173 protein-coding genes and 1 pseudogene are annotated in these 190,079 nt (G+C 66.0%); 91 read left to right on the plus strand and 83 right to left on the minus strand.

Features of this window, described 5'->3' with window-relative positions:
* From pqqC to QLQ85_RS13745, 8 genes are all read left to right on the plus strand, one after another.
* Positions 1-693, plus strand: a 693-nt coding sequence (gene pqqC / locus QLQ85_RS13710; RefSeq protein WP_282739513.1) for a pyrroloquinoline-quinone synthase PqqC, incomplete at its 5' end; no start/stop codon positions are given.
* A complete protein-coding gene (gene pqqD / locus QLQ85_RS13715) occupies positions 690-971 on the plus strand; it encodes a pyrroloquinoline quinone biosynthesis peptide chaperone PqqD (RefSeq protein WP_282739514.1) in 282 nt (93 codons plus the stop codon). The genes pqqC and pqqD, both read left to right, overlap by 4 nt.
* Positions 968-2,116: a pyrroloquinoline quinone biosynthesis protein PqqE gene (gene pqqE, locus QLQ85_RS13720; protein WP_282739515.1), complete on the plus strand. Its 1,149-nt coding sequence runs from the start codon at positions 968-970 to the stop codon at positions 2,114-2,116. Before pqqD ends, pqqE begins: the two co-directional genes overlap by 4 nt.
* A gap of 94 nt (positions 2,117-2,210) precedes the next feature.
* Positions 2,211-3,374, plus strand: coding sequence for an alcohol dehydrogenase-like regulatory protein ErcA (gene ercA / locus QLQ85_RS13725; protein WP_282739516.1), 1,164 nt, complete (start codon positions 2,211-2,213; stop codon positions 3,372-3,374).
* A gap of 8 nt (positions 3,375-3,382) precedes the next feature.
* Positions 3,383-5,110 carry a PAS domain-containing hybrid sensor histidine kinase/response regulator gene (locus tag QLQ85_RS13730; RefSeq protein WP_282739517.1) on the plus strand — a complete coding sequence of 576 codons (1,728 nt, stop codon included), beginning with the start codon at positions 3,383-3,385 and terminating at the stop codon, positions 5,108-5,110.
* Between the two features lie 261 nt (positions 5,111-5,371).
* Positions 5,372-6,520, plus strand: a complete 1,149-nt coding sequence (locus QLQ85_RS13735; RefSeq protein ID WP_282739518.1) for a porin — start codon at positions 5,372-5,374, stop codon at positions 6,518-6,520.
* A 120-nt stretch (positions 6,521-6,640) separates the two neighbouring features.
* Positions 6,641-7,828, plus strand: a complete 1,188-nt coding sequence (nosP, locus tag QLQ85_RS13740; RefSeq protein ID WP_282739519.1) for a nitric oxide-sensing protein NosP — start codon at positions 6,641-6,643, stop codon at positions 7,826-7,828.
* Positions 7,803-10,388, plus strand: a complete 2,586-nt coding sequence (locus tag QLQ85_RS13745; protein ID WP_282739520.1) for a hybrid sensor histidine kinase/response regulator — start codon at positions 7,803-7,805, stop codon at positions 10,386-10,388. Before nosP ends, QLQ85_RS13745 begins: the two co-directional genes overlap by 26 nt.
* A gap of 4 nt (positions 10,389-10,392) precedes the next feature.
* Here QLQ85_RS13745 and QLQ85_RS13750 read toward each other — a convergent pair whose 3' ends face one another.
* Entirely contained in the window at positions 10,393-11,061 is a 669-nt protein-coding gene (locus tag QLQ85_RS13750; RefSeq protein ID WP_282739662.1) for a response regulator, read from the minus strand.
* A gap of 313 nt (positions 11,062-11,374) precedes the next feature.
* Between QLQ85_RS13750 and QLQ85_RS13755 the strand changes: the two genes are divergently transcribed.
* Genes QLQ85_RS13755 through QLQ85_RS13765 form a run of 3 tightly spaced genes read left to right on the plus strand, consistent with a single transcriptional unit; the run spans position 11,375 to position 13,732 of the window.
* Positions 11,375-12,310: an ABC transporter substrate-binding protein gene (locus QLQ85_RS13755; RefSeq protein WP_282739521.1), complete on the plus strand. Its 936-nt coding sequence runs from the start codon at positions 11,375-11,377 to the stop codon at positions 12,308-12,310.
* Positions 12,307-13,068: an ABC transporter permease gene (locus QLQ85_RS13760; RefSeq protein ID WP_282739522.1), complete on the plus strand. Its 762-nt coding sequence runs from the start codon at positions 12,307-12,309 to the stop codon at positions 13,066-13,068. The genes QLQ85_RS13755 and QLQ85_RS13760 overlap by 4 nt, the downstream gene beginning before the upstream one ends.
* Positions 13,061-13,732 (plus strand): ABC transporter ATP-binding protein, encoded by a 672-nt coding sequence (locus QLQ85_RS13765; protein WP_282739523.1) that lies wholly within the window; start codon positions 13,061-13,063, stop codon positions 13,730-13,732. The genes QLQ85_RS13760 and QLQ85_RS13765 overlap by 8 nt, the downstream gene beginning before the upstream one ends.
* A gap of 387 nt (positions 13,733-14,119) precedes the next feature.
* Here the strand turns inward: QLQ85_RS13765 and QLQ85_RS13770 are convergent, their stop codons facing one another.
* The 5 genes from QLQ85_RS13770 to QLQ85_RS13790 form a co-directional block, all read right to left on the minus strand.
* Entirely contained in the window at positions 14,120-16,222 is a 2,103-nt protein-coding gene (locus QLQ85_RS13770) for a NosR/NirI family protein (RefSeq protein ID WP_282739524.1), read from the minus strand.
* Between the two features lie 135 nt (positions 16,223-16,357).
* Positions 16,358-17,146, minus strand: coding sequence for an ABC transporter permease (locus QLQ85_RS13775; RefSeq protein WP_282722010.1), 789 nt, complete (start codon positions 17,144-17,146; stop codon positions 16,358-16,360).
* On the minus strand, positions 17,143-17,928 hold the full coding sequence (locus QLQ85_RS13780) for an ATP-binding cassette domain-containing protein (RefSeq protein WP_282739525.1): 786 nt from the start codon (positions 17,926-17,928) through the stop codon (positions 17,143-17,145). Before QLQ85_RS13780 ends, QLQ85_RS13775 begins: the two co-directional genes overlap by 4 nt.
* Positions 17,925-18,893, minus strand: a complete 969-nt coding sequence (locus QLQ85_RS13785; RefSeq protein WP_282739526.1) for a YVTN family beta-propeller repeat protein — start codon at positions 18,891-18,893, stop codon at positions 17,925-17,927. Before QLQ85_RS13785 ends, QLQ85_RS13780 begins: the two co-directional genes overlap by 4 nt.
* 38 nt (positions 18,894-18,931) lie before the next feature.
* Positions 18,932-20,038, minus strand: a complete 1,107-nt coding sequence (locus QLQ85_RS13790; RefSeq protein ID WP_282739527.1) for an ABC transporter substrate-binding protein — start codon at positions 20,036-20,038, stop codon at positions 18,932-18,934.
* Between the two features lie 406 nt (positions 20,039-20,444).
* Here QLQ85_RS13790 and pedF point away from each other — a divergent pair, with 406 nt between their 5' ends.
* The 5 genes from pedF (at position 20,445) to adhP (ending at position 26,894) form a co-directional block, all read left to right on the plus strand.
* Entirely contained in the window at positions 20,445-20,867 is a 423-nt protein-coding gene (pedF, locus tag QLQ85_RS13795; protein WP_282739528.1) for a cytochrome c-550 PedF, read from the plus strand.
* Between the two features lie 34 nt (positions 20,868-20,901).
* Positions 20,902-21,834, plus strand: a complete 933-nt coding sequence (locus QLQ85_RS13800; protein ID WP_282739529.1) for a substrate-binding periplasmic protein — start codon at positions 20,902-20,904, stop codon at positions 21,832-21,834.
* 224 nt (positions 21,835-22,058) lie between these two features.
* Positions 22,059-23,840 (plus strand): PQQ-dependent methanol/ethanol family dehydrogenase, encoded by a 1,782-nt coding sequence (locus QLQ85_RS13805; protein ID WP_282739530.1) that lies wholly within the window; start codon positions 22,059-22,061, stop codon positions 23,838-23,840.
* Between the two features lie 218 nt (positions 23,841-24,058).
* Positions 24,059-25,579, plus strand: coding sequence for an acetaldehyde dehydrogenase ExaC (gene exaC, locus QLQ85_RS13810; protein WP_282739531.1), 1,521 nt, complete (start codon positions 24,059-24,061; stop codon positions 25,577-25,579).
* A 286-nt stretch (positions 25,580-25,865) separates the two neighbouring features.
* A complete protein-coding gene (gene adhP, locus QLQ85_RS13815; RefSeq protein ID WP_282739532.1) occupies positions 25,866-26,894 on the plus strand; it encodes an alcohol dehydrogenase AdhP in 1,029 nt (342 codons plus the stop codon).
* Between the two features lie 73 nt (positions 26,895-26,967).
* On the opposite strand, the gene QLQ85_RS13820 is transcribed toward adhP, so the two are convergent.
* The 3 genes from QLQ85_RS13820 to QLQ85_RS13830 are packed head-to-tail and all read right to left on the minus strand — an operon-like array spanning position 26,968 to position 29,122.
* On the minus strand, positions 26,968-28,221 hold the full coding sequence (locus QLQ85_RS13820; RefSeq protein WP_282739533.1) for a MerC family mercury resistance protein: 1,254 nt from the start codon (positions 28,219-28,221) through the stop codon (positions 26,968-26,970).
* Positions 28,222-28,253: 32 nt separating this feature from the next.
* Entirely contained in the window at positions 28,254-28,496 is a 243-nt protein-coding gene (locus tag QLQ85_RS13825; protein ID WP_282739534.1) for an anti-sigma factor family protein, read from the minus strand.
* The gene (locus QLQ85_RS13830) at positions 28,493-29,122 is read right to left on the minus strand and encodes an RNA polymerase sigma factor (protein WP_282739535.1); all 630 of its coding nucleotides are present in this window, start codon (positions 29,120-29,122) and stop codon (positions 28,493-28,495) included. Before QLQ85_RS13830 ends, QLQ85_RS13825 begins: the two co-directional genes overlap by 4 nt.
* A 259-nt stretch (positions 29,123-29,381) precedes the next feature.
* Between QLQ85_RS13830 and QLQ85_RS13835 the strand changes: the two genes are divergently transcribed.
* The 3 genes from QLQ85_RS13835 (at position 29,382) to QLQ85_RS13845 (ending at position 31,262) form a co-directional block, all read left to right on the plus strand.
* The gene (locus tag QLQ85_RS13835) at positions 29,382-30,191 is read left to right on the plus strand and encodes a methyltransferase domain-containing protein (protein ID WP_282739536.1); all 810 of its coding nucleotides are present in this window, start codon (positions 29,382-29,384) and stop codon (positions 30,189-30,191) included.
* Positions 30,192-30,226: 35 nt separating this feature from the next.
* Positions 30,227-30,670, plus strand: coding sequence for a cupin domain-containing protein (locus QLQ85_RS13840; protein ID WP_282739537.1), 444 nt, complete (start codon positions 30,227-30,229; stop codon positions 30,668-30,670).
* A 172-nt stretch (positions 30,671-30,842) separates the two neighbouring features.
* Positions 30,843-31,262, plus strand: a complete 420-nt coding sequence (locus tag QLQ85_RS13845) for a secondary thiamine-phosphate synthase enzyme YjbQ (protein WP_282739538.1) — start codon at positions 30,843-30,845, stop codon at positions 31,260-31,262.
* A gap of 37 nt (positions 31,263-31,299) precedes the next feature.
* Here the strand turns inward: QLQ85_RS13845 and QLQ85_RS13850 are convergent, their stop codons facing one another.
* From QLQ85_RS13850 to QLQ85_RS13925, 16 genes are all read right to left on the minus strand, one after another.
* Entirely contained in the window at positions 31,300-31,539 is a 240-nt protein-coding gene (locus QLQ85_RS13850; RefSeq protein ID WP_282739539.1) for a hypothetical protein, read from the minus strand.
* A 118-nt stretch (positions 31,540-31,657) separates the two neighbouring features.
* Positions 31,658-33,403: a C4-dicarboxylic acid transporter DauA gene (gene dauA / locus QLQ85_RS13855; RefSeq protein ID WP_282739540.1), complete on the minus strand. Its 1,746-nt coding sequence runs from the start codon at positions 33,401-33,403 to the stop codon at positions 31,658-31,660.
* A gap of 145 nt (positions 33,404-33,548) precedes the next feature.
* Complete coding sequence (gene betT, locus QLQ85_RS13860; protein ID WP_282722025.1) at positions 33,549-35,597, minus strand: choline BCCT transporter BetT; 2,049 nt, start codon at positions 35,595-35,597, stop codon at positions 33,549-33,551.
* A gap of 542 nt (positions 35,598-36,139) precedes the next feature.
* The gene (locus QLQ85_RS13865) at positions 36,140-36,808 is read right to left on the minus strand and encodes a Spy/CpxP family protein refolding chaperone (protein ID WP_282739541.1); all 669 of its coding nucleotides are present in this window, start codon (positions 36,806-36,808) and stop codon (positions 36,140-36,142) included.
* A gap of 101 nt (positions 36,809-36,909) precedes the next feature.
* Positions 36,910-37,629, minus strand: a complete 720-nt coding sequence (locus QLQ85_RS13870) for a response regulator (protein ID WP_282739542.1) — start codon at positions 37,627-37,629, stop codon at positions 36,910-36,912.
* Positions 37,626-39,071, minus strand: a complete 1,446-nt coding sequence (locus QLQ85_RS13875) for an ATP-binding protein (RefSeq protein ID WP_282739543.1) — start codon at positions 39,069-39,071, stop codon at positions 37,626-37,628. The genes QLQ85_RS13870 and QLQ85_RS13875 overlap by 4 nt, the downstream gene beginning before the upstream one ends.
* Before the next feature lie 114 nt (positions 39,072-39,185).
* Entirely contained in the window at positions 39,186-40,238 is a 1,053-nt protein-coding gene (locus tag QLQ85_RS13880; protein ID WP_282739544.1) for a LacI family DNA-binding transcriptional regulator, read from the minus strand.
* Positions 40,239-40,358: 120 nt separating this feature from the next.
* Complete coding sequence (locus QLQ85_RS13885) at positions 40,359-42,008, minus strand: alpha-amylase family glycosyl hydrolase (RefSeq protein WP_282739545.1); 1,650 nt, start codon at positions 42,006-42,008, stop codon at positions 40,359-40,361.
* A gap of 76 nt (positions 42,009-42,084) precedes the next feature.
* The gene (locus QLQ85_RS13890) at positions 42,085-43,371 is read right to left on the minus strand and encodes an ABC transporter substrate-binding protein (RefSeq protein WP_282739546.1); all 1,287 of its coding nucleotides are present in this window, start codon (positions 43,369-43,371) and stop codon (positions 42,085-42,087) included.
* Between the two features lie 49 nt (positions 43,372-43,420).
* Positions 43,421-44,527: an ABC transporter ATP-binding protein gene (locus tag QLQ85_RS13895; RefSeq protein WP_282739547.1), complete on the minus strand. Its 1,107-nt coding sequence runs from the start codon at positions 44,525-44,527 to the stop codon at positions 43,421-43,423.
* A 57-nt stretch (positions 44,528-44,584) separates the two neighbouring features.
* Positions 44,585-46,216 carry an alpha-glucosidase family protein gene (locus QLQ85_RS13900; protein WP_282739548.1) on the minus strand — a complete coding sequence of 544 codons (1,632 nt, stop codon included), beginning with the start codon at positions 46,214-46,216 and terminating at the stop codon, positions 44,585-44,587.
* 28 nt (positions 46,217-46,244) lie between these two features.
* Positions 46,245-47,087, minus strand: coding sequence for a carbohydrate ABC transporter permease (locus tag QLQ85_RS13905; RefSeq protein WP_282739549.1), 843 nt, complete (start codon positions 47,085-47,087; stop codon positions 46,245-46,247).
* A gap of 1 nt (position 47,088) precedes the next feature.
* Positions 47,089-48,054: a carbohydrate ABC transporter permease gene (locus QLQ85_RS13910; protein WP_282739550.1), complete on the minus strand. Its 966-nt coding sequence runs from the start codon at positions 48,052-48,054 to the stop codon at positions 47,089-47,091.
* A 15-nt stretch (positions 48,055-48,069) separates the two neighbouring features.
* Entirely contained in the window at positions 48,070-49,371 is a 1,302-nt protein-coding gene (locus QLQ85_RS13915; protein ID WP_282739551.1) for an ABC transporter substrate-binding protein, read from the minus strand.
* 192 nt (positions 49,372-49,563) lie between these two features.
* Complete coding sequence (locus QLQ85_RS13920; protein ID WP_282739552.1) at positions 49,564-50,490, minus strand: lysine exporter LysO family protein; 927 nt, start codon at positions 50,488-50,490, stop codon at positions 49,564-49,566.
* Positions 50,491-50,605: 115 nt separating this feature from the next.
* Complete coding sequence (locus tag QLQ85_RS13925; protein ID WP_282739553.1) at positions 50,606-51,319, minus strand: hypothetical protein; 714 nt, start codon at positions 51,317-51,319, stop codon at positions 50,606-50,608.
* Between the two features lie 187 nt (positions 51,320-51,506).
* On the opposite strand from QLQ85_RS13925, the gene QLQ85_RS13930 reads away from it, so the two are divergent.
* A complete protein-coding gene (locus tag QLQ85_RS13930; protein WP_282739554.1) occupies positions 51,507-52,064 on the plus strand; it encodes a DJ-1/PfpI family protein in 558 nt (185 codons plus the stop codon).
* Between the two features lie 74 nt (positions 52,065-52,138).
* Here the strand turns inward: QLQ85_RS13930 and QLQ85_RS13935 are convergent, their stop codons facing one another.
* The 4 genes from QLQ85_RS13935 to ehuR all read right to left on the minus strand — a co-directional run bounded on the left by QLQ85_RS13935 (position 52,139) and on the right by ehuR (position 56,514).
* Complete coding sequence (locus QLQ85_RS13935) at positions 52,139-53,485, minus strand: nicotinate phosphoribosyltransferase (RefSeq protein ID WP_282739555.1); 1,347 nt, start codon at positions 53,483-53,485, stop codon at positions 52,139-52,141.
* Positions 53,482-54,048, minus strand: coding sequence for an isochorismatase family protein (locus QLQ85_RS13940; protein ID WP_282739556.1), 567 nt, complete (start codon positions 54,046-54,048; stop codon positions 53,482-53,484). Before QLQ85_RS13940 ends, QLQ85_RS13935 begins: the two co-directional genes overlap by 4 nt.
* 93 nt (positions 54,049-54,141) lie before the next feature.
* Entirely contained in the window at positions 54,142-55,077 is a 936-nt protein-coding gene (locus tag QLQ85_RS13945) for a 2-hydroxyacid dehydrogenase (protein ID WP_282739557.1), read from the minus strand.
* A gap of 30 nt (positions 55,078-55,107) precedes the next feature.
* Positions 55,108-56,514 carry a MocR-like ectoine utilization transcription factor EhuR gene (ehuR, locus tag QLQ85_RS13950; protein ID WP_282739558.1) on the minus strand — a complete coding sequence of 469 codons (1,407 nt, stop codon included), beginning with the start codon at positions 56,512-56,514 and terminating at the stop codon, positions 55,108-55,110.
* 217 nt (positions 56,515-56,731) lie between these two features.
* Between ehuR and doeA the strand changes: the two genes are divergently transcribed.
* The 11 genes from doeA to QLQ85_RS14005 all read left to right on the plus strand — a co-directional run bounded on the left by doeA (position 56,732) and on the right by QLQ85_RS14005 (position 71,349).
* On the plus strand, positions 56,732-57,931 hold the full coding sequence (doeA, locus tag QLQ85_RS13955; RefSeq protein WP_282739559.1) for an ectoine hydrolase DoeA: 1,200 nt from the start codon (positions 56,732-56,734) through the stop codon (positions 57,929-57,931).
* A 10-nt stretch (positions 57,932-57,941) separates the two neighbouring features.
* On the plus strand, positions 57,942-58,955 hold the full coding sequence (gene doeB, locus QLQ85_RS13960; protein WP_282739560.1) for a N(2)-acetyl-L-2,4-diaminobutanoate deacetylase DoeB: 1,014 nt from the start codon (positions 57,942-57,944) through the stop codon (positions 58,953-58,955).
* Between the two features lie 24 nt (positions 58,956-58,979).
* Positions 58,980-59,453, plus strand: a complete 474-nt coding sequence (locus tag QLQ85_RS13965) for an Lrp/AsnC family transcriptional regulator (RefSeq protein ID WP_282722047.1) — start codon at positions 58,980-58,982, stop codon at positions 59,451-59,453.
* Positions 59,454-59,678: 225 nt separating this feature from the next.
* Positions 59,679-60,548, plus strand: coding sequence for a carbon-nitrogen hydrolase family protein (locus tag QLQ85_RS13970; protein WP_282739561.1), 870 nt, complete (start codon positions 59,679-59,681; stop codon positions 60,546-60,548).
* Positions 60,549-60,735: 187 nt separating this feature from the next.
* Positions 60,736-62,208: a biotin carboxylase gene (locus QLQ85_RS13975; protein ID WP_282739562.1), complete on the plus strand. Its 1,473-nt coding sequence runs from the start codon at positions 60,736-60,738 to the stop codon at positions 62,206-62,208.
* 47 nt (positions 62,209-62,255) lie between these two features.
* Positions 62,256-63,254 carry a C45 family autoproteolytic acyltransferase/hydolase gene (locus QLQ85_RS13980; RefSeq protein WP_282739563.1) on the plus strand — a complete coding sequence of 333 codons (999 nt, stop codon included), beginning with the start codon at positions 62,256-62,258 and terminating at the stop codon, positions 63,252-63,254.
* 68 nt (positions 63,255-63,322) lie between these two features.
* A complete protein-coding gene (locus QLQ85_RS13985; protein WP_282739564.1) occupies positions 63,323-66,106 on the plus strand; it encodes an aminotransferase class I/II-fold pyridoxal phosphate-dependent enzyme in 2,784 nt (927 codons plus the stop codon).
* Positions 66,107-66,316: 210 nt separating this feature from the next.
* Positions 66,317-67,810: an NAD-dependent succinate-semialdehyde dehydrogenase gene (locus tag QLQ85_RS13990; protein WP_282739565.1), complete on the plus strand. Its 1,494-nt coding sequence runs from the start codon at positions 66,317-66,319 to the stop codon at positions 67,808-67,810.
* Between the two features lie 69 nt (positions 67,811-67,879).
* Positions 67,880-69,292 (plus strand): aminotransferase, encoded by a 1,413-nt coding sequence (locus tag QLQ85_RS13995; protein ID WP_282739566.1) that lies wholly within the window; start codon positions 67,880-67,882, stop codon positions 69,290-69,292.
* Between the two features lie 90 nt (positions 69,293-69,382).
* Positions 69,383-70,387 (plus strand): hydroxyectoine utilization dehydratase EutB, encoded by a 1,005-nt coding sequence (gene eutB, locus QLQ85_RS14000; protein ID WP_282739567.1) that lies wholly within the window; start codon positions 69,383-69,385, stop codon positions 70,385-70,387.
* Between the two features lie 14 nt (positions 70,388-70,401).
* Positions 70,402-71,349 carry a cyclodeaminase gene (locus QLQ85_RS14005; RefSeq protein ID WP_282739568.1) on the plus strand — a complete coding sequence of 316 codons (948 nt, stop codon included), beginning with the start codon at positions 70,402-70,404 and terminating at the stop codon, positions 71,347-71,349.
* Between the two features lie 249 nt (positions 71,350-71,598).
* On the opposite strand, the gene QLQ85_RS14010 is transcribed toward QLQ85_RS14005, so the two are convergent.
* Positions 71,599-71,943, minus strand: coding sequence for a DsrE/DsrF/TusD sulfur relay family protein (locus QLQ85_RS14010; RefSeq protein ID WP_282739569.1), 345 nt, complete (start codon positions 71,941-71,943; stop codon positions 71,599-71,601).
* 106 nt (positions 71,944-72,049) lie between these two features.
* On the opposite strand from QLQ85_RS14010, the gene QLQ85_RS14015 reads away from it, so the two are divergent.
* The gene (locus QLQ85_RS14015; protein ID WP_282739570.1) at positions 72,050-72,706 is read left to right on the plus strand and encodes an ArsR/SmtB family transcription factor; all 657 of its coding nucleotides are present in this window, start codon (positions 72,050-72,052) and stop codon (positions 72,704-72,706) included.
* Positions 72,707-72,720: 14 nt separating this feature from the next.
* Positions 72,721-73,557, plus strand: coding sequence for a sterol desaturase family protein (locus tag QLQ85_RS14020; protein WP_282739571.1), 837 nt, complete (start codon positions 72,721-72,723; stop codon positions 73,555-73,557).
* Positions 73,558-73,650: 93 nt separating this feature from the next.
* Here the strand turns inward: QLQ85_RS14020 and merA are convergent, their stop codons facing one another.
* Together merA and merF are read right to left on the minus strand one after the other, a co-directional pair.
* On the minus strand, positions 73,651-75,057 hold the full coding sequence (gene merA / locus QLQ85_RS14025) for a mercury(II) reductase (protein WP_282739572.1): 1,407 nt from the start codon (positions 75,055-75,057) through the stop codon (positions 73,651-73,653).
* 5 nt (positions 75,058-75,062) lie between these two features.
* Entirely contained in the window at positions 75,063-75,353 is a 291-nt protein-coding gene (gene merF / locus QLQ85_RS14030) for a mercury resistance system transport protein MerF (protein ID WP_282739573.1), read from the minus strand.
* Positions 75,354-75,447: 94 nt separating this feature from the next.
* On the opposite strand from merF, the gene merR reads away from it, so the two are divergent.
* On the plus strand, positions 75,448-75,870 hold the full coding sequence (gene merR, locus QLQ85_RS14035; protein ID WP_456070615.1) for an Hg(II)-responsive transcriptional regulator: 423 nt from the start codon (positions 75,448-75,450) through the stop codon (positions 75,868-75,870).
* Positions 75,871-75,920: 50 nt separating this feature from the next.
* Here merR and QLQ85_RS14040 read toward each other — a convergent pair.
* The 4 genes and pseudogenes from QLQ85_RS14040 to QLQ85_RS14055 form a co-directional block, all read right to left on the minus strand.
* Positions 75,921-77,366: pseudogene (locus tag QLQ85_RS14040) on the minus strand (TrkH family potassium uptake protein).
* 357 nt (positions 77,367-77,723) lie between these two features.
* The gene (locus tag QLQ85_RS14045) at positions 77,724-80,162 is read right to left on the minus strand and encodes a heavy metal translocating P-type ATPase (protein ID WP_282739575.1); all 2,439 of its coding nucleotides are present in this window, start codon (positions 80,160-80,162) and stop codon (positions 77,724-77,726) included.
* A 117-nt stretch (positions 80,163-80,279) separates the two neighbouring features.
* Complete coding sequence (locus tag QLQ85_RS14050; RefSeq protein WP_282739576.1) at positions 80,280-80,525, minus strand: hypothetical protein; 246 nt, start codon at positions 80,523-80,525, stop codon at positions 80,280-80,282.
* Positions 80,526-80,529: 4 nt separating this feature from the next.
* A complete protein-coding gene (locus QLQ85_RS14055; protein ID WP_282739577.1) occupies positions 80,530-80,916 on the minus strand; it encodes a heavy-metal-associated domain-containing protein in 387 nt (128 codons plus the stop codon).
* A 142-nt stretch (positions 80,917-81,058) separates the two neighbouring features.
* Here QLQ85_RS14055 and QLQ85_RS14060 point away from each other — a divergent pair, with 142 nt between their 5' ends.
* Positions 81,059-81,742, plus strand: coding sequence for a haloacid dehalogenase type II (locus tag QLQ85_RS14060; protein ID WP_282739578.1), 684 nt, complete (start codon positions 81,059-81,061; stop codon positions 81,740-81,742).
* Positions 81,743-81,753: 11 nt separating this feature from the next.
* On the opposite strand, the gene QLQ85_RS14065 is transcribed toward QLQ85_RS14060, so the two are convergent.
* From QLQ85_RS14065 to QLQ85_RS14075, 3 genes are all read right to left on the minus strand, one after another.
* Entirely contained in the window at positions 81,754-82,710 is a 957-nt protein-coding gene (locus tag QLQ85_RS14065) for a sulfurtransferase (protein WP_282739579.1), read from the minus strand.
* Between the two features lie 160 nt (positions 82,711-82,870).
* Positions 82,871-83,440 (minus strand): carboxymuconolactone decarboxylase family protein, encoded by a 570-nt coding sequence (locus QLQ85_RS14070; protein WP_282739580.1) that lies wholly within the window; start codon positions 83,438-83,440, stop codon positions 82,871-82,873.
* Positions 83,441-83,546: 106 nt separating this feature from the next.
* Complete coding sequence (locus QLQ85_RS14075; RefSeq protein ID WP_282739581.1) at positions 83,547-84,134, minus strand: TetR/AcrR family transcriptional regulator; 588 nt, start codon at positions 84,132-84,134, stop codon at positions 83,547-83,549.
* 152 nt (positions 84,135-84,286) lie between these two features.
* On the opposite strand from QLQ85_RS14075, the gene QLQ85_RS14080 reads away from it, so the two are divergent.
* The 4 genes from QLQ85_RS14080 (at position 84,287) to QLQ85_RS14095 (ending at position 88,268) form a co-directional block, all read left to right on the plus strand.
* Positions 84,287-86,692: a PqqD family peptide modification chaperone gene (locus tag QLQ85_RS14080; RefSeq protein ID WP_282739582.1), complete on the plus strand. Its 2,406-nt coding sequence runs from the start codon at positions 84,287-84,289 to the stop codon at positions 86,690-86,692.
* 148 nt (positions 86,693-86,840) lie between these two features.
* Positions 86,841-87,116 carry a hypothetical protein gene (locus tag QLQ85_RS14085; RefSeq protein WP_282739583.1) on the plus strand — a complete coding sequence of 92 codons (276 nt, stop codon included), beginning with the start codon at positions 86,841-86,843 and terminating at the stop codon, positions 87,114-87,116.
* A 97-nt stretch (positions 87,117-87,213) separates the two neighbouring features.
* Positions 87,214-87,783, plus strand: a complete 570-nt coding sequence (locus tag QLQ85_RS14090) for a DinB family protein (protein ID WP_282739584.1) — start codon at positions 87,214-87,216, stop codon at positions 87,781-87,783.
* Positions 87,783-88,268, plus strand: a complete 486-nt coding sequence (locus QLQ85_RS14095) for a DUF302 domain-containing protein (RefSeq protein ID WP_282739585.1) — start codon at positions 87,783-87,785, stop codon at positions 88,266-88,268. Before QLQ85_RS14090 ends, QLQ85_RS14095 begins: the two co-directional genes overlap by 1 nt.
* Positions 88,269-88,498: 230 nt before the next feature.
* On the opposite strand, the gene QLQ85_RS14100 is transcribed toward QLQ85_RS14095, so the two are convergent.
* Positions 88,499-88,732 (minus strand): zf-HC2 domain-containing protein, encoded by a 234-nt coding sequence (locus QLQ85_RS14100; protein ID WP_282739586.1) that lies wholly within the window; start codon positions 88,730-88,732, stop codon positions 88,499-88,501.
* Between the two features lie 429 nt (positions 88,733-89,161).
* On the opposite strand from QLQ85_RS14100, the gene QLQ85_RS14105 reads away from it, so the two are divergent.
* Both QLQ85_RS14105 and QLQ85_RS14110 read left to right on the plus strand, forming a co-directional pair.
* Positions 89,162-90,202, plus strand: a complete 1,041-nt coding sequence (locus QLQ85_RS14105; protein ID WP_282739587.1) for a DUF3179 domain-containing protein — start codon at positions 89,162-89,164, stop codon at positions 90,200-90,202.
* Positions 90,199-90,756 (plus strand): hypothetical protein, encoded by a 558-nt coding sequence (locus tag QLQ85_RS14110; RefSeq protein WP_282739588.1) that lies wholly within the window; start codon positions 90,199-90,201, stop codon positions 90,754-90,756. The genes QLQ85_RS14105 and QLQ85_RS14110 overlap by 4 nt, the downstream gene beginning before the upstream one ends.
* A gap of 91 nt (positions 90,757-90,847) precedes the next feature.
* Here the strand turns inward: QLQ85_RS14110 and QLQ85_RS14115 are convergent, their stop codons facing one another.
* Positions 90,848-91,042, minus strand: coding sequence for an anti-sigma factor family protein (locus QLQ85_RS14115; RefSeq protein WP_282722065.1), 195 nt, complete (start codon positions 91,040-91,042; stop codon positions 90,848-90,850).
* Entirely contained in the window at positions 91,039-91,659 is a 621-nt protein-coding gene (locus tag QLQ85_RS14120) for a sigma-70 family RNA polymerase sigma factor (RefSeq protein WP_282739589.1), read from the minus strand. Before QLQ85_RS14120 ends, QLQ85_RS14115 begins: the two co-directional genes overlap by 4 nt.
* Before the next feature lie 237 nt (positions 91,660-91,896).
* Between QLQ85_RS14120 and QLQ85_RS14125 the strand changes: the two genes are divergently transcribed.
* Entirely contained in the window at positions 91,897-92,091 is a 195-nt protein-coding gene (locus QLQ85_RS14125; RefSeq protein WP_282739590.1) for a hypothetical protein, read from the plus strand.
* 16 nt (positions 92,092-92,107) lie between these two features.
* On the opposite strand, the gene QLQ85_RS14130 is transcribed toward QLQ85_RS14125, so the two are convergent.
* Genes QLQ85_RS14130 through QLQ85_RS14140 form a run of 3 tightly spaced genes read right to left on the minus strand, consistent with a single transcriptional unit; the run spans position 92,108 to position 93,668 of the window.
* Positions 92,108-92,344: a hypothetical protein gene (locus tag QLQ85_RS14130; protein ID WP_282739591.1), complete on the minus strand. Its 237-nt coding sequence runs from the start codon at positions 92,342-92,344 to the stop codon at positions 92,108-92,110.
* Between the two features lie 9 nt (positions 92,345-92,353).
* Positions 92,354-92,986: a TIGR04282 family arsenosugar biosynthesis glycosyltransferase gene (locus QLQ85_RS14135; RefSeq protein ID WP_282739592.1), complete on the minus strand. Its 633-nt coding sequence runs from the start codon at positions 92,984-92,986 to the stop codon at positions 92,354-92,356.
* Positions 92,976-93,668, minus strand: coding sequence for a TIGR04283 family arsenosugar biosynthesis glycosyltransferase (locus QLQ85_RS14140; RefSeq protein WP_282739593.1), 693 nt, complete (start codon positions 93,666-93,668; stop codon positions 92,976-92,978). Before QLQ85_RS14140 ends, QLQ85_RS14135 begins: the two co-directional genes overlap by 11 nt.
* A gap of 343 nt (positions 93,669-94,011) precedes the next feature.
* Between QLQ85_RS14140 and QLQ85_RS14145 the strand changes: the two genes are divergently transcribed.
* Positions 94,012-94,785: a YiiX/YebB-like N1pC/P60 family cysteine hydrolase gene (locus QLQ85_RS14145; protein WP_282739594.1), complete on the plus strand. Its 774-nt coding sequence runs from the start codon at positions 94,012-94,014 to the stop codon at positions 94,783-94,785.
* Positions 94,786-94,793: 8 nt separating this feature from the next.
* Here QLQ85_RS14145 and QLQ85_RS14150 read toward each other — a convergent pair whose 3' ends face one another.
* Genes QLQ85_RS14150 through QLQ85_RS14165 form a run of 4 tightly spaced genes read right to left on the minus strand, consistent with a single transcriptional unit; the run spans position 94,794 to position 99,482 of the window.
* Entirely contained in the window at positions 94,794-95,429 is a 636-nt protein-coding gene (locus tag QLQ85_RS14150; protein ID WP_282739595.1) for an ATP-binding cassette domain-containing protein, read from the minus strand.
* The gene (locus QLQ85_RS14155; protein ID WP_282739596.1) at positions 95,426-97,123 is read right to left on the minus strand and encodes an ABC transporter permease; all 1,698 of its coding nucleotides are present in this window, start codon (positions 97,121-97,123) and stop codon (positions 95,426-95,428) included. Before QLQ85_RS14155 ends, QLQ85_RS14150 begins: the two co-directional genes overlap by 4 nt.
* 46 nt (positions 97,124-97,169) lie before the next feature.
* A complete protein-coding gene (locus QLQ85_RS14160) occupies positions 97,170-98,378 on the minus strand; it encodes an ABC transporter substrate-binding protein (protein ID WP_282739597.1) in 1,209 nt (402 codons plus the stop codon).
* 15 nt (positions 98,379-98,393) lie between these two features.
* A complete protein-coding gene (locus QLQ85_RS14165; protein WP_282739598.1) occupies positions 98,394-99,482 on the minus strand; it encodes an aminoglycoside phosphotransferase family protein in 1,089 nt (362 codons plus the stop codon).
* Positions 99,483-99,752: 270 nt separating this feature from the next.
* Here QLQ85_RS14165 and QLQ85_RS14170 point away from each other — a divergent pair, with 270 nt between their 5' ends.
* The 5 genes from QLQ85_RS14170 to QLQ85_RS14190 all read left to right on the plus strand — a co-directional run bounded on the left by QLQ85_RS14170 (position 99,753) and on the right by QLQ85_RS14190 (position 105,900).
* Positions 99,753-100,394, plus strand: a complete 642-nt coding sequence (locus QLQ85_RS14170) for a hypothetical protein (RefSeq protein WP_282739599.1) — start codon at positions 99,753-99,755, stop codon at positions 100,392-100,394.
* 215 nt (positions 100,395-100,609) lie between these two features.
* On the plus strand, positions 100,610-102,145 hold the full coding sequence (locus QLQ85_RS14175) for an NfeD family protein (RefSeq protein WP_282739600.1): 1,536 nt from the start codon (positions 100,610-100,612) through the stop codon (positions 102,143-102,145).
* A gap of 58 nt (positions 102,146-102,203) precedes the next feature.
* Complete coding sequence (locus QLQ85_RS14180; protein ID WP_282739601.1) at positions 102,204-103,007, plus strand: slipin family protein; 804 nt, start codon at positions 102,204-102,206, stop codon at positions 103,005-103,007.
* Positions 103,008-103,408: 401 nt separating this feature from the next.
* Positions 103,409-104,899, plus strand: a complete 1,491-nt coding sequence (locus QLQ85_RS14185) for a SulP family inorganic anion transporter (protein WP_282739602.1) — start codon at positions 103,409-103,411, stop codon at positions 104,897-104,899.
* Positions 104,900-105,033: 134 nt separating this feature from the next.
* Positions 105,034-105,900, plus strand: coding sequence for a universal stress protein (locus QLQ85_RS14190; protein ID WP_282739603.1), 867 nt, complete (start codon positions 105,034-105,036; stop codon positions 105,898-105,900).
* Between the two features lie 56 nt (positions 105,901-105,956).
* Here QLQ85_RS14190 and QLQ85_RS14195 read toward each other — a convergent pair whose 3' ends face one another.
* Positions 105,957-107,150, minus strand: coding sequence for an MFS transporter (locus QLQ85_RS14195; protein WP_282739604.1), 1,194 nt, complete (start codon positions 107,148-107,150; stop codon positions 105,957-105,959).
* A gap of 159 nt (positions 107,151-107,309) precedes the next feature.
* Between QLQ85_RS14195 and QLQ85_RS14200 the strand changes: the two genes are divergently transcribed.
* On the plus strand, positions 107,310-107,651 hold the full coding sequence (locus tag QLQ85_RS14200; RefSeq protein ID WP_282739605.1) for a TraR/DksA family transcriptional regulator: 342 nt from the start codon (positions 107,310-107,312) through the stop codon (positions 107,649-107,651).
* 79 nt (positions 107,652-107,730) lie between these two features.
* Positions 107,731-108,102 carry a RidA family protein gene (locus QLQ85_RS14205; RefSeq protein ID WP_282739606.1) on the plus strand — a complete coding sequence of 124 codons (372 nt, stop codon included), beginning with the start codon at positions 107,731-107,733 and terminating at the stop codon, positions 108,100-108,102.
* Between the two features lie 93 nt (positions 108,103-108,195).
* Here the strand turns inward: QLQ85_RS14205 and QLQ85_RS14210 are convergent, their stop codons facing one another.
* The 21 genes from QLQ85_RS14210 to QLQ85_RS14310 all read right to left on the minus strand — a co-directional run bounded on the left by QLQ85_RS14210 (position 108,196) and on the right by QLQ85_RS14310 (position 126,655).
* Complete coding sequence (locus tag QLQ85_RS14210; RefSeq protein WP_282739607.1) at positions 108,196-108,795, minus strand: 4'-phosphopantetheinyl transferase family protein; 600 nt, start codon at positions 108,793-108,795, stop codon at positions 108,196-108,198.
* Between the two features lie 4 nt (positions 108,796-108,799).
* On the minus strand, positions 108,800-109,243 hold the full coding sequence (locus QLQ85_RS14215) for an excinuclease ATPase subunit (RefSeq protein ID WP_282739608.1): 444 nt from the start codon (positions 109,241-109,243) through the stop codon (positions 108,800-108,802).
* A 64-nt stretch (positions 109,244-109,307) separates the two neighbouring features.
* Entirely contained in the window at positions 109,308-110,567 is a 1,260-nt protein-coding gene (locus QLQ85_RS14220) for a beta-ketoacyl-ACP synthase (protein WP_282722081.1), read from the minus strand.
* Positions 110,567-111,292: a 3-oxoacyl-ACP reductase FabG gene (gene fabG, locus QLQ85_RS14225; RefSeq protein ID WP_282739609.1), complete on the minus strand. Its 726-nt coding sequence runs from the start codon at positions 111,290-111,292 to the stop codon at positions 110,567-110,569. The genes QLQ85_RS14220 and fabG overlap by 1 nt, the downstream gene beginning before the upstream one ends.
* A complete protein-coding gene (locus tag QLQ85_RS14230) occupies positions 111,289-111,777 on the minus strand; it encodes an ApeP family dehydratase (RefSeq protein WP_282739610.1) in 489 nt (162 codons plus the stop codon). The genes fabG and QLQ85_RS14230 overlap by 4 nt, the downstream gene beginning before the upstream one ends.
* Entirely contained in the window at positions 111,774-112,964 is a 1,191-nt protein-coding gene (locus tag QLQ85_RS14235; protein WP_282739611.1) for a beta-ketoacyl-ACP synthase, read from the minus strand. The genes QLQ85_RS14230 and QLQ85_RS14235 overlap by 4 nt, the downstream gene beginning before the upstream one ends.
* Positions 112,949-113,518 (minus strand): DUF3261 domain-containing protein, encoded by a 570-nt coding sequence (locus QLQ85_RS14240; protein ID WP_282739612.1) that lies wholly within the window; start codon positions 113,516-113,518, stop codon positions 112,949-112,951. The genes QLQ85_RS14235 and QLQ85_RS14240 overlap by 16 nt, the downstream gene beginning before the upstream one ends.
* A complete protein-coding gene (locus tag QLQ85_RS14245; RefSeq protein WP_282739613.1) occupies positions 113,515-114,807 on the minus strand; it encodes an NAD(P)/FAD-dependent oxidoreductase in 1,293 nt (430 codons plus the stop codon). Before QLQ85_RS14245 ends, QLQ85_RS14240 begins: the two co-directional genes overlap by 4 nt.
* Positions 114,808-114,820: 13 nt before the next feature.
* Complete coding sequence (locus QLQ85_RS14250; RefSeq protein ID WP_282739614.1) at positions 114,821-117,127, minus strand: MMPL family transporter; 2,307 nt, start codon at positions 117,125-117,127, stop codon at positions 114,821-114,823.
* The gene (locus tag QLQ85_RS14255) at positions 117,124-117,681 is read right to left on the minus strand and encodes a LolA-related protein (RefSeq protein WP_282739615.1); all 558 of its coding nucleotides are present in this window, start codon (positions 117,679-117,681) and stop codon (positions 117,124-117,126) included. Before QLQ85_RS14255 ends, QLQ85_RS14250 begins: the two co-directional genes overlap by 4 nt.
* Positions 117,681-118,121, minus strand: a complete 441-nt coding sequence (locus QLQ85_RS14260) for an acyl-CoA thioesterase (protein WP_282739616.1) — start codon at positions 118,119-118,121, stop codon at positions 117,681-117,683. Before QLQ85_RS14260 ends, QLQ85_RS14255 begins: the two co-directional genes overlap by 1 nt.
* Positions 118,111-119,682 (minus strand): HAL/PAL/TAL family ammonia-lyase, encoded by a 1,572-nt coding sequence (locus QLQ85_RS14265; RefSeq protein ID WP_282739617.1) that lies wholly within the window; start codon positions 119,680-119,682, stop codon positions 118,111-118,113. Before QLQ85_RS14265 ends, QLQ85_RS14260 begins: the two co-directional genes overlap by 11 nt.
* Positions 119,666-120,607: an LpxL/LpxP family acyltransferase gene (locus QLQ85_RS14270; protein ID WP_282739618.1), complete on the minus strand. Its 942-nt coding sequence runs from the start codon at positions 120,605-120,607 to the stop codon at positions 119,666-119,668. Before QLQ85_RS14270 ends, QLQ85_RS14265 begins: the two co-directional genes overlap by 17 nt.
* Positions 120,604-121,362, minus strand: coding sequence for a glycosyltransferase family 2 protein (locus tag QLQ85_RS14275; RefSeq protein ID WP_282739619.1), 759 nt, complete (start codon positions 121,360-121,362; stop codon positions 120,604-120,606). Before QLQ85_RS14275 ends, QLQ85_RS14270 begins: the two co-directional genes overlap by 4 nt.
* Complete coding sequence (locus tag QLQ85_RS14280; RefSeq protein WP_282739620.1) at positions 121,355-123,055, minus strand: AMP-binding protein; 1,701 nt, start codon at positions 123,053-123,055, stop codon at positions 121,355-121,357. Before QLQ85_RS14280 ends, QLQ85_RS14275 begins: the two co-directional genes overlap by 8 nt.
* Positions 123,052-123,582: a COG4648 family protein gene (locus QLQ85_RS14285; RefSeq protein WP_282739621.1), complete on the minus strand. Its 531-nt coding sequence runs from the start codon at positions 123,580-123,582 to the stop codon at positions 123,052-123,054. Before QLQ85_RS14285 ends, QLQ85_RS14280 begins: the two co-directional genes overlap by 4 nt.
* Positions 123,583-123,591: 9 nt before the next feature.
* The gene (locus QLQ85_RS14290) at positions 123,592-123,855 is read right to left on the minus strand and encodes an acyl carrier protein (protein ID WP_326521380.1); all 264 of its coding nucleotides are present in this window, start codon (positions 123,853-123,855) and stop codon (positions 123,592-123,594) included.
* Entirely contained in the window at positions 123,845-124,117 is a 273-nt protein-coding gene (locus QLQ85_RS14295) for a phosphopantetheine-binding protein (protein WP_282739622.1), read from the minus strand. The genes QLQ85_RS14290 and QLQ85_RS14295 overlap by 11 nt, the downstream gene beginning before the upstream one ends.
* Entirely contained in the window at positions 124,086-124,877 is a 792-nt protein-coding gene (locus QLQ85_RS14300) for a lysophospholipid acyltransferase family protein (protein WP_282739623.1), read from the minus strand. Before QLQ85_RS14300 ends, QLQ85_RS14295 begins: the two co-directional genes overlap by 32 nt.
* Positions 124,874-125,551: a beta-ketoacyl synthase chain length factor gene (locus QLQ85_RS14305; RefSeq protein WP_326521381.1), complete on the minus strand. Its 678-nt coding sequence runs from the start codon at positions 125,549-125,551 to the stop codon at positions 124,874-124,876. The genes QLQ85_RS14300 and QLQ85_RS14305 overlap by 4 nt, the downstream gene beginning before the upstream one ends.
* Positions 125,552-125,800: 249 nt before the next feature.
* On the minus strand, positions 125,801-126,655 hold the full coding sequence (locus tag QLQ85_RS14310; protein ID WP_102625928.1) for a MurR/RpiR family transcriptional regulator: 855 nt from the start codon (positions 126,653-126,655) through the stop codon (positions 125,801-125,803).
* Positions 126,656-126,886: 231 nt separating this feature from the next.
* Here QLQ85_RS14310 and zwf point away from each other — a divergent pair, with 231 nt between their 5' ends.
* The 8 genes from zwf (at position 126,887) to QLQ85_RS14350 (ending at position 135,037) form a co-directional block, all read left to right on the plus strand.
* Positions 126,887-128,383: a glucose-6-phosphate dehydrogenase gene (gene zwf / locus QLQ85_RS14315; protein ID WP_282739625.1), complete on the plus strand. Its 1,497-nt coding sequence runs from the start codon at positions 126,887-126,889 to the stop codon at positions 128,381-128,383.
* A 92-nt stretch (positions 128,384-128,475) separates the two neighbouring features.
* Positions 128,476-129,153 carry a 6-phosphogluconolactonase gene (gene pgl, locus QLQ85_RS14320; protein ID WP_282739626.1) on the plus strand — a complete coding sequence of 226 codons (678 nt, stop codon included), beginning with the start codon at positions 128,476-128,478 and terminating at the stop codon, positions 129,151-129,153.
* A 37-nt stretch (positions 129,154-129,190) separates the two neighbouring features.
* Positions 129,191-129,865, plus strand: coding sequence for a bifunctional 4-hydroxy-2-oxoglutarate aldolase/2-dehydro-3-deoxy-phosphogluconate aldolase (locus QLQ85_RS14325; RefSeq protein ID WP_282739627.1), 675 nt, complete (start codon positions 129,191-129,193; stop codon positions 129,863-129,865).
* 332 nt (positions 129,866-130,197) lie between these two features.
* A complete protein-coding gene (locus QLQ85_RS14330; RefSeq protein WP_282722103.1) occupies positions 130,198-131,349 on the plus strand; it encodes a TRAP transporter substrate-binding protein in 1,152 nt (383 codons plus the stop codon).
* 155 nt (positions 131,350-131,504) lie between these two features.
* Positions 131,505-132,116, plus strand: a complete 612-nt coding sequence (locus tag QLQ85_RS14335) for a TRAP transporter small permease subunit (RefSeq protein ID WP_282722104.1) — start codon at positions 131,505-131,507, stop codon at positions 132,114-132,116.
* The gene (locus QLQ85_RS14340) at positions 132,113-133,534 is read left to right on the plus strand and encodes a TRAP transporter large permease (protein WP_282739628.1); all 1,422 of its coding nucleotides are present in this window, start codon (positions 132,113-132,115) and stop codon (positions 133,532-133,534) included. The genes QLQ85_RS14335 and QLQ85_RS14340 overlap by 4 nt, the downstream gene beginning before the upstream one ends.
* Complete coding sequence (locus tag QLQ85_RS14345) at positions 133,524-134,876, plus strand: amidase (RefSeq protein ID WP_282739629.1); 1,353 nt, start codon at positions 133,524-133,526, stop codon at positions 134,874-134,876. Before QLQ85_RS14340 ends, QLQ85_RS14345 begins: the two co-directional genes overlap by 11 nt.
* A complete protein-coding gene (locus QLQ85_RS14350) occupies positions 134,873-135,037 on the plus strand; it encodes a hypothetical protein (protein ID WP_282722107.1) in 165 nt (54 codons plus the stop codon). The genes QLQ85_RS14345 and QLQ85_RS14350 overlap by 4 nt, the downstream gene beginning before the upstream one ends.
* A 42-nt stretch (positions 135,038-135,079) precedes the next feature.
* Here the strand turns inward: QLQ85_RS14350 and QLQ85_RS14355 are convergent, their stop codons facing one another.
* The 11 genes from QLQ85_RS14355 to QLQ85_RS14405 form a co-directional block, all read right to left on the minus strand.
* The gene (locus tag QLQ85_RS14355; RefSeq protein ID WP_282739630.1) at positions 135,080-135,970 is read right to left on the minus strand and encodes an SMP-30/gluconolactonase/LRE family protein; all 891 of its coding nucleotides are present in this window, start codon (positions 135,968-135,970) and stop codon (positions 135,080-135,082) included.
* Positions 135,967-136,584 carry a 2-dehydro-3-deoxy-6-phosphogalactonate aldolase gene (locus tag QLQ85_RS14360; RefSeq protein ID WP_282739631.1) on the minus strand — a complete coding sequence of 206 codons (618 nt, stop codon included), beginning with the start codon at positions 136,582-136,584 and terminating at the stop codon, positions 135,967-135,969. The genes QLQ85_RS14355 and QLQ85_RS14360 overlap by 4 nt, the downstream gene beginning before the upstream one ends.
* A gap of 17 nt (positions 136,585-136,601) precedes the next feature.
* Positions 136,602-137,600 (minus strand): 2-dehydro-3-deoxygalactonokinase, encoded by a 999-nt coding sequence (locus tag QLQ85_RS14365; protein ID WP_282739632.1) that lies wholly within the window; start codon positions 137,598-137,600, stop codon positions 136,602-136,604.
* Between the two features lie 23 nt (positions 137,601-137,623).
* Positions 137,624-138,772 (minus strand): galactonate dehydratase, encoded by a 1,149-nt coding sequence (dgoD, locus tag QLQ85_RS14370; RefSeq protein WP_282739633.1) that lies wholly within the window; start codon positions 138,770-138,772, stop codon positions 137,624-137,626.
* A 15-nt stretch (positions 138,773-138,787) separates the two neighbouring features.
* Entirely contained in the window at positions 138,788-139,540 is a 753-nt protein-coding gene (locus tag QLQ85_RS14375) for a FadR/GntR family transcriptional regulator (protein ID WP_282739634.1), read from the minus strand.
* Positions 139,541-139,755: 215 nt separating this feature from the next.
* On the minus strand, positions 139,756-140,715 hold the full coding sequence (locus tag QLQ85_RS14380; protein ID WP_282739635.1) for a carbohydrate kinase family protein: 960 nt from the start codon (positions 140,713-140,715) through the stop codon (positions 139,756-139,758).
* A gap of 52 nt (positions 140,716-140,767) precedes the next feature.
* Positions 140,768-141,643 carry an aldo/keto reductase gene (locus tag QLQ85_RS14385; RefSeq protein ID WP_282739636.1) on the minus strand — a complete coding sequence of 292 codons (876 nt, stop codon included), beginning with the start codon at positions 141,641-141,643 and terminating at the stop codon, positions 140,768-140,770.
* Positions 141,640-142,575, minus strand: a complete 936-nt coding sequence (locus QLQ85_RS14390) for a D-hexose-6-phosphate mutarotase (protein ID WP_282739637.1) — start codon at positions 142,573-142,575, stop codon at positions 141,640-141,642. The genes QLQ85_RS14385 and QLQ85_RS14390 overlap by 4 nt, the downstream gene beginning before the upstream one ends.
* A 30-nt stretch (positions 142,576-142,605) precedes the next feature.
* Entirely contained in the window at positions 142,606-143,574 is a 969-nt protein-coding gene (gene glk / locus QLQ85_RS14395; RefSeq protein ID WP_282739638.1) for a glucokinase, read from the minus strand.
* A gap of 198 nt (positions 143,575-143,772) precedes the next feature.
* Positions 143,773-145,659, minus strand: a complete 1,887-nt coding sequence (edd, locus tag QLQ85_RS14400; RefSeq protein WP_282739639.1) for a phosphogluconate dehydratase — start codon at positions 145,657-145,659, stop codon at positions 143,773-143,775.
* A gap of 131 nt (positions 145,660-145,790) precedes the next feature.
* Entirely contained in the window at positions 145,791-147,185 is a 1,395-nt protein-coding gene (locus QLQ85_RS14405; protein ID WP_282739640.1) for a coniferyl aldehyde dehydrogenase, read from the minus strand.
* Positions 147,186-147,440: 255 nt separating this feature from the next.
* Here QLQ85_RS14405 and QLQ85_RS14410 point away from each other — a divergent pair, with 255 nt between their 5' ends.
* The 14 genes from QLQ85_RS14410 to QLQ85_RS14475 all read left to right on the plus strand — a co-directional run bounded on the left by QLQ85_RS14410 (position 147,441) and on the right by QLQ85_RS14475 (position 160,132).
* On the plus strand, positions 147,441-148,574 hold the full coding sequence (locus QLQ85_RS14410) for a GNAT family N-acetyltransferase (RefSeq protein WP_282739641.1): 1,134 nt from the start codon (positions 147,441-147,443) through the stop codon (positions 148,572-148,574).
* Between the two features lie 59 nt (positions 148,575-148,633).
* On the plus strand, positions 148,634-148,984 hold the full coding sequence (gene ftsB, locus QLQ85_RS14415) for a cell division protein FtsB (RefSeq protein ID WP_282739642.1): 351 nt from the start codon (positions 148,634-148,636) through the stop codon (positions 148,982-148,984).
* A complete protein-coding gene (gene ispD / locus QLQ85_RS14420) occupies positions 148,981-149,712 on the plus strand; it encodes a 2-C-methyl-D-erythritol 4-phosphate cytidylyltransferase (RefSeq protein ID WP_282739643.1) in 732 nt (243 codons plus the stop codon). The genes ftsB and ispD overlap by 4 nt, the downstream gene beginning before the upstream one ends.
* Positions 149,713-149,719: 7 nt before the next feature.
* Entirely contained in the window at positions 149,720-150,211 is a 492-nt protein-coding gene (ispF, locus tag QLQ85_RS14425; RefSeq protein ID WP_282739644.1) for a 2-C-methyl-D-erythritol 2,4-cyclodiphosphate synthase, read from the plus strand.
* 43 nt (positions 150,212-150,254) lie between these two features.
* Positions 150,255-151,268: a tRNA pseudouridine(13) synthase TruD gene (truD, locus tag QLQ85_RS14430; RefSeq protein ID WP_282739664.1), complete on the plus strand. Its 1,014-nt coding sequence runs from the start codon at positions 150,255-150,257 to the stop codon at positions 151,266-151,268.
* Between the two features lie 28 nt (positions 151,269-151,296).
* Positions 151,297-152,043: a 5'/3'-nucleotidase SurE gene (gene surE / locus QLQ85_RS14435; protein WP_282722124.1), complete on the plus strand. Its 747-nt coding sequence runs from the start codon at positions 151,297-151,299 to the stop codon at positions 152,041-152,043.
* Complete coding sequence (locus QLQ85_RS14440) at positions 152,030-152,710, plus strand: protein-L-isoaspartate(D-aspartate) O-methyltransferase (protein ID WP_282722125.1); 681 nt, start codon at positions 152,030-152,032, stop codon at positions 152,708-152,710. Before surE ends, QLQ85_RS14440 begins: the two co-directional genes overlap by 14 nt.
* Positions 152,711-152,745: 35 nt before the next feature.
* On the plus strand, positions 152,746-153,732 hold the full coding sequence (locus QLQ85_RS14445; protein ID WP_407650395.1) for a DUF368 domain-containing protein: 987 nt from the start codon (positions 152,746-152,748) through the stop codon (positions 153,730-153,732).
* Positions 153,725-154,948, plus strand: coding sequence for a peptidoglycan DD-metalloendopeptidase family protein (locus tag QLQ85_RS14450; protein ID WP_282739646.1), 1,224 nt, complete (start codon positions 153,725-153,727; stop codon positions 154,946-154,948). The genes QLQ85_RS14445 and QLQ85_RS14450 overlap by 8 nt, the downstream gene beginning before the upstream one ends.
* Before the next feature lie 128 nt (positions 154,949-155,076).
* On the plus strand, positions 155,077-156,078 hold the full coding sequence (rpoS, locus tag QLQ85_RS14455; RefSeq protein WP_282722128.1) for an RNA polymerase sigma factor RpoS: 1,002 nt from the start codon (positions 155,077-155,079) through the stop codon (positions 156,076-156,078).
* A gap of 126 nt (positions 156,079-156,204) precedes the next feature.
* Positions 156,205-157,659 (plus strand): TolC family outer membrane protein, encoded by a 1,455-nt coding sequence (locus QLQ85_RS14460; RefSeq protein WP_282739647.1) that lies wholly within the window; start codon positions 156,205-156,207, stop codon positions 157,657-157,659.
* Positions 157,660-157,809: 150 nt separating this feature from the next.
* Positions 157,810-158,916 (plus strand): alanine racemase, encoded by a 1,107-nt coding sequence (gene alr, locus QLQ85_RS14465; RefSeq protein ID WP_282739648.1) that lies wholly within the window; start codon positions 157,810-157,812, stop codon positions 158,914-158,916.
* Between the two features lie 11 nt (positions 158,917-158,927).
* Positions 158,928-159,842 carry an LpxL/LpxP family Kdo(2)-lipid IV(A) lauroyl/palmitoleoyl acyltransferase gene (lpxL, locus tag QLQ85_RS14470; protein ID WP_282739649.1) on the plus strand — a complete coding sequence of 305 codons (915 nt, stop codon included), beginning with the start codon at positions 158,928-158,930 and terminating at the stop codon, positions 159,840-159,842.
* Between the two features lie 134 nt (positions 159,843-159,976).
* A complete protein-coding gene (locus QLQ85_RS14475) occupies positions 159,977-160,132 on the plus strand; it encodes a DUF1328 domain-containing protein (protein ID WP_282722132.1) in 156 nt (51 codons plus the stop codon).
* A 105-nt stretch (positions 160,133-160,237) separates the two neighbouring features.
* Here QLQ85_RS14475 and ettA read toward each other — a convergent pair whose 3' ends face one another.
* A complete protein-coding gene (gene ettA, locus QLQ85_RS14480; protein ID WP_407650393.1) occupies positions 160,238-161,878 on the minus strand; it encodes an energy-dependent translational throttle protein EttA in 1,641 nt (546 codons plus the stop codon).
* Between the two features lie 180 nt (positions 161,879-162,058).
* Here ettA and QLQ85_RS14485 point away from each other — a divergent pair, with 180 nt between their 5' ends.
* From QLQ85_RS14485 to QLQ85_RS14575, 19 genes are all read left to right on the plus strand, one after another.
* Positions 162,059-163,303, plus strand: coding sequence for a tyrosine-type recombinase/integrase (locus tag QLQ85_RS14485; protein ID WP_282722135.1), 1,245 nt, complete (start codon positions 162,059-162,061; stop codon positions 163,301-163,303).
* Positions 163,300-164,862, plus strand: a complete 1,563-nt coding sequence (locus QLQ85_RS14490; RefSeq protein ID WP_282739651.1) for a site-specific integrase — start codon at positions 163,300-163,302, stop codon at positions 164,860-164,862. Before QLQ85_RS14485 ends, QLQ85_RS14490 begins: the two co-directional genes overlap by 4 nt.
* Complete coding sequence (locus QLQ85_RS14495; RefSeq protein ID WP_282739652.1) at positions 164,855-167,008, plus strand: hypothetical protein; 2,154 nt, start codon at positions 164,855-164,857, stop codon at positions 167,006-167,008. The genes QLQ85_RS14490 and QLQ85_RS14495 overlap by 8 nt, the downstream gene beginning before the upstream one ends.
* Positions 167,009-167,010: 2 nt before the next feature.
* A complete protein-coding gene (locus QLQ85_RS14500) occupies positions 167,011-167,403 on the plus strand; it encodes a hypothetical protein (RefSeq protein ID WP_282722138.1) in 393 nt (130 codons plus the stop codon).
* A gap of 46 nt (positions 167,404-167,449) precedes the next feature.
* Complete coding sequence (locus QLQ85_RS14505) at positions 167,450-168,067, plus strand: DUF1819 family protein (RefSeq protein ID WP_282722139.1); 618 nt, start codon at positions 167,450-167,452, stop codon at positions 168,065-168,067.
* 165 nt (positions 168,068-168,232) lie between these two features.
* Positions 168,233-168,799, plus strand: a complete 567-nt coding sequence (locus tag QLQ85_RS14510) for a DUF1788 domain-containing protein (protein ID WP_282722140.1) — start codon at positions 168,233-168,235, stop codon at positions 168,797-168,799.
* Between the two features lie 94 nt (positions 168,800-168,893).
* Positions 168,894-172,619, plus strand: coding sequence for a BREX system P-loop protein BrxC (gene brxC / locus QLQ85_RS14515; protein ID WP_282739653.1), 3,726 nt, complete (start codon positions 168,894-168,896; stop codon positions 172,617-172,619).
* A gap of 30 nt (positions 172,620-172,649) precedes the next feature.
* Positions 172,650-174,764, plus strand: coding sequence for a RecQ family ATP-dependent DNA helicase (locus QLQ85_RS14520; RefSeq protein ID WP_282739654.1), 2,115 nt, complete (start codon positions 172,650-172,652; stop codon positions 174,762-174,764).
* On the plus strand, positions 174,764-176,362 hold the full coding sequence (locus QLQ85_RS14525) for a DNA-processing protein DprA (RefSeq protein ID WP_282722143.1): 1,599 nt from the start codon (positions 174,764-174,766) through the stop codon (positions 176,360-176,362). The genes QLQ85_RS14520 and QLQ85_RS14525 overlap by 1 nt, the downstream gene beginning before the upstream one ends.
* Positions 176,363-176,545: 183 nt before the next feature.
* A complete protein-coding gene (pglX, locus tag QLQ85_RS14530; protein WP_282739655.1) occupies positions 176,546-180,223 on the plus strand; it encodes a BREX-1 system adenine-specific DNA-methyltransferase PglX in 3,678 nt (1,225 codons plus the stop codon).
* Complete coding sequence (locus QLQ85_RS14535) at positions 180,220-181,401, plus strand: AAA family ATPase (protein ID WP_282722145.1); 1,182 nt, start codon at positions 180,220-180,222, stop codon at positions 181,399-181,401. Before pglX ends, QLQ85_RS14535 begins: the two co-directional genes overlap by 4 nt.
* Complete coding sequence (locus tag QLQ85_RS14540) at positions 181,379-182,125, plus strand: hypothetical protein (protein WP_282722146.1); 747 nt, start codon at positions 181,379-181,381, stop codon at positions 182,123-182,125. Before QLQ85_RS14535 ends, QLQ85_RS14540 begins: the two co-directional genes overlap by 23 nt.
* On the plus strand, positions 182,126-182,290 hold the full coding sequence (locus QLQ85_RS14545) for a hypothetical protein (RefSeq protein ID WP_282739656.1): 165 nt from the start codon (positions 182,126-182,128) through the stop codon (positions 182,288-182,290). It abuts the gene before it with no gap.
* Positions 182,291-182,308: 18 nt separating this feature from the next.
* Positions 182,309-182,749: a hypothetical protein gene (locus QLQ85_RS14550; RefSeq protein WP_282739657.1), complete on the plus strand. Its 441-nt coding sequence runs from the start codon at positions 182,309-182,311 to the stop codon at positions 182,747-182,749.
* 43 nt (positions 182,750-182,792) lie between these two features.
* On the plus strand, positions 182,793-185,423 hold the full coding sequence (gene pglZ, locus QLQ85_RS14555) for a BREX-1 system phosphatase PglZ type A (protein ID WP_282739658.1): 2,631 nt from the start codon (positions 182,793-182,795) through the stop codon (positions 185,421-185,423).
* A gap of 105 nt (positions 185,424-185,528) precedes the next feature.
* Entirely contained in the window at positions 185,529-187,580 is a 2,052-nt protein-coding gene (gene brxL / locus QLQ85_RS14560) for a protease Lon-related BREX system protein BrxL (RefSeq protein WP_282739659.1), read from the plus strand.
* Positions 187,581-187,608: 28 nt separating this feature from the next.
* The gene (locus QLQ85_RS14565; protein ID WP_282739660.1) at positions 187,609-187,854 is read left to right on the plus strand and encodes a hypothetical protein; all 246 of its coding nucleotides are present in this window, start codon (positions 187,609-187,611) and stop codon (positions 187,852-187,854) included.
* Between the two features lie 79 nt (positions 187,855-187,933).
* Positions 187,934-188,587, plus strand: coding sequence for an antitoxin Xre/MbcA/ParS toxin-binding domain-containing protein (locus tag QLQ85_RS14570; protein WP_282739661.1), 654 nt, complete (start codon positions 187,934-187,936; stop codon positions 188,585-188,587).
* A gap of 80 nt (positions 188,588-188,667) precedes the next feature.
* On the plus strand, positions 188,668-190,079 hold a 1,412-nt coding region (locus QLQ85_RS14575), incomplete at its 3' end, for an IS1182 family transposase (RefSeq protein WP_282737540.1).

A 190,079-nucleotide genomic window follows, 5' to 3' on the forward strand; every position in this document is an offset into this window, starting at 1 on the left:
GACTACTACCATATCCATCACCCCTACCAGGTCGACATGGCCGAGGGGCGCGCCACGCCCGAACAGATCCGTGGCTGGGTGGCCAACCGCTTCTACTACCAGGTGATGATTCCGCAGAAGGACGCCGCGCTGCTGGCCAACTGCCCCGACGCCGCCACCCGTCGGCGCTGGATCCAGCGGCTGCTCGACCACGACGGCCACGACGACGACGCCGGCGGCATCGAGGCCTGGCTGGCGCTGGGCGAGGCGGTGGGCCTGACCCGCGACGAGCTGTGGTCCCAGGAGCATGTGCTGCCGGGGGTGCGCTTTGCGGTGGACGCCTACGTCAACTTCGTGCGCCGTGCCAGTTGGCAGGAGGGGGCGATCTCCTCGTTGACCGAGCTGTTCGCCCCGAAGGCCCACCAGAGCCGGCTCGACACCTGGCCGATCCACTATCCATGGATCGACGAGGCCGGTTACGGCTACTTCCGCAAGCGGCTCAAGGAGGCGCGCCGCGACGTCGAGCACGGCCTGGAGGTGGCGCTGGCGGTGTGCACCACGGTCGAGACCCAGCGGCGGGCGCTGGAGATCCTGCAGTTCAAGCTCGACGTGCTGTGGTCGATGCTCGATGCCATGACGCTGGCCTACCAGCTCGGCCGGCCGCCCTACCACAGCGTCACCGACCGGCGCGTCCATCATCGGGGGCTGGCATGAACGCCGCGACCGTCTATCGGCTGAAACCCGGCTGGCGGCTGCAGTGGGAGGAGGCCCAGGGGCGCCATGTGCTGCTCTACCCGGAAGGGATGGTGCAACTCAACGACAGCGCCGGCGCCGTGCTCGGCCTGCTCGACGGTGAGCGTGATCTGGCCGCGGTGCTCGCGGTGCTGCGCCAACGCTACCCCGAGGCCGACGATGGCCTGGAGGGCGACGTCCACGACTTCGTCGCCGATGCCCTGCACCAGGGCTGGATTCGCGAGATGGAGGCGACATGAGTGCTCCCCGCATGACGCCTCGCGAGCACGCGGCCGGCGCCCCGCTATGGCTGCTCGCCGAGCTCACCTACCGCTGCCCGCTGCAGTGCCCCTACTGCTCCAACCCGCTGGATTTCGCCGCGCACCGCGGCGAACTCTCCACCGACGAGTGGTTCGAGGTAATGCGCCAGGCGCGCGCCATGGGCGCCGTGCAGCTGGGCTTCTCCGGCGGCGAGCCGCTGGTCCGTGACGACCTCGAGGCGCTGGTCGCCGAGGCCCGCCGTCTGGGCTTCTACAGCAACCTGATCACCTCGGGGCTGGGCCTCGACGAGGCGCGCATCGAGGCCCTGCGCGAGGCCGGCCTCGACCATATCCAGATCAGCCTGCAGGCCGCCGACGACGACCTGGCCGCGGCGCTGGCGGGGTCGCGCAGGGCCCATGCCAAGAAGCTGGCCATGGCGCGGGCGGTCAAGGCCGCCGGCTACCCCATGGTGCTCAACGTGGTGCTGCACCGCCACAACATCGACCAGATCGGGCGGCTGATCGCGCTCTGTGACGACCTTGGCGCCGACGCCGTGGAGCTCGCCAATTGCCAGCACTATGGCTGGGCGCAGCTCAATCGTGCCGGGCTGTTGCCCAGCCGCGCCCAGCTCGAGGTCGCCGAGGCCACCACCGCGCGCTGGCGCGAGCGCCTGGCCGAGCGCGGCCGCGACATGCGCCTGCTGTTCGTGGTGCCCGACTACCATGAAGACCGCCCCAAGGCGTGCATGGGGGGCTGGGGGTCGATCTTCATGACCGTGGCCCCCGACGGCACGGTACTGCCCTGCCATAGCGCCCGCGACCTGCCGATGCGGTTTCCCCGTGTCCACGAGCATTCGCTGGAGACGATCTGGTACCAGAGCGCCGCCTTCAACCGCTTCCGTGGCGATGCCTGGATGCCGGCCCCCTGCCGCGACTGCGACGAACGCCACCAGGACCACGGCGGCTGCCGCTGCCAGGCCTACCTGCTGACCGGCGACCCCACCGCCACCGACCCGGTGTGCGGCCTGTCGCCGGATCACCACCTGATCGAGGCCGCCCGCGCGGAGGCCGACGGCGACGCCCGGGGCCTCGGCGAGCTGGTGTCCCGCAATGCCCGGGAGTCGCGGGTCTTCTGCCGTGGCTGAGAGGGGCGGGGGGTGAGACGATGGATGTAGGGCGGCACGCCGAGGGATCGCGTAGTCTCTTGTCGATAACAATATCGAGAGGCGGGACAGCGCCATGTCGCATAGCATCGCCCAACTGCGCAAGTTCGTGGCCCCGGAGATCATCTTCGGCGATGGCTCCCGTCATGCGGTGGCCAACTACGCCCAGACCTTCGGCGCCGACAAGATCCTGCTGGTCTCCGATCTCGGGGTACTGGCCGCCGGCTGGGTCGACGAGGTCGAGGCCGGCCTGACGGCTGCCGGGATTCCCTGCCAGCGCTTCCTGCAGGTGTCGCCCAATCCCCGCGCCGAGGAGGTCATGGCCGGGGCCCGGGTCTACCGCGACCACGGCTGCAGCGCCATCGTCGCGGTGGGCGGCGGCAGCCCCATGGACTGCGCCAAGGGGATCGGCATCGTGGCCGCCCACGATGGCCATATCCTCGACTTCGAGGGCGTCGACACCATCCGCGTGCCGATCCCGCCGCTGATCTTCATCCCCTCCACCGCCGGAACCTCGGCCGACGTCTCGCAGTTCGCGATCATCTCCGACCCGCTGCGGCGCATGAAATTCTCCATCGTCAGCAAGGCGGTGGTCCCCGATGTCTCGCTGATCGACCCCCAGGTCACCCTGACCATGGATCCGTTCCTCACCGCCTGCACCGGGGTCGATGCGCTGGTCCACGCCATCGAGGCGTTCGTCTCCACCGGCAGCGGCCCGCTCACCGACAGCCACGCCCTGGAGGCCATGCGCCTGATCAACGGCCATCTCGAGGCACTGGTCGCCAACCCCCAGGACGGCGAGCTGCGCGCCCAGGTGATGCTGGGCAGCATGCAGGCCGGCCTGGCCTTCTCCAACGCCATCCTCGGCGCGGTGCACGCCATGTCGCACAGCCTCGGCGGTTTCCTCGACCTGCCCCATGGCCTGTGCAACTCGATGCTGCTCGAGCATGTGGTGGCCTTCAATTTCGAGGCCGCGCCGGAGCGCTTCACGCGGGTGGCCGAGACCCTGGGCATCGACTGCCGCGGGCTCGGTCCACGGCAGGTCAGGCAGCGGCTCATCGACCACCTGGTCGCCCTCAAGCGGGCGGTCGGCCTCAACGGCACCCTGGGCAGCGCCGGGGTGCGGATCGGCGATGTGCCGTTCCTCACCGAACACGCCATGGAGGATCCCTGCATCCTGACCAACCCGCGCCGCTCCTGTGAGCGCGACGTCGCCGTGGTCTACGAAGAAGCGCTGTAGGAAGACCGATGAAGAAACCCTCCGACCCCGGTGGCCTCTCGGTCAGCGACCTCATCGGCCTGGGCAGCCAGTCGGCGCGCAAGAGCTACTATCCCGAATTGACCGCCCGCATGGCCGAGCTCGAGGCCGAGCGGAACCGCTACAAGTGGTTGTTCGAGAACGCCCTGCACGGTATCTTCCAGGCCTCGCTGGCCGGGGGGGTGCGCGCCGCCAACCCGGCGCTGGCCCGCATGCTGGGCGACGACTCGGTCGACGCCACCCTGGCGCGCTGTACCACCCTGGCGGCGCTGTTCGTCGACCCGGAGGATGCCGCCGAGCTGCAGCGTCGGGTCGTCGCCGAGGGGCGGGTCGTCGGCTATACCACCCGGCTGCGCGGACAGCGCGGCCGCGACGTGCCGGTGGCCATGACCCTGGTGCAGAAACCGTCGTCGGATGACGAGCCCCTGGTCGAGGCCTTCGTGGCCGATATCACCGAGCGTGAGCAGGCCCGCCAGCGGCTGATGCAACTCAACGAGCAGCTCGAGGCCCGGGTGCAGGAACGCACCGAGGCCCTGGAGCGGGTCAATGCCGAGCTGCGCCAGGAGATCGCCGAGCGGCGACGCATCGAGGCCGAGTTGCGTGAGGCGCGCGACGCCGCCGAGCAGGCCAATCGCAGCAAGGATCGCTACCTGGCGGCCGCCAGCCACGACCTGCTGCAGCCGATGAACGCGGCACGGCTGCTGGTGGCGACCCTGCTCGAGCGGCCCCTGGACGGCGAGGTGCGCGATCTTTCCGAACGCATCCACCTGTCGCTGGAGGGCGCCGAGGACCTGCTCACCGACCTGCTCGACATCGCGCGGCTCGATCACGATCGTATCCAGCCACAGCCCGAGACCTTCGCGCTGCGTGAGCTGACCGCGAGCCTGGAGGCGGAATTCGTCTCGCTGGCCGGCAGCCGAGGGCTGACGTTTCGTCATCGCGTCGTCGAGGCCTGGGTGGTCAGCGACTTCCGCCTGCTGGGGCGGGTACTGCGCAATTTCCTCTCCAATGCCTGCCGCTATACCCGGCGTGGCGGGGTGCTGCTGGGTACCCGCCGGCGTGGCGATACGCTGTGGGTCGAGGTGTGGGACAGCGGCCCCGGCATCCCCGCGGATCAGCGCCGGGCGATCTTTCGCGAGTTCCACCAGCTCGGGACATCCCGCGCCCGCGACCGCCAGGGCGTGGGGTTGGGGCTGGCGATCGTCGAGCGCATCGTGACTCGCCTGGGACACGAGGTCGCGGTGCGCTCCTGGCCGGGGCAGGGCTCCTGCTTCGCGGTCGGGGTGCCGCTGGGGGCGGCGGCCGAACCGCGCCATCCGCCGGCGGCGTCCGTGGCGATAGGGCACGACCTGGCCGGCAGCCGGGCGCTGGTGGTGGACAACGAGCCCAGCATCCTGTCCAGCATGCAGGGCCTGCTCGAGGGGTGGGGCATGCACTGTGACCTGGCCTTCGACGCCGGAGAGGCGCGGGTGTCGCCCCCTCCGGACGTGTTGCTGGTGGACCTGCATCTCGACGACGGGCTCACCGGCGATGTCCTGATCCAGCGCCTGCGCGATCATTGGCAGTGTCCGCTACTGCCGGCGGTGATCATTACCGCCGATCGCAGCGATCACTGGATTCAACGCCTGCGGGCGGCGAACCTGCCGGTGCTCAACAAGCCGCTCAAGCCCGGCAAGCTGCGTGCCGTGCTCAGTCAATTGCTGGGTCAGGCGCACTGAGCCATCCTGCGCGACCACGACGCTGCCTCCTCCCTTGGCATGGTGCGGGGGACTCTTGAGGAGGGCGACGCAGGAGGCATGGCCCGTGCGGCGACCTCGGTACGGGCCCCTCCGCTGGCTCCCGACGGGACCGCCGGACCTGGCACCAAGGCAGCAGAGGAGTCGCTCCACGGCAGCATGGTGGCGGGTCGCGCCGCTCTCGATACTCCCTTCCCGGGGCCGCATCCGGCGGCCCGTCAACGGGCAAGGGAGAACCATCGTATGCGTCCTATCACCCCTCTGGGGTTCAGCCTCGCGACCCTGCTGGTCGCCACCAGCTATGCCGCCCAGGCGGATATCGTCCTCTACGATCGCGATGACACCACCTTCAGCGCCGATGGCTATATCAACGCCTTCTACGTCAACACCGAGGTCGATTCGGCCGACCCCGCCGGCGACCGCCGTCAATCGCGGGTCAAGATGGGCTTCCTGCCCAACTGGATCGGCTTCAATGCCTCGCGCCACGTCGGCAGCCTGGAGCTGGGGGCGCGGTCGTCGTTCTGGGTGACCATCAACGACAGCGACGACAACGGCACCGAGACCGGCATCGATGTGCGCCAGTTCTATGGCACCATCGGTGGTGACTGGGGGGAGGTGCTGGTGGGCAAGGACTTCGGCCTGTTCGCGCGTTCCAATGTCTTCCTCGACCAGCTGCTGTCCGGCTACGGGCAGGTCAGCGATACCCTGGGGCTGGTCGATTTCGGCGGCGTCTCGTTCGGTAACATCGGCTCCGGCTATCCCTATCCCTTCCCCACCGCCCAGATCACCTACCGCACGCCCAAGGCCGGTGGCCTGCGCCTGGCCGGGGGGATCTTCGATCCGGTGCATACCGCCGGCGAGAGCGACCTGGGACGGCGCTACGAGGAGGCGCCACGCTTCGAGTCCGAGTTGACCTGGGAGACGGCGCTGGGGGATGTCGAGTTGTTCAGCTGGTTGAACGGCCAGTACCAGACCTCCGGCAACAGCGACCCCGATGTCGAGGACGTGACCTCGCGCGGCCTGGGGTATGGGGTGCAGGCGACCCTGGGCCCGGCGACCCTGAGCGCCTCGGGTTTCACGGCAGAGGGCATCAATGCCTTCTTCACCAACAACGTGGGCAATGCCACCCTGCGTGAGGTGGACAGCGACGGCTACCTGCTGCAGGGCGGCTATCGCTTCGGTGCCACCCGGGTCGCGCTGTCGTATGGCGAGACCGAGGACGAGCAGAGCGAGATGGAATTCCGCACCCGTGGCGTGGCGCTGTTCCATGACATCAACGATTACCTGACCCTGGTCGGCGAGATCAACCGCCACGACATCGCCGCGCTGAACGGTGGTGCCAGCATCGAGCAGACCGACACCCTGGCGCTGGGCGTTGCCATGTCCTGGTGAAGCGTCTACTACCTTGGTAGTGGCGCCGGGGGCCAGGGACGGCACCCAAGTGGCATATCCAGCGAGAGGGCGGCTTCCTATACTGCGAGACACCCCGCCCTTGTTCGCCGAGACCCGCTCATGGACATCGACCTTCCGACGCCGACTGCCGACACTACCGCTCGCCAGGATGCCGTGCTGATCGCCCAGTCGCGATCCCGGGACCCGGACATGGCCGCCCAGGACCTGGCGCGCAGCCTGTTGCACCCCTGGCTGGGAGGCGTGCTGTTCTTCTGCTCGGCGGAGTACGACCTCGCGGCCCTGGGGCAGGCGCTGGAGCAGCACTTCGGTGGCGTGAGGCTGTGTGGCTGCACCACCGCCGGCGAGATCACCGATGAGGGCTATGGCCGTGGCGGCATCACCGCCATCGGGTTCGATCATCGCGACTTCGCGCTCGACTACGCGGTGATCGACGACCTCGACGATTTTTCGCTGCTGGCTGCCCAGCAGCTGACCGACCGCCTGCTCGATCAGTGCCGGCAGGTGGGCATCGCACCGATCAAGGGCCATACCTTCGCCCTGACGCTGCTCGACGGCCTGTCGGCCAGTGAGGAGCGAGTGCTGGCGACGCTCAATGCGGCGTTGGGCAGCATCCCTCACTTCGGTGGCAGCGCCGGCGACGACAATCGCCTGGCCGGTACCCATGTCTACGGCGACGGCCGCTTCCGCACCGGCGCCGCGGTGGTGGTGATGCTCAATACCGCGCTCGACTTCGAGGTCTTCACCACCCATCACCTGCGGCCACTCGCCGACAAGCTGGTGGTCACCGCGGCCGATCGCGAGAACCGCCGGGTGATCGAGCTCAATGCCGAGCCCGCCGCCGAGGAGTACGCGCGGCTGGTGGGGTGTCGGGTCGAGGAGCTCGACGAGGAGACCTTCGCCCGTCATCCGCTGGCGGTGCGCCTGCACGATCAGGCCTATGTGCGCTCGATACAGAGGGTCAACGAGGACCTCAGCCTGAGCTTCTACTGCGCGGTGGAGAACGGCATCGTGTTGACCGCCATGCGCGCCGCGCCGATTCTCGATGACCTGCGGGAGGTCCTCGACGGCATCGAGGCCCGGCTGGGTCCGCCCCGGCTGGTGATCGGCTGCGACTGTTTCCTGCGTCGCCTGGAGATCGAGTCGGACGGCAAGAGCGAGGCTGCCTCGGCACTGCTGCGCGACTATCGCGTGGTGGGCTTCAACACCTATGGAGAGCAGTGCAATGGCATGCACCTCAACCAGACCTTCACCGGAGTCGTCATTGGCCAGTCACGCCTCGGAGGCTGACGGCGGCGAGCGCGAGCGGGAGCTCGAGCACGAGATCGCCAAGCTCAAGCGCATCAACGCCGCCCTGATCGAGCGCGTCGAGGCCAGCAACCTGCCGCGCAGCGCCCCCTACGCCGCCTTCGAACACTCGGTGCTGCTCGCCGAGCAGGTGCGTGAACGCACCCAGGCACTGAACCAGACCACCCACGAGTTGCGGGCCAGCAACCGCTTGCTGGCGGAAGCCCGCGAGCGGGCCGAAACCGCCGGCCAGCACCTGGTCGATGCCATCGAGAGCATCACCGACGCCTTCGTGCTGTTCGATGCCGACCAGTGCATCCAACGGTTCAACAGCCGTTTCGCCGAGTTCTGGCGCCCGGCGGGCATCCGCATTCGCCAGGGCATGCGCCTGGAGGAGCTGCGCCGGCTGGCGCTGAGCTCGGGGCTGGTGATCAGCGAGCAAATGGGGCATCGCGACCGGCGTACCGTCTATCAACTGCACGACGACCGTTGGGTCCAGGTACATCAGCGGCCCACCCGCGGCGGTGGCCGCGTGATACTCTACGTCGACATCACCGAGCTCAAGCGTCACGAACACGCCCAGCGCGAACATGCCCTGGCGCAGAAGACGCGCTTGCTGCAGGCCACCGTGGACAGCCTCTCCCAGGGGGTGGCGGTGGTCACCGCCAGTGGCATGCTGGAGATGTGCAACCAGCGCTTTCGCGACCTGACCGGGCTCGAGTCGCTCGAGGTACCGCATCCGTTCGCCGCGCTGTGTCATTCCAGCCGACTGGTCGACGCCGCGGACGCCGAGGGCGTGACCGCGGCCTGCGAGCGTCGGCTCGAGGATGGCCGGGTGGTGGAGGTGCGCGGCCATGCCATGCCCGGCGGCGGCCAGGTGTTGACCTATACCGATGTCACCGAGCGTATCCGTCACGCCGAGACCCTGCGCGCGCGTGAACACTGGATCCGCACCATCACCGACGAACTGCCGGCGATGATCGCCTACCTCGACCGCGACCTGCGCTATGTCTTCACCAACCGCGTCTATGAGGAGTGGTACGGTTGGCCCCGCGACCTGCTGCTGGGCGGCGAGCTCATCGCGCTGCACAGCGCCGAGCATTGTGCCCGGCTGCGCCCCTACCTCGACCGGGCCCTGGCCGGGGAAAGCGTCTCCTTCGAGTTCCCGGAACAGAGCGCCAGTGGCGAACACCGGGTGCTGCTGCGCGCCTATGTGCCGCACTACGACAGCGAGGGCGAGGTGATCGGCCTGTTCGTGCTGATCCGCGACATCACCGAGCGCCGGCGTACCGCCGAGGCCCTGCACCAGGCCTACCAGAACCTCGAGCAACGGGTGCGCGAGCGCACCGCCGAGCTGACCCAGGTCAACGGCCAGTTGCGCGAGGAGATCGCCGAGCGTGCCGCCGCGGAACAGCGCCTGCGCGAGGCCAAGGCCGAGGCCGAGGCGGCCAACCTGTCGAAGACCAAGTTCCTGGCCGCGGTCAGTCACGATCTGCTGCAGCCGCTCAACGCCGCGCGGCTGTTTACCGGTGCCCTGGGCGAGCAGGACGTGGCCCCGGGGGGGCAGGAACTGATCGAGCAGATCGGCCGCTCGCTGAAGGATGTCGAGACCCTGCTCGGCACCCTGGTCGACATCTCCAAGCTCGATGCCGGGGTGGTGACCCCGGACGTCGATGCCTTCCCGGTGGCCGAACTGCTCGATGGGCTGGCTCGCGAGTACCGCCAGGTCGCGGCCAGCGAGGGGCTGGGGTTCGACTATGTGCCCAGCAGCGCGGTGGTACGCAGCGATGCCCAGTTGCTGACCCGAGTAGTGCGCAACTTCCTCACCAACGCCATTCGCTATACCGGCGAGGGGCGTATCCTGCTGGGTTGCCGGCGGCGTGCCGACGGCCTGGAGATCATGGTCGGCGATACCGGCATGGGGATCGCCACCGAGGAACTGGGGGTGATCTTCCAGGAGTTTCGCCGTTCCCATGCCGCCGGCCGGCGCCAGGATCGCGGCCTCGGGCTGGGCCTGGCGATCGCCGACAAGATCTCGCGTATTCTCGAGCATCCGCTCGCGGTGACCTCGGTTGCCGGGCGTGGTTCGTTGTTCAGCGTGCGCTTGCCCTACGGCGAGCTGGCACCGCGCAGCCAGCTTTCCCAGGCGCCGAAGGCGGCGCTGGGGGAGAACGTGCTGGAGGGGCGGCGGATCTGGGTGGTCGACAACGATGCCGATATCTGCGAGGCCATGCGCGTGCTGTTGACGCGCTGGGGGTGTCGGGTCGTGGTGGCCGACAGCGAAGCGTCACTGGCCGCCCAGGTGGCAGTGGCCACGGCCCCGGCCGACGTGCTGATCGTTGACTATCATCTCGACCGGGGCGATACCGGGCTGGCGCTCGCCGAGCGCATCAATGCCCGGCGGCAGGAGCCGTTGCCGGTGATGGCGATTACCGCGAATCACAGCGTTGAGCTCAGGCAGCGCATGCGCGAGCTGGGGTATGCGCTGCTGCACAAGCCGGTCAAGCCGCTCAAGCTGCGCATGGCACTGTCGCGGCTGGTCACCGGGCGCCCCTCGGGGTAGGCGCTCAGTGCTTGCGGAGATAGGCGCTGAAGTCGATATCGCTGGCCGAGAGGATCGCCTGGACCCGGTTGTGGACCCCGAGCTTGCGCAGGATCGCCGAGACATGGGCCTTGACCGTGGTCTCGGCGATATCGAGGTGATAGGCGATCATCTTGTTCGACTCGCCGCGGGTCATGTGCTCGAGGACCTGCAGCTGCTTGCGGGTCAGGGTCTCGAGTTGCTGAGTGGTAATGGTGTGTTCGCCGCGTGGCGAATTACGCTGGGCACCACCGCTGGCGCGGATGATGTCCGACGGCAGGTAGATGTTGCCGTCGAGGATCTGGGCGATGGCCTGGGTCATCTGCTCACGGGGCGACGACTTGGTGATGAAACCCACCGCGCCGTAGGTCACCGCCTGCAGGATCACCTGTTTCTCCTCCTCGGCGGAAATGATCACCACCGGGATGGTCGGCGCCTCGTTGCGCAGCTGGATCAGCCCCGACAGCCCGTGCATGCCCGGCATGTTGAGATCGAGCAGGATCAGGTCGAGGTCGTCGTGCTGCTGCGTCAGCGCCAGGGTCGAATCGAGATCCTGGGTCTCGAGGATCTCGGTATCGGTGAAGCCGTCGCGAATGACCCGGCCGATGGCCTCGCGGAAGAGCGGGTGATCGTCGGCGATCAGCAGTTTGTACATGGCGGAGGCCTGATTGACGTCGTTGTTGTCGAAAGTATGGGCCATGTTATTCATCACGACCTCTCCCGCGGGCATTCAGCATGGGGGCGCGCCTCGATTCGTTGTTGTGATGCCGTTCATTGAACGACATGTCGTGCACCGGTGGGAATGCCACCATTGTCTCTGTGAAGAGGCACCAAAGTACTATTCTGGCGTATGAATGCCCTTCGTTATCGTGCAGGACATGAACCGACACACTCACGCGTCATGGCATCGTGCTTGCTGGTTTGCATGGTGCCGATTCCTGGTTGCCCTGTGGGTGGGGGCAGGCGGCATGGTGCTCTCCAGTCCCCTGGCCATCGCGGGCGAGGTGCCGGTGCTGAGGCTGAGTGTCCTGCAGTTCGGCACGGCTCACTGGGAGCTGGATCATATCCAGCGTCACGGCTTGGACCGGCAGGCGGGCTTCGAGCTTGAGGTACGACTGGTGGCGCATTTGCCGGCCTCCCGTATCGCCGTTTCCAGCGGCGACGTGCAGGGCGCCGTCGTCGATCTGATGTGGGCCCAGGCCCGGTATGAGCAGGGTGAGCCTTACCTCTATCTGCCGTTTTCCTCCTCGATTGGCGAAATCCTGGTGGCCGAGGATTCCGAGATCGACTCCATCGTCGACTTGCGGGGCAGGCGAATCGGCGTGGCCGGAGGACCGGACAGCAAGGGCTGGGTATTGTTGAAAAGGGTGGCGGCCGACCGGGGCCTGGACCTGGAACGGGAAGCCGAGGTCAGCTATGCGGCCCCGCCGTTGCTCGACGAGGCCTTGCGGCGGGGGCGGATCGACGTGCTGGTCACCTACTGGCATTTTGCCGCCAGGCTCAAGGCGGCGGGCGGCGTGCGCACGGCATGGCAGATGGCCGCGCTACTGGATGCCCTGTCGCTGGACCGCGACCTGCCGGTGCTGGGCTATGTGTTTCGCGAGGAGTGGGTGCGCGAGCACCACGACCTGCTGGATCGCTTCGCCGGCTCGCTGGTCGAGGCCAAGCAGCAATTGGCCGAGGAGCCGTCACACTGGGCGGCCATCCGCCCGCTGATGCGGGTGGAAAACGAGGCCGACTTCGAGGCGCTTCGCCAGGGCTTCATTGCCGGCACCCCGGCAGCGCTGGACGCCCGGCGTATCGCCGACCTGCAGCGGTTGCTCGTGCTGACCGGGGCGTCACCGGACCGGGTGCTGCCCGAGCGGTTGTTCTACCGGGCGGATGCGTCGCGGAGAGCCCCATGAAAACCGCCCCCTGGATCCACTGGATCGCCCTGCCGGCGTCGCTGCTGATCTGGGGGCTGGTGGCCGCGCTGCTGGATACCCCTCTGCTGCCCGGCCCCCTGGCCGTGCTCCAGACCCTGTGGGGAGAAGTACAGGCGGGTGAGCTGCAGCACCACCTGGGGGTGACGCTGCGCCGGGTCCTGCTCAGCTTCGCGCTGGCCATGGCGCTGGGCACGCTGCTTGGCGTCTGGATGGGACGCGCGCCGCTGGTCGATGCCCTGCTCGATCCGCTGCTGGTGCTGTTCCTCAACCTGCCGGCCCTGGTCACCATCATCCTGCTCTATGTCTGGCTCGGCCTGGTGGAAACGGCGGCGGTGCTGGCGGTGGTGATCAACAAGGTCCCCAATGTGGCCGTGACCGTGCGCGAGGGGGCGCGCAGCCTGGACCATCGGCTGGAGCAGATGGCCGAGGTCTACCGCTTCAGTCGCTGGCAGCGCCTGGCCCATGTATGGACCCCGCAGCTGTTCCCCTACCTGATGGCGGCGACCCGGGGCGGACTGGCGCTGATCTGGAAGATCGTCCTGGTGGTGGAGCTGCTGGGTCGCTCGGACGGTGTCGGCTTCCAGCTGCACATGGCGTTTCAGGTGTTCGACGTCGCCAGCCTGCTGGCCTATAGCCTGGCATTCATCGCCGTGGTGCAGGTGATCGAGCTGGCCGTGCTGCAGCCTCTCGAGCGCCGGGCATCGTACTGGCGCCAGGCGGGAGATCGCCATGCTTGATTTGCGTATCGAGCCCACCACCTCGTGTCGTTCAGTGCTGGGCACCATCGTCACCGACATCGCCGAAGGCGATCGCATCTGCCTGCTGGGACCCTCGGGCATCGGCAAGACGACCCTGCTCAATGTCATCGTCGGGCTGGATGCGTCGGTCCCTGCCGGCGCGGTGCAGCGGGCCCCGAACCTGCGGATCGGCTACCTCTTCCAGGAACATCGCCTGCTGCCGTGGCGCACGCTGCGCCAGAACCTGCGACTGGTGGGCGTGCGTCCGCATGAGGTGGAGCCGCTGTTGGCCCAGGTGGGGCTCGCCGGGTGTGGTAATCACCTGCCGGATCAGCTGTCGCTGGGCATGGCGCGCCGTGCGGCGCTGGCACGCTGCCTGGCCGTCAAGCCGGACCTGCTGTTGCTCGACGAACCCTTCGCGTCGCTCGACCCCCAACGGGCACAGTCCCTGCGCAGGCTCATCGGCGAGCTGCTGGAAGCGCGCCCGCGCATGGCGATGATCTGCGTCACCCACGATATCCGCGATGCCGGTGAGCTGGCCAACCGGATCTGGTACCTCGATGGCCAGCCTGCGCGGCTGCAGTGGGATGAGCGGCTGGCGAGCGGCGGTGACGTGGCAGGCATTACCCGGAAGTTGCGCAGCCTGGAGCACAAGGTGGTCTGACGACCAGCGCCTCGTCCTCCGCAGGATCTGTCATGCCGGCGATGGCATCGACACCACCGGTCTTCGGGTCGAGGGGCCCGAGGCCGGTGTCGTCCTGTCGGGTGCCGTCGCCTGCGGCGCTGCCGTTGCCGAACATGCATCGTGCCAGCATGGCGGCTCGGGCCGGCGTGCTGGTGAGGGGGAATCGGGACATGACAGGAACTCCTCTCGGTGGGTTCATCCCCGGCGGCCAGCAGTCACAACGGAGTGAACGGGGCCATGGGAGAAGCCTAGGCGGATCGGGCCAGGCACCGATATATGCCGATGGTCGCGATTGACCGGTACTTAGGGACCATGCCGATGGAGGGATCGCCCGCGGGGCATGTCTCCCCCGAGCGGGCGTCACCGTCACGCCACGTTCACCGCCTGGATCCGGGCGCGACGCTGCCGTTTCTTGCGGATCAGGCTGTCCACGCACCGGGTGTCGTCCCGCAGGATCACCACACACTCCAGGCACTGGATGCACTCGTTGTAATCGATCCGGCCATCGGTGCGGATGGCGTTGATCTCACAGTGGTGCTTGCAGACCTGGCAGGGCTGGCCGCAGAGCTTGACCCGCGTAAGCCAGCTGAACAGACGGAACTTGCCCAGCACCGCCAACCCTGCCCCCAGCGGGCACAGGTAACGGCAGAAGAACTTGTGCACGAACATGCCCGCCACCAGCAGCCCCGCGGCGTAGACCACGAATGGCCAGTAGCGCCAGAAGTAGAGGGTCAGACTGGTCTTGAAGGGTTCCACTTCCGCCAACTGCTCGGCCAGGGTGAGGGAGTGGAGGGAGGTGCCGACCAGGCCCACGAGGATCAGGTACTTGAGGTGAATCAGGCGCCGGTGCCAGGCCTCTGGCACCCTGCGCTGGCGTACCTGCAGTGTCTTGCCCAGCCAGGATGCCATCTCCTGCATCGCTCCGAACGGGCACAGCCAGCCGCAGAAGAGCCCGCGGCCCCAGATGAACAGGGTAATGAAGGTAAAGGTCCAGAGGATGAAGATCACCGGGTCCAACAGGAAGGTGCCGATCTCGAAGCCGTCGTGGAGGGACAGCAGCAAGGTGAAGATATTCACGACAGAGAGCTGGCCCTGGGCGTGGAAGCCAATGAAGAACAGGGTGAAGAACAGGAAGCCCCAGCGGAATCGGTGCAACCGTTTCGGGTAGCGGCTGTAATGGCGCTGGCGGGCGAAGCACACCGTCAACACGACCAGGCTGGCCACCAGGATGGTCACCTGCAGCCAGCGCTCCTGCCACAGGCCCACCCAGGTCGGCAGGCGGTTCTGCGCCCCCGGCGCGGTCACCGCCACCCGCTCGAAGAGTTCCTGGGGCAGGTTCAAGTCGGTGCGGAAGCGGGCCCGATCCACGGTCAGGTGGTTCCTGGGCAAGGCCAGGTTCATCACCAGGCTGGCGTCGGCACCGGGGTTGAAGCCGCCACTGCCGCCCATCTTGAACAAGTGGGCCTGTTCGAAAGCCGGCATGCCGTCGGCCCGCAGGCGGGTGTCCGGGTCCAGCCGGTTCATGTCCCGCAGCTCCACCGCCAGGTCGCTCTGCTCCAGGGACAGGCGTTCGGCCACGGTGCCGGGGCGAAAGTCATCCGCTACGTGGGTGAATACGCCGTTGGACATCACCGCCAGCATCTGCTCGCCGCTCTTGAGGTTCTCGGTCAGGCGGGCGAAGGCCTCATCTCCCAGCAGGTTGCGTCCGATCATCGGAGCGCTGGCGTAGCCGTAGTAGATATCGATGGCGGCCTCCCCGGGCGTCGGTTCAGGCAGCGCCGGGTAGGCGTCCAGGGCGTTGCCGATACGGGACTCGGCTTCCTCGACCGACAGGCGCCAGTGGCCGAGGTATCCTCGTTCCAGCATCTGCTGCCACGTCAGCGGCTCGAAGAGATCCGTGGGCTGGGCAGCCGGGGCCTGGGCGAAGGCCTCCAGCTGGTCTCGGGCCACCTTGAGCGCCGACGACAGCACCGTGTCGTTGATGATGATCACCGACACGGTGGCCGAGGTGATGCCGTCGACATACACCACGCCGCCCTCGCCGTCGCTTCCGGTCTTCTTGCCGTTGACCACGATGTGTTCGGTCAGGGAACGGCCGCGGTACTGGTCGACGAAGTCGAACAGCGGTCCTTCCCCCAGGCCATGCAGGAAGACCGGCTCGTGGTGGTCCATCACTTGCACGCCGGTGAAGTGGCCGTCGACGTCGATGCCGACCAGCAGGCTGATGGGCTTGCCGGAGTAGCCGGTCAGGTCGCTGATATCACGGGACTCGTAGGCGTAACCCAGCAGTTCGTTGAGCTGGTAGACCGGATAGACGGGGTAGTCCGCGCGCTTGTCGTCAATGCGGGTGGCCTTGGGAAAGAGCTGCTGGATGCGGGCCTGTATCTCGGGCGTTGGTTCCGCCTGAAGCGGCGGGACCGGCACCAGCATCGATGCGATCAATAGCACCAGGGTGCGAGCAACTGCCATGATCATTGCCGGGCTCCCGACTTCTTGTGATGGAACAGTCGCCCTGCGGCAACGGTTCGGCTCAACACGAACGGCGAGTGTCATGATCGGCACCTCGGCGGCACAGGCGCGCGCCAGGAGCGGCGGGGCCGTCGGTCAGAGACCCTGCCCGCGCTGCAGATTGAAGGTCGCTGCCGCGATCAGGCCGAACAGCCCGGTCAGCCCCAGGCACCACAGCAGCGCGCCTACCGCCAGTTGCTCATAGAGTGCAAAGCGCACCAGTTCCACGCCATGGGTGAAGGGGTTGTAGGAGCACAGCCAGTACAGCCAGGGCCCGGCCTCCTGCATCTTCCACAAGGGGTAGAGCGCCGAGGAGAGGAAGAACAGCGGGAAGATCACGAAGTTCATCACCCCGGCGAAGTTCTCCAGCTGGCGAATGGCATTGGCCAGTACCAGACCCAGGGTGCTGAGCATCAGCGCCACCAGCAGCAGGGCCGGCAGGGCCGTGATCAGCCCCAATGCCGGTGGCCGAATGCCGTACCACCAGGCGATGGCGAGGAAGGCGTAGACCTGCACCAACGACACCAGCGAGATCGCCAGTACCTTGCACAGCAGCAGGAAGGGGCGTGACAGCGGACTCATCAGCAGTACCTTCATGCTGCCCATCTCGCGGTCGTAGACCATCGACAGCGAGCCCTGCATGCCGTTGAACAGCAGGATCATGCAGCACAGCCCCGGGGTGATGTAGACCTCGTAGACGATGTAGGTGCCATAAGGCGCCATGATCGAGATGCCCAGCACGGCACGAAAGCCGGCAGCGAAGACCACCAGCCACAGCAGGGGGCGGACCAGGGCGCTGAAGAAGCGCGTGCGCTGCTGGACGAAACGCCGCCACTCGCGACCGCTGACCCCCAGGAAGCAGTGCAGGTAGGCGCCGGTGCTCATGATGTCCCCTCCATGACGGTAGCGCCGGAGTTGGCGGTAAGGCGGTGGAAGGCCTCCTGTAGCGTATGGGTGCCGGTATGGGTACACAGCGCCTGTGCCTGGCTGTCGGCGATCACCCGGCCGGCGCACAGCACCACCACGTGATCCTGAGGGGCGATCTCGTCGAGCAGGTGGGTCGTCCACAGGACCGTCATGCCGCGTTCCCGGCACAGGCTGCGCACATGCTCGTTGAGCGCCTGGCGGCTGGCGGTATCCAGCCCCACGCTGGCCTCGTCGAGGATCAGCAGTGTCGGCTCGTGCAGCAGCGCCCGGGCGATTTCCAGGCGGCGCCGGTGACCGCCATTGAGCAGTCGCACCTTGTCGTCGGCACGGGCCTCGAGATGTTGACGGGCCAGCTCCCGGTCGCAGCGCTCGCGGGCACGACGCCGGCCCAGCCCATGCAGCGACGCATGGTAGAGCAGGTTCTGACGGACGCTGAGATCGAGATCCAGGGTCGGCTGCTGGAAGACCACGCCGAGGTGTCGCCGCACGTCGCGTGCACGTCGCGACACTGGATGGCCGGCGACGCGGATCTCGCCGCCCTGGCCACGCAGCAGCCCGGTGACCAGGGCGATCAGGGTGCTCTTGCCGGCACCGTTGGGGCCGAGCAGGGCGTGAAAGCCGCCTCGCGACAGGGAGACATTCACCCGTTCGAGCGCCTTGTGGGCCCCGTAGCAATGGCTGACACCGGCGACCTCGAGCATCGGGCCGGCCTCGCCGGTGAGGCGAGCGGCGGTGCTCATGGCGCCACGACCACGCCCCAGGGATAGCGACCGACCTCGATGGACCGGGTGACCTCGAGGCTGTCGACATCGATCACGGACACGTCTCCGCTGACGCCGTTGGTGGTCAGCAGCTGGCTCTCGTCCTCGCTCAGCGCCAGCTGCCATACCCGCCGGCCGACCAGCAGGTAATCGAGGATCTCGTAGCTCTGGGCGTCGACGACCGCCACATGGTTGGCCGGCCCGAGCGCCACGAAGGCATAGCGACCGTCGGCGGTCAGCTCGATGCCGACCGGCTGCACCTTGTCCTGATTGACGCCACGGATCTTGAAGTCCAGCGTCGTGATCTCCTCCAGCTCGTCCACATCGATGACGTGGACCGTGCCGCCGATTTCCGCGGAGGCCCAGGCAATCTTTCCGTCCCGGCTGAACTCGACATGACGGGGGCGCTGGCCGACCACCATGTTCTTCTTGATCTCGAAGGTTTCGGTGTCGATCCAGTGCAGCATGCTGGAGGTTTCGCTGGTGTTGACCGCCCATTTACCATCCGGACTGACAGCCATGCCTTCCGGCTCGACACCGACGTCGATCTGTGCCAGGACGTCCTTCGTATGAACGTCCACCACGGTCACGATGGCGTCGTCCTCGTTGGCGATGAACAGCCAACGATCGTTGGGATGCAAGGCGAACTGTTCGGGGTCTTCACCCGACGGCAGGGTATCGACGATCGTGCGGGTTTCCAGGTCCATGACCTGCACGGTGTCATCGTCGCTGGCGCAGATATAGAGCCTGGAATGATCCTTGGAGAGCAGGATGCCTCGGGGCCGCTGGCCGACCGGAATCGTCTCGACCACCTCCAGGGAGTCGACGTCGATCACCGAGATACTGTTGTCCTTTTCGTTGGAGACATAGGCCAGGCTGGCCAGGGCGGGAGCCGAGAGTCCAACCAGGGTCGCCAGCACGGAAGTGCGAAGAATATTCTTCATGTGAGTTTTCCTTGAGTCGTTCATGCGGTAAAGGGAAGTCACTGGCTGGCTGAGTCGATGCGGCAGCCGCTTTCCGCCTCGTCATACCCCAGCGAGTCGAGGTCGGTCACGGGGTGCAGGAAGCCGTCGAACGGTGCGGTGGCGACGAGCCCCTGGGGGTGGACCAGCGGAATCGGCTGGCGGAGTTGGCCGTTCCATGGGCGATAGCTGAGCTTGCGGCCCTTGAAGGCGGCCAACTGGAAGTCGTCGGAGAACAGGAAGTCGCGAATCGCCCCGGCATCCGTGGCCTCGAGCCGGGTCACGGCGGCCGCCACGGAGCGCACGCCGGCCCAGGCGGCATAGTCGTCGCCGGTCATGTCACGGCCGGCCAGATCGTGGAAGCGGTTCTGCAGCTGGGCGGCCCCCCAGCTCTCGATGACCCGGTGCCAGGCCACCGGCGACATGCCCTGAGTGCCCACCACCGGACGGGGCAGCCAGGTATTGAACGGCACGTACTCGCCGAAGTCTCCCCGCACATCGGCCACCACCACGGCATCGTAGTCGTCCGCCTGGGTAAACAGGGGCAGTTCCTGGGACGCCGTACGCCGCAGGTCGGCGTCGAAGGTCCAGGGCTTGTCGGCCACCAACGCCACGCCGAAACGGACGGCCGCACGACGGAAGGCCTCGGCCCAGGCCCTGTCGCTGTCGGTCGGGCCGGTGATCAGGAATACCTTCTTCCAGCGCCGCAGGTTGAGCCATTGCGCCAGGCCATCCGCCAGCATGGCGTAGCTGGGTTGGGTGTGAAGGACATGGGGACGGCACGCCGTCACGCGCAACTCATCGTCCCTGGCACCGGCGTTGAACAGCAGCGCTTCACCCGCCGTCTTGTCCGCCATGGTACCCAGTGTATCGGCCGGAACACGCAGCACGAACAGGGTGATTCCCTCGTCAAGCATCTGCTCGAGGACGTCCTGTGCCTGGTCCTCGGAGTCCACCACCCGCGACGTCAGGGCGTAATGATGTTCCAGGAATCGGCCGGTGGTGTTGCTGTCCTCGATGCCCAGCTCGGCGCCACGCAGGCCGGCGTCTTCCGGCTCGGGGGTGACGTTGGAAAGGACGGGGCCCTGGTCCACGACCCACTGGATATAGCCGATGCGGACATCCATCCCGGAGGCCGTCAGCGGAGCCGATACCCAGCACGTGAATACCAAGAATATGAGGGATTTCAGATGAATTCGCATGGGGCGCCTCTCTACTTGTCGTTATGCCCATGAGCTTAGGGAAGACGAGAGAGCACGAAAATATTCAGAAAGTAGCAATACGCCTGTACGAAAGAACTATTCCCTGCGTTCGAGACCCCCTGCAGGCATTGACAAGGTCATCAATGATGGGATGAAGGCGTGCACTCATTCCTTGGCGCCTCTTCCTCGAGGCTACTACCAAGGAACAGGAGCGAGGGCTCGAAAGTGGCATTCAGGGGGCGGGGAGGGGTTTCTAGACTGGGAGCAGATCGCCCGTCCGCCCATCGATCGCGGTGGATCGGTCCTCAGCTATCCAACAGAGGTATTCGGTATGACAATTCCCTTTCCCCTCAAAGCATGCGTCGCTGCCGGCCTGTTCGGGTGGGCGGCACTGGTCATGGGCCATGGCGACGTGACCCCCCAGGAAGTCGATACCGGGAGCCTCCCCGAGCTGGGTTCCGAGCCATTGATGGAGAACCCGTTCCGGGCCGGCAACGAGCACGGTGACTACAACGAGGAGGCGATCGAGGTCGGGGAGAGCGGGTATTCCGGCAACTGCGCCGCCTGCCATGGCATCCAGGCGCAGTCGGGGGGGCTGACGCCGGACTTGCGCGAACTCGAAGAGTGGGATGACGAATACTTCATCGGTCGTGTGCTGAACGGGACCGATCGGGGCATGCCATCCTTCAAGAGCAACCTTGACCAGAACGCCATCTGGGCGATCAAGACCTATGTCGAGTCGGTCAAGGAGTGACGCCACGGTTCCATGAAAGTGAGGGGGAGGAGTCATGTCGTTGACTCGATGGCTTGCCGTTTTGACACTGGCATGGAGCGCATTCTCGAGTGCGAGCGAGTCGATCCTCGAGCGTGCTCCCGAGAGGACCTATGACATCGTCATCGAGTCGGGCTACTTGAATGTCGGGGTCTATCGTGACTTTCCGCCCTACTCCTACGAGAAGGAAGGGGAGGCAGTCGGCGTCGATATCGATATCGGAAAGCGGATCGCCGCAGGGTTGGGGGTGGACTTCCGGGTGCACTGGATCACGCCCGATGAAACCCTGGATGACGACCTGCGCAACAACGTCTGGAAAGGGCACTACCTGGCCAAGCGGCGCATTGCCGATGTCATGCTGAGGGTCCCGTATGACAAGCAATACGCCTATATGCGCGACTCCACCGGTGAGGTGATCAACGATCAGGTCGTGATGTTCGCGCCCTACCAGCGGGAGCAATGGCAGATCGCCTTCGATCCCGACGATATCGAGTCGGTCGAGACGATAGCGGTATTCCAGTACCACCCCATCGGCGTCGAGATCGACACCCTGCCGGCGACATACCTGACGTCTGCCTTCGCGGGTCAGTTGCGCGGCAATACGCACCATTTCGCCAACATGAGTCAGGCCTTCAAGGCGATGGTCGACGATGAGGTAAGCGCGGTCATGGGAATGCGGGCCGAGATCGACCATGAGCTGGGTATCCGTTCTGGCCAGGGTTTCGAGGCGGCCGGCAATGGCTTTCCGGGAATGGGCAGGCAGGCCTGGGATGTCGGCATGGCAGTCAAGCACACCCACCGGCAGCTGGGATATGCGATCGAAGAGATAGTGGATCGTATGGTGCGTGAGGGCGAGATCGCAGAGATCTTCGATCGCCATGGGTTGCGCTACGGCATGCCCGCGTTCTACGAGGAAATCCTGGGCACCGAAGAGGGGAACTCGTCGTGAAGGACGCTGGATACTGCTGATTGGCCTGGCGCACGCGCCCTCGATAACCGCAGGCACTCCCTGCGGTTTTTTGTGTTCTTGAAGGTCTTACTACCAAGTGATGAGGGAAGTCGTGCGAGGGTTCGATTGTTGCCGGAAACCTTGCCGACAAGAATTGCCGGGGAGACGGGAAGATTTCCCGGAGTGCCGCGACATCCTGAAAACAAGAGAGTGAGAGCGCAACCATGAAATTGAATCCAGTCGGTCGACAGTTTGCCCTCAGTGCCCTCGCGCTGGCCGTGTCCTCTGGTGCATATGCGGTCACCGATGAGGATATCATGAACGATCACGAAACGGCCGATACCGTGGTCAGCTACGGCATGGGGCTGCAGGGTCAGCGCTACAGTGCCATCGATATCCTGAATACGGACAACGTCCAGTCCCTGCAGCCGCTCTGGGCCTTCTCGTTCGGTGGCGAGAAGATGCGCGGCCAGGAATCCCAACCCCTGGTCGAGGATGGCGTGATGTACGTCACGGCCTCCTATTCGCGTGCCTATGCCATCGACGCCAGGACCGGCGAGGAAATCTGGCAGTACGATGCCCGCTTGCCGGATGGCATCATGCCGTGCTGTGACGTGATCAATCGCGGCGGCGCCCTGTATGGCGATCTGTTCTTCTTCGCGACCCTCGATGCCAAGCTGGTCGCCCTGAACAAGGAGACGGGCAAGGTAGTATGGATCAAGCCGGTGGCGGACTATCAGGAAGGGTATTCCATCACCGCTGCCCCGATGATCGTCAAGGGCAAGCTGATCACCGGTGTCTCCGGTGGTGAGTTCGGCATCGTCGGCAAGGTCGAGGCGTATGATCCGGCTACCGGGGACAAGCTCTGGACTCGTCCGACCGTCGAAGGCCACATGGGCTATGTCTACCAGGATGGCGAAGCCATCGAGAACGGGATTTCCGGTGGAGAGGCCGGCAAGACCTGGCCGGGTGACATGTGGAAGACCGGCGGTGCGGCAACCTGGCTGGGTGGGACCTACGATCCGGATACCGACTCGCTGTTCTTCGGTACCGGCAACCCGGCACCCTGGAACTCGCACCTGCGCCCCGGGGACAACCTCTTCTCTTCCTCCCGGGTGGCGCTCGACCCCGATGACGGCAGCATCAAGTGGCACTTCCAGACCACGCCCAACGACGGCTGGGACTATGACGGCGTCAACGAACTGATCTCCTTCGACTACGAAGAGAACGGCACGACCGTCAAGGCGGCCGCTACCGCCGACCGCAACGGCTTCTTCTATGTCCTCGATCGTAGCGACGGCAGCTTCATCCGTGGCTTCCCGTTCGTCGACGAGATCACCTGGGCCGAGGGGCTCGACGAGAACGGTCGGCCGATCTTTACCGAGGGGCGGCCAGGCGACCCCGCCGATGTGGAGGGCGAGAAAGGCGAGAGCGTGCTGGCCCGGCCGGCCTTCCTGGGGGGCAAGAACTGGATGCCCATGGCCTATAGCCAGGATACCGGCCTGTTCTACGTGCCCTCCAACGAATGGGCCATGGATATCTGGAACGAACCGGTCTCCTACAAGAAGGGGGCGGCCTATCTGGGAGCGGGGTTCACCATCAAGCCGGCCAACGAGGACTACATCGGGGTGCTCAGGGCCATGGATCCCAAGACCGGTGAGGAAGTCTGGCGCCATGAGAACCGTGCCCCGCTGTGGGGCGGTGTCATGGCCACGGCAGGCAACCTGGTGTTTACCGGCACCCCGGAGGGCTACCTGAAGGCGTTCGATGCCAGAACCGGTGAAGAACTGTACCGCTTCAATACCGGCTCCGGGGTCGTCGGTACGCCCATCACCTGGACCATGGACGGCGAACAGTATGTCTCCGTCGCCTCGGGCTGGGGGGGCGCGGTGCCGCTGTGGGGGGGGGAGGTCGCCAAGGTCGTCAAGGACTTCAATCAGGGGGGCATGCTGTGGACCTTCAAGCTCCCGGCGGAGCACGCCGGCCAGGACCTGGCCGATCGCTGAGCGCTGCCCGGCCCGGTGTTGCCGGGCCCGGTGTTGCCGGGCCGGGTACCGACCCCGAGGCTCGCGACCTACGACCAAAGGCCCCCGTCGTTCCCCCCCATAGCAGCATGGGCCGTTCGTCAGATTTCGCTACGCTCTACACAGGCCCGGTCAACGACTACGGCACCTCGCCGGCCGCCGAGCCACCAGAGATCTCCATACACGCAGGAGTGCACGTCATGATCTACGCCAATCCCGGTAGCACTGGATCGGTCGTTTCCTTCGAGAAACGCTACGGCAACTACATCGGCGGTGAGTTCGTCGCCCCGGTCAAGGGCCAGTACTTCGACAACATCAGCCCGGTCAACGGTGAGGTGATCTGCGAGATCCCGCGCTCCACTGCCGAGGACATCGAGCTGGCGCTGGACGCCGCGCACGCCGCCGCGCCCGCCTGGGGCAAGACCTCCGCCGCCGAGCGCTCCAACCTCCTGCTGAAGCTCGCCGATCGCATCGAGCAGAACCTGGAGATGCTCGCCGTGGCCGAGACCTGGGACAACGGCAAGGCGGTGCGCGAGACGCTCAACGCCGACCTCCCGCTGGCGGTCGATCACTTCCGCTACTTCGCCGGTTGCATCCGCGCCCAGGAGGGCACTGCCGCCGATATCGACGCCAACACCGTGGCCTATCACTTCCACGAGCCGCTGGGGGTGGTGGGGCAGATCATCCCCTGGAACTTCCCGCTGCTGATGGCCGTCTGGAAGCTCGCCCCGGCACTGGCCGCCGGCAACTGCGTGGTGCTCAAGCCCGCCGAGCAGACCCCGGCGTCGATCCTCAAGCTGATGGAGCTGGTCGGCGACCTGCTGCCGGCCGGGGTGGTCAACGTGGTCAACGGCTATGGCGCCGAGGCGGGTCAGGCCCTGGCCACCAGCAAGCGTATCGCCAAGATTGCCTTCACCGGCTCCACCCCGGTGGGCGCGCACATCCTCAAGTGCGCCGCCGAGAACATCATCCCCTCCACCGTGGAGCTGGGCGGCAAGTCGCCGAACATCTACTTCGCCGACATCATGGATGCCGAGCCGGAGTTCATCGACAAGGCCGCGGAAGGGCTGGTGCTGGCCTTCTTCAACCAGGGCGAGGTGTGCACCTGTCCGTCGCGGGCGCTGATCCAGGAGAGCATCTACGACGCCTTCATGGCCAAGGTCATGGAACGGGTGGGCAAGATCAAGCGCGGCAATCCGCTGGATACCGACGTTCAGGTCGGCGCCCAGGCGTCCCAGGAGCAGTTCGACAAGATCATGTCCTACATGGAGATCGCCCGCGAGGAGGGCGCCGAGTTCCTCACCGGCGGCGACAAGGAGAGCTTCGACCCGGCCTACGACAAGGGGTATTACATCCAGCCGACGCTGCTCAAGGGCAACAACAGCATGCGCGTGTTCCAGGAGGAGATCTTCGGCCCGGTGGTCGCGGTGACCACCTTCAAGGACGAGGCCGAGGCGCTGGCCATCGCCAACGACACCGAGTTCGGCCTCGGCGCCGGGGTGTGGAGCCGCGACATCAACGTCGCCTTCCGCATGGGGCGGGGTATCCAGGCCGGCCGGGTGTGGACCAACTGCTACCACCAGTACCCGGCGCATGCCGCCTTCGGTGGCTACAAGAAGTCCGGCGTGGGCCGCGAGACCCACAAGGTGGCCCTCGAGCACTACCAGCAGACCAAGAACCTGCTGGTCAGCTACGACACCAACCCGCTGGGCTTCTTCTGAGGCCGGGGTCACGACGCCGTGAAGGCATTTCTCGCAAGGCAAGCCGTGTAGTGTCAGCGGTGAGAAGCTTGGGGCACGACGCGAGTCGCGCCCCTTTTTTACGGCGTCAGCTGCTGACCGTGACCCCGGTCAAGGGGCGCCATGATATTTCCGCTCCGGCGCTTGCCGTCCGTGAGACGGCATTCCCCCGGGCGTACGATGAGGGTGAATTCCCTTCTAGCCTCCAGAGCCCCTGACGCCAACATCCACCGGCAACCGGATGGGTTGCCTCGAGAGGAGAGTCGAGATGGACAAGACGATGAAAGCCGCCGTGGTGCGGCAGTTCGGTGAGCCCCTGGCCATCGAGGAGGTCGAGGTGCCGCGCCCCGGTCCGGGCGAGGTGCTGGTAAAGATCGCCGCCTCCGGGGTCTGTCATACCGACCTGCATGCCGCCCACGGCGACTGGCCGGTCAAACCCAGTCCGCCCTTCATTCCCGGGCACGAGGGGGTCGGTCACGTGGCGGCCGCGGGCGCGGGGGTCAAGCACGTCAAGGAGGGCGATCGGATCGGGGTGCCCTGGCTGCACTCCGCCTGCGGCCACTGCGAGCACTGCCTGGGGGGTTGGGAGACCCTGTGCGAGACCCAGCAGAACACCGGCTATTCGGTGAACGGCGGCTTCGCCGACTACACCCTGGCCGTCGCCGACTACGCCGGCCACCTGCCTGATAGTGTCGGTTTCGTCGAGATCGCACCGGTGCTATGCGCGGGCGTCACCGTCTACAAGGGGCTCAAGGTGACCGATACCCGCCCTGGCCAGTGGGTGGTGATCTCGGGGATCGGCGGGCTGGGGCACATGGCGGTGCAGTACGCCAGGGCCATGGGGCTCAACGTGGCCGCGGTCGACATCGACGACGCCAAGCTGGCGCTAGCCGAGCGGCTGGGGGCCAGCGTCACCGTCAATGCGGCCAAGACCGACCCGGTTGCCTACCTGAAGAAGGCGATCGGCGGTGCCCATGGGGTGCTGGTGACCGCGGTGTCGCCCAAGGCCTTCGAGCAGGCCCAGGGCATGGTGCGCCGCGGCGGCACCATCTCGCTCAATGGCCTGCCGCCCGGTGATTTCCCGCTGCCGATCTTCGAAACCGTGCTCAACGGCATCACCGTGCGCGGTTCGATCGTCGGCACGCGCCAGGATCTCCAGGAGGCGCTGGACTTTGCCGGTGAGGGCAAGGTCAAGGCGACGGTGGCCACCGATCGCCTGGAGAACATCAACGAGGTGTTCAAGAGGATGCTCGACGGCCAGATCGAGGGTCGTATCGTGCTCGACATGGCCGGCTGAACGCCGACCGGCGACGACCCGTGGGGCGCGACCTTGGTCGCGCCCCGTGTCGTTGCTGTCACCGGCCTCGGCGCTACCGAAGCCCACCGCGTCCCGGTAGCGTGTTCTGCTGGCTCCCCGATAATCCCAGCACCCGGGCCTCCTGCCGTCGTCGTTGCCTGAGATCCCACAGGGTGGCGGCGGCCAGCAGCACGAAGCCGGCCAGCTCGACCGAGGCGTGATAGTCGACGAACAGCGCGTAGAGGATGGTGGCGCTGCCCGCCGTCGCCAGCAGCGTCGGGCCGACGGCGTGATGGCGCCGGATGCCGGCGGCCAGCGTTGCCAGGGTCAGCAGCACGAAGGCGGCGATGGCAAGCGTCCAGGCCCCCTCGTCGAGGGCCAGGCCAATGCCCAGCAACGGCAGCAGGCCGACCAGCGCCAGGGTGCCGTAGCAGCTCAGCAGCGCCAGGCACAGGGCCGCGATGCCGAGCAGCCCGCGGCGGCGCAACAGCAGCAACCAGCGCCTGGGGTCGCGCCGCTGCCACCACTGCCGCAGGTGCGAGGGTCCCGATTCACCGCGGCGCATGCCGACCTCGATGGCATGGGCGCCGAAGCTCGCCGCGACCTCTCGGGTCTGGGCGCTGGGGCTCAGGGCGAAGTAGTCGTGGCTGCCCACCACCTCGACCTCCTCGAAGCCGGCCTCCGCGAACAGCGCCAGTAGCTCCTCCCTGACGGTGGCCCCCACCACGCACTCGACCCACAGGCGCGGGTCCTCGTGACAGTCCACCGAGACTGGACGATGGATCACCACGTCGGCGAGCTGAAGGCGCCCACCGGGCTTGAGCACCCGGAACATCTCGGCGACGGCGCGACGCTTGTCCGGTACCAGGTTGAGGGCACCGTTGCTGGTGATGCTGTCGACGCTGGCATCGGGCAGCGGCAGCCGCTCCGCCGAGCCCTGGACCACACTCAGATTGTCGGTGCCGGCGGCGGTGATCTTGAGCTTGCGGGTCATGGCGGCGGTGAGGTCCAGGGCGATGACCCGGCCGTCGGGGCCGACGAGGCGGCCGGCGATCAGCGAGTCGTTGCCGGCGCCGGCGCCGAGGTCGAGCACCCGGTCGCCGTAGTGAATGGCCCTGGCCCGGAAGGGGTAGCCGACGCCGGCGAAGGAGGCCAGCAGCGGAGGCGGCAGGTCCGCCAGCTGCTCCTCGGGGTAGCCGAGCGCCCGGCAGGCCGAGCCACCGACGGGGAAGTGGAAGGGGGAGTCCGGGGTGTCGGCCACGGCACTGTACATGCCCTGGACGGCATCGCTGATCTGCCGGGGCGAGTACCCGAGTATGGCTACCATGAGAATTCTCCTCCCGGGGCGGGGCGATCCGCCTAGTCGTCGAACTGGTCGAGCAGGCTGCGGATGCGGTGACGCAGACGCGTCGGGGCCTTCACCGTGCCGGCGGCTTCCACCCTGGCCCGTAGTCGTTTCTCGAATTCGGCGCGTGTGAAGCAGTCGCGGCAGCGGCTCAGGTGTCGCTCGATATCGGCCGCCTGCCGGTGATCCAGCTCACGGTCGAGATAGTCGAAGAGCCGCTCGATGACCTCCTCGCAGCTCGGCTCCCTTGGGTTCATGATCGCGGCCCTCCCTGCCCCGGGTGGTGGGGTGTCACGCCCGCCTCCCTGGCCTGCTCCCAGAGCGTCTTCTGCAGCCGGGCACGCGCCCGGTTCAGCCGCGAGCGCACCGTGCCCAGCGGGATGCCGAGCAGGCGAGACACCTCGTCATACGTATAGCCCTGCACCTCCACCAGCACAATCGTCACCCGGAAGGGGTCGGGGAGGGCGTCCAGGGCTCGCTGCAGGTCCTCCTGCAGCAGGCTGTTGAAGAACTGCTCCTCCAGGCTGCCCCACCAGAGCAGGAAGGGCTGATGCAGTTGCTGGAAGAGGGTGAAGTCGCCGGTGTCGAGGTCGTCCGGGGACGGCGGTTCGTTGCCACCGGGGGCCTGGGGGCGACTCTGCCGCCGCCGCCACTCGCTGATGAAGGTGTTGGTGAGGATATGGAACAGCCAGGCCTCGAAGCGCTCGGGATCGCGCAGCTTGTCGAGCCGGGTCCAGGCCTTGCCGACCGCCTCGGCGACGATGTCCTCGGCATCGTCCGGATGGCGGGTGAGGCGCAGGGCCGTGCCGTAGAGCCGGTCCATCAATGGCTCCAGGCGTTGTTCGAACCACTGCCGGCGGCTGGCCGCATCGCGGTAGCTCATGAAGGCTCCCGAGTCGTCCCGATGGGGCATGGCGGGCCACGGCATCGGGGGGCTGGTGAACGGGCTGGCAAGGGGCATGGCTCACCTCTTGGAGCATGGGACGCGCGCCGGCGGCGGGCAAGTCGAGGGTATGGCAGGGACGCGGCGACCGGCCCCCGGGTTCCCGTCCCGTGCCGGGAACCATCCCGAAGGCGGCTGCGTCCTGGGGGCACACGGCACTCGGGTGTCGTGCCACGCCAAGCCGAAGAGGAGAGAGAGCATGACCATCACGGCAGCTTCCACGTCCCGTGCCCCATCCACCTCACCCGCGGTGGATCGCCGCGAGCTCGAGGCGCGGGTCAAGGCGATGTATCGCGAGGTGGCCGAGACGCCGGAGGGGGACTTCCACTTCGAGATGGGGCGGGCGCTGGCCGAGCGGCTGGGCTATGAACCGAACGCCCTGGACCGGATCCCCGCCGCGGCCATCGACTCCTTCGCCGGGGTCGGTCACTTCCTCGACCTGGCCGAGCTCCTGCCCGGCGAGACGGTGCTCGACCTCGGCAGTGGTTCCGGCATGGACAGCCTGCTCGCCGCCCTCGCGGTGGAGCCCGAGGGACGGGTGCTGGGGCTCGACATGACCGAGGCCCAGCGCGAGAAGGCGTCAGGGCTGGCCGCCGAGGCGGGCTTTACCAACGTCGAGTTCCATGCCGGCTACATCGAGTCACCGCCCTTCGCCGACGGCAGCGTCGACGTGGTGATCAGCAACGGCGTCATCAACCTGTCGGCGGACAAGCCGCGGGTCTTCGCCGAGGCGGCCAGGGTGCTGCGCCCCGGCGGGCGGCTGGCGCTCGCCGACATCGTCACCGAGGCGCCGCTGCCGGAGAAGGTCTCCTGCAACGCCACCCTGTGGGCCGCCTGTATCGGCGGGGCCAGCCAGCAGGACGACTACCGTGCAGCCATCGAGGCGGCGGGTCTCACTGTCCGGATCGTCCGCGAGCACCCCGAGTACCGCTTCCTGACCGAATCGGCTCGGGGTGCCAGCGAGACCTACGGCGTCAAGAGCATCTCGTTGCTGGCCATCAAGGCCTAGACAACCAGGCGTTCATCCGAGAGAGGAGAGGTACCATGAAAGCCATCATCAAGCAGTCAGCACTGGCCCTGGGGCTGGTCGCGGCCCTGCCCATTACCGCGGCACTCGCCCAGGATGACGATGCCTTGCCGGCAGGCTTCCAGACCGAGCCGGTTCTGAAGACGACCACGACCCGCGACGGCGACGCCATCGCCTGGCAGCAGGGATCGCCGGAGATCGTCTCGGTGATCGGCACCATCGAGCCCGGTGGGCGTACGCCCCTGCATCAACACCCGGTCCCGGTCTTCGTCTATATCCTCGAGGGCGAGGTCGAGTTGCGCACCGAGGGTGGCGATCCCCATGTCTACGGGCCGGGAGAGGCCTATATCGAGGCCCTCAACCGGGACCATCAACTCTTCAATGTCTCGGATAGCGACGCCAAGGTACTGGTGGTGTTCGCCGGGACGGAAGGCCAGCCCACGACGGTGGCGAGCGAGTAAGCCGTGAGCTCGGTTGTGGCGGGGCCGAGGCTGCTGAGGGATGCCCCCGTGCAACCGAACCCACCGATGTATCGCAGGGGCGCTGCACGCCGGGCATGGAGTGCGGCGCTCTTGCGATAGCGGGACAGCACGCTAGCATGGCGGGAATACCCCGACGAAAAGGAGCCGGGTCATGTGGCGACAGCAGGAACTGCGCCTGGCGCCGCGCCCGCGCGGCTTTCACCTGATCACCGACGAGGTCGCCGACGGCCTGCCCGGGTTGCGGGAGGTGTCGACGGGGCTGCTGCACCTGCAGCTGCTGCACACCTCGGCGTCGCTGACGCTCAACGAGAACGCCGACCCGGACGTGCGCCACGACCTGGATGCCTTCCTGCGCGAGCGCATTCCCGGCGACCTGCCCTATTTCCGCCATACCCTGGAGGGCCCCGACGACATGCCGGCCCATATCTGCGCCAGCCTGCTCGGCACCCAGTTGACCCTGGCGGTGCGCGGCGGCCGTCTGGCGCTGGGGACCTGGCAGGGCCTGTGGCTCGGCGAGCATCGCGACCACGGCGGTGCCCGCCGGCTGATCGCCACCCTGCAGGGTGAATGAGTCACGGCGAGGCGCGCTCAGCCCCCGGGGCGAGCTCTCATGGCCGCATCACCATCTTCGCATCGGTGAGCCGCTTGACCACACTCTTGTAGCTGTTCTTGAGGATCACCATCTCGCCGCTGGCCAGGATGACCACGGCCACCGGCTCGTGGCGCGGCTCGTTTTCCGCCTCGGCCTCGGGACGAATCTGCGCGATCTGGTCGAGATGCAGCAGCAGGACGTACGCCTCCTCCGTGGTGGGATAGTCGGTGATGACCTCGAGGAATCGGTAACTCATAGTCGTTTAGCTCCATGAGCGGTAGATGGTCCTTAGTCTAGTCGAGGCCCGGCGATGTCTCGTGCGGTGCTGCCAGTCAGTCGCCGGTGAAGATGCTCAGAACCAGCGCGTGGCGCGACTAGGGTCGCTGTTCTTCCAGCCAGTGCCCTGCCAGGCGCCGCGCATGGTCCAGGTGGCGAACGGCGGCCAGGCGGCCGGCTTCGCGATACAGGCCGGCGCGACGCAGCTTCATCACCATCCGCGCCGGCATGCCGATGAAGATCAGCCCCACCCGCTGCGCGCGCAGCTCCTCGACCAGCGACTGCAGGGCAACGATGGCGGTGGCGTCCAGGCTCGGCACGTCGCGCATGTCGAGCATCACCACCCTGACCTCCGGGTCCACCACCCGCAGCGACGAGATCGCCTTCTCGGCGGCGCCGAAGAACAGCGGGCCGTTGACGTCGTAGAGCGCCACCTGACGGGGCAGGTCGCGGGCCAGTTCGCTGTCGTCGGCGTCGAGGCGGCGGGCATGGGTCAGCTCGGCCATGCGGCGGATGAACAGCGCCGCGGCGAGCCCCATGCCCACGGCAACCGCCAGCACCATGTCGAAGATCACCGTGAGCGCAAAGCAGATCACCAGGATCGCCACGTCGCTCGCCGGGGCGCTCTTCAGGGTGTGCAGGAAGTGGCGGGCCTCGCTCATGTTCCAGGCGATGATGAACAACAGGGCGGCCAGCGCCGCCATGGGCACCAGGCCGAGCACGCCGGCCAGGGCCACCACCGCGAGCAACACCACCAGCGAATGCACCACGGCGGCCAGCGGCGAGGCGGCGCCGCTGCGGATGTTGGTGGCGGTGCGGGCGAGTGCGGCGGTGGCGGTGATGCCGCCGAAGAAGGGCACCACGATGTTGCCGATCCCCTGGCCGACCAGCTCGGCATTGGGGTCGTGGCGGGTGCGGGTCAGGCCATCGGCCACCACCGCGCAGAGCAGCGACTCGATGGCCGCCAGCATGGCGATGGCCAGTGCCGGGCCGAGCAGCTCGCGGATCAGCGCGAAGTCCACCGCGAGCGGCGTGCCGTCCGGCCCGGGTAACCGCCAGGGCGCCACCAGGGCCGGGGCGAAGGGCGGGATGCCGCTGCCGCTTCGGCCCTGGAACTCCCAGCCGAAGCGCGAGGCGATGGTGTCGATCTCCACCCCCAGCGGGGTGATGGCGAGCGCGGCCAGGGTACCGACCACCAGGCCCACCAGGGGTGCCGGCACCGGCAGCTCGAGCCGTGGCCAGAGCACCAGGGTGGCCAGCGTCACCAGGCCGATGCCCAGCTCGGCCGGCGCCAGGCTCGGCAGTCCGCGGGCGATGGCGGCCAGGTTGTGCGGGGTGCTGTCGCCGAGCTCGACCCCGGCCAGGCCCAGGAAATCGGGGAGCTGCAGCAGGGCGATCACCACCGCGATGCCCGCGGTGAAGCCCAGCACCACCGGGTAGGGCACGAACTGGATCAGGCTGCCCAGCCGCGCCAGCCCCAGGGCCACCAGGATCAGCCCGGCCATCAGCGTGGCGATCAGCAGCCCGCCGATGCCGTGACTGGCGACGATGGGGAAGAGGATCGCCACGAAGGCGGCGGTGGGGCCGGAGATGTTGAAGCGTGACCCGCCGGTGAGGGCGATGATGGCGCCGGCGACGATCGCGGTGTAGAGGCCGTGCTGGGGCGGCACCCCGGTGGCGATGGCCAGCGCCATGGAGAGCGGCACCGCGACGATGCCGATGGTCAGCCCCGCCATCAGGTCACGCCGCAACTCGGCGAAGCCGTAACCCTGTCGCCAGGCGGCAATCAGGGCGCTACCGGGCATGGGAAGACGGTAAGCAGGGGGGCGGGGTGGGTGGGACATGGCGGTTCCTTGCCGGCGAGACGAGCCCCTTAAGCTACGCCCGGCCGTTGCACTGCCGCAAGGCGGCCAAGGTATGACGGCCCCTGACGCAAGACGGCGACGCCCGCAGGCGTCGCCGTTGTCGTGATGGGCGCCGAGCCGCGGTTCAGGCCTGGGTGGCCTCGGCAGGCGGCTGGCCCACGGCGCCGGGCATGGCCTGGACGTTGCCGCCCTCGCCGGCCAGTGCCAGGAAGTGCAGGTGTCGCTCGTACTCCGAGAGCACGTCACCGATCACCTGGCCGCGGGTATAGCCGTTGAGGTCCTGTCCGGTACCACCCTCGGCCAGGTAGACGTCCAGCCGCACGTAGTAGTCGTCGTCCACCGGCAGGAAGCTCGGTGTGCGCATGCGGTGCGGGCAGACCTGATAGACGAAGCTGGAGGCATTCTCCAGCAGCACCTGCAGGGTCAGGTTCGGCAGCGGCTCGCCCTCGACAGGCTCCTCGGTCACCGTGGCCTCCTGGCCGCGGCTCTCCAGTTCCTGGGCGAACTGGGTCAGCGCGGGCCGGATGGCGTGCTCGATGGTGGCGGCGGCACCGGCGCGTGTCGAGGTGTCCAGGGCGCGGTCGAGGCGCTCGCGCCAGTCGCCACCCGGGGCGGTGCCGGAGACGCGGCGCCGGGCATCGGCCTTGCGACCCTCCAGCTTGAGTGCCTTGTACATGCCCACCATGATCGCGAAGATCACCAGCGAGAAGGGCAGGGCGGTGATCACCACGGCGCTCTGCAGGGCGGCCAGACCGCCGGCCATCAGCAGCGCGATGGTGATCAGGCCGATCACCATCGACCAGAAGATGCGCAGGCGCACCGGGGCGTCGTGGTTCACGTCGGAGAGGATCGAGGTGAAGTTGGCCAGTACCAGGGCGCCGGAGTCCGCCGAGGTGACGAAGAAGACGATGCCCAGCACCGTGACCACGGCGGCGGTGAGTCCGACCCAGGGGTAATGCTCGAGCAGGGTGTACATGGTGGTCTGGGGGGTGTTCAGGGCCTGCTCGCCCAGTTCGACCACGCCCTGGTTGGCGACCAGGTCGATGCCGCTGTTACCGAATACCGACATCCACACCATCATGAAGGCCAACGGGATGAACAGGGCGCCGGCGACGAACTCGCGGATGGTGCGGCCGCGGGAGATGCGCGCCAGGAACAGACCGACGAAGGGGGTCCAGGCGATCCACCAGCCCCAGAAGAAGATCGTCCACCACATCTTCCACTCGTTGGCCGCGTCGCCGGCGAAGGCGTAGGTATCGAAGCTCTTGGCCACGAAGCCCGAGAAGTAGTCGCCGGCATTGTTCACCACCATGTCGAGCAGCTTCAGGGTGTGACCCTGGAAGAGCACGAACAGCAGCAGCGCCAGTGCCAGCAGCATGTTGAACTCGGAGAGCCGGCGGATGCCCTTCTCCACGCCGCTGACCACCGAGATCGTCGCGAGCACGACCACCAGGGCGATCAGGATGATCTGCACCGAGAGGCTCTCGGGCACGTCGAACATGTAGGCCAGACCGTAGTTCAGCTGCATCACGCCGATGCCCAGGCTGGTGGCGATGCCGAACACCGTGGAGATCACCGCGGTGATGTCCACGGCGCTGCCGATGGGGCCGTGGATGCGCTTGCCGAGCAGCGGATAGAGGGCGCTGCGGATGGCCAGCGGCAGGCGGTGGCGATAGCTGAAGTAGGCCAGTGCCATGCCCATCAGCACGTAGAGTCCCCAGCCGGAGAGCCCCCAGTGCATGAAGGTCTGGACCACGGCGGCGCGCATCGCCTCCTGGCTCTCCGGGGTCATGTCCGGTGGCGCCAGGTAGTGGGCCACCGGCTCGGCGACGCTGAAGAACAGCAGGTCGATGCCGATGCCGGCGGCGAACAGCATTGCCGACCAGGAGAGCAGCGAGAACTCCGGCCGCGAGTGGTCGGGACCGAGGCGGATGCTGCCGAAGCGCGAGGCGCCGATGGCGATCACGAAGACCAGGTAGGCCACGACCGCCAGCATGTAGTACCAGCCGAAGGTCTCGCTGACCCAGGCCAGGCCGGCATCGAAGAAGGCACCGGCCTGCTCGGTGAAAAGCATGGTCAGTACGAGGAAGACCAGGATGCCGGCAACCGAACCGTGGAACACGGCCGGATTGAGACGATCCCGTCGTTCGAGGGGGGCATTGTCATGCGCCATGGGACTGACTCCCTGAATGTTGTTGATGTCGAGTCTCACGCCGTCGTCGGGCGACGGGTGGGCAGGGCTGTCGTGCGAGCGTCCGGATGATGTCGTGGTGTGATTTTAATTGAACGCGCAATCAAAATAACGCCAACCGGTACGCCATGCTAGCCCCGGCTCCTCAGGTGTCGCCATTGGACATGAGACGGGTAGCAGCATCGGCACCGCCAGGCTTGACCGGGACGGCGACGGACACCGGCCTCGCCCGGCGGTGTCACCAGGCGAGTGCGTCGTCACCGGGTATCGCTGGCCGTGGTTCGGTGCGTGCTGCATAATGATTTTTTATTGATTGATCGTTCAAATAAAATACGTGCTTCTGGTGTCGGCTGCAACCCTGCGTTGAATGCTGGCACGGCAGCCGGCCCGGGAAATTCCAGGCTGGTGGTCGTGGCGATGGTGATCCTCTACAACGTCCCCGGCATCGCCCTGTGGCTGCCTGGCACGAAAAGGCCCGACACGGAGGTCGGGCCAGGGGGGGAACGCAGCGGGAGAGGGACGGGTCAGCCGTCGTGATGCCAGGGAGAATGGCCGTGGCGCTTGCCATGGGCCTCGTCTCCGCGCGGTCTCATGGCGGCCTTCAATTCCTCCAGTTGCTCGTCACTGAGCAGTTCGGCCAGGCTGGCCTGATGCGTGGCCCGCATGTCCCGCATGGCCTCGCGACGCTCCTCCCGGGAGTCGAAATCCCGGCCGCGCAGCTCCTCGAGATCGGCATAGATCGACTCGCGGGCCTCACGCAGGGCCTCGCGCTCCTCGTCACTGAGCTCCCAGCTGTCGACCAGCGTCTCGAGGCGCTCCTCCATGGCGGCACGACGGCTCTCGCGCCACTCGCTGCGATGCTCCTCGTGCATTTCACGGCGGGCCTCCGCGAGGGCCTCACGCTGCTCCTCGTCGAGGATCCCGTCGACACGCTCGCGGTGCTGCTGGTGCAGCTCGCGCATGGCCTGGTGGTGTTCGCCATGGGCCTCTTCCAGGGCCTCGCGGGTGGTCTCGTCGAGACCGGCGCGCTCGAACAGCGCCTGGCGCTGGGCTTCGCGCTGCTCCCGATACTGCTCCCAGCCCTGATGGCGTCCCTCGCCGTGGGGGCCGGCGGTGGCGGCAAGCGACAGTGGCGCGATGGCGACGGCGAGCAGGGCGGGCAGCAGCAGCTTGCGCGACAGGGATGTCTTCATGGTGGCACTCCTCGAGGGCTTGAGTTGACGATGGCAGTCTCGCCCGGCGCCGTGCAAGGGCGATGCAGCGAAGGTGCAAAGGTCGTGCATCGCGCGCTCTCCTACTCCTCCGGCTGGTACTTGTAGCCGACGCCATAGACCGAGCGGATGATCTCCCGCTCCGGCCACACCTCGCCGATCTTCTTGCGCAACTTCTTGACGTGGCTGTCCACGGTGCGCTCGGAGACGATGCGGTGGTCGCGGTACATGTGATCCATCAACTGGTCGCGGGAGAAGATCCGGCCGGGGGCGTGCATCATCACCCGCAGCAGCTGGAACTCCACCGCGGTCAGGCCCAGGTCCTGGCCGTCGGCCAGCGCCCGCCAGCCGTCGTCGTCGAGCACCAGGTCACTGCCGGTCGCGGTGGCGGGATCCTGGGCCGCCCGGCTGCGGCGCAGTACCGCCTTGACCCTGGCCACCACTTCCCGCGGACTGAAGGGCTTGCAGATGTAGTCGTCGGCGCCGAGCTCGAGGCCCAGCAGGCGGTCCACCTCCTCGACCCGCGCGGTGAGCATGATCACCGCCAGCCGCGGCCAGCGCTGGCGGATCTCGCGGCACAGGGTCAGGCCGTCGGTGCCCGGCAGCATCAGGTCGAGCAGCACCAGGTCGGGGGCCTGGCCGCCCTCCCTGGCGTGTTCGAGCCAGGGCAGTACCGCATCGCCGTGGTCCAGGTGGTGGGTGGAGAAGCCGTTGCCCTCCAGGTAATCGGCGACCAGCCGGGCGATCTTGGGCTCGTCCTCGACGATCAGGACGGTGTCCGCCGGGGTGTCGTGGTAGTTCATGCGAGTCTCTCCCTGAGGCCTGGGTCGTCGAGTGCCGGAAACTCCAGCGTCCAGCATAACCCACCGAGCGCCGATGACGAGGCCACCATGCGTCCGCCATGGGCCTTGACCAGGGCGGAGGCGATGGAGAGCCCCAGGCCGCTGCCGCCACTGGCGCGACTGCGCGAGCCCTCGACCCGGTAGAGGCGTTCGGTCAGCCGCGGCAGTTCCGGTGACGGTACGCCCGGGGCGCTGTCCTCCCAGGTTACCCGGACCCCGTTCGCCAGTGGCTGCACGCTCACCCGGAGCCGGCCGGGGGCGTGCGTGTAGGCACAGGTGTTGTCGAGAAGATTGTTCCACAGCTGGCGCAGGCGCTGGAGATCACCGCGGATCCGGGCCGTGCCGGTGATATCGGTCTCGAGCGTGATGCCACTGTCGGCGAGCCAGCCGCGGGCGTCCTCCAGTCGACCCGCGAGGCTCTCGGCCAGATCCAGCGGGGCGAGCTGGACCTCGAGGGCCCCGGCATCGCTCTGGGAGAGCAGCCGCAGGTCGGCCACCAGGCGCTCGAGCTGGCCCACTTCCTGGGCGAGGGAGTGGAGGTTGTCCTGGTCCAGGGCACGGATGCCGTCCTGCATCGCCTCGATCTCGCCACGCAGCACGGCGAGCGGGGTGCGCAGCTCGTGGGCGATGTCGGAGACCCAGCGCGAGCGCGCCGCGCGGCTGGCCTCCAGGGTGCCGGCCAGGACGTTGAAGTCGCGGGCCAGCCGCGAAAGCTCGTCGCGCCCCCGTTCGGGGAGTCGGATGCTGTAGTCGCCCTCGGTGAGTCGCCGGGTGGCCAGCGCCATGCTGCGGGTGCGCCGGCCCAGCCACCAGGAGAGCCCCCCGGCCAGCAGCAGCGAGGCGATGCCCAGGGAGCCGACGATGATCGCCAGGCTGCGCTGCTGGCGCGCCAGGAAGATGCGATCCATGCGCGCCATCAACTGCTCGGGGGGGCGGTACCCCAGGGTACCGACCCGCTCGCCGTCGTAGACGATGGGTAGCCAGCGCAGCTCGGGGGGAGGCTCATGCTCGTCGGGCGGCGCCGGGGGCAGGCCGATCACCGGCAGGCCGCCGGCGTCGTGGAGCACGAAGTCGCTGGGTTCGCCCAGGCGGCGCTCGATGCCGTGGGGCGGTGGCCCTTCGCCCGGCCACAGCTGGCGGCGCACCAGGCGGTGCCAGGCATCGGGAGAGTGACGCAGCCACTGCCAGTCGCCGCGCCGGGCCCACTCCTCGCCGAGCCCCTCGGCGAGGGTCTCGGCGCGATTGGTCTGGGTGGTGTCGAGGTACTCGATGAAGCCGCGGTCGAGGCTGCGGGACACCGCCAGGAAGACCAGCGCCGAGATGGCCACGTTGACCACCAGGATGATCACGAACAGCTTGATGCCCAGGCGGGACACGGCGGGGCGGGGGAGGCGGGGGCTCATGGGCGACTCGAGACGGAAGAACGGAGACCACAGCATCGCCCGGCGCGATGCAGCCATTGGTCATGCACTGTGCAAGCAAGGTGCAAGCGCTGGCAAGCGAACCTGCCGCTCGGCTCAGGGGCAGGTCTCGCCGATCACCAGTTCGGTGTGCAGCAGGGTCGATTCGGAGGGCGCCAGGCCGAGGATCATGCGAGCGGCCATGCGCCCCTTCTCGACGCTGTCCTGGCGCACCGTGGTCAGCCGCGGGGCGCGGTACTGGCCCTCGGCGATGCCGTCGAAGCCGGTCAGGCGCAGGTCCTCGGGAACGCGCAGGCCGCGCTGCTCGGCCAGGGTGAGGGCGGTGAGGGCGATGCGGTCGGACATGCACAGCAGCAGGTCGGGGCGCTCGGCGTCGGGCAGGTCGAGGATCTCCTCGAGCACCGGGGCACACACCTCGTAGGTGTTCTCCTCGATATTCCACATCGGCACGTCCTCGGGCGCCAAGCCCCGCTCCTCCAGGGCCTGGTAGAAGCCGGCGAGACGCGAGCGGGTGATGGAGCGTTCGGCCGGCAGCAGCTCATGCTCCGCGGTGATGCGGCCGTTGCAGGGGGCCTCGGTGAGCCGCAGGCTGACGATTGCCACTCGGCGTGCCGGAGTGCTCAGGGCATGGCGGGCGACGCGGTAGCTTGAAGGCTCATTATCGATATGCACGGTGGGATAGCCGGCGGGGCTGAAGTCCACGGCCACCAGCGGTCGCTGGGCGGGCAGGTCCGCAGAGACCATCAGGCTTGGTGGCATCAGGCCGTAGGCGATGAAGCCGTCGGCGATGCTCGACGAGCCGGGCGCCTGAGAGATGTGCTGGCGACCCGAGAGCAGCAGCAGGGTATGGCCATGGGCATCCAGTACCTCCGCGATACCGGACAACAGCTCGCTGGCCACGGCATCGTTGATGCTGTAGGTGAGGCTCTCGGCGAGGATCACCGCGATGATCCGCGAGCGTCCGGTGCGCAGGCTGCGTGCCTTGGCGTCGGGGCCGCGGTAGCCCAGCCGCTTGGCTTCGCCGAGGATGCGCTCGCGTAGCCTGGGCGAGAGCTGATCGGGCCGGTTGAAGGCGTTGGAGACGGTCGCCGTGGAGACGCCGAGCTCGCGGGCCAGGTCCTTGAGGGTGGTGCGGCGTGGGGGGGGCACAGGGTGACTCGGCTCCGGGCGGGTATCTTTAACGATTTAGTTAGCAGCCTAGCATAGCGCACCGTGATGCGCGACACCAGGCTCGACGACCTTTCGGGGAGGCCGCCGAGGGGTGCCGTCTCAGGTGATCGCCAACCACGCCGCCTGCCCGGGTTCGAGGCCCAGTTCGCGGCCCTCCAACTGGGGGGCGGCCATGCCCGGCAGGGCCAGGCTCGACCAGCCGTCGGCAGCGGGCACCAGGGCGTCGAGCCGCACCCGTGCCGCGGCGGCCCCCCCGCGACCGAGATGGGCCAGGCACAACAGATGTTGATTGCCCGACTGGCGTACCACCCCGAAGACGTCGGCCGGGAGCTCGGCCGGAGCCAGCAACTGCTGCTTGCCCTGGCGCAGGATATCGCTGTCGGCACGCAGCTTCAGCAGCCGGCGTACCCGGCTCAGCAGGCTGCCGGGGTCGGCCTCCTGGCGCGCCACGGCCAGCGGCCGGTGACGCGGGTCGACCGGCAGCCAGGGCGTGCTGCCGTCCGGGCAGAAGCCGCCATTCGGCGCATCCTCCCAGACCATGGGCGTGCGACAGCCGTCGCGGCCCTTGACCTCCGGCCAGAGGTTGATGCCGAAGGGGTCCCGGAGATCCTCGTAGGCCAGTTCCGCCTCGGGCAGGCCCAGCTCCTCGCCCTGGTAGAGGCACAGGCTGCCGCGCAGCGAACAGAGCACGGTCAGCGCCAGCAGGGCACGTTCCTCGCCCCAACTGGTGGCGCTGCGTTCGACGTCGTGGTTGGAGAGCGCCCAGCAGGGCCAGGCGTCCTCGCCCAGCTCGGCAAAGCGCGCCAGCACGGCGTGCAGCTCGCCGGCATCGCCGGTGGAGTCCAGCAGGTCGAAGGTGTAGGCCATATGCAGTCGCGACTCACCCTGGGTGTAGGCGGCCATGGTCGGCAACTGGTCGTTGCCGGCGATCTCGCCCACGCTGGTGGCGCCCGGGTATTCGTCGAGCAGGGCGCGGATACGCTCCAGGTAGGCGAGGTTCTCGGGCTGCTCGATATTGTGGCGCTGGAACTGGTAGCTCTGGGGATTGCCGGGCTGGACCCGCTCGCGGGGCATCGGCGGGTTGTCGGTCAAGGCCGGATCATGGAAGTAGTAGTTGACCACGTCGAAGCGGAAGCCGTCGACGCCGAGCTCCAGCCAGAAGCGCAGGTTGTCGAGCTGGGCCTGCTGCACCTCGGGGTGGTGGAAGTCGAGGTCCGGCTGGCTGGACAGGAAGTTGTGCAGGTAGTACTGGCGGCGCCGGGCGTCGAAGGTCCAGGCTCGGCCGCCGAAGGCGGCCATCCAGTTGTTGGGGGGCGTGCCGTCGGGCCTGGGATCGGCCCAGACGTACCAGTCGGCCCTGGGATTGGTGCGATCCCGGCGGCTCTCCTGGAACCAGGGGTGCGCATCGGAGCTGTGGGAGAGTACCTGGTCGATGATCACCCGCAGGCCCAGGTCGTGGGCGCGATCGACCAGGACGCGGAAGTCGTCGAGGGTGCCGAACATCGGATCGACGTCGCAGTAGTCGGCGACATCGTAGCCGAAGTCCTTCATCGGCGAGGTGAAGAAGGGCGACAGCCAGATGGCGTCGACGCCCAGGCTCGCCACATGATCGAGCTTCCCGGTGATGCCGGCGAGGTCGCCGATGCCGTCACCATTGGCGTCCATGAAGCTGCGTGGGTAGATCTGGTAGAGGGTGGCGCCGCGCCACCAGTCGTGCCGGTCGTGCGGGCGTTGTTGGGACAGGGTCATGGAAGCCTCGAGGTATCGTGGAGGGCCTGGCGGCCCTCCGTGAGTCAGGGTCTAGCGGAGAGGGTAAGGGGCCGGATTACCAGCGGCGGCTGAGGCGACGCAGCTCGCCCTCGAGCTGCTGCACGGCAGCGGCGCCGTCCTGATTGCCGGAGAGCACCTCGTGCACGCGGTTGAAGAAGGCGTTGGAGACCCGCGGGTAGTCGGTCGCGGTGACCGTGGCGGGACGCGGCACACCGTTGGTCAGGGTCTCGTAGAGGTCGCTCATGGAGGGGTTGCTGGCCAGTACCTCCTCGTCCTGGTAGAGCGCCTCGATGGTGGGATTCATGCCCATCTGGATGGCATGGGCCTTCTGTTGCGCCTCGGAGGTGATGAAGGCGACCAGGTCGGCGGCGATCTCCGGGTGCTCGGAGTAGCGCGACACGGCCCAGTTCCAGCCGCCCAGGGTGGCCGCCGGCTCGCCCTCGGGGCCGTGGGGCAGCGGTGCCATGCCGACCTTGCCGGCCACCTTGCTGCCCTCGGCGTCGGCCAGCGACCAGACGTAGGGCCAGTTGCGCAGGAACAGCGCATTGCCGGACTGGAAGATGCCGCGGGTCTCTTCCTCGGTGTGGTTCAGCGCCCCCTCCGGGGTGATGGTGCCGATCCAGGAGGCGGCCAGGTCCAGGGCCTCGGCGGCGCGCGCGTTGTTGATGGTGAGGTTGCCCTCGGCATCGACGAGGGTGCCGCCGCCGTGGCTGGCCACCCACTCCAGCGCGTTGCAGGTCAGCCCCTCGTAGGCGCGGCCCTGGAAGGTGTAGCCCCAGAAGTCGTCGTTGCCTGCCTCGCGCTCGGCGGCCTGGACCGCCTGGGCGGCTTCGGTCAGCTCCTGCCAGGTCTCGGGGACCTCATGACCGTATTTCTCCAGCAGGTCCCGACGATAGTAGAGCAGACCGGCGTCGGTGAACCAGGGCATGGCCACCAGTCGGCCGTCGACGGTGTTGTTCTCCACCAGGGCCGGGAAGAAGCCCGCGGTGGCGTCCTCGGGGAGGTGATCGGAGAGGTCCACCAGGTGGTCGGCGAGCAGGCCCGGCCAGACGATGTCGACCATGATCACGTCGATGTCGTTGGACTGGCTGCCCAGCAGCTGCTGGTAGAGGGAGAGCTTCTCGGTGGTGTCGTTGGGGGTGGAGACGATGTTGACCTCGTGGCCGGTCTTCTCGGCCCACTGGCGGGCGGCGATCGGGCAGTAGTCGGCGGCATCGCCGGCGCCGCAGGCGATGGAAATATCCGCCGCCAGGGCTTGCTGGGCGGCCAGGGTCGAGCCGCCGAGCAGCAGGCTGCCGAGCAGCAGGCGGCGTGCCGGAGCAAGGCGAGGAAGGGCAGTCATGGGCAGGAAACCTCGTGTTGTCGTTGTGAGGATGGGGCCGGGACCGTCTTCAGGCCACCGAGCGGGCCCGTTTGGCCACCAGGGCGCGGTTCTCGTCGTCGAACAGGTGCACGTGCGCCGGGTCCGGCACCAGGGCCACCTTCTGGCCGACCCGCCACTGACTGGGGGCCTCGCTGCGATGGATCAGCAGGGTGTCGCCGTCCTTGGGCTCCAGGTAGACGTAGACCTCGTTGCCGAGATACTCGACGTTGACGATCTCGAAGCCGTTGTCGCCGGAGGCCGGCGCCAGGCCCAGGTGCTCGGGGCGCACGCCCAGGGTCAGGGCATCGCCGGCGCCGTGGCGGCCGGGATCCTGGGGCAGGCGCAGTTCGCCGATGCCGTTGGTGGTCACCCGGCAGCCCTCGGCGGTGCCGGCCACCAGCTCAGCCGGCAGGAAGTTCATGGTCGGCGAGCCGATAAAGCCGGCGACGAACCTGGTGAGCGGGCGCTGGTAGAGCTCCTGGGGCGAGCCCACCTGCTCGACCCGGCCGGCGTTGAGCACCACGATCTTGTCGGCCAGTGTCATGGCCTCGACCTGGTCGTGGGTGACATAGACCATGGTGGAGCCCAGGCGGTGGTGCAGGCGGGCGATCTCGTTGCGCATCTGCACGCGCAGCGAGGCATCGAGGTTGGAGAGCGGCTCGTCGAACAGCAGGATGCGCGGCTCGCGGGCCATGGCACGGCCCATGGCCACCCGCTGGCGCTGGCCGCCGGAGAGCGCCTTGGGCTTGCGGTGCAGCAGCTCCTCGAGCTGGAGGATGCGCGCGGTGGCCATCACCCGCTCGTCGATGGTCTCGTTGCTTTCCTTGGCCAGCTTGAGGCCGAAGGCCATGTTCTCGTAGACCGTCATGTGGGGGTAGAGGGCATAGGACTGAAAGACCATGCCCACGCCGCGCTCGCGGGGCGGCAGCTCGTTGACCACGGTCTGGCCGATGGAGAGCTCGCCGTCGCTGATCGACTCGAGCCCGGCGATCAGCCGCAGCAGGGTCGACTTGCCGCACCCCGAGGGGCCGACGAAGACCACGAACTCGCCGTCGCCGATCTCCAGGTCGACGTCCTTGATGATATGGGTGCTGCCGAAGACCTTGTTGACCTTGTCGAGTTTGACGCTTGCCATGGGGTGTCTCCTTGCCGGCCCGGAGGTGGGTTTCCTCGCCGCGGGCCGGCGGTGTTGTCATGAGTGTGGCTTAACGGCGAAGTAGGCGGCCTGGTAGGGCGGCAGGCGCAGGGTCTCGCCATCGCGCTCGTGGGTGAAGCCGTGCCCGTCCAGGGCCCTGTCGATTGTCGGCGGCAGGCGGGTCTGCTGGGCCTCGCCGGTGAGGTTGAAGACGCAGAGGATCCTCTCGTCGGCCGTCTCGCGGACGAAACCGAGAAGCTCCGCGCCGACGTCGACCAGCGAGAGGTCGCCATCGAACAGCGCCGGGTGGGCGTTGCGGAAGGCGAGCTGACGGCGGGTGGCGCTGAGTACCGAGTCCGCGTCGTCCTGCTGTTCGGCGACGGAGAGCGGCAGCTGACGTGGCTCCACCGGCAGCCAGGGCGTAACGCTAGGGGCGGTGAAGCCGCCATGCGCGGCGTTTTCCCAGGGCATGGGCGTGCGACAGCCGTCGCGGCCCTTGAATTCCGGCCACAGCACCTTGCCGTAGGGGTCCTGGATGCGCTCGAAGGGCACCTCGGCCTCGGGCAGGCCCAGCTCCTCGCCCTGGTAGAGGCAGACGCTGCCGCGCAACGAGAAGAGCATGGCCAGGGCGACCTTGGGGTAGGCGAGCGGGTCCTCGTCCGCGCCCCAGCGAGTGGCGCTTCTCACCACGTCGTGGTTGGAGAGCGCCCAGCACGGCCAGGCATCGCCGGCCAGGCGCTGGAAGCGTTCCAGCACCTCGCGGATATAGGCCGCCGAGTGGGGCGTGTTGAGCAGGTCGAAGGTGTAGGCCATGTGCAGCTTGTCGCCGCCGGCGGTGTACTCGGCCATGCGCGCCAGCGGATTGTCGTCGCCGATCTCGCCCACCGTGGTGGTGCCGGGGAACTCGTCCATCAGCGCGCGCAGCTCGCGCAGGAAGTCGAGGTTCTCCGGGCGGCTGATGTCGTGGACATGACGCTGCCAGGTGTAGGGGTTGGCGTCCGGGGCGCCCAGGGTCTTGGCCTCGCCCGCCGGCACCGGCGGGTTGTCGCGCAGCTCGGCGTCGTGGAAGTAGAAGTTGACGGTGTCCAGGCGGAAGCCGTCGACGCCGAGCTCCAGCCAGAAGCGCATATTGTCCAACTGTGCCTGTCGCACTTCCGGGGTGTGGAAATTGAGATCCGGCTGGCTGGTCAGGAAGTTGTGCAGGTAGTACTGGCGGCGCCGGGAGTCGAAGGTCCAGGCCGAGCCGCCGAAGATCGACAGCCAGTTGTTGGGCGGTGTGCCGTCCGGCCTGGGGTCGGCCCAGACGTACCAGTCGGCGCGGGCGTTGGTGCGGTCGGCGCGGCTCTCCTGGAACCAGGGGTGCTGATCAGAAGAGTGGCTGATCACCTGGTCGATCATCACCTTGAGTCCCAGCGCGTGGGCGTGGACCAGCAGCGCCTTGAAGTCGTCCAGGGTGCCGAACATCGGGTCCACGTCGCGGTAGTCGCTGACGTCGTAGCCGAAGTCGAGCATCGGCGAGGTGAAGAAGGGCGATAGCCAGATACCGTCCACGCCCAGGCTCGCCACGTAGTCGAGCTTTTCGGTGATACCGGCCAGATCGCCGATCCCGTCGCCGTTGGCGTCCAGGAAGCTGCGCGGGTAGATCTGGTAGATGACGCCGCCGCGCCACCAGAGGGGGTTGTCTTGCATCTCGGTTTCCATCGATGACATGAGAGGGTCAGCCCTTGACCGCGCCGGCGGTGAGGCCGGAGACGATGCGCTTCTGGAAGATCATCACCAGCACCACCAGGGGCACGGTGACGGTGACCGAGGCGGCCATGATCGGCCCCCAGGGCAGCTCGTGCTGGCTGCCGCCGGAGATCAGGGCGATGGCCACCGGCACGGTGCGCTGGTCGTCGGAGAGGGTGAAGGTCAGGGCGAACAGGAATTCGTTCCAGGCGGCGATGAAGGCCAGCAGCCCGGTCGTCGCCATGGCCGGCCACATCAGCGGCAGGAACACCTTGGTGATGGTGATCCAGGGGGTGGCGCCGTCCATGATCGCCGCCTCCTCGAGCTCCATGGGCAACTGCTTCATGAAGGTGGTCAGCACCCAGACGGTGAAGGGCAGGGTGAAGATGGTGTAGCTCAGGATCAGGCCCGCCGGGTTGTTGTACAGGCCGAGCCCGCGGATCACCTCGAACAGGCCGGAGAGCACCGCCACCTGGGGGAACATGGAGACGCCGAGGATCACCAGCATCACCGTGGTGCGGCCGCGGAAGCGTACCCGGCCCAGGGCATAGGAGGCGGTGATGCCCAGCAGCAGGGCGATGGCCACCACGCTGATCGAGACCAGGATGGAGTTAAAGATGGCGCGCACGAAGCTGCCCTGGCTGAAGATCGCCACGTAGTTGGAGAAGTCCAGCGAATCCAGCCAGTAGCTCACGCTGAACAGTTCGCTGGAGGGCTTCAGCGAGGTGATCACGGCGTAGTAGAAGGGGAAGACGGCGTAGAGCAGCACCACGGCCACCAGCACCCAGAAGCCGATACGGGTGGCGAGCTTGTTGAGTCGGCGTGCGGTCATGTCAGTCGCCTCCCAGTTGCAGTTGCTTGCGGCCGAGGTAGAGGTAGGCCACCGTGGCCAGCGCGATGATCAGGAACAGCAGGGTCGAGGCGGCGCTGCCATAGCCCACGTCCTGGAACTCGACGAGCTGCTGGCGGGCGTAGATCGACATGGTCATGGTGCTGGAGGCGTTGGAGGTCAGCACGTAGATGACGTCGAACACCCTCAGGGCGTCGAGCAGGCGGAAGATCACCGCGACCATCAGCGCCGGGGTGATCAGTGGCAGGGTCACCTTGAAGAACACCCGGACCGGGTGGATGCCGTCGACCTCGGCGGCTTCGTAGCAGTCCTTGGGCAGCATCTGCAGCGCGGCCAGGGCGAGCAGGGCGACGAAGGGGATGGTCTTCCAGACGTCGACCATGATCACCGCCCACATGGAGTAGGTGGCGCTGGCGGTCCAGGCGATGGGCGAGTCGATGATGCCCAGCGCCATCAACAGGTGGTTGATGATCCCGAACTGGTCGTTGAGCATCCAGGCCCACATCTTGGCCGAGACGATGGTGGGAATCGCCCAGGGGATCAGCACCGCGGCGCGCACCAGCATGCGGCCCCGGAACTCGGCGTTGAGGATCAGTGCGACGATGACGCCGAAGACCACCTCCAGCGACACCGACACCACGGCGAAGAACACCGTGTTCCACACCGAGCGCCACCATAGCGGGTCGGTGAGCAGGCCGTACCAGGCGCCGTCATCGTAGACCAGGTAGTTCTCCAGGCCGATGAAGCTGGCGTCGCCCAGCGCCGAGAGGGTGCCGTCGGTCAGGCTGAAGTAGAAGGTGCGCAGTAGTGGCCAGCCGGCCACCAGGGCCAGCGCGACGAGCATCGGTGCCAGGAAGGTCCAGGCGGCGCGCACCCGTTGCCGGCGCACCTTGGTGCTGCGATAGGGGCGCGCCCTCTTGGGCGCGCTCTGGGTCGTGGTGGTGGTCATGTCGGGCTCCGGGGGTTATTTCCAGCGACGTTCGAGGCGACGCAACTGACCTTCCAGCTGGGCCAGGGCGTCGGCGGCGGGCGTGTCGCCGGACAGCACGCCGTGGGTGGTGTCGAAGAAGGCGTTGGAGACGCGGCCGTAGCTCTCGCCGGTCACCGCCGAGGGACGCGCCACGGCGTTGGCAAAGGTGTCGTAGAGGGTGCCGAAGAAGGGCACCGCCGCCAGCACCTCTTCGTCCTCGTAGAGGCGCTCCAGGGTCGGGTTGTAGGAGCCCTCGATGGCGCGGCGCTTCTGCTCCGCCTCGCCGGTCAGGAAGGCCACCAGCTCGGCGGCCAGCTCGCGATTCTCGCTGTACTTGGAGACCGCCAGGTTCCAGCCGCCCAGGGTGGCCGCGCTCTGGATTTCGCCGCCCGGAACCGCGGCGCTGTCGCTCTCGGGGCCGTGGGGCAGCTTGACCACGCCCACCCGGTCGCGCACCTCGCTCTCCTCGCTCTGGGCCAGTGACCAGGCGTAGGGCCAGTTGCGCATGAACACCGCGTTGCCGCTCTGGAACAGGCCGCGGGCCTCCTCCTCGGTGTAGTTGAGCGCGCCCTCGGGGGTGATGTCGCCGATCCAGGTGGCGGCCAGGTCCAGGGCCGCGGCGGCCTGCTCGTTATTGATCGTGAGGTTGCCCTCGCCATCGACGATGGTGCCGCCGCCGTGGCTGGCCACCCACTCCAGGGCGTTGCAGGTCAGGCCCTCGTAGGCGCGGCCCTGGAACACATAGCCCCACATTCCGTCGTTGCCGGCCTCGCGCTCGGCGGCCTGGATCTCGCGGGCGATCTCGGTGAGTTCCTGCCAGGTCTCAGGCGGTTCATGGCCGTACTCCTCGAGGAGATCCTTGCGGTAGTAGAGCACGCCGGCATCGGTGAACCAGGGCATGGCGACCAGGCGGCCGTCGACGGTGTTGTTCTCGACGATGGCCGGAAAGTGGCCCTCGGCGGCGTCCCCGCCCAGCGTCTCGTTGAGATCGAGCAGGTGGTTGGCGAGCAGGCCCGGCCACACCACGTCGATCTGCAGCACGTCGATGTCGCTGGAGTTGGCGGAGAGGATCTGTTGGTAGAGCGACAGGCGCTCGGTGGAGGAGTTGGGGGTGGAAACGATGTCCACCTCGTGGCCGGTCTGCTCCTCCCAGGCGGCAACGCCCTCCTGGCAGAGGGTCAGCTCGGCGCCCACGGCACCGCAGGAGATGGTCAACTCGGCGGCCTGGGCCTGGCCGGTAGCGGCCAGGGTGGATGTGGCCATGGAGATGGCGGCGATCAGTGTCTTCTTGAGCATGGTGGCTTCCTCGTCGGCTTGTTGTTATGACATCGCTGGCAGGTGGCAGTCAGTCGTTTCTTAAACGATTAAGATCGTAGGCGCTCAGTTAGCCGTTTCAGGTGGCGGAGTTCAACCTAGACTTTGGGCTAACGAGCTACGAGCTACGAGCTACGAGCTACGAGCAGAGGGTCCGGCGGTTGATGGCTCCCATCATAGGGAGAGCAGGAACAGGATCAGCGGCGGCGAGAGCAGCGATAGGATGAAGCCGCTGACCACGGCGATGGGCACGCAGGCCACACCGCCGTGCTGCTGGATCACCGGCAGGGTGAAGTCCATGGAGGTGGCGCCACCGTAGCCGATGGCGAGTGCCGCATGGCGGCGGATCACCAGCGGGATCAGCACGAAGGCGAGCAGCTCCCGGGTCAGGTCGTTGAAGAAGGCCACGCCGCCGAGCAGGGGCCCGAGCCGGTCGCCGATCAGGATGCCCGACAGCGAGTACCAGCCGAAGCCGGCGGCCATGGCCAGCCCCTCGTTCCAGGTCAGGCCAAGCAGAGGGGCGGCCAGCAGGCCGCCGGCGAGCGAGGTCACGGCCAGCACCATGGCGATGGCCAGGCCGAAGCGGTTGAGCAGGATCTGGCGCAGGGGCATGCCGGAGTTGCGCAACTGGCAGCCGATCAGCGCCAGCAGGGCATAGAGCACCCACTCGGCGAGGGTCTCGGCCCCGGCGAAGAGAGCCTCGCCGGTCAGGTTGCCACCGACCAGGCCCAGCAGCACGCCCAGCACCACCGCGCCCACCAGCGCGAGCGAGCCGGTCATGGCGGCCAGCTTGCTGGTGGGGGCCCCGGGCACCACCCGTGACGGGTCTGCGCGCAGGCCGAGCCGTCGGGAGAGCCACCACAGCCCGGCCAGGTTCAGGGCGCTGATGACGGCGAACAACTGCAGGGCCTGACCGCCCATGCGCGAGAGCTGGCTGGCGAGGTCCTCGAGCCCGGCAAGGCCCACCCCCATCAGCAGCAGGATCACATAGACCGAGGCGTTCACCCCGCGATTGATCAGGGCCAGGGTCCCGGCATGGTGCACCGGTACCAGATAGCCCAGCACCAGTGGCAACAGCACGATCAGCAGGCCGGACAGCATCGAGATTCCCTTCTCTGCAAGGGCCGCCGACGGCGGCCGTGAGGCCCGTTACTCTAGAGAATCCCGCGGGAGAGGGGAACGGCTTTTCCCGAATGGGGCATCAGCGACACGAATGTCAATCGGGCCGCGCCAGTTCGGTCAGCGACAGGCGGCTCTGGCGCTGGCCGTCGCGGTGGTATTCCACTGCCAGCAGTAGCCCGGGGAACCCGGGGTGGAAGCTGAACAGCAGCCGGCGTTCGGGCTTCTCGGGGTCGATGGCCTCGACCCTGACGGCCTCGAAGTCGCCGGCGGGCAGGGCGATCGTCTCGCGGTCGAGCACGCGGTAGTCGAGCCGCTCCTCGCGGCCGCGGTGGTCCTGGTAGTCGAGCCGGCAGGCGGCGTCCTGGCAGTCGCCGGTGAGGGCGCGACGCGACAGCTCGAACAGGGCGGTCTGGCGGTCGGGACGCTCGGCCAGGGCCTCGCCGGTGAGCCGGTAGTCGTCGCCGAGGCCCAGCAGCGAGTAGCCGCTGGCGTAGTGCACCGAGCGCACCCCCTGTGGCTCGACGATGAAGCGGCTGCGCTCCCTGCCCCTGGCCACGGTGATGGCGGCGCTCATGCGGCTCTGCCAATGGTCGTCTTCACGGGTCAAGCGATGCTCGATGGTGGCATCGGGCCAGCCACGCACCTCCAGCCGGTAGTTGGCGGTGAAGGGGCGGGGCACCGCGCTGTGCTCGAGTCCCGCCGCCTTCCTGCCGGGAGCCGCCGCGTGCGCCCCGGGCAAGGCAGCCGCCGGGGCCAGGGTCAGCAGCAGGAGCAGCAATGGGCAAAGAAGGCGCGAGGGGTGGGGCATGGCGGGTCTCCCCGTGGCAGGGCATGGCAAGGATGGTTTGAGCAACAGGGCTGAGAACCGCGACGCCCGGTTCCGGTTCCCCGCTACACGGTTGTTGCACGCTCGGGCGGGGTGATCGACGGGCTGCTACGCTTTTGCCTGCAGGTCGCGACAGTTCCGTCACGACCCTTCACGAAGGAGCTTTCCCATGGCCCGACTCTTGCTGATTGCCGGTGACTTCGTCGAGGACTACGAGATCATGGTGCCCTTCCAGGCGTTGCAGGCGATGGGGCACGAGGTCGATGCCGTCTGCCCGGAGAAGCGCGAGGGGGACCGGATCCGCACGGCCATCCACGACTTCGAGGGGGACCAGACCTACACCGAGAAGCCGGGGCACGACTTCACCCTCAACGCCACCTTCGCCGAGGTCGAGGTGGCCGGCTACGATGGCCTGGTGATCCCCGGCGGGCGGGCCCCGGAGTACCTGCGCCTCGACGAGCGGGTGCTGGAGATGGTCCGTTACTTCTTCGAGCATGAAAAGCCGGTCGCCGCGATCTGTCACGGCGCTCAGCTGCTGGCGGCGGCGGTGTCGCTGGAGGGGCGCCGGGTCTCGGCCTACCCGGCCTGCGCGCCGGAAGTCCGCCTGGCCGGCGGCGACTATGCCGAGATCGAGGTCGATCAGGCCGTATCGAGCGGCAAGCTGGTCACGGCGCCCGCCTGGCCGGCGCATCCGGCCTGGCTCATGCAGTTCAATGCGCTGCTGTAGGGTGGACGCTGGCGAGGGGCCGAGACGGTCACTCCGGAGCGGTGCGTGGGCCGGCGCGTGAGCGTACCGCCGCCTCAGGTCGATGACTGCAGGCGCGCCAGGCCCTCGCTGAGTTCCACCGGGTAGCCACTCTTGCCGGATGCCAGGCTCCTCACTTCGCCGGGCAGGCGCTCGAGGGCGTCCCGCACCCGCTCCCGGGCCTGGTCCGCCCGGGCCAGTGCCGCCTCGTCGATCCGGCCCCCCCGCACCAGCGGCGCCAGCAGCGGCTCGCCCTCCTCGATCGGTTCGTCGCGCAGGGCGATGACGTCGCCCGCATAGCGCCCGTCGGCGTCCAGGCGACGATAGAGCTGCTTGCGCGCCGGCAGGTTGATCTTGCCGGGCGAGTGCTTGACCCGGGGGGTACCGGCGAACTCCACCAGCTTGTAGGAGAGATCGATCACCGGGGCGTCCGCCGAGACCCCCATCTCGGTGCCCACGCCGAAGGCGTCGATGGGGGCGTCGTCCTCGAGCAGGTCGTCGATCTTGTACTCGTCGAGTCCGCTGCTGGCGACGATCTTCACCTCGGCATGACCGGCTGCGTCGAGCAGGGCGCGGGCCCCCTTGGCGAGCTCGCCCAGGTCGCCGGAGTCGAGCCGGATGGCACTCACCCGTACCTCGGGATCGTCACGCATCAGCTCGATCACCTTGCGCACCCCTTCCAGGGTGTCGTGGGTGTCCACCAGCAGGGTGGTGCCGGGATAGTGGCGGGCGAAGGCGCCAAAGGCCTCGTGCTCGTGGTCGTGGGCGAGGATGTAGCTGTGGGCCATGGTGCCGTTGAGCGCCAGGTCGTGGCGCAGGCCGCCGAGCACGTTGCTGGTGCCGGCCAGCCCGGCGGTGCGATAGGCGCGCACGCCGCGTACGGCGGCATCGATCCCGTGCATGCGACGCAGGCCGAAGTCGACCACCGGGCGGTCGCGGGCCGCCATCACGATGCGTACCGCCTTGGAGGCGAGCACCGTCTCGAGCTGTACCAGGTTCATGATCAGGCTCTCGAGCAGCTGGGCCTCGGCGATGGGGGCGTCGACCTCCATGAAGGGTTCGTTCTGGAACACCGGGGTGCCCTCGGGGAGGGTCCAGATGTCGCCGCTGAAGCGCCAGCCGGCGAGCCAGTCGAGGAAGGCGTCGTCGAACGTGCCGGTGCCGGCCAGCCGTTCCAGCGCCGACGGCGTGAAGCGGATCCGGCTGGCCAGGGCGGCGGCATGCTGCTGGCCGCAGGCGAGCATGAAGCGCCGTGTCGGCGGCAGCTTGCGGAAGTAGAGGCTGAAGGTGGCCCGCTCGTGCATCCGCTCCTTCCAGTAGGCCTGGAGCATGGTGAGCTGGTAGAGGTCGGTGAGCAGCGCCAGCTCGCTGTCGTCGACCTGGACGGGAATCGGCTCGCTCATGCGTGCACCTCGGCACCCGCATCCTGGAACTCGTGGCGACATGCTGCGACGGCATCGGGGTCCACCGCGGCGGCGAGTTCCTCCAGCAACAGGGTGGTGAAACCCTCTCGACGAGCTTCCAGCACCGTGGCTCGGACACAGACGTCCAGGGCCAGCCCGCAGACGACCACCCGCTCGACGCCCTTCTCCTTCAGGTAGCCGGCGAGCCCGGTATCGTCGAAGGCGGAGTAGGCGTCGCGGTCGAAGGCCGTGGCCTTGCTGACCCGGATGATGCCCTCGGGGAGGGCGAGGTCGGGATGAAAGGCCGCGCCCTCGGTGTCCTGGACGCAGTGTACCGGCCAGGGGCCGCCGCGGTGTTCGAAGCTGACGTGATCGACGGGGTGCCAGTCGCGGGAGGCGACCACCAGGGCGCCGCCGCGCCGGGCCGCGGCGATCTCGGCGTTGATGCCCGGCACCAGGGCGGCGCCACCGGTCACGGCCAGGGCGCCGCCCTCGCAGAAGTCGTTCTGCAGGTCCACGACCAGCAGGGCGTCATGGGGGCCATAGTCCACTTGCGTCGTCATCGTGCACCTCCAGGGAGGTCGATGGGTTCACCTTCAGCCTATCGCCTGTGCCGCCTTTCTTGTAGGCAGGGATGGGGTCGATGCCGCGATGATTCAATAGCCGGCGTCGGGGTCGACGGTCGCCACCGGCTCGCCGGCCTCGAAGGCACGCAGCGCCTCGGCCACCTGGTCGAGTGCCGCCGAGAGCGGTGTCGGCCCGGCCATATGGGGCGTGATCCAGATGCGTGGATGCGACCAGAGGGGGCTGTCGGCCGGCAGCGGCTCCTCGGCAAAGGCGTCGAGGAGGGCGCCGCGCAGCCGGCCCTCCCGCTCGCCTTCCCCCAGCGCCTCGAGCAGCGCCTGCTCGTCGATCAGGGTGCCGCGGCCGGGGTTGATCAGGCTGGCCCCCTCGGGCAGCGCGCCCAGCGCCTCGGCGTCGATGAGATGCCGGGTCTCCCGGGTGTCGGGCAGCAGCAGCACCAGGGTGCGTACCCGGCCGAGCAACGCGACGAGCCCGTCGTCGCCATGGTGGCAGGTGATGGCCTCGAGCGACTTGGGTGAGCGGCTCCAGCCGTGTACCGGGAAACCGTCGGCGGCGACCGTCTCGGCCACCCTGGCGCCGATGGCGCCGAGGCCCAGCACCCCCACCGGCCAGTCGCCCTTGTCGGTCACGGTATGTTCGCGCCACTCCCGGCGTGCCTGCTGGCGGCGGTAGCGGTCGAAATCGCGCTGGAAATGCAGCACACCGTAGCGCACATAGTCGCCGATCAGGTCACTCATGCCCGCGTCGCGCAGCTTGACGATGGGCACGCCCTCGGGCAGGCCGGGGTTGCCCAGCAGGGCATCGACCCCCGCCCCCAGGTTGACGATGCCCTTCAGCCGGGTCTGTTCGCGCAGCAGCTCGGCGGGGGGCTTCCACACCGCCAGGTAGTCAACATCGCGGCGCGCCTCCGCGGGGGCGTCGCTGGTGACGATCTCGGCGTCCGGCAGGCGCTCGGTCAGCGCCTCGCGCCAGGTCTCGGCGTCGTCGATATGGAGCAGTACGCGCATGTCGGCTCCCTCTGCTGGGTCGCGGTGGGTTCAGTACACGATCTGCATCATGGGTGGTGGCGCCTCGTCGAGCAAGCCGGCCAGGCGGACCAGTCCCTCGTCGAGCCGGGCGATGTCGGGCTCGGCGCCGAGACTGACGCGGATGCGCCGTGGCGGCGGGGTCTGTTCCACCATGAAGGGCACCGCCGTGGTGATGGCCAGCCCCTCCTGCTCGGCATGCTGCTGGAGTTCCTCGGCGCGCCACGCACCGGGCAGGGTGATCCACAGGTGCAGGCTGCTGGGCCGCGAGACGAAGGGGTGGCGACCCAGCCGGCGGGTGGCGAGCCGTTGCCGCTCGCCGAGCAGCTCGCGCTGCTCGGCCGCCAGGGCCTCGACGCTGCCGTCCGCCAGCCACAGGTGGGCGAGCTCGAAGACCAGCGGAGTGGCCATCCAGGTGGTGGCGCGCATCCGTGGCAGGGTGTGATGCAGCTGGCCGCGGGGTACCGTCAGGTAACCCGCCCGCAGTCCCGGTACCGTGACCTTGGTCAGGCTGGTGACGTGGAAGCCGAGCTGGGGAAGCCTGGCGGTCAGCGGCGTCAGTCCTGGCGCTTCCAGCAGGGCGTGGACATCGTCCTCGATCAGCCATACGCCGTGACGCTCGAGCACCTCGGCCACGGCATCGCGGCGCGCCTCGCTCATGGCCGCGCCAGTGGGGTTGAGCTGGGTGGGTGTCAGGCAGACGGCGCGAGGCTTGAAGCGACGACAGGCGACGTCGAGTGCCTCGGGGACCACGCCCTCGTCGTCGATGGTCACGCCGCGCAGCTGGAAGCCGAGGGTGCGCGACAGGGCGATCAGGCCGTGGTCGGTGAGCGCCTCGGTGAGCACCAGATCGCCGTGCTGGACCACCGTGGAGATCGCCAGCATCAGGCCGTGGGCGGCGCCGTTGCAGAGGATGAGATCGTCGACCTCCCCGGGCACCCCGAGCCGGGTGGTGAGCCAGGTGCTGGCGCGCTCACGCTGGTGCAGGAGCCCGGCGATCGGTCGGTTGGCCGTGATCACCTCGGGGCTGGCGTGCTCGGCCAGTTCGGCCAGGGCCTGGCGAAAGCGCAGGTGATGGCCCGGCGGGCAGACCGGATGGGCGATGGAGAGGTCGATCAACGAGTGCTCCTGACGCGGCTCATGGCCGCGCAGGTAGGCCGACTCCTTGGCATCGTCCAGGGCGTTGATCCAGGTCCCGCTGCCGATACGCGCCTGGACCAGGCCCATCTTCTCGGCCTGGGCGTAGGCGCGTGACACCGTCTGCACGCTGACGCCGAGGGTCTCGGCCAGCTGGCGATGGGGCGGCAGTCGGGTGCCGGGCGTGAGTTCGCCCTGGCGGATCGCTTCCGACAGCGCCCGGGCGATGGCCAGGTACTTGGGACCTGTGCCGGTCAGGTAGGGGGTCAGATCAATTGTCATGATTCAATAAAGCCTTTGACCGCCAGCCAATGGGGGGTGCTAGTATCCGCCTAGCGGCATTGACTGGCAATTGTCATGGTTGGTATCACAAAACATCATGACAATTATCGCGACGGCGGATCAATCGTTGCCAGTGACCGCTGATCCGGCGGCCCGGCCCTCTCCCCGGTGGGAGACGGCCGGTTCTTGGTGATGTGATGCGATGGCGAGTGGCCACATGATTCAGGTTTCCCTGCCCTTCACTCGTGAGGAATATGCCAGCCGCCTGTGGAAGGTGCGTGCCGAGATGGCCGGTCGAGGGATCGACGTGCTGATCATCAGCGACCCTTCCAACATGGCGTGGCTGACCGGCTATGACGGCTGGTCGTTCTACGTGCACCAGTGCGTACTGCTCGGCCTGGAGGGCGAGCCGGTCTGGTATGGTCGGCGCCAGGACAGCAACGGTGCCCTGCGCACCTGCTGGATGGATCCGGACAACATCACCTACTACCCGGATTACTATGTACAGAATCCGGACATGCACCCCATGGACTACCTGGCCCAGACCATCCTGCCCGACCGTGGCTGGCACCAGGGCGTGGTGGGCATGGAGATGGACAACTACTATTTCTCGGCCAAGGCCTACCAGAGCCTGCTGCGCGAGTTGCCCCACGCCCGCTTCCTCGATGCCAACGTCCTGGTCAACTGGTGCCGCGCCATCAAGTCGCCCCAGGAGATCGAGTACATGCGCATCGCCGCGCGCATCGTCGAGGGCATGCACTCGCGGATCCTGGAGGTCATCGAGCCGGGGCTCGCCAAGAGCAAGCTGGTCTCGGAGATCTACCGGGTCGGCATCGAGGGCTGGACGGCGCCGGACGGCAAGGTCTACGGCGGCGATTACCCGGCCATCGTGCCGTTGCTGCCCACCGGCTCGGATGCCGCCGCCCCTCACCTGACCTGGGACGACACCCCCTTCCGCCAGGGCGAGGGCACCTTCTTCGAGATCGCCGGCTGCTTCAAGCGCTACCATGCGCCGCTCTCGCGCACGGTGTTCCTCGGCAAGCCGCCCCAGGAGTTCGTGCGCGGCGAGTCGGCCCTGCTCGAGGGCATCGAGAACGGCCTGGAGGTGGCCAGGCCCGGCAACCGCTGTGCCGACATCGCCATGGCGCTGGGCGCGGCCATGGACAAGTACGGTTTCGACCGCGGCGGTGCCCGCTGCGGTTACCCCATCGGCATCAGCTATCCGCCGGACTGGGGGGAGCGCACCATGAGCCTGCGTCCCTCCGACGAGACCATCCTGCAGCCGGGCATGACCTTCCACTTCATGCCCGGCATGTGGATGGACGACTGGGGCCTGGAAATCACCGAGAGCATCCTGATCACCGAGAGCGGCGCCGAGCCGCTGGCGAACTTCCCCCGCCAGCTGTTCGTCAAGTAAGGAGACGACCATGAGCAAGCGACCCAGCCCGATTTCCGCCACCGTCGACTTCGACGCCGATGGCGTCCAGCACGGTTTCCTCAAGCTGCCGATCTCCAACGACGAGTCGGCGTGGGGGGCGGTGATGATCCCGGTCACCGTGGTGAAGAATGGCGAGGGCCCCACGGCCCTGCTGACCGGCGGCAACCACGGCGACGAGTACGAAGGCATCACCGCCCTGCTCAAGCTGGCCAACTCGCTCACCGCCGACCAGGTGCGGGGGCGCGTGATCATCGTGCCGATGATGAACACCCCGGCGGCCATGGCCGGCAAGCGGACGTCGCCCATGGACGGCGGCAACCTCAACCGCAGCTTTCCCGGCGACCCCGACGGCACGGTCACCGAGAGGATCGCCGATTACTTCACGCGGGTGATGGTGCCGATGTGCGACGTGGTGCTCGACCTGCACTCCGGCGGGCGCACCCTGGACATCATCCCCTTCGCCGCTTCCCACGTGCTGGAGGATGCCGAGCAGCAGCGCCAGGCGCTGGAAGGCGCCAAGGCCTTCGGCGCCCCCTATGCGATGATGATGTTCGAACTCGACGCCGCGGCGCTGTTCGACACCGCGGTGGAGAGCCAGGGCAAGGTGTTCGTCGCCACCGAATTGGGCGGCGGCGGTACCTCGACGCCACAGAGCCTGGCCGTCACCGAGCGTGGCATCCGCAACTTCCTGATCCACTTCGGCCTGACCGCCGGTGAGCTGGAGCTGCCCGTCGCGCCGCAGGTCTACCTCGACATGCCCGATGCCAGCTGCTATGTGCAGAGCGAGCACACCGGCCTGCTCGAGCTGACCCTGGCGCTGGGCGAGGCGGTGGAAGAGGGGCAGGTGATCGCCCGGGTCTTCGATCTGACCCGCAGTGGCGCCCCACCGGTGGAGTACCGGGCGGGCCGCAGCGGGGTGCTGGCGGCGCGGCGCTTCCCGGCCCAGGTCAACATGGGGGACACCATCGCGGTGATCGCCGAAGTCGTCGATTCGCTGGGCTGACCAGACACGTCAGGAAGACAACGCATGAAGCTCGATCGCTATGACCTGAAGATTCTCGAGATCCTCTCCCGGGACGGGCGCATCACCAAGTCGAAGCTGGCCGAGGCGATCAACCTCTCGGTCAGCCCCTGCTGGGAACGGGTGCGGCGGCTGGAGAAGGCCGGCATCATCGAGGGCTACTCTGCCCGGATCAATGCCGGTGCACTGGTCCGGCGCACGCCGGTCTGGGTGCAGGTCGAGCTCAAGGCGCACAACGCCGAGAGCTTCGCCCGCTTCGAGGCGCTGGTCCACGACACCCCCGAGGTCACCGAGTGCGTGGCGGTGGGTGGCGGCGTCGACTACCTGATCAAGGTCGAGGCCGAGACCATCGACGCCTACCAGCGGCTGCTCGATACCTGGCTGACCGGTGAGGCCGGGATCGAGCGCTATTTCACCTACATCGTCACCAAGACGGTGAAGCGTCCCGCCCCCGGTTTCGAGCCCCGCGACTTCGCCTGAGCCCGGCGATCAGCCGGTGGTAACCTGCTCGGGCGCCCAAGCGAAACCTCAGCGTTGATGTCACGGAGACCGATTCTGGCTTAAGCTTGTCGTGGAGGGTGAGCCGATGCTCACCCAGGCCGGGCGATCCCACCGGCACTGATCTTCCAATGGTGCCGGTCAGTTTGATGGATAGTCGATAGCGCCCTGGAAGATTTCGAGATCGCCTGACGCAGAGAGACCACGATGTCCTACTTCACCATTGCCGGTGTGCAGATGTATGCCCTGCATCACGGCGACAACACCGAGGCCATGCGCCACCGGGTCGACGTGCTGATGAGCCGCTTTCCCCAGGTGCAGATGGTCGTCTTCAGCGAGCTGATGCCCATGGGCGCCTCGCCGCACCACGCAGAACCGATGCCCAGCAACGCCGAGGCGCTGTTCTGCCAGATCGCCGAGCAGCACCGCATCTGGTTGATTCCCGGCTCGATGTTCGAGCAGGTGGACGACCGGGTCTACAACACCCTCTCGGTGATCAACCCCCATGGCCAGGTGGTGGCCCGCTACCGCAAGATGTTCCCCTTCCGCCCCTACGAGGCGGGCGTCGAGAGCGGCGACGAGTTCGTCACCTTCGACGTGCCCAACGTCGGTCGCTTCGGGGTGTCGATCTGCTATGACATGTGGTTCCCCGAGACCACCAGGACACTCGCCGCCATGGGCGCCGAGGTGATCCTGCACCCGACCATGACCGATACCATCGACCGCGACATCGAGCTGGCCATCGCGCGGACCAATGCGGCGGTCAACCAGTGCTACTTCTTCGACATCAACGGCGCCGGCGCCATCGGCAACGGCCGCTCCATCGTGGTCGGCCCCTCCGGCGACGTCATCCACCAGGCCGGCACCGGCGAGGAGGTCATGCCCATCGAGGTCGACCTCAACCGGGTGCGTCGCGAGCGCGAGACCGGCCTGCGTGGCCTCGGCCAGCCGTTGAAGAGCTTCCGCGACCGTCGCGTCGACTTCTCGGTGTACCGCAACGAGGCCGGCGCGACTCCCTTTCTCGACACCCTGGGCCCCCTGGCCAAGCCGGTGCGCGCCGACGTCGAGGAGTATTGACCCACCGCCTGCGGGCGGCGCAACCCACAAGGAGAACACCATGCTGGAGCGCTTGTTACGGGCCCTGCGCCGCCTGATCGGTTCACCCGCGACCGGAGTCCACCACGAGCAACCCTCCCGCGCCGCGCCCCGCGCTGCGGTGCCGGCCCCCGCCGCATCCGTTTCCGCCACCGATGGAGCGACAACGATGAGCAAGATAACAACCATTGCCGATGTCCGCCGCCACTTCCGCAACAACAAGGAGCCCATCTACTTCATCTCGGCCACCAACTTCAATCTGCTGGGGATCGGCGACTGGGTGGGCGCTTTCCGCCACATCAACTACATCGACTGCTTCGACGGCCAGCAGCGCAACGTCTTCGTGCCCAGGGAGAAGTTCCCGCGTGACTTCGAGAGCATCGAGGACATCAACAACTACCTGCTCGAGCACAAGGAGGTCATCGACTTCATCCAGTCGAGGGCCTCCGGCGACAACGCCGGCACCGCCGCCTTCCTGATGTTCGACGAGCACACCGAGGAGGTGTGCAAGCAGCTGGGTCTCAGGGTTGCCTTCCCGCCGGCGGCCTTGCGCAGCCGCATGGACAACAAGATCGAGACGGTGCGCATCGGCAACAAGGCCGGCGTGCCCAGCGTGCCCAATGTGCTGGCCAGGGTCGGCAGCTATCAGGAACTGTGCGAGGTGAGCCAGGAGCTGGGCAGTGACCTGGTGGTGCAGACCGCCTTCGGCGACTCCGGCCATACCACCTTCTTCATCGCCAGCGAGGACGACTACTACAAGCACGCCGAGGAGATCGAGGCCGAACCCGAGGTCAAGATCATGAAGCGCATCAACTGCCGCGGCTCGGCCATCGAAGCCTGTGCCACCCGCTGCGGCACCGTGGTGGGGCCCTTGATGACCGAGCTCGTCGGCTTCAAGTCGCTGACCCCCTACAAGGGCGGCTGGTGCGGCAACGAGATGTTCGCCGGCGCCTTCAGCCAGGAGGTGCGCGACAAGGCCCGTGAATACACCTTCCTGTTCGGCGAGGCGCTGCGCGAGGAGGGCTACCGCGGCTACTTCGAGCTCGATTTCCTGATCGACATGGACACCCACGAGGTCTACCTGGGCGAGCTCAATCCCCGGGTCACCGGCGCCAGCTCGCTGACCAACGTGGCGGCCTTCGCCCACTCCGACATCCCGCTGTTCCTCTTCCATCTGCTGGAGTTCTCCGACGTCGACTTCGACCTCGACATCGACGAGATCAACGAGCGCTGGGCGCACCCCGACAGCGTCGACAGCTGGAGCCAACTGGTGATCAAGCATACCGACGAGAGCGTCGACCTGGTGACCTCGGCGCCGCGTTCGGGTGTCTGGCGCATGAACGACGACGGCAGCATCGGCTATGACCACTACAGCTATCATCCCCACGCCGCCGAGAACGAGGACGAGGCCTTCTTCCTGCGCATCAGCGGGGCGGGCGACTTCCGCTACGAGGGCGCCGACCTGGGCATCCTGATCACCCGCGGTCGGCTGATGGATGACGACTTCCAGCTCACCGAACGGGCCAAGGCCTGGATTGCCGGTATTCGCGGTCAATATGCCGGCCAGTCACTGCAGGATCCGGTAGTGGAGGAGGTCGCCGTGAGCCATGCCGTCGGTGGCGGTAACTTCAAGATTCTCTGAGCGGGGATGCAGCCCGGCCGCCTGATCGCGGCCGGGCGGAGTGTGCCATGGACAAGACGCTGGTTTTTCGCACCGTGCACGAGGAGTCGCCGGGGGCCAAGTGGCGGTCGCTGTTCGACTACCACTGGCCGGCCTACGAGCAGTGGTACCTGGCGGAGGGCGAGCGGGAGCGGCCGGCGTATCTCGCTTGCTACAACGCCCTGCGTCGCCATATGCCCGAGCTGCTGGGGACCTATCGGGTCCTCTGCGAGCTGGCCGGCGGCGGCGACCTGGCCGCACGGCTGCTGAGCCTCTACCGGCCGCCGCCCTATATCACCGGCTGCTCCCAGGCGGTGCTGGCCAGGCCGGCCTCCACGGTGCTGGCGCGCAACTACGACTACCCGCCCGAACTGTGCGAGGGCACCATCCTCTACAGCCGCTGGAACGAGCGGCGGGTGATCGCCATGTCCGACTGCCTGTGGGGCGTGCTCGACGGCATGAACGACCGGGGGCTCGCGGTGTCGCTGGCCTTCGGCGGGCGCAAGGCGGTGGGCGACGGCTTCGGGGCGCCGATCATCCTGCGCTACCTGCTGGAGTTCTGCGACAGCGTGCCCGAGGCCGCCGAGGTGCTGGCCCGGGTGCCGACGCACATGGCCTACAACATCACCGTGGCCGATGCCGGGGGGCGCTACATCACGGCGATGATCGCCCCGGACCGCCGCGCCAGCATCCGGCGCGTGCCGGTGGCCACCAACCATCAGAAGAAGATCGAGTGGTATGCCCATGCCCTGGCCTCCGAGACCCTGATTCGCGAGCGCCAGCTGTCGATCCTGGTGGACGACGAGGCGACCACCGAGGAACGGCTGATCTCGGCCTTCTTCTCGCCGCCGCTGTTCCGTCACGACTACCAGCGCGGCCTGGGCACCGTCTACACCGCGGTCTATCGCCCCCGGACCGGTCGCGTCCAGTACCACTGGCCCGGCAAGTGGCTGGACCTTTCCTTCGACGACTTTTGCGAGGAGCGCCTGGCGATCCGTTACGGTTCGCGCCACCTGAGCGCCGGCTGAGGGGGCGACGCCCTGGCTGGGCGTCGACCCCGGCATCATCGATCACAACACGAGAGGCGGGTGTCGTCATGCAAGAGACAAGCTATTCGGAAACTCCCTACACGGCGCTGGGCTTCTACCACAAGATCTCCCAGTTGCGCGCCGACACCTGGAATGCCCTGAAGCGCGACCTCGGCATTCTGGTGCGACTGAACGACGAGAGTCGGGCCAAGAACCTGATCAAGGCCATCGACGTCAAGTTGACGCGGCTGGAGATCGTCGAGGACTACCACGCCTTCCCCTCCAAGGAGGACTTCCGCCATCTCTGGACGCTGTTCGACCGCGAGGAGTACGTACTGCTGGAGAAGGTGGTCAAGCGCCTGGTGCGGGCGCTGATCAGCGAATCCTACCGCCGCCGCCATGTCGACCTCAGCGAGACCGATGCCGACGCCGAGGACCTGGAGACCCTCGACGCCCTGGCCCAGCTGCGGCGCGGCCACCCGGCCTCGAACAGTTCGGCCCAGCCCTACTTCGAACTGCTGATCGTCGACAACCTCTCGGCTCAGGAGGAGGAGGTCGTCCGCGAGGCCTTCCGTAACATGCGCCGTCCCGAGGACAAGTTCGTCTATGACGTGGTCACGGTCCGCAGCTTCGAGGACGCGCTGATCGCGGTGCTGGTCAACCCCAACATCCAGGCCTGCCTGATCCGCTACGAGTTCCCCTACAAGTCGAAGTACAACCTCAGTGCCCTGCGCAACTACCTCGAGGGCCTGTCGGAGAAGGACCTGGAGCACCAGACCGAGGCCGAGCGCAGCATCCTGTTGAGCAGCATGATCCACGAACTGCGCCCCGAGATCGACCAGTTCCTGGTCACCAGCGGCGACGTCGAGGCCACGGCGAGCCGCGACATCCGCTACTTCAACCGTATCTTCTACCGCGAGACCGACTACATCGAGCAGCACCACACCATCCTGCGCGCCATCGACAGTCGCTACCGCACCCCCTTCTTCGATGCCCTGCGCGAGTACAGCAAGAAGCCCACCGGGGTCTTCCACGCCATGCCCATCTCGCGGGGCAAGTCGGTGACCCGTTCCCACTGGGCCGGGCAGATGATCGACTTCTACGGTATCAACATCTTCCTCGCCGAGACCTCGGCGACCTCCGGCGGGCTCGATTCGCTGCTGCAGCCCTACGGGCCGATCAAGAAGGCCCAGGAGTATGCCGCCCGGGCCTTCGGTGCGCGGCAGAGCTTCTTCGTCACCAACGGCACCTCGACGGCCAACAAGATCGTGGTCCAGGCGCTGGTCAAGCCCCGCGACATCGTGCTGGTCGATCGCGACTGCCACAAGTCGCACCACTACGGCATGGTGCTGGCCGGCGCTCACGTCAGTTACCTGGACTCCTACCCGCTCAACGACTACTCGATGTACGGCGCGGTGCCGCTGCACGAGATCAAGAAGACCCTGCTGCGCTACAAGCGTTCCGGGCAGCTCGACAAGGTCAAGATGCTGCTGCTGACCAACTGCACCTTCGACGGCGTGGTCTACAACGTGCGCCGGGTGATGGAGGAGTGCCTGGCGATCAAGCCCGACCTGGTGTTCCTGTGGGACGAGGCCTGGTTCGCCTTCGCCGGCTTCAACCCCACCTATCGGCCGCGCACCGCCATGCACACGGCGCGCAGCCTGCGTGACCGCTACCGCAGCGAGAGCTACCGCGAGGAGTACGCGGCCTGGAAGGCCGAGTTCGACCGGCTCGACCCCGACGACGAGGCCACCTGGCTCGACCGCCGGTTGCTGCCCGACCCCGACCAGGTGCGCATCCGCACCTACGCCACCCACTCGACTCACAAGACCCTGACCTCGCTGCGCCAGGGCTCGATGATCCATGTCTGGGACCAGGACTTCCGCCAGAAGGTCGAGGCGCCGTTCCACGAGGCCTACATGACCCATACCTCGACCTCGCCCAACTACCAGATCGTGGCGTCGCTGGACGTGGGGCGCATGCAGGCCGAGATGGAGGGCTTCGAGCTGGTGCATGCCCAGGTCGAGGCGGCGCTGTCGCTGCGCGAGCAGCTCTATACCCATCCGCTGCTGCAGAAGTACTTCCGGGTGCTCAAGAACAGCGACATGGTCCCCGCGGCCTACCGCGAGTCCGGGGTCGAGTCCTACTACGACCCGGTCACCGGCTGGAACCAGATGGAGGAGGCCTGGGCACGGGACGAGTTCGTGGTCGACCCGACCCGGGTGACCATCGCCATCGGCGCGACCGGGGTCGATGGCGACACCTTCAAGAACGAATTCCTGATGAACAAGTACGGCATCCAGATCAACAAGACCTCGCGCAACACCGTGCTGTTCATGACCAACATCGGTACCACCCGCGGCTCCATCGCCTACCTGCTCGACGTGCTGATCAAGCTGGCCAAGGAGTTCGACAGCCGCTGGGAGGACAGCAGCCATCCCGAACGCCGGATCATCGAGAACCGGGTGCGCTCCCTGACCCAGGAACTGCCGCCGCTGCCGGACTTCAGCCGCTTCCACGACGCCTTCCGCCCCGATCCCGCCGGGGACACCCCGGAAGGGGACATTCGTCAGGCCTACTTCCTCAGTTACGACGATGAGAACACCGAGTACCTGCGTTTCGACAACGGCGAGTTGCAGGCGCAGATGCGGGGCGGACGCGACGTGGTCTCGGCGAGCTTCGTGATTCCCTATCCGCCGGGTTTCCCGGTGCTGGTGCCGGGGCAGGTGGTCAGCGAGGCGATCCTCGCCTTCCTGCAGGCGCTGGACGTGACCGAGATCCACGGCTATCGCCCCGAGCTCGGCCTGCTGGTCTTCACCGAGGAGGCCCTGCGCGACCCGCCGGCGGGCTGACGCCCTTCGTCCGAGCGCCGCCGCTGTGCAGAAAAAACGGCAACTTCCCGGTCGAGGACAAAAAATCCTGTCGATGTCGGCCGGGTTATCGAAAAGTCCTGAACGACGATCTCCCTTACCATGACTGCATCGCGCGGCCTTCGGGCCGCCGGTCGATTTCGTCATCACCGGCGTTCGAACCCGTCGCCGGTGTGCAAGGGGAGGTGCCGCATGAAACTGTCCAAGACCCTGTCCAACGCCCTGAGCGATCCGCGTCTGTTCCGCGAGCATGCCTATGTCGACGGCAAGTGGACCCACGGCGACGGTGGGCGCGAGGCGGCCGTGTTCGATCCGGCCACCGGCGAGGCCATCGGGCACATCCCCTGGCTGGAGGCTCACCAGATCCGCGAGGCGGTGGACGCCGCCGACGCCGCCTACGTGCACTGGCGGGCGCTGCGCGCCGACGAGCGTTGCGAGCGCCTGCTGGCCTGGTACGACCTGCTGCAGGCCAACCGCGAGGACCTGGCGACGATCATGACCCTGGAGCAGGGCAAGCCGTTGCCGGATGCCCGCGGCGAGGTGGAGTACGGGGCCAGCTTCGTGCGCTGGTTCGCCGAGGAGGGCAAGCGTACCTTCGGCGAGACCATTCCCAGCCACATCCCCAATGCCGCCCTCGGCACCCTCAAGGAGCCGGTGGGCATCGCCGCCCTGATCACCCCCTGGAACTTCCCGCTGGCGATGATCACCCGCAAGGCCGCCGCCGCGATGGCCGCCGGCTGCCCGGTGATCGTCAAGCCGGCCGGCGAGACGCCGTTCTCGGCCCTGGCGCTGGCCGAGCTGGCCGAGCGTGCCGGCATCCCGGCCGGGGTGTTCAACGTGGTGCTGGGCGAGCCCGCCGAGGTGTCGAAGATCCTGTGTGGCGAGGAGCGCATCAAGGCACTCTCCTTCACCGGTTCCACCCGGGTCGGCCGGCTGCTGCTGGAGCAGTGCGCGGGCACCGTCAAGCGGGTGTCGCTGGAGCTGGGAGGCAATGCGCCCTTCATCGTCGGGCCGGACATGGATCCCCGGGAAGCCGCCCTTGCGGCGGTGGCGGCCAAGTTCCAGACCGCCGGTCAGGACTGCCTGGCGGCCAATCGGATCCTGGTCCACGAGTCGATCCACGACGCCTTCGTCGAGCACTTCGCCGAGCGCATGGCGGCACTGACCGTGGGCAACGGCCTGGAGAGCGAGGTCGACCTGGGCCCGCTGATCCACCGCCAGGCGGTGGACAAGGCCGCGGCCATCGTCGACGACGCCATCTCCCGGGGAGCGACCCTGGTGGCCGGCGATCAGAACGCCGCGCCCGGCCCCAACTTCTTCATGCCGGTGTTGCTGACCGGCGTGACGCCGCAGATGATGGTATGGCGCGAGGAGAACTTCGCGCCGGTGGCCGGGGTGACCGCCTACTCGGACGACGAGGAGGTGATCGCCATGGCCAACGACACCGAGTATGGCCTGGCGGCGTACGTGTACACCCACGATATCCGCCGCATCTGGAAGCTGCTGCGGGCGCTGGAGTACGGCATGGTGTCGGTCAACTCGGTGAAGATGACCGGTCCCCCGGTGCCCTTCGGCGGCGTCAAGCAGTCGGGCCTGGGCCGCGAGGGCGGCATCACCGGCATCGATGAGTACCTGGAAACCAAGTATTACTGCCTCGGTGCCCTCGGATCGGTTTCCGGCAGCTGAGTCGAGACGGAGCGAACCAGAACGATGAACATCCTCCCCGGCGGGGCCGGGGAGCCCAAGGAGAGAGACATGAGCCAGCAGCACCAGGACCTGATCGACCGTGACCGCAAGGTGACCTTCCACGCCTCCACCCACCTGCGCGACTTCGCCCATGGCGATGCGCCGGGCCGCGTGATCACCGGTGGCCAGGGCATCACCATCGTCGACAAGGACGGCCGCGAGTTCATCGACGGCTTCGCCGGCCTCTACTGCGTCAACATCGGCTACGGTCGCACCGAGGTGGCCGAGGCGATCTACCGGCAGGCGCTCGAGCTCTCCTACTACCACACCTATGTGGGGCACTCCAACGAGCCGCAGATCGCGCTCTCCGAGAAGATCCTCGAGCTCGCCGGCCCCGGCATGTCCAAGGTCTACTACGGCATGTCCGGCAGTGATGCCAACGAGACCCAGCTGAAGATCGTGCGCTACTACAACAACGTGCTCGGTCGTCCGCAGAAGAAGAAGGTCATCTCGCGCATGCGCGGCTACCACGGCTCCGGTATCGCCTCGGGCTCGCTGACCGGTCTCAAGGCGTTCCATGACCACTTCGACCTGCCCATCGAGACGATCCGCCACACCGAGGCGCCGTTCTACTACCAGCGGGCCGCCGAGCTCGACGGCATGACCGAGCGCGAGTTCTCGAAGCACTGTGCGACGAAGCTCGAGGAGATGATCCTCACGGAGGGGCCCGATACCGTGGCCGCCTTCATCGGCGAGCCGGTGCTCGGCACCGGCGGCATCGTGCCGCCGCCGGAGGGCTACTGGGACGAGATCCAGGCGGTGCTGGCCAAGTACGACGTGCTGCTGATCGCCGACGAGGTGGTGTGTGGCTTCGGGCGTATCGGCACCGACTTCGGCAGCCACTTCTACGGCATCAAGCCCGATCTGATCACCGTGGCCAAGGGGCTGACCAGCGCCTACCAGCCGCTCTCCGGGGTGATCGTCGGCGACCGCGTGTGGAAGGTGCTCGAGCAGGGTACCGGCGAGTTCGGTCCCATCGGCCACGGCTGGACCTACTCCGGCCACGCCCTGGGCTGTGCCGCGGGCCTGGCCAACCTGGCGATCATCGAGCGCGAGGGGCTGACCGCCAACGCCGCCGAGACCGGCGCCTACCTGCAGCAGGCCATGGCGAAGGCGTTCGGCGATAGCCCCATCGTCGGCAACGTGCGCGGCGTGGGCATGCTGGCCGCCCTCGAGTTCGCCGCCGACCCGGCCCGGCGCCAGGCCTTCGACCCGGCGCTCAAGGTCGGCCCGCGCATCGCCGCCGCGGCACTCGACGAGAACCTGATCGCCCGCGCCATGCCGCAAGGGGACATCCTCGGCTTCGCGCCGCCGCTCACCACCGGCCGGGCCGAGGTCGACGAGATCGTCGCCCGCGCCAAGCGCGCGGTGGACAAGGTGGCCGGCGAGCTGCTCCGCTCGGGCGACATCAAGGCCGCCTGAGCCGAGGGGAGTTCCATGTCGCCGCGGGGTGTTCCTCGCGGCGATCTTGTATGGTGAAGAGTATCCGGATGGGGAGCGGGAGACCTTTCCATGGCTGAGTCCAGACACGGCGTGACACTCGCCTCGATCTACCAGGCCCGCCGGCGTATCGCCGGCCAGGTGGCGCGCACGCCGCTGATCCGCTCGGCGGCGCTGTCGGCGCGCTTCGACGCCGAGGTGCTGCTCAAGCTGGAGACCTGCCAGCCGACCGGCGCCTTCAAGCTGCGCGGCGCCACCAATATGATCGCGGCGTTGATCGAACGGCGTGGCCGCGAGGCGCTGCAGCCGGGGGTGACCACGGCCTCCACCGGCAACCATGGCCGGGCGGTGGCCCATGCCGCCGCGCGCCTCGGCGTGCCGGCGGTGATCTGCCTCTCGCGGCTGGTGCCGGAGAACAAGGCCAGGGCCATCGAGGCGCTGGGCGCCGAGGTGCGGCGTGTCGGCCGGAGCCAGGACGAGGCCTTCGGCGAGGTCGAACGGCTGGTGCGCGAGCAGGGCATGACGCCGATTCCACCCTTCGACGATCCCCTGATCGCCTCGGGCCAGGGCACCATCGGCCTGGAACTGATGGAGGATCGGCCCGAGCTGGACCGTGTCATCGTCGGGCTATCGGGGGGCGGGCTGCTGGGCGGCATCGGCGCGGCGGTGAAGGCGATTCGTCCGGCGACCCGCATCACCGGGGTGAGCCTGTCGGCGGGGGCGGCCATGTGGGAGAGCCTCCAGGCCGGTCGTCCCGTCGAGGTCGAGGAGATCGAGAGTCTCGGCGACTCGCTGGGCGGCGGCATCGGGCTCGACAATCGCTGTACCTTTGCCCTGGTGGGCGAGGTGATGGACGACCACCTGCAGGTGTCGGAAGTCGCCATTGCCCAGGCCATGGTTGACATCCTCGAGCACGAGAAGCTGCTGGTGGAGGGGGCCGCGTCGGTGGGGCTGGCCGCCCTGGCCGAGCACGGCCTCGACGTGCGTGGACAGAGGGTGGCATTGATCCTCTCCGGCAACGGGGTCGCCCTTGAAACCTTCGACCGGGCGCGGAAAATCGCTGGACGAGACGAATGATTCGGGAGGACGTCATGCAGCTCTATCATCGCGATGCCATTGCCGCGGCCGTGCATATCGATCGCGACGCCCTGGCGGCGGTGGAGGCGGGGTTCGCCGCCCTGGGCCGCGGCGAGGTCGTCCAGCCGCCGATCCTCTCCATGGCCATCGAGGAGTCCAACGGCGAGGTCGACGTCAAGACCGCCCATATCCGCGGCGCCGAGCGCTTCGCCATCAAGGTCAGCCCCGGCTTCTTCGACAACCCGAAGCTGGGCCTGCCGAGCCTCAACGGCCTGATGATGGTGTTCTCGGCGAAGACCGGCCTGGTCGACGCCGTGCTCTTCGACGAGGGCTATCTCACCATGGTGCGTACCGCGCTCGCCGGCGCCATCGCCGCCAGGCATCTTGCCCGGGAGAACAGCCGTCGCGTGGCGGTGCTGGGCGCCGGCGAGCAGGCCGAGCGCCAGGTCGAGGCGCTGCGCCTGGTGCGCGACATCGACACCGTCGACGTCTGGGCCCGTCGCCGCGAGGCCGCCGAGGCCTACGCCGGGACGATGCGCGACCGGGGCCTCGCCGTGCATGTCCACGACAGCGTTCATGCCGCCTGCGAGCGGGCCGACATCATCGTCACCACCACGCCGTCGCGGGAGCCGATCCTGCGGGCACGCGACCTGCCCGAAGGCGTGCAGGTCACCGCCATGGGCTCGGATAGCCCCGAGAAGTGCGAACTCGACGAGTCGGTGCTGACCCGTGCCGACGCCTTCGTCTGCGACACCCGTGCCCAGAGCGAGCGCAACGGCGAGCTCAAGGCGCTGGGAGGCAGGGAGGCCCCCTTCAAGGTGCACGAGCTGGGCCGCGTGATTGCCGAGGGCCAGCGGCTGCGTCTGTCGGACGCCACCATCACGGTGTGTGACCTGACCGGCACCGGGGTACAGGACACCGCCATTGCCGGCTTCGCCTTGTCGCGGCTGGCGGGCGACTGATGGACCTGCCGGGTGCGCGGGGTATCCGGATCAAGGGGTTGAAGGGGTCATCCCTCCCTGTGTGATCCCGGTACACGGCCGCAGTGCCCTTACCTTTCGGATGGACTCGAGGAGGTGCTCGCCGGCCATCAGTGCCCCGATGGCCACCAGAGCGAGAAGGAACCCATGGCGATGCCCGCGAAACTGACCAGCCCGCCGCCCAGGCTCACCCCGGTGATGAATCCTCGTCTCCTGCGATGAGTGGGCGGTTCAGAACACCAGCACCCTGTCGGCCTGCTCGGTGGCCTCGGCCAGGGCGTCCATGGTGCTGCGTTCGGCGCCCTTCACCACCTCGTCATCGGTGAGCCCGCGGGCGTCCATGCAGGTGCCGCACAACAGGACCCGCCCCTTGGTCGTGACGCGCTTGACCATGCGTTCGGTGTTGTAGAAGCCGTCCGGTGTCTTCTGTCCGGCCTTGGCGCCGGACACCGCATCCCCCATCAGGAAGACCGTCACCTCGCCATCCCGCTTCAACAAGGCGTGAGCGAGACGCAAGCCGTTGTAGAGCCTTTCGGTGCCATAGGGAGGATCGTTGATGATGATGAGAGTCTGCATGGCGCGGCTCATTGCTATCATTCAATGAAGTGATAGAATGATGGTGCTGGCCGCAACCTCCTGTCAAGCGGCAGAATACTCCCGCTTTTCGATCAGAGAGGAACCGATGACATCGCAACAGGACCTTCTCGATACCCTGGCCCTGGTCGCCCGCGCCTTGGGGAATGGCCATCGCCTGGCGTTGCTGGAGCGTCTGGCCCAGGGCGACGCCGCGGTGGAGACGCTGGCCAGTACCGCCGGCCTCACGGTAGGCAATGCCTCCCAGCACCTGCAGCAGCTGCGGCGTACGGGGCTCGTGACCGCCACGCGTGCCGGCAAGCAGATGATCTACCGCCTGACCGATGAGCGTATCGTCACCCTGATGGGGCTGCTCAGGCAGGTCGCCGAGACCAACCTGGCCGAGATGGAGCGTCTGGTGAGTCGGCTATTCGCCGACGACGATGCTGAGGGGGGCCTGGAGGCAGTCTCCCGGGACGAGCTACTGGCCGGGCTGGAAAGCGGCAAGGTCGCGCTGCTGGACGTGCGCCCCGAGGAGGAGTTCGCGGCCGGCCACCTGCCCGAGGCGATCAACATCCCTCTGGCACGACTGGAAGACATGCTCGACAAGCTGCCCCAGGACAGGGAGATCGTCGCCTATTGCCGGGGCCCCTACTGCGCCCTGTCACGCGAGGCCGTCCAGCGCCTGCGGCATCTCGGCTATCGCGTCAGGCGCTTCGAGGAAGGCTATCCCGAGTGGAAAGCGGCCGGCCTGCCCGTGACGTGACATGAGGCACCGCCATGAGTGACTCGCTCTTGTCCCATGAGCCGCTGATTCGGGGCGCCGTTTTTGCCCTCGTCCTGCTGGCGATGGTCGTGTGGGAAGTCGTCGCCAGTCGGCGTCCCCAGCACGTAGGTCGCGCCAGGCGCTGGCCAGGCAACCTGTTGATCGTCGTGCTGGATACCTTGGCGGTTCGCCTGGTCTTTCCCCTTGCCGCCGTCGGCGGCGCTCTGGTCGCCGCCGAACAAGGCTGGGGCTTCTTCAACCGGGTCGGGGTCCCGGCATGGCTGGCGATAGGGGTGTCGGTTGTCGTGCTGGATCTGGCCATCTATTTCCAGCACCGGCTGTTCCATGCGGTTCCCTGGTTATGGCGCCTCCATCGCATGCATCACGCAGACCTGGAGTTCGACGTGACCACCGGCCTGCGCTTTCACCCCCTGGAGATCCTGATCTCGATGGGCATCAAACTCGCCGTGGTGGCCGCGCTGGGGGCGCCGGCGGTGGCGGTGCTGATCTTCGAGGTAGTGCTCAATGCCACTTCGATGTTCAACCATGGCAATGTCCGCCTGCCCACCAGGTTAGACCGCTGGCTGCGCCTGTTCGTGGTGACACCGGAGATGCATCGTGTCCACCACTCCATCGTTCGTCGCGAAACGGACAGCAACTTCGGCTTCAACCTGCCGTGGTGGGACCGCCTGTTCGGCACCTACCGCGACCAGCCTGCCGCAGGGCACCTCGGCATGACGCTCGGCATCGAGGATTTCCGGGAGGCACGCGACCTCAGGCTGGATCGCATGCTGATCCAGCCCTTCTTGACCCCACGCAGGCAAGCGCAAGCGAAGCGGCATCGCCTTTGAGGGGGGCACTGAAGGGAGAATGACACGGCATTGCCCACCCGCTTATCCGACGAGGTTGAAGTACCTTTGGTCCGGATGCGCTCGTCTTATTGCTCATCCCGCGCAGCAGGACAGTTGCCTGATGTCCCGGGTGAAGGTCTGGGCGCACAGCTTGAGGCCTTCCACCATGGTCAGGTAGGGAAACAGCTCATCGCCGATGGCCTGCACGGTCATCCCCGCGCGCAGCGCCACCACCGCCGTCTGGATGAGTTCGCCCGCCTCGCCGCTGACCGCCTGGACACCCAGCAAGCGCCCTGAGTCGCGTTCGGCAACGAGCTTGATGAAACCACCGGTGTCGAAGTTGACCAGTACCCGCGGCACGTTGTCCAGCGGCAAGGTGCGGCTCTCGGCGTCTATGCCACGGGCTCTGGCCTCGGCCTCCGTCAATCCCACCGTCGCCACCTGCGGATCGCTGAAGACCACCTCTGGCACGGCACTGAGGTCCAACCTGGTGTCTCCGTCGGTCATATTGATCGCCGCCCGGCTGCCTCCGGCGGCGGCCACGTAGACAAACTGTGGCTGATCGGTGCAATCGCCGGCGGCATAGATGCCGGGGGCCGTGGTGCGCAGATGCTCATCCACCAGAATCGCACCACCGGCGGTTTCGATCCCGATGCCCTCCAGCCCCAGGGTCTCGATGTTGGGGATACGACCGGTAGCGACCAGCAACCGGTCGGCGCGGATATCCCCGGCATGGGTCCCCAGCACAAACTCATTGTCGATGTAGTCGACACGGCTGGCCTGGGTCTCGTTGAGCACCTCGATCCCTTCGGCGCGGAAGGCGGTCTCGATGGCCTCGCCGACGGCCGGCTCTTTCCGGGATAGCAGGCGGCGGCGGGCGAGGATCGTCACTCGACTGCCGAGCCGGGCGAAGGCCTGGGCCAGCTCCACGGCCACCACCGAGGCGCCGATCACCGCCAGACGCTCGGGAATGGTGTCGCTGGTCAGCGCAGTGGTAGAAGTCCAGTAGGGCGTCTCGGCGAGCCCCGGCACCGGCGGGATGGTGGGGCGGGCGCCGGTGCCGATAAAGGCCCGGTCGAAGCTGATGCGTCGCTCGCTGCCGTCATCGGCGCGCACGCTCAGGGCATGGGCATCGACGAAGCGCGCCTCGCCCATCAGCACGGTAACGGCCGGATTGTCGGCCAGGATCGTGGCGTACTTGGCATGGCGCAGTTCCTCGACCCGCCTCTGCTGCTGTGCCAGCAGCTCGCAGCGATCGACCGTCGGTGTGCCGGGGCTCAGGCCCGCGTCGAAGGGGCTTGTGCGACGTAGGTGGGCGATATGTGCGGCACGGATCAGGATCTTGGACGGCACACAGCCGACATTGACACAGGTGCCGCCGAGGGTGCCGCGTTCGACCAGGGTGACTCGAACGCCGCGCTCGGCGGCCTTCAGGGCGGCGGCCATGGCGGCACCGCCACTACCGATCACGGCGATATGCAGCTTCTTGTCGTCACTCATGATCGTCACTCCTTATGGGACCCGGCATCCCGCTGTCGTTTACTGTACAAGGCGTAGACGCTCAGGCCGATAAAGGCGGCCAGGGCAGGGAACAGTACGACGTCGAGATAGCCCGTCAGTGCCGCCAGGCCCACTGCAGCGAGCAGGATGACCAGGATCGGGGTGAAACAGCACAGTGCGACCAGCACCGTGCCGATCACCCCGACGCGCAGCAGGGTCCCGGGATCTTTCCTGCCGCCTTTCTTGTTCGAGCCACGGGCGGCAGATAGGCCATGGTTTTCCGTCGGTCTTGGCATAGTGGCTACTCTGATCGGAATTGCAGTGACTAAGCTAAGCTTACTCCCGTAGTCAGCTACGGAATCAAGCGCCATGCGGAGAGAAGCGGGGACCATGACCATCGGCGGCTTGGCCAAGGCCGCTGGCGTCAATGTCGAGACTATCCGGTACTACCAGCGCCGGGGGTTGCTGCCGGAGCCGGATCGGCCGTATGGCAGCATTCGGCGTTACCGCAACAGTGACGCAGCGCGTCTGAGCTTCATCAGGACCGCCCAGCGGCTGGGGTTCAGCCTGAACGAAATCGCCGAGTTGTTGCGACTGGAGGATGGCACCCACTGCGCAGAGGCCAGTGCCCTGGCCGAGCACAAGCTGAAGGATGTCCGCGAGAAGCTGGCTGACCTGCGGCGTATCGAGCGTGTCCTGGCCGAACGGGTCCATGCCTGCCATGAGCGGCAAGGGCGTGTCACTTGTCCGTTGATCGCGTCACTGCATGAAGGCTTGTCGGCTACTGCCGATGAACGACCGGCAAGACAATAAGGCGGCAGGCCAACGAGATTGTCTGGTTTCAGGATGCCATCGTCATGCCTCTAACCAATCTGCAATTCGGACTGCATCGGGTCCCGGGAGGAAGCAAAGGCGGAGCCGACCAGATAGGCCACCGTCAGCGGACACACACGTCCCACGAACATCATCATCATGATAATGACCTGGCCCGAACCGGAAAGCTCCGTCGTCAAGCCACGCGTCAGGCCAACGGTGCCAAGGGCGGACGTGGCTTCGAACGCAACCGTCAGCAGATCGGCGTCTTCGGTGATGGACAGGGCCAGGGTACCCATGAAGATGCCGAGGACGGCCATCACCGTTACCGCAAGCGCCTTGAGCAGGGTGATCGTATCGATGGCATGCGAAAAAAGCGTGGGCTCGCGTCGACGCCGAATGTAGGTCCAGGTGGCGGCGAGCAGGACGAACAGGGTGGCCACCTTGATGCCGCTGCCGGTGCCGTTGGCCCCCGCCCCGATGAACATCAGCAGCATCAGCACGAGGCTGGTGGGCTGGGTGAGGCCATTGATGTCGAGGCTGTTGAAACCGGCGGTTCGCGGCGTCGTCGCCTGCAGCCAGGAGGCCCAGAGCTGATCGGAAAGTCCGGGTAGTGCTGCCAGGGTGGCCGGGTTATCCGACTCCAGCATGTAGATCATGGCGGCGCCCATGAGGCTCAACACTACGGTGCCGAAGAGCACGACCTTGACGTTGATGTCCAGTTGCCGGCTGTGGCGATAGTCGAGCATCCCCATGATCACGATGAAGCCCAGTCCTCCGATGAGGTAGAGGGCGGGAATCACCGTATTGATGACCGGGTATCCGGTGTACGCCATAAGGCTGTCGGGGGAAAGGGTGAAACCGGCATTGTTGAAGGCGGAGACGGTGTGGAACAGGGACCACCAGAGCCCCTGGAGCCAGCCATGTTCGGGCACTCAGACCAGCGCCAGGGGCACCAGGGCGATGCCTTCTATGACCAGCGCCAGTTTGACCACCGCCGTGGCGGTGCGTAAGACGTCCCGAGGGTGGGTTTCGCTGTAGGGGGCGCTTGCGACCAGGGAACGTCGGCCACTGATGCGCCCGCCGAGTGACAACAATGCCAGCACGGCGAATGTCATGAGCCCCAGACCACCCGCCTGCATCAATACGAGAATGACCGCCTCGCCCCAGACACTGAAGGTAGGGCCGGTTTCGGTGACGACCAGTCCGGTGACGGTTACCGCGGAGGTGGCGGTAAACAGGGCCTCGCGCCATGAAATGGAGGCGTCTACGGAGAGCGGTAGCTTGAGCAGTGCCGTTCCCACGAGGATCAATGCCACGAATCCAGCGGTCAGCAAGAACGGCGGGCTGATTCGCCAGGAACGCTGCAGGCGTTGGGGGCTGGTAGCGAGCGCATCGCGAATCCTGGCGAATATGGCCATCGGCTTATTGGTGATAATCCCGCGTAGCCGGTGGAAGATGCTCAGACTGGATCCGTGACGACCTCGACGCGCCATAAGAGCTGCTCCCGGTTGACAAGGGATACGAGATTCTTCGACGCCTGCAGGTGTTCAGGCGGTGTCATGCTGACCACCTGACGGCTCCGAGGTTGTCACCCGACCAGGATTAGATCATCAGCTTATCCCATTTCCACTCAGCCTCTCGGCGTCGGTCACTTCCTGAAGCATTTATCGCTCTTGTCTTCTCTCCATCAATGAGTCGAGCTCAAGACAGGTTCCTTACAGCCGACCCACGGCACCCAGTGCCAGAGATGACGGGTGAATCCGGGAGGTCGTGATGACATGCCGCGTTGATTGGAGCGTTGTTCTGCCCCACCCGCCTGGGGGCTCCAGGGCGGAGGATGGACCATGGCTTCACGGTGCCTTCGATCGCACGCTGGCCACGGCATCGAAGAGCAGCGATGGCCGCTGCCACAGGGAATTGATGAAGATGGCGGTCACGCTGGCGGCCATGGCCACCATGGCCCACACCGGGTAGATCAGGCCGGTGGACGCCAGCGGGATGCCGATGCCGTTGAACAGAAACGCCAACGAGACGTTCTGTAGCATCTTGCGATACCCCCAGTGGCTGATCCGCCAGGCGGCCACCACGCTGCTCACCTGTGCGTTGAGGATGATGATGTCGGCGGCGTCGATGGCGATGTCGGTGCCGCTGCCCATGGCGATGCCCACGTCCGCCTGCATCAGCGCCGGGGCGTCGTTGATGCCGTCGCCGACCATGGCGACCCGCCCCCCGCGCTGCATCTTCCGCAGCAAGTCGGCCTTCTGTTCCGGCAGCACCCCGGCATGGACCGTTTCGATGCCCACCAGGCTGGCGATATGCCGGGCGGTGCGCGCGTTGTCGCCGGTCACCAGCGCGGTGTGAACACCGAGCGAGTGGAGCCGTTGCACGGTCTCCGCGGCGTCGCCGCGCAGGGCATCGCCCAGGGCGATGGCCCCCAGCAACCGCGCGCAACGGGCGACGACGATGACCGTCTGACCCTGGCGCTCGGCGATCTCGATGCCTTCACTGACCGGCCCCAGTTCAATGCCTTGCTCGACGAGAAAGGCCGGGCTGCCGACCCATACCGGTTCGTCGTTGACCCGGGCGGTGACGCCGCGGCCAGACTGTGCCTGGAATTCGGTGACGTCGGGAATCGCCAGGTCCCGTGCCAGGGCCGCTTCGACCACGGCACGGCCCAGGGGATGTTCCGAGGCGCTCTCAACGGCAGCTGCAAGCGACAACAGGGTGTCGTCGTCGCCGTCGACACTGGTGATGTCGAGTACCGCGGGGCGGCCCTCGGTGAGGGTGCCGGTCTTGTCGAATACCACGGTGGTGACGCGCCGCAGGGCCTGAAAGGACTCGCCGGTGCGCATCAGCACCCCCTGATCGGCCGCCTCGCCGGCGCCACGCACGATGGACAGCGGCGCGGAGATGCCCACCGCGCAGGGATAGCCCATCACCAGCACGGTGAGGGCGGCGAACACGGCCCGTTCCGGGTCGGGCCCGCCCCCCCAGAGCAGCGGCGCACTCATCCAGAACACCAAGGCCAGCGCGGAGACGACCAGTACCGTGGGCGTATAGACCCGCAGCACCCGGTCCACCAGATGCAGCAGGCCCGGCTTGAGCGCCCGTGCATCCTCCAGGCTGCGCACCACCTGCTGCAGGAAGCTCGCCTCGCCGGTGGCCGTCACCCGCACCACCAGCGTGCCGCTGCCATTGATGGCGCCACCGACCAGCGTATCGCCCGGCGTTTTCTCGATCGGCAGCGGTTCACCGGTGACCAGGGACTGGTCCACGGCCGAGTCGCCAGCGATGACCTCGCCGTCCACCGGGATACGCTCTCCGGGGCGGATACGCACCCGCATGCCGGTTTCCACCTGCGCCACCGGCAGGTCGCGTTCGCCGCCCTCGTCGATGACGTGGGCGGTCTCCGGCTGCAGGTCGAGCAGGCGGCGCACCGACTGGGAGCTGCGGGTCTTGACGATCAGCGAGAGCCACTCGGAGAACAGGTGGTAGGTCAGCACCATGACCGAGACGGCGAAGAAGGCGGCGGTGGGGTAGCCGTCGGGTCGCACCGCCAGGCCGATGCCGCCGCCGACCAGGCCCGCGAAGGCACCGATTTCCACCAGCACATGTTGGTTGAGGATGCCACGGCGCAGCGCTTGATAGGCCATGATCAGCATCTGTCGGGCGATACCGAACACCATCGCCACCGCCAGGACCGCTACCAGGATCGCCTCCTGGCCCGCCAGCATGTTTCCGGCGCGCAGCCCGAACAGGATCAGGCCGCCGAGGGCCAACAGGGCGCTACCGCCCAGGGCGGCTCCGGTGCCCTGGCCGCGAAGGACGGCATAGCCGAACATCACCAGGCTGACATAGACCAGGGTGGAGAGCCCCAGGGTCCACAGCGAGCCGGGATCGACGATCAGACCCACCGCCGCCAGACTGGCGGCCAGCGCCACCAGGAAGCGGTTGCGCTCGCGGGCCAGGTCGTGCTCCTGGTTCGCGTAGGGCTCGACCTTGCGGGGGTCGCTGAGGCGATAGCCGATGGCCTGCAGGGTGCCCATCAACGCCTCGGCACTGGTCTCGCGCGTGTCGTATTCCACCAGGGCCTGTTCGTGGGTGAGGCTGACCGCCACCCGGCGTACGCCCGGCTTCTGTCCCAGGGCACGCTCGATGGTGCCGGTGCATAGCGAGCAGTGCAGCCCGCCGATGTGGGCGCGTACCCGTCGGATCTCCGGCTCGTCGGTCGGTTCCAGGCTCCATGGCTGGAGGCTGTCTTCCGGTATCGCTGTGGTTGCCGTCGACATGGCTGCCCCGCAGGTGATGAGGTCATGCTTCAAGGGTAGGGCCCGTACTGGACTACGGAGTCAAGCGCAGCCGGGGGGCGAGGCGGGAAGGCAGGCGAGAGGCGTCGGTGTACCGGGCTATGAGAACGCCAACCAGAGGGTCCAGCCACCCAGCCCCACCAGTACGCCGCCCGTCCAGCGGGGCATGCGTCCGGCGAGTCGCGCGAGGGCCTCGAGCCCACGCCGGCCACGGGCAGTATAAACGGCAAGCACCAGGGGGCTGGAGAGCGCCAGGCCGAACACCAGCAGAGTGGCGGCGCCGAAGATGACGCCCCCGCCGGCCGCAGCCCGCGCGGCAAGCGGCAAGGCAGCGACGATCTCCAAGGCGCTAGTCTGCCTCGGACGCGATGCTTGCCGAGTACCCTGCACCGCGAACCGCCTCCGCGAGCCGCTCAGCGGGGGTCTGGGTGGTGTCGACCGCCACCCTGGCCTCGCCGTTCGCATGGGAAACCGAGCATCCCTTGACCCCCGGCTGCTGTTCGAGAACGTGGCGGACGATCTCCGCGCAGCCGTCGCAGTGCATGCCCTTGATCGTGAGTTTCACTGTCTGCATGCCTCTCTCCTGTCGATTCGTCGTCTCGACGGTCAGCACCTCGTCGTGCTCCAGGGCGTCGAGGATGGAACAGCACCGCAACGGGCCCTCTCCCGGGCAACGGTCGAGCAACGTCAGCAGACCCCGGCGGATACGCCGGAGTCGCTCGAGCTTCTGATCCATATCGCAGCCAGCCTCGGTACCGAGGGCAGGGCGGGCGCCGGTGCCGGTCGAGGCGGATGGTCTTCTCGCTCCCCCTTGAGTCCGCGCCCGTCAGGCGCCATGCTGCTGGCATGGCAATTCGTCAATCCAAGGAGCCGAGCGGATGGCAACGGTGCTGGCCTTCGATGTCTACGGGACCCTGATCGATACCCATGGTGTGGTCACCGAGCTGGAGGAGCGGCTCGGCGCCTCCGGCAAGGCGGAGCTGGCCGCCGAGTTCTCGCGGCGCTGGCGCGACAAGCAGCTCGAATACAGCTTCCGGCGGGGCCTGATGGGGGCCTATGTGGCCTTCTCGCAATGTACCCGGGAGGCGCTGGAGTTCACCGACCGGGCCCTGCAGACCCGCCTGGCCGACGTCGACAAGGACCATCTGATGGCCACCTATGCCCGGTTGCCGGCCTTCCCCGAGGCGGCCGCGGCCCTGTCACGGCTCTCCGCGGCCGGGGTGCGTTGCGTGGCCTTCTCCAACGGCACCCTTGATGCGGTCAGCGGGCTGCTCGAGCAGGCCGGGTTGCTCGAGCACTTCGAGGCGGTGATCAGCGTCGATGAGGTGAAGCGCTTCAAGCCCGACCCGGCGGTCTATGCGCACCTGCGCAACCGGCTCGAGGTCACCCCCGGGGATACCTGGCTGATCTCCAGCAACCCCTTCGACGTCATCGGCGCCCGGCATGCCGGCCTGCACGCCGCCTGGGTGCGCCGCAGCCTGGATGCGCCCTTCGACCCCTGGGGCATCGAGCCCGACATGACGGTGGCGGATCTCGACGCCCTGTCCGAGCGGCTAGGCTGAGGCGACAGCCCTTATTCCAGCAGCTCGCCGACGGCGAGGGTGCCTCGGTCGGCCAGCCGTACCGGGCGCGAGTCGCTGGCGGTCCACTCGGCCATGGAGCCGTCGTACATGGTGGCGTTCTCGAAGCCGCCCACCTCGCTGAGCTGGAACCAGCCGCTGGCGGCCCAGTGGCCGGTGTTGCAGAAGGCGACGGTGGGCGCCTCGCGGTCCAGCCCCAATTCGTCGATGTGCGCCTTCAGCCCCTCTGGCTTCAGGTAGTAGGCTCCGTGCTGCTCCACCAGGTGACTGTCATGGGGCAGGTTCACCGACCCCGGGATGGTGCCGGGAGCCCGGGTCGCGGGCGATTGGGTCTCACCGGTGAAGAAGGCCGGCGGCCGGGCGTCCACCAGTTGCTCCTCGGCCTGGCGGGCCGCTTCCACCTCCGCGGTGGTGGCCAGCAGCGACTCGCGCAGGGTGCCCTCGAAGCTGACCGCCTCGGTGTCGCCCACCGGGCCGCTGGCGACCTCGTGGCCCTGCTGCTCCCAGCCGGCGAAGCCGCCGTTGAGGATCGTCACCTCGTCGTGCCCCAGCACCTTGAAGGTCCAGTAGACACGCGCGGCGCTGCCGAAGTCGGTGGGGCCGGTGCCTGCCGGCACGATGACCACGGTATCGTCGTTGCCGATGCCCAGGCCGCCGATCAACGCCTCCAGGTCCTCGACGTCGGGCAGCAGCCCGGCCACCTCGTCCCGGTCCTCGCGCCAGCCGGCGTCGGTATAGTTGCTGTAACGGCTGCCCGGGATGCGCGCGGCCTCGAAGGTGTCGCGATCGCCGCCATCGTCGATGGAGGAGCGAACGTCCAGCACCACCAGGTCGTCGCTGCCCAACTGCTGGTCGAGCCATTCGGCCTCGACCAGGGGAGAGGGATGCATGGCGTGGGCCGGGCCGGCGATGGCCAGGGCGCCGGCCGCCAGGAACAGGATGCGTCTCATGAGGCGTCCTCCTTCATCGGGGATGACACGATGCTAGGCGTGCCCCCCCGGCAGGGCAGCGCGCCGCCAAGATTCCTTGCTGACCTATTAATAACCATTGGCTATAACTCTTCGGTGCCATTATTTGCTGGCAACGGAGTGCCGGGTAAGCAAGGGGTCATCAGCCCCGCCAGGCGTGGCCGGCGAAGGCTTCGTCGAGCTCGGGATGATTGACGTGGTTGGCGTAGTTGGACAGGGTCTTCACCGCCAGGGCCAAGACGATCTGCAGCACCTGCGCCTCCTCGAAGCCGGCCTCCAGGAAGGCCTTGACGTCGTTTCGGGTCGGCATGCCGCGGGTCTCGAACATCACCCGGGTGAACTCGCTCAGGGCGGCAAGGCGTGCGTCAGGGATCGGCTGGTCCTCGCGGATCGCCTCTATCACGTCGGCGGGCACCCGGGACATCTTCTCTGCCAGCATGCTGTGGGCGGACATGCAGTAGCCGCAGCCGTTGAGCCGGCTGATGGTCAGTAAGACCACCTCCTGCTCGGGCGGGGCGAAACCGGACTCCTGGCGGAACAGCTCGTAGCCGTGCAGGTAGGTGTCCAGTACGCCGGGCGCCTTGGCCATGCCCTCGTACATCTTGGGCACGAACCCCAGCTTGTCATTGGCCTTCTCGAGCAGCGGCCGGGCCTTGGCGTCGGCGTTGTCGAGGGTCTGGGGCGCGAGTTGCATCTGATAGTCGGCTGCCATGATGGGCCTCCTGTCGCATGGTGGGACACCGCAATGGGTGTCGGGTCATATATGGATCACTTGGTCCATATTTAGGGTGAAGCCTGACGGCTTCAATCAAGTGCCGTCAGCGAAGCGTGTCGAGGAGCAACTCTGCGGCCGCGCCTGCCTGCGCGTGATCGGTACCGGACTTGAGCAGGGTGCGCAGGCCGGCCATGCCCAGCGTCAGGTAGGTCGCGAGTGCCAGGGAATCGCGATCCGCGGCAATGTCGCCCTCGGCCTGGGCCCGCATGACGGCCGCGTGGAACAGCCCGGTGATGGCCTCCACGCTGCGTCGGGCCTCGCTCGCCGCGAGGTCGCCTCGCTGGCCGAGTTCGCTGGCCGAGTTGAAGATCAGACAGCCCAGGGCGGCACGCTCGCTGCCGGCCTCCCGGGCCGTCTCCCCGAACAGGCCCTCCAGGAAGGCCATGGCCGAGGGTGACGCCTCGAGCCGGCGGTTCAGCCGACCGATCAGGTTGCCGCGGTAGCGGCGCAGCGCCTCGAGGAACAGCTGCTCCTTGTTGCCGAAGGCCTGGTAGAGGCTGCTGCGCGAGATGTTCATGGCCGCCAGCAGGTCACGGGTCGAGGCACTGTCGTAACCACGGGCCCAGAAGACCTGCATGGCGGCGTTCGCGGCGGCGTCGGGGCTGAATGCGATGGGGCGTCCTCGTGTCATGCCCTGAAATTTAGTACCGATCAGTCCATAAATCAATCCCGAGACGGATCGCGTCTCGGTGGCTATCGGTGTAAGGACCGGGTGCATGCGACGACAGAGTCATCACGGCACACCACACGACAACAGCGACGGCCGAACAGGAGATCGCGGGAATGACGGAGCAGCATTCGCCGACACGGCACTTCTGGCTGGGGGGCAAGCGGGCCGCCGAACAGGATCGATTCTTTCGAGAGGCCCTGGAACCGCTGGGCTGGAAGCCAGGAGACGAGACCCATTGGGATGCCGGCTGGGTCACCGGCATGCCCGATGCCGAACAGTTCCGCCGGGTCTCGCCGCAGCGCCGGCTCAACCACTTTCCGGGCAATGCGGCGCTCACCGTCAAGAGCCGGCTGCACGACAGCCTGGCGACGCTGCGTGAGCGCATTCACGAGAGCCACGGCGCCGACAGTGAACTGGCAGCGCGGCTGGCGTTCTTCCCTCGGGCCTACGTGATGCCCCATGACTATCATGCCCTCCAGGAGGCGGCCCGGACGAACCCGGGGCAGCGCTGGATCCTCAAGCCCACCAACGCCTCCAAGGGCAAGGGCGTCAGGGTGTTGCGCGACGTGGCCGAGGTGCCACTCGCACCCGACTGGATGGTCCAGGAGTACCTCGCCAATCCCCATACCATCCGCGGGCACAAGTATGTCCTGCGGCTCTATGTGCTGATCTCGGCCATCGAGCCGCTGCGCGTCTATCTCTATCGCCAGGGGTTCGCCAAGCTGGCCTCCGAACCCTGGGACCCCGAGGATGCCGACAACCCCTACAGCCAGTTGACCAACCCGGACATCAACGCCCTCAACACCCGGGCGGAGGTGCCCGTGGAGTTCATCGACCTCGACCGCTATCGGCAATGGCTCCGCGATCAGGGTCATGACGATGGCCGCCTCTTCGCACGGATCCAGGACCTGGTCGCCCTGACGGTGATTTCCGCGGTGGATGCCATTCGGCAGCGCACCGCCCGGGCCGGCGCCGACCCTCGGGGATGCTACGAGCTGCTGGGGCTCGACTGCCTGGTGGACGACACCCTCAAGCCCTGGATTCTCGAGTGCAACCTCAGCCCGTCGCTGGGCATCTGTGCCGGGCCGGAGAGTGGCGGGCGCATCGAGGAGGCCGTCAAGGGGGGGCTGGTCCGGGACATGATCTCGCTGCTGGGCATCGGTGGCGCCACGTCGCCGGCAGACGAGTCACCCGCTGCCAACGACGGCACCCATCTGGTCACCGAGGCCGAGGCGGAGCTGGCCCGCGCCGGAGACTTCCAGCGCCTGCTCCCGGCGGCGGAGCCGTCACGCTATCTGCCGTACTTCTCACTGCCGGGGCTCGCCGACTGCCTGTTGGCCGATGGCCTGGCGCGCCACGCGGTTCCCCGCCCGGTGCTGCAGCGCCGCCATGTGGCGGAACTGCTGGATGACGACCAGCTCGCGCTCTATGCCACCCATACCGGTCGCTACTACCGGCCCAACGACTCGGCGGCGCTGATCTGGCTGCTGGCGACGGAGGGACTGGACCCCGACGCCATTGCCCTCGAGCTGGCCCGTGCGGCAGTCACCGACGGCGACACCCCACCGGACCACGCGGCGCTGCGCCGTGACGTGTGGACCACACTGGCCCGCTGGTGCAGCGCCGGCCTGCTGTGTCAGCAGGGCGACCGGGCGGTGTCGTCGTCGACCGTCGCAGGGGAGTCGCCCTCGATGCCGTCGACCGCGACCTCGTCGGGCCGGGCCATGCAACTGGCGTTCGACGCCAAGCGCTGGGCCCTGTATCTCGACAGCGCCCCCGCCGCCGCCCGGCTATCGGCGCTGCTCGAGGGCCGGCTCGCGCCGCTGAGCGACGAGGCGGCGAGCCGATTGCCGCGGCTCGAGGTCCTGCGTGACCCGGCAGGCTACACCCTGGCGGCCGACGGCGAGGTGCTGGCGTCGCGACTGACGCTGGCGCAACTCGGCCCGGCGCTGCTGGCCCACCTGGTGCGCCAGGCCGCCACGGCGGAACGCCTGGTGATCGATGCCGGGCTGCTGGTCACCCCCCAGGGTTCGGGGGTGCTCTGCCTGTTCCCTGCCGGGGAGCAGCCCGGCGAAGCCTGGCAGCGGCTGGTGTCGACGTCGGGTGGTGTCCTGACGCGGGGGCTGCGGTTGGCCATGGCCGGGGCGCCAAGGGTCGAGTCGCTGGGCCTGCCCATGCCGGATGTGGCCGTCGGCGGCCCGGCCGGGGTCCCCGAGGCCGTCGAGATCCGCGGTGTGCTGCGCGCGCGCCTCGACGAGAACCCGGGTGATGCCCTGGAGCCGTCCTCCCCGCTGGACGTCCTGGGGGCGCTGCTGCCGTGCTGCGTCTCCGCCACCGGCGAGCCACTGGACGCGCACACGGTGACGGCGCTCGGCGAGTGGTTGTCCGGGCTCGACCGTCGCTCGGTGTCGCCTGGCGAGGAGGTGCTCTCCTCGACGGCGGTTTCCGCCTGGCTGGACACGCTTGGCGAGCCAGGAACCGTTGCCAGTTGGTCCGGGGCGGCCACGGCCAATGGTTGAGGGCTGCCGGCACCGGCAGATACCCGAGCAGAGGGCGGCGCCGCTCGATGGCGGTGACGCCGAGGAGAAGCCAGCCGCGAGGGCTGCCTTCATTGCACGACGGCATGCAGCCGCATGTCGCCCAATCGTCATCATGGAGGTCATGATCATGACACTGCAAGACGAGAAGCGTAGAAGCCTGTTGTGCCGTCTCAGCCGCCAGTTCGGCTACGCGGCCCCGGCACTGGTGCTGGTGGCCAGTGGCGCGGCCGTCCAGGCCGTGGCCGGCGAGACGTCGGCCGAACCCGCCTTCACCAGTGGCCAGGAAGCGCCCCTGATGCTGGCGGAGGCTCATGAGGAAGAGAAAAAAGAAGCAGAGGCTGAGGCAGAGGGTGAAGCCGAAGGTGAAGGCGAAGGTGAGGCCGAAGCCGAGGCCGAGGAGTAACCGATCTTCAGGCCCCTGAGCGGGTGGCCGGGCCGGACGCCACTGGCGCCGGCCACGGCCACGGCTTCCTTGACTTGCGAACAACAGGTGAACCGCCATGTCGCCCATAGCACACGCGTCATTTCCGCCGCAGGAGGGACTCATCGAGGAGAACTTCCTGGCGTTGTCACAGTTGAGGCATTTCGTCGGTGATCTGGCACCGGAGCACTACCGGCAGGCCTTCGGCCATCACGGACACCATACGCTCGGCAAGCACGTCCGCCATATCATCGACCATTACGACGCCCTGCTGAGCGGCCTGGAGGCCGATGGCGACGTGATCGACTACGAGCGTCGCCGTCGCGATGAGCTCCTCGAGCAGTGGCCGCAGCAGGCGGCTCAGCGACTGGCCGAGATCGAGGCGGCGCTGGCGGCTGCGATCGACCGGTGTCCATCGGTTCGATTGGGCCAGACCTATCACGTCGGCGACCGCGCGCTGCTACTGGAGACCAGTCTGGCGCGCGAACTCGCCTTCCTGACCAGCCACACCATTCATCACATGGCGATCCTCGGACTGCTGGCCGAGCAGGTCGGCATCGCCTTGCCCGAGGCGTTCGGGGTCCACCCTTCCACGCTGCGACATTGGCAGCGTGAAGCCACTGTTCCGGTATCGGCGAGGAGTGCCTGATGGCCAGGATGATACTGACGACATGGCTCCTGGCCCTCCTGTTGGCCGCGCCCGTGACGGCGGACACCCGCTGGCCCGAGCAGGGGTGGGAGGTGGTTCCCACGTCACTCGCCTATACAGAACTGCTCGAAGCCCTGCACGCCGCCGTCGCGGCCGAAGGGATGTTCGTCGTGACGGAGGCCGGGCCCACCGAGGCCGCGGCCCAGCGTGGCGAGTCGATTCCCGGCAATCGGGTGGTCGGCGTCTTTCGCAACGACTTCGCCGTGCGCACCCTGCGTCTCAGCGTCCCGGCCATGATCGAGGCGCCCATCCGCTTCTACGTCACCGAGAACGAGGATGGCAGCGCCACCCTGTCCTGGAAGACTCCGAGTCATGTGCTTGCTCCCTATGTCGAGGAGGGCGGCGAGGGGGTGGCGGAGATCGGCCGTGAGCTCGATGCCGTGTTCGAGGCCATCGCGAGCCGGGCGGTGAAGGGGGCAGAGTAGCTCGCTTCCCCCTCGTGCAAGGCCAGTAGATGCCCCCGAGACGTGAAGGCATTGGACCATTGACTATCACGCTCCTGGCTCGATGACCTGACATCATTCACCGAATGAGCCTGCCAGGAAAGACCCCCGGTTTTTCGCACTATATTGACTTTCGTCGGCTAGTTTCCCCCCGCATTGCTGTGCTCAAAGAGACCTCTATATCGCTATATCATGGGGATGAACATGGTTCTTCATGTCTCGTCGCCGTCCCTGTGAGGCGGAGTGCCGGCCTGCTTGTCGAGCGTAATCTCGAAATGTCTTCCGGTCTGATGAAGTAGTCTGAACTGCCGGTTACATTGCGTGCAGGCATGGCACATGGCGAGATGAAGATTGAGTGAAAGTTTTTCCTGGAATGTCAGTGAGGTGTCGAGCTGTTTGGACATCAGGCGAGTCGCCTCTTTGCACATCATCATCTTGAACATCATACCTTCTCCATGAGCCAGCCCCGCTCGATGCAGGCGTGCGAAAGCGACCAGCCGGGGCCTGGCGGCCACCAAGCGCTGCCTGTGGTCCTGCGTAACCTCCGCCGTGATCTGGATCCCGCTGTCTTTCCGGTCATGGCTGGCGTCTGGGGGAACCAGCACGATGGCGCACGGGATCCTGAGAGTTCCGTCGCCAGGCCTTGCTGCTCCTTACACCCCTCCTTCATCGATGACCGCTGCGCACAAGGGGCAGTTCTTTCAAGTGGGGAAACATCAGGTGTAATGATGCAGGCGATCTTCCCACTAAACAGGGAGGACCGGTTCACGGATGTGGCACCGCTGTTTCAGGTCAGTCATGTGGTAGCGGAAAGGTATCTGGACTGATGGGTTTCACCTGTATCAAGGCACGATCAGTCGCCGGAGGAGGATCTCATGACACCCTGTGTACTGCGCTATTCCGTGTTGAGTATCGCCCTGGGGCTTGCACCGCTGTCACCCGCACTCGCGGCGCCCCCCGGCCCGGATCCACCATTGGTGCCGGTGGTGTACTCCTTCGAGTCGTTCCGGGAGGCAGTACGCTCGGGAGGGCCCGGCAAGGACGGGATTCCGTCCATCGATCGCCCCCGCTTTCAGTCAGCAGAAGAGGCGACGCTGGAGGACGATGACAAGGTCATCGGTGTCTACCACCGTGGCCGGGCCAGGGCCTATTCCCAGCGCATCCTGGTCTGGCACGAGATCGTCAATGACGAACTGGGCGGTGAGGCATTGAGCATCACCTACTGCCCCCTGACGGGCACCGCACTGGGCTTCAAGCGGGGCGAGACCGAGTTCGGTGCCTCCGGCAAGCTGGTCAACAGCAACCTGGTCATGTATGACCGCGCCACCGACAGCGAATGGCCCCAGATCCTGGGAGTGGCCATCGACGGGCCCCTGGCGGGCCAGGGGCTGGAGGAGTTCCGGGTGTTCTGGACCACCTGGGGGGCCTGGCAGGCACGTCATCCCGAGACCGAGGTGCTGACCGACCAGACCGGCTTCGTCCGCAACTATCGACGCGACCCCTACGGGAGCTACAACCCGCTCGGCGGTTACTATGCCCCCGACAGCCGGCGGCTGTTCCCGGTGATGACCCGCGATGATCGTTTCCCGCCCAAGACCGAGGTCTTCGGCCTGCGTGGCCCGGAGGGCGCACTGGCCATTACCCGTGAGTCGCTGCGCGAGGAGGGCGTGGTCGATGTCGCGCTGGGCGAGCGTCGCTACACCGTCATTCATGACCCGGGGCTGGACACCGGCTGGGCCTTCCATAATCCCCAGGGAGTCGAGATCCAGTCAGCAGAACTCGATTTTACCGCCGAGGGTGTCACCGGACCGGGCATCGACTCGCTCGAGGCGGTGAATGGCTTCGAGGCCATGTGGTTCGCCTGGGCCGCCTTCTATCCCGACACCCATCTGTATGAGGGGCAGGAGGCGCCATGAAGCCGCTTGCCCGGGTCATCCTCCGGATGCTGTCGCGCCCCGCCACGGTCGTCGCCGTGAGCGTGATCATGGCCGCCTATACGCTGCTCTACCTGTGGTTGACCGGTGACATCGCCGAGGGGGGAACGGGTGATTGGCAGGCGGCCTTTCCCGCCTGGGCGCGGGCCTTCCAGACACGGGGCCCGTTCCAGTTCGAACCGGTGGGGCTGATCGGCCTGGGGGCGCTGGTGTGGACCTTCAGTCCGTTCAATACCCTGATCGCCGCTACCATGGGGTTGCTGGTGGGGTTGAACGTCGTGGCCGGCTGGTGGCTGTGGCGAGCCCCGCGGCAGTGTGGCCTGGGCGGGACGAGCACCGGCCTGCTGGGAGCCATTCCGGCGCTGCTGGCCGGCGGGGCCTGCTGTGCGCCCATAGTGCTCATCTGGCTGGGGCTGCCGATTGCCGGGGTCCTGGCCAGCCTGACGCCGCTCCTGGTTCCCGTCGCGCTGTTGCTGCTGGTGGCCGGGTTGTGGCTCAGCCTGCGTCGGCTGGTCGGGCAAGTCAGCCCCCGCTGACGTGCCGGCGCCACGATCTCGAAGACCGTGATCTGCCGCGGGACAGGGTGGCGGAAGCCCTGGAAGGCATCGCTATCGAGTCCGCCGGCGACTAGCGGGCGTCGTCCTCCTGCAGCTCCGGTGTGTGGCGTCGTCCCGCCTCGTGCAGCAGGTCGAACTGGCGGTTGCACTCGGTGCAGGCGTCGCACATCATCAGGTGCAGGCGTAGTGAGAGTCGTTCCTGGAACGTCAGGCGGCGGTCCTGCTTGAGCGACATCAGGCGGGTCGCCCCCTTGCACATCATCATGGCGTTTCCTCCCTCAGCCAGCCCTTCTCCAGGCAGGCACGCAAGCGTAGCCGGGCGCGGTGCAGGATCACCCAGCAGTTGTTCTCCTTGATGCCGATCTCCCGACAGATCTCTTCGGTAGAGAGCCCCATCAGCTCGCGCAACGAGAAGACCCGGGCAGCATTGTCCGGCAGCGCGATCATGCAGGCGTCGAACACCTGCCAGAAGTACTCGTTCTCGAAGATGGTATCAGGCTCTCCCCAACTGGCGGGGCGAGCGTAGTCCTGCCAGCGGCCATTCTGCTGGAACTGGCGATCGATGGCGTCGTCGTCACTCTCGTCTTCCAACGGCTGCCACTTGCCCTGGCGCTTCTGGGCGCGCAGCGAGTCGAGAATCTTGTACTTGAGGATACCGAAGACCCAGGTCTCGTAGCCGGAGCGTCCGGCGAAGCTCGCATCCTTCTCGATGGCGGCCGTCAGGGCCTCCTGCACGGCATCCTCCGCCAGGGCGTTGTCACGCAGGTGCAGGCGGGCGAAGGAGAGCAGTCGAGGCCGCACGGCCGTCAGGCGTTCCATGCGTGTGGCCGATCCGGTCATGCCGTCATCCTCATCCCCCTGGAGGATCGTCTCGTCCGTCATGTGGTGTTCGCTCCCGAGTCATGCTGGTTCGTCCATTATGGCAAGACACTCTGTCGATGTCGTTTCCTGCTCTCTCCGGAGGACACTCTATCGAAGATTCTTCTGGAAAATGCATAGCGCCAAGCCGTCTTCATGGTGATGATATATTGCGAAAGAAAATTTCCTTTTCCTCTACAAATGTCCAAGGGCTCGCGATAGGTAATCCTGACCAGAATCTCTCCGTTGAGGAGAGGCACAATGAAACGCGCAACCACGGTCGCGACAGTTGTCATGACGGCAATTCTGATCCTTGGTCAGGCCTGCGCCATGCGAAACAATGGCCCCTTCATCCTGACGGAGGTAATGCGCCCTCTCACCGATTCAACGGTGTCGCTCATTATCAGTTACAGGTGGATGAGCCGTCCCTCGTCACGATCAGAAGCCGTGGAATGAACAGCGGGGGTGCGCCTCATGTGGCCTGAAAGCCGTCCTGCGTGATGGTAATGGCAACATCGTTACCCGGACCCATCGAGGCGGTGGGGAGTTCATCATCAAGCAGCGCCTTGAACAGGGTGACTATGTACTCGAGGTCCACGCCAACAAGTTCGGCGGGCGAGCCGATACCCTGGACCACTACTACCTCAATACACGCATCGAGTGAGCGTTCAGTGAAAGCCGGGTGACCCATCGGTGTGATGGTTGGCATGCAGATGTCTCATTGAACAGTTGCGGATGGGGCGAGACGGGGGAAATCGAGGGCGAGTCGCTGCAGGTCCTGCGGCCGGTCCACATCCCAGACGCTGGTCGGACAGGCCAGTCGCCAGCCGAGCTCACGGGCTCGCCGTCGGGTCTGGGCCATCACCCGTGACGTGCCCCAGTCGATGGCGGCGAAGAGTTGCGGATCGGCGCGTCGGGCTCCGACCAGGGCATAGCCACCGTCCTCTGCGGGCAGGAAGACGGCGTCTGCCCGGTCCAGGGCCTTCCGGCAGCCTTGCAGCAGCACCGGCGTGAGCATGGGGCAGTCGCAGCCGATCAACAGCCCCGGGCCGGCCATGGTGCTCAGGGCGTGATGCATGCGCACCCCCAGGTGACCCTCCGGCTGGGCGCGCAGTTCGATGCCGTAACGGTCGGCCAGCTCGAGGAACAGCGAGTGGCCGTGATCCAGTGCAGTCCACAGGGTGATGCGGTGGGCCGACGTGGCGGCCGCGGCGATCTCCAGGGCATGGCGCAGCAGGGCGGCATGCAGTCGGGCGGCACCTTCGGCGCCGAGCACCGGGATCAGCCGGGTCTTCGTCTCGCCGGGGATCGGTGCCTTGGCCAGTATCGCCAGGGGAAAGTCAGCGGACATGACGATATTCCCGGGCCAGGGCCTCCGGCGATGCGCCCCGCCAGTAGCGAAAGCGCAGCCGCCACATCAGGGAGATCGTCGCCCAGGCGCCCTGCTGCTCCCAGCGCCGGCCGCTGCTCACCACCTTGTGGCGCAGGCAGGCGGGGGGAGAGAGGCATTTCAGTCGACGAGACATCTCGATGTCCTCCATCAGGGGTTGCTCGGGAAAGCCTCCCACGGTGGTGAATGCCTCACGGGTCATGAAAAGCGCCTGGTCGCCGGTGGCGATGCCGGTGAGCCGGGACCGGATATTCATGGCCGTGGCGATGACCGGCAGCATGGGGTGCCGGCCCTCGAGCCTGATATCGAAGCGCCCCCAGCAGTGACGCCCGGCCAGCGCCCTGTCGATCAGGAGATCGGCGCGTCGTGGCAGCCGGGTGTCGGCATGCACAAAGAGCAGTTGGCTGCCCCTGGCGGCGTGGGCCCCCGTGTTCATCTGCACGGCGCGCCCGGGTGGGCACTGGATGATTCGCGTGGCCACGGGGCAGGCCTTGGCGAGGGTGTCGTCTCGGCTGCCGCCGTCCACCACGATGATCTCGGCACCGCACAACCACAGGCCCAGCAGTCGATCGAGCCGGGCCTCGATGGTGGCCGCCTCGTCGAGGACGGGGATGATGACGCTCAGTCGCGGCGCTGCTGACATGGCAGGCGGTCCTGTCCAGAGTCGTGGTGGTCGGCTTGTCCATGTTGTGTCGTGCCGGAGCCCCGTATCTTACCGCACCCTCATGGTGTCGATAGCGATGCGAGGGCGTAAGGGGGGCAGGCTTGTTGCCACTAAACGGTATGGCGTGGCATTCGTAAACCTGGCCATCTCCCAGAGGGAGGCGTGTCATGAACGGCTTGAGTAGTATGACCTCGATTTCTCATCCCCAGTGCCTGCAGTGACCATGGCGTGATTCCAGGCGCGAGTGACACGACGGGCATGCCCATCCGGCCAGGCTCGGGGACATGAGGCTTATGCTGTCGGGAGAAGGGGAGGGTCAGCCATGACACTCTTGAGCCGCATCGGTTACATGCTGAGCTGCTGGCTCTCCTGCCCGCGACCCTGGCACCGGGCCGAGACCCGCATCGAGCGTGATGTGCTGGCCTGCCTGCGGCCGGGTGATGTGCTGCTGGTCGAGGGTTCCTCACGGCTGAGTACGGTGATCAAGTACTTGACCCAGTCCTCCTGGTCCCATGCCGCGCTGTTCGTCGGCAGTGAGGTGGCCGAACGAGCCGGCGGACGCCCCGGGGCCTGCTTCGTCGAGGCCGACCTCGCCGAGGGCGTGCGGGTGGTGGGATTCGATGAGTACGCTGGCTGTCCACTACGCATCTGCCGGCCGATGGGGCTCGGGGCCGAGGATATCGAGACGCTGGCAAGGTTTGCCTGTCGGCGCGTGGGGCATCGCTACGACCTGCGCAACATCTTCGATCTGGCCCGCTACCTGCTGCCCTTGCCGCCCGTGCCGGCACGCTGGCGCCGACACATGCTGTCCCTGGGTAGCGGTGATCCCACCCGGGCGATCTGCTCGACCCTGATCGCCCAGGCCTTCCAGGCGGTACGCTATCCGATCCTGCCCACCGAGGAGTGGCAGGACGATCCACGGCGCTGTAGCGGATGCCGCCGTCGGGTATTGCGGCGTCGACACTACAGCCTGTTCACGCCGCGTGACTTCGACCTCTCGCCCTACTTCGAGATCGTCAAGCCGGTCCTCGTCGATGGCTTCGACCCCCGACGCCTGGCATGGAGCGAGACCGAGGACGCGTTGCCGGAGATGTGACGGGCTCGTCAGGCCGACAGCTCGATGAGCGAGCCGCCGGCATCCTCGGCGTCCTCCCGGTCGTGGGTGACCAGCAGGCTCGGCAGGCCGGCCTCGTGCAGTCGGGAGAACACCAGCTGTCGCATCTCGTGGCGCAGATGGGTATCGAGTTTGGCGAATGGCTCGTCGAGGAGCACGGCACAGGGGGCGGAGAGCAGCAGGCGCATAAGGGCGACCCGCGCCTGCTGGCCACCGGAGAGCGTCGCCGGGTCGCGGTCGCCGAAACCGGCCAGGCCGATCTCCCCCAGGGCGGCCTCGACCCGGGCCGACTTGTCGGGGGTGGCGCGTGGCATGCCGAAACGCAGGTTGCCGGCCACCGAGAGATGCGGGAACAGCAGCGGATCCTGGAACAGCAGGCCGATGCCGCGCCGTTCGGCCGGCAGTCGGGTGATGTCGCGGCCGTCGAGGCGTACCCGCCCCGTGGCCTGGAACGCCGGTGCCAGGAAGCCCGCCACGAAGGCCAGCAGGGTCGACTTGCCCGAGCCGGACGGGCCCATCACGGTGAGCACCTCGCCGGGGCCGACCGCGGCATCGAGTTCGAGCAGCGTCACTTCGCCCAGGGTGATCCGGATCTCCTCCAGGGCCAGATGGTGGTGGTCGTTCATGGTGCTCCTCGCATGCCTCGGCGGTTGGACCACAGCAGCCGCGGCAGGCCGATGGCGATGGTGAAACCCACCAATGGCAGGCTGGCCTGGACCAGCGCCCAGACCCCGATCACCCGCCGGTTGCCACCGGCAGCCAAGGCCACCGCCTCGGTGGTCACGGTGGGCACGCGACCGGCGCCGAGCAGTTGGGTGGGCAGGTACTGGCCGATGCTGACCGCCAGCCCCACGGCGCAGGCGGTGAGCATCGGCGCCAGCAGCAGTGGCAGGCGCACCCGCCAGAAGGCGGCGTTGCGCGAGGCGCCGAGCGTGAGGGCCAGCCGCGTCCAGCGCGGGTCGAAGCGCCGGTAGGCCTCGGAGAGCGACAGGAACACGTAGGGCAGCACGAACAGCAGGTGGCCGAAGATCACCAGGCCATGCTGCGGTCGGGTGCCGAGCGACTCCATGACCACCACCAGGCCGAACAGGAAGGCGATCTGCGGCACGATCAGCGGCAGATAGAGCAGCCCCAGCGCGGAAAGGAGCCGCCCCTGAGCCGGCTGGCGCCCGGTGCGCTGCTCGTTCTCCAGGGCGGCCAGGGCCAGGGCCACGGCGATCAGCGTCGACGCGACGGCGATGATGGCGGTCGAGCTCGCCGGACCCGCCAGCGACGGTAGCGCGCGAACCCAGTGCGTGGTCGTGACGCTCTGTGGCAGGGCGTCGGGAAAGCGCCAGAAGCCGGCCACCGAATAGAGGGCGAGGCCGGCGATGCCGATGAAGGCGATCAGGCTGGCCAACAGGATCAGCCCCTTGCCGGCCAGGCGCAGCGGCTTCTCGCCGTGGCGACGTCCGCCACGGTGAATCCAGTGCCGCCCCAGGCGAGCAATGAGACATTCAAGGCACCACCAGGTCGCCAGCGCCGCGGCGGTGACGCCGAGCTGCAGCACCGCCCCGGCCGAGGCCATGAAGCGCCGGCTCAGGTCGGGGTCGTTGAACCAGGTGAGGATCGACACGCTGAGCGTCGATGGCAGGGTGGGGCCGAGGATCAGCGCGACGTCCACCACCGAGGTGGCGTAGGCGATCACCGCATAGATCGGCAGGCGGATCAGCGGGTAGAGCGCCGGGGCGACGACCTTGAGCCAGGCGATGGTCGGCCGGTAGCCGAGCGAGCGGGCGATGGCCACTCGCCGCTGGGGATCGAGCTGGGGCAGGGCCGCCAGGCTCATCAGCAGCAGGAAGGGAATCTCCTTGATGATGAGCCCCGCCATCAGCGAAAGGCCCCAGGGGTCCTGGACGATCAGCAGGTCCGGTGGTCGCTCCCAGCCGGTCAGCCCCGGCGAGACCAGCCGGGCCACCAGGCCGGAGGGGGCGATCAGGAACGCCAGGCCGAAGGCGGCGGCGGCATGGGGGATCGACAGCAGCGGCGAGACCAGCCGGCGAATCCAGTGATCGAGTCGACTGCCTGTGGCAGAGGCCAGGAACAGCAGCACCACGACGAGCGACACCGCGGTGGTGACCAGGCCGCTGGTGAAACTCACTGTCACCGAGCGCCACAGGCCGGGCTGGGCGAGCAGCTGCCGCCAGGGGGCCAGGCCGAAGGCGTCGCCGCCCAGCGCCGGCAGGTAGCCGAAGGCCGGCAGAATGGCCATGGCCAGGCCGGCGAGGATGGGGCCGACCAGCAGGGTGACGATCAGCACGGGAGCGAGGCGCAGGATCATCGCGGTCGCGCCTCGTCACCGGCCGCGGCGCAGGGGGCCACCGTCATCAGTTACGCACATAGCGCTCGAGCCAGGCCTCCTGCAGGGCGGTCATCCAGCTCGGGTGCGGCTCGGGAAGCGTCTGCGCCAGGGCGTCGGCAGGCAGCATGGCCGGATTCTCCTCGTCCAGGGCGAAGAGCGCCTGGGCCTGTTCATCGAGGCGCGCCACGTCGAGCACGGTGCGGTCACCCCACATCGCCAGGTCCTGCTTGCGGGCCTGGGCCTCCGGGGAGAGCAGGAAGTCGGCGACCACCATGGCACCGGCCTTGTGAGGCGAGTTGAAGGGAATGGCGACGAAGTGCACGTTGCCGAGGGTGCCGCCATCCAGCACATAGCTGCGGGTGGTGGGCGGAAGCTCGGAGTCGGCCACCGCGGCCGCCGGTTCCGAGGGGATGAAGGTGAAGGCCAGCGCCAGTTCGCCGTCGCTCATCAGGTTGCGCAGCTCCGGGCCGCTGGCGGGGAACTGCCGGCCGCCGCGCCACAGGTGAGGGTGCAGGGTGTCCAGGTAGTCCCACAGCGGGGCGGTGACGGCGGCGAAGTCGCTCTCCTCCACCGGGGCATAGAGCGCCTCGTCGGCGTCGCTCAGGGTGAGCAGTGCCTGCTTGAGGAAGGTGCTGCCGGTGAAGTCGGGAATGCGGGGGTAGGTGAAGCGGCCGGGGTTGGCCTCGGCCCAGGCGAGCAGTGCCTCGATGTCACGGGGCGGGGATTCGATTTCGGCACTGTCATGGTAGAAGGTGATCTGCGCCTTGCCCCAGGGCGCCTCGAAGCCTTCGGTGGGCAGAGTGAAGTCGGTGACCACCTCGGGATTGTGCTCGGGGTAGGTGAGGGCGAAATTGGGTAACCGCTCGGCGAAGGGACCGAACAGCAGGTCGGCCGCCCTCATGGCGGCGAAGTTCTCGCCGTTGATCCAGATCAGGTCGATGCTGCCGTCCTCGCGGTTGCCAGCGGACTTCTCGGCCAGGACCCGAGACACGGCGGCGCCGGTGTCGTCGAGCTTCACATGCACCACCGTCACATCGTACTCGTCCTGCATGCGCTGGTTGACCCACTCGAGGTAGCGATTGGTGCGGGTGTCGCCCGCCCAGGCATTCCAGTAGACGGTCTGGCCGCGGGCCTCGTCGCGCACGGCGTCCCAGTCGGCGGGATCCGGGGCGGCATGCAGCGGCATGGACAGCAGCAGGGCGAGCGGGGCGGCGGCGAGGGTACGACTCGGCATCGAAGGAATCCTTCTTCAATTCATGGCGGTATTCAGCGCGCCCTCGAGGGTGCGGAATTCATCCTGCACAAGCGTGATGGCCGGCAGGGAGAGATAGTGGTCGACCCGGTCGCGCACATGGGCGATCAGCGCCTCGTCGCTGAGCTCGGCGGACCAGTCCTCGCCGCGGGCATGGGCGTCACGGGTCCGGCGATGGCTGGCACGCCACTTGGCGCACCAGGTCAGTGACCAGAGCCACATGGCGCGGCGACAGGCCAGCAGGGCCGCGGTGTCGCCGTCGAAGCCGGTGGCCGTCATCCAGCGGTGGTAGAAGTCGGCCACCTGCTCCGCTGACAGCTCGGCACGGCTGACGAGGTCCCAGGTAGTCGAGGTATAGAGGCTGGCATGGGCCAGGTCGAAGCCGGGCAGGCCGTAGCGGCACTTCTCCAGGTCCACCAGCACGGCGCGTCCCGAGTCGGTGATCAGGAAGTTGCCCGGGTGGGCATCGAAGCTGATCAGCCGAGGCTCGGCGTCGGGCAGCCGCTGCGGCAGGGCGGCGAGCTCGACCTCGATGCGCCGTCGCACCTCCGGCGCGAGGTCCGCCCGATCCAGAAAGCGGGCCTGTGCCGCGACCTCGTGACGCATGGCGGCCCAGGGATCGCCAGGCGCCTGCAGCGGTTCGCGCTGTCCGGAGGGCGGTATTTCCAGGGCGTGCAGGCTGGCCAATGCCTCGGCGATGGCCGGGAGGTCATCCGGCAGGTGCGCCGGCCGGCCGCGAATGGCGCTGACCAGCAGGCCGCCCCGCGGCAGGTCGTTGGACGGGGGGAGGACCCCGTGCAGTGCGGGCGTGTGCCCGCTCTCGCTCGCCCGGGCGAAGCAGGCCGCCTGGTAATCGAGGTTGGCCCGTGCCCCCAGCCCCAGTTGGCTCTGCTTGGGCAGGCGGGCGACCCAGTCGATGGCATCGCGCTCCAGCCAGACGTGGTGATGGGCCAGGCCGGTATCGGCCATCGGCTGCATCGAGAGGATCCCGGCGTGGCGGCCGGCCCGTGTCAGTGCCGCGGCCAGGCGATCACACAGGTCGTGCCGGGTTTCCGGGGAGACAGGGGAGGAAACGTTGTTCGGCATGGCCTTCCTCGACATCGGGATGGTCGGTCTGTAGGTGGTCGGGCGAGTGCTGCTTTCCTTACATCCCTGGCGGCAATACACCGGCGATGGAACGACCGGGACCAGCAGCCTGCGGTTAAGGTGAATCCGCGCGCTGTAAGTAATCGTGTCCATTGCCTACCAAACCAGATCGCTGGCAAGCAGCGGTGCGACATGACCCTTTGGGTCTCCAAGAGAATAGCTCTGATAAACAAGAGCTTGACCTGAAATGTCATCACGGAGGTGGAAATCATGTCACAGCATGACGACAAACGCCGCAGGCTGCTAGGCCGCCTGAGCAGACAGTTCGCCTATACGGCTCCGGTACTGGCGCTGGTGGCCGGCGGGGCGGTCCTGCAGGCCACGGCGGACGATACCTCGACCGAGGCAGGCTTTGCCTCCGTTACCGAAGCGACTCTTCTGCTCGCCAGCAATCATGCCGCAGCCGAGGGAGAGGCGGAAGGGGAGGCCGAAGCCGAGGGAGAAGCGGAAGGGGAGGCCCAGTCGAGTGACGCGGTGCAGCGGCCCGACGACTACACGCCCGGCTACAGCGAGACGGACGAGAACCCGCAGGAGCTGCTGGCGCAGGGTGAGGAGCTCTATTACGACACCTCGTTGAGCACCAACGGCCTGTCCTGCGCCTCCTGCCACGGCAGCGACGGCCAGGACGAGGGCTACAAGGCCACCTTCGAGCAGCCCTTCCCACATCAGGTGGCGATGGCCGGCGACCAGTTCGGTATGCCCGAGGTTCATGCCGACGAGATGGTGCAGGTCTGCATGGTGGCGCCCATGGAGGCCGAGCCGCTGGAGTGGGAGGGCGAGGCCCTGCAGTCGCTCTCTGCCTATATGGTGGAGGTACAGCGTCGTTTTGCCGGTGAACCTCACGACCTCTGATCACGGCCAGGGATGTTCTCCACGACCGGTGCCGCCCTGCGGCACCGGTGCCCTGCAAGCCCCCGGGTCGAGTCGATCATCCCGGGCGCCGCTCGCCGACGGGTGACTGCTGTTGCGGTAACGATCTTCTTCTGCCTACGCTGATATCGGCAACGGCTGAACCACGGCGTGCCATCGCGACTCTCAAGGGCAGAAGACGCAGGGCAGGGTAAACTATGACGAGTGGACTCCGCGGGGCCATGGCCAGGCGCATGCTGCTGCCGTTCAGCTTGCTATGTCTGGTGCTTGGGGGTCTGCTGGCTTGGCACGCCCAGGCCCAGCAGGAGGAGCGGACCGCCCTGGTGATGACCGTCGACGGGGCCATCGGCCCGGCCACCAGCGACTACTTCCAGCGTGGGCTGCGCAAGGCGGAGGAGGGCAATGCCGAGCTGGTGGTGGTGCAGATGGACACCCCCGGCGGGCTGGACGCCTCCATGCGCAGCATGATCCGCAGCATGCTCAACTCACCCGTCCCCGTCGCCATCTATGTCTCGCCGAGTGGTGCCCGCGCGGCCAGTGCTGGCACCTACCTGCTCTACGGCAGCCATGTGGCGGCGATGGCCCCGGCCACCCACCTGGGCTCGGCGACGCCGGTACAGATCGGCGGCGGTGGCGGCCTACCGGGGCTGGGCGACGAGGAGGAGGAGGAGGACGGCAACGGCGGCGGTGTCCGGGCGGAGGAAGAGAGTGCCACCGGCGATGACGGTGATGCCGCCAACGGTGACGATGCCGCTGCCAGCGATGACGAGGAAGCCGTATCCGATGATGACGAGGCCAGTGAGGAGGCCGCCGAGGGCCCGCGCCGTGGCGAGACCGCCATGGAACGCAAGGTGCTGGAGGATGCCGTGGCCTATATCCGCTCCCTGGCCGAACGCCATGGTCGCAATGCCGACTGGGCCGAGGAGGCGGTGCGCGAGGCGGTCAACCTCACCGCCGACGAGGCGCTGGAACGCCAGGTCATCGACGTGGTGGCCGGCGATCTCGACGACCTGCTGGCACAGGTCGATGGTCGCGAAGTGGTGATGGAACATGGCGAGCGAACGCTGGAGACGAGCGAGCTGGTCATCGTGCGCTTCGATCCGGACTGGCGTACCGAACTGCTCTCGGTGATCACCAACCCCAATGTCGCCTATTTCCTGATGATCATCGGCTTCTACGGGCTGATCTTCGAGCTCTCCAACCCGGGGAGCCTGGTGCCGGGTACCATCGGCATCATCTCGCTACTGCTGGCGCTGTTCGCCTTCCAGGTGCTGCCGATCAACTACGCGGGGCTGGCGCTGATCCTGGTGGGACTGGGGCTGATCGTGGGCGAGGCGCTGATGCCCAGTTTCGGCATTCTGGGGATTGGCGGCATCGTCGCCTTCGTGATCGGATCGGTGATACTGATGGATGCGGAAAACCTGAGTGTCTCGCTGCCGATGATCGGCGGCATCGCCCTGCTGGCCGCCGCACTGATGCTGTGGGTGATGACGCGCTTCGTGGGGCTCAGGCGTCGGCCGGCGAGAACCGGCGAGGAGGAGCTCGTCGCCAGCGAGGCCACGGTGCTGGAGGATTTCGAGGGGCAGGGGCATGTCCGGCTGCACGGGGAGCGCTGGAATGCCCGCAGTTCCCGGCCGCTGCGCAAGGGGCAGGTCGTGCGGGTGCGGGCCATCGACGGGCTGACCGTCGATGTCGTGCCGCTCGAGGAGAGTGACCGAGGCGGGAACGACTGAAGCGTTCGCGTCGTATCGTTCAAGGCGTACTGTTCAAACCGTACAGGGAGAACCCGTCATGATGATTTCCTATCTCGTTCCGGTCGTCCTGCTGCTCATGCTGATTGCGGCCTCGATCCGTATCCTGCCGGAGTACAAGCGCGGCGTGGTGTTCTTCCTCGGTCGCTTCCAGGCGGTGAAGGGGCCAGGGCTGATCATCGTCATCCCCGGCATCCAGAAGATGGAGGTGGTCGACCTGCGGGTGATCACCATGGACGTGCCGGAACAGGACGTCATCTCCCAGGACAACGTCACCGTCAAGGTGAATGCGGTGCTCTACTTCCGGGTGGTGGACCCGGAGAAGGCCATCATCCAGGTCGAGCATTTCGTCAATGCCACCAGCCAGCTGGCCCAGACCACGCTGCGTTCGGTGCTCGGCAAGCACGACCTGGACGAGATGCTCTCCGAGCGTGACAAGCTCAACGACGACATCCAGGAGATCATCGATGCCTCGGCGGAGGGCTGGGGGATCAAGGTGGCCAACGTCGAGATCAAGCACGTCGACCTCGATGAAAGCATGATCCGTGCCATTGCCCGCCAGGCCGAGGCCGAACGCGAACGGCGGGCCAAGGTGATCCATGCCGAGGGCGAACTGCAGGCCTCGAAGAAGCTGGTCCAGGCGGCCAACGTGATGTCAGAGAACTCCGCCGCCCTGCAACTGCGTTATCTACAGACCATGAGTGACATGAGCAACAAGAATGCCTCGACCATCGTGGTGCCGCTGCCCATGGACATCATGGAGGCCTTCCGGCAGATGAAGGCCTCCCCCGCGGCGCAGGCCCGTGCCGGCCAGGCGACACCGGATAGTGGCGGCGACACCTGATCCGGCCGTGGCACTGCCCCCTCGGGTGCGCCGCAGCATGAACTCTGCTAGACTCTCGCGCTCGTTATCGGGGCAGTTGGCCGGAGTCCGCCTCCGTCTCCGTCTCCTGCCCGATTCTCAAGAGCACGGGAAACGACGCAACGTGATGACCCCCCTGACAGGGCTGGCCACGCCGCCCTAGCGCACCCTCCTTTTCCCGAGGTGCCGTGCCCAGCGGCTACGGCCCCTCGATCCATGACATCACGCCGATGTCCCGGGCGCCCCTGCGTGCCCACCCTGCTCGATACGAACTACCTCGCCCTCGACGGACTGCACCACCACCGGTGCGGCCAATGGCATGGCATTGCACGACATACCCTGGCGCCTCACGGCATTCCAATCACCCCTGACTGGACCGCAGCATGTACGAAAAAATGAAACTGAGCTGGTTCTCCAACCTCAAGGGCGACACCCTCTCCGGCATCGTCGTGGCACTGGCCCTGATCCCCGAGGCCATCGCCTTCTCGATCATCGCCGGCGTCGACCCCAAGGTCGGCCTCTATGCCTCCTTCGCCATCTGCGTGATCATCGCCTTTGCCGGCGGCCGTTCCGGCATGATCTCCGCGGCCACCGGCGCCATGGCGTTGCTGATGGTCACCCTGGTCAAGGAACATGGTCTCGAGTACCTGCTGGCCGCCACCCTGCTCACCGGGGTCATCCAAATCATCGCGGGCTACCTGAAGCTCGCCGATCTGATGCGCTTCGTCTCGCGCTCGGTGGTCACCGGCTTCGTCAACGCCCTGGCGATCCTGATCTTCATGGCCCAGCTGCCGGAGCTGACCGGGGTGACCTGGCATGTCTACGCCATGACCGTCGCCGGCCTGGCGATCATCTATGGCTTCCCCTACCTGCCGGTGGTGGGCAAGACCATTCCGTCGCCGCTGGTCTGCATCCTGGTGCTGACCGCGGTCTACATGATCACCGGCATGGAGATCAGAAGCGTTGGCGACATGGGCGAGCTGCCGGACAGCCTGCCGGTGTTCCTGTGGCCCGACGTGCCGCTCAACCTCGAGACCCTGGGGATCATCCTGCCCTACTCGCTGATGTTGGCCGTGGTGGGGCTGCTGGAGTCGATGATGACCGCCACCATCGTCGACGACCTCACCGACACCCGCAGCGACAAGAACCGCGAGTGCAAGGGCCAGGGCATCGCCAACATCGGCGCCGGCCTGCTCGGCGGCATGGCGGGCTGCGCGATGATCGGCCAGTCGGTGATCAACATCAAGTCGGGGGGGCGGCGCCGCATGTCGACGCTGATCGCCGGTGTCGCGCTGCTGCTGATGGTGGTCTTCCTCGCCGACTGGGTGTCGCGGATCCCCATGGCGGCGCTGGTGGCGGTGATGATCATGGTCTCCATCGGTACCTTCAGCTGGAGCTCCATCCGCGACCTGAAGAAGCATCCCATGAGCACCAACATGGTGATGGTGGTCACCGTGGTGGTCACCGTGGGCACCCATAACCTGGCCATCGGCGTCTTCGTCGGCGTGCTGATCGCCGCCATGAACTTCGCCAACAAGGTCGGCAACATCTTCTATATCGGCTCCGAGGAAGCCGAACAGGGCCGCCATCGCGTCTACAAGGTGGTGGGACAGGTGTTCTTCGCCTCCTCCGAGCGCTTCGGCAACGCCTTCGACTTCAAGGAGACCGTGGAGAAGGTGACCATCGATCTCTCCCGTGCCCACTTCTGGGACATCACCGCCGTCCAGGCCCTGGACCGGGTGGTGATCAAGTTCCGCCGCGAGGGCACCGAGGTGGAGCTGATCGGCCTCAACGAGGCGAGCGCCACCATCGTCGATCGCTATGCGGTGCATGATGATCCCGAGGCCGTCGAGAAGCTGATGGGCGGCCATTGATTCGAGACAAGCCTCCGGGCCATCGGGTGGGCGTACCCCTGTGACGCCTTGGGCCGATGGTGTAGAACTTGTGTAACGGCGGGCCGAGGCGATCGGGCCCGCCGCCAACCCACGCCAGCTCGGGAAACGACAAGATGACAGATCAGGTGATGGCCGCCATCGACGGCTCGCAGTTCTCGGAAGGGGTGTGCGATTACGCCGCCTGGGCCAGCCTGGCGCTCGGCGCGCCGCTGACCTTCCTCCACGTGGTGGACAACCACCCCCAGACCGCCGAGGCTGACCTCTCCGGCAACATCGGGCTGGGCTCCCGCGAGCACCTGCTCGAGGAGCTGGCTACCCTCGACGAGCAGCGCGCCAAGGTGGCCCAGGAGCAGGGCCGGCTGATGCTCAAGGCGGCCAGGGAGCGGGCCGTCGAGGACGGGGTGAGCGAGCCCGCCACCCGCCAGCGCAACGGCACCCTGGTGGAGACACTCGAGGAGCTGGAGAGCGAGATCCGCCTGTTGGTCATGGGCAAGCGCGGTGAGACCGCCCACCAGGCGAGCGAGCACCTGGGATCCAACCTGGAGCGGGTGGTGCGCACCCTGCACCGGCCGATCCTGATGGTGCCCCCAATGGAGCCGAATAGCTTCAAGCGCCCAGAGAAGGTGATGATCGCCTTCGACGGCAGCAAGACCACCCGCAAGGGAGTGGAGATGCTGGCCAGGAGCCCGCTGTTCAACGGCATCCCCTGCCATGTGGTGATCGTCGGTGCCGAGACCGGCGACAACCGCTCACAGCTCGACTGGGCGTTGTCGACGCTGCGCGACGCCGGCCACGAGGCTGAGGGCGCGATCCGCGCCGGTGAGGTGGAAGAGGCCCTGCGTGCCTATCAGAACGAGCACGGCATCGACCTGCTGGTGATGGGCGCCTATGGCCACTCGCGGATCCGTCACCTGCTGGTGGGCAGCACCACCACCGGCATGCTGCGCAAGGCCAGCGTACCGGTGCTGCTGCTGCGGTGATCCCCGGCCGCGACCGAGGCACACGACACCGCCGGCCCGGGGCCGGCGGTGTCGTGTCAGGGGCCCTTCGCTTCCGGGCTGGCCAGCACCCCCTGTGCCAGCGTCCAGCCGATGACCAGAAACACCAGCATTCCGCCCAGTACCAGGGAGAAGTCGGCGCCCAGATCCAGCGCCACGCCCAGTATCGCCGGGGCGATGCCGGTGGAGAAGACCATACAGGCGCTCAGGGTGGCGCGCACCGTGCCGAGGTGCTCGGCCCCCCAAAGCCGCACCAGCAGGCTGGTGGCGATCGGTTCCTGGGATCCCATGGCGAGCCCGCCACCGACCATCAGCGCCCAGACCCCGGCGTGGCCGCCGATCGCGAGGGCCACCACCAGCGCCAGCGCAAAGGGCAGCAGGTAGAGCCGCGCCAGGCGCACCGGCCCCAGCCGGTCGACCCAGCGCCCGCCGAGCAGGGCGCCGGGCAGCTTGGCCAGCCCCATGCCGGTCAGCGCCAGGGCGTAGACGCCCAGGGTGCTGCCGAGGTCTGCGGTCATGCGCGCCTGGTAGATGAACAGCCCCGTCATGGTCACCGGCAGGATCATCAGCAGCGGCAGCAGGCGCCAGAAGCGCGGGTCGCGGAAGGGGCGCGGGCCGTCACGGCGTTGGCCGCGCTGCGGGCGTAGCCCCGGCGCCCCGGGCCAGGGGCCACGTACCAGCAAGGGTATCCACAGGCCGGCCAGCACCAGCACGAAGAGCCACCAGAGTTCCCGCCAGCCGAGCCATACCAGCAGCGCCGCCATCAGCGGCGGCAGCGCCGTCTCGCCGAGCATGATGCCCATGCTCACGAGCCCCAGGGCACGGCCGCGCATGGCCACGAACTCGCGCCCCGCCAGGGTGTTGCCCAGATGCGTCATCATCCCCTGGCCGCACAGGCGCACCAGGCCCAGGCCGAGCAGCCCCAGCCCCCACCAGGGGGCGAGCGTCAGCAGCAGTACCCCGATCAGCAGCGTGCCGAGCACGAGCATGGCGAAGCGTCGTGGCGGGATCCAGTCGATGCTGGGCCCCAGGCGCAGCATGGCGAAGCCGGCGACCAGGGTCACCAGGGCGTAGGCGCTGCCGAACTGGCCGGCGGACAGGCCCAGTCGCTCGCTGATCGGGGCCTGGAACAGGCCAATGAAGAAGCTCTGGCCCAGGCTCGAGGTGAACAGCGCCAGGAAGGCGATGCCGAGCAGGCCGCGGTGGTCCCGCAGCAGGGTGCGGTAGCCCATGATGACCTCCCTGTGATGCATGGGGTGCGGTAGCCGAACCACGATGGCAAGATGGGGCTTCTCCGGGTCGACTCGTCGAAGCGGCATATCTTATCAGCCATACCGGGGCGGTGTGGCACCCGGACGGTGCCTGTCCCCCCTGGCGTCAGGGAGATTGTGATGAATCATCCCGAACTCGAGATGGAAGGCGTCCGTGAACGACTCCTGGCCATGCGTACCGAACTGCTCGAGGAGAGCGAGTCGAGCCGCGACGCCCGTGATACCGTGATGCTCGACCAGACCTCGGTAGGGCGGCTGTCGCGCATGGATGCCCTGCAGGGGCAGGCCATGGCCAAGGCCGAGGAGGAACGGCGCCAACTGGCGTTGCGGCGCATCACGGCGGCCCTGGCACGCATCGACCGAGGCGAATATGGCGAATGCATCGAGTGCGGAGAGTGGATCGCCACGAAACGGCTCGAGTGGGACCCCCTGGTGCTCAAGTGCATCGACTGTGCCGAATGATGAGGTAGAATCGACTGCATGTAATTTTCTAGGCAGATAGTATTGCTGCGTCTTTACCAGTCTTCCAGGAGAAAAACAGATGACCATCGTTCGACACGACACCAAGGCGCGCATGAGCCGCGCCGTGATCCACAACGGCATCGCCTACCTGTGCGGTCAGGTGGCCGGCCCCGAGGCGCGTCACGGCGACATCGCCGAGCAGACCGAGAGCATGCTGGCGCGCCTCGATGCGCTGCTCGCCGAGATCGGCTCCGATCGCGAGCACCTGCTGACGGCGACGATCTACCTCAAGGAGGGCCACGACTTCGCCGCCATGAACGCGGTGTGGGATGCCTGGGTGCCCACCGGCCACGCCCCGGCCCGGACCTGCGTCTGCGCCCCCATGCCCGCCGACGAGCTGAAGGTCGAGATCACCGTCACGGCCCAGGTCATCGGCGAATACAGCTACTGAATCAAGACGGGCGGTACCCTCGAGTCACACTCGGGGATGCCCTAGATATCGAGCGCCGCAGAGACTCGGGTAGTTCCTGGCGGAGGCGGTGGTTCAGCCCATGACGGTTTCTGGAATGATCGCCAGCCGGGGGAGTGAACGAATGCATAGCCGGCGCTGATGGCTGCAGATGCTCAATGTCCAGCCGCTATGCTGCCACTGCCACGCCTGGACTTCGCCGCCGGGAAGCAACCGTGAGAGTCTCGTTTCCAGTACGCTGCCTGGGGGCCGGCCTGAGAGACTGTCGAGCTTGAACAGGGCTTCGTGCAGTGTCCAGGCGCGATAGAACGCACCCAGTGGGCTGGCCGCCTCGAGTATGGCACGGCGTACCCTGGCTTCGGGCAACAGGTCGACCAGCTCCGCCAGGCGAGCGCCGTGCCTGGGACGAGCATGCTCGAGGTCGATGCCGACCGGCACCGTGGCCAGCCCCGCCACGACGCGTCCATCACGATGACTCAGGCAAGCACGCCAGGGCATGGGGAGTGAGGGGTGTCGCGGCGCCCCCTGCCCCCTGGGCGACCAGTCGGCCAGGGGGCAGTCGAGGCCACGACGTGCCGCGAGCCGCGACAACAGCTCGCGCCCGAGCCGAGACAGGCGGGCTCCGCTGCTGCCAGGGGGAGCCTGTGCCAGGATCAGCTCCAGGTGAGCCTTCATTCGCTCAACGCAGGGTGACGACGTCGCCGCGCAGGGCTACCCCGGCCATCACTGCCCCGGCATGGCATTCATACTCGGTACGCGACGCCATGGCGTTGCGCTTGTAGTAGCTCTCGATATTGATCACGGCATTGCCTCCTTCTGCCCTGACGCGCTCCTGCAGGCTGAGCAGTGCCGAGAGCATGACCCAACGGCAGGCCTCCTCGTCGCTCTTGTTGAAGGCATTGGTCTTCTTGTTGGTGACGTAGTTGCCGTGCTCGGCGACGACCTCACCGTGGTCGGCATCGGCGAACACGAAGCGGATCTCGGCATCGAGGCGCTCCCTGGCCGCGGGGGTATTCATGGCTTCCTCGATCGACAGCAGGTGCTGGGTATCCCTGGCCTGTGCCGTAGCGGCCAGTGCCAAGCCGCCGATCAGAAGGGTGAGCGATAGCAGTCCCCTGGTCATTTATCATTCCTTGCTTTCAGGTAGGTGAGTGGTGCCGGTCGTCGGCACCTCGGGCATGCCGGCATCAAGGCCAGCGGCGGAAGATCAACGAGGTGTTGATCCCCCCGAAGGCGAAGTTGTTGCTCATCACGTATTCGCAATCGATAGACCGCATCTCGTCGCGGAGATAGTCGAGGTCGGCGCAGGCGGGGTCGGGGCGGTGAAGATTGGCGGTGGCATGGAATCGCCCCTCACGCATCATCTCGATGGCCACCCAGGCTTCCAGGGCGCCGCACGCGCCCAGGGTGTGCCCGGTGAAGCTCTTGAAGGCGCTGATCGGCATGCGCTTGCCGAATACCGCATGGGTCGCATGGCTCTCGGCGATATCGCCGCGATCGGTGGCCGTGCCATGGGCACTGACATAGCCGATCTGCTGTGGAGCCAGTCCGGCGTCGGCCAGCGCCAGGTGGATCGCCTGTTCCATCATGCCGGCATCGGGCTGGGTGACATGGCGACCGTCGCTGTTGGTGCCGAACCCGACCAGCTCTGCATGGATGGTCGCCCCACGGGCCTGGGCATGCTCGAGCTCCTCGAGGATCAGCGTGCCCGCCCCTTCACCGATCACCAGTCCATCGCGTTCGACATCGAAGGGCCGCGGTGACGTGTGCGGGGCATCATTGCGGGTACTGGTGGCGAACAGGGTATCGAAGACCGCGGCTTCGGAGGCCGACAGTTCTTCGCAGCCGCCGGCGATCATCGCCTTCTGGCGACCGAAGCGTATGGCTTCGAAGGCGTAGCCGATCCCCTGGCTACCCGAGGTGCAGGCGCTCGAAGTGGTATGGATGCGCCCGCGTATGCCGAAGAAGACCCCGATGTTGACCGGCGCCGTGTGGGCCATCATGCGGATATAGGAATTGGCGTTCAGCCCGTCGGTGGACTTGTTGATCAGCATGTTGCCGAAATCGGCCACGGCATCGGGTTCCCCCGCCGAGGCGCCATAGGCGATGCCCAGGTCTCCGCTGGAGAGCAGTGGCGAGCCGAGCAGGCCGGCATCCTCGAGCGCCAGCTCGCTGGCGCGGGTGGCCATCTGTGCTCCCCGCCCCATGCTGCGCAACACCCGCCGGTGATAGTGCGAGGGCAGGTCGAAATCGACGACGGGGGCGCCGAGACGGGTATTGAGGCCCTCGTAGACGGACCACTCATCGACATGGCGGACGCCGTTCTCCAGACGCTCGAGCCGCGAACGAATGCTGGGCCAGTCGTTGCCGATGGGAGAGAAACCCGCCATGCCGGTGACCACCACCCGTCGGCCGAGGCCGTCGCTACGAAGCCCCTTGCTCGACATCAGCACATCCCTCCGTTCACGGCAATGACCTGGCGGGTGATGTAGCCGGCATCGCCCGAGCACAGGAAACTCACGGTGGCAGCGACTTCCTCGCTGCTGCCGGTACGACGCATGGGAATCATCCGGAGGGCTTCCTCGGTGACCAGGTCATCGGTCATGTCGGTGTCGATCAGGCCCGGGGCCACGCAGTTGACGGTGATGCGGCGCTTGGCCAGCTCCACCGCCAGGGCCTTGACCGCCCCGATCAGGCCGGCCTTGGCGGCGCTGTAGTTGACCTGTCCCCGGTTGCCCATCAACCCCGACACCGAGGACATCACCACGATGCGACCCGGTGCACGGCGACGGACCATCGGCATGACCAGGGGTTTCACCACGTTGTAGAAGCCGTCCAGGTTCGTGTGAATGACGCTGTCCCAGTCTTCGTCGGACAGCGCCGGGAAGGCCCCGTCGGCGGTGATGCCCGCATTGCAGACCACGCCGTAATAGGCCCCATGTGCCTCGATGTCGGCCTCGATGGCCTGGCGGGCCGCCTGGCGGTCGGCCACGTCGAAACAGAGTACCCGGGCCGAACGACCCATGGCGGTTATCCGCTCGGCAACGGCATCGGCGGCCTCGCGTCGGTGCCGACAGTGCAGGACGATGTCGAAGCCGTCACGGGCCAGGCGCAGGGCGATGGCGCGACCGATGCCGCGGCTCGAGCCGGTGATCAGAATGCTGGCGGTCATGGGCTCTCCCCTCGTTGGATGGCTTCCAGCGCTTCCAGTGACTCGGGCTGGAAGACATTGAGCGTGGTGGTGGCGAGTGATTCCCCGTGGCTTCCTCGCAGCTCGCCGCGAAAGGCGCCGAGGCCGTTGTCGGCGCGAAAGTCGAGAGCGACGCCGACCCGTACCGGCCGATCGAACGCGAACCATGGGGTCTGGCATCGGTAGCGACGCGTGCCGAGCAAGAAACCGATACGCGGCTCGTCGCCCTGGCGCACGGCCTGCACCCCGGCCCAGGCCGCGACGGCCTGGGCGAGCCACTCGAGACCGACCCAACCGGGGACTCCCCGGGCAGCGGCGAACAGGCCGTCTCGGCGCGGGGTGACCTCGGCGAGCAGGTGCTCATCGCCGACCTCGAGCAACGTATCGAGCAGACACATGCCGTGGCGGTGTGGCACGAAGGGCGCGATATCGCAGGGCAGCGAGGGGGGCATCGGGGTATCGGTCATGAGCGGCGCTCCATCAGCAAGGCGACGTTGTTGCCCCCGAAGGCGAACGAGTTGCTCAGGGTGTGGGTGGCATCGCATGGCGTGGCGGTGGCGTAGGTCAGCGTTGGCAGTTCGGGATCGACCTGGCCATCGTGAACCTGCGGGGGCAGGCGGCCGGCATCCAGGGTCAGCCAGCAGAAAGCCGCTTCCAGGGCCCCGCAGGCCCCCAGGGTGTGGCCGGTAAGGGCCTTGGTCGAGCTGCACGGCAGGCGGTCGCCGAAGACCCGCGAGACGGCCAGCGCCTCCATGCTGTCGTTCTGGCGGGTCGCGGTGCCGTGCAGGTTGAGATAATCGATGGCGCTGGACGGGCATCGGGCCATGTCCAGGGCGGCCTGCATGGCGTCTGCGGCTCCCTGGCCATCTGGCCGTGGCGCGGAGATATGGTAGGCGTCGCTGGTTTCGCCATAACCGGCGAGCTGGATGCCGCCGGGCTCGCTGGTGACAAGAAAGAGGGCGGCGGCTTCGCCCAGGTTGATACCCGCGCGATTGACCGAGAATGGCTGGCAAGGCGCGTCGCTCAAGGCTTCGAGCGAGGCGAAGCCGTTGACGGTCAGGCCGCAGAGGCTGTCGGCACCACCACTGATGACCGCATCGCAGGCGCCGGTCGCCAGCAATCGCTTGGCACTGATCAGCGCACGGGCGCTCGACGTGCAGGCGGTGGACAGCGTATAGACAGGCCCCTCGAGCCCCAGCCGGTCGGCCACGAACCGTGCCGGCGAGCCGATTTCGTGACGCTGGTAGTGAAACGACTCGGGCCAGCTCCCGTTCTGCTGGCGGGTGGTCAGCGCGACTTCGGTCTCGCCGATTCCCGAGGTGCTGGTACCCAGGACGACCCCGATGCGCGCGCCGGGCCGACGCTCGCGAAAGGCGTCGAGGGTCGGCAACAGCCGCTCCAATGCCGCCGCCAGCAGCTGGTTGTTGCGCGAGCGATGCTCGGCTGGCCAGGCTCGGGTGGCGGGCAGCGTCGCGGTCACGCGGCCCAATGGTAACGGGCGCCCGGGGGTGAAGGTGTCGGCTCGCACCAGGGCGCGCTGACCGCGGAACAGGGCATCGGCGATGGTGGCCAGGTCGTCTCCCAACGGGCAGACCAGGGCCGGAGGGGAAAGTCGACAGGGCTGTGTCTGCAAGGGTGTCAGTCGGTCGGGCATGCAGCTTCGGTCCGGTTGGAGTCATCGCCAAGGGTGGCGACACGCAGGCGATAGCCGCCCTCGATGTCGTCGATGATGCGGCAGTCGCTGCTGCCCATGATGCGGGCCATCGTTCGGCCGCGATACTCGACGATGCGCCCATCGGCAGCATCCCGGAGTGTCCAGCCGCTGTCGCCGAAGGCCTGCTCCAGCGCTGGTGCAGGCCACAGGCTCCAGGCCAGGCGGCTGGCCAGCCACTCGGCCGTGAACGGTGGCTCGAACCGGGCGCCAGGCAGGAAGCGAGGTCCCCGGGCATCATGCACCAGGGTCAGCAGCCGTTGACCCTGGGGGCTGAGCAGGGCCAGTTGCAATCCGCTTTCATCGTGGCGCAACACGCCGAGCAGCTCGTGCCGTTCGTCCTGATGAATGAAGGTCAGTCGCTGGGTCCGGGCATCGGCCGCGGGCAGTGTCGACAGCTCCGGCAAGGGTGCATGGACAGCTCGCGTGGCACAACCGGCCAACAGTACCAGCCAGCCAGCCAGGAGCGAACGGATGACGAGGCGCGCCAAGGTCATGGGTGGCGCTCGGCGGAGGTGGCGACGTTGTCAGGCTCGACGGCACAGGCCTCGGCAAGGCTGTCGAGTCGACGGCGACTGGCGGCCACGAAGGGGTTGGCCGCGTCCCAGGCATAGCCGGCGAGTATCGAACTGATCATCGAGCGGATGCGTGGCGTCTGCCGTTCATTGAAGATGATGCGGGGAAGACGTCCATCGTACCAGGCATCGACGAACTCGCGGAAGGTGGCGATGCCGCGCCGCAGCGGCTGCTCGAACTCCGTGTCCCAGGCGACACCTTCGCCACCGAGCTGGCGTTCGACCAGCGGGGCCGCGCGTAATGCCGAGTCCAGGGCAATGGTGACCCCCGAGGAGAACACCGGATCGAGAAACTCGCCCGCGTTACCCAGCAGTGCGAAGCCAGGGCCGTGTAGACGTTCGACGTCGGCGGAATACCCTTCCAGGCGTCCGGTATCGCGCACGGCCTCGGCCTTGGCAAGGAGTTCGGCGAGCCGCGGTTCGGCATGGATGAAATGCCAGAGACGCTCGGAATCGCTGGTACCGACGGCTTCGAGGGCGGCCCGGTTTCCGACCACGCCGACCGAGGCACGCCCCTCGCGGAAGGGAATGAGCCAGTACCAGATGTCCGAGTGGTCGGGGTGGATGCCGATCAGGATCTTCTCGCGGTCATGTCGCGAGCAGTCGATGCGATCCTCGACATGGGTGAACAGGGCGCAGCGCGACGCCAGGCTGGAGGGCCGGGCGAGCCCGGTGAGCCTGGCCAGGACGCGGCCATAGCCGCTGGCATCGAGCACGAACCGGGCCTCGAGAGTGCTGCGTTCGCCCCGGGCGTCGGTGAGCGTCAATCGAGGTCGTTCGGCATCGGGGACGAAGGCCTCGACGGTGCTGCCGAATTCCACCTCGGCGCCGGCGCGTCGTGCCCCTTCGATCAGGAGCTGGTCGAACTCGGCACGCTCGACCTGCCAGGTGGTGCCGGGGCCGGGAGTGAACTTGTCGCGGAAGTCGATGGTCGTGTCCCGCCCGCGCCAGGTAAAGGCGGCGCCGTTCTTGACCTGGAAATTGCCGCCCCGGGCGGCCTCGAGAAGCCCGCAAGCCTCGAGGTGCACCATGCACTGGGGCAGCAGGCTCTCGCCGATGGAAAAGCGCGGAAAACGGCTGCGCTCGATGACCCTGACGGCCAGGCCACGTCGCGCGAGCCAGGCCGCTGCCGCGGCGCCGGAAGGCCCGGCGCCGATGATGGCGACGTCCGTGACGGTCTGCCCTTGCGGCACTGCATGCCGTGCTTCCATGAGATCGGTTCTCCTATCGGCCATCGCGGATGGCAGGTGTCGATGGGCTGTCCCTCGTATCGGCCCGGGCAAAGGGCACCAGCGCCCAGGTCGCCGCGAGGCCCACCAGGCAGGTCATGCCCAGGTAGTGCAAGGCCGGCGTGGCGCTGAAGGCCAGCAGGCCGAATGCCAGCAGGCTCGAGGCGCATGACAGGCTGATCGCCAGCCACGCCGCCGGACTTTCCGGGTGTTCGGTGCTGAAGATGCCGGCATCGAGGCCGATCCCCAGCACCAGCAGCAACCCCAGCAGGTGGAACAGGGTCAGGCCGACCCCCAGGGCAGCGAGCAGCGCCAGGGTCGTCACCACGGCGCCCAGCGGCGGCAGCAGCACACGCCAGGTGCGGCTCCGGTAGCGCCAGCCGAAGAGCAACGTCAGTCCCGCCACCGCGGCGATCAGCCACAGGGCGATGGTGTCGCGCAAGTCGGCCAGGTGGGTGGAGAGCGCGGCCACCCGGTCGTGATAGTGGACATGCGCCACGCTGGCGAGCCGGGCCAGTTGTCGCTGGGCGACGGCATCGGCATCGCCCAGCACGACCAACGACGCCGACCGAAGATCGCCGTCCACCGCGACCCGGCCGAGCCACAGCATGGTATCGGCACGCCCCAGTGGCATCTTTAGCCACTCATCGATTGCCAGTAGTGGTGCCGTATCCAAGAGCTCCACGGCTGAGTCCTGCAGATGCATGGGGAGGCCGGCGCGTTCGATCAATGGCGGCAGTGCATGGGCATAGGCCTGGCGTACCCGCGCCAGGTTGGCCTGTTGGGTGGCCGGCGAGGGCACGGCACGGGCGAGATGGCGATAGCCGGTCAGATGGCCCTTCTCGTGCAGCTCCGCCAGCGGCGAGTCGAGGGCTTCAAGCCGCTCCAGCAACTCGTCTTCGTGGTCGGCCGTGACGACCAGGTAACGGCTGCCGGTGGGGCGCTGCAGCAGGGCTTGCACGCGCTGCTGCTCGGCGATCAGGGAGGCGGGAGAGGGGTTGAGCTGGCGCAGGTCGTTGCTGGTCGTCAGGCGCATGGCGATCACCGCCACGGCGGCCACGCCGAGCAGGGTGAGCAAGCCCCAGCTCAGCGGCGCCCGCGATGGCAGGCGCAGGCGGTCGAGGCGTTCGGCCAGGCTTGCCGTGACCGGGTGTGGCCGCGCAGCGAAGTGCGGCAGCCACAGGCGCACGGTCAGCCAGGCGCCGAGCAGCCCCAGGGCGGCAAACGTCGCCATCTGGCGCAAGCCCGGCAGCGGTGTGGCGAGCTGGGCGAGATAGGCGGCCAGGCTCGATACCAGACCCAGCCACAGCCCCGGCCAGATCCTCGACAAGGGGCGATCGGGGGAGAGCTGGCGGGCACACTGCAGATGCAGGGCATAGTCGACGGCGACGCCGATCAGGCTGGCGCCGAAAGCGAGCGTCAACAGGTTGAGGGTGCCGAAGAGCGCCCAGGTCAGCGGTAGCGCGAACAGCACCCCGCAGGCCACCGGCAGCAGCAGGCTGAACAGCGTGACGCCGCGCCGGAACACGCACCACAGCAGCAGCAGAATACCCAGCAGGGCGCCCAGCCCGATGGTGGAAATCTCGCGCTTGGCCTGGCTGGCGCCGGATGCGGCGTGGAAGACCAGACCCGCGCGCAGCAGCTCGGCGTCGGGGTGGGCCATTCGGAAGTCGTCCAGGGCGCCCACCAGCTGCCGTTGCAGTGTCATGTCATAGGGGCTGGCAGCCAGCCGCCCCCCCACCAGGAACCAGTGGCCGCCCTCGTCGTCGACGGCGGGCAGGCCCTCGACGGGGCGGATCGGGCCGTCGAGCAGCCGGGACAGCCAGGCGTCGAGCAGCCCGAAGGGGTCACCGAGTGGATCGGCGCTCACGCCGGGGGCGAAGAGTCGTGACAGGGCCCGTTGCGTCCAGGCCTCGTCGCCGGCGCTGGCCAGTGGCTCGGCCAGCAGGCGATAGCGATAGTCCGCCAGGGCTCGATCTGGACGCTCGATGGCGCCATCGTCGAACTCCGCCACGGCATTGGAGTCGCGCAGGCGATCCCTGAGATCGGCCACCAGCCGTGCGGGATCCTCGCCCCTGACCAGCAGCACCAAGCGGTCCTCGAAGGCCTGCGTCAGGTGCCGTTCGGCCTGCTCGATCAGCGGGGTCTCCCGGACCTCCGGCAGCAGGGCGGTGATGCGGGTGTCCAGGGGCGCCGCCTGGCGCAGCTGGCTGACCAGCAGCAGGGTGGCGCCCAGCAGGAGCAAGGCCCAGCACCAAGCACCGAGGCGTTCGGCCCGCTTCAGCCGTGTCGGCCCGCTCACTGGGCGGCGTTTCCGTCATCGAGGCTTGCACAGTCGACCGGTGTCAGGCTCAGCTCGAGTCGGTCGCCGTCGCGGAACGCGATAGCGAGCCGTTCGACGCGTTCCCCACCCTGTACCACCAGCTGCGAGAGGTGTGCGCCGAGGGCCGGGTCGATGGGCGTCAGGTCGGCCCGCCACTCGTCCAGCTCACCACCGAGCGTGATGGTGAAGTGATGCTCCAGGGCCTGCCAGTCTCCCGACAGCAGGCCGGTGAAGACCGGCAGGAGCACCCGGAAGCCCATCGGCAGGTCGTCGCTCTCTTCGCTCAGGTAGAGGCGATCCGCCACCGGCGCCGTGGTGGACCAGATCAGTGCGTTGTCCTGGCGTCGGAAATGGCCGCGGCTGTCGAGTTGGACCTCGAGGTCGGCCAGCCAGCGCGACTGCTCGAAGCCGGCGCACCGCGGCGCATGGTCGGCGAGGCGTTCGGCGAGCGCATCGGCTTCCGGAGACGCCCAGAGGGGCTGGCCAGTGCACAGGAGCAGGCCGAGGCTGACAGCACCGAGCATCTGGCGCATCAGAGGTTGGCCTCCTGCCAGGCGAGGAGTCGCTCGACCAGGGCCGGCGGTGACGCCAGGCGCATCTCCCGGTCGTCCAGGCCCACCGCGACCTGCACGCTCCAGGCGCGGGTCAGGCGTCGACGCGTCTCGGCATCGCGAATGGTGTAGTCGATCTTGAGGCGATGCTCCCATTCGCTCAGTCGCGCCTCGATGGCGATGCGCTGGGCGAACACCGCCGGGGCGGCATAGCGCAGGCGCAGGTCGATCACCGGCCAGGCGAATCCCGACTCGCTCATCTGCGGGTAGTTGTAGTCGATGGCATCGAGCAGCGTGCAGCGCGCGATCTCCAGGTAGCGGACGTAGTGGCCATGCCAGGCCACCTGCATCATGTCGATATCGTGAAAGGGGATCGTCAGCTCGGTCTCGGCACGCGGCAAGGGGCGATCGTCAGGTGTCATACAGGCTCCAGCGGCGTTCGCGGATCAGGTCGCAGAGGGTGCGTAGTTCGGCTTCCAGGGCGCGGTCTTCGACCAGCGGTGGAATGTGCGTGCGGCAGGCGTCGAGAAACCCGGCCAGTTGCCCGGGCAATGGCGCGGCGCCCGCCTGGCGGCTACGCAGCTCGACACCCTGGCAGGCGGCGTGCAGGGTGGCGGCAGCGACCTGCTCGACGAGCGTCAGGATCCGCAGGGCGTCACGCGCGGCGATGGTGCCCATGCTGACCTTGTCCTGGTTGTGACACTCCGTGGAGCGCGAGAAGACGCTGGCCGGCATGGTCAGCTTGAGCGCCTCGGCGGTCCACGCCGAGGCGCCGATCTGCACGGCCTTGTAGCCATGGTTGAGGGCGGCACGCGCCGGCTCGGCACCGCTCAGGTTGCTGGGCAGGCCGTGGTTGAAGCGGGTGTCGACCAGCAGCGCCAGCTGGCGGTCGAGCAGGTCGGCCAGATTGGCGCTGGCCTGCTTGAGGCCGTCCATGGCGAAGGCGACATGGCCGCCGTAGAAATGGCCCCCGTGCATGACCTTGCCGCCCTCGGCATCGATCAGCGGATTGTCGTTGGCGCTGTTGAGCTCGGTCTCGAGAAACTGACGCCACCAGGGCAGGGCATCTTCCACCACGCCGATCACGTGTGGCGCGCAGCGCGTCGAGTAGCGGTCCTGCAGGCGCGGTGAATTGCGCGGCGTGCGGGGGGTGTGCAGATCGTCGCGCAGGCGCGCGGCCACGCGGTTCTGCCCGAGGTGCGGCTTGGCGGCGAACAGGTCGGCGTCGAAGTGGTAGGGGTTGCCGTCCAGCGCATAGACGGATAACGCGGTGATGCGCGTGGCGAGCCGCGCCAGGTAGGCGGTGCGAACGAAGGCGAACACCCCCAGTGCGGTCATCACGGCGGTGCCGTTCATCAGCGCCAGGCCCTCCTTGGGCTTCAGGCGATAGGGCGTCAGGCCGTGCTCGGCGAAGACCTCCGCGGTGGGGCGTCGCCTGCCACGCTCGAAGACCTCGCGCTCGCCGCACAGTGCCGCGGCGAGGTACGACAAGGGGGTCAGATCGCCGCTGGCCCCCACCGACCCTTCCTCCGGAATGACCGGGACGATGTCATGTTCGAGCAGCCACACCAGGCGTTCGAGGAGCTCGACGCTGACGCCCGAGACCCCGCGGCACAGCGATACCAGCCGTACCATGACCACGGCGCGGGACGCCTCTACCGGCAGCACATCACCCAGGCCACAGCCATGGAAGGTGTACAACTGCCGTGGCAACTGCTCGAGGTCGGCGGCGGACACCTCACGGGTGCAGGAGTCGCCGTAGCCCGTTGTGACGCCATAGACCACCCCCTCTTCCTCCAGCAGACGCTCGAGGAAAGCGTTGCCGCGGGCGATACGCGCGCGGAAGTCCGATGCCGTCGACAGCATGACTCGGCGCCGGCCTTCGGCCACCGCCAGAACGTCCTCGAGGGTGACGGGTGAGCCATCCAGCGTGAGGGGAGCGGTGGTAGAGGATGTCACCAGGGGGTCATGGAGTAGGGTCATGGAGGGATCCAGTTTCGTTCAGCCAGAACGGATAGAAATTGAACCACTGCAGCGGGTGGTCGCGAACCCGCTGGGCCAGTCGGTCGGCATGGCGCTGCATGGCCTCGGCGATCCAGCGTTCGCGCTCCCGGCGCCGCAGGTCGCGGGTATCGTCGAAAGGTTCGAAGTCGATCCTGAACGTCCCGTCCTCGCGAACGCAGGCCAGGGTATACAGAGGGCAGCGCAGCAGGGCGGCCAGCCGGAACGGACCTTCGGGGAAGAGGGCCGGGGCGCCGAGGAAGTCGAGGCGACGGCTGCGCTCACCGGAAAGCGGGAGCCGGTCGGCGGCAATGACCACGTAGCCTCCTGCAGCGAGGCGCTCGGCGAGGCACTGGGCGGTGGCCGGGGTGATCTCGCCGACCTCAAGCACAGGTGGCCGGGGGCGCCCCGTGACGCGTTCGAGCAGTGCATTGAACTTGCGCGCGTTGCGGGTGTGCATCATCACCGTCAGATCGAGGCCGGGGTGGCGCTCGGCCAGCGCATTGACCACGTCGAGATTGCCGTGGTGGGCGACCAGGATCAGGCCGCCCTGCCCGGCGTCGATGGCGGCGCTGAAACGCGCGATGCCGCTGCCGACCAGGTGCTCGTCGGCGATATCGCCGCTCCAGGCGGCGACCTTGTCCATCAGGGCGTCGGCGAAGGCCAGGAAGTGGCGATAGCCGAGCCACAGCCGCTTGCAAGGGTGCCGGGAGAGACCGGGGTCGAGACGCAGCAGGTAGGCCCGGGAGGCGCGTCGAGCCGTGCCATGCAGCAGGAAGTACCACAGCATGACGGGCCACAGCAGCAGCCGAAAGGGCCAGCGGCCCAGACGCCGTTGCGTGGCCACCATCAGATGCATGCCGGCGAGGCTGCCGCGCTCTCCGATCCGCGCCCAGTGATGGCTCATGGCCTGGCCTCCACGGGCGCTCTTCGCCAACGCCTGGCCAGCAGGCGGGGCAGGCGCCGCAGCATGCCGCAGAACAGCCGGGCATGCATGGCGCTGATCTGGCGGTTGTCGCGCCACAGCGCGAAGTGGCTCACGCCATCGCGTGGATAATGCACCCGCACCGGCAGGTTGCGCAGGGTACCGCCAGCCCAGTGCCAGCGCACCAGGATCTCGGTATCGAAGGTCATGCGATCGCCGCACGAGTGCCTGGCCAGTAACCGGTTGAGGGATTCGACCGGATAGAGCCGGACGCCGCACATCGAGTCGCGGATCTCCCCGGACAGGGTATTGATCCACACCCACACATGGGTCGCGTAGCGGCCGTACAGGCGGGAACGAGGGACGCTGGCATCATAACGCGGGTAGCCGACCACCAGGGCCTCGGGCGTGCCATCGAGCTCGGCCAGAAAGCCGGGCAGGTCCTCACTGGCATGTTGGCCATCGGCATCGACCTGCAGGGCATGGGTGTAGCCGAGCCGCTGGGCTTCCGCCAACCCGACGCGTACCGCGGCACCCTTGCCGCGGTTGCAGTCCAGCCGCAGCAGGTGATGGCCATGTGCGGCGAGGCGGTCGAGTTCGGCCGCACACTCGGCGTGGCTGCCATCGTCGACCAGCACGACCGGTAGCCCCAGGGCACTCAGTTCGGCGCATACCGCGCCGATGGTGGCAGGGTGGTCGTAGACCGGCACCAGGGCACAGGGACGCGGTTCAGCCATGGGAGGCTCCGATCCCATCCCGGGATTGCAGCCGGACACGCCCGGCGCAGTGCCGACCCTCGCGAGAGTCGAAGGCGAAGGCGATGCCATCCTCGCGCCGCATCAGCTCGAGCGTGAAGCGTATTCCGGGTTGCAGCGGGCGCTGGAACTTCAGGCGCTCGAGGCCCAGGAAGTCGCCCTGTAGGCCGAAGCTCTCGCGGGCCAGTTCGATGGCCCACTGCACCATGACCACGCCGGGCACCAGCGGGTAGTCCTCGAAATGGCCCTCGAGATAGGCCAGGCGTTCGGGGACTTCGAGGGTAAGCGTGCAGGTATCGGGGCCCGAGCGTCGCTCCCCCAGCCAGCGTGGCGCCCGCGTATCGTCGAGATCGGCGAACAGTCGCTTGATCAGGCCTCGGTCGAGCTTGCCTTGGGGATTGCTCGGCAGCGCATCGACGAAGCGCCAGTAGCGGGGAATGGCGACCTGCTCCAGGTGTCTCGCCAGTCGTGCACGCAGGCGCTGGATCAGGTCGCGCCGGGACTCGTGCCGGTGTGGAACGGCCTCGCCGTTCAGGGCGACCACGGCCCCCAGTCGCCCATCGCTGCGATCGAGATCGACGCAGCGCGCCTCGATGACTTCCGGGGCGGCGGCCAGGGTATGCTCGATGTGGGCCAGCGAGACGCGCTTGCCGGCGATCTTGACCAGGCGATCTGCGCGGCCCAGCAGTGCGAAGCCGTTGGCAGCGGGAGCGACCCGGTCGGGTTGCTGCCACCAGACGTCAGGGGTGTCGAGAAACGCCGAACGCAGCAGCAGGCGCTCGCCCTCGAATGACAGTCGTACCCCGGGCAGGGGTTGCCAGGTACTGCCCCGGGTCTGGCGTCGCCGAGCGATGCCGCCGGTCTCCGTACTGCCATAGATCTCGACCACCGGTGCGTGCAGCAGGCGCTCTGCCTGACGGGCGTGCGGAGCGGCGAGTGGCGCGCCGGAGGAGAACACACGGCAAGGCGCGGAGCGCTCCGTCCATGGCAGGTGGTCGGGGAGGCGTGACAGCTGGGCCGGTGAGCTCACCACCACCGACTTGAGTCCAGCACTGCCGGCCTCCTCGAGGCGGGCGGCCAGCACTTCGGGGTAGCGACTGGCATCGCCGCAGAATGGCGCGCCGGCACAGAGGGGGTGCAATACCCCGGCGAGCAGGCCGTAGATATGCTGGTGGCTGACCTGCGAGATCACGGCGGTGCCGGCCAGGGGCCACAGCTTGGCATGGGCGGCCAACTCCGCATCGAGCTGGTCGAAGCGCTTGGCGAGGTGCACGGGATCGCCCGTGGAGCCGGAGGTATACAGCACCACGGCGGTGGATGACGGCGTGAGTGCGAGCGGCGGCTGGACGTCCTGATCCGCTCCCGCCGGCACATCGGGCGCGTCGGGGAGCACACCCTCGACCTCGTTGGCCAACCTGGCCAGGGTCTCCGGGCGGTCATCGGCAGGCAATACCGCGACCCTGCCGCTCTCCCACAATGCCACCAGGGCGGCACAGAATTCACCGGGGTGGCGCTGGCTGAGCAGCCATTGTCCGCCGGGACGGCCGGCGAGCCAGCGGCGCCAGGCCTCGACACGCGCAGGCAGTGAAGCCGGAGACGTCCAGCCGGAGGGCAGTCCGGGCACGGGGGACACCGGCCGACGCCAGGGCGCCTGGCTCAGGGGAGTGAATGTCACGTCAAGGATCTCCGCAATCGCTGGCGCAGCAGCCATTCACTGCCGAACATCAGGCCGATCAGGCCGTAACTGATGACGCCGTTGTACAGCGACCATACCGCCAGATCGGCGTAGAGCACCGTCCAGCTGGCGAGGGTGCCGTTGATCATGAAGAAGCCGCACCACGCCCAGGTGACACGGCGGGTATAGCGTACACCGGCGGCCGACAGGTCGGGCTCGCGCAGGCGTGCCAGCCGCTCGGCGATCGGCATGCCCTGAGCCAGGCTGGTCAGGAAAATGGCCAGCATGATGGCATTCACGGCGACCGGGTAGGCGCGCATGCCGAGTTCGGCATGCCCCATGCCCCCCGCGGCGAGCAAGAGCGCGGCGACTCCGAGCGCCAGGAGACGCGCCTGGGGGATCCGCCAGGCCAGCAGGCCGGCACCCATCATCAGCAGGGGCCAACTGCCCAGCGTGCCGTGCAGGGCGAACACCAGGATCGGCCAGCCCAACGCGGCGAGCATGCCAAGCCATTTGATTCCTCTCATCGGCATGACTCAGCGCTGGATCAGGCCCTCGACAGCCTTGACCACGTCGTCGATGGTGCGCACCGCCTTGAAGTCGTCGGGGTTGATGCGGCGACCGGTGAACTGCTTGAGCTCGACCACCAGGTCCACGGCATCGATGCTGTCGATATCGAGATCCTCGTAGAGCCGGGCGTCGGGCTTGACGTCGTCCGCTTCGAGGTCGAACAACTCGACCAGTGTCTTGCGCACGTGGTCGTAGACGTCAGCGTAACTGGTCGTGGTATCAATCGGCACGGCGGGCCTCCACCAGAGCTTTCAGGGCGTTCAGGTTGGAGAAATGGCGGCGGGTCTCCTCGGCTTCGGCATCCAGTTTGATACCGAATCGCTTCTGCAGTGCCAGGCCGAGCTCGAGGGCATCGATGGAATCGAGGCCCAGCCCCTCGCCGAACAGCGGAGCCTCGGGGTCGATATCGCCAGGGGCGACATCCTCGAGTTCCAGAGTCTCGATGATCAGGTGCTTGAGTTCAATCGACAGATCGTCGTGTGTCTCGCTCATGGTGAAGTTGTTCCAGTTCCCTGTTGAAGTGATCGCTCAGCCGATGTGTCAGTTGTCTGGCGAGCTGCCCGGTCGGCTGTTGGTTATCGTCGTTGATGGGCAGGTCGTCGAGTACTCGCAGTTCCATCCGGACCCTGCTCGCCGGGATATGGTACCAAGGCTCGCCCTTGGTCAGCGTGGTAGGCGTACAGCGTATCAGTACCGGCGTGATCGCCGTTCCCGTACGCAAGGCGATGTTTGCCCCACCGCGCCTGAACTTGATCGGACGTTGCGGCGTGGTGCGGGTGCCCTCCGGAAAGAGAATCAGCGAATTGCCTTTCCGGAGGCTCTCCCTGGCGGCCTCCAGCACCGCTTCGGGCTCATCGTTGGTGATATAGCCTGCCGCGCGAACCGGGCCGCGTGTGAAGGGGTTGCTGGCCAACCGTCCCTTGACGATGCAGTCGGCATGGGGCATATGGGCCAGCAGGAAGATGACATCGATCAGTGACGGATGGTTGGCTAACACCAGCAGTCCGGGGCGTTGCAGTCGTTCCTGGCGCTCGAAGCGATAATCGAGCACGCCGAGACCCTGCATCAGGGCGATGAAGGCCCGGAAGCCGCGCTGGATCAGGCACCTTGCCAGATACTGGCGTCGCTCGTCGTCGCGTACGCATACGCTCAACAAGGGGGCGACCACCAGGCCGATGAACAGGCCGCCGATGCCGAAGGCGATGAAGGAGAGAGCCGTGCCCAGTCCGCGCCACCATCTGTCCAGAGTCATTCTGCCCCCAACTGCCACCGATGCCGGCCATCGAGGAAGGGGGCGTCGCCGTTCAGCCAGGCCATTACCTCGAGAGGAGTCGGATGAGCGCCGCGTACCGGATCCGAGGCCATCAGCCGTCGTCCCCGGTCCAGCGTCAGCCGCATGCCGACGGCACAGGCGGTGCCTGGGTGCTCCGTGTACCCCTGGTAGGCCGGGGGAAGCGGTCCTTCCGAGAGAACCGCGACGACGGCTCGGTGACCTTCCACGAGATAACCCTTAGCCTCGTGCAGGATGGCGTCGAACTCGTCGCCACAGGCGCCCAGAGCCTGCAAGGGGCGCTGATGAGTGCGGGAGATGGAGTGGACGCCCAGCACCGCATTGTGTACCGACAGGGAAAAGCGTGTCGGGGAGATGGGCTCGCCGCGTTCCAGTGCCTCGAGCATCTCCAGGGTATGGGTGGTGTCGCCGTGTCGGGAGGCGTGCACCAGCGGTAAATCCGCGTTCGGGTCCAGGACCCCGAGGATGTCGCAGGTCGCGCGCCCGGTGGCATCAAGGCGGCGCCGCAGCATCGCCGGCAAGGTGCTGCCCGGTTGGGCCGAGATGCGATGGCGGGGGGCAGGGGTGGGCACTGCCTCATCCGCAAGCCAGCCTCGCCAGTCTTCGAGATGTAAGGAGAAGGACATCATTGTCATCTCGGCCGGGGTGGAAGGGGGCGCAATGTTAACTTAGTTGAACAGATAAACCAAAATCATACGAATTTTTACATTTTGTATAGAAATTGTATAATCTCAACTTCGCTAATAAAATTGGGTCGGCTGAGTCGCAGTGTCTGCAGGCGTTATTGGGAATCTGTAAAATCTGATATCGAGAAGACGTTATAACGGTCAAGAAGTTATCACGGTTGCGCCAAGGTTTTTCTAGGGTATCTCGTCGGTGAGGAATCATCTGGCCGGATAGCGCGTCTCCTGCAGGCTGTCCTTGATCTTCTTCAGGTGGGGGAGGAAGTCCTCGCCGCGACGCAGGGTGACGCCGGTGGCCAGTACGTCGACCAGGGCCAACTGGATCATGCGCGAGGTCATCGGCATGTAGTGGTCGGTATCCTCGGGAGTGGCGACCTCCAGGGTCTCGGTGCACTCGCGGGCCAGCGGCGAGTCAGGTGCGGTGATGCCGAGCACCACGGCGCCACTCTCGCGGGCCAGGCGCGCGATGTCGACCAGTTCCCGGGTGCGGCCCGTCCAGGAGATCACCACCACCACGTCACCGGTATGGCAGGCGGCGGCGACCATGCGTTGCATCAGCACGTCCACGTAGGAGGTGACCGGCAGGTTGAAGCGAAAGAACTTGTGCTGGGCATCCTGGGCCACCGCGCCCGAGGCGCCGAGGCCGAAGAAGTGGATCTGCTTGGCCTGGATCAGGTAGTCGACCACCCGCGCGATGCGCACCGGGTCGGCCTGGCGGCGTGCCTCGTCCAGCGCGGCGATGGTCGCCCCGAAGATCTTCTGGGTATAGTCGGCGGCACCGTCGCCGGGCTCCACCGCCCGGCTCACGTAGGGCGTGCCGCCGGCCAGGCTCTGGGCCAGCTTGATCTTGAAGTCCGGATAGCCCTTGGCATCGAAGCTGCGACAGAAGCGGTTGACCGTGGGCTCGCTTACCGAGGCGGCCTGTGCCAGGGTGGCGATGCTCATGCTGGTGGCGGCGCCGGGGTCGGCGAGGATCACGTCGGCGACCTTGCGCTCGGAACGGTTGAGTTCCTCGAGCCGTAGGCGAATGCGATCGAGCAGGTCGTGACTGGCCATGATGCGGCAAGATCTCCATGACTCGGGGGGGCACTGGCGCCCCAGGGTTGCAGCCGGATGGATGATGTAGTCATTTAACTACATTATGCTGACTATCCTAGCGCGTCGGTGCCTCTCGGGGCCAACGGGGTCTCCGTCGAGGCAATTTATTCTGTAAGTTTACAGAAAAAAGTTGCCTTTTGACCCATTGGCAGGCTATTTTTTTGTTAAGTTAACCAGATGGGGGCTGTCATGAGCCATCACACCCGATCCGGCCAGGGGGGCAGGGCGGACATCGACCTGGCGCTGTTCGGAGCGCTCGGCGACCTGTCGCAGCGCAAGCTGTTCCCGGCGCTCTACCAGCTCGACCGCGAAGGGCTGCTCGACAAGCACACTCGCCTGCTCGGCCTGGCGCGCCAGGAGCTCGATATCGATGGCTTCAAGGCCAAGGTGGAAGCGGCACTGAAGACCCACGTCAAGGCCGAGGAGCAGGACCGCACGGCGCTGAAGCGCTTCCTGGCGAGGCTCGACTACCGCCAGCTCGATTTCACCAGCGTGGAGGGCTATGCGGCGATCAGGGACTGGCGCCAGGAGGGGCTCGAGCGACCGATGGTGGTCTACCTGGCGGTGGGGGCGAGCCTCTATGGCGACATCTGCCGCCATCTCGAGGCCAGTGGCAGCCTCGACGAGGCGAGCCGGGTGGTAGTGGAGAAACCCATCGGCTTCGATCTCGACTCCTCCAACGAGATCAACGACGCCATCGGTGCCGTCTTCCCCGAATCGCGCACCTACCGCATCGATCACTATCTGGGGAAGGAGACCGTCCAGAACCTGATCGCGATGCGATTCGCCAACCCACTGTTCGGCACCCAGTGGAACCAGAATCACATCTCCCACGTGGAGATCACCGTGGCCGAGCAGGTCGGCATCGAGGGCCGCTGGGGCTACTTCGACCAGGCCGGCCAGCTGCGCGACATGGTGCAGAACCACCTGCTGCAACTGGTCTGCCTGATCGCCATGGACCCGCCCGCCAACCTCGACGCCGACGCCATCCGCGACGAGAAGGTCAAGGTGCTCAAGGCGCTCAGGCCCTTCAGCGACGACATGCTCGGTCGCGACGTGGTGCGCGGCCAGTACGTGGCCGGCACCATCAACGGCAAGAGCGTGCCGGGCTATCTCGAGGAAGAGGGCGCCAACACCGAGAGTCACACCGAGTCCTTCGTGGCGATGAAGACCGGTGTCGCGAACTGGCGCTGGGCCGGCGTGCCCTTCTACCTGCGTACCGGCAAGCGTATGCCGGAGAAGCTTTCGCAGATCGTCATCCATTTCCGCCAGCAGCCGCATTACATCTTCGATCCGGATCAGCGCGGCCTGGCGGCCAACAAGCTGGTGATCCGCCTGCAGCCCGAAGAGGGCATCGCCCTCGAGGTGCTGACCAAGGACAGCGGACTGGACAAGGGCATGCGCCTGCGCCGCGGCCCGCTGCACCTGGACTTCAACAGCGCCTTCCCCAAGTCGCGGATCCCCGATGCCTACGAGCGGCTGCTGCTCGAGGTGATGAAGGGCCAGCAGTACCTCTTCGTGCGTCGCGACGAGGTCGAGCACGCCTGGCGCTGGTGCGATAGCCTGATCGCCGCCTGGGAGGACCGTGACGAGGCGCCGCGCCGCTACCCGGCCGGTTCCTGGGGGCCGGTGGCCTCCATCGCCATGATCACCCAGGATGGCCGCAGCTGGTATGAAGACTACTAAGGAGCAGCGGCCGGCCCCTGGGACCGGTGGCGACTCTCTCAAGACCGCCACGATCACCCAGAATGGCCGCAGCTGGTACGAGGACTGCTGAGATGAATGCGACGACCGATTCCCCCCGCGAGCGGCTCGCCGCCCAGCTCGCCGAGGCGGTGGCCGAGGCGCTGCGCGCCGACCTGGCGACGCAGGAGCGCGCCCTGCTGGTGGTCTCCGGGGGCTCCACGCCGGTGCCCTTCTTCCGGGCGCTGGCGGCCCTGGAACTGCCCTGGCCGCGCATCGACGTGACCCTGGCCGACGAACGCTGGGTGCCCGAGTCTTCCGCCGACAGCAACGCCCGACTGGTCCGCGAGCACCTGCTGCAGGGGCCGGCCTCCCGAGCCCACTTCGTGTCCCTGACCACCGCCGACGCGACCCCGGAGCAGGGCGTGGGTGACGTGGCCGGACGCCTCGAGGGGCTCGCCTGGCCGGCCAGCGTGGTGATCCTCGGGATGGGCGGCGATGGCCACACCGCCTCGCTGTTCCCCGACAGCCGCGAGCTCGACCTGGCACTGGCCACCGCCGAACCGCTGGTGGCGGTACGCACGCCGAGCCAGCCCCAGGCCCGCATCACCCTGAGCGCCGACCGTCTGCATCAGGCGCGCCGGCATGTGCTGCACATCACCGGCGAGGACAAGCGCGCCGTGCTCGCCTGGGCGCTCTCCGGCGACGACACTCGCGAACTGCCGATCCGCGCCTTCCTGGCCTGCCCGCTGGCGATCTACTGGGCCCCCTGACTCCTCTGGAGCCGCGCTTTTCTGGAGCAACGACCCCATGACTATCGATAAAAGCATCGACAAACAGCTGCCGTCCACCCGCACCACCGAACTCGACAGCATCTGCCTCAAGGCCGAGGTGATCCCGGTGCTGACCATCGAGCGTATCGAGGACGCCGTGCCGCTGGCTTCGGCCCTGGTGGAGGGTGGTCTGCCGGTACTCGAGGTGACGCTGCGCACCGACTGTGCTCTGGAGGCGATCCGCCGGATGCGTGAGGCACTGCCCCAGGCCAGTATCGGTGCCGGTACCGTGCTGACCCCGGCCCAGTACCGCCAGGCCGAACAGGCCGGGGCCGACTTCATCGTCACGCCCGGCGCCACCGAAGCGCTCTACCGCTACGGCGTCAGTAGTCCGGTCCCGATGCTGCCCGGTGTGGCCACCATCTCCGAGCTGATGACGGGCTGGCAGTACGGCTACCGGCGCTTCAAGTTCTTCCCCGCCGAGGCCAGCGGTGGCGTCAAGGCGCTCAAGGCCTTCGCCGGCCCGATCCCCGAGGCGCGTTTCTGCCCCACCGGCGGCATCACCCTGGACAACGCCGAGGACTACCTGGCGCTGAAGAGCGTGATGTGCGTGGGTGGCTCCTGGTTGACACCCAAGTCGCTGGTGGACGCCGAGGACTGGAACGGCATCCGTCAGCTCGCTCGCGAGGCGGCCAACCGCTTCCACCACTGAGCCCGATCGCACGCCCCGATTTTTCCTGTGCTCTCTCGACAGCAGGTCGCTGTCCTTTCCCCCCGGTCTTCTGGCCGGGGTTTTTTTGGTTCATCGCACCTTGCCGGGAAACGCGGCCCGGGCAACCGTAACCAACCTGGCCCGAGGGCTCCGCCCAGTAATGACACGGCCGGGGAGATGCGGGGTTGACTCGGAGGGAGGTTGAGGGAACTTTTTATTACGATGCTCTTGACTATACTTCGAGGCATTGCAGGGACGATAAGTGGCCTGCCGGCCTCGCGGCGATCGGACCGCGAACATAACGACGTTGCGTGCGATGGGAGAACACGATAATGAAAAATGCAACAACCGCCAGCATAGACACGAAGCCGACCTCGCGCCGCCAGTTCCTCAAGGGCGGATTGCTAGCTACCGGCGGGGTGGCGGCCAGCACCCTGGGCGCACCGGCGGTGCTGGCGCAGCAGCCAATCGTCATCAAGATGCAGACCTCATGGCCCTCGGGTGATATCTGGATGGACTTCGCTCGCGAGTATGTCGAGCGCGTCCAGCAGATGTCCGGCGGCCGGCTACGGATCGACCTGCTGCCCGCGGGCGCCGTGGTCGGTGCCTTCCAGGTGCTCGACGCCGTCAATGACGGCATCATCGACGCCGCCCACACCGTCCCCGTCTACTGGTATGGCAAGCACAAGGCCGCGTCGCTGTTCGGCACCGGCCCGGTGTGGGGCGGTGACGCCAACACCATGCTGGGCTGGTTTCATCAGGGGGGTGGCAAGGAGCTCTATCGCGAGCTGACTCAGGACATCCTCGGGCTCGACGTCTACGGCTTCTACGGCTTCCCGATGCCGGCCCAGCCGTTCGGCTGGTTCAAGGAGCCGGTGACGTCGGTCGAGGACATCCGGGGGCTCAAGTACCGTACCGTCGGGCTCGCGGCCGATCTCCTGCAGCAGATGGGCATGAGCATCTCGCAGTTGCCGGGCGGCGAGATCGTGCCGGCGATGGAGCGCGGCGTCATCGATGCCTTCGAGTTCAACAACCCGTCCTCCGACATGCGCTTCGGGGCACAGGACGTGGCCAAGAACTACTTCCTTTCCTCTTACCACCAGGCGAGCGAGTCGTTCGAGTTCCTGTTCAACAAGGACTTCTTCGACGATCTCGACGAGGACCTGCAGGCGATCCTGCGGTACGGGGTCGAGGCGGCATCGACCTCGAACACGGCAACGGCGCTCGATAACTACTCGAAGGATCTGCAGGCGCTGCAGGAGGAGCACGGCGTCACCGTACACCGTACCTCGTCGGAGATCCTCGATGCCCAGCTCCAGGCCTGGGACAAGCTGATCCCCGAGTTGGAGGAGGACGACTTCATGAAGCGCTGCATGGAAAGCCAGAAGGAGTGGGTCGAGCGTGTCGTCTTCTACGAACTGATGAACAAGCCCGACCTGGCGCTTGCCTACGAGCACTATTTCCCGGGCAAGCTGAACCTCTGAGGGCGTCTGCCTGCTCCCGCCTCGCCGGCTCTGATGCCGGGGAAGCGGAGGCAGGCGGGCGATTCCGGCCATGAGGCGCGCAACGGCTTTCACAATCCCCCGGCACGGCGGCCGCGTAGCTGCCGTGTCGGCTATCTAGTAGGTGTTTTCGAGCGATGGTCAACGTTATCAGGTTCATCGATCGCCTCACGGGGTGGTTCGGCCGGGCGTTTGCCTGGTTGATCCTGTTGATGGCGTTCGGCATGGGTTACGAGGTTCTGGCGCGTTACATCTTCAACGCCCCGACCGCCTGGGCTTTCGATATGTCCTATATCCTCTACGGTACGCTGTTCATGGTGGGCGGTGCCTACACACTGGCACGCAATGGCCACGTGCGCGGTGATTTTCTCTATCGCCTATGGAAGCCACGCACACAGGCCATCGTCGATCTGGTGCTCTATTTCATCTTCTACTTCCCCGGGATCACCGCACTGGTGATTGCCGGCGCGAAGTACGCCGAGCGCTCCTGGCGCTACCTGGAGGTGAGTGTCAACTCGCCCGCCGGTGTGCCGGTGTTCCAGTTCAAGACCATGCTCGTGGTGGCGGGCGTACTACTGTTCCTGCAGGGCATTGCCCAGGTCTGCCGCTGCATCATTTGCATCAGGAGCGGCGAGTGGATGCCGCACGAGGAGGATGTCGAGGAACTCGAGGATAAGCTGCTCAAGCAGGCCGCCGCCGGCGAGCTCGACAAGGCGGACAAGATCGCCCATGGGAGAGACGACACATGACCGATCCTCAGATCGCCATCATGATGCTGGGGATCTTCATCCTTATCATCTTTCTCGGTTTTCCGATCGCCTTCACCCTGATGGCGCTGGGCGTCATCTTCGGCTACTACGCCTACTTCGATCCAAGGCGGATGTGGCGCGATTACGACCGTGCCGTCGAGGCCGGCGCCGGCACCTGGGAGCAGTGGGAGACCTGGATCGGCGGGTTCTTCAACAACCGGATCTTCGACCTGTTCGTCAACCAGACCTATTCGGTGATGGCGAACGAGGTGCTGACCGCGGTGCCCCTGTTCCTGTTCATGGGCTACATCGTCGAGCGCGCCAATATCGTCGACCGGCTGTTTTCGACGCTCTATATCGCGGCCAGGCGGCTGCCCGGTTCCATGGCGGTGGCGGCGCTGATCACCTGTGCGCTGTTCGCCACCGCCACCGGCATCGTAGGCGCGGTGGTGACGCTGATGGGGTTGCTGGCGTTCCCGGCGATGCTGAAGGCGCGCTATAATACCGGCTTCGCCTCGGGCGTGATCTGCGCCGGCGGCACGCTCGGTATCCTGATCCCGCCCTCGATCATGCTGATCGTCTATGCCGCGGCCTCGGGAGTCTCGATCGTGCGGCTCTATGCCGCGGCGCTACTCCCCGGCTTCCTGCTTGCCGGACTCTACCTCGTCTACATCATTGGACGCTCCCTGCTGCAGCCCTCGGTGGCGCCGAAGCCGCGCGAGGAAGATATCGGCGATATCCCCACTGCTCGACTGATCCTGATGGTTCTGACCTCGTTCGTGCCACTGGCGGTGCTGATCATGGCGGTGCTGGGATCGATACTGTTCGGTCTGGCGACGCCGACCGAGGCCGCCTCGGCCGGTGCGCTCGGCGGGCTGGCATTGGCGGTGGTCTACCGGGCGCTGACTTGGCAGCGGCTGCGCGAGTCGGTCTATCTGACGATGAAGACCACGGCGATGGTCTGCTGGCTGTTCGTCGGCTCGTGGACCTTCTCGTCGGTGTTCTCCTATCTCGGCGGCGAGGCGCTGATTACCGAATTCGTCACCGGGCTCGATATCTCGCCGCTCACCTTCCTGATCATGGCGCAGCTCATCATCTTCCTGCTGGGCTGGCCGCTGGAGTGGTCGGAGATCATCATCATCTTCGTACCGATCTTTCTACCGCTGCTGTCACTTTTCGGCGTCGATCCGCTGTTTTTCGGCATTCTGGTGGCGCTCAACCTGCAGACCTCGTTCCTGACCCCACCCATGGCGATGTCGGCCTATTACCTCAAGGGAATAGCGCCGCCACACGTGCAATTGGTCGAGATCTTCCGCGGCTGCATGCCGTTCCTGGGGATGGTGTTACTCGCCATGGTCGTGCTCTACAACGTGCCTGGAATCGTGTTCTGGCTGCCGGAGATGATCTATGGTCGCTAAGCGAACCCCGCAGGAGCTTGCCGCGCTGACCGCGCGTGAGGCGGCGCAGCACATCGCCGAGGGGGGCTTGACCTCGGCCGAACTGGTGGCGGCTTGCCTGGAGCGCATCGCGGCGGAGGAGGAACGGATTCAGGCCTGGGAGTTCCTCGATCGCGACAATGCGATGGCCGAGGCCGAGGAGCGCGACCGACGCCGCAAGCGCGGACTTCCGCTCGGGGCCCTGCATGGGGTGCCCGTTGGGCTCAAGGACATCATCGACGTCAAGGGCATGCCGACGGGGAATGGTACCCCCCTCGACGCCGGCAGGCGGCCATTCGTGGACGCCACGGTGACCCGGCGGTTGAGGGCCGCCGGGGCGGTGATCCTCGGCAAGACGGTGACCACCGAGTTTGCCTATTACCATCCGGGCAAGACGCGCAACCCGCACGACCCGGAACGGACGCCCGGTGGCTCATCGAGCGGCTCGGCGGCGGCCGTGGCGGCCGGCATGGTGCCGCTGGCGCTCGGCAGTCAGACCAATGGCTCGGTTATCCGGCCGGCCTCGTTCTGCGGTGTGGTCGGGTACAAGCCTTCCTTCGGGGCCGTTCCACGCACCGGCGTGCTGACCCTGGCGCCGAGCCTCGACCAGGTCGGCGTCTTCGCGCGCACGATCGAGGATGCGGCGCTGGCCGAACTGTTGCTGGGACCGGACGGGCAGGATGCGGACGCACGGGAGAGCCCGGGACCGCTCACCGCCACCGCGCTGGACGAGCCGCCGGTGACGCCGGCGCTGGCCTTCGTCAAGACGCCCTTCTGGGAGCGTGCGGACGAGGCGACGCAGGCAGCCTTCGGCGAGCTCAGCGAGGCGCTGGGCGAGCAGGCCGACGAGGTCGAGTTGCCCGAGGTCTTCGCCCGCGGCGCCGGCTGGTTGCGCGGCGTGATGGCGGCCGAGATGGCGCGCAATCTCGGTCACTATGTCGACCGCGCGCCACAGGAGACCAGCGAGACGTTCCGCGAGTTGATCGCCGACGGGAGAGAGATGAGGGCGCCTGACTACCTGGCGGCCCGCGATATGCGCCAGGTGTTGCATGACTCGCTCGGCCCCCTCTTCGACCGCTTCGACGCCATCGTCACGCCGGCAGCGCCGGGCGAGGCGCCGGCGGGGCTGGAGGGCACCGGCGATGCGATCTTCTGCAGCCTCTGGACCTTCTGCGGCCTGCCGGCCATCAGCCTGCCGCTGATGATGGGCCCGAACGGGATGCCGCTGGGGGTGCAACTGGTCGGCCGGCACGGGCAGGACGCCCGGCTACTCAGAACCGCGCGTTGGCTGGTGCATACGCTATCGGGGGAGGGGGACGAATGACCGACAAGGTTCTGGCCATCGTGGCGCTGCTCGGGCTGATCGCCTTCCTCATTACGGTGCCGCTTTTCGTGCCGCATATCGACCTGATCATCTTCACCGTGATGTGCGTGCTGCTGGCCGCCTTCGACTTCTGGCGCGAGTTGTTCCGCGGGAAACGCTGATCCAACTGCTGGCTCCGATTGGTGCCGCAGGGGGACGGATCGCTAGATCAACCGCAGTGCTGGTTCGGCAAGTCCCCTGATGCCGACCTCGGCCACGAACAGCCCGCCGGCCCGGGGCTGGTGAGCAAGTCGGTCCGCCAGGAGGCCTTCCCGGGCGGTGGTGATATAGAGCCGATCCAGGTCATCGCCGCCGAAGGCGGGGCAGGAGGGCTGGCTGACCGGCAGGCACACCTCGCCGACCACGCGGCCATCGTGGTCGAGGCGTACCACCTTGCCGGCGCCCCACAGCGCCAGCCACAGGCAGCCCTCGGCATCGACCACGGCACCGTCGGGGTTACCGTCATGGGCCGAGAAATCGGCCCAGGGCTCGGGCTCGCCGACCGGCCAGCCCTCGGCGTCGAGCCGCCAGCGCCTCACCATCCCGGTCGGGGTGTCGGCGAACCAGGCGAACTCGCCGCCGGGCGAGAAGCAGAGGGCGTTGGGGATGGTCAGGCCCGTGCGCAGCTTGACCAGCTCGCCCCGGTGCAGCCGGTAGAGGCTGCCGGCGCCGGGGGCGGCGGCCTTGCCCATGCTCGATAGCCACAGGCTGCCGTGACGGTCGACCCGGCCGTCGTTGCTCCGCGTGAGCGGGTTGTCGGCCTCGAAGCCACAGTAGGTCTCGATCGTGCCGCTGTGCGGATCGAAGCGACTCAGGCGATCCTCGCCCACCAGCAGCAGGCCGCCCTCGACGAGCGGGGCGGCCAGCGAGACCCGATGGTCGAGCTGATGGGTTCCGGTCGCGCCGGAGGCCACCTCCAGCCAGTGCAGCCGCCGGTCGAGGATATCGCACCAGTAGAGCCGGCCCTCGGCGGCCTGCCACTGGGGGCCCTCGCCGAGCTCGCAGCGGCTGTCGACGACAAGCTCGGCCTTCCAGGTTTGAACAGGGGCCTTCATGGGTTCCCTCCGGCGGCCGCGGCGTTCCAGGCCGCCACCAGGGCGTGGGCCTGCTCGCCCACCTGTACGGCGCTCTGCCCCGGCTGGTACAGGGCGCTGCCGAGCCCCGCGCCATCCACCCCGGCGGCGCGCCAGGCGGCGAAGTTGTCCGCCCCGATGCCGCCCACCGCATAGAGCCGAGTGCCGGCGGGCAGCACGGCGCGCAGCGCCTGCATGCCCTCGAGGCCGACCTGTACGGCGGGAAACAGCTTCAGGCCCGAGGCCCCGGCGTCCAGGGCGTCGAAGGCCTCCGAGGGGGTGACCACGCCGGGCCAGGAGGCCATCCCCAGGCACCGGGTCTCCGCGATCACCGCGGGGCGGCAGTTGGGCGAGACCACGAGCCTCCCGCCGGCGGCATGCACGTCGCGGACCTGGGCCTTGGTGAGCACCGTGCCGGCACCGACCCGGGCGCGCTCGCCCAGGGCCTCGGCCAGCAGCCGGATGCTCGTCAGTGGCTCGGGAGAGTTGAGCGGGACTTCCAGGGTGGTGATGCCGGCGGCGAGCACCGCCTCGCCCACGGCCACCGCCTCGGCGGGGGTGATGCCGCGCAGGATGCCGATCAGGGGCAGGGTCATAAGGGGATTCTCCAGTCTCAGGTGGACCTCAGTGCCGTCCGGGCCAGCCCCAGTCCGGCCAGCACCGCGGTCTCGGCATCCTGGTAGCGACTGCCGATGCCCAGGGCCTCCAGGGCCAGGGCGTAGCGGCGGCAGAGGTCCTCGGTGCCGATCAGGGTGACGGACTCGTCGGCGGGCAGCATGCGACAGGCTCCGGCCAGTTCGAGGCCGATGGCGAGCCCCGAGAGGCGCGCGGCGAGCCGGGCGCGGCGTGCCTCGCCCGGGGGCAGGGTGGTATCGAGCAGATCGGCGGCGCGCAGGGCGAACAGCTGCCGGGTGAAGCCCTCCGGGGCGTCGTGGCTCTCGCGCACGGCGGCCACGAAGGCCTCACGGCAGGCCGGGGCGTCGAGGTCGTCGTCACCCACCGAGTGGTGCAGGACCGACTGTGCGGCCAGCAGCCGGTAGAGCTCGCCGGTAAGATAGGTCTCGAAGCCCGCGACCGCGCCGTCCTCGAGGCGAGCCCACTTGGCGTGGGTGCCGGGCAGGCAGACATGCCCCGAGAAACCCGGCTCGCCGGCCACCAGGCCGGCCAGTTGGGTCTCCTCGCCACGCATCACGTCGAAGTCGCGCCCGGCGTCGTCGCGTTCCCTCTCCTCACGACCCTGGCTAAGCCCCGGGAGCAGATACACCCGCAGGCGCGGGTCGGCGACCGGCGGGGTGACGGCGCCACGGGCAAGGTCGTCCAGGCGGGTCGGTATTGGCAGGTAGGCGGCCTCGCGCCAGCCCTGGCGAGCCCCGGCCATGCCGCAGACCAGGACGTCCACGGACCCCGTGGCCGGTAGCCATGCGCCGATCACCTCGCGCAGGGTGGTCTCATAGGCCTCCGGGGTCAGCGACAGCATGCCCTTGTCGCTCGCGCTTCGCGCCAGCACCTGGCCATCATCCGTCATGGCCCAGGCGCGCAGGTTGCTCGAGCCCCAGTCGACCGCGACCCAGGCCAGCCGCGCGGCAATGGCTGTGTTCAGATCGGCGTTCATGTCTCTCTCCTGGTGTGCTGGCCTCACCACTCGGCGATGGAGCCGTCCTCGTGGGTCCACACCGGGTTGCGCCAGCGGTGGCCCACCCTGGCGCGCTCCTCGACGAAGGCCTCGTCGATCTCGACTCCCAGCCCCGGGCCCTGGGGAATCGCGCAGAAGCCGTCCTCGATGGTCAGCGCCGACTTGTCCACCAGGTAGTCGAGGACGTCGTTGTCCCGGTTGTAGTGGATGCCCATGCTCTGCTCCTGGATGAAGGCGTTGTGGCTGACCGCATCCAGCTGCAATGAGGTGGCGAGCGTCAGCGGGCCGAGCGGGCAGTGGGGGGCCAGGGCCACGTCATGGGCCGAGGCCAGGGCGGCGATCTTCAGCCCCTCGCTGATGCCGCCGCAGTGGGAGAGGTCGGGCTGGACGATGTCGATCATGCCGTCGGCCAGCAGGTCGCGGAACGCGAAGCGGGTATGCAGCCGCTCGCCGGTGGCCAGTGGGTAGCCGAGTCCACCGGCGATCTGCTTGAGGCACGGCAGGTGCTCGGGGGCCACCGGCTCCTCGACGAACATCGGGTGGAAGGGCTCCAGCTCGCGCAGCAGCGCCTTGGCCATGGGGCGGTGCACCCGGCCGTGGAAGTCGATGCCGATGCCCACGTCGGGGCCCACGGCATCGCGGGCTTCGGCGACCCGGGCCACGGCCTCGTCGACCTTGCGATGGGAGTCGACGATCTGCAGTTCCGGGGTGCCGTTCATCTTGAAGGCGGTAAAACCCTGCTCCACCAGCGCGCGGGCGCCGGCGCCCACGTCGCTGGGGCGATCGCCGCCGGTCCAGGCGTACATGCGCATCCTGTCGCGCACCGCGCCGCCCAGCAACTGGTGCACCGGCACCCCCAGGTCACGGCCCTTGAGGTCCCACAGCGCCTGGTCGATGCCGGCGATGGCGCTCATCAGGATCGGGCCGCCGCGGTAGAAACCGGCGCGGTACATCGTGTTCCACAGGTGCTCGATGCGGTGCGGGTCCTGGCCGACCAGGTAGTCGGAGAGCTCGTGCACCGCGGCCTCCACGGTGGCGGCGCGGCCCTCGATGACCGGCTCGCCCCAGCCGTAGCAGCCCTCGTCGGTCTCGATCTTGAGGAACAGCCAGCGCGGCGGCACCTGCCAGGTCTTGAGTCGGGTGATCTTCATGGGGATTCCTCGGGATCAGTGTGTGGACTCGGCCGACGCGTCGACGATGCCCAGGTCGATGGCGGTGCGCTGGAGCACCGCCCGAGCGGCGCGGGCGGCACCGCCGGAATGGCGCCGTCGGATCGCCTCCAGTACCTGGCCGTGCCGGGCCAGGCTGTCGTCCAGGCCCTCGTGGTGATCGTGAGCACGATCCTGGGAGCTCTTGATCAGGGCGATGATCGAGGGGCGCAGCAGATGGCCCATCTGGCGCCACACCAGGTTGTGGCTGGCCTGGTAGATGGCGTCATGGAAGGCGACGTCGTACTCCGCATGCGGCAGCCGCGCGTCGGGGTCATCGGCGGTGCGGCACATGCCCCGCCAGGCCGTCTCGATCCGCGCCAGGTCCTGGCTGTCGGCGGCCTCGGCGGCGAGTTCCGCCACCACCGGTTCCGCGGCGTAGCGAAAGGCGAAGATCTCGCGGATGAGCTGTGGTTCGAGGCTGTCGATACCGGTCATCCATTCACTGATCAGCGGGTCGAGCAGGTGCCAGTCGCCGATGTCGCGCACCCGGGTGCCGCGGCCGGCGGTGCGTTCGATCAACCCGGTGGCGGTGAGGCTGGCCAGGGCGTTGCGGACCTGGTTGCGGCTCACCGCGAAGTGATCGCAGAGATCCAGTTCGCGGGGGAAGGCGTCGCCCGGTTGCCAGTGGCCGGCGAGCAGCGCCCGGGCTAGCAGCCGGGCCAGGTCGTCGGCACCGCCGTGGTGGCGGGGCAGGCCATCGAGGGTCATGGCGCGATTCCTGACAGGGAATACCGACAGCCTATTAAATGTCTGACATTTTGGCAAGTCTGTTCGTGCTACCCCCGGGCAGGCGTGGTTTTTCGCCGATGCTTCGCTCGGGCCTTGCCCGTCTCGTCTGTCGGCCCCGTCATGGCGGCTGGGGGCGAAACGCCGACGGGCCGGCAGTGCCGGCCCGTCGCAGGGTGGCGTGACCCGGTCGGGGCTCAGCGTCTCAGGCGTTCCAGGTCTTGGCGATCCGGCAGGGCGGCATAGGCGCCGGGGCGGGTTACGGCATGGGCGCCGCAGCGGCAGGCGATCTCCACCGCCCGATGCAGGAAGGCCGTGTCCTGGTGCCAGCCCCCATCGATACCGTGTTCGGCGAGCTCGGCCAGCAGCCCGCCGATGAAGGCGTCGCCGCCGGCCGTGGTATCCACTGCCTGTACGCTTGGCGGCGTGACCCGGTCGTCGAGGGCGACGCCCTTCATCGCTACCTCGCCGGGCCCCGCGGTGATCACCGCGAACTTCACCCCGGCGGCGAGCCGTTCGGCCAGCCAGGCATCCTCCGGATGGTCGGCGCGCAGGTAGTCGAGCTCGTCATGGGAGAGCTTGAGCAGGTCGGCGGCGTCGAGCAGCCGGGTGACCAGGCCGATGTCGGCGGTGCCGTTCTCCCAGAGGTTGTGGCGCAGGTTGGCGTCGACGCTGACCAGGCAGCCGGCGCGGCGGGCCATCTCGGCCATGGCCAGGGTGGTCTCGGCGATCGCCGGCTCGGTCAGGCTGTTGGTGCAGAAGTGCACGATGGCGGGCTCGGCGAAGACCCCGGCCGGCAGGTGCTCGAGGCGGTAGAGCAGGTCCGCCGCCGGCGGGCGGTAGAAGTCGAAGGTGCGCTCGCCCTGGGCGTCGCGGGAGACGAAGGCCAGCGCCGTGCGCGCCTCCCGGGTGCGTACCACGCCGCCGGTATCGACGCCGTGGGTGGTGAGCTCACTGGCCAGGAAGTCGCCGAAGTGGTCCTCGCCGAGCATGCCGAGGAAGCGGCTGGGCACGCCCAGGCGCGCACAGGCCACGGCCACATTGGCCGGCGCGCCGCCGGCATAGGGGGTGAAGGCTTCGGGGCCCTCGGCGGTGTCGCCGAGGCGGCTGGAGAGCATGTCGACGAGGGCCTCGCCGAAGGCGATCACTGGGGTCATGGGGGTGTCCTCATTGTTCGATTCGCTGTCGATGGTGTCGGGTCGGCCGCGCTCAGGCGACGTCATGGCCGCGGGCGGCCGCGAGCAGGGCATACCAGTCGGGGCGCGGTAGGACGAGTTCGGCGTCGGCCCTGAGGGCCGCGAGGCGCTCGGCCTTGAGGCTGCCGACCACCGGCACCGGGCGGCCGGGCAGGGCGCGCAGCCAGGCCAGGGCCAGGCCGGCGGGAGTCACGCCGTGCTCATCGGCCAGCCGCAGCAGCAGTGGGCGCGCGGGGCCCTGGAGCACCCGGCCGCCGCCCAGCGGCGACCAGATCATCGGTGCCAGGCCGTCGGCCACCAGGGCATCGAAGCTGCCGTCGAACAGCGGGGCGGGGTGGTCCAGCGAGAGCTGCAGCTGATGGGCCGCCAGCCGCCGGTGCATGGCACCCTGCAGGCGGCGCCACTGCTCGGGCAGGAAGTTGGAGACCCCGGCGGCGCCGATCTTGCCCGCGGCGATGGCGTCGTCCAGCACCCGGCCGGTGGCCTCGGCGTCCATCAGCGGGTCGGGGCGATGGAGCAGGAAGTGGTCGAGCCGTGCCACGCCGAGCCGTGCCAGCGAGTCGTCGATGGCACGCGCCAGATAGGCCGGTGAGCTGTCGTAGTGCTTGACCCGATGGGGAGACGCGTCGCGTTCCGGGGTGACGATGCTCGCCTTGGTGACGACGCGCACCCGCTTGGCCAGATCGGGCCTGCGCCCGAGCGCCGCGCCGAACAGTGCCTCGCCCTGGCGGTCGCCATAGATGTCGGCGTGGTCGAACCAGTCGAGCCCCTCATCGAGGCGGGCCTCGATCCAGTCGGCCAGCCGCGCCGGGTCATGCAGCGCCGGTTCCTCGTGCAGCCGCATCATGCCCAGCAGGAAGGGCGCCTCGAAGGTCGCGGCGGCGCTCATGCGTCGGTCTCGCGGGCGCCGTCCTCGAGAGAGAGCGTGGTGCCCAGCAGATGCTGGGCGCCGGGCACCAGCCATACCGGGTCGAGGCGGGTGTTGGCCGACTCCACGCAGAGGAAGCGGCGGGCCGCCTCGATCGAGGTGTCGTCGGGAGGGGCCTCGGCCGGATGCCAGACCACCGCCGAGTCGCTGCCCTGGCGGGCGATACGCAGGCGGCGGCTGCCGTCGTCGAGCGTAAGCTCGGCGTTGCTGTGATAGATGCGATCGAGCGCCCCGCGGACCCCCAGTTCGCCCTGCTGCTCGCGCTCGGCGAAGCCGGCCAGCTTGTCCAGGTAGCGGGCGCCGGCCAGCCCCTCGACGCGGCAGGCATGGGCGTCGACCACCGCCAGGTAGCTGTGCAGGGCGCCGCTCATCTTCACCGGCGTCTCGCCGACGTGCTCGGTGATCAGCTCCACGTGCAGGCGCTGGCCGTTGGCCTGGATCACTGCACGGGGAGCCAACTGGGTATGCAGGCGCTCCAGCGGTGAAAGGTGCAGCTCCACGCCGCCCTCGTGCTCGTCCACGGCGTCGAGTCGCCACTGGGCCTTGCGCGCCGGGCCATGCATCGGGCCATTGCGATTCGGGGACTCATCGGCGGTATGCTCGTCGGCGAACCAGGGCCAGCACAGCGGGATGCCGCCACGGATCGCCCCGGGCAGCGCCTGGGGGGTGGGTGTCACCCACAGCCAGCCGCCGGCCACCATGCCCTCCGGGGCCTCGGCGGTGGCTGGTGCGGGGTCGGGCGCCGGTAGATAGTGAAGCACCTGGGCGCCCTGCAGCGATACCGCCAGCTCGCCCCAGGGCTCGTTGGCCAGCCACAGCTCACGGCCTTGCCATTCGGCGCGGCGCTGGCCGCGGGTCTCGTCGAGCAGTGCTCGCAGGCTTGCGGGAATCATTCGACCTCCTCGGTCAGGCGACCCCTCGGGTCACTCGACTTCTTCGTTGTGCAGGGCCTCGGCGGCACCCAGCAGGCCGGTCCAGGGGGCGGTCACCACGCGGACGGGCACGGCCGCCGTATAGGCGCTCATGCGTCCCTTGTCGGTGAAGGCCTCGCGGAAGCGGCTCAGGGGCAGCCAGTCGAGCAGCCGCGGCAGGATGCCGCCGCACAGGTAGACCCCGCCGCGGGCGCCGAGCGTCAGGACGGCATCGCCACAGACGTCGCCGAGGATCTTCAGGAACCGCAGCAGGGTATCACGGGCCACCGGGTCGCCGGCCGAGGCTCCCTCGGTGACCTCGGCGGGGGTCGCGTAGCGCGGTGGTGCCCCCTTGAGCGAGCAGTGGGCCAGGTAGAGGTCGAGCAGCCCCTGGCCACAGAGGATGCGCTCGACGCTGACCCGGCCGTAGCGGTTGCGGAAGTGGCGCAGCAGGTTCTGCTCGCGTTCGTCGGTGGGGGCGAAGGTGACGTGGCCGCCCTCGGCGGGCAGCGGTATCCAGGCGTGGCGGCCGGGGAAGAGGCCGGCCACGCCGAGACCGGTACCGGGTCCGATCACCAGCCGGGCGGTGTGGGGGAGCGCCTCGCCGGGCTGCACCTCGACCAGCTCGTCGTCGGCCACGTGGGGCACGCCCAATGCTTGGGCGGTGAAGTCGTTGATCGTCTTGAAAAGTTCGAGGCCGAGGGCCTGCTGCACCTCGCGGCGCGAGAAGGTCCAATGGTTGTTGGTCATCTTCACCCGGTCGCCGCGGACCGGGCAGGCGAAGGCCAGGCAGGCCTCGCGGGGGGCGCTCTCCCCCGTGGCGCCGACCCGGCCCAGGTAGTCGTTGACCGCCTCGACCAGCCCCGGATAGTCGGCGCAGGGCAGGCTCAGGATGTCATGGGGCTCGAAGGCGCCCGGGGTCACCAGGGCAAGGCGCGCATTGGTACCGCCGATATCACCGATCAGTGCGGGTCTTGTCATCGTCAATTCGTCCCTTCTGGCCGTCAGGGCTGTTGCAGATGGCAATCGCTCGAAGCTGTTCCGGTGACAGGCCTACGAGGGGGCGCTGTGAACCCCTCCCTGGGCGCTACCGACGCCATCCCTGGCGTAGGACCCCTCTCCGACCTGTCCCCGGCGCTTCTCGCTGTGCAACTGCGGTAGCCCTGTTCTAGCAGTGACTCAGGCATCGTCTTCGTGGATCTGGCCCTCCTGGCGGGCCAGGTCGTCGGCCTCGAAGCCGCCGAACACCCCGGCGCCTTCCTCGCCGCGCATCGCCAGGTGGCGGAAGCCGCCGAACAGCTCGCGGCCCAGGCCCACATGGTAGTGGTCCAGCTCGCCGATGCGCTGCTCGCGCTCGGCCCACTCATGGGCGTCGACCTTGACCTCGAGGCTGCCCCTGTCGGCGTCCAGGCGCACGATGTCGCCATCCTTGAGCTTGGCCAGCGGTCCGCCGTCCAGGGCCTCGGGGCTGATGTGGATCGCCGCCGGCACCTTGCCCGAGGCGCCGGACATGCGGCCGTCGGTGACCAGCGCGACCTTGTGGCCGCGGTCCTGCAGCACGCCCAGGTAGGGGGTCAGCTTGTGCAGTTCGGGCATGCCGTTGGCCTTGGGCCCCTGGAAGCGCACCACGGCGATCACGTCGCGGTCGAGTTCGCCGGCCTCGAAGGCCGCCTTGAGGTCGTTCTGGTCCTCGAAGATCTTGATCGGCGCCTCGACCAGGCGGTGCTCGGGCTTGACCGCCGAGACCTTGATCACCCCGCGGCCGAGGTTGCCGTTCAACACGGTGAGCCCGCCGGTGGGGGCGAAGGGCTCGGCCACCGGGCGCAGCACCTCCGGGTCGAGACTCGCGGTGGGCCCCTCGCGCCAGACCAGCTTGCCGTCCTCGAGGAAGGGTTCCTGGGTGTAGGCGGTCATGTCGGTGCCGAACACCGTGGGAATATCGGTATGGATCAGGCCGGCCCCGATCAGCTCGCGGATCAGCAGGCTCATGCCACCGGCGGCCTGGAAGTGGTTGATGTCCGCCTGGCCGTTGGGATAGACCTGCATCAGGCTCGGGGTCACCGCGGAGAGGTCGGTGAAGTCCTCCCAGGTGATGGTCAGGCCCGCCGCGGCGGCCATGGCCACCAGGTGCAGGGTGTGGTTGGTGGAGCCACCCGAAGCGAGCAGGCCGACGATGGCGTTGACGATGGCCCGCTCGTCGATCTGCCGGTAGAAGGGGCGGTAGTCGCCGCCGGGTTCGGTGTTGCGGATCGCCTGCTCGGTGGCGAAGCGGGTCAGCGCCTCGCGCATCTCGGTGCCGGGGTTGACGAAGGAGGTGCCGGGCAGGTGCAGGCCCATCATCTCCATCATCAGCTGGTTGGAGTTGGCGGTGCCGTAGAAGGTGCAGGTGCCGGGGCTGTGGTAGGAGGCGGACTCGGCCTCCAGCAGGTCCTCGCGGCTCGCCTTGCCCTCGGCGAACAGCTGACGGATGCGCGCCTTCTCCTTGTTGGGCAGGCCGCTGGGCATGGGCCCGGCGGGCACGAACATCGCCGGCAAGTGGCCGAAGCGTGCCGCGGCGATGAACAGCCCCGGGACGATCTTGTCGCACACGCCGAGATAGAGGACGGCATCGAACATGTTGTGCGACAGCCCCACGGCGGTGGCCATGGCGATCACGTCGCGGGAGAACAGCGACAGCTCCATGCCCGGCTGGCCCTGGGTCACGCCGTCGCACATGGCCGGCACCCCGCCGGCGAACTGGGCGGTGGAGCCCATGGCGCGGGCGGCGGTCTTGATGGTCTCGGGGAAGGTCTCCAGCGGCTGGTGGGCCGAGAGCATGTCGTTGTAGGACGAGATGATCCCCAGGTTGGCGGCGTTCATCAGCTTGAGCGAGTTCTTGTCCTCGGCACCGCAGGCGGCGAAGCCGTGGGCGAGGTTGCCGCAGGACAGCTCTCCCCGGTGCACGCCGCGCCGGTGCTGGTCCGCCATGCGGCTCTCGTAGAGGGCGCGGCGTTCACTGGAGCGCTCGCGGATGCGGCGGGTGATGTCGGCGACGGTGTCGTTGAGGGCAGGGGTCGTGCTGGCCATGGGGCACCTCGGAATCGAGTGTTGGCTATTTGGTAAACTTACCAAAAATTGATCCGGATCTTTGCCGATTCTACGTCGTGTTCGGTCGTGTTTGTAGTTTTATTACTGCGATCTTCGTCGTACTCTCCGGCTCAGAGACCCAGCAGCCGCAGCAGCCAGCGCCGGTAGGGCGGGTCGAGCAGCCCCGCCGCGCTGCGCCTGGCCTGCTGGAAGACGCCGCGCTCATGGCTGAAGCGCCGGAAGCCGGCCTCGCCGTGGTAGGCGCCCATGCCGCTATCGCCCACGCCACCGAAGGGTAGCGCGGGCACGGCGTTGTGCCACAGGGTGTCGTTGAACACCACGCCGCCGGAGTGGGTCTCGCGCAGCAGGCGCCGGCGCCGCGCCGGATCGTCGGTGAAGGCGTACAGCGCCAGGGGATGCGGCCGGCGCTGGACGAAGGCCAGGGCGGCCTCCAGGTCGCGCACGCCCAGGATCGGCAGCCAGGGCCCGAAGATCTCCTCACGCATCAGCATAAGCCCTTCGTGGGGGTCGATCACCAGGGTCGGGGGCAGCTTGCCCCCCTCGCGCAGCTCGACCGGCTCGCCCAGCGGGATCACCCGGCAGCCGTGATCCCGTGCCTCCTCCAGCATGGCATCCAGGCGCTCGCGGTGCTTCTCGCCGAGGATGGCGGTGTAGTCGTTGCCGGCGGCGCCGCGGGGGTGGAATCGCTTCACCGTTCGGCTCAGGGCCTCCACGAAGGCGCCGAGGCGCGGCTCGTCGATCAGCACATAGTCCGGGGCGATGCAGGTCTGGCCGGCGTTGAGCCACTTGCCGAAGGCGATGCGTCGGGCGGCGTGCTCCAGGTCGGCGTCGTCGGCGACGATGGCCGGGGTCTTGCCGCCGAGTTCCAGGGTCACCGGGGTGAGGTTGGCGGCGGCTGCCCGGGCCACCTCGCGGCCGACGCGGGCGCTGCCGGTGAACAGCAGGTGGTCGAAGGGCAGGGCGGCGAAGGCGCGGCCGATCTCGACCTCGCCGGTCACCACGCAGAGCTCGTCGGCGGCGAAATAACGCGCCGCGAGCCTCGCCATCAGTCCGCTGGTAGTGGGGGTCTGCTCGCTGGGCTTGATCATCACCCGGTTGCCGGCGGCCAGGGCATCCACCGCCGGCAGCAGGGCCAGGTTCCAGGGGTAGTTGGCGGGGGCGATGATGCCCACCACCCCCAGCGGCTGGCGATGGACGCGGGCGCGGGCCGGCCACAGCCGCAGCGGCATCGCGGCACGCCTGGGGCGCATCCAGCGCCTGAGGTGGCGACGGGCGTGGCGCACGGCCTGCAGCACGGTGGCGACCTCCGCGAGGCGGGTCTCGGCCTCGGCGCGGTGGCCGAAGTCCTGGCGGATCGCCTGGGCGATCTCGTCGCGGTGGTGGCGGGTCATGGTCGCCAGGCGGGCGAGACGGTCGCGCCGGGTCGCCAGCGACGGAAAGCGCTCGGCGGCGAAGGCGCGGCGCTGTTCGTCCAGGCGTGCCGGCAGGTCACGGGCGTTGGCCATGCGCATCTCCCTTGGCATGTGGAAAGAACCGGTAGTGGAACGGGCGGCAAGGTCTGCGCACAATGTAGGCCTTCGGCCGGTCGCTTGTCAGCTGCCGGAGCGGTGGCATCGCTCGGGCCTGATCCGTCGGCAGGCCTGCGATGAGGCGCTGTAGACCCATCCCTGGGCGCTACCGATTCCATCCCTGGAATCGGACCTCCTCTTCGGCTTGCCCCCGGCGCCCCTCGCTATGGACTCACATGTTCTGGAGCCGTCATGCCCAAGCTCGTGCTGCAAGAGTTGCCTGCCATCGAGGCGGTGCCGCCCTCGCGGTGGAACGCCCTGGTGGACGACGACCACCCCTTCCTGCGCCACGAGTTCCTGCATGCGCTGGAGGCCAGCGGTGCGGTGGGGCCGGCCACCGGCTGGGTGCCACGCCACCTCACCCTGTGGCGGGGCGAGGCGCTGGTCGGCCTCATGCCCCACTACCACAAGCACCACTCCTTCGGTGAATACGTCTTCGACTGGGCCTGGGCCGAGGCCTGGGAGCGCGCCGGCGGGCGCTATTACCCCAAGGGGCTCAGCGCCATCCCCTTTACCCCGGCACCGGGGCCGCGGCTGGCACTGGCCGAGGGCGTCGATCCGGGCGAGGCCAGGGCGGTGCTGGCACCTGCCTGGGAGGAGAGTGCGCTCTCCAGCTGGCACCTGCTGTTCGCCGAGGAGCGCGAGGTGGAGGCCTGGCGGGAGGCCCGCCCCGCGCTGCTGGTGCGCCACGGCGTGCAGTTCCAGTGGCGGGATCGCGGCTTTGGCGACTTCGACGGCTTTCTCGCCGCCTTGACCTCGAAGCGGCGCAAGACGATCCGCCGCGAGCGTCGCCTGGTGGCCGAGCAGGGCCTGACCCTGCACCGGCTGGAGGGGGACGAGATCGACGCTGACGCCATGGCCCACTTCTTCCGCTGCTACGAGATCACCTATCTGGAGCGGGGCCGGCATGGCTACCTCAATCTCGACTTCTTCGAGCGCCTGCGCCGCACCCTGCCCGAGGCCCTGGTGCTGATCCAGGCGCGCCTCGACGGCCGGCCGGTGGCGGCGGCGCTCTGCCTGCAGGGGGTCCGCACCCTCTACGGCCGCTACTGGGGCAGCGAGGTGATGGCCGACTGCCTGCACTTCGAGGCCTGCTACTACCAGGGCATCGAGCACTGCCTGGCCAAGGGGTTGACCACCTTCGATCCCGGCACCCAGGGCGAGCACAAGCTGGCCCGGGGCTTCGCGCCGCGCCGGCTGCGTTCGCTGCACCACATCGCCGATCCCGGGCTGCGTGCGGCCATCGCGCGCTTCTGCGCCGAGGAGCGCGTTCACGTCGACGCCTATCGTCGGGCGGCGGAGCAGGCATTGCCGTTTCGGGCGTGAGGGCGGCGGACTAAGGTGGCATAATGCCTGCCATTGTCGTGTCGAGACGGAATTCCCGGATGCTCAAGTGGCTGGCCATCGTGCTGATCGTCCTGCTCGCCCTGCTGCAGTATCGCCTGTGGCTGGGGGAGGGGGGCGTCCGCGACCTCGCTCAGGTGCGCGAGCGCGTCGCCGCCCTGGAGGCGGAGAACAAGCCGCTGCGTGACCGCAATGCCCGGCTCGCCGCCGAAGTGGTCGACCTCAAGACCGGCCTCGATGCCATCGAGGAGCGCGGGCGCAGCGATATCGGCATGGTGCGCACCGACGAGCAGTTCTTCTGGGTGCCGGGCGTCGCCGTGGAGGCGACCCGGCGGGAGGCCGGCGCCAGTCGGGTCGCGGGCGCGTCGCCGGCCACGGAGGCGCGCCGATGAGCGAGGCGCCCTGGCTGGTGGTGCCCGCCGCGGGGCGGGGCAGGCGTATGGGCGCCGACCGGCCCAAGCAGTACCTGGAGATGCATGGCCGGCCGGTGCTGGCGCATACCCTGGCACGGCTGCACCAGGCCTTTCCCGCGGCCCGGCTCTGCCTCTGCCTGGACGTCGACGACCGCCACTTCGACCCGGCCTGGGTGCCCTTCGCCGACTGGCGCCGGGTGCCCGGCGGGGCCGAGCGGGTCGACTCGGTGACCAATGCCCTGGAGGCCATCGCCGGCACCGCCGGCGAGCGCGACTTGGTGCTGGTCCACGACGTGGCCCGCCCCTGTGTCACCGTCGACGACCTGGTGCGCCTCCACGCCGTGCTCGCCGATGATCCGGTGGGCGGCCTGCTCGCCGTGCCGGTGGCCGACACCATGAAGCGCGGCGACGGCCACGGGCGGGTCAGCGCCACCGAGTCCCGGGCCGGGCTCTGGCACGCCCTGACCCCCCAGGGATTCCGCTACGGCCTGTTGTGCCGGGCCCTGCGCGAGGCACGGGCCCAGGGCCTCGTGGTGACCGACGAGGCCTCGGCGGTGGAGGCCCTGGGGCAGGCGCCGCGGCTGGTGGCCGGGCGCCGCGACAACCTCAAGATCACGCATCCCGAGGACCTGGCCCTGGCCGCGCTGGTGCTGGCCGCCCAGGCGGCCTCGCCGTCCCATCACCGAGGAGTCGACCCGAGTGGGTGAGAACAGCATGCTGCGAATCGGCCACGGCTTCGACGTCCATCGCTTCGGCGAGGGCGACTACCTGATGATCGGCGGCGTCCGGCTGCCCTTCGGCCACGGCTTCGTCGCCCACTCCGATGGCGACGTCCTGCTGCACGCCGTCTGCGACGCCCTGCTCGGCGCCTGTGCCCTGGGCGACATCGGCCGCCATTTCCCCGACACCGACCCGGCCTGGGCCGGCGCCGACAGTCGCGTGTTGCTGCGCCACGTGGCGGGGCTGGTCGGGGCCGCCGGCTACCGGGTCGGCAACCTGGACGCCACGGTGATCGCCCAGGCGCCGAAGCTGGCCCCGCATATCGCCGCCATGGTGGCGATCATCGCCGAGGACCTCGGTGTCGAGGCCTCCGCCGTCAACGTCAAGGCGACCACCAGCGAGCGGCTCGGCTTCACCGGCCGCGGCGAGGGGATCGCCGCCGAAGCGGTGGTCCTGCTGATGCAGCGAGGGACGGCGGGTGACTGATCCGGTGCACGACCCCATCGACTGGCCGCCGGCCTGGCCCCGGATGCTGGATGGCGAGTGCGGCCCGCCGGTCGCCGGCGACTACCGGGCCTGCCCCGAGGACTTCGCGGTCGAGGAGTGCCTCGACTTCGCCCCGCAGGGCGAAGGCGAGCACCTCTGGCTGTGGATCGAGAAGCGTGACCTGACCACGGCGATGGTGGCCCGCGAACTGGCGCGGCTCTGCGAGGCGTCGCCCCGGGAGGTCGGTTATTCCGGGATGAAGGATCGCATCGCCGTGACCCGCCAGTGGTTCTCGGTCCAGCTGCCCGGCCGCGAGGCGCCCACGGCACTGGTCGAGCGTCTCGCCGCCCTCGGCATCCGGGTGCTCGACCAGGGGCGTCATCCGCGCAAGCTCAAGCGCGGGGTGCATCGTGCCAACCGCTTTCGCCTGCGGCTCACCGGGGCGGCGGTCGAGGACCCGGGATTCCCGGCGCGCTGGGAGCGGCTCTGCCGCCACGGCGTGGCCAACTATTTCGGCCCCCAGCGCTTCGGCCCCGACGGGCGTAACCTGCTGCGGGCCCGCGCCCTGCTGGCCCGCGGCTGGCGCAAGCGCGACGACCGCGACGGCATGCTGCTCTCGGCGGCGCGCAGTTTCCTGTTCAACGAGCTGCTGGCGGCACGCATTCGCGCGGGCAACTGGGCGACGCCACTGTCCGGCGAGGTGGTGATGCTCGACGGTACCGCCAGCCAGTTCTCCGTCGAGGCGCCCGACGCCGAGCTGTCGGCCCGGGCCGAGCGCCTCGACCTGCACCCCAGCGGTGTGCTCTGGGGCAGCGGCGGCTCGGTGGCCGGTGGCGAGGCCAGCGCCTTCGAGGCGGCACTGCCCGAGCGTTATCCGGCGCTGTGCGGTGGTCTCGAGCGGGCCGGGGTGCGCCTGGCCCGCCGGGCGCTGCGCCTGCGCCTGGCCGACCCGGCCCTCGAACGGGGAGACGGCGAGCTATGGCTGTCGTTTGCGCTGCCGCGGGGCGCCTTCGCCACCGCGGTGCTGCGGGAATTGATCATGCACCCCGGTCTGTGACCGGGAACGAGGCAAACGAGGAACGACGATGCGACGACTGCTGCTCTCCAACGATGACGGGGTGCATGCGCCGGGGCTGCGCGCCCTGCATGATGCCCTCGTCCGCCATGCGAAGCTGCGCGTGGTGGCGCCGGATCGCGACAAGAGCGGGGCGAGCAACTCCCTGACCCTGAGCCGGCCGCTGGCGCTCTCCGCCCTCGACAACGGCTTCTACAGCGTCGATGGCACCCCGGCGGACTGTGTCTACCTGGGGGTCAACGGGGTCTGGGACGAGAAGCCCGACCTGGTGATCTCCGGTATCAATCACGGTGGCAACCTGGGCGACGACGTGCTCTATTCGGGGACCGTGGCCGCGGCCATGGAGGGGCGCAACCTGGGCATGGCGGCGATCGCCATGTCGCTGGTCGGCGCGCGTCACTTCGACACCGCCGGCCGAGTGGCGGCCAGCCTGGTGGGCGCGGCCGACCAGCTCTCGCTGCCGCCGCGCAGCCTGCTCAACGTCAACGTGCCCGACCTCCCCTGGGACGAGATCCAGGGCTTCCGGGTCACCCGCCTGGGGTATCGTGGGCCGGCGGCTCGCCCGCTGGAGGTGCGCGACCCCCGTGGCCGCGTGCGTTACTGGATCGCGGCCGTCGGCGAGAACGCCGACGACGGGCCGGATACCGACTTCGCCGCCGTGGAGGCGGGTTTCGTTTCCATCACTCCGCTGCAGACCGATCTGACCCGGCATGCAGCGCTCGACGACGTGCAGGGCTGGCTGGATGCACTCACCTGATCTACGCCCCGATCTGCTGCAAGGGGTCGGCATGACATCGCAGCGAACCCGTGACCGGATGGTCGCCCGCCTGGCCGACCAGGGCATCCGCGATCCCAGGGTGCTGGAGGTGATGGCCCGGGAACCGCGTCACCTGTTCCTCGACGAGGCGCTGGCCCACCGCGCCTACGAGGACACGGCGCTGCCCATCGGTCACGGCCAGACGCTCTCCCAGCCGTGGATGGTGGCGCGCATGACCGAGCTGGTGATCCAGGAGCGGCCGGCCCGGGTGCTGGAGATCGGCACCGGCTCCGGCTACCAGACCCTGGTGCTGTCGCGGCTGGTATCGGAACTCTGGTCGGTGGAACGGATCAATGCCCTGCACCGTCGTGCGGGACAGCGGCTGCGGCAGTTGGGTGCTTATCAGGCGCGGCTGCGGCTGGCCGACGGCGGCCATGGCTGGCCGGAGGCGGCCCCCTTCGACGTCATCCTGCTGACCGCCTGCGCCTCGGAACTTCCCGCGCCGCTGCTGGCCCAGCTCGGCGAGGAGGGGGTACTGATCACGCCCCTGGCCGATGCCCGGGGGCGCCAATGGCTGACACGGGTGCAGCGCCAGGGTAGCCAGTTCGAGCAACAGCGGCTGGAGTCGGTACGCTTCGTGCCGCTGCTGGAAGGAGTCATTCGTTGAAGCGACATCTGGGTATCTTTCTCAGGGGCGCCGGCATGGGGGCCGCCGACGCCGTGCCCGGCGTCTCCGGCGGGACCATCGCCTTCGTCACCGGCATCTACGAGGAGCTGATCCACTCCATCAAGCAGTTCGGCCCCAGTGCCTTCGTCGCCTGGCGTCGCGGGGGCCTGCCGATGCTGGCGGCGCACCTCAACCTCGCCTTCGTGTTGCCACTGCTGGCCGGGATTCTCGCCAGCCTGGTCAGTGTGGCCCACCTGGTGGTCTGGCTGATGGACGACCATCCGCTGCTGCTCAATGGCTTCTTCTTCGGCCTGGTGGCGGCGTCGGCGGTGGTGGTCAGTCGCCATCCCGCCGACTGGAAGTGGTGGCACCTGCTGCCGCTGGTGGCCGGGTTACTGCTGGCCCACTGGCTGCCGTCACTGATGCCGTTGATCTCCCAGCTCGGCAACGCCAACCTGATGCTGATGGCAGCAGGCGCCATCGCCATCAGTGCGCTGTTGCTGCCGGGGGTCTCGGGGAGCTTCCTGCTGCTGACCATGGGCCTCTACGGCACCGTGATGCAGGGCATCCGCAGCTTCGACCTGGGCCTGATCGCGATCTTCGGGCTGGGTTGCCTGTTCGGCCTGTTCTTCTTCTCGCGCCTGCTCTCCTGGCTGCTGCGCCACCATCACACCGCCACCCTGCAGTTGCTGGTCGGCTTCATCGTGGGGTCGCTGCAGGTACTCTGGCCCTGGCGTGAGCTGGTACGCTATCAGCTTGGCCCGGAAGGGCAGATGATCCCGCTGGACTACCGTTACCTGACCCCGGGCGGCTATGCCCAGCTGACCGGCGATGCCGCGCAGCTCCCGGGAGTGGTGGCGCTGATGCTGGCCGGGGCGGCGCTGGTACTGCTGCTCGGTCGCACCGGACGACGTACCCCGCCGGCAGCGCCGGTATCCCCAGATTCCCATGAGCCCGGCGCGTCCCATGAGCCCGGGGCTTCTCATCGGTCAGACAACAAGGAGGAAGGCTCCGATGCGTAAGGTATTGCTGATTTCCGGCCTGGCCCTGGCGGTGGCGGGCTGTGCCGCCCAGCAGGGCCAGGCTCCCCAGGTACAGGTCCGGGATCTCTCCGCCAGCCGCGAGAGCACGGCGGCCGGCACCTATACGGTGGAGGCCGGCGACACCCTCTATGGTATCGCCTGGCGTCACAGCATGGATTACCGCGACCTGGCGCGGCTTAACCGGATCAGTCCTCCCTACCAGATCCAGCCCGGCCAGCAGCTGGCGTTGACCCCCGAGGGCGAAGCCGCGGCGCAGGCGTCTTCCGGCGGAGAGTCCGGCAGCACCGGCGTGGTGGCCACCGGGCTCGGTGGCCGGCAGGTGTCCGCCGAGCCAGGCAGCGACATGGACTGGCTGCTGCCGGATGAGGAGGCCATCGAGCGCAACCGTCGCCTGACCGCCGAGCGCCTGGAAGACGAGGGAGGGGTCGATGGCCCCAGCGAGGTGGCCATGGAGAGTGCCGCCGGGGTGACCGGATCGGGTCAGGGCCCCGGCCCGGTATACGACTACGACAGCCCCGGTGCCGATGGTTCGCTCAGCGAGCGGGATCTGGCCGAGCGCCGCGCCGGGCAGGAGCAGGCTGAGCGCCAGCCGGAGCCGAGGGAGTCTGCCGAGCAGTCCGCCGAGCCGGTGGAGTCTGCCGAGCAGTCCGCTGAGCCGGTGGAGGAGCCGAGCCGCGAGCTGGCCCGGGGCGAGCCGGAGGCGGAGCCCGAACCCGAACGGCGCCAGGAGGCAGCGCCCCCCGGCCCCGATGCCGGCACGGCGGTGGCCGGGTCCAGCGAGCCGCGCCAGGACCGCGACGGGCGCAGTTACACACCGGTCGACGAGGTGGCCTGGCGGTGGCCGGTGGACGGCGAGATCGTCGGGCGTTTCGGCGAGGGTTCGACCATCACCGCCGGCATTGATATCGCCGGGCAAAAGGGGCAACCTGTCATGGCAGCCGGACCCGGGATCGTGGTCTACGCCGGCAGCGGGGTGAGGGGCTACGGCAACCTGGTCCTGCTCAAGCACAACGACCAGTTCCTGAGTGCCTATGCCCACAACGACAGCCTGCGGGTGAGCGAGAACGACGTGGTCGAGGCCGGAGAGGTGATCGCCACCATGGGCGACAGCGATGCCGAGGACGTCAGGCTGCACTTCGAGGTGCGCAAGGACGGCCAGCCTCAGGATCCCCTGGAATTCCTGCCGCCGCGTTGACCGCAGCGGTTCGTCGGGCGGAATGCTGCATGCATTGCCACTGGGACGTAACACAATAATAACCGCAAGCGCCGCTCCTGCTGTCAGGAGTCATACGGTGACAAGTCGCAACCATGGGGTAGCAACCGATGAGCATGCTTGAACGGGACCTTCAGGATGTGAATCTCGAGTCGGAAGAAGGCTCGGACGTCGAGGGCATCGAGGAAGTAGGGGAGGTGGTCGATAGCGACGAGGATACCACCAGCGATGACGAGGCCTTCGAGAAGGCGCTGAGCCGTGAGGACCGCAATTACCATCACAGCCTCGACGCCACCCAGATCTATCTCAACGAGATCGGCTTCTCGCCGCTGCTGACCCCCGAGGAGGAGGTCCACTTCGGCCGCCTGGCCCGCAAGGGCGACCCCATGGGGCGCTCGCGGATGATCGAGTCCAACCTGCGCCTGGTGGTCAAGATCGCGCGTCGCTATCTCAATCGCGGCCTGTCGCTGCTCGACCTGATCGAGGAGGGCAACCTGGGCCTGATCCGCGCGGTGGAGAAGTTCGATCCCGAGCGCGGCTTCCGTTTCTCCACCTACGCCACCTGGTGGATCCGCCAGACCATCGAACGGGCGCTGATGAACCAGACCCGCACCATCCGCCTGCCGATCCATGTGGTCAAGGAGCTCAACATCTACCTGCGGGCGGCCCGTGAGCTGACCCAGAAGCTCGACCACGAGGCCACCGCCGAGGAGATCGCCGACTACCTCGACAAGCCGGTGGAGACCGTCAAGAAGATGATGGGGCTCAACGAGCGGGTCTCCTCGGTCGACTACCCCATGGGCGGCGAGAGCGACAAGCCGCTGATCGAGACCCTGGCCGATGACAACGACCAGGGGCCGGAGTCCTCGCTGGTCGATGGCGACGTCAAGCAGCACGTCGACGAGTGGCTGGCCGAGCTGACCGACAAGCAGATGGAGGTGGTGGTGCGCCGCTTCGGCCTGCGCGGTCATGAGGCGGCGACACTGGAGCAGGTGGGCGAGGAGATCGGACTGACCCGCGAGCGGGTACGCCAGATCCAGGTGGAAGCGCTGAAGAAACTGCGCCGCCTGCTCGACAAGCAGGGGCTCTCGCTGGACGCCATCTTCGAGTGAGCAGGTGCCGACAGGGCGGTGCGTCGGTGCCGATCGTCCGCCGGCGTACCGATGTTCTGCCAAGTGATGATCGATCATGACGGACAATCGGCATCATGTTCTGACTCTCACCAGGAATTTCGCACCATGCCTCGTTCGCACCCCCCTCGCCTGGTTCGCCGCGGCCTGGCCCTGCTGATGGGGCTGGCCGTCGCCGGCTCGGCCCAGGCCGCCGATCTCTGGGCCGTTACCCGCGATGCCCTCGACAACGACGCCGGCCTGGCCTCTGCCCGCTCGGGTTTCTCGGCGGTGGAGGCGGGACGCGACATCCAGCGCGGCACCCTGCTGCCCCAGCTCTCGGCCGGGGGCAGCCTGACCCATGACCGGATCTACGCGAGCCAGAGCAACGGCTTCCAGCAGGGGATCCCCGATGGAGCTGGGGTCGGTATCCAGGACGAGGAGAACTACAACGGCCTCGGCCTCAACCTGGAGGCCAGCCAGTCGGTATTCGATGCCACCCGGCGTGCCCAACTGGAGACGGCCGAGCGGCAGATCGACCGCGAGGCACTGTCGCTGGCCGCCACCGAGCAGCAGTTGCTGTTCGACGTGGCCGAGGCCTATTTCGAGATCCTGCGGGCCCACGACATCCTTTCCGCCCGGCGCTCCCAGGAAACCGCCATCAGCCGCCAGCTGGAGCAGGCCCGCGAGCGCTTCGAGGTGGGCCTGATCGCCATCACCGAGGTCCACGAGGCCCAGGCCTCCTTCGATCTGGCTCGGGCCCAGCGCGTCGCCGCCGAGAGTGCCATGCAGGTCAGCTTCGAGGCCCTGGAGCGGCTCACCGGCCAGCGCTATGACAGCATCGACGGGTTGGCCGCGGATATCCCCATCGCTCCCCCCGAGCCGCTCGGTCGCGACGACTGGGTCTCGCTCGCCATGTCCAACAGCCCGGTACTCCAGATGGCCGAGGCCGGCGTCGAGGTGGCGCGCAGCGAACTCGACGTCTCACGCGCCGGGCAGCTCCCGACGGTGGAGGCCTTCGCCGCCTACAACTATGCCGATAACGATCGCAGCGGTGTCTCGGGCTACAACTCCTCGAGCCAGCTCGGCCTACGGGCGAGCCTGCCGCTCTACACCGGCGGTACCACCCGGGCGCAGATCCGCCAGAGCGGCTTCACCCTGGAGGTGAGCCAGTACGACTTCGAGGCCCAGCGTCGCGATACCGTCCAGCAGGTGCGTTCGCTGTTCACCCAGGTCAGCAACGACGTGGAGACCGTGGACGCGCGGGCCCAGGCAATCATTTCCAACCAGAGTGCCCTGGAGGCCACGCGCTCGGGCTACGAGGTGGGCACCCGCAATATCGTCGACGTGCTCAACGCCGAGCAGAACCTGTTCAATGCCGTGGCCGACCACGCCGAGGCCCGCTATGACTACGTGCTGGACCTGCTGCGCCTGCAGCAGCAGGCGGGCTTGCTCGATGCCGAGTCGATCCAGGCGGTGAATGCCTGGCTGCGCAGCGAGCAGGCGGTCTCCCTCGACCTGCCGGACGAGGCGAACCCCGATCCGGTGATGAACATCGGCGAGCGTCCCCAACCGCCTGAGTGAAAAGTGGGTGCATGAGATCCTGCTGTCGATGTGGTCTCTTTCGATCAGGATGACGGGAATCCATCATTAATTTGGTGGTTTTTTCCATGAAATGCCCATAGGTCTGGCGGATAATTCTTATCCTTCCGTCAGCCGTTTCAGGAATCCGCCATGTCCCGGCCGCTGCATGCCGACATCGATCTCGACGCCCTGCGCCACAATTATCGCCTCGCCCGTGACCTGGCCCCCCACAGCCGTGCGCTCGCCGTGCTCAAGGCCGACGCCTATGGCCATGGTGCGGTGGCCTGTGCCCGGGCGCTGGAGGGGCTGGCACCGGCCTTCGCCGTGGCCTGCCTCGAGGAGGCGGTGACCCTGCGCGAGGCGGGCATCGCTACCCCGATCATGCTGCTCGAGGGGGTCTTCGAGGCCAGCGAGCTCGAACGGGTCGAGGCGCTGGGGCTGTGGATGGTGGTGCACAGCGACTGGCAACTCGACGCCCTGCTGACCCATCGCCCGGCCCGGCCGATCCCGGTCTGGCTCAAGGTGGATTCGGGCATGCATCGACTCGGTTTCCCTCCCGAGCGGATCGAGGCGGTCTGGAAACGCCTCGTCGCGGCGCCGGAGCATGCCTGCGACTTGCACCTGATGAGCCATTTCGCCACTGCCGACGCCCTGGACCCGAGCTACTTCCAGCACCAACTGGCGTTGCTGGAAACACTGGCGGAACGCCTGGGGGCGCCCACCTGCCTGGCCAACTCGCCGGCCACCCTGGCCTGGCCCGAGGCCCACGGTGCCTGGAACCGTCCCGGTGTGATGCTCTACGGCGGCGATCCCCTGGCAGCCTCCAGCGAGGCGAGCCGCCGGCTGAAGCCGGTGATGACGCTACGCTCACGGCTCATCGCCGTGCGCGAGCTTGCCCCCGGCGAGCCGGTGGGCTATGCCGGCCGCTGGCGGGCACCGCGGCCGTCGCGGATCGGCGTGGTGGCGGCAGGCTACGGCGACGGCTATGACCGCCACGCCGTCGACGGTACCCCGGTGCTGGTCGAGGGCCGGCGCACCGCCATCGCCGGCAAGGTCTCCATGGACATGCTGACGGTGGATATCACCGATATCCCCGGTGCCGAGATCGGCAGCGAAGTGGTGCTCTGGGGACGGGCGGCCAACGGCGAGGTGCTGCCGGTGGACGAGGTGGCACGGTACTGCGATACCATCAGCTATACCCTGCTCACCGGGGTGCTACCCCGAGTGCCGAGGCGGTATCATGGCGGTTTTGGCTGACGGATAATGGCATGTCACGGAAAGACTACCCCAGCTCCTTCGCGCATCCCCGCTACTGGCCCGTCTGGCTCGCCATCGGCGCCATGCACGTCACCGCCTGGCTGCCGTGGCGCCTCAAGTTGTGGCTCGGCAAGGCCATCGGCCTGCTGGCCTGGCGACTGGTGCCGCGCCGCCGGCACATCACCGAGACCAACCTCCGGCTCTGCTTCCCTGAGCTCGACGAGGAGCGGTTGCAGCGACTCGTGCGTGACACCTTCGTCGCCAACGGCATCGGTATCCTCGAGACGGCGACCGGCTGGTGCCGTGATCCCGAGCACCTGCGTCACCGGGTGACCTTCAAGGGGCAGGAGCACATGGCCCGGGCACAGGCCGAGGGGAAGGGGGCGCTGATCATCGGCGTGCACTTCTCGACCCTCGATCTGGGGGCGGCGCTGCACTCGCTGTTCTTCCGGGCGGATGCGGTTTACCGGCCCCACAACAACCCGCTCTTCGACCGCTTCATGGGCCGTGCCCGCCACGACTACTTCGATGCGACCCTGGACCGCCGTGACCTGCGGGGGGTGGTGCGGCGAATCAAGGCGGGCCATGCCGTCTGGTATTCGCCCGACCAGGACTTCGGCCGCCATGCCAGCGTCTTCGCGCCCTTCTTCGGTGTCGAGGCGGCGACCGTCAAGCTCACCGCCAAGATAGCCCGCATGACCGGGGCGCCGGTGATGCCGCTGATGTTCCATCGCAATCCCGACGACCGCACCTACACCCTGGAGTACCTGCCGCCCCTGGCGGACTTCCCCAGTGGTGACGAGGTGTCGGATGCGGCGCGGGTGAACGCCTTCATCGAAGGCGCGATTCGCAAGCATCCGGAGCAGTACCTGTGGCTTCACCGGCGCTTCAAGACGCGTCCGCAAGGGGAGACAGGGGTCTATTGACCGGTGACGGGCATCACAAGGTGTAACCTTCGGTAACTTGCAACTTCGGGGCGGGGCGACAAGCCTGAAGGGACCGCCGGGCGAAATCCTTGCCCTGAGGCGGCCGGCAACGCCACCGGAAAAGGAGGTTCCATATGCTTGGCAACGCCATGCTGTTCCTGATCATTGCGATCATCGCCGCTGTTCTGGGGTTCTCCGGTATCGCCGGAGCCGCCGCCTGGATCGCCCAGATTCTCTTCGTGCTGTTCCTGATCCTGTTCGTGGTGTCGCTGATCCGCGGGCGGCGCTGACGTCACCTGACACCCGAACCATTCTACCCAGGTAGACTACCGCTCACCGGAACGACGAAGGCCCCACCGGGGTGGGGCCTTCGGGCATGCGCGACCGTCGTCGCCTCAGGCGTCGATGCGCTTGTATTTCATGCGGTGGGGGGTATCGTTGCCGACGCGCTGGCGGTGATCCTCCTCGTATTCCTGATAGTTGCCCTCGAAGAACACCACCCGGGAATCGCCCTCGAAGGCGAGGATATGGGTGGCGACGCGGTCGAGGAACCAGCGATCGTGGGAGATGATCATGGCACAGCCGGGGAAGGCCAGCAGCGCCTCTTCGAGGGCGCGCAGGGTCTCGATGTCCAGATCGTTGGATGGCTCGTCGAGCAGCAGCACGTTGGCACCCTGCTTCAGGGTCTGGGCCAGTTGCAGGCGACCCCGTTCACCGCCGGAGAGGTCCTTGAGGAACTTCTGCTGGTCGTTGCCCTTGAAGTTGAAGCGCCCTACGTAGGCCCGTGACGACACCTCGTAGCCGTTGATGTTGAGGATGTCCTGGCCGTCGGAGACCGCTTGCCATACCGTCTGCTTGTCGTCGAGGGCATCGCGCAGCTGCTCGACGTAGGCGATGTCGACGGTGTCGCCGAGTACCACCTCGCCGCCGTCCGGCTGCTCCACGCCCTTGATCAGCTTGAACAGGGTCGACTTGCCGGCACCGTTACCGCCGACGATACCGACGATGGCCCCCTTGGGCACGGTGAAGGAGAGGTCCTCGTAGAGCAGCTTGTCATCGAACGCCTTGGTGACGCCGTGGAACTCGATCACCTTGTCGCCCAGGCGCGGGCCGGGCGGAATGTAGATCTCGTTGGTCTCGTTGCGCTTCTGGAAGTCGCCGGACTGCATCTCCTCGAAGCGGTTGAGGCGCGCCTTGCTCTTGGCCTGGCGGCCCTTGGCGTTGCTGCGCACCCACTCCAGTTCCTGCTTGATCGCCTTCTGGCGCGAGGCCTCCTGCTTGGCCTCCTGCCCCAGGCGCTTCTCCTTGGCTTCGAGCCAGTCGGAGTAGTTGCCCTCGAAGGGGATGCCCTGGCCGCGGTCGAGCTCGAGGATCCAGCCGGCCACGTTGTCGAGGAAGTAGCGGTCGTGAGTGATCGCCACCACGGTGCCCGAGTAGTCGTGCAGGAAGCGCTCGAGCCAGGCCACGGACTCGGCATCCAGGTGGTTGGTGGGCTCGTCGAGCAGCAGCATGTCGGGGCTGGAGAGCAGCAGGCGGCATAGCGCCACGCGGCGCCGTTCGCCGCCGGAAAGGTGGCCGACCCGGGCCTCCCAGGGCGGCAGGCGCAGGGCCTCGGCGGCCACCTCGAGCTTGCGCTCGATGTTGTGGGCGTCGGCGGCCTCGATGATGTTCTCGAGCCTGGCCTGCTCGCTGGCCAAGGCGTCGAAGTCGGCATCCGGCTCGGCATAGGCGGCATAGACGGCGTCGAGCTCCTCCTGGGCCTTCTTGATGGTACCCAGCGCCTCCTCCACGGTCTCGCGGACGTTCTTGTCGTCGTCGAGCCGCGGCTCCTGGGGCAGGTAGCCGACGTTGATGCCCGGCATCGGCCTGGCCTCGCCGTTGTACTCGGTGTCGACCCCGGCCATGATCCGCAGCAGGGTCGACTTGCCGGCGCCATTGAGGCCCAGCACGCCGATCTTCGCGCCCGGGAAGAAGGAGAGCGAGATGTCCTTGAGGATCTCGCGCTTGGGGGGCACGACCTTGCCCACCCGGTTCATGGTGTAGACGTAAGATCCTGTTGTGCCAGTCTTGTTACCTTTTGACAAAGCAATTCACCTCTAAGATTATGTTTTTGGTGGAAAAAATCATTTCCATTTTCAGGATTTATTGTACCGTAAAGGTTTACGAAAATCCACCAAAGTGATAGTGTGGAGTCTGTAACGTTTTTTGGAAACGTCATGTCATTCTCGATCAAAGAAAGCAAGTTTGGTAATGAGACCAGAGTTAAGCTGTTGCTTCAAGACTCCGTGCCGGTTTATTGGCCCTGCCTGTATGTTATAAAAAAGATGCGAGTTCGCTCACCCAATACTCAACAACGATTTCTCAGTGATCTGGTGGTTTTCTTAACTTGGTTAAAACTTGAGAGCATAGAATTAGAAGCGCGTTTGCAGAAGCGACCTCAGTCGCACTATCTGAGTGAGTCTGAGCTGGCTAGGTTCACCAGTCAAGTGCATTGGAAGAAGGAGACAATAGACAAGTTATTTAGTGGTGTCCGTTTGCATCATGCGGCCTACCAGCAGGTTGGCGCCTCCCAAGCTGAATCACGCATGATAACGGCTAAGAATTACCTCTCTTTTCTTTATGAGGCATTGGGCCATCCAGACGATCGCCTCGACCAAATTGCTCGGATGGTAAAGCGGGTTGATCTAAGTATTAAAGAGTCTAGGCCATCATGGAAGAGGAGACCTATGGAGCCTAAAGGGTTGACGCTTGAACAGGAAGATGTGCTTTTGAACAAGCTTCACCCAGGGTCAAAAGACAATCCATGGCCGAAGTCTGAGAAAATTAGAGTACGTAATTACCTGATCATTATGCTTCTTTTCAACCTGGGTATTCGAAGGAGTGAAATGCTGGGGATAAAATTGGCCGATATAGACTTCCGCAAAAACCGTGTTCAGATTATTCATCGGCCTAATGATCCTGATGACCCGCGCGTTTCAGAGCCGCTTGTAAAAACTAATGAACGCAGTCTTCCAGTTCGGGAAGAACTAATGGCAGTGATCAATAAATATATCAATATGCGGCGAGGCTTTAGGCGAGCTAAGACTCACCCCTATTTGATATTAGCGCATGGAAAGTCTGGGGGGGCGCCGCTCTCGATTAAGTCTGTTGATGCCGTGTTTAACATCGCTAAAAAAGCATTTCCTGTGCTGAAGGGTATCACGCCTCATACGCTGAGGCATCACGATGTTCACCAAACTATAAAGGTGGTCTCTGAGCAGACTAAGGATCTTCCAATTGAGGATAGAATGCAGCAGGAGAAACGAATACTAAATTATAAATACGGATGGTCAGACACCTCAAAAATGCCCAGCCTTTACGGACAAAAACAGTACCAAGAACAGGCTGAAAAAGCGCTGGAGGCACGAAATGATAAGCTTTTTAGCAATAGCTCATCACGCGATAAGGAGGACGTTAGATGATCTTGACGTCCCCGACTGAAAGCAATATTGAAATGTGGCTGAACCAGGAGATGATCGCGAAGAATGGTGGTGCATTCAGGCCGGCAGACGATAAGTGGCGAACTGACTTGACCTGTCGATCAGCGAATGTCGCAGAAGCTAAGTGCGCCGTACAAGAAGCAGCACGCCCCTGGTTAGTTGCAGCGTTAGCGTATTACGCAAAGGTGAAGTCGGCCAGGACCTTAAACAAAATGACCGGCATTCTTAGGCAGTGCGCCGCTTCGGGGCTTAATGTGCTTGACGAAGCCGATGCCATTGCAATACGTAATAAGCTAAGAAAAGGCCAATTTTCTATCTTACGCGTATTTCTCAAAGAATGGCGAGAAGACTATTTGCTTGCTGTTTGTCCAAGTGAACAGGTCGTTACTATCCTTTATGAACTAACGTCAAAAAATATCAGAGGGCCGTGTCCTGTCGAGAGCATGAATCCAAGAGTAGGTCCTTTCACGGTGCTTGAGACGCAGTCGCTGTTCGATTGGGCAAACGATGCTTATACCAATGGACGTATATCGCTTGAGCGACTTGTGTACATTAGGTTGTTGATTGCGACAGGCGCTCGCAAACGTCAAATTCAGCAGTTGGTGTTTGGGGATATCACCAATACAGTCGATGGGCCTACACTGTGGATGCCTAAGGCCAAGCAGAAAGGCTTTGAATATCGCAATAGCTTTCAATCATTTAAGTTGGCTACAGATCTTTACCAACTTCTTTTAAGTTACCAGAATCTTACGTTTCAGTGTTTGCAGTCTGAGCGGCCAGGAGTGGACTGGGTCATGGCATTGTCTCATGTGCCGCTGTTTCGTGCGAAAGGTAAAAGTTCTGGACGCTGCGTGATCATCGACGACCGTGATCTTCGACGCCTTGAAGTTGGCCCCCAGGAAAAATTTCACAAGCAGGATCGCACAATGAGTGCACTCCTTGAAGGGCTTGAAAAAGATGCGGCGTTTCCGGTCTCAGAGCGAACTGGTGAAAAAATTCATTTGGCATCACATCGCTTTCGACATACGCTCGGAACGGATATGAGTCGTATGGGCTATGGCGCGCATGCTATCGCCTCCGCACTTTGTCATAAATCTATTGCTAGCGTTGGTCGATACATCAAAACATCGCCAGAGATGTCCAAGCGAATCGACGATAAGATGAAGACACAAATGGCGCTGGTTGTTAATGCGTTTCAAGGTCGCTTGGTCGAGGGTGCAGATAACGCAATCAATGGCTTATACCCTAATAAGACGATCCGTGGTCAGACCGATGCCATTGCCACATGCGGTGCATCAGGAGGCTGCCACTTAGATGCCCCTGTGGCGTGCTACACCTGCTCGAAATTTCAACCGTGGATAGAGGGGGCTCATGAGGAAGTTCTGAAGCATCTTCAGTTACGCCAACAGCGAGCTATTGAAGCAGCAGGGCAGAACAGCGACGCGGCGATCAGTTTTGATCGCTCAATTCTCGCCGTGATACAGGTTATCAATCAGATTAATGATAAAAAGAGGCAGTCGAAGGGAGTGTCGGATGAGTAATGTTATTCCTTTTTTGCCAAAACCGGAGCTTGCGGCACAGGCTGTGTTAAACGAGTTTATTCACTGGGCAAAATCGAATATCCACCTCTACGATAAGCCCTTAGATTGTGTCCAGTGGGCAGCAAAGAGTTGGCACCGGTGGGGGTTTGAGAACACTACTTGTTCGAAGCTTGGGAAGAGATCTGAGTTGCTTCATCCTGATTTTATCGACTACGCCAAGGCGATGCTATTTGAGGAAAGAGTCATCAAGCTCAGAAAAAAAAATTATACATTACACGCTCTGCGTTGCTTGGAGGTGGCCCTTCTAGACATTACTCAAAACGGCGATGTAACAGCCGTAACTGCCGCTATTTTTGATAAAGCATGTGCAGTCGCGCAAAACTACTATGATGCTTCTACCACAGTTTATCAAGTATCACGGGAGCTCAAATATGTCAATGATCATCTTCACGCATTGGGCGTTGTTGCCAACCCTTTTATATGGGAGCCTCAGATAAAGCCCTTTAGAATAACCCTTAAGAAGAGCTATGAGGTTGCGAAGAAAAAGCTACCGAGCGATAAATCGTTAATTGCTTTGGGTGAGATTTTCCACAACAAGCCTGAATTGCCGTTGGACATTATGATCACATCTGCCGTGGCGATAATGCTTTCCCACCCATGTCGTATTGGGGAATTGGCCTACGTAAAAAAAGACTGCTTTTTCGCGGAACGCGATGCACAAGGCCGTGAGCAGCTCTATATGCTGTGGTACTCTGCAAAAGGATTCGGTGCAACTCAAAAGCCGATTCCCGACATCATGGCTGAGACGTGCCAAGAGGCGGTAAACCGGGTCATTGAAATCACTCAAGAAGCGCGTGATTACGCAAAATGGCTGGAGGAAAATCCCGATTCATTTCCACGCCACGCAGGTGTCCCTAATAAAGGGCTAGGCGAGCCACTTTCCACACAGGAAGCGTGTGATGCTTTAATGCTCTCAACGAGGAGGGTATCGTCAAGAGGGAATAAATCAAGGAAAGTATTTAAAAAATTCTTGGAGAATATAGTCGCCAAAAAAAGTACGTCTTCGAAAGCGCGTAAAATCGCACAAGAATTACTTTATGGCTTTGACTCCAGTAGTGGTACTCGACACTACGTGAATGGGTGGTTGGCTGAATACGAGTTTAACGATACGTTTAAGGTTACCCTCCGAACGCTCAATGTGTTACTGAGAGAAAAGTATCTGCCTGAGCACTTCCCTTTCACAAATTCCAAGCGAATTACCAAGTGGCAAGACGCCTTGTTCTGCTTCAGAACGGGAGCATTCGCGGCGGTTGACTCCAATAGAGGAACGGTCAAGCCGTTTGGCCTCACGGGATGTGGTAATGCGCGACTTAGCCTACATCTCACAGGAGGCTCGAAAGAGATAAAATCGATCTTTGAGCGCCACGGATATAACGGTGTTAAGGTAAATACTCACGCATTTCGCCACTACCTCAATACAGGCGCGAACCGTTCGTACTTGTCGCAGGAGCTGATTGCACGTTGGTCAGGCCGTGAGAATCCAAGCCAGAACAAGGTCTATAACCACATGTCGGTAGATGAAAAGGCCGCTGAGATAGAGGCATTTACACCCCAGCTGGCGGTTATGAGTGACAAGCTTCTAGCCTCATTGAAGACAAATGCCCCGATCAGCATGAAAGATTTTGGGGATGAGAGCGACCGCATCGTTCACCGCACGGAATTTGGGATTTGTATACATGACTATGCTCAAGAACCCTGCGCTAAGTTCAATAATTGCCTGACGTGCGGAGAGCATGTGTGTGTGAAGGGTGATGAGACGAAGCTGGTGAATCTCAAAGAGGAAAGAGAGTATCTGCGGAGCAGCTTAGAGGCTTTTCAAAGAGAAGCCGATGAAGGCACTTACGGTGCCAATACCTGGCTTCAAACTACAATGGAAAAAATGGAGCGCTGTGATCAATTGATCCAAATGTTGGAGAGCCCAGATATCGAAGATGGAGCGCTTATCAGAGGTGTTGAGAATGGCTGGGCTGCAGGCCGCAATGCATTGGCAATGCGAGGGGAGCTGGTTGAAGAGGATGCCAATCTCATCGCAACTGAGGATGACAAGGTGGCTGAGCTGGAGCGTCTATTGGGCTCTGGAGGTTAAACATGGCGCGACTTTCTGAAAAAGACGTTAAGCGAATTGAAGCGATGATCCGTGACTGGCGGGGTAGTAAGCTGACTTGGGAGCTAGTTGTCATCGCTTGTGAAAACGAATTGGGTATTAAGACAACTCGAAAAACACTTTTAACCCGTGATAACATCACGACGGCGATGCGGCTGCGTAAAGCGGAGTTGAAAGCCCCATCACAAGCGACGCGGCAGTTCACAGACATTGATCGCGCGAATGATCGAATTGCTCGTCTAACGCAGCGGGTAGCGGAGCTAGAGAAGGCGCAGGAAACCCTGGTCGACCAGTTTGCACGTTGGGCTTACAATGCTGACGCGCACGGGTTAAACGAGGCTATCCTAAATCAACCTATCCCCAAGCCTCACCGCTGATGGCGTTCAGTAACTATGTATCGATTACCGCAAGAGCCACCTCAAAATGCCCTTAATCTCCTCTACTTTCCACTACAACTCCGATCTCATCGGCGGCTCGCTGATGGTGCGCGAGAGCCGCATCGTGGCGGAGCTGCTGCTGGCTGGCTTCGACGATACGGTCTGGAAGGCGGCCATCTATGAGGAGAACCGCCTCCAGAAGGCGCGGCCTGCGACGGCCAAGCGCATGGCCCAAGCGATCCGTAAGCGCCTTGAGCGGCTTCCTCCGCAGTTCTGGCAGGTGTTGTGTGAGGGGGATGACCAGCTGGCCACCCAGGTGGCGTTCTGTGCAGCGCTGGCCCGCAACCTGCTACTGGTGGAGTTCCTGGAGACGGTAGTGGTCGATGCCTTCGTAACCCGTGCTGAAACGTTGGAGCCCTACCAATGGGATGACTTCCTTGCCGACCGTGCTCATCGTGACCCGTCTATTGCGGACTGGTCGCCTTCCTCATGCAAAAAGATGGGGCAGGTAGCCTTTCGCATGCTCTCCGAAGTAGGCTTGATGGAGAGTGCGCGTAGCCGTCGGCTGCGACCGCTCATGCTGCGGCCCGAGGTGGTGGACCTGCTGGAGCGCCATCGCCTGATTCGGCTGCTGGACTGCCTGAGTGCCCTGGGCCCGCGGTGATCCGCAACGGGCACGGGGTGGCGGTAGCGTGCCTGAGCGTCCGGCATCGCCAGCAATGGCCGCAGCACGTAGAATCACAGGCATCATAAAAAGGATGTCAGACGCAGGGATGAGAGCCGTATGTCACCACCTTCGCAGGGGCCGGCCCACCGAGAAGATCCTCAGATGAAGGATCGCCTCAACCAGATCGCCGAGAAGATCACCAGCGAGGCCTTCCTCTCCGGCCAGGGCCTGGGCAACGAGATCGGCTTCTGGATCTTCGACTATTCCCCCGAGCACGAACTGCAGGTTCGCGAGTACCTCACCTTCCTGGAAGGGGTGCTGGCCCGTCAGCACAGTGACCTGACGGTCGACCACGTCAACCTGCTGCGTGTGCTGCGCGACTACCTCCAGGAGCGTGGCTTTCTGGACAAGGCCATCGCCATGCAGCAGACCAAGGGCGATGCGGCGCTGCTCAAGGCGCTGCGTGGTCCGCTGCACATGGACAAGTTCGCGCCCTTCCTGATCCGACACGCCCTGTCGGACGACCCCGATATCATTCTGCTGTCAGGCGTGGGTAGCGTCTGGCCGGTGATGCGTGCCCACAGTTTACTCAATGCGCTGCACGGCAGGCTCGGCCACAAGCCGCTGGTGCTCTTCTATCCCGGCAGCTACGACGGCCAGAGCCTGACCTTGTTCAACCAGATCGCCAGCAATCACTACTACCGCGCCTTCTCGCTGGTGCCCCGATGATTGGCCGGCGGCCTTGCTGCCCTGGCGCCCGCTTTGTTGATCGCCTTGCCCCGCCACGGGAGCGAGGCGTTGCCCGTTAAGGAATCGATCGGACATGCGTATCCAGGAACTCTTCCAGAAACCCCTGCATCGCCCCATCAACGGGGTAGTGAAGGCCGACCAAAAGGACCGCGAGACTGTCTACCAGGAGCTCGACGAGTACATAGTGACCAAAGAGCTGGAAAAGCACTTCCGTGCCTTCTTCGAGTCCTACGCCACGCCGCTCAGAGATCCCTCCATCGCCAACCGAGTTGGAGTCTGGATCTCGGGGTTCTTCGGCTCCGGTAAGTCGCACTTCCTCAAAGCGCTATCGTACCTGTTGGCCAACATCGAGGCCGAGGATGAGGCCGGCAACCGGCGCCGCGCCGCCGACTTCTTTGACGAGCAGAAGCTCCACGACCCGATGATCCGCGCCGACGTTGCCAAGGCGGTACACGAGCCGGCGGATGTGATCCTCTTCAACATTGCAAGCAAGGCTAGCGAAAACGACGCGGGCAATCCGATCCTCCACGTCTTCCTGCGCGTGTTCAACGAGTACCAGGGCTTCAGCGGCGACCACCCGCATATCGCCCATATGGAGCGCCACCTGGCTCAGCGTGGTGTCTATAATCGTTTCCGTGAGGCCTTCCAGACGGCCAGTGGCCTAGCCTGGGAGAAGGAGCGCGACGGCTACCAGTTCTATCAAGACGACATTGAGCAGGCGATCAGCCAAGCTCTGGATCTCTCCCCGGATGCGGCCCACAAGTGGTTTGAGGAGGCCGAGGAGACCTTCAGCGTCTCGGTGGAGAAATTCTGCCGCTGGGTGAGGGAATTCCTCGACGCGAAATCTCTCACTCAGCGTATCGTGTTCATGGTCGATGAGGTCGGAGGATTCATAGGCAGCGATACTCGGCTAATGCTTACCCTGCAGACGCTGACCGAGAACCTCGGCACCATCTGCGGCGGCCGCGCCTGGATCGTGGTCACCTCCCAGGCCGATATGGACGCCGTACTCGGCGAGATGACCGCCGCCAAGGCTAATGACTTCTCCAAGATCGCCGGGCGCTTCAAGACCCGCCTGTCGCTCTCCAGCTCCAACTCCGACGAGGTGATCCGCAAGCGCCTGCTGGCCAAGACCCCCGAGGCCAGCGGCGAGCTGGCTCAGGTATTCGAGGCCAAGGGCTCGATCCTGCGCAACCAGCTTACCTTCGACCGCTCCGGCCCCACGCTCAGGAACGTCGACGGTGCGGAGAGCTTCGTCGTCAACTACCCCTTCGTGCCGTACCACTTCCAGCTGGTCCAGAAGGTCTTCGAGGAGATCCGCAAGGTCGGCGCCACCGGGGCACACCTGGCCTATGGGGAGCGCTCTATGCTCGACGCCTTCCAGATGGCCGCCAAGGCGGTGGGGGACCAGGAAGTCGGCGCTCTGGTGCCGATGCACAGCTTCTACCGCGCCGTGGAGGGCTTTCTCGATACCGCGGTCAAGCGCACCATCGACCAGGCCAGCGAGAACGCCGCGCTGGACGCCTTCGACGTGGAGATCCTGCGCACCCTGTTCATGATCCGCTACGTGGATCTGGTCAAGGGCACCCTCGACAACCTGGTGACGCTCTCCATCACCCGCATCGACGACGACCGCCTGGCGATACGTGAGCGCCTGGAGGGCACCCTGGCGCGCCTGGAGAAGGAGAGCCTGGTCACCCGCAACGGCGAGGAGTACCTGTTCCTCACCAACGAGGAGCGCGACATCACGCGCAAGATCAAGGCCACCGAGATTACCAGCAGCGACGAGAACAAGCTGCTGGCCGAGATGATCTACAAGGACCGCCTGCGCGACCGCAACAAGTACCGCTACCCGCTCAACAAGACCGACTACACCATCGGCCGCTACCTGGATGGCCACACCATCGACGGCCGATTCCAGAGCCAGCTGCGCGTCGAGGTGGTCTCGCCGCTGGATATCGATTACACCCAGAGCTACGCCGACCAGAACGGCGAGGCGGGTTGCATTCACCGCAGCAACGAGAACCAGGGCCAGGTGCTGATCCGTCTCGGCGACAACAAGGCGTTCTTCGACGACCTGCGCACCTACCTGAAGACCGAGAAGTACATCCGCCTGAACGCCGCCTCCGGCGACAGCAGCGTGGAACGCATCCTGGCCGACCGCGGCCGCGAGAATCAGGAGCGCCGCAAGCACCTGCTGGTGCGACTGGAGGATATGCTGCTGGATGCCGACGTCTACGCCCTGGGCCAGAAACTCGACATCAACCGCAGCCAGCTCAGCGCCCGCCTCGACGACGCCTGCCAGTACCTGCTGGAGAACACCTACAGCAAGCTCGGCTACCTACAGGTGCTCACCCCCGACCCCATGCGCGAACTGCTCGCCGTGATGACCGCCGACGACATCGGTCAGCAGGCCATCGAGCTCGACGGTGAGGAGGGCAACCCCCAGGCGGTGCGCGAGGTGGAGCAGTACATCGGCCTGCACGGCGGCGAGCCGGTGCCACTCACCCCGCTGCTGGAGCGCTTCAGCATCCGCCCCTTCGGCTGGTCGGTGGAGGAGACCCTGCTGATCCTCGGACGGTTGTATGCCGTGGGGCGGCTCACCTTCCACACCGCCGGCCCGGCGCTGCCCGGCAAGGAAGCCTTCGAGCTGCTCAACAACAGCCGTCGTCGCGGCGAGGTGCGGATTCAGAAAAAGCGCCAGACCGACGACGCCGTGCTGCGCCAGGTGCGCAATCTCACCAAGGACCTGTTCACCAAGCTCGGCCCCTCCAGCGAGACGGAGCTCTACGCCTTCTATGTCGAGCAGTTCAGCGAGTGGCGCAAACACCTGGAGGCCTACCGTAGCAAAACCGAGGTAGGCCGCTTCCCCGGCCGCGCCGCCATCGACAGCACCCTCAAGGAGGTCGAGCTCCTGCTGCGCATTGATGATAGCTTTGACTTCTTCAAGGCGGTGGCCGAGCAACAGAAGGACCTGCGCGATCTCGAAGAGGAGTATCGCGACCTCTACGAGTTCTTCACCAAGCAGCTCACCACCTGGAAGCAGCTGGACCAGGCGCTGACCCGCTTCCAGCCCAACCGCCCGGCGCTGGAGAAGGAGCCCGAGGCGAAGGCAGCCCTGGCCGAGCTCGACCGCATCTACGCCTCCGAGGCGCCCTACGGCATGCTGCAGAAGGTCGCCGGGCTGATCCACACGGTGGACGAGGTCAACCGCCGGCTACTGGAGCAGAAGCGCGAGCACGCCATCGGCCTGATCGACAAGCGCATCGCCCGGGTCAGCGCCGAGATCGTCAAGAGCGGCATCGGCACCCCGGAGCTCAGCAACCGCCTGCTACGCCCGCTGCAGCTGCTCAAGCAGGAGATCGAAGGAGCCACCAGCATCGCCCAGATCTACCTGCTGCAAGGGGATACTGCCAACGAGCGCGAACAGGACAGCCTTGACCAGCTCCATCGCGAGCAGAAAGCCGAAGCAGACCGGCAGCGCACCGCCCGTGAGGCAGCGAACAACGCTGGCAGCCGCGACATCCACGCCAAGTCCACCGGCGACACCGACGCAGCCAAAGGAGGCTCGTCCGCGACCGGCAGTCCCAATGCCGCCACCTCACCCAGCGAAGTGCGCGAGCGCGGCCCGGTGGCCGCACCCAAGCCTGTGGTCGACGTCAGCGTCAGCCAGGTGCTCAGCCGCACCCATGAAGGGGTCTACCTGGAGAGCCAGCAGGAAGTCGATGCCTTCCTTGATGCCCTCAAGCGCGAGCTGGAAGGCGCTATTCAGGACAACAAGCGCATTCGCTTGCGCTGAGACAGGTGACCTCAAGGAGGAAAAAAGGTCATGGATAAACAACACGCCGAACAGCTTCTCAAGACCGCGCTTGGCGATGGATCCGCCTCATTTCGACTGGGCCAGTGGGAAGCGATAGACGCCCTGGTAAATCAGCGCCGCAAGCTGCTGGTGGTGCAGCGCACCGGCTGGGGCAAAAGCTCGGTCTATTTCATCAGCACGCGTATCCTGCGTGACCGTGGCTTCGGAGTCACCATCATCATCTCGCCTCTGCTGGCCTTGATGCGCAACCAGATCGAGTCGGCACGGCGGCTTGGTATTCGCGCCGCTACCATAAACTCGACGAACCATCATGAAGAAGAGGCCGTAAAGAAGGCGCTATTCGCCGGTCAGGTTGACTGTCTGCTGATATCTCCGGAGCGCCTGGCCAACGATAATTTCGTGCAGACCGTGCTCATGCCCATCGCCGATCATATCGGGTTACTGGTGGTTGATGAGGCGCACTGCATCTCTGATTGGGGGCATGATTTCCGTCCTGATTACCGACGCATCGTGGGAATACTTCGGCAGCTCCCGCCCGGTGTACCGGTGTTGGGAACGACGGCTACCGCCAACGACCGGGTCATCGATGATATCCGTACCCAGTTGGGGGATATACTAATCCAGCGTGGCCCGCTGGGTCGTGAGAGCCTGGCGCTGCAGGCTATGATGCTACCGGATCAGGCCTCTCGTCTGGCCTGGTTGACTCAGGTGATCCCAACGCTGCCGGGCACCGGCATCGTCTACACTCTGACCACCCGTGATGCCGAGCAGGTAGCCGACTGGCTGCAGCGCAATGGCATCGATGCCAGCGCCTACCATTCCGACGTCAGTCCTCCCGAGTGGCTGCAGGCGCAGGGCCTGACCGACAAGAATCGCTATCGCGAGTACCTGGAAGATCGTCTGCTCCGTAATGAGCTCAAGGTGCTGGTGGCCACCGGGGCGCTGGGAATGGGCTATGACAAGCCCGACCTGAGCTTTGTTTTCCACTATCAGGCCCCAGGCTCCATCGTTGCCTACTACCAGCAGGTAGGCCGCGCCGGACGAGCCATCGACTCCGCCCTTGGCGTGCTGATTGCCGGCCATGAGGATGACGATATTCACGACTACTTTCGACGCTCGGCGTTTCCCTCGGATCATGAGATCAACACGGTTCTCGATACCCTGGCACGTTTTGATGGCTTGTCGGTTACTGCGATTGAACAGAATGCCAACTTGCGGCGCAGCCAAATCGACAAGACCTTGAAGATTCTCAGTGTGGAATCGCCTGCTCCGGTGGTGAAGGATGGGAGCCTGTGGCGGCGCACCCCGGTAGCCTACCGGCCGGATCATGAACGCATTCACCACCTGACGACGATCCGTCAGCGGGAGTGGCAGCAGGTCAACGACTACATCAACACCACGGGCTGCCTGATGAACTTCCTGCGTCTTTCCCTGGACGACCCGCAGAGCGAGCCCTGTGGTCGGTGTGCCAACTGCTTTGGACAATCGCTGGTGACTTCCCATGTTGATGCGCAGTTGACCCATCAGGCGGCCACCTATCAGCGCCATGCCGAGATGCCCATCAAGCCAAGAAAGCAGGTGGCTGCTCACGCCTTTCAGCAATATGGCTTTCGGGGCAACCTCCCACCTGGTTTGCAGGCACACGAGGGTCGGGTGCTATCGCGCTGGAACGATGGTGGCTGGGGGCGACTGGTCAAGCAGGGTAAGCAACAGGGCCGCTTCAGCGATGAACTGGTGGAAGCTATGGCCGAGATGATTGAGCAGCGATGGCAGCCTCAGCCCCGCCCCGGCTGGATCTGTGCCGTACCCTCTCTCAACCACCCGCACTTGGTTCCGGAGTTCGCCTGGCGACTGGCGAACCGGCTGGAGCTGCCTTACATCGAAGCAGTCCGCAAGATCAGGCACAATGAGCCCCAGAAGGCCCAGCAGAATCGCTTCCACCAGTGTCGTAACCTGGACGGTGTATTCGAGGTTGCCAATGGGCTACCGGGGGAGGCGGTACTGCTGGTCGATGATATCGTGGACTCAGGCTGGACGATGACCGTGCTTGCTGCGCTCCTGCAACGTGCTGGCACGGGGTCTGTCTACCCTATAGCCCTGGCATCCAGCTCGGTGAATGATTGATGACCCTTTCGACTGCCGCACAGGCAACCCTCCTGCTCACCAGCTACTTCAGCAAGCCTGCCAAGGGGGCGGCCAAACCCTTGACGCCCACCGAGTGGGGACATTTTGCCCAATGGCTGCATGAAACAAATCACACACCTGGGGACCTGCTGAGCCATACCGCGCCTTGGGTGCTGGGCAAGTGGAGTGATGAGAAGATTCCCCGTGAGCGGCTGGAGGCTCTGCTGCAGCGTGGCAGCAGCATGGCGCTGGCTCTGGAGAAGTGGCAGCGCTCGGGCTTGTGGATCATCACCCGCTCAGATCCGGAATACCCCAGGCGCCTGAAAAAGCGCCTGAAACATGCCGCTCCGCCCGTACTGTACGGCTGTGGTAACGCTGAGTTGCTCAATGCCGGTGGTCTTGCCGTGGTGGGCTCGCGCAAGGCAGGGAATGAGGATCTCACATATGCTCGCATGCTCGGCGCCAAGGCCAATCAGGCAGCCGTCGGCATCGTATCTGGCGGGGCGCGCGGTATCGACGAGGCCGCCATGCAGGGAGCCATCCAGGAAGGTGGCCCCGTCATTGGAATCCTCAGTGAAGGCCTACTCAAGGCGGCGACGTCCAGCCAGTGGCGCCAGGGCCTGATGAGTGGCGGTTTGGTGCTGGTTTCACCCTATTACCCGGAAGCGAGTTTCAATACCGGCAACGCCATGGGGCGCAACAAATACATCTACTGCCTGGCAGATGCCGCCGTGGTGGTGCACTCCGGCAGCAGTGGTGGTACCAAGGCGGGCGCCGAAGAGAATCTTAGGAAGGGCTGGGTACCGCTCTGGGTGAAGCCAACTCAAGATCCGGAAGCCGGCAACCAGGCGCTGGTAGACGCAGGCGGCACCTGGTGCGAACAGGAAATCGAGCAGCTGGATATCGGCTCCCTCTTCGCCCCCACCGAGACGCCTCTTCCACAGAAAACGCCTTGTCAGCCCGAACCTACACCGGCCACCGAGGTCGATGCTGGAGCCGAGCCCAGCGAAAGCGTGACAGGCAAGCCATTGGACGTCGACGTTCATGGCGAGGTCGGCGACGCGGTGGCAACTGACTCACAGCAAGAACCCGAGACCGAGGAGCCAGAAACTAACCCCTCTCCAAGGGAAACCGATGCTGGATGCCTCGAAGAGAGCACCGTGGAGCCGACTGAGTTACCTCAGCCGGATCTGTTCGGTAGTGACGAAAGCACAGAGGAAAGCGCTCAGCCAGCTGCGCCTGAGCCGGCGATGACCGATGCGGTAGAACATAAAGAGCCGCCGGTTGGCCCCGTCAACCAGAGCGGCGAGCACTCGAGCCAGATCAATTTCTACCGGCTGTTCCTGAGTGAGCTGCAACGGCTGGCTCAGAACCCCAGAACCGCTGACGACATCACCACCGAGACAGGCTTACACAAGACCCAGGTGAATGCTTGGTTGAAACAAGCAGTAGAGGAAGGCCGGTTGAAAAAGCTGACCCGGCCGGTCCGGTACCAGGCGATTCCAGAGGAGTTAGAGGATCCAGGCACCGTCGATGACGATGTGGAGCGCCTGGTGCGTCGCCTCCGTGCTCCGCATAACTTTGAGACATCATCGTAAGAGCTGCACAACGAAAGGCCTCTATGTAATTCGCCGAGCTCAATACGCCGACCGGTTTCTCCTAGTCCAACCCCGCTTGACAACATCATCTTTTGGCCATGAAGCCTGTCCCGTGTCCCAGGACACGGGACAGCCAAGAACATCTCGCCAGCCCTCGGCAACCCGCACGATCAGGAATTCAGCATGATTACAGGGAACATCAAGAAGTACGCTCCCAAGGCGCGTACCCGTTTCATCGAGACCATGACCCGCCAGGCCTCCCGCTACGGCATCACCAAGGGCCACGTGGCGCCCGCCGAGGTGCGTGGCGACGTGATGCTGATCAGCGCCCCGGATGGCCAGACGCACAGCTTCCCCAAGGCCCTGCGCGACCCCCGCGAGGCGCTGGCCAAGTGGGTGACCCAGCTGGGATTCGAGCAGGCCATGGAGCAGGCCGCCTACAGCTGGTTCAACCGCCTGTGCGCGATCCGCTTCATGGAGCTCAAGGGCTACCTCGATCATGGCCGGCGGGTGCTGTCCCACCCGGATCACGAGGGCGGCTTCCAGATCCTCGATGACTGCCTGGAGATCGATCTTCCTGGTTTGGATACCACCCGGGTGCGCGAGCTCAAGCTCGACGGAACCCAGGACGAGGCCCTCTACCGCGAGCTGCTGCTGGCCCAGTGCCACGCCCTGCATGAGGCCATGCCGTTCCTGTTCGAGCCGTTGGACGACGCCAGTGAGCTGCTGCTTCCCTACAACCTGACCAAGACCGACTCGCTGATCCGCGAGCTGGTCGAGGCGATTCCCGAGGAGGACTGGCAGGACGTCGAGGTGATCGGCTGGCTCTACCAGTTCTACATCGCCGAGAAGAAGGACCAGGTGATCGGCAAGGTGGTGAAGAGCGAGGACATCCCCGCCGCCACCCAGCTGTTCACCCCCAACTGGATCGTCCAGTACCTGGTCCAGAACTCCGTCGGCCGCCAGTGGCTGCAGACCTACCCGGACTCGCCCCTCAAGGGGCAGATGCCTTACTACATCGAGCCCGCCGAGCAGGAGCCCGAGGTGCAGGCCCAGCTGGACGCCATCACCCCGACGAGCATCGACCCCGAGACGGTCAAGGTGCTCGATCCCGCCTGCGGCTCCGGCCATATCCTGGTCGAGGCCTACAACGTGCTGAAGGCCATCTACGAGGAGCGCGGCTATCGATCTCGGGACATCCCCAAGCTGATCCTGGAGAACAACCTGTTCGGCCTGGATATCGATGACCGCGCCGCCCAGCTCGCCGGCTTCGCGCTGCTGATGAAGGCACGGGAAGACGACCGCCGGATCTTCAGCCGTGGCATCCGCCTGAACGTGATGGCCCTGCAGAGCACCCAGCACCTGGATGCCAGCACCCTATGGCGCGACCTCAACCTCACCGGCGACTGGCACCAAGGCCAGTCCCAGAGCCTGTTCGAGAGTGAGCAGAAGGAACTCTCCAGTAACGACAACACCTACAAGGCCATCGTCGACCTGATCGAGCGTTTCCAGGACGCCAAGACCTTTGGCTCGCTGATCGAAGTGCCCAATAGCTTTGAAGCGCCGCTCAAGACCCTGCGGGACGAGCTGAATAAGCTCAGCGACAGCGGCGACATCATGCAGAAGATTGCTGCCAAGCAATTGATGCCCATCGTGGAGCAGGCGTGGGTAATGTCACAAAAATACGATGCTGTCGTTGCAAATCCGCCCTATTTAGCTAAAAAAGCAATGGTGGGAAAAGTTAAAAACTATGTAGAGAGTGAATATCCTGAAGGGAAAAATGACCTTTACGCGGCCTTCGCCGTTAGATTTGATGGGCTTTTAAAAATTAACGCGTACTGTGGCTTAATGACGCCATATACATGGATGTTCCTTTCTTCATACGAAGATTTTCGTCACTTGTTGATTGACAAAATCAAGGTTCGAACATTAGTTCAGCCCGAATACCATGCAATATCAGAAAGTGCCGCGGTTCCCATTTGTTTTTTTGCGGCACAAAAATCACAAATAAATTCAATTTCATCGTTTTTTGATTTAACTGAAGTGTGGGGGCTTGAAGAACAGTCAGACGAAATAAAGAAAATATTAAAAAAGATGGAAGGCAAGGGGAGGAGAATAGATTTGCCTCTTGAAAGATTTGCCTCAATTCCAAGCAGCCCGTTTGTGTTTACACTGAGTGAGTCTATATACAAATCTTATGATTCTGGACGAGTATTGAGAAGCTACGCTTATCCTAGACAGGGAATAAAAACAGGAGAGAATGAGAGGTTTTTACGACTCTGGCACGAAGTTGATGTGACAAAGATAGGCTTTGGCAAGGAGGGTGAATCAAGCCCCGATGGAAAATGGTTCTTCTGCTCTAAAGGAGGGAGGTATAGAAAGTGGTACGGAAATATAGAACACCTGATTGACTGGGAGCATGGAGGTGAAAGAATAAAAAAATTTAAAGACAGTGACGGAAGGCTTAGATCTCGTCCACAAAATGTGGATTGGTTTTTTAAACCTGGAGGCACATGGTCCACAATAACAAGCGCCAACCTTTCAATGCGATATTTTCCCGAGGGATATGCATTCGAAAGCAAAGGGTCTGTTTGTTTTCCAAGTGACAGCTGGCCAGTTTTCTCATTAATCTCATTCATAAATAGCGCAGTGGTGATCGATATTCTTAGAAAGACATCACCAACCATAGACTATTCAGAAGGTGCCCTGTCTTCCCTCCCTGTATGTGACTTTGATTTAAGTAAGTCAAACGAAATTGGTCGCGAATGCGTCGAGATAGCTAAAAAAGATTGGGATCGACTTGAGCGATCACAACATTTTCTAGCTTCTCCGCTAACTCTAATTAAAAATACTTGTAATGCGAGGGAGATATATAGAAGAATTAGGGCTCAAGACAAAACGCTAGTGGACAAGCTTGCCAACCTAGAAAAAGAAAACAACAAGTTGTTTGATGATGCTTATGAGATGGATCATTTGCAAAGTGAAGATATTCCAGTAAATGAAATTACTCTAACGGCTAATCCATATTATAGATATGATGAGGAAGAAGATCGGAATTTAGAAGATTTAGAGGGAAGATTCCAGTCTGATACTGTTTCGGAGTTTGTCAGCTATGCTTTAGGATGTATGTTCGGAAGATACTCTCTGGATCGTGAGGGATTGGTTTATGCTCATGCTGGTAATATAGGGTTTGATGATCTCATCGCCGATGGGGTTTATACAGTTTTTCCTGTTGACTGTAACGGCATTATCCCTCTGACCGATAGGGAGTGGTTTCTGGACGATGCCACCAACCGCTTCCGTGACTTCATTCGCACCGTCTGGGGCGATGAAAACCTGCAGGAAAATCTTGACTTCGTGGCCGAAAGCCTCTGCCTACATGCCATCAAGCCAAAGAAGGGCGAAGCGGCACTGGATACCATCCGCCGCTACTTGAGCACCCAGTTCTACAAGGACCACCTGCGCACTTACAAGAAACGCCCCATCTACTGGCTGTTCAGCTCCGGCAAGCAGAAAGCCTTCGAGTGCCTGGTCTACCTGCACCGCTACAACGAAAGCACCCTGGCGGAGATGCGCACCGACTATGTGATCCCGTTGACCACCAAGCTTGCCAGCTACGCCGAGAAGTTGGAGCAGGACAAAGACGCCAGCACCTCCGCCGCCGAAGCTAAGCGTATCGAGAAGGAGCTGAGCAAGCTCTACAAGCAGCAGGCCGAGCTCAATGCTTTCGATGAGAAACTACGCCACCACGCTGACCAGCGCATCTCACTGGATCTCGATGATGGGGTGAAGGCGAACTATGGGAAGTTTGGGGATTTGTTGGCGGAAATGAAGGCCGTCACCGGGGAGAAGCCAGCATGATTAACCAGATTCGTATCGACAACTTTAAGTCGTTGGTTGATTTTGAACTGCGGCTGACATCTTTTACCTGCCTAGTTGGACTTAATGGCGCGGGAAAGTCGACTTTACTCCAAGCGATGGACTTTATTTCACAGCAGATGCGCGGTGAGCTAGATGAGTGGCTGGCACTTAGGCAGTGGGATAAAAGAGATATTGGTTCGCGTCTTACCCCAAAGCAAAACATTGACTTTTATGTGCAAGTTGAGATTCATGATCATGGGCTGGTGGAATGGTCTGCCAGCTTTAATCGCCACTCTCTTCGCTGCACGTCAGAAGAAGTTTTTCACGACGGAGTACGCCTTTTAAAGGTGGAAGATGCGGAATGCTGGCTGGTAAATGGAAGCGATGCCGGACTGAGAACTAGAAAAATGGATATCGTGTTCGAGTACCAGGGTTCGATACTTTCTCAGTTGAAGCCCAAGCAGCTTGGTGACGTTCTTCAGGCACTCAGAGAGCAGGTTGTAAATATCCGCTCCCTAGACCTGCTATCCCCTGAATTCCTGCGTCAGAGAACCAGAGAGTCCGCAGGCCATCTGGGCCTCGGAGGGCAAAAGTTATCCGCATACCTGCATGAGCAAGGCAGTGAGGCCAGGCAGCACCTGCTGAACCAGCTTAAGCATGTCTACCCGCAGCTTGCCAGTATCGAGACCCGCTCGTTGCGTTCGGGATGGAAGCACCTTGATATCTCCGAACAGTTTGCCGGGAAATTTCTGAAAACGCCGGCGCGTCATACCAACGACGGTTTGCTGCGCCTGATGGCGGTGCTTTCCCAGCTGTCATCCGATGAGCATTTTCTGCTATTCGACGAGATTGAAAATGGCATCAACCCCGAGCTTGTCGAATTTCTTGTTGATGCGCTGGTGGAAAGCGAACACCAAGTGATGGTGACAACACACAGCCCGGTAATTCTTAACTTTCTGGAAGATGACGTCGCCAAGAAGGGCGTTATCTATCTCTACAAGAACGCCTATGGAGCTACCCAAGCCATCCACCTTTTCTCGATTCCTTCTCTTGCTGAAAAGCTTAGCATCATGGGACCAGGAGAGGCGTTTATCGATACACAACTTACCGAGTTGGAATCTGAGATCAAGACGCTGAGCCAGCAGGAGGGCATGGATGCTGCTGCTACTGAGCGGTGAAGGACCTAGTGATATTGGCGTGTGCTACCCAGCGGCGAATCAGTGCCAAGCGGGGACCTACCAGCCCGGGCCGATGGCATGGGTGGTGGATCAGTTGGTGGAACATTGCCAAGGCTATGAATTCTCGCATCTGGAAAACGGTATGGTTCATTTTGTCAGCAAGTCGTATCTGGTGGAGAACAAACCCAAAGCGGGAAAAAAGCCAAAGCGTCTGCGGGGCAAAAAAACACCGAAAGAAACAACATATTACTATGAAAACGCCAGGTCGCTTGCCAGAAAGGCGTTGTCGCTGGCGGCCGAGCTGGACGACCAGATCATTGCCGTATTGTTTCGGGATGGGGACGGTACCGCTTCGGCCGGGCGCGGAGAGTGGCAAGAAAAATACAACTCCATGCTGAAAGGCTTTGATGATGAGGGCTTCAAGAATGGCGTGGCGATGCTGCCTAAACCTAAATCTGAAGCATGGCTGCTGTGCGCTTTAAAACCGGAATCTCCCTATCAGCACTGCGCTGCCCTTGAGAAGGAGTCCGGCAATGATCGCAGCCAAAACCCTCTCAAGGATCAACTGGATGATGCGCTGGGTGGAAAACCTTCCACTGATCAGCTCAATGAGCTAGTTACGCAGCGCCATGTTCGAGTTGAAGAGATCGATATGCCTTCACTGAAAGTGTTCAAGAATAGGCTCAGGGAGGTTGTTGAAATGGTGAATGGATGGACAGCATAAATGCAAATCAACCAGTTACAACAGAGCCTTCACCAAGACTTTTCCACTGACCGTCACCGCTTGGTTTACTGGTACGATGCCGGACACTTTTCCGAAGCGCTGGATGAGCTGTCCCTTGACGGCGTGCAGGTTCTCAATATGGCCGGGATGTCCACTTCGGGGTAAAGCTGCTCTTGAAGCTAGATGATCATGATGTGGTTCAAAACCCTATTGGTGGATTTTTATTATTTGAGAATAGAAAAGAGGTTGGCTATGAAATGCGACAGGTGTGGAAAAAACACATTAATAAATTATGGAAACTCTTCAAAAAATTTGTGCGAAAAGTGTGCTGACTCATCTAGTGGTAGTCAGCAATGCATTCATGAGGATCAAAAAATACTTGAGGGCAGGGTTGATAGTAACTCTGATGTTAACAGAGGTGTTGCGTCAGAAAGCGATAGCCAAGCAACGCCTTGGATGGGTGTTGTGGGTGTTTTGTTATTAGTGGCGGGCGCCTATTTTTTATTCGTTGATCCCGGAGCGCCGTCGTCTTCCGGAATTGTTAACCTTCAAAAAATGTCCATAGGGCAAACCTTCTCTATTATTGGATCAATATTTGTCGGATTCCAGTGGAGACCAAGGTGATTTTAAGAAACACAATAACCACGGCGGCTACCAAGGAGGAGTGATGCAAGTCAGCCAACTCCAGCAAGGGCTTCAGTATGCCTTCTTCACTGACGGCCACCGCCTGGTCTTCTGGTACGACGCCCCCGGGCACTTTGCCGATGCACTGGATGAGCTCTCCCTGGATGGTGTGCAGATCCTCAATATGGCCGGTGAGTCCACCTTTGGTGTGAAGCTGCGCCTGGAGCTGGATGAGCCGGAAAGGCCGACGCTGCTCTACTTCCCCTACTCTGAGCCGGCGCCGGAGGATGACTGGCTGCTGGACATCAAACTCTACTCCGGGCGTTTCTACGCCGATCAGCTGTCGATGATCTTCAACGAGCTGGGCCTCACGCGACATGCGTTGCGTGATCATCTGGCGAAGCGCCAGGCGTTCCTAGGCAGCCGCAAACGGATCGAGGCGCTCAAGCGTCTGGTGACGCCGGAGATGGACGAGGACGGCCTGGATCTGGCCATGTGCGCCGCCGTGGTGGGCGCTTCCGCCGGTGATATCGCCACGCTTCTGTTCCATCTGGCTGAAGAGGCCGTGTCCGAGGAGACGGGGCTGGAGAGCAATTCCTCCTCGCTTGAGGAGATGGCCAAGTACGCCCTGGTGCCGAGCCTGGTGCGGGCCCTGCAGCTGGAGGTGGGCTATCCCGCCACCCAGGCGGAGCTCAGTGGGGAAGCCCCGCTGCAGTTCGGCCAACTCATGCTGCGGCTGCTGACCACCGGCTACTGCGAGAGCATCTCCGAGATCCCCGACTGGGCACAGAGCCATGCGATTGCCTCAGTGAATGCTCGGGCCACCTCGCGGGCGCTGCTGTCGCGCTGGAGGGACAGCTCGCGTTTCTATCCGGCGTTCGATGTGATCTCGGGCTGGGTCGCCGAGGCGCTGCGTATCGAAGACAAGATCCGCGACGTGTCGCTTGAGCGGCTGGCCAATGTGGCCACCTTCGAGGTGGCCGAGAAGCAGATCATCGTCGACCTGTGTCTGGCCATTCCCCAGGCCGACGTTCGTGACCTGGAGATGTTCCGCGGCATTATCGCCGAACGCCTGGACGGCTACTGGGCCTCGCGGCACAAGAACGACGAGCGGCGGGCCTTCTACCGCCAGCTCTACGCCGCGCTGAACGCCGCCATCGACCTGTTCGCCCTGCGGCAGCAGCACCTCAACGGCTTTCATTACGAGAGCGTCGAGGCGCTCTATCACGCGTACTGCACTGAGCTCTACCGCTTCGATACCGCCTACCGCCACTATGCGGTGGCCTCCGACAGCTCGAGCGTGGAGCTGCTCAAGAAACTCGATGAGGCAGTGGAGCGCTGCTATGACGAGTGGTTCCTGGGGCAGCTTACCCGCAACTGGAGCGAGCGCGTTGACGCCGAGGGGCGCCTGCACGACTGGAAGCTGCCGCGCATCCCCAACCAGCAGCACTTCTTCCGTGATGTGGTGCGCCCGCATCTGGATGCCCACCGCAACAAACGCCTGGTGGTGATCATCAGCGACGCCTTCCGCTATGAGGCGGCCGAGGAGCTGCGCGAGCGCATCAACGCCAAACGCTACAGTGCGGCCACCCTAGGCAGCCAGCTGGGCGTGGTACCCAGCTACACCACCCTGGGCATGGCTTCGCTGCTGCCGCACCGGGAGCTGAGCTACCAGCCCGGCAGCGACAGCGTGCTGGTGGATGGCAAGTCGAGCCAGGGCACCGAGAACCGCAGCCAGCGCCTGAGCGCCGCCGCGGGCGGCCAGGCCATGGCCGTCACCGCCGAGGAGGTAAAGGGCTGGTCCCGCGACCAGGGGCGCGAAGCGATCAAGGGCATGCAGCTGGTCTACGTCTACCATAACGTGGTGGACGCCCGGGGGGATGCCGCCAGTACCGAGGGCGAGACCTTCGCCGCGGTGGAGGACGCCATCGAGGAGCTCGATACGCTCACCCGCAAGATCCTCATGCACCTCAACACCAGCACCGTGCTGGTCACCGCCGATCACGGCTTCCTGTTCCAGCGCAGCAAGCTGGACGCCAGCGACCGCACCAGCCTGACCGAGAAGCCGGCCGGCGCCTTCAAGAGCAAGAAGCGCTACGTGCTGGGGACGAATCTTCCGGACAACCCCAGCGTGTGGCACGGCCATATCCACGAGACCGCCGGCACCACCTGCGACACCGAGTTCTGGATTCCCAAGGGCGCTCATCGCTTCCACTTCGTCGGCGGCGCGCGCTTCGTGCATGGCGGCATAATGCCCCAAGAGATTGCTGTACCGGTGCTCACCGTCAAGCAGCTGCGCGGGGAGAAGGTCGAGAAGCGCACCCGACGCAAGGTGGACGTGATCTCGCCCAAGGCCTCTCTGAAGATGGTCAACAACATCCAGCGCTTCGACCTGCTGCAGACCGAGGCGGTCAGCGAGCAGCTCAAGCCCATCACCCTGGCCGTAGCCATCTATGAGGGCACCGAGGCAGTCTCCAGCGAAGAGACGGTGACCTTCGACAGTACCAGCGACAACATGAACGAGCGCATGAAGTCCGTGCGACTGTCACTCTCCGGCACCGACTTCGACCGCAAGCGCGACTACTTCCTGGTGCTGCGCGACAAGGACCTGGGCACCGAGCTTGAACGCTACCGAGTGGTCATCGACCTGGCTTTCACCGATGATTTCTTCTAAGCCAAGGGCCTGGCTCAGCCAGGCGCTCACGATGGCACCCTGTCACCACCGTATTCTGGAGCCTCTGGCGTGACTTTCAGCATGGACAGTGAACCGCAGCCCGATATGCCTACTCAGCCCGCCGTGGAGCAGGAGAGCGATCTCGACACCCTGCTCAACACCCACTTCGCCGGCCGGGTGGTGCGCAAGGACCTGACTCAGCGGGTCAAGGAAGGCGCCAACGTGCCGGTCTACGTGCTGGAGTATCTGCTCGGCATGTATTGTGCCACCGACGATCAGGAGGTGATCGACGAGGGCCTGAAGAACGTCAAGACGATCCTCGCCGACAACTACGTGCGCCCCGACGAGGCGGAGAAGGTGAAATCCCTGGTCCGCGAACGCGGCAGCTTCAAGGTCATCGACCGGGTGACGGTGCGCCTCAACGAGCGGCAGGACTGCTACGAGGCGGCGTTCAGCAACTTGGGCATCAAGGATGCCGAGATCTCCGCCGGTATCGTCAAGGAACACGAGAAGCTGCTGGTGGGCGGGATCTGGGTGATCGCCACCCTGAGCTACTACCACGAGGAGGGCCAGCGCGGCTCACCATTCGGGGTCAGCCAGCTCAAGCCGATCCAGATGCCGCACATGAACATGGAGGAGTTGTTCGAGGGGCGGCGTGGCTTCACCACCGACCAATGGCGCGAGGTCCTGGTGCGCTCCATCGGCATGGAACCGGCGGAGCTGGACGCCGAGGTGCAGTGGCACCTGCTGGCCCGCATGATTCCATTCGTCGAGAACAACTACAACGTCTGCGAGCTGGGCCCCCGCGGCACCGGCAAGAGCCATATCTACAAAGAGTGCTCGCCCAACAGCATTCTGGTCTCCGGCGGCCAGACCACCGTGGCCAACCTGTTCTACAACATGAGCTCGCGGCGCATCGGCCTGGTCGGCATGTGGGACCTGGTGGCCTTCGACGAAGTGGCCGGCATCTCGTTCAAGGACAAGGACGGCGTGCAGATCATGAAGGACTACATGGCCTCCGGCTCCTTCGCCCGCGGGCGCGAGCAGATGGAGGCCTCCGCCTCAATGGTGTTCATCGGCAACATCAACCAAAGTGTGGAGTCGCTGGTGAAGACCTGCCACCTGCTGACCCCATTCCCCGACGCCATGATCGACGCCGCCTTCTTCGACCGCTTCCACGCCTACATCCCGGGCTGGGAGATCCCCAAGATGCGGCCGTCGTTCTTCACCCAGCGCTACGGCTTCATCGTCGACTACCTGGCCGAGTTCTTCCGCGAGATGCGCAAGCGCAGTTTCGCCGACGCCATCGACCAGCATTTCCGCCTGGGTGACAACCTCAACCAGCGCGATGTGATCGCCGTGCGCAAGACTGTCTCCGGCCTGCTCAAGCTCCTCTACCCGCACGGCGAGTACCAGAAGGAAGACGTGCGCCAGTGCCTGGAGTACGCCCTGCAGGTGCGTCGCCGGGTGAAGGAGCAGCTCAAAAAGATCGGCGGCATGGAGTTCTACGACGTCCACTTCAGCTACATCGATAAGGAGACGCTGGAGGAGCACTTCGTCGCGGTGAAGGAGCAAGGGGGCGGCGGGCTGATCCCCGAGGGCCTCGGCAAGCCCGGCGTGGTGCACACCATCGGTCTCAGCGACAAGGGCATGCCGGGGGTCTACCGCATCGAGCTCCAGGTCACCGCCGGCAGCGGCAAGCTGGCAATGTCGGGACTGTGGAACTCCACCTCCGCCAAGGAGCAGGTCAAAATGGCCTTCGACTACTTCAAGGCCAACGCCAGCCGCATCAGCGGCTCAAGCAAGGTCCTGGAACACGACTTCCACCTGCACGTGGTCGATCTGCAGAACACCGGCGTGCTGCGAGATCTCGCCCTGGCCAGCCTGGTGGCCTTCGCGTCCGGGCTGCTGGGCCGGCCCACCCAGAGCCAGATGGTGGTGTTGGGCGACATGAGCCTGGGCGGCAGCCTCAAGCCCGTGGAGAGTCTGGCCGAGTGCCTGCAGGTGGCCTTCGACGCCGGCGGCAAGCGCGTCACCCTGCCCATGGCCAGCGCCGCGGATATCCCCACCATCCCCGCCGAGCTGTTCACCAAGTTCCAGACCAGCTTCTATGCCGAGCCGGTGGATGCCGTGGTGAAGGGGTTGGGGGTGGAGTAATGCCCCTTACCCCGACAACGATTTTGGAATGAACCTCGTGAGTACCGAACCCGAACTGATTCAGAGTCCGCTCAGCCAGTCCATCACTCGCGATGGCCATACCCTGCGGGTCGATATCTACCGGCTTGAAGACGAAACCGACTGGCTGCTGGAAGTCGTCAACGAGGATGGTACTTCCAACGTCTGGGATGACCGCTTCGCCACCGACCAGGCTGACCTGGATGCGGTACAGGCCGCCATCGATGAGGAAGGCATAGGCGCCTTTCTGGACTGACACCGACTCCGTGCAGGGGAGCGCCTGCCACTCTGTAGGCTACTCTTATATCGAAAGCATGACTTCGGGTAGCCACTCCATGACACAGCCAACACTTCTCCCTACAGACCCTTTGGAGCGGATCTTCGCCTACCGGGCCATCGACCTCCGCGACCGCTTCCCCCAGCCCCTGGAGAGCTTCCGCGAGGCCCTGGAGTGTCTGCAAAGCGAACGCTCCTACATGGCCGCCATGAGCGGCGAGATCATCGCCTACCTGCGTGGCGGCTACTCCCTGATCATTCCTGACGAATTTTTCATACGCCGCAGTTCCGAGATCGACGCAGCCCTCGTGGCGCCTGAAGAAAACGACGCGGTGTGTGCAAAGGTTGAAGCCTGGCTGCGGACGACCCTCAATCTTCGTGGCATTAATACCACCGAGGCTGTTCCCTTGGTGGAGCGACCTTACTCACTCGATCAGTTGCTTGCACAGTGCGACCCCCAGGCTCCACACACTGAAGAGTTGAAAGCCTGGCAGGAAATGCCTGACGTCGGCCGTGAGGTGGTGGAGTACCTCAACGCGAATGACGTATGGGGGGCGGCAGAAAGGGTCTTTGGGGATAAGGAGAAGGCTCGGCGCTGGATGAAAGCACCATTGAAGCAGCTGAACGGCCGCTCTCCGATTGAAGTACTCAATGAAGATCCGCAACAGGTACATGATGTGCTGATCCGGATCGAGCATGGGGTTTATATGTGAGGGAATGTCTTCTGACGACCGAGGCTGTGTGAAAACGCACCGGCCGCTATACTTTGCCAAGGTTCGCTGAGGAAATGGCGATGAAGCGATTCGTGGTAGGAGAAGCCCGAGATCAAAGCACGTTGTTCCCCGCGCTTTTGGACGACTTCATCGCAGACGATAACCCGGTCCGTGCTATTGAGGCGTTCGTGGAGGGCCTCGATCTCAGAGGGCTTGGTTTCAAGGGCGTCGATCCGCATGCGACAGGAAGGCCCGCCTATCATCCCGCTGTACTCCTGAAGCTCTATATCTACGGCTACCTCAATCGTATCCAGTCGAGTCGTCGCCTGGAGCGCGAGACGCAGCGTAATGTCGAGCTGATGTGGCTGACGGAGCGCCTGACACCGGATTTCAAGACGATCGCAGACTTCCGAAAGGATAACGGCGAGGCCATCCGCCGTGTCTGTCGAGAGTTCATCGTGCTTTGCCGGCGGCTGGACCTGTTCTCACAAGCCATCGTGGCCATCGATGGCAGCAAGTTCAAAGCCGTCAACAACCGCAACCGAAATTTCACTGCGACCAAGATGAAACGTCGCCTTGAGCAGATCGAAGAAAGTTTCAACCGGTACCTTGGTCAGCTTGATGCAGCCGACCGAGATGAGCCTGCTCTGGCCGAGGCCAAAACAGCGCACCTGAAGGAAAAAATCACGAAGCTCCGGGAAGAGACTGCACGATTACAAGCAGTTGAGGAGGAGAGGTTGAAGTCTCCCGATCAGCAAGTATCTTTGACGGATCCAGATGCCAGAGCGATGGCCACCAGTGGCAGAGGTACCGGAAATGTGGGTTACAACGTACAGACTGCGGTGGATAGCCAGCACCATTTGATTGTGGCCCATGAGGTGACCAACGTCGGGCATGACCGGGGGCAGCTCTCTAATATGGCCAAGCAAGCGCGGGAGGCCACTGGCATCAAGGAGCTGAAGGTCGTGGCTGACAGAGGCTACTTCAAGGGCGAGGAGATTCTGGCCTGTCACAAGGAAGGGATCACTACCTATCTCCCCAAGCCGCTGACATCGCCAAGCCAGGCAAAGGGCTTTTTCCCAAGAGACGCATTTCGGTATCTCCCTGAGAGCAATGAATATTCCTGCCCCGCTGGACAGCGGCTGACATGGCGGTATGAAACGTTAGATAAAGGGATGAAGCTGCATGCTTACTGGAGTTCGGCATGTGCAACCTGTGCCATGAAAGAAAAATGCACGACTGGCAAGCAACGACGGATCAAGCGCTGGGAGCATGAAGATGTGCTTGAAGCCGCACAGTCACGCCTCGATTGGAATCCAGAGATGATGCGCCTAAGGCGACAAACGGTGGAGCATCCCTTTGGCACGCTGAAGGCTTGGATGGGGGCGACACACTTCGCGACAAAGCGGCGCAGAAATGTGAGCACGGAAATGAGTCTTCATGTGTTGGCGTACAACCTGAAGCGTGTCATAAAGATCTTGGGAGTCAATGG

It is taken from the genome of Halomonas kalidii, assembly GCF_030010475.1.
Taxonomy (GTDB): domain Bacteria; phylum Pseudomonadota; class Gammaproteobacteria; order Pseudomonadales; family Halomonadaceae; genus Halomonas; species Halomonas heilongjiangensis.

What these genes read in the sequence shown, in the direction of transcription:
- pqqD (WP_282739514.1), top strand. Translation starts at nt 690, where the DNA reads ATGAACGCCGCGACCGTCTATCGGCTGAAACCCGGCTGGCGGCTGCAG.
- pqqE (WP_282739515.1), top strand. Translation starts at nt 968, where the DNA reads ATGAGTGCTCCCCGCATGACGCCTCGCGAGCACGCGGCCGGCGCCCCG.
- ercA (WP_282739516.1), top strand. Translation starts at nt 2,211, where the DNA reads ATGTCGCATAGCATCGCCCAACTGCGCAAGTTCGTGGCCCCGGAGATC.
- QLQ85_RS13730 (WP_282739517.1), top strand. Translation starts at nt 3,383, where the DNA reads ATGAAGAAACCCTCCGACCCCGGTGGCCTCTCGGTCAGCGACCTCATC.
- QLQ85_RS13735 (WP_282739518.1), top strand. Translation starts at nt 5,372, where the DNA reads ATGCGTCCTATCACCCCTCTGGGGTTCAGCCTCGCGACCCTGCTGGTC.
- nosP (WP_282739519.1), top strand. Translation starts at nt 6,641, where the DNA reads ATGGACATCGACCTTCCGACGCCGACTGCCGACACTACCGCTCGCCAG.
- QLQ85_RS13750 (WP_282739662.1), bottom strand. Translation starts at nt 11,061, where the DNA reads ATGTACAAACTGCTGATCGCCGACGATCACCCGCTCTTCCGCGAGGCC.
- QLQ85_RS13755 (WP_282739521.1), top strand. Translation starts at nt 11,375, where the DNA reads ATGGTGCTCTCCAGTCCCCTGGCCATCGCGGGCGAGGTGCCGGTGCTG.
- QLQ85_RS13760 (WP_282739522.1), top strand. Translation starts at nt 12,307, where the DNA reads ATGAAAACCGCCCCCTGGATCCACTGGATCGCCCTGCCGGCGTCGCTG.
- QLQ85_RS13765 (WP_282739523.1), top strand. Translation starts at nt 13,061, where the DNA reads ATGCTTGATTTGCGTATCGAGCCCACCACCTCGTGTCGTTCAGTGCTG.
- QLQ85_RS13770 (WP_282739524.1), bottom strand. Translation starts at nt 16,222, where the DNA reads ATGGCAGTTGCTCGCACCCTGGTGCTATTGATCGCATCGATGCTGGTG.
- QLQ85_RS13775 (WP_282722010.1), bottom strand. Translation starts at nt 17,146, where the DNA reads ATGAGCACCGGCGCCTACCTGCACTGCTTCCTGGGGGTCAGCGGTCGC.
- QLQ85_RS13780 (WP_282739525.1), bottom strand. Translation starts at nt 17,928, where the DNA reads ATGAGCACCGCCGCTCGCCTCACCGGCGAGGCCGGCCCGATGCTCGAG.
- QLQ85_RS13785 (WP_282739526.1), bottom strand. Translation starts at nt 18,893, where the DNA reads ATGAAGAATATTCTTCGCACTTCCGTGCTGGCGACCCTGGTTGGACTC.
- QLQ85_RS13790 (WP_282739527.1), bottom strand. Translation starts at nt 20,038, where the DNA reads ATGGATGTCCGCATCGGCTATATCCAGTGGGTCGTGGACCAGGGCCCC.
- pedF (WP_282739528.1), top strand. Translation starts at nt 20,445, where the DNA reads ATGACAATTCCCTTTCCCCTCAAAGCATGCGTCGCTGCCGGCCTGTTC.
- QLQ85_RS13800 (WP_282739529.1), top strand. Translation starts at nt 20,902, where the DNA reads ATGTCGTTGACTCGATGGCTTGCCGTTTTGACACTGGCATGGAGCGCA.
- QLQ85_RS13805 (WP_282739530.1), top strand. Translation starts at nt 22,059, where the DNA reads ATGAAATTGAATCCAGTCGGTCGACAGTTTGCCCTCAGTGCCCTCGCG.
- exaC (WP_282739531.1), top strand. Translation starts at nt 24,059, where the DNA reads ATGATCTACGCCAATCCCGGTAGCACTGGATCGGTCGTTTCCTTCGAG.
- adhP (WP_282739532.1), top strand. Translation starts at nt 25,866, where the DNA reads ATGGACAAGACGATGAAAGCCGCCGTGGTGCGGCAGTTCGGTGAGCCC.
- QLQ85_RS13820 (WP_282739533.1), bottom strand. Translation starts at nt 28,221, where the DNA reads ATGGTAGCCATACTCGGGTACTCGCCCCGGCAGATCAGCGATGCCGTC.
- QLQ85_RS13825 (WP_282739534.1), bottom strand. Translation starts at nt 28,496, where the DNA reads ATGAACCCAAGGGAGCCGAGCTGCGAGGAGGTCATCGAGCGGCTCTTC.
- QLQ85_RS13830 (WP_282739535.1), bottom strand. Translation starts at nt 29,122, where the DNA reads ATGAGCTACCGCGATGCGGCCAGCCGCCGGCAGTGGTTCGAACAACGC.
- QLQ85_RS13835 (WP_282739536.1), top strand. Translation starts at nt 29,382, where the DNA reads ATGACCATCACGGCAGCTTCCACGTCCCGTGCCCCATCCACCTCACCC.
- QLQ85_RS13840 (WP_282739537.1), top strand. Translation starts at nt 30,227, where the DNA reads ATGAAAGCCATCATCAAGCAGTCAGCACTGGCCCTGGGGCTGGTCGCG.
- QLQ85_RS13845 (WP_282739538.1), top strand. Translation starts at nt 30,843, where the DNA reads ATGTGGCGACAGCAGGAACTGCGCCTGGCGCCGCGCCCGCGCGGCTTT.
- QLQ85_RS13850 (WP_282739539.1), bottom strand. Translation starts at nt 31,539, where the DNA reads ATGAGTTACCGATTCCTCGAGGTCATCACCGACTATCCCACCACGGAG.
- dauA (WP_282739540.1), bottom strand. Translation starts at nt 33,403, where the DNA reads ATGTCCCACCCACCCCGCCCCCCTGCTTACCGTCTTCCCATGCCCGGT.
- betT (WP_282722025.1), bottom strand. Translation starts at nt 35,597, where the DNA reads ATGGCGCATGACAATGCCCCCCTCGAACGACGGGATCGTCTCAATCCG.
- QLQ85_RS13865 (WP_282739541.1), bottom strand. Translation starts at nt 36,808, where the DNA reads ATGAAGACATCCCTGTCGCGCAAGCTGCTGCTGCCCGCCCTGCTCGCC.
- QLQ85_RS13870 (WP_282739542.1), bottom strand. Translation starts at nt 37,629, where the DNA reads ATGAACTACCACGACACCCCGGCGGACACCGTCCTGATCGTCGAGGAC.
- QLQ85_RS13875 (WP_282739543.1), bottom strand. Translation starts at nt 39,071, where the DNA reads ATGAGCCCCCGCCTCCCCCGCCCCGCCGTGTCCCGCCTGGGCATCAAG.
- QLQ85_RS13885 (WP_282739545.1), bottom strand. Translation starts at nt 42,008, where the DNA reads ATGACCCTGTCCCAACAACGCCCGCACGACCGGCACGACTGGTGGCGC.
- QLQ85_RS13890 (WP_282739546.1), bottom strand. Translation starts at nt 43,371, where the DNA reads ATGACTGCCCTTCCTCGCCTTGCTCCGGCACGCCGCCTGCTGCTCGGC.
- QLQ85_RS13895 (WP_282739547.1), bottom strand. Translation starts at nt 44,527, where the DNA reads ATGGCAAGCGTCAAACTCGACAAGGTCAACAAGGTCTTCGGCAGCACC.
- QLQ85_RS13900 (WP_282739548.1), bottom strand. Translation starts at nt 46,216, where the DNA reads ATGCAAGACAACCCCCTCTGGTGGCGCGGCGGCGTCATCTACCAGATC.
- QLQ85_RS13905 (WP_282739549.1), bottom strand. Translation starts at nt 47,087, where the DNA reads ATGACCGCACGCCGACTCAACAAGCTCGCCACCCGTATCGGCTTCTGG.
- QLQ85_RS13910 (WP_282739550.1), bottom strand. Translation starts at nt 48,054, where the DNA reads ATGACCACCACCACGACCCAGAGCGCGCCCAAGAGGGCGCGCCCCTAT.
- QLQ85_RS13915 (WP_282739551.1), bottom strand. Translation starts at nt 49,371, where the DNA reads ATGCTCAAGAAGACACTGATCGCCGCCATCTCCATGGCCACATCCACC.
- QLQ85_RS13920 (WP_282739552.1), bottom strand. Translation starts at nt 50,490, where the DNA reads ATGCTGTCCGGCCTGCTGATCGTGCTGTTGCCACTGGTGCTGGGCTAT.
- QLQ85_RS13925 (WP_282739553.1), bottom strand. Translation starts at nt 51,319, where the DNA reads ATGCCCCACCCCTCGCGCCTTCTTTGCCCATTGCTGCTCCTGCTGCTG.
- QLQ85_RS13930 (WP_282739554.1), top strand. Translation starts at nt 51,507, where the DNA reads ATGGCCCGACTCTTGCTGATTGCCGGTGACTTCGTCGAGGACTACGAG.
- QLQ85_RS13935 (WP_282739555.1), bottom strand. Translation starts at nt 53,485, where the DNA reads ATGAGCGAGCCGATTCCCGTCCAGGTCGACGACAGCGAGCTGGCGCTG.
- QLQ85_RS13940 (WP_282739556.1), bottom strand. Translation starts at nt 54,048, where the DNA reads ATGACGACGCAAGTGGACTATGGCCCCCATGACGCCCTGCTGGTCGTG.
- QLQ85_RS13945 (WP_282739557.1), bottom strand. Translation starts at nt 55,077, where the DNA reads ATGCGCGTACTGCTCCATATCGACGACGCCGAGACCTGGCGCGAGGCG.
- ehuR (WP_282739558.1), bottom strand. Translation starts at nt 56,514, where the DNA reads ATGACAATTGATCTGACCCCCTACCTGACCGGCACAGGTCCCAAGTAC.
- doeA (WP_282739559.1), top strand. Translation starts at nt 56,732, where the DNA reads ATGATTCAGGTTTCCCTGCCCTTCACTCGTGAGGAATATGCCAGCCGC.
- doeB (WP_282739560.1), top strand. Translation starts at nt 57,942, where the DNA reads ATGAGCAAGCGACCCAGCCCGATTTCCGCCACCGTCGACTTCGACGCC.
- QLQ85_RS13965 (WP_282722047.1), top strand. Translation starts at nt 58,980, where the DNA reads ATGAAGCTCGATCGCTATGACCTGAAGATTCTCGAGATCCTCTCCCGG.
- QLQ85_RS13970 (WP_282739561.1), top strand. Translation starts at nt 59,679, where the DNA reads ATGTCCTACTTCACCATTGCCGGTGTGCAGATGTATGCCCTGCATCAC.
- QLQ85_RS13975 (WP_282739562.1), top strand. Translation starts at nt 60,736, where the DNA reads ATGAGCAAGATAACAACCATTGCCGATGTCCGCCGCCACTTCCGCAAC.
- QLQ85_RS13980 (WP_282739563.1), top strand. Translation starts at nt 62,256, where the DNA reads ATGGACAAGACGCTGGTTTTTCGCACCGTGCACGAGGAGTCGCCGGGG.
- QLQ85_RS13985 (WP_282739564.1), top strand. Translation starts at nt 63,323, where the DNA reads ATGCAAGAGACAAGCTATTCGGAAACTCCCTACACGGCGCTGGGCTTC.
- QLQ85_RS13990 (WP_282739565.1), top strand. Translation starts at nt 66,317, where the DNA reads ATGAAACTGTCCAAGACCCTGTCCAACGCCCTGAGCGATCCGCGTCTG.
- QLQ85_RS13995 (WP_282739566.1), top strand. Translation starts at nt 67,880, where the DNA reads ATGAGCCAGCAGCACCAGGACCTGATCGACCGTGACCGCAAGGTGACC.
- eutB (WP_282739567.1), top strand. Translation starts at nt 69,383, where the DNA reads ATGGCTGAGTCCAGACACGGCGTGACACTCGCCTCGATCTACCAGGCC.
- QLQ85_RS14005 (WP_282739568.1), top strand. Translation starts at nt 70,402, where the DNA reads ATGCAGCTCTATCATCGCGATGCCATTGCCGCGGCCGTGCATATCGAT.
- QLQ85_RS14010 (WP_282739569.1), bottom strand. Translation starts at nt 71,943, where the DNA reads ATGCAGACTCTCATCATCATCAACGATCCTCCCTATGGCACCGAAAGG.
- QLQ85_RS14015 (WP_282739570.1), top strand. Translation starts at nt 72,050, where the DNA reads ATGACATCGCAACAGGACCTTCTCGATACCCTGGCCCTGGTCGCCCGC.
- QLQ85_RS14020 (WP_282739571.1), top strand. Translation starts at nt 72,721, where the DNA reads ATGAGTGACTCGCTCTTGTCCCATGAGCCGCTGATTCGGGGCGCCGTT.
- merA (WP_282739572.1), bottom strand. Translation starts at nt 75,057, where the DNA reads ATGAGTGACGACAAGAAGCTGCATATCGCCGTGATCGGTAGTGGCGGT.
- merF (WP_282739573.1), bottom strand. Translation starts at nt 75,353, where the DNA reads ATGCCAAGACCGACGGAAAACCATGGCCTATCTGCCGCCCGTGGCTCG.
- merR (WP_456070615.1), top strand. Translation starts at nt 75,448, where the DNA reads ATGACCATCGGCGGCTTGGCCAAGGCCGCTGGCGTCAATGTCGAGACT.
- QLQ85_RS14045 (WP_282739575.1), bottom strand. Translation starts at nt 80,162, where the DNA reads ATGTCGACGGCAACCACAGCGATACCGGAAGACAGCCTCCAGCCATGG.
- QLQ85_RS14055 (WP_282739577.1), bottom strand. Translation starts at nt 80,916, where the DNA reads ATGGATCAGAAGCTCGAGCGACTCCGGCGTATCCGCCGGGGTCTGCTG.
- QLQ85_RS14060 (WP_282739578.1), top strand. Translation starts at nt 81,059, where the DNA reads ATGGCAACGGTGCTGGCCTTCGATGTCTACGGGACCCTGATCGATACC.
- QLQ85_RS14065 (WP_282739579.1), bottom strand. Translation starts at nt 82,710, where the DNA reads ATGAGACGCATCCTGTTCCTGGCGGCCGGCGCCCTGGCCATCGCCGGC.
- QLQ85_RS14070 (WP_282739580.1), bottom strand. Translation starts at nt 83,440, where the DNA reads ATGGCAGCCGACTATCAGATGCAACTCGCGCCCCAGACCCTCGACAAC.
- QLQ85_RS14075 (WP_282739581.1), bottom strand. Translation starts at nt 84,134, where the DNA reads ATGACACGAGGACGCCCCATCGCATTCAGCCCCGACGCCGCCGCGAAC.
- QLQ85_RS14080 (WP_282739582.1), top strand. Translation starts at nt 84,287, where the DNA reads ATGACGGAGCAGCATTCGCCGACACGGCACTTCTGGCTGGGGGGCAAG.
- QLQ85_RS14085 (WP_282739583.1), top strand. Translation starts at nt 86,841, where the DNA reads ATGACACTGCAAGACGAGAAGCGTAGAAGCCTGTTGTGCCGTCTCAGC.
- QLQ85_RS14090 (WP_282739584.1), top strand. Translation starts at nt 87,214, where the DNA reads ATGTCGCCCATAGCACACGCGTCATTTCCGCCGCAGGAGGGACTCATC.
- QLQ85_RS14095 (WP_282739585.1), top strand. Translation starts at nt 87,783, where the DNA reads ATGGCCAGGATGATACTGACGACATGGCTCCTGGCCCTCCTGTTGGCC.
- QLQ85_RS14100 (WP_282739586.1), bottom strand. Translation starts at nt 88,732, where the DNA reads ATGATGTTCAAGATGATGATGTGCAAAGAGGCGACTCGCCTGATGTCC.
- QLQ85_RS14105 (WP_282739587.1), top strand. Translation starts at nt 89,162, where the DNA reads ATGACACCCTGTGTACTGCGCTATTCCGTGTTGAGTATCGCCCTGGGG.
- QLQ85_RS14110 (WP_282739588.1), top strand. Translation starts at nt 90,199, where the DNA reads ATGAAGCCGCTTGCCCGGGTCATCCTCCGGATGCTGTCGCGCCCCGCC.
- QLQ85_RS14115 (WP_282722065.1), bottom strand. Translation starts at nt 91,042, where the DNA reads ATGATGATGTGCAAGGGGGCGACCCGCCTGATGTCGCTCAAGCAGGAC.
- QLQ85_RS14120 (WP_282739589.1), bottom strand. Translation starts at nt 91,659, where the DNA reads ATGACGGACGAGACGATCCTCCAGGGGGATGAGGATGACGGCATGACC.
- QLQ85_RS14125 (WP_282739590.1), top strand. Translation starts at nt 91,897, where the DNA reads ATGAAACGCGCAACCACGGTCGCGACAGTTGTCATGACGGCAATTCTG.
- QLQ85_RS14130 (WP_282739591.1), bottom strand. Translation starts at nt 92,344, where the DNA reads ATGCCAACCATCACACCGATGGGTCACCCGGCTTTCACTGAACGCTCA.
- QLQ85_RS14135 (WP_282739592.1), bottom strand. Translation starts at nt 92,986, where the DNA reads ATGTCCGCTGACTTTCCCCTGGCGATACTGGCCAAGGCACCGATCCCC.
- QLQ85_RS14140 (WP_282739593.1), bottom strand. Translation starts at nt 93,668, where the DNA reads ATGTCAGCAGCGCCGCGACTGAGCGTCATCATCCCCGTCCTCGACGAG.
- QLQ85_RS14145 (WP_282739594.1), top strand. Translation starts at nt 94,012, where the DNA reads ATGACACTCTTGAGCCGCATCGGTTACATGCTGAGCTGCTGGCTCTCC.
- QLQ85_RS14150 (WP_282739595.1), bottom strand. Translation starts at nt 95,429, where the DNA reads ATGAACGACCACCACCATCTGGCCCTGGAGGAGATCCGGATCACCCTG.
- QLQ85_RS14155 (WP_282739596.1), bottom strand. Translation starts at nt 97,123, where the DNA reads ATGATCCTGCGCCTCGCTCCCGTGCTGATCGTCACCCTGCTGGTCGGC.
- QLQ85_RS14160 (WP_282739597.1), bottom strand. Translation starts at nt 98,378, where the DNA reads ATGCCGAGTCGTACCCTCGCCGCCGCCCCGCTCGCCCTGCTGCTGTCC.
- QLQ85_RS14165 (WP_282739598.1), bottom strand. Translation starts at nt 99,482, where the DNA reads ATGCCGAACAACGTTTCCTCCCCTGTCTCCCCGGAAACCCGGCACGAC.
- QLQ85_RS14170 (WP_282739599.1), top strand. Translation starts at nt 99,753, where the DNA reads ATGTCACAGCATGACGACAAACGCCGCAGGCTGCTAGGCCGCCTGAGC.
- QLQ85_RS14175 (WP_282739600.1), top strand. Translation starts at nt 100,610, where the DNA reads ATGACGAGTGGACTCCGCGGGGCCATGGCCAGGCGCATGCTGCTGCCG.
- QLQ85_RS14180 (WP_282739601.1), top strand. Translation starts at nt 102,204, where the DNA reads ATGATGATTTCCTATCTCGTTCCGGTCGTCCTGCTGCTCATGCTGATT.
- QLQ85_RS14185 (WP_282739602.1), top strand. Translation starts at nt 103,409, where the DNA reads ATGTACGAAAAAATGAAACTGAGCTGGTTCTCCAACCTCAAGGGCGAC.
- QLQ85_RS14190 (WP_282739603.1), top strand. Translation starts at nt 105,034, where the DNA reads ATGACAGATCAGGTGATGGCCGCCATCGACGGCTCGCAGTTCTCGGAA.
- QLQ85_RS14195 (WP_282739604.1), bottom strand. Translation starts at nt 107,150, where the DNA reads ATGGGCTACCGCACCCTGCTGCGGGACCACCGCGGCCTGCTCGGCATC.
- QLQ85_RS14200 (WP_282739605.1), top strand. Translation starts at nt 107,310, where the DNA reads ATGAATCATCCCGAACTCGAGATGGAAGGCGTCCGTGAACGACTCCTG.
- QLQ85_RS14205 (WP_282739606.1), top strand. Translation starts at nt 107,731, where the DNA reads ATGACCATCGTTCGACACGACACCAAGGCGCGCATGAGCCGCGCCGTG.
- QLQ85_RS14210 (WP_282739607.1), bottom strand. Translation starts at nt 108,795, where the DNA reads ATGAAGGCTCACCTGGAGCTGATCCTGGCACAGGCTCCCCCTGGCAGC.
- QLQ85_RS14215 (WP_282739608.1), bottom strand. Translation starts at nt 109,243, where the DNA reads ATGACCAGGGGACTGCTATCGCTCACCCTTCTGATCGGCGGCTTGGCA.
- QLQ85_RS14220 (WP_282722081.1), bottom strand. Translation starts at nt 110,567, where the DNA reads ATGTCGAGCAAGGGGCTTCGTAGCGACGGCCTCGGCCGACGGGTGGTG.
- fabG (WP_282739609.1), bottom strand. Translation starts at nt 111,292, where the DNA reads ATGACCGCCAGCATTCTGATCACCGGCTCGAGCCGCGGCATCGGTCGC.
- QLQ85_RS14230 (WP_282739610.1), bottom strand. Translation starts at nt 111,777, where the DNA reads ATGACCGATACCCCGATGCCCCCCTCGCTGCCCTGCGATATCGCGCCC.
- QLQ85_RS14235 (WP_282739611.1), bottom strand. Translation starts at nt 112,964, where the DNA reads ATGCCCGACCGACTGACACCCTTGCAGACACAGCCCTGTCGACTTTCC.
- QLQ85_RS14240 (WP_282739612.1), bottom strand. Translation starts at nt 113,518, where the DNA reads ATGACCTTGGCGCGCCTCGTCATCCGTTCGCTCCTGGCTGGCTGGCTG.
- QLQ85_RS14245 (WP_282739613.1), bottom strand. Translation starts at nt 114,807, where the DNA reads ATGGAAGCACGGCATGCAGTGCCGCAAGGGCAGACCGTCACGGACGTC.
- QLQ85_RS14255 (WP_282739615.1), bottom strand. Translation starts at nt 117,681, where the DNA reads ATGCGCCAGATGCTCGGTGCTGTCAGCCTCGGCCTGCTCCTGTGCACT.
- QLQ85_RS14260 (WP_282739616.1), bottom strand. Translation starts at nt 118,121, where the DNA reads ATGACACCTGACGATCGCCCCTTGCCGCGTGCCGAGACCGAGCTGACG.
- QLQ85_RS14265 (WP_282739617.1), bottom strand. Translation starts at nt 119,682, where the DNA reads ATGACCCTACTCCATGACCCCCTGGTGACATCCTCTACCACCGCTCCC.
- QLQ85_RS14270 (WP_282739618.1), bottom strand. Translation starts at nt 120,607, where the DNA reads ATGAGCCATCACTGGGCGCGGATCGGAGAGCGCGGCAGCCTCGCCGGC.
- QLQ85_RS14275 (WP_282739619.1), bottom strand. Translation starts at nt 121,362, where the DNA reads ATGGCTGAACCGCGTCCCTGTGCCCTGGTGCCGGTCTACGACCACCCT.
- QLQ85_RS14285 (WP_282739621.1), bottom strand. Translation starts at nt 123,582, where the DNA reads ATGAGAGGAATCAAATGGCTTGGCATGCTCGCCGCGTTGGGCTGGCCG.
- QLQ85_RS14295 (WP_282739622.1), bottom strand. Translation starts at nt 124,117, where the DNA reads ATGAGCGAGACACACGACGATCTGTCGATTGAACTCAAGCACCTGATC.
- QLQ85_RS14300 (WP_282739623.1), bottom strand. Translation starts at nt 124,877, where the DNA reads ATGACTCTGGACAGATGGTGGCGCGGACTGGGCACGGCTCTCTCCTTC.
- QLQ85_RS14305 (WP_326521381.1), bottom strand. Translation starts at nt 125,551, where the DNA reads ATGACAATGATGTCCTTCTCCTTACATCTCGAAGACTGGCGAGGCTGG.
- QLQ85_RS14310 (WP_102625928.1), bottom strand. Translation starts at nt 126,655, where the DNA reads ATGGCCAGTCACGACCTGCTCGATCGCATTCGCCTACGGCTCGAGGAA.
- zwf (WP_282739625.1), top strand. Translation starts at nt 126,887, where the DNA reads ATGAGCCATCACACCCGATCCGGCCAGGGGGGCAGGGCGGACATCGAC.
- pgl (WP_282739626.1), top strand. Translation starts at nt 128,476, where the DNA reads ATGAATGCGACGACCGATTCCCCCCGCGAGCGGCTCGCCGCCCAGCTC.
- QLQ85_RS14325 (WP_282739627.1), top strand. Translation starts at nt 129,191, where the DNA reads ATGACTATCGATAAAAGCATCGACAAACAGCTGCCGTCCACCCGCACC.
- QLQ85_RS14330 (WP_282722103.1), top strand. Translation starts at nt 130,198, where the DNA reads ATGAAAAATGCAACAACCGCCAGCATAGACACGAAGCCGACCTCGCGC.
- QLQ85_RS14335 (WP_282722104.1), top strand. Translation starts at nt 131,505, where the DNA reads ATGGTCAACGTTATCAGGTTCATCGATCGCCTCACGGGGTGGTTCGGC.
- QLQ85_RS14340 (WP_282739628.1), top strand. Translation starts at nt 132,113, where the DNA reads ATGACCGATCCTCAGATCGCCATCATGATGCTGGGGATCTTCATCCTT.
- QLQ85_RS14345 (WP_282739629.1), top strand. Translation starts at nt 133,524, where the DNA reads ATGGTCGCTAAGCGAACCCCGCAGGAGCTTGCCGCGCTGACCGCGCGT.
- QLQ85_RS14350 (WP_282722107.1), top strand. Translation starts at nt 134,873, where the DNA reads ATGACCGACAAGGTTCTGGCCATCGTGGCGCTGCTCGGGCTGATCGCC.
- QLQ85_RS14355 (WP_282739630.1), bottom strand. Translation starts at nt 135,970, where the DNA reads ATGAAGGCCCCTGTTCAAACCTGGAAGGCCGAGCTTGTCGTCGACAGC.
- QLQ85_RS14360 (WP_282739631.1), bottom strand. Translation starts at nt 136,584, where the DNA reads ATGACCCTGCCCCTGATCGGCATCCTGCGCGGCATCACCCCCGCCGAG.
- QLQ85_RS14365 (WP_282739632.1), bottom strand. Translation starts at nt 137,600, where the DNA reads ATGAACGCCGATCTGAACACAGCCATTGCCGCGCGGCTGGCCTGGGTC.
- dgoD (WP_282739633.1), bottom strand. Translation starts at nt 138,772, where the DNA reads ATGAAGATCACCCGACTCAAGACCTGGCAGGTGCCGCCGCGCTGGCTG.
- QLQ85_RS14375 (WP_282739634.1), bottom strand. Translation starts at nt 139,540, where the DNA reads ATGACCCTCGATGGCCTGCCCCGCCACCACGGCGGTGCCGACGACCTG.
- QLQ85_RS14380 (WP_282739635.1), bottom strand. Translation starts at nt 140,715, where the DNA reads ATGACCCCAGTGATCGCCTTCGGCGAGGCCCTCGTCGACATGCTCTCC.
- QLQ85_RS14385 (WP_282739636.1), bottom strand. Translation starts at nt 141,643, where the DNA reads ATGAGCGCCGCCGCGACCTTCGAGGCGCCCTTCCTGCTGGGCATGATG.
- QLQ85_RS14390 (WP_282739637.1), bottom strand. Translation starts at nt 142,575, where the DNA reads ATGATTCCCGCAAGCCTGCGAGCACTGCTCGACGAGACCCGCGGCCAG.
- glk (WP_282739638.1), bottom strand. Translation starts at nt 143,574, where the DNA reads ATGACAAGACCCGCACTGATCGGTGATATCGGCGGTACCAATGCGCGC.
- edd (WP_282739639.1), bottom strand. Translation starts at nt 145,659, where the DNA reads ATGGCCAGCACGACCCCTGCCCTCAACGACACCGTCGCCGACATCACC.
- QLQ85_RS14405 (WP_282739640.1), bottom strand. Translation starts at nt 147,185, where the DNA reads ATGGCCAACGCCCGTGACCTGCCGGCACGCCTGGACGAACAGCGCCGC.
- QLQ85_RS14410 (WP_282739641.1), top strand. Translation starts at nt 147,441, where the DNA reads ATGCCCAAGCTCGTGCTGCAAGAGTTGCCTGCCATCGAGGCGGTGCCG.
- ftsB (WP_282739642.1), top strand. Translation starts at nt 148,634, where the DNA reads ATGCTCAAGTGGCTGGCCATCGTGCTGATCGTCCTGCTCGCCCTGCTG.
- ispD (WP_282739643.1), top strand. Translation starts at nt 148,981, where the DNA reads ATGAGCGAGGCGCCCTGGCTGGTGGTGCCCGCCGCGGGGCGGGGCAGG.
- ispF (WP_282739644.1), top strand. Translation starts at nt 149,720, where the DNA reads ATGCTGCGAATCGGCCACGGCTTCGACGTCCATCGCTTCGGCGAGGGC.
- truD (WP_282739664.1), top strand. Translation starts at nt 150,255, where the DNA reads ATGCTGGATGGCGAGTGCGGCCCGCCGGTCGCCGGCGACTACCGGGCC.
- surE (WP_282722124.1), top strand. Translation starts at nt 151,297, where the DNA reads ATGCGACGACTGCTGCTCTCCAACGATGACGGGGTGCATGCGCCGGGG.
- QLQ85_RS14440 (WP_282722125.1), top strand. Translation starts at nt 152,030, where the DNA reads ATGCACTCACCTGATCTACGCCCCGATCTGCTGCAAGGGGTCGGCATG.
- QLQ85_RS14445 (WP_407650395.1), top strand. Translation starts at nt 152,746, where the DNA reads ATGGGGGCCGCCGACGCCGTGCCCGGCGTCTCCGGCGGGACCATCGCC.
- QLQ85_RS14450 (WP_282739646.1), top strand. Translation starts at nt 153,725, where the DNA reads ATGCGTAAGGTATTGCTGATTTCCGGCCTGGCCCTGGCGGTGGCGGGC.
- rpoS (WP_282722128.1), top strand. Translation starts at nt 155,077, where the DNA reads ATGAGCATGCTTGAACGGGACCTTCAGGATGTGAATCTCGAGTCGGAA.
- QLQ85_RS14460 (WP_282739647.1), top strand. Translation starts at nt 156,205, where the DNA reads ATGCCTCGTTCGCACCCCCCTCGCCTGGTTCGCCGCGGCCTGGCCCTG.
- alr (WP_282739648.1), top strand. Translation starts at nt 157,810, where the DNA reads ATGTCCCGGCCGCTGCATGCCGACATCGATCTCGACGCCCTGCGCCAC.
- lpxL (WP_282739649.1), top strand. Translation starts at nt 158,928, where the DNA reads ATGTCACGGAAAGACTACCCCAGCTCCTTCGCGCATCCCCGCTACTGG.
- QLQ85_RS14475 (WP_282722132.1), top strand. Translation starts at nt 159,977, where the DNA reads ATGCTTGGCAACGCCATGCTGTTCCTGATCATTGCGATCATCGCCGCT.
- ettA (WP_407650393.1), bottom strand. Translation starts at nt 161,878, where the DNA reads ATGAACCGGGTGGGCAAGGTCGTGCCCCCCAAGCGCGAGATCCTCAAG.
- QLQ85_RS14485 (WP_282722135.1), top strand. Translation starts at nt 162,059, where the DNA reads ATGTCATTCTCGATCAAAGAAAGCAAGTTTGGTAATGAGACCAGAGTT.
- QLQ85_RS14490 (WP_282739651.1), top strand. Translation starts at nt 163,300, where the DNA reads ATGATCTTGACGTCCCCGACTGAAAGCAATATTGAAATGTGGCTGAAC.
- QLQ85_RS14495 (WP_282739652.1), top strand. Translation starts at nt 164,855, where the DNA reads ATGAGTAATGTTATTCCTTTTTTGCCAAAACCGGAGCTTGCGGCACAG.
- QLQ85_RS14500 (WP_282722138.1), top strand. Translation starts at nt 167,011, where the DNA reads ATGGCGCGACTTTCTGAAAAAGACGTTAAGCGAATTGAAGCGATGATC.
- QLQ85_RS14505 (WP_282722139.1), top strand. Translation starts at nt 167,450, where the DNA reads ATGCCCTTAATCTCCTCTACTTTCCACTACAACTCCGATCTCATCGGC.
- QLQ85_RS14510 (WP_282722140.1), top strand. Translation starts at nt 168,233, where the DNA reads ATGAAGGATCGCCTCAACCAGATCGCCGAGAAGATCACCAGCGAGGCC.
- brxC (WP_282739653.1), top strand. Translation starts at nt 168,894, where the DNA reads ATGCGTATCCAGGAACTCTTCCAGAAACCCCTGCATCGCCCCATCAAC.
- QLQ85_RS14520 (WP_282739654.1), top strand. Translation starts at nt 172,650, where the DNA reads ATGGATAAACAACACGCCGAACAGCTTCTCAAGACCGCGCTTGGCGAT.
- QLQ85_RS14525 (WP_282722143.1), top strand. Translation starts at nt 174,764, where the DNA reads ATGACCCTTTCGACTGCCGCACAGGCAACCCTCCTGCTCACCAGCTAC.
- pglX (WP_282739655.1), top strand. Translation starts at nt 176,546, where the DNA reads ATGATTACAGGGAACATCAAGAAGTACGCTCCCAAGGCGCGTACCCGT.
- QLQ85_RS14535 (WP_282722145.1), top strand. Translation starts at nt 180,220, where the DNA reads ATGATTAACCAGATTCGTATCGACAACTTTAAGTCGTTGGTTGATTTT.
- QLQ85_RS14540 (WP_282722146.1), top strand. Translation starts at nt 181,379, where the DNA reads ATGCTGCTGCTACTGAGCGGTGAAGGACCTAGTGATATTGGCGTGTGC.
- QLQ85_RS14545 (WP_282739656.1), top strand. Translation starts at nt 182,126, where the DNA reads ATGCAAATCAACCAGTTACAACAGAGCCTTCACCAAGACTTTTCCACT.
- QLQ85_RS14550 (WP_282739657.1), top strand. Translation starts at nt 182,309, where the DNA reads ATGATCATGATGTGGTTCAAAACCCTATTGGTGGATTTTTATTATTTG.
- pglZ (WP_282739658.1), top strand. Translation starts at nt 182,793, where the DNA reads ATGCAAGTCAGCCAACTCCAGCAAGGGCTTCAGTATGCCTTCTTCACT.
- brxL (WP_282739659.1), top strand. Translation starts at nt 185,529, where the DNA reads ATGCCTACTCAGCCCGCCGTGGAGCAGGAGAGCGATCTCGACACCCTG.
- QLQ85_RS14565 (WP_282739660.1), top strand. Translation starts at nt 187,609, where the DNA reads ATGAACCTCGTGAGTACCGAACCCGAACTGATTCAGAGTCCGCTCAGC.
- QLQ85_RS14570 (WP_282739661.1), top strand. Translation starts at nt 187,934, where the DNA reads ATGACACAGCCAACACTTCTCCCTACAGACCCTTTGGAGCGGATCTTC.